We start from the raw sequence: 230686 nt of genomic DNA on the forward strand, positions 1-230686 counted from the left end.
TCTTTACTCACATAGTATACAGTCATCTATAGCTTTTTAAACTCAAACTAAATTCAACTTTTCTTGGTAGTCCATTAGGTAAAAAATACATCTGCTTTTCTTCTAACCTAGTAATTACGAATTGTCCTAAAATATTACCTAAACTATCTACTAAAATATGTGGTTTTTCAGTTTCTTTCACACTCTTTAATTGATTTAGCACGTTGAGATTATGCAGATAAATCATTCCTTCTAAATCTATATTTTCTACACCTTGACCGATATTTTGTAATAGTGGCATATTTTCAATACACTCAATCGTGCTCCAACGATTTTCTCTGCTATACTTTAAACTTGTGGGAGCAAACTTATACGGACCAAGAGATAGCATCAATAAAATGTCTCTACCGTATCAAATAAAACATCACGTGACTTTTCTCTTATCCTTTTTATTACTTCATCTGCAAGACTACGAACATCTTGGTTAGGTTCTGCTTTAATGCTGATAGTGTAATTATTAGTGATGTTCTGAGTTTTATTTTGTTCTTTATTTTCAAACTTACTCCTTGCAAATATCTTATCGCTCTCTGTAAACTTTTTCTCCTCAATAAGGCTTTTGACTCTGAAGCTATTTTTATTTCTCTTTGAAAATTCTTTAATTATACTGTTACCTAGCACAGGATTTCCACTGTTGAGAATATTACTTTTTAGGGGAGTGTGCACTGCTTTTACTTCAGTTTTTCTTTTTTCAAACTCTTTCAGTGGGCTATTTCCCAATACTTTTCCAAATATACTTTCACCTATCCATGAAAAAGCTTCTTCTATGGGTTTTATTATCGATTTCCAAAAGCTAGAGAAAAAGTCTTTTACCTTTTGCCAGTTAGTTATAACAAGTGCTGCGCCAGTGACAAGTCCAGTAATTAAAAGTCCTATAGGGTTACTCATTATAGCGAGTGTTACTGCTCTTAGTCCTGTTACTACTGCAGGAAAAACTGTAGCTGATAAAAATGAAAATACTCCAAGTAGGTTTGCTTTCAGACTAAAAATCGTACTTCCTAGCAATGTAAATCCGTATCCTAGTCCCACTGCTACAACTTTTAAACTTATCAAGGCTGCTACAGTACCCATGATTGCTTTGGTTAAAGTTGGATATTTTTCTGCAAATAACGCTATGCTTCTAGTTTTTTCTTGTAAAAATTCAGCTATAGATTTTAAAGTAGGCAGCATCACTGAACCCAGGTTCATACCAACTTCAGCTATTGCGTTGCGAAGAAGTCGTAATTTACTGGCTGTGGTGTCTACACGGTTTTGAAATTCTTTCTGCAACGAGCTCTTGTACTCTTCTGTGTCAGATAGTAACCTTATAGCATCTTCGTATTTGTTAAAACTTCCAGCTAATAATGCAATATCATCTTGATATTCCTGACCGAAAAGTTTCATAAGGATTGTAGAACGTTCCTGGTTATCCATTTTCTTTAGAGCTTGAAAAAAGTAGAGTAATGCTTCTTCGCCGTTTTCGCTTATTCTTTGTACTATTTCTTCTGCAGTTATGCCCATTTGCTCTAATGCTGCTTTAAAATCCCCTCCTTGTTCTTCAGCAGTCTGAAGTTTACTAAGTAGAGCATTTATAGCAGTTGCAGCTTTTGCTGGTTGTTTACCTAAACTAATGAAGGCATTTACTAAACTACTTGTTTCCTTGATGTCAAGACCAAATTGTTTTGCAGTACCACCAACTATTGCTAGAGCTTCAACCATATCTTTTGCTTTGGCAGCAGTGTTATCTGATAAGTGATTGATTACATTACCAACGTATTCCATTTTACTAACATCAATTCCATAAACGTTAGAGAGTTTAGCTATAGAATCACCTGCTTGCTCTGCAGACATATCAAATGCTGTAGACATTTTTGCCACTGTTTCTGTAAACATAAAAAGATCTTCTTTCTTGATACCAAGTTGACCACCACTTGCAGCTATTTGTGCCAGTTCTGCGGCTGATAATGGTATAGTACGTGACATCTCTTTTAACTTCTTTGCAAATTTAGTTGCTTCATCCGTTCCTTTTTTAAAATCTACCACTTTTGTAACATCAGCCATAGCACTTTCAAAGTCAATTGCAACTTTAACTGGAGCTGCAAGCGTTAGCCCTAGCCCAATAGTCTCTATAATTTGTGACTTAAAATGTGCTTTGCTTGCTAAAAAACTTTGGTGACTACGTATTGCAGATCCAAGCTTACCATACTTGCCTTTCAGCGCTTCAATGGACGAGCCAAGTTTATATTGGTCGCTTACTAATGACTTAATATTTCTTCCACTTTTTCTTACTTCTTCATTAAATGAATGCAAAGCATCTCTCTTTTTCAAATATGCTTCTTTTGCTTTTATTGCAGAGGTTTTGGCCTTGTCAAATTCTGCTTTTAAAGTTTTGCTCGGTTTCTCTATTGCCTTCATTTGTTTAGCTAAAGATTTTACTTGATCTTCAAAGCCTTTCCATGACCTCTTGCTAGTCAAAACATCATGACCTAACTGCTTAAACTTTGATACTGATTTTAAAGATAAGTCAAGCTTTCTTATATTCTCACCAAGATGAGTAAGTTGACTGCTACTTCCTTTTATTACAGTACTGAAACTGCCATCTAGGACTGCTCCAATTTTTATAGATAACGTTGACATTGTACCTTCCTCGCTGCTTCATTCCATAGGATAAATTCATTAATTTCCATTTCAAGTATTTGCTCAACCCCGCCCCCTACAACAGAGCTGAACATTAATACTTCTGACCTCAAGTCCTTTGAATAACTGGTGAAAAAAAATCCTTTAATACCTCTTGCACTTTCACATAATCAGCAATATCTAACTCTTCAATCGCTTCTTTTGCAACTGATGTCAAATTGGCAGTCAAAGTTACTTCCTTACTTAGATCACTACCATTAAGTCTCTCAATAGCTAGATAATCTCTAACTTTTGGACGTCTAACAGTAAGTTCTGAGACAGAAATTCCATCAACTGTTATTGGGTTATTAAGTGTTATAGCTTGCATGTTCCTCCTTAAAAAGTTAATTAAATAAAAGTCTATATCGGCTTTTACATAACTAATTTCTTTGTATGGTGCTATAAATAGGATTAGCTTTGATAAGAATCTTTTCTGTGTTCAATTGAAGTAATAACTACTGTATGTTCTGGTACATCTATATAATAAAGTATACGATAGGTACTCACCCGTAGACTACGTTGTCCACTTAAGTTATGCTTTAATGGCTTTCCAAGTCCAATTGGATCAACTGTTAGACGCTCCATTATTGCCTTCTTAATCATTAACTTTACTTTTGCTGGAAGAGCCGGAATGTCTTTCTTTATAACAGATTCTGAATAGTCTATATTGTAAGGCTTAATCCCAGAAGGCATCTTGATGTTTAACCCTCTTTTCTTTATAGCGTTCGTCAGCAATCTTAGATAATTCCATATCTTCAATTTCTTCTTCCATTAATTCAGTTAATAACTTTAAAACGGACTTGTCTTGAGATTGTGCTACACTAACAAGTAAACCAGTTAGCTGCTCTATGGAATTTGTATGAGCTTTAGAATCCATATTAACTATATACCTACAACTTCTTATATTTTAACATTTTTATGTAATTTTGTCAACCATATTAGATCCCTAGAATCGTTTGTAGCAAGGCCATTTGATCAACGCCATTTATCTTTCTAATCATATTTTCAGCATCGATTTCTATTAATTCATTACCACCTATAGTAAGTTTATAGTAATGAGCAGCTACAGTACACTTCAGCGTTGCTTTTTCAGCAGGTTTCCAGTTACCAAAATCAAATTCTTTGAATATTCCTCTGAGGTTGATAATTACTCCTTCAATATCATTGCTACCACTTCCTTGCATTCCTCCACGAAGCGTTAAAGAAACCGAGTTTCCATTTATCAAGCCAAATAGCCGAAAGAGTTCTGTATCGTATTCAGAAAAAGTGAAATCTGCTTCAAGCTTCTCCATGCCCATATCAATATTTATTGGAATATCCATACCACCAACACGGTACTCCTCTGTTTTTATGGTAAGCTTCGGCAAAGTTATTTCATCTATTTTTCCTGCATAGCCTCTACCATCAACAAATACGTTAAAATTTCTCAGTATTTTCGGTAACACTTTGCTTTCTCCTAACTTATTACACTATTATTTACGAGATGAGATTTGAATGTTATTTGCTCAGCCGGATATGGTAGTGTAAATTCGAAATCAAAATATACTTTCCCGCTTGCAATATTTGTTGGTGTATTGAGCTCTGGAGTTGCATAACATTTTCCGCTAATAATCGCTCCTTGTACTTTTAAATTGGCCAAATAAGAATTCACCCCCTCAATCACATCATCTATATAAGTTTTGGTGATATTGCGATCAACTGCCCATAAATGAGCTCGAAGTAGACTATCATTGATTAAATCTGCAGTCCTTCTCACTGACAGAAAAGCCCATTTTGAGTCATTTGAACATGTTCTATTTCCCCAAAGCCTATAGCCGTTTTGATGAATTATCGTTGTTACTTCATTTTCATTTAAGTGGTTTGCTCTGCAATTTGCATAACCTAAGCTAAAATCAATAGGCCTGCTTGTGCCAACAATACCATTTATCTCTTTATTTGAAGGTGAATGCCAGAAGCCTTGTTCGCTGTCTATTTTAGCTATTAAACCAGCTACAAATGGACTCGATGGCAAGATTTTTTCTTTTCCTTCAATAAATAACTTAATCCATGGGTCAACTACGTAAACTCTTGAGCTGCCTACACTTTTTCTCCATTTTATTGCTTCTTCATCATTAGTATTTGGTCCGTCTGCAACAATAATTGCTCTTAATTTTTCTGCTATGGAAATTAAAGCACTCACTACTGGATTTACTCCATCTATTTCAGGTAACTGATGAGTAAACTGAGGTGCAATTAATATTCTTGGAGCAACATGAACTATACTTTCACTACTGAGGAATGCCTCTATCCCTTGATATTCTCCAGTCTCTTTATCAACTCCACCGATTATACTTTGAATAGTTTCACTTTCTTTGAGCTTTGGATCGCTGTTTTCACTTTCTTTAACTCGAATAACTACTACTGTTGCACCAATCTGGGAAAATATTCCATTTATTGCAGAAGGTAAACTGCCACTCTTTCCGAGCTTTGCTGCTTCCTTTAAGCTTCCTGCAACTAACACTGGTTTATTTAGCGGAAATTTTTGCTCATCTGCTTCAGGTGCAGTACCAATTACACCTATCACTGATGATTTAGCTGTACGTACTGTCTTTGCTCCTGAGGTTACCTCAATAACATTTACGCCATGTAAAAATTCTTCAGCCATTTCTTTGTATTTTTTTCCTGAAATCATCTAGCAAAGTCTGTAGCTCATTTTCACTTTTGGCTTCTTCAATCTTTCTTTTGGCTAAATCTTCAAGCTCTTCACATTTAATTATTGCTTTTACTGCTTTTTTCACTTTTTCCTCAATTATTCTTGCCATTTCAATAACCGTAATACCACGGACTTTTGCTAAAGGTTCTATAATTTCTTTATCCTTTTCATCTATAGATTCTGGTGCTGCTAGAATGCTTTTTGCGGCTTCCGCTTGAATCTCATAAGATTTAGCTTTTTGGTGAGAATGACCTGCATATTGGTGAGTATGATTATCATAATAGAAACGCATACTATCAAATGCACAAAGCTTCGCATTATCCAGTAACTCCTTTTGTATATCTTCTTTAGTACGCTGAGCAATTTTTCCTCCTTCTGTTAAACAATAGCTTTTTTGCCAATCAAAATCTTCTGGTGCTTCATACCAATCATTTTCAGTTGGCTTGCTTTCAAGTGTTGTTGTTTCTACTTGTTTATCATTTTCAAATCTAATGTAGATAGACATTGTTTGTTACCTCCAAATCTCATACGTGTTAGATAATCCTGGACATTGCCAAGCCCTGAGCGTCCTTTCCACATCTACCTCAAGCCCTGTGGTGAGAAAATTGCTACGTATGTTATAAATCCCCCACTGAATAAATTGACCATAGTTGTGTACATAATTTGATGCAAGCATACCTTGACTAACTTGTGTTCTGGAATACAGATAAGATGATGTGTAAAGTAATATTGCAACTGTTTTTCCTGCTGGAATCTCCACATTACCAGATCCGGCTAACTTGCTATCAGAACTCGTGTATTGGTAAACATTTTTCCATACTATTTTTGAAATACTTGATTTATTAGAATTAGTGTTATCAGGAGTTCCCACAAATAATCCTGCTCCCCCATACTCCGTACTCGAATACGATGATCCAACAAATTCCATTGTCTTATTTATGTTCACATTGGTTGTATTTTTTACAAATACTACTCCAAGTGCAGCATACGGGTAATAGTATATCTCATCATAACTACCCGAAAAACTTTTTGTGCATAACTCTCCGTAAATAAATGTTCCTTTACTTCCCTCTATAAAACTTAGTTGTCTTGGCCGATAAAAACTAACGTAATCTGTATTGTACGTATGGCTACCTGCTAGTAGTTGTAACATATAGTCAGTTTTTGTTATATCACTACTCCACTTTCCAAGCTCTGTCGTAAAAGTTCCGTGGCCAAAATAATTATTTTTTCTGCCAAGTACACCAAATAAGAAAGGTAATGACCCTGGTTCAACCATGTTGCGCTTTCTTATTTCATTTATAAGAGACGCTTTTAACTGTTCATCCCGAGTTTTTACCTCATTCAGGATGTTTTCAATTCGAGTTTCTATTTCCCTAATAATTGATGAGCCACTTGGCACATCATTAACAGTACGGAAGTTATTCACTAAACCTTTAAGACCATCTTTATGACTGTTACTAATGCTATTTATTGCTGCAATATTGGCATTCTTTCTCGTATCAAGTAGCGATAAATTTGTTGTTCCTTTTTCATCAATTCTCTTTAATAACTGCTTCTCTGATTCAGAGATCACTGCTAAAGAACTAGCTTTTTTATTATCCAGATCAGTTAAGTGTTTTTTTGCACTATCAAGAAGTTCTTTTAGCTTACCATCTGTCATCTGTACAATTTCAGAAACTGCACTTTTGTCGATTATTGATTCCAATGCTTTAGCAAGATATGCTAATTGATCTGGTGTACTGTTTTCTGCTAAATCCTTAAGCCTCTTTTGTAGTGCATCAATTATTTCTTTTACTTTAGTCATTTGCGCAATATCAGAAATAGCTTTTTTATCTGCTATCAATTCCAGCGATTTTGCAAGATATGCCAGTTGATCAGGTGTGCTACTTACTGCTAAATCCTTTATCCTTTGATGTAACGCTTCTATTGCTTCTTTCATTCCCAAAAATTCAAAAAAGTTTCAAATCTAAATCGTTCAAAATTACTTTTAAGTTGATTATGTTTATTTTCTCTATTACTCATATCCTCATCTACTTTTTCTATAGCTCTGCGAATACGTACTACATCTTCCACTGCAATATTCTCTGGGTGTGGCGCGGATATCCGCGCCTCGTTTCATCATTTGGCATTTTCTTACGTTATAACAACCCGCAAGTTTTTTACCTTTGGCCGATAAATAACCGTTCCACTTAAAACCAATTTTACCCTTGTTTCATTGCTATTAAAGTTTGTTAGTACATGAGTTCTCTCCACCCAATTTTCCCCAATAGGTTTTCCTGATGTTAAATTTACTAATTGCCATCCTTTGACGCTTTGTTCCACATATGCTTTAACATCTGCAGTGCCAGGTATTAGCGCATCATAGGTAATTGTTATCTTAGTGTTAGCTCCTGCTGTAATGCTCCTTGTAACATAATCTCCGGACTCTGAAAGATTACCTAGAACTAGCTGTAACCCAGGATAGAGAACAGGACTTTTTTCTTTTGCACCTTTTAAATTTGCCTTTACTGTTAACTCTCCAGATAGTCTTTCACGCAGCGCGAGCGGCAAATTATCAGACAAAAAGTTTTCTTTCCCTTCTTCATCTGTTAAGATAAATTCTACATTGGTATCAAATGCTACTTTTTCAACATTTGTTAAAACTATTAAATCTGATACGTTGTTTGCAGTGACTTTACCAAGATCAATAACATGAGAATTTTCACTAAATTTTGCAGCTAGTAGTCGAAACGTTAAATCTAAATTTTGATGCGGAGTCCAGGTACTTGCATTACTTGATGATAGTAATACTCCTACTTGATATGGCTGACTCGTTACCCAGCGGCTATTTACTACATCATATTTGCCAAGCTCTGCTATTTTTACTGCTGTATCTGCATCATCGGTTAGCAAAACTATTGCATATTCTCTGCTAGATTCACACCAGACAGGAGACCAAGTTATACGTGTTGCTGTGCCATCTATCTTTATATCTTTTGGCTCAATATAGCTTTCAGCAATGACAGTCTGCGAGGGCATTCCCACTGCTGTTTCTCTAATCTGAACAACAACACGTTTTTTGCCTTTATTTACAAACCATAGCTCCACGCCTCCTATGTGTCTGCTCTCATTTAGCGTAAATGTTTGGGCTAAAGGATCAACTCGTCTTGCTGCGATCACTCTTCTTCTTTCTTCTATGGTAATAGTTTTTTTACCAGTATAAGTTGCCTCTCCATAGCTTCCTTTATCCCCATAAAACTGTACTAATTTAGTACCTGCTGGAATGTTTGCTGGGATTTTTATCTTTCCACTTATTCGTCCTTGATTTTCCACTTTTTTCCTCTATGGTATGGGTTGAATGCTTAGGCCATCAAATTTTACTTCCTTAAGCTTTTCACCAGTTGCAAAACCTTCAATCTCAAAATTTTGAGTTGCTTCTCGCATAAATTCAGTTTCGTATGAGGTACTTGACAGCAGCTCTGTTGTTTCTTTAACATTAAACACTCTGGTTACTGGACTTTTCCAATTCGTAGTAACCTCCGTCCAGTGATCTATATTTTTGTTCATGGTAACTTTTGCCGGGACTGGGTCAAAAGCTTGATATGGATTGATCTTTTCTCCTTTAGTCTGTAAAAGCTGCTCCAGTACCGGTTCAAGTTTATAAGGTAAAAGATAAGGTTCTTTACCTCTTTCAACATCAATAATTTCCACATCTATAGGTAAAATTAATTCTTTGTTTACTATTGCTGCAGACTGCGAAATTCCTTGATCACGCATATCATCATCAAAGAACGAATCAACAAATACTCCTTTCTTGGTGGTAGGTTCTCTTGAATTTGCATCATTGCGTAAACGCTCCTGTGCAACAAGTGCATAAAGATCATTTATTCCTTTTTTCATTGCTTCAAGCTCATTCATCGGTACAGCATGAATAGCATTATTCACTATTTTTACCCCTTCGCCTTTTTTCCACGTCTGATGAATGTAGCAGAGCAAAAGTTGTCCGCTAGGTGCTTTAGGCATTGATGGTCGCCAAGGGTGAGCTATACCTTTTATTCTTCTTACCACCCCTTTGCTATCGATAGTAATTAAATCATAGCGGGGCATTTTCCAGGTGTAATCAATCAGAACCAAGCTGTTATCAACTGCTCCTTTTACTTTGCATCCCTGTTCACTTATATCTTCAGGGCTTACATGAGTACGACAGCGGTAAGTTATTTGATAACTACTTCCAGGAGCTGGCTCTTTACCTGGTAATGACCAATCAACGTTTCCTGCATTTAACTTATAGTCTATACTATTTTCATAAATAACATTGCCTTGTTTAATTTGAATAATCTCAAGTACTGCAGAGTCAGGTATTGGATCAACAGCTCCTGAATATGAACCATGAGTAATGGTAATGGTTTTTTGAACAGTTATATCTACTTTTTTAATTTCACTTATTGGAAAATCATTAACTTTAAGTTCCATTACTCTTTGGCTATTTGGCTGAAAAGTATGTGGTTCTGATTCAACTGATTTTATATCTGGATCGTCATCAAAAGAAACACGCATACTGTGAGGAAGTTCAATCTCATAGCCATCAACATGAGCTTTACCCTCATTAATCACAAATATTTTTTTTCCTCCTTCTCCCTCTTCCTTTTGCAGGAACATTACTTCAAGACCATTTACGACATAGGAACCATTGGCTTCTTTGTCATAACGAGCAAGAGCAGTAGTTACTATATTTGCTTGTGGTGGCGGTGAATGTTCTATTAATACTCCATTTTCAATGTTATAAATTGGATAAAATTCTCCATTTACAGAAAAAGGGGAAGAAACACCTTCAGATTGATAACCCCAAATGGTAGAAACTTTAAGTCTTGCTGCTCCTACTTCCTGATAATTTCTTGTACCAACAGCAGGATCACGAAGATTTTCATCCTCAAGTTCTGTAATCGTAGATTCTAGATAATAAACACCGATACGCACTGTGGTACTCAGTGGAATAACAAACTCTTTTGCTTCTACTTTTCTAACTGCTCCACGAAGATAGATTTTTCCTCCTTCAAGTGTAACTTTACCAGTTTCTCCATCTATGATACAATTGCTTCCTGTTATAACATCACCATCACGAAATATTGCATCACCTATGCCTTTAAGCTTAGAGAGAGCATACTCCTGAGTCTCATTTAATTCTGCTGACTGTAGACCTCTTCCTGCAAGAAATAAGCTTTTCTCATATTCTTTGTCAGGATTAAAGCGGTTATAATAGGTGTTTAAAGTCATTTTGTTTCAAAAAGTTACAACAAATGAAAAAGTTTCCCGAGTTGCAGATGTTCTGATAAGTGGTACGGTATGTTCTAAAACTAATAAGATCCCTGGGTCTTCTATATCTTGAGGTTCAAAATATCTCTGTCCAGGAGGCAATTTTTCTACCACCTTTGTACCAACCATAACTCCAAGCTCTCTTATTACTTGATTTGCAGCATCGTTGAAATCGAAGTTAAATTTAAGATATAAGTTATTAGTTGGTACATTAGAAGGGTTAAACCTCCCTGTTGGAGTCAAAAGCTCTCCATTCTCATCACCTGTACAGAATAGCACTTCATCTGCAGTACGTCTGCCAAGTTCATTCAAGAGCTTTATAGAATTTATAGATTCAGGTGGTGTGCTTTGAGTATATTCTACAGTAACTGCACTATTTGCCGTGATAGAGCTATTTTCCGTACGTTTTATTACACCAGTACTGCTATCAACTGTATAGTCAACACTTGACTGATACACTGTTTGTCCTGTAAAAACCCTTACATCTTTAATAGTGTGGTGATCTAGAGCTATTTCACCTTCAATAAAGACCTTTGCGACCTGATGGCTACTTTCCCAATTTGCATCACCACTGCCCCAGGCAAGATGTATCGGCTGCTCTTTTATGCTTGCGGCTATTGCTGCTCGACCTGATTGTGTAAGAATTGACATTTGAAAATTTGACTCCTGTATATATATTCACCAAAATTACAAAAACTGTTCAGTTTTTTTAAGAAAATTCTTCTTTTTTTCATAATAAATTTTTGTTGACTAATCTTTAATCTATTTTAGACATAACATATTTGCTTTTAGATATATGATAGCTAGTGAGGAATTTTGGGAAAGTAATTTAGAAATGCCAGTATCCTTTTTGCTTAAGGACTTTCAGAATCCAAGTTTACGTGAAAGTTGGCTTAATTCTCTTTCTGGTAGACAATTAAGTGTGATTTTTAACCATTATTTTCAGAATAAGCAAAATAGGCAATTATTTAAAGACCACGAAAAATGCGATGATATTTCAACTCAGCAAAAGCGTAAAATGCTTACTAAAATTTCTGAATCTCTGTTTGATTATTACTTAGTCAATCGTTTTAGTCGTGCAAAATCAGAAACAACTATAGCTGAAGTAGCACGGTCTGTGTTAAGCCAAGATCTTCTGAAATCATTTCTGTTGCAAAATAATAAATATGACAAAAAGTCCTTGTTGTTTACTCTCTTTATAACTAATCATAACTTGCTGAAACAAATTTTCTGCTTTAATCAAGTACAAAAAAAAGGGTTTTTACCTTTCATATTAAAAAATTCTCCAAGACAAAAGCCCACTTCATTTAAGGATTTTTTATCAAAAAGTACAATACAGGAAATATTAAAACAGCATGATCTCTCAGAAAATGATAGTTTTGAAAGTCAGTTTCAAGAACTCTTTTACTACCAAAATAGTATTTACTTATTTATACGACGTGCTAGTAAAGATGAGGATTTATTAATCAGTTCAAATAAGGTAATACACGGTTATAAACCTAGTAGAATTATTATTGACTTTGCTTTAAACGCTAACCAAGTAAACCTATCTATTCAAAGTTTTGATCAAGGATTAAAAATAGCAAATAGAATAGTAAGCTGTTATTTTCAGCAAGAATGTTCATTTACTAACATGCGCCACCAAAATACAACAGCACAAGTAAGGACTTTTTTGAATGACTGTGTAAAACAACATGTACCTGATATTCACCTATTTGAATTAAAGTTTGGTCCATCTAAATCTAAAACCAATCTTACGTTAAACACAGATAATATTGAAGAGTGGTTGCAGAAAATAGAGCCTTCGGTTGGTAGTGTACTGCATGATGTTTCGCTTGTTCAGCATATCAAAGTATTGTTCAAAAGTAAAAAAGTTACTTTATCCTTTCAGACAGACACGCAATACGCAAATTATATAGAAATTGATTACTCAGAATATGTTCTCAATAGAAAAGAACGAGATGATTTTAAGTCTTTAATTAGAGATAGCTATGGAATTACCGTTTTGTCGAAAACACTCTCAAGATATTGATACTATGTTAGTAAACAGGTCCTGGGTAAATCCTGACGAAAACTATATAGAGGTTGCAGAGTATCTCAGTCAGCTTGATTTTGTTAAGCTTGAGAAGTATTATTTCGTTGTTTGCGCTAATGATTTAGATCTTGATTTTCCAAATATACAAAATCCTTATTGCAAAAATGAGGTTATCATTCCTCATGGTTTTGATGAAGATTGTAATGATCTAGCTTGCGAGGATTGTGGTCGTGATATTTTTCCTGATACTTATAAAAAACAGCGTTATCTTGTGCTTTCAATTAAACTCAATACGGAAAAAATTATAAATTGGTTTGAAAAATTATTGATAGGTCTTATATGGGAAAAGGCAGTAGATGGAATATATCATATAAGCTTTAAAAGTAAAATAGTAAGCATTATCATACCAGCTTTATGTACTGATAAGTCATATTTAACTGTAGATAGATTAAGAACTAATGTTGCTGTTCTTATAACTTTTGGAAAAGAAGACTTAAAAATATTGTTAAGCCTATACACTGTTTCCATGGCTGATTTAATTTGTGAACATCAAACTCTAAATCAAATACTAAGCGAAGCAGTTGAAAAAGGAGTACCAGAATTATTACCTAACGTTTCTTTTCAAGCATTCCCTTATGTTCCACTGCAAGAAACAACTCTCCCAGAAAAAAAGATACTGCGATTAAAAGTTGAAGATAATACTATTTATGTTAATGACGTTGAAATTATAGGCAAACAAGCAACTTCAAGCATCCGCATCTTTAGAGTATTACTTAAACAATTTTTGCGTGATTTGGAAGCAGCTAAAGAATATAAATTTCTTAGTATCATTCAAATAGCAGATAGTTTAGGTATTGAAGACCCAGAACAGCAAGTACGCAGACCTCTTAATAGAATGCAAAAAACAATAGCAGAAAAGCTAGCTGGCACCTTGGGACTAAATATAAAACGCGATGATGTGATACAAGCATGTAACTGGTCAGGCTATCGGCTTAATCCATCTACCATTAACTTAAGTGCTAGCTAGCCCTATTGCTAAAAACAGTCTAATGGTAACATAACTTTAACGCGTCTGTTATTTCTTGGTACTTCTTTTTCACGAAATTTTATATAACCTTCAGTAACTAAGGCATTAATATATCTAAGAATAGAATGATGACTCTTAAGACCATTCAAAAAAATAGCAAAATTGGGTTTTAGTAAAAAAGCGTCCCTTCCTCATTAATTAACTGTAAAACAGTATCATATTCTCTCTTCCAGCGTATGGTTCCTTTATGTTTAGTAATTTAACAAGGTTTATGTCACTTATAATTGAACTCAAAAATTCAGCTATATCCCCGTTTTTATCTTTAGAAACCTGTTGTTCAGCATTCATATCACTAATACCAGGCGATAAATAAGACAGACATTCTTTAAATCAATAGTGTTTTTTGGGATTTATTCATCTATAAAAATTATTTCAAATAAACACAGCAGCTTTAGAAAGGTATCCAATCACGCTCAGTATTTTGATGTTGCTCTTGAGTAATAACCGTAGCAATCTTGTTTTTTTCTCCATATCGATCAGCTTCAATACCAACTTTGCAGTAAATTCTAACCCGTTAAAATCAGCTATAGAGTTGACTTTTCTAGCAATAACTGCTTTTTCTGAAGTGTCATGTGCATGAATATTCCGTGCTGACTCCAAAATGCTTCTAAGCATGGAACGACCAGATTCTCCCCAAGTATCTTCTCCTTCAACTCTTGCTTTGCCACTTTTAATGCCAATTACTTGAAAAATCTTACGTTTTGCATATGGACCGTCAGTGACAGTAAATTCAGCGTTTAAATAGATGCTGCCAGTAGTATAGCTTTTAGTGAACCAATTTTCATAACCTCCTGGTTTAATTGCCATTTTTACCTTGACTATTGTACCTTTTGGTATTAAATTACTCTGTAATTTTGCAGTATTAAAATCAGTTAAAAAATCTGTTAGCATATTGTTCCCTATAAATTAAGTAAAAAAAAGAATCAACTCCATTGGTCTACAAGCTGCCAATGACCATGTATCTTATCAACAAGCTTGCTTGCTACACGTTCACCATTGCGCAGTTCAAATACTATCTGACGTACAGTACTCTCCTCATCATGAGTAAACATCACCATACCAGTACTATAAAATCCCCTCAAAGAACCAGCACCGCTTAAGCCTTGAAATGGATCTTCTTCCAGCATCTTTTTGGACAGTTTTTTTGTGTGGTGGGTGAGGATTATACCTGCATCTGGATTAATAATGTTCCTCAGTTTTTCAAGCGTTTTTTGCAAAAAGAATAGCATAGCGCTGTTGTCATTTTCATTACCATATTCACTTGAGTTAAAAATGTTACGAAGAGGATCAATCGCAATAATATCAGGCTTAAAACGTTCTTTGACAGTATTTTTAATTTCATCTATTTCTTCACTATTGAATGATAATTGCACTCTTGGTGTGATAATTAAGTTATTGGCAGCTATGTCCAAAAGTTCGTTATCCAGTCGAAGTTGTTGCAAACGTTCTTTCATATATTCATATTCAATTTCAGTTTGCATGTAGAAAATTTTCAAAGGTCTATTTGGTGTCATACCGAGAAATGATCTACCAGCAGCCATATGGACAAGCCAAGAGATCAAAAAGTCACTTTTGCCGATTTTAGGTGGGCCACCCAGTACCAATAGACCTCTTTTCGTTAAAATTCTTGGTGAGATTATATCCTCTGGTATTGGCGTTTGATCACTTAAATATTCCTTTACGCTATAAAAAGGGACTTTTTGACCGATGTTGAAAAAGCTTTGTTCCATATTACTCCTTTTAAAATTAAATTTAGGCAACAGAAGCCAAGGTTTTGGCTTTAATTTTTGCAAGTAATTTACCTAAATGCGGTTCTTCAACCATATTTAGGCAGCCACTTCGATCTTTAGCTGGATATCCCCAAGAGTTAATAGTCTGACAGACAAATGAACGTTTCTCTGTTCCATCATCTTTCTTAATTCCAACCATACTAATCACTTCATCAACAATGCCGGGAATCTCACTGGCAGTTTTAGCCCCTTCACATTGAGGTAGCCAGGTTGAACGATTGCAGTCATCAAGATATTGACCTAAGGTGCCAACTATGATGATGTCTTTGTCTCTGATATGTTGAAATTGATTGAGCCAAGCCATCATCTCTTGAGCAAGTAATCCATAGGCAGCTCTTTTATCTTCTCTTCCTGATCTATCTGAAAAAGCTTCAGGTTGCATTCTGGCCCATGAAAAACATAAACGTGATGCAACAGTTATGCTATCAATAAAAATAGAGCGGTATTTAGAAACCTCAGAAAGAAGATCTTTGTGCTTGCTACAGACATGCTCATAGTGTTTTTGACTATACGCCTGATCAGACCTTAATGCAGGATTAGGACCACCAATTAGGCAAGCAATGTCTCTGGCCTCATTCCAAGTGCGAATCTCAGTTGAATCTCCTTTCCAGTCTTGTACAGCTAGAAGTCCTGCTTCAAAATCAAGACAGAGTGTTGTTGATTCATCGATGGTTTTGAGCAGACTGGTCTTGCCAATTCCATAAGGTCCGAAGATTACTACCTTCACACCTGTGACCATTTTTGCTCTTTCTTCACTATTTACTATTTTCATATTTTTACCTGTATGCACTTATATATAAATTCACCAAATTTCAAAAAACTGTTCACTTTTTTTTGTATTTTTTTTCATAAAGAGATGCAAATTTAGATCGCATTTTCTTGAGAATGTTGTACAAAGTAGTCCGTGATATATTGTTCATATCTGCAACTTCAGCAATGCTGTGGTGTTTTAATTGTTCACATAAAACTTGCCATTTCTTTGGTAATTTTGAAATAATTTGCTCAACATCAATACGTAGTATCGCTTCATCTTCAAAACAGTAACTTTCCTGTTGCACATTATTTTCAAGTTTAGGAGTAGTACGTGAGTGTTTACGGACTAGATTATTAATACGATTTTTAACAACTTGCTTAGCGAAAGTGGAAAGACTGCCCTTAGTTTTATCATACTGATCTATGCATGAAAGAAACTCACAGAAGAGGTCTTGTTCTATGTCTTCAATATCTTGATCAGTAAGCGACTTATAATGTTTTGCGTAAAATTTTATTAAATTAACAACTTTAGGATCAATACCTGAATAAGAGTTTCGAGATTTCATAAGATGTATCCTTAAATGAAAGACTTAAGGATGAAACTTTCTTAGTAAATATTGTAGGACATGAAAAAAATACCTCAGACAATCGTGAGTTTTTTACCCTCTGAAAACCTGGAATCTTTTTTCAAACCTCAGACACTCAAAACTTTGATCAGACAATACACCTACGAACTGAACAGTTTTTGTAAATCCGGTGAATATATAGAACAAGACTCCGAATTTATAGTTTAAAGGTTAATTATGAGTGTTTCATACAATGTTCCAGAGATTAAAGCACAACTATTGTTGAATTTAAGATCTTGTCTTTCTTACCTTTTCCCCAATGGGACCTTTCATGGTGATGAATTTCGAATAGGTGATGTGCATGGTAACAAAGGACAAAGTTTAAGAGTAGAACTAAGTGGCAGTAGAGCAGGATTATGGAATGATTTTGCAACTGGAGAAGGTGGTGACATTATCGACCTTTGGGCAGCTGTGCATAGAAAGAATGCAAGGACAGAGTTTCCTGAGGTAATAGCTTCAATAAGTGAATGGCTCGGAAATAATAAAAAATACAGAGAGAAACAATATGTTGATGAAGACTTTGAGAAATTCATTACCCAAAGTTGGAATTATTATGATGAAAATGGTCAGGTGATTGTAAAAGTTTATCGTTCTGATCCTCCTGGAAAGAAAAAAGTATACAAGCCTTTTGATATCAAACAATCTAAGTTTGCATCACCAGAAATAAGGCCTCTATATAATATTCCAGAAATCTTAAAGTCTGATAAAATTGTTCTGGTGGAAGGGGAAAAATGTGCAGAAGCGCTGATAGAGAAGGGAATAACTGCAACAACAGCGATGTCTGGAGCAAATGCACCTATTGAGAAAACTGATTGGACTCCGCTAAAAGGTAAACACATTATTATATGGCCAGATAATGATGAAGCAGGTAAGAAATATGCTAAAAATGCTGAAAAAAAGCTTTTAGAAATCGGAGTTGAATCACTTGTTGTTCTTAATATTCCACAAAATAAAACAAAAGGCTGGGATGCTGCAGATTGTGTAGAGGAAGGAATAAATGTTAAAGAATTTTTAGCTTCAACTGCACTTACTACTAATACTCTAAGTACAAAAAGTTTGATTTCATTTTCTGCAAGGCAATACTTTAACGATAAATCACCGATGCCAGAAGATATAGTTGCTCCTCGAATTTTAACTCCAAGTGGACTTTTAGTGTTTGCTGGAGCACCTAAAGTAGGAAAAAGTGACTTTTTAATTTCTTGGCTAATTTACATGGCAGCAGGAGCTCAATTTCTTGATATGGTACCTAAAAGGCCTTTAAGAATCTTTTATCTTCAAACTGAAATTGGCTACCACTATATGCGTGAACGTCTACAGCAACTAAAAATCAATGAAGAACTGCTTGAGATTGCTTTGGATAACTTAGTCATTACACCTCAAACAAAGCTACTCTTAAATGATAATAGTATAGATGAAGTTCTTGGTGAAATAAAAAAATCATTTGGTTCAAATACAGTTGATATTATAGCTATTGATCCACTACTTAACGTTTTTGATGCTGGCGAGAACAGTAGTGAAAATGATAATAATGCTATGCTATTTTTCCTGCAAGAAAGAGTTGAAAAATTGAGAGAGTTAGTTAATCCGAATGCAGGAGTCATTTTAGTACATCACACGAAGAAGATGCAAAAGAAATCATTAGAAGAAGATCCTTTTCAGAGTTTCAGTGGTGCTGGTTCATTAAGAAGCTTTTATACTACGGGAATGATAATGTTTAAGCCAGATGAACGGCAGAGTAGTCGTCAACTGATGTTTGAATTACGTAATGGTCATGCTATTCCATCAAAATGTGTTGATAAAATCGATAACTGCTGGCAAATACTTGATTATGAGTCACAGAGACTGATACATAAAGATTATGGACAAAAATTAGATGCAGAGCGTTCTCGTAGATATGATATTATACTGCAATTAATTTACGACGAGGCGAGAAATAGAGGGAAAGTATATACAATCAATACATTCTGTGAGGTATTTGAAAATAAAGCAGGTCTTGGTAGTAAAAACTCCATTCGTGAACGCATTGATGTTCTTGCTGCAAAAGGTTACATTAAGTTTAACAGGAATGATAAAAATGCTGAAAGAAGTAAATATGGGATACTTTGTGTTGAAGATATGGAAAAGAAAGTTACAAACCAACTAAATAAGGATATTACAGTATATGAGAAGATTTTACCAACCGATTATAAATCGCCAGAATATGGCAGTATTATGCCAGTTGAAGATTCAAACATTTGGCTTTACTATAATTAGATCTCTTCTATATCATCTACAGTAATAAGGTTACTTACGAAGTATATTGATTATTTCAGACTCCAGAACTCTTCAGTCTTGGCAGAATCTGGTGCAGTTTATGAGATCTGGTACTTTCTGGTAGTAAAAAAATGCCAGATTTTCAATGGTTTAATGGTTGACAGATTTCTGAGCTGTAATCTGGTTTAGGTGGCAAAAAGCTTAGGAGTATTGCGGGGTTTTGACCAGTCTCCAGTTTCCAAAATTTCCTATTATTATATAATAATAATATAGTAGTATGACTTTAAAACATACTACTCTGTTCGGTTACTAACCAGTCTACAATAATAAGCTATGGATACGTGTAAAGCTCTCTTTCAAAATTATCTGATAAAAGAAATGAAAGACAATGCTCAGAAAAAACAAATGAACCGTAATTGGGTTTTAAAGCGATTCTACAACCTCAGGGTATAATTCCACCAAGACCTAAGTTACTCACCTAGGGTAGCTTAAAACTTGATTATGAGGCATCTCTAAATTATCTCTTGCTTTAAAGTTTTACTTGTTATAAAAAAAAACCATTGTACCCTATCACGCTTTTTATTCGTTGTAAAACATTTTTTTCAAAAAAGTGAAAAGTTTTTGTAATTTAGGTGAAACAAGAGCTGGTTTTGGAGGTCTTATTGAGATATAACGACTTTTATCTAAAATTCTTAAGTTGAGTCTTTAGGTAATCTCTATAAATAATTTGTAGATGAAGCTAAAGGAAAAAAGTTGCTGCCATAAACATAAGCTACTGAGCTCGTAAACTGCTTAAAATGGAGACAAAGATCTAAATTTATTTATTTACGTCTCCAATTTTATCGCGTATAATGGAGACAAAGATTTGTGTTTTCACTATTTATTGGTAGATAGGGCTTTCTAAAGGGTGGGGACAATTTTTCACCCCCCTTGAAATTAAAATAAAAGCAAGATGTCAAACACAGATAGCTCAACTACAAGCTGGTTTTTATTGTAGTTATTTTCTCACTTTCTTTACTTGCTTTAATTAATTCATCAAAATCAGATTCATGTAATTTGTCCTGTACAACTCTGTACTTTTCGTATTCTCCTTCAGCTAGAGCTTTTGCAACTTCAGCACTAACTTTACCAGCATCTTTAAGCACTTCATAATCATTGAACAATAAAAATGCATCCAATTTTTCAACCCAATTCTGCATTTTCATTAGCCGATGCTTTCTTGCTTGAAGTTCCGCATAATCTAGATACATCGAAACAATATGATTTAGTTCACTCAACTCTTTTTCAGTCAAGTAGTTTTTTGCAGTACTCACATCACTCTTATGAATTTTGTTGCCAGGACCATCTTTCCATGTAGTTAGCCCCATATTTGGTTTTTTGTGGTCAACTCGAGAATATATTAGCTCTGCTGCAGTCAGGCCATAAATCGCCCAATATAATTTATTCTGTACTTTTGCATAAAATTGTTTTGTTATTTCTGAATTTGGATCATAGTCTGCAGAGCATTCAGCATAAATGTCGGTAATCTTCTGGTAAAACCTACGTTCGGATGCTCGTATTTCCCTGATTTTTTCAAGTAATTCATTGAAGTAGTCTTTACCAAACTTTGGGCCGTTTTTTAGCCGTTCGCTATCTAATGCAAATCCTTTGATGATGAAATCTCTCAAAATTTTTGTAGCCCATACTCTGAAAGATGTAGCCTTTTTAGAATTAACTCGATAACCAATAGCTATAATTGCATCCAAATTATAAAATTGTGTAGGGTACTGTTTACCATCTTCAGCAGTATTCCGGAAAATCCGGATAACTGAATCTTTATCTAACTCTTGACTAGCAAATATGTTCTGTAAATGCTCACTAATTGTTCTAATATTAACATCAAACAACTCCGCCATTCTTTTTTGTGTAAGCCAAATGTTTTCATCTCGATACAAAACATCAATTCTCACGTCTCCATCTGGAGTTGTATATAATAAAATTTCGTTTTCATTTATTATCATATCTACTCTACCTTACTTCAAGTAGCATATAGGTTATTTGTAAAAAAGACAAGCAACTGTAAAACTCTAAAAATAGAGAACTATCTACTTTATTCTTTAGCTGATAAGCAGTTTTGAAATTATTTAAACTTTTTTGAAAAATTTCCGGAAAAAGTAGTAAGAAATCCGGTATATATATAATAGAAGGGCATTGTTTCAACGAGGTAGATGCGCTTTAAGTACGAGAGCTTCAAGAAAATGTCAATCCTACCACTAACAAACAGACATTTAGTAGAAAGGAAATTTGGTAAGCTTGAGAATTTATATTTTTTTAGATGAGATAAAAACTTCGTTTTAAAGCTAGATGTGATTCTATGGATAGTATAAAACAGCACTTCACCAAAGAACGCATATAACACCCTTTAAAACTTAATTAAATGGCATTGTCAATAACCTTACTACTATAGAACAAACCTTTATATAAGTCTAATACGATTTTTGTACTTTGCAAATAAAAAAAAATTGAACAGTTTTCGTAATTTTGGTGAATATATATAACAAGAAAACAACTTTCTGCAGTAGCACATAATTCTCGAATTTCCGTTGTTGGCCTACAAAAACCTATGAATTGCTAGTGTATTTTGCAGGAACCAAACGATATTTTGGAATCAGTGCTACTTATAGTCAATGTTTTAGTGGTTTTATGATAAAAGCAATAGATTTTTCAACTTTAAAGAACTCATTTTCATATAAAGAATTTATACCACAAAAGACTTTATTTGTCTGCAAGCTATAGATAAGTCCTTTTAATTTTAGAAAGTAGTATGTCAATCCTAACACTGGACCTCGGCAAGCAAATGGGCTGGGCAATTCTAACAGATGGAGTAATTGAAAGTGGAAGCAAAAGTTTTCATGGTAGTCGTTTCAGTGGAGGCGGTATGTGCTTCTTAAACTTTCGTAATTGGCTTAATTCTTTGAAAGACATTTCTGTAGTGTACTTTGAGGAAGTAAGAAGACATTTAGGAACAGATGCAGCTCATTGCTATGGTGGTTTTCTTGCAGTGCTGTCTGCTTGGTGTGAAGAGAACAATATTCCCTACCAAGGTGTTAATGTTAAAACTATAAAACGCTTTATAACAGGCAAAGGTAATGCAAGTAAGAGTGAAGTTATTGAAGCGATACGTGAAAAAGGGTTTTTTCCTAAAGATGATAATGAGGCGGATGCTTTGGCATTAATGTTCTACGTTATGAATCTTAGTAAAGATTTTAACACATTAAAAATACCGTAAAAGTGGGTCCTTTTGGCCATACTGGCGGGTTTGGTGGGTCAGACCCCAGGCCTTCTTTAGCGTCAGAGATATTTTGAATATTAACTTTTTAATTATTAAGGATTTAAATTATATGAATTTAGCAATCCACTATTATCCTACTCAAAATCTGGTCGAATATGAGCGTAATCCACGTAAAAATGATGACGTAGTAAATAGAATGTGTGCTTCAATCAGGGAATTTGGCTTTCGTATACCAATAGTTGCAAAAAGCGATGGAACTGTGGTTGATGGTCATTTAAGACTTAAAGCAGCAAGAAAACTTGGTATGGAAAGTATTCCAGTGGTCTTAAGTGATAATCTAAATGAACCACAAACTAAAGCTTTTCGATTACTGGCAAATCAATCAGCTAATTGGGCAAAGTGGGATGATGAGCTTTTGAAAGTAGAAATTCAAGAGTTAGAAGATTTACAGTTTGATCTTAAAATGACTGGATTTGAATTAGAAAAAGTTCAACATTTCCTTGATGATTTAGATAGTGAAAAAGAAGATCTTTCTGACTTAGCTATTGATGACAAAAAAGTAACAAAACCAGGTGATCTTTGGATTTTAGGTGATCATAGAATCTATTGTGGTGATAGCTCTGTAGTTGAATCATATAAAGCGCTGTTAGATGATAAAATGGCAGACATTACTGTTTGTGATCCTCCGTATAACGTTGATTATGGTAGCAGTCAAGACAAAAAGATACTAAACGATAATCAAGGTGAAAAGTACGAACTTTTTCTCTACGATATCTGTTCCCATATTTTAGCATATACGAAAGGTGCAATTTACATTTGCATATCATCATCAGAGTTTTCAACGTTGCAAAAAGCATTTGAGGAGGCAGGAGGAAAATGGTCAACATTTATCATTTGGGCAAAGAATCATTTTACACTAGGCAGATCTGATTATCAGAGACAATATGAAGCAATGCTCTATGGATGGAAAAGCGGTAATAAACGTGAGTGGCATGGAGGTAGAAATCAAAGTGATCTATGGTTTTATGATAAGCCAACGCACAATACACTACATCCAACGATGAAGCCAGTAGAGCTAATGGAAAAAGCAATAGTTAATAGCAGCAGACCTGGGGATACTGTACTTGATCCATTTAGTGGCTCTGGAAGTACGCTGATTGCATGTGAGAGAACAGGAAGAATTTGCAGAACAATAGAGCTAGATTCAAAATTTGTAGATGTAACCATAAAACGTTGGCAAATATACACAGGTAGGAAGGCAATTCTTTCTGGTACTGACAAAACTTTTGCACAAATTCAAGAAGAAAAACAGCAATAAAGGGGCAAAAAAAGTGGAAAAGATCACACAAACGGAATGGGCAAAAGAACTAGGAGTATCAAAGCAATATGTCTGTTATTTAGTAAAAAAAGGAATAGTTGAGTTGGAGGATGATTTGATCAATAGAGAGCAAGCAAATGAAGCGGTAGCAGCAATAAGAGATCCAAGTCAGCCACTGAGGAGGAAAAATCCAGAAAACGAAAATACAAGTAACCTTTCCACGATGTTGCTAAAAACTCGAATAAAAAATGAAATGGAACGAGGTAAACTGCTTGAGGCAAAGGCAAAAGCTGAGATTGGTGAACTTGTAGCATTAGAGGAAGTAAAGCGCGAAGCATTTAATGTAGCAAGAGTTGTACGTAATAATTTGCTTAATATTCCGAATAGAGTTTCAGCACTGCTTGCATCACTGAGTGACACTGAAAAGATTCATATGGCGCTAACCGAAGAGATTACAAACTCATTACAAGAATTATCTAATACTAAATTTCAAATATAAAAAAGATTTTGAATATAAAATGGCTGATAACTTAAGTTTGGAGTTAATAAAGTGCCTCATCAATCAACCTGGATTAGATGTTAATGTCAGAGGGTTAAACGGAAAAACTCCACTGCATTGCGCTATAGAGTTTGATGAATTAAGCATGGTGGATCTGCTACTCACAAAAAAGAATATCAATCCTTTTGTAGAAGATAATGATGGCAAAACATCTCTTGATTACGCCAAAGAAGAGAAAAAAGCAGAAATATTACAAGCGCTAATTAATAACAAATACGGGTCAGAACAAGATAGCTTACTTCATTTAGCTGCAATGATAGGTGAAGTTAATGCAGTTAGATATTTGATAGGAAAAGGTATTGACGTTAATGTACGAAATGCTTTGCATCATACTCCATTACATCTAGCAGCAGGCATAGGACATGAAAATGTTGTCAAAGTTTTAGTGGAAGAAGGAAACGCTGAAATAGATGTCTTTGATGCACGAAATCAGACACCAATGCACTATGCAGTTAATAACAAAAAGTTGGAGATAGTAAAGTTACTGCTAAAGCTTGGAGCAGATGTAAATAGCGCGCGCATGGGACAAAACTCAATGAAATTGTCACCTGTTCATATAGCTGTAAGTAATACTAATTACGATGAAAGAGACTTATGTCTTGATATCCTCAAATGCTTAATAAAGGAGCCTAATGCTCAAGTCAATTTGCAAGACTACGAAAGTAAAACACCACTACATTACGCTGAAAGACTTAAAACAATAGAAGTTTTACTAACGCGAGAAGATATAGATCCATTGGTAAAAGACGATAGCGGCAAGACACCATTTGATTACGCTAAACCTGAGATAAAGAAGGCTTTGGTGAGTAATAAATACGGTTCTGAAAAGAATAGTCTACTCCATTTAGCTGCACAAATGGGAGAAATTGAGATTGTAGATGCAATTTTAAAAGAAGAAATCAATATTGATATTGTAAATAATAAAGGTCTATCACCGATTTATCTTGCTGCAGAAAAAGGGCATTTACATGTAGTAAAGTTATTGCTGAAAAAAGGAGCAAATTATACACCTGTTTTGCACTTAGCAATCAAATCAAACAATTTAGAGTTACTTAAAGTTTTGTTTACTGAAAAAAATGGGTCTTTGCTCTGCAGAGATACCGTTGTTAATTTTCCAACCCTTCATAATAAATATATAGCACAGAGAGAAATAGCAGATAAAAGGACGAAAAAACATAATAATATTATCTGCATCTATACTACAGTCAGCGCAATAGCAGTAGCAGTATATATAGGGTTGATAACAACAACAATAAGCAGTGCAATCATTTTTGTAACAATAACAGGGGTATTTGCGCTTGTTATAGCAATAATGATAAGTGAGATGAGTAAAAGATATATAGAAAAGGAATTTCAGAAAAAGATGTTTATGGAATTGGAGGAGTGTGGAGGAATAAACTCTACTGTTAACAATATTGAGATAGAACCAATTATGAGTAGATGCAGACAATGATATACGCTAGAGCTTTTTCTGAAGGTTTAAAACCAGATCCACTACTTAAAGTATCAGAGTGGGCGAATGAGTATCGAGTTTTATCAGCAACTGCAGCATCAGAACCTGGTAAATGGAGAACGGAAAGAACTCCTTATTTAAAAGAAATCATGGATTCACTATCTCCGTCTTCACCTGCAGAAAAAGTAGTATTCATGAAAGGAGCGCAGATTGGAGGAACAGAAGCAGGAAATAATTGGATTGGCTATATTATAGATCAAACACCAGGTCCAATGTTAGTAGTACAGCCAACAGTTGAAATGGGAAAGCGTTGGTCAAAAGGAAGATTTGCGCCACTGATTGAAAGTACACCATGTTTAAAAAGTAAAGTAAAAGACCCAAGATCAAGAGATTCAGGCAATACTGTACAAAGTAAGGAATTTCCAGGTGGAATAGTAGTAATAACCGGAGCAAATAGCAGTGTAGCACTGAGATCTATGCCAGTAAAATATCTCTTTCTTGATGAAATAGATGCCTACCCAGGAGATTCAGGAGGAGAAGGAGATCCAGTTTTACTCAGCATAGCCCGAACTAATACATTTGCACGGAGAAAGATTTTTTTAGTATCAACACCAACGATTCATGGAATAAGCAGAATTGAGAAGGAATTTGAAGCAACAGATAAGAGATACTTTTTTGTACCATGTCCACATTGTAATTACTATCAAGTTCTGAAATGGTCACAAATAAAATGGGAAAACAACGACTCAAGAACAGCACATTATGTCTGCACTGAATGTAGCGGCAAAATAGAAAATCATCAAAAGACAGAGATGCTAGAACGTGGAGAATGGAGAGCTACAGAGGCAAAAGAAGGGGAGAAAAAAGGATTTCATCTTTCAAGTCTTTATAGTCCAGTTGGGTGGTATAGTTGGCAACAAGCAGTAGAGGATTTTCTGCATGCAAAGGAAAGTGAACAATTACTGAAAGTTTGGATCAACACAACGCTTGGAGAAACCTGGGTAGATAAGGGAGAAGTACCAGACTGGAAGCAATTATTTAACAGGAGAGAATTTTTTCCCGTAGGCACAGTGCCTAGGAGAGAAGTGGTACTTACTGCAGGTGTTGATGTCCAAAAAGATCGGTTAGAAGTAGAAGTTGTAGCATGGGGAAAAAGCCGCGAAAGTTGGTCAATAGACTACCGAGTATTTGAAGGTGATACTGGAGGCGGAGAAGTATGGGGAAAACTCTCTGAGCTCTTAAATCATCATTTTATCGGTCAAAATGGGCTTGAATATATGATAAGTATGATGGCAGTTGATGCAGGGTATGCAACGCAAGAAGTATACAACTGGGTAAGAGGTCATCAAGGAGCTGGAAGAGTAATGGCAGTTAAAGGTGTAAATAAAGCCCTAGTACCACTTAGCAGTCCAAGTAGAGTAGATATAACAGTTGGTGGTCAAAAGCTAAAAAGAGGAATAAAGCTCTGGCCAGTGGGAGTATCGATTTTAAAGTCAGAACTTTTTCAATTACTTAATGTTTTAAAGGACGGTGAAGAAGCTCCAGCAGGATACTGTCATTTTCCCGAGTATGCACCTGAGTATTTTAAGCAGCTAACGGCAGAGCAATTAGTCAGCAAGGTAGTAAAAGGATACACCAAACAAGAGTGGCAAAAAGTAAGAGAAAGAAATGAAGTACTAGATTGCCGAATTTATGCGAGAGCAGCATCTATTGCGCTTGGAATTGATCGTTGGCCAGAGAGTAAATGGAATAGTTTGAGTGGAAAAATAGAAAGTAAAAAACCTAAGAAAGTAAGACAGAGTAAGTGGCTGGAAAATGTATAACGAAGAGTATTTAGTTCAAGTCGAAGAAGCGATAAAGAAACTGCAAAATGGAGAGAGAGTAGTATCAATTGCATATGGTGACCATGTTGTAAGATATGCTGAAGTAGATATAAATGATTTACTAAGCTTAAGACAACGAATTAAGGCTGAATTGAAAATTGCAGGTATGAAGCCAAAGAGGAAAATTGTTTTTTCAACGAGTAAGGGGATCATATAATAATAAAAGTTGTTGAAAGGAACTTTATGACAAAAGTTATAGCAAAAGAATATACAGAATTTTTAGAGCAGCTCAAAGAACAGATTGCTACTAGTCGTTATAAAGCAGCACTAGCAGTAAATAGCAAGCTTATTGTGCTTTACCACCATATTGGTACAGAGATCTTAAAACGCCAAAAAGAGCATGGCTGGGGTGCTAAAATCATAGATCAGCTAAGTAAGGATTTGAGAAGCGCATTTCCAGAAATGAAGGGATTTAGTGCTAGGAATCTTACTTATATGCGTCAATTTGCTGCAGAATATCAAGATACTGAATTTACGCAGCAGGTTGCTGCACAATTGCCTTGGTTTCATATTGTAGTTATTTTAGATAAAGTAAAAGATCCAAAAGAAAGACTATTCTATTTTCAAAGGGCTATAGAGCACGGTTGGTCACGTAGTATAATGGTGATGCAAATCGAACGTGAATTGCACAAACGTCAAGGAAAAGCTGTTACTAACTTCAAAGATAAGTTACCTTCTCCCCAGTCAGATTTAGCACATTATACATTAAAAGATCCATATATTTTTGATTTTTTGAGTATAGGAGATGACGCTCATGAAAGAGAAGTAGAAAAAGGTCTTGTAGGCCATGTAGAGAAGTTTTTGCTTGAGCTAGGGGAAGGATTTGCATTTGTAGGTAGGCAATTTCACTTAGATGTTGGAAATAAAGACTTCTATATTGATTTGTTGTTTTACCATTTAAAGTTACGTTGCTTTGTAGTAATTGAGCTAAAAGACAAAGATTTCAAGCCAGAATATGCAGGTAAAATGAATTTTTATCTTTCAGCCGTTGATGATTTACTAAAGCACGAGACAGATCAACCATCTATAGGATTAATTTTATGCAAGTCAAAGGATAACGTGCTAGCTAAGTATACACTGAAAGACATAAATAAACCGATAGGGTTGGCAGAATATAAAATTACTGAAAATCTACCAGAGAATGTAAAGACAGCCTTGCCAACAATAGAAGAGCTAGAGGCTGAGTTATCCAAAGTTTCAGATAAGGAAAAGTAATGCTATTAAAATCGTTCAAACAACTATTTAGTAAGCCAAAAATCAAAAGTTCAGCATGGGATGCAGCAGGCTCAGGAAGAAGATTTTTTCACTTTCAACCAGAGTTAGGAAGTATAAACAATTTGTTGTCTCAAAACCTTGAAACTTTACGTAGTCGATCACGTGACATGGTGAGAAAAAATCCATATGCAGCAAATATCATTGATACAATAGTAAGTAACTCTATTGGAACAGGAATAAAACCACAATCAAAAGCAAGAGATGGAGAATTTCGAAAGAAAGTGCAAGAATTATGGCTAAAATGGACAGATGAAGCAGATAGCTGTGGAATAAGTGATTTTTATGGATTACAAGCTCTGGTATGTAGGAGCATGATAGAAGGTGGAGAATGTTTTGTACGTTTAAGAACGAGAAAGCTGGAAGATAGATTTTCTGTGCCATTACAACTGCAAGTACTTGAGTCTGAACATTTAGACAATAAAACAAATCAAACTTTAGCAAATGGTAATGTAATAAGAAACGGGATTGAGTTTAACAAGCTTGGGCAAAGAGAAGCTTATTACTTATTTAAAGAACACCCTGGTGAAAATACCTTTGGAGAGTCAGTAAGAGTGCCAGCAAACGATGTTTTACATATTTACAGACCATTAAGACCTGGGCAAATTAGGGGAGAGCCATGGCTTTCTAATATACTGCTAAAGCTTTATGAGCTTGATCAATATGATGATGCAGAGCTGGTGAGAAAGAAAACTGCAGCAATGTTTGCTGGATTTATTACAAGACTCGATCCAGAAGCAAATATCATGGGAGAAGGTGAAGCAAGTGAGCAAGGAGTAGCATTATCAGGTTTAGAGCCTGGAACAATGCAGCTTTTAGACCCAGGAGAAGACATAAAATTTTCAGAGCCGTCAGATGTTGGAGGAAGTTATGAAGCGTTTATAAGACAGCAACTGAGGGCAATAGCAATAGGTACAGGAATAACATATGAGCAGCTAACAGGGGATTTAACAGGTGTTAATTATTCATCAATCAGAGCTGGATTAATAGAGTTTCGTCGTCGATGCGCTATGCTGCAACATAACATTATGGTATTTCAATTTTGCAGACCAGTATGGAGTAGATGGCTAGAACTTGCCACTTTATCTGGAGAGCTTCCTACAACAGATAATCAAATATTTAAAGATGTAAAATGGATACCGCAGGGATTTGATTGGGTGGATCCACTAAAAGATCAGCAAGCACAGCAAATGGCAGTAAGGAATGGATTTAAGAGTCGATCGGAAGTAGTATCAGAAATGGGTTACGATGTTGAAGAAATTGACCAAGAAATAGCAGAAGATCAAAAGCGTGCTGATTCTCTCAACCTTTTCTTTGATTCTGATGTCAGGACACAAACAAAATAAATCTCGTTTACTTTATGGAAATTTTACAAACCAACTGGCTATGTAGGCCGATGATGATAGAGCAAAAAAGCTTTGACCTGTTGTCACTATATAACGGAAAACAACCTATCTTTAAAAATATAAAACATGCAGTAAATCAGAATATAGAAAAAACAGCAGTAATAGCAATACATGGAATTTTGACCAAAAAACCAGGAGCTTTTGACGTCTTTCTGGGAATGACATCATATGAGCAAATAGAAGAGCAAATTACACAAGCATTAGCAGATAGTAGCATAGAGACAATTATACTGGAAATAGACAGCCCCGGAGGAGAGGTAAACGGTATATTTGACCTGGCTGATTTTATTTATGAATCAAGAGCAAAAAAGAGAATTGTGGCATTAGCAAATGATGATGCATATTCTGCTGCGTACGCTATAGCCTCTAGCGCTGAGAAGATTTTTCTCACCCGCACTTCTGGTGTTGGCAGTATTGGAGTAATAGCAAGTCGTATAGATCAAAGTGGGTTTGATGAAAAACAGGGAATAAAATATACCACAGTATTTGCAGGAAGTAGAAAAAATGATTTAAATCCACATGAGCCAATGACGTCTGAAAGTCTGGAAAGCTTACAAAAAGAAGTAGACCGACTATATGAAATGTTTGTGCAGCTAATAGCAAGAAACAGAGGTCTTTCAATTGAAAAGATTCGATCAACAGAAGCAGGGCTATATTTTGGGGAGAAAGCAGTAGAAATAGGTCTTGCAGATGGAGTTACAACATTTTTTGAATTTATCAATAATCATAGGAGTGTTAGTATGATAACTAATGAGTTAACTGAGGAAGGCTACGAGAACTGTCGTAGAGAAATTTTAGAGATAATACGATTATGTAATATATCAAAGATGCCAGAAAAGATAGGAGAATTTATAGAGCAAGGCGCAAGTGTTGAGCAAGCTCGGGATGTATTAATGAAACTACTAGCAGAGAGAACAAAGAAGACAGAGATTTTGAGTACAATACCACAAAATTCAGGAGAAGAGTTGATGATACAGGTAGCTAAAGCTAGAGCACAATCAAGTATTTAAAGTATTTTTATAACCGCCGGGTACAACAACTACAAACATGGCAGTAAACTAAAGGGAAAAAAAGGAGAAAAGAAAATATGACATGTATAACTGAACAAAATAATCTAGGTGACTTATTAAAGTATGAGGTATCAAGTCTATATTCAAGAGACCAAATAACTGTAGCGAAAGGTCAAAATATTAAACTTGGTACAGTAGTTGCCAAGAAGACAGATGATGGTTTTATTAGAGTGCTGAACCCCACTGGAACAGACGGCACACAAACAGCAGTAGGAGTAATTACAACCGATATACATAGCAAAAATTCTGATATGAAAGGAGTAATTATTACTCGCAGTGCAATGCTAGCAGATCATGCAGTTGTGTGGCCAGCAAATATCACTGAAGAGCAGAAAAATGCAGCAATAAAGCAACTTGAAGGACGAGGGATCATCATCCGTAAAGCGGCCTAAAGCTATATTAAATAATAAAAAACACAAAGGGGGAAAATAAAAAATGCAAAATCCATTTACAAATACAGCATTTAGCATGACGGCACTAACAAATGCGATGAATATATTGCCGATAAATTATGGACGAGTTGAAAATTTAAATTTATTTCCAAGTAGGTCAGTAAGATTTAGACATATTACCATAGAAGAGCGAAACGGAGTATTAAGTTTACTACCAACACAAGTTCCAGGAGCACCAGCAACAGTAGGAAAAAGAGGAAAAAGAAAAGTAAGAACATTTACGATTCCACATATTCCACACGATGATGTAGTATTACCAGAGGAAGTACAAGGAATAAGAGCATTTGGATCAGAGAGTGAACTTAAAGCGCTGGCAGATGTAATAACTGATCATTTGCAGCTAATGAGAAACAAACATGCAATAACATTAGAGCATTTGCGAATGGGAGCGCTAAAAGGAATAATTTTAGATGCTGATGGGTCAGAATTATTAAATCTGTACAACGAATTTGAAATCACACCAAAAGTAGTAAATTTTGCACTAGGAACTGCAACAACTGATGTAAAGCGTAAGTGTATGGAAGTACTCCGGCATATAGAAGATAATCTAAGTGGTGAATATATGACCGGAATTCATGCCTTGGTAAGCCCTGAGTTTTTTGATGCACTAACTTCACATACTAAAGTGAAAGAAGCATACGAGAGATGGCAAGAAGGAGCAGCGCTTCGAAATGATATGAGGTCAGGATTTACGTTTTGTGGTATAACATTTGAGGAATATAGAGGGCAAGCAACTGACCCTGAAGGAACCGTGAGAAGATTTATTGAGAAAGATACAGGGCACTGTTTTCCAGTAGGAACAGCAAGCACATTTACGACATATTTTGCACCAGCAGATTTTAATGAAACGGTAAACACACTAGGACAACCACTTTATGCAAAACAAGAGCCAAGAAGATTTGATAGAGGAACTGATTTACATACGCAGTCAAATCCTCTGCCAATGTGCCATCGTCCGGCAGTTTTGGTAAAAATTAGTTCTAGTTGATGAATATAGGAAAATTATTGGAAGATTGTTTTGAGCATCTAGGAGTGGAAGCCATATATTGTAATAAAAATAAGGAGGGCATTCGTAGAATAAAAGTGCTAATTAAACGTCCTGAGACTACGTACTCTCTAGGTTCAGATGGAGCATTAACTCAGCAAATTGCTTCTATAGAAATACGTGATCAGGACGTTACTTCCTTTAGCATAGGTGATTATATCAAGATTGAAAAAAGGTTCTACAAGATTTTTGAACCACCATTGAAAGATTCTTCAGGTAAAATATGGAAAATTGAGGCAATAGAAAGTGTTTAATATTAAAACTAGTAACAATATTAATGAAATAATCTCCAATATTGACGGAAAAGAGCAGAAAGTAAAACTGGCAGCTATAAAAGCACTAAATAGAACAGCACTATGGTTAAAAGCAAAAGCAGCTAAGGAAATCAGTGAGGAAAAGAAGGTAAAATTAAGTTTGATAAGAAAGAGATTAAGAATTTTTAAGGCGAAAACTAGCAGATTAGAAGTGTTAATTAGAGCAAATCTCTATGACATTAGAGCATCGGCAATTGGCAAAATACAAAAAACAAGAAGAGGATCGAAAGTAGGAAAGCATGAGTTTATAGGAGGATTTGCAGCAGTTATGCCAAAAGGAAATAGCGGTATTTTTAAACGTGAAGGAAGAGCATCATTGCCAATAAAGGAAGTAAAACTACCGCTGGAACCAGAGGCTTCAAGGATAATAGGAAATCTTGTTAATTATGAGGTTGAGAAAGTATTTACAAAATTTTTTGAACGTGAATTAAGTTATATTACAGAAAGTGTATGAATTTTAAAGATTTGCATAACGCAATCTGCACTACGCTGAAGAGAGAAATACCAGCAATACAGACATGTGAAATTTATCCATCGATAAGAAAAAAATTATTAGCGCCAGCGTTATTTGTAGAGCTTGTGAGTTTAGAATCGGGAAAAGATCCTGGAACAGAGGAATTAGCGCTGAAAGCAAGATTTGAAGCACGAATTGTGATTGATAGCACAATAGAAAATGCAGCTATTATTGTCAGAACATTAGCTGCTGAGGTTGCGAAAGTAGTAAATAAAAATACTTGGAACGTGGAAAATATTTTTCCTGCTGAATTTCTCTCTGCAGAGCCTGATGGATTTAGACCCGAATTAGATGCATATTTGGTGTGGATGGTTGATTGGAGTCATCAGCTTCATTTAGGTAAATCGATATGGACAGAAAATAAGATTAAGCCACATACGATTATAATAGAAGAAAATGTTAGAGAGTAATTTTGCTATTTCAGAGCTGCAAAGAAAGTTAGCAAACATTGTACGAATAGGAGTGGTAAAAGAAGTAGATTATGAGAAAGCAAAAGTAAGAGTGAAGATAGGAGAACTTTTAACAGATTTTCTTCCATGGATAACTTCTAGAGCAGGAGAGGAAAGAAGCTGGCTACCACCAAGCATAAATGAACAGGTAGTAATATTGTCACCATTGGGAGAGTTATCATTAGGAGTAGTACTAGCTGGAATATATCAACAGAAGTATGCTGCACCAGAGAATAAAAAAGAAATAAATAGTGTGAAGTTTCAGGATGGAACAAGATTGTTATATGATAAAGAGAAGCATCATTTAGAGATTGAAGTAGTAGACAAAATAACACTGAAAGCTGGGGAATCGAGCATAGAGATGACGAAGAGCGAAATAAAACTGAAAGCAGATAGAATAAACCTTAATTAAATGAATAAATCGGTTGTACGAGTAGGAGATTATTGTGTAGAAGTATAGCCTTTCTTATAATAGTCCGAATGCGATAAGATATGTGTTTATGGCTATAGCAGGCCAGTAGCATATTACGGTCTGTTCGGATTATTGTAAAAAGAGCTATAACACCGCATTTCTGCATTATCGGAAGTAATAATGTTTTTGTAAACGGTAAGTCAATATGTAGACAAGGAGACAGTTTTAGTGAAGGAAAAGTAATGATTCAAGGATCAAAAATAGTGTTTGCAAATGGCTATAGTATAGGAAGAGTAGGAGATATAGTTTCATGTGGTTTTAAAGTAATAAAAGGCAGTGAAAGCGTTTTTGCAAAATAGAAATGAAGGGTATGGATGCTAAAACAGGAAAAGCGTTAGAAGGAATAGAGCACTTAAAGCAATCTGTCGTAGATATTTTAACTACCCCTATTAATAGCAGAGTAATGAGGAGAGATTATGGGTCAAGATTATTTGAATTGGTGGATAAGCCAATAAATAGAGATTTAACACTTGAGATATATGCAGCAACAGGAGAAGCTTTGGAAAAATGGGACAAGAGGTTTAAGTTAGAAAAAGTAAAAGTTGAAGGAGTAAAAGAAGGAAAAGTGACGCTTGATCTAGAAGGATTGTATCTGCCAATGGGAAGAAAGATTCGCTTCGATGGGGTTGTAGTATAAAGATGCAGCAGCCAAATATTATTGAATCACTGAGCTTTGAGGAAATCTTTTCGAGAATGAAGGAAGAGTTAGTAAAGCGAGATGCAAGTTTTACAGGATTGGTGGAAAGTGATCCAGCAATGAAGGTATTAGAAGTAGCAGCATGGCGAGAACTTTTGCTTAGAGAAAGAATAAATGAAGCAGTAAAGAGTAACTTACTTAAATTTGCGACAGGAGAAGATCTTGATAATTTGGCTGAGTTTTATGGAGTAGAGAGAGAAAAAGAAGAAGAGGATGAAAGATTTAGAAAGAGGGTAAAAGCAAAAATAGCAGGTTGGTCAACAGGAGGAAGCAAAGAATATTATCGTTATAATGCACTTTCGGCAGATAGAAGAGTAAAGGATGCGCTAGTAGAATCACCTATACCAGGGAAAGTACAGATCTCGATTTTATCAACACAATTATCCACAACTGGCATAGTGTCAGAAGAACTACTAGAAATTGTAAAAAAGCAGGTTACTAGAGATGATATAAGGGTTTTAACAGATACAGTAACAGTAATTGGTTGCAATATTACGGAAATAGATATTCACAGCAGAATCAGCACGAATTACATAACATCAGAGGAAGAAATCAAGAAGCAATTTATTAAGAAGTTTGAAGCAAGCAAAAGGTTGGGATGGAACGTAACAAGATCATGGATAATAGCAAATTTGTTTGTAGAGGGTGTAGAAAACGTAGAATTAATCGAGCCAAGAGAGGATGTTGTGGTTCTGGGGAATGAGTGTGCAGTGCTTGGCTACGTCAAGTTAGATAGGATTTAAAACGTATTTTTTTTGTTTTGTGCCAGTGAGGGGATTGCGTGCAATAAGTGGTTTAAGGTTTACTGGATCCAATGTTAGGGAGACGAAAGTATTGATTTTCTTCCAGAAGTTGTAACTTATTTTTTAAAGTATGGATAATATGGTCAAATATTATGGAGAGTGTTTTCGATATTAAGAACATCTTTATTTTTCTGCAATGATCTCTTGCTTACTCATAAGCTACCTAAATAAAGGAAGTTAAAGCAACTTGAAAGAAAAGACAAATGAAAAGTTTATTACCGCCAAACGCAACAAAGCAAGAGCAAGCACTGGTTGATGCAATAGATTATAAGGTTGATCCAAGCTGTATCAGAGGGTTTAAGTTCAACCTGAAAGAAGAAACATTACCATGGATAATAGAAGAATATGGTTTAGAAGAGATATTGCGCTGGGTAAAAAATAAAAGAAGGGCGATAGTAGAAGGAGTAAAATTTCAAAGACTGAGAGGAACACCTGCATCACTTAAAATAGCACTAAAATGGGCAAATATAGAAGATATTACAATTATCGAAGAACCACCAGGTAAACATTTTTTTGAGCTGCAGATAGGGATAAGGAATGTTCCAAATAACTTTTTTGTAGATGCAGTTGTGGAACTTGCGAAACTATCGTTACCCGTAAGATCGCGGCTAATGAGGATTTTTAACGATTATTACAACGTTGATAGGTTTATTTTAGATGAAAGTTTATTTGGAAGTTTGTTATCAGACTACTCTGGTATAAAAGTTGAAAAAAATGGGCCAGTGTTATCGTTTGGAAGAGTAAATTTTTTCAGGTCTAGTGGTCCAGTTATTAGGATTATAGAAAATTATCTACGCGATCATTATGAACGAGCTTTAAGCAATGATATATATCGCCTAGATGTAGCAATCCTTGGAGAAACAGAGCCTCACACAAGGGATTATAAAGGCATCTATGAAAGAGATCATTTGTGGTACAACTTAAAAGCACTATATCCATTACCACAGAGTTTATTACCATCGATTAAATTTGCAAAAGCGCAGATAGTATTATCAGACAGTTGGGATTTAGGAGACATAAATACGTGCTTTTCAGTTAGTAGTGTAGAAGAAAGAGGAAATAAATTTGTATTGGGAAGTGATAAACTTTCAGGGCAACATTGGAATTTAAAACACAAGCCAATTTTAGAAAGATTCAGCATTATCCATCTTTACAAAGTAGAAAATTATGCAGATCAGAAGGTCACAAAATATGTTTTAGCAGAACACAACGTTTACTATAAAAAAATGACTCAGATTCAGAGCAAAAAGACTCAATACACGAATTAGAAAATTACATTTTAGTATTTTATCCAGGAGTACTGAAGTGGCACGAACATCGACATTTGTACAGAAGTTGGAAAAATAGTCAAGTAATATCTATAATAAGTTAAGTACTTATATTTAGATCCTTATATATTATATTAATAATAGGTTAAAGTGTATGAAATAAAAAGAAAAGGACTTGCTTTCTTATGCTAAAAAGGACATGACTTGAATAGCAGCAGGTAAATATAAGAAATTTGTCTGGCGCTAGAAAAGCTAATTTTGTGAGGTATGAAATGAGTTTTAGCAAGAGTAAGTTTTTTAAAGAAGTATCAAGTAACGGGTTTAAAAACATTAATAAAAGAAATGAAGAAGGAGAGACGATATTACATCAAGCAGTAGAAATCTCCAATTACAAAACAATAAGGTTATTAATAAAAAAAGGGGCAGAGGTTAATGCAAGAGATAAAAATGGTTATACACCTCTGCACTGCGCAGTATTCGCAAAAAGTTTAGAAAATGTAAAAGTACTGCTAAGGGAAGGAGCGGAAGTAAATGCTACTCAATATGTCAGTGGATGTACTCCACTCCACTCTGCGTGCAAAATAGGAGGAGCAGGAGTTGAAATAATAAAAGAGCTAGTAAAAGCAGGAGCTGAGGTTAATCAACTGAATAAATATGGTGCAACACCAATGTATTACATTTGGGAAAGTGAAAAGTATTCTCTGTGTGATAGTAAAGAAAGTGAAAAGGCAAGTAAATTTCTGAGAGAAAAGGGTGGAATAACAAAAAGTAGAGAACTGACGTGCTATGGAATAGAGGGGCTAGTGGGAGAAATAGCAGACATGTTGAATGGGAGCTATATGCCGGAGCTAAAAATAATAGAGATAAAAGAAATCAGAAAGAAAGACAAATCGCTAATAAAGAAAGAATGTCAAAATTTAGCAAGCAAGATAATGAGCCAAGTAAATGAAATGATAGATGAGGTGGTGAAAAGGAGGGCTTAGGAATTTAAATTCAAAAAAAAGGTGAGGTAGGTTATGAGTAAAAAAGGAAAAGAGGAGTCACTATTAGAGTACTCATACAAAAATATTTACGCAAGAGACGAAAAGGGAAGAACAGCTCTACATTATGCAGTAGACGCAAAAACAGTGAAGTTATTAATTGAAAAAGGAGCGAATGTGAATGCAGCAGATGTAGAAGGATATACAGCACTGCACCTAGCGGTAACGGAAAAACGCCTAGAAACCGTGAGAGAATTAATAAAATCAGGAGGGAATGTAAATGCTGAGGAATATGGAAGTAAATGCACTCCATTGCACCTTGCATGTATGGTGGAAAAAAAAGAAATAGTGGAGGAGCTAGTAGAAGCAGGAGCAGAAATAGAGCAAGCAGATAAATTTGGAATGACAGCGATGGATTATAGCAAAGAGATCACTGAAATATTGAGGAAAGAAATAGACAGAATTGAAAAGTTATTTATGAGAGGATAGAAAATATGGAGGAAGAAACAGAAAAGAAAGTAATGAATTTAGAGAGAAAACCTTTGGGTGAGCTGAGAAAAACGTGGAAGAAGGTATTTGGGGAAGAGGCACCTAAACATTCAAAGAAATATCTGATACCAAGATTAGCTTATAGAATGCAGGAAAAAGTGTATGGAGAAATGTCAAGAAAAGGGTCAAAAAGACTAGATTATTTAGCAGATCGGCTGGAGAAGGGAAAAAGAATAAGTAGTGACAAACTGCCAGTAGAAGGAACAGAGCTAATATTAGAGAGAGGGGAAGAGACGCATGCAGTAATGGTAACAGATAAGGGTTTAATCTACAGAGAAGAATTTTTCACGTCATTGTCAGCAGTAGCCGGAAAAATAATGGGAATGAGTTACAATGGGCCGCTCCTATTTGGTTTGCGTGATCAAAAGGGAAAGGAAAATGTGTAAAGGGATAAGATGTGGAATATATACGAGAAAGTCAAATGAAGACGGTCTAGAACAAAAGTTTAACAGTTTAGATGCGCAGCGAGTAGCATGTGAAAAATATATAAAGAGCAAAGAAGGCTGGGTAGTATCGGCCAAAAGGTACGACGATGGAGGCTTCTCAGGGAAAAATTTAGAAAGACCAGCGATAAAGGAATTGTTTGAAGATGTAAAAAAAGGAGAAGTAGATTGTGTAGTGGTGTATACTCTGGATAGGCTATCAAGGGAAACAAAAGACAGCATTGAAGTAACATCATTTTTTAGAAGACATCGAGTAAATTTTATAGCAGTAACGCAGATATTTGACAATAATACGCCAATGGGAAAATTTGTACAAACAGTGTTATCAGGAGCAGCACAACTAGAAAGAGAAATGATAGTGGAGAGAGTAAAAAATAAAATAGCAACATCAAAAGAACAAGGTTTATGGATGGGTGGAACTTTACCGCTAGGGTATGATATAAAAGATAAAGAATTAATAATAAATGAGAAAGAAGCGAAAATAGTAGGGCACATATTTGAAAGATATTTGGAGCTGAAGTCAATGGCAGAATTGGCAAGGGAGTTAAATAGAGAAGGTTACAGAACAAAATCAGATATCTTTAAAAAAGCAACAGTGAGAAGGATAGTGACAAACCCAATATATATGGGAAAGATAAGACATTATGAGAAAAAGTATGAAGGAAAGCATGAAGCAATAATAGAGGAAGAAAAATGGCAAAAAGCGCAAGAGTTAATAAAGAATCAGCCATATAGAAAAGCAAAATATGAGGAAGCGCTGCTTAAGGGAATAATTAAGTGTAAGAGCTGTGAAGTAAACATGATACTGACCTATGCAAAAAAGGAGAATAAGAGATATAGATATTACGTATGCAATAATCATTTAAGGGGAAAAGGTTGTGAATCAGAAAAAAGAAATGTAATAGCCGGAGAAGTCGAAAAAGAAGTAATGAGGAAAACAGAGCAGCTATATGAAAATTGGAAAGACAAGACCGAAGAAAAATGGGAAAATTTAAATTTTGGAAAGCAGAAAGAAATAGTGAAAAAGTTAATAAAGGGAGTAATGGTGAAAGAGGATGGAATGGAGGTGCATTCTGAATCAGAGAAAAAATTTATACCAATAAAAAAGAAAGGAAACAAATGCACAGTAGTAGAACCTGAAGGAAAAACAAATAATGCACTACTGAAAGCAGTGGTGAGAGCCCATTCCTGGAAACGTCAACTAGAAGAGGGAAAATATAGAAGTGTGAAAGAGCTGAGTGCCAAAATTAATATAGGTACAAGACGAATACAGCAAATTTTAAGGCTGAATTATTTAGCGCCGAAGATTAAGGAAGACATAGTAAATGGGAGGCAGCCAAGGGGTTTGAAGTTAGCTGACTTGAGGGAAATACCGATGTTATGGAGTAACCAACTGGAGAAATTTTATGGATTAGCAACCTAATTGAACAATTAATAAGTTGTTAATATAACTAATTTATAAAATTAAATATTGTAGAGCAAGGAAAGTAATGCCAAAGTTTAAAAAGATTAAGAACGCAAAAAATATAATCTATGAGCTGGCAGGTGATCAGGATAATTTTACCAATGAAGATAAAAAAAAGCTTTTCAAGTTGTTAAAGAAGATAGAAAACGGTGAAAATATTAGTGGAAAATTTAATAAATCTAATTACAACACGCAGAAACTTCTTACAAAAAAAATAATTTACAAGGATGAGAAAAAGGAAGGGACTCTGACGCTACTGTGCCACTCTGTGTTCTATAAAAATAATCAAGCTTTTGAGGAGCTTTTACAAGAAGCAATAAATCAAGGAACCTTAAAGGATGTTCTTAGTGAGGAATTGATCCAAAAATTGCCAAATGGTCTAACAATAACTTACACGGCACTGGTATCCTGCATATTAGAGGAAGATAGTAAAGCTATTAGAGCAGTTTTAGAAGCTTCTAAAAAGAATGGTTTTTTAAAAGAAATTCTCAACCAGAAAGTGAAAGTAGAGAAAGCAGAAGGTCAAGAGATAAGCTATACTACACTACTTGACTATGCTAATAAACACAATTGCAAAGAAAGTGCAAAGATTCTCAAGGGATTTGAAGAAATTCTGAATATAGAAGTTAAAAATGATATACCTGTAAGTGATAATGCTGAAACTAGATGTGAAGATATCAATAAAGACCATGAAATACATGAATCTAGAATTGTAAACAGTGAAGAAGCTCGAAATATTTTAATAGAAAGTGAAAATCCTCAACTCATGTGTGAAAGCAACAAAGAAGCTAAGAACTCTTTAGATGAGCAAGGGCTAAACGCTTCTGACAGCCCATCTTCCGCTGAACCATGTTTTGATGCTACAAACGAAAAAGACAAACCATTAACGCAGCAAAGGCAAGCAATTCTAGCTAGTGTTGTTAGTACAGCGTTACTGGTAAGCAGCATTGCACTGTATATCATGAAAATGCCTGTAGTAGCAGTGGTTGTGGGAATAGTTGGATTAGCATGTATAGGTCTTGTGCTATATAAGCCAAATACTAAGCTCGAGAAAATTAGAGATATAAAACAGTCTATTATTGCTTCTCCTGCTTTAAACTCAGTATAAAAGAATATGTCCAATAATTTTTTTTAATAAGATAATTTATTTAGAATACTATCTAAATTATTAACACAACATTTATCTTGTACCCCTGCTGTTTCTCATTACCTTGAGCTATTTTAAACCTTCACAGCAGGATCAACACCATTTTTAACTTCAACATTACTAAGTGCTGTATTTGCCTTATGTGAACAGTAACACCCTACTGCGAGAAAAGTTAATGCAGCTACAGCAAGTGTAATACAGATTGCTAAATGAAACATTGTTAAACTTGCACCAACAGCAAATGCTCCAGATAATACAAAAGAAATAGAAGCATAGGTTATTTGCTTTCTATCCTGGGCGCTTGCTGCTGAGAGTTTTTTGTTTCCATTGTCTGGACTTGGACCTTTTAGGCTTTGCCGTATTTCATTTAAATTCTCTTCAAATTGAACTTTTGCTTCATCAAGTTCTCTAGTTTTTGCAGCTAAATCTTGCCTTATACTATCTTGCTCACGTTCTAACTGTGCAACCTTCTGATTTGTGCTACTCAGCTCTCGATTTCTGTTGCCAAGTTGTGCTTTTAGACTTTCAATTTGACCCTTCAACTGCTTACCTTGACTTTCAAGTGCTTCTAGCTGCTGGCTTTTATTTTCACTTTCATCTTTAAGCTTCTCCAGCTCCTTATTTTGATCCCCCAGTGCTACATTTTGTGTGCTCAGCTCTTTATTTTTGCTTTCAGCTTTTTCTAGCTTTTGAAGTACAGTATTTAACTGCCCCTTTAGTTGTTTTTTTTTCTCAGTGAGTTGAACTACTTCATTAGTTTTTCTAGCCAAATCTTGCTTTGCATCACCGAGGTTGTTTTGCAAGTCTACAAGCTGAGCCTTTGCCTCTTTAAGTTCTTTAGTACGGTTATCTACTTGATCATTGAGTTGACTAGCCTTCTGTTGCTCTTGCATTAACTTTTTATTCGCTTGTCTCAACAAAACTTCCATGCCCTCAAGCTTCTTTTGCAATTGCGAAACCTTTTCATTTACAATATTTAGCTCTTCCACCTTTCCTGCAAGTTGAGTTTTTGTTTCCTCAAGTTCTTCAGTAAGTGTAGTCACTTTACTAATTTTTTCATTTAAGCTTTGCTTTGCACTCTCCAGCTCTTGTTCTAATTGAACTTGTACATCCTTTAGCTGCTTATTTTCCTTTGTAAGTTCCGCATGCTCTTGTTTTAATCGAGTTTGTGTATTACTCAGTATATTTCTTTCGTTATTAAGTTGAGCTGTTTTACCAGTCAGATTATTAATATTTTGTTCTAGCTCGATTTTTGTTCTCTCAAGTTTAGCTACTTCACTAGTTCTGCTATCCAAGTTTTGTTTTGCGTCATCCAACTCTTTCGTCTGCTTTTTGAGCTGATCTTCTAATTTCCATACATTTCTGTTCAGTACTCTCTCCTTCTCTGCAAATTGGCAATCAAGTACATTTTTTTCTTTATTCAAATCATCTATCTGACTAGTTAGGTCACTATTCTTTCTTTCTAGTCCAGCATTTGTCTCCTTAAGCTCCTTTATAGTATTATCAAGCTTAGTTACTTTTCCAATTTTGCTTTCCATCTCTTCTTTTTTCTTTGCAAGTTCAGCTTCTGTTTTCTTAAGTCTCTCTTTAAGGTTAGATATCAGAAGACAAGCTATTTTTTTTGTTTGAACACTATCTGGCATTGCTAAGTGCAAATATCCAATATTAAAGTTAGCATCACAATTAAGTAAAAGCTTAATAGCTTCTAGTTTACTATTTTGAATAGCAAGGTCTAGAGGCGTACGATTATCAATACCTTTAGCATCAACATCATAGCATCTTTTTTTGAGAAGAAGATTAAGTGTTTCATTGTTATCATTTAAAACAGCGTAATGTAAAGGTGTACGCTTCTTTTCTATTTCTACTTCCTCCTTAAAGAATTTTATCACTTCTTCTCTTTTCTCTGTTTTGGATGATTTTGCTAAATTCAAAACAGTGCTATTTCTATATGTAATGTTGAAGTTAGCACCGTTCTTCACAAGAAGCTTTACTATTTCCAAATTGCCATTGCAAACCGCAAAGTATAAAGGTGTTATACCATTATTATCTTTGACGTCAACATCAGCACCTTTACTAAGGAGAAACTTTGCACCTTCTAGAAAGAGTGCTACATCATCGTTATCTTTGCTGCTATTAGGAAAAAAAGACCAAATGTACTCCATCCACCCGTTATTGGTATCTTTTTGAGCTGTCTGACGTGCATCACGAGCTATAAAGTGTAAAGCTGTCATATCACTAACGTCTTTAATGTCAACATAAACTTCACCATTCAAAAGAGCTTGTGCTACTTCTTTACTGTAGAGGGCAGCAAGATACAAAAGACTAGCACCACTAACTTTAGCCTCTAGGGATGGAGATAGCACCGTTTTGATGCACTCTTCATTTTTAACAGATAACGCCGAATTAAGTATATTACGTATCTTATCAACAACATTCTCATCTTCTAATGTTTTCAAGTATTCAGTAACGTGGTCAGTAAAGAGTTGGTTAAATTCTTTTCTTAATGCTATGGTTGGAAAGAATGCATGGCTTACAGTTCTTATACCGTTATCTTTTTCTTTTAATCTGCCGGATAAAATATCAATGTATTTTTGTTGACCTACAAGCAGTAATAGAGATTCCAGTTCCTTTTGATCAAACAATTTACTCTGATACTTTTCTGTAAGCTTATCATTAGCTGCAATTGCTAGAAGCACTAATTCTTCTACTAAAAAGCTGCAATTATTACTTTCTGTATCAAGTTTATACTTTGACAACATATTGTCATATATATACTTATGATCGTCCCTTTTTTGCAAATCCAAGTTAAGGTATCGTGAACAAAAGGCTTTAAAATTATCACTATTCAGGCCACTCATGAACACATCATCTTTATCTATGTTATTTATAACTTCGTCTAACTGCTCATAGTCATTATGCTTGACTGCTTCGTTCAAAATATTTATCACTTCATCAAGGGTTTTAATGTTCAAAACATCGAATTTTTCATGCGACCCTTCTGAAACTTTATCGTTTTCCTGCTGTGTTAAATTAAATAGCTCTATAAGCTTACTATTACCTTTATCAGTAGCAATTTTCATTGCATTAAATTCTCCAAGAAAAGGATTAGCTCCTTTATTTAAAAGCAACTTTACAATTTCAATACCTTCACTTTGTAAGATAGAATTATTTGAAAAATGCTTTAGTATTTCAGTATTTTGTTCAGGGGAAGTATATTTCAACAGAATCCTTATCGTTTCTTTTGTATATTTACAGCTATTAGCGATAACTGCTTTTTCTAACTCAGCAGTAACATTAATCTTTGCTCCATGCTGAAAAAGCAAATTTGCTAAATTATGGTCATTATCTTCCAGAGCGTAATAAATAGGTGCTTTATCTTTTGACTGACTAACTTTATTAACATCAGCTCTGTATTCTAATAGTGATTTTATAACCTCATCCCTTAATGAAAATCTTTTAGCCTTTATCATGCCTGAGCAGTTTTTGCATATATGGCTTAAAGCTTTATCTTTAAAAGAGATATTAGCATCAACTTTTTTACTGTCTCGTAATAAAAAGTCTTTATAAAAATTAAGCCAATTGCTATGTTCACAGGCATTCATAGCAAAACAAGTCAATATCACTTTTTGATTGCGAAACATACTAAAGTTCTTCACTCTCTGTATTAGGTCTTTTGCTTTTTCTAAATTTTTAGAAGAAATGGCTCCGAACAATTCATTTCCAAGACGTTCATTGGATATCCTTTCTTCATCATACTCCGCTCTTTGTTTTGAATCTTTCAAGATGCTATATGCTTCTTCAAGTTTTTGAAAATTTTTTTTTGCTGTTTCTTTGTTACTATTTTTATCTGGATGATGTTTTCTTGCCAAATTTCTATATGCATTTTTTATCTCATCCAGGCTGGCATTTACCTTTACTCCCAATATTTCATAATAGTCAATATCAAAGTTAATAACACGTTTAGGTGTGTTAATACTTGTATAATCATTAACTGGCGGCATAAATTTCCTGATAATTTTCTCTTTGTTATGTTATCATTAACCCTAACTTTTGTCAATATATATTGCTGATTTCTAAATTGGATTGGAAACGTAATTTACATCAAAATTCTCCAATGTAAAGAGTATACTAAAGCGCTATTAAACTATATTGCAAAGTCCGTTCTGATTTAACAAAACACTACACTTTTTAGTATCAACGAGAATTTAATTATTTACTTCCTCCAAAAAACATAAAAATGATCGTATATTTGTGAGAATGCGTTGCGTAAAATAGAATCGTGGAAATAGAAGCTTCAAATTGTTGCAACAAGGTTTAGACAAATTGGTTCATATGTAAATATGGCTAAAGTGAGCCAATGTAGATGATTTTAGCGCATAATCAAATTACCATATAAAAAAGTTCGTATGGTACAATTGGTAGACCAACACATCCCAAAACAAACTCTTCTCTCACTAGCTGATTTTGAGTGCTAGAAATAGTTATTTTGCTTGAGATCTTAATAATATATTTTGCTAAATTAATATTGATTTACTTGCGGAAGAATAATGAAGACAAGCTCATGACGAAACAAAATTCAAAATAAATAAAATGTCATGTATTGAGTCTATTAAGGGTCTTTTGCCTAAAACTACTTTGGGTTAGAAAATTTTTCTATACATAATGGTAATTGACAAAGTTTTAAAGGTAGAGCAACATGTCTAAAATATATTAAATCTTGTTAGGAGGTAAGTATGGGTTACGAAAATGTACAAAAGGTATTACTAACTTCCATTAAAGAGGACGATCCTCATAAAGGGCTTAAAGAGTTAGAGATTAAAAGATGGTGTATTGCATATCAGACATTGCTGAATAAATGGGATAGCACAATAATACCACCCCTTTTTAAGAAAGTTTTAGAAGATGAAACTTGTTGGAAGATAGAAGATGCTTCAGGACAAATTAGACTCAATAGGTATACTTTCGGGGAAAAATTGTTAGCCTTGAAAACTTTGGATGGGCAAAGAAGTCTTATTAGACCCTTTGATCGCTACAGAATTGCCTGCTGGTGTTGTTTTGAAGACGAGATAAGAGCTATTTTTGAAGAATTTAAATTAACATTAGGTAGTAAACCAGTAGAGAGTTTAGTTAAGGGATGTGATAAAGGGGCTTTAATGATTTACTGGTCACATGCTATAAATAACCAAGAACATCAGTTAGAATTAAATAATGAGCATCCATACGTTTACGCTTTTAAATGTGCAATGATAGAAAAGCATGTTGAAGCCTTAGAGTTTTTTTGGAATAAGTTACAGTCGATTGATTCTGTATCTCCAAAAAGAAAAGAAGATTTATTAATGGAAGTAGCATATAATAAAGGACGTTTTTCTACTGATGATGTTGGAATGGTTGATTTTTGTCTACGTAACCTTCATGAAGATAAGTATCATGAGTTATTGAAAAGGGATTTTAAGCAAAATAAGTATCATTATACGTTAAGCACGCTAACAGCAGGTTATTTCTTTGAAAGTGCCAAAAAGCTATTTGAACATTTAAAGTCAGAAGATTTATCTCCTGAAGGTTATAGTACATCAATGTTTGGAGCATTGGACTCACTTGTTTCTGTACCAGATGATAGTTTTATTAAATCTGGTAGTGACATGCTCACCTCCATGTGGAATCGTTCTGGCTTTGAAACTCATAAGCAACACTTTTTAGATAAGTTGGGTATAGGATATGCATCTAGGAATAGAATTGCTTGTCTGATCAAAAAGAATGCGGATATTAAGGTATTGCCGGAAATTATAAAATCTCTTAATCAAGAGCAAATGCAATCTATTATGGAAGAAGATAAATCAATACATGAGATATTCACTAGAATTAGAAACAGGCAATTAGATAGCGGAGCAGGTGATAGTCAGTTACCAAGTGCATCATTAGATGTAGAATCTGTAAAACAGGAAGTTACTGATATTAGAAGCAAAGTGTAGAGTTTCTCTTTTTGAAAATTCAGTTACTTAGACTTAAACGAAAGCATACAAAGAATTTTAGTGAGAGTAAAGATTGTAAAAGGTTAAAATAAGGTTAAAATCAGGAGGTAGTTATGGTTGATAACAATCAACAACAAGAGAAATCACAAGATTTTGAACTAATAGAGTTACTTTTTGGGAAAGTAGACCCTTCAACCTCTGCAGATCTACTGGATAAGTCCTTTGAAGCAAGATTTCAATCATTGGTTGATCAAATACAATCTTATTTGCACTCTAGTGAAAAGGCTGGTTTTTTTCCTCATCGATTTCTAGGTTGGTTTTCCAGTGTGTTAGATACTAAGCTTAACGATAAGCTAGGTATAAAAAAGTTACATTTTCATTTTGAAGGAGCAAGAACTTTAAAAGTTGTAGCAGAAACAGAATCCAAAACACATGTTTTTATTTTCACTGAAGATATAGAAGCTCAACATTCTAACTCCCCACAAACACGCACTAGGAATTTTGAATTCACCACAGGTGAGTGGAAGAATGTGATGGGTAGAGATTACACTCCATTAGACGAACGTAAGCTTCAAATTGATGTGATAAAAATTTTGAAAGATAAGTATGAGTTAGTAAAAAGCAGACCAAAGTCAGACAAGGATGTTAAGTCGAAGAAGTTACATTTATATCTGAAGAATAACGTATTGGAGTATAAAGCTAAGGATATATATGGAAATATTCAAACAATGCAAATTGATTCTGGTGAGTTAAAGGGTAATGATGCGTTTAAAAATAAATTTTTTGATGAAATCAAGCAGTTTCTAGGTAAATCAGGTAAGGATCTTAGTGATGATGTTAGAAAAGAGTTATCAAGACTTACGTCAGTAAAGGGATATACCTTAAAGAGTGATGGAGAAGATGAAAAAATAAACATTAAGGTAGAAAGTAAAAAGAAGATTATAGATCAACCTATTTAGCCTACAGTAAAGTTTCAAGAAGTGACAAAAAAGCTGGGTAAATCTATTTACCTAGAGGATTATATAGAAAAGCTTGTCAGTTCAGATACACGTCAAGCTAAGGAAAATCTCGAAGACATTCTAAATTATATTAAAAAAATTCACACCAATTTAGACTTGCAAGCTAATGTTTATGGCATTAAAGCTCGCGAAGCTGATCAACATGGCTTTGTAGCAGGAGTATTTGATAACTTTCGATATCGTGATAATACCAAACTCTATCTGGAGCAATTTGCTGGTGGAGGTTATGCTGATATTGTTTTGCTCGTTCGTGGGCCTAATCGCGCTGTTGATTCAGTTCCAATTCTTATTGAACTCAAGGCTGGCACTAAAGGGCAAGTTACTCCAAGTGATGCACTAAAGCAAGCTGAAGACTATATTAAAGGTTTTAGACCAAATAAGATGAGGATTTTAACCAATACAGATAATGCCATTGCTGTTGGGTTAAATTTAGATAATGTGGAACCGTTTAAAACTGAAGTAAAACCTATTAAACAACCTTCTTCTCCCTTGATGGAGGAATTTATCGAACTAGTTGGTGAGTGGGATAATCAATCAATTTCTGAGGAAGTTTTTAAGCGAAAGGTAACAGATTTATTATCAAGCGAATACAATACTTTTCCAGCAAATAAAGAAACAAAAGATCATTACTATTTCAGTCGAGACATATTAGGTCAATCAATTTTAATCAACAAGATTGGTCAAGATCAAAGTAACATTAAAAAATATATATACTCATATGATGAGTACCCGCTGAACTGGCCTCAGGGAACAGAATACACTTTATCTAAAAGCCCAGTTATGACATTAATACTTGTTCAAGGTAATGAAGGACAAGAAAAAACAGCATTCATTTTTCATATACGAGAGTCCAATACAAAGGAATTCTATGCTGATAAAAAAATTCCAGTACTGAACATACCTGAAATAGGAAAAGTAGGAAATGCCGTAGAAATTAAAATGAGTCTAAAAAAATATGAAACAGGATTATCTTTTGAAGACCTTTTTAAAATAGAACAGATAAGTAAATATAAACCAAGTGGTGCCGATCAACAATTTACAGGTAGTTTTCTTAAGATACCTAATTCTGATGAATTAAAGGTAAAATTTGATCAGGCAATCACTTCTCAGCATGCTACTTCTTCTGATGGTAAAGATTTATTACCAGATTATAAAAGGCTACTTGCTGAGGTAGCAGATGCAATTTATCCTATTAAAGATTTGATTACTAATGAAGCAAGATTACAAGCCATTCTTAATGGTTTATTTAGTAGTTACAGCGATTTAAAGCTACAGGAAACTTCTTCTAAGACTGTAATCATACCTGAATTTCAAGTAGGAGCAGGTGGTCGTGTTGATATGGTAATTCAAGGTATTGGTCCTTCGCCTCAGGGTACTAAAGAATATACTCCTATAGCGCTGGAATTTAAGCTTATAGATAAAAACTTAAATCAAGATCAGCTAAAACAGGAAGTTGATAAATTAACAAAAGAACAAAATGTTAGATATGCTAAAGGGGCAGCACTGAAAACAATAACAGATAGTGACAAAATGCTTTTCATGGGCGTAGTTGTTAATGTGAAAGCTAAAGATAAAAATTCTTTAATATTAACGAGTGATGAGTTTGTTCCTGCTATAGTAGTTCATAGTTCTATTGATATAGCTAAGAAAAAACATTTAGAAGGAATACAAGAGATAACTCAGAGACTTAAAAATATTGGTATACAAGAAGAGAATTTACGTACATTAGAATCTGCAACAGCAGAAAAAGATTATCATTATTGGCTGCAACAACATGATATAGCTGATATTGCAAGAATAGAATACGGTTATGGAGCTGATACATTATTTGAAGTAGTGGGATCATCAGAACACATAGTTAATCAATTGCAACAGTTTCAAGATAGCGTAACAACAAGAGGTGAAAGAAGGCCATTAACTTTAATTGTTAATTTAGATAATAATCACTGGGTTACGTTGGTCGTTGCCTATCAAAATGGGCAGTATAATGGATACTATGTAGACTCGTTGGGTAATAGTGTTCCAGATAATATTCGTCAAGTTTTACAACAGGCTCAAATTAACGTTCATGATGTTCCTGTTACTCAACAAAGAGATGGTTATAATTGTGGCTTATGGGCGTTAGAAAACGCTAGAGGTATTAATGCTGTGTTGCAAGGAAGTAGAAGTAATATTCCTGATGAAATACGTAACCGTTTGCAAGTTCAAGGAAGAGATGAAGCTTATTTTATACGCACGAGAGAAAATGTTTCAGACAAATTAAGTATAGATCCACAACGTATAGCTAATCTAGAGGCTGTACTTGCTGAAACACAAGCACCTAGAAAGAAATTTGACCTAAATAATTGTGTAAAACAAGGTAGTAGAAAAAGAAGAAGTATTAATCCTTGTTTATTTTCATTGGATGATGTAAAAAAGTTTATTAAGGGAAGGGTAGATGAAAATAATATAGATAAGATTATAGTTGATAGTGAAAAGTTCCTAACTTATGTTAAAAGTAGTCAAAATGAAGGGAAAAATGCTCAGCTAATAGAGTTCGTTGGAGATAAAAATATCGAAGGTAATCATAAGTACTTATTTGATAAGGTAGTTGAAGATCAAGGGTACGGACGTTATATTGAAAATGAACGTATTAAGAATTTGCACGGTGACATTTCACAGCAAACTGGTAGTACAACAAAAAGCTCAAAGTTGAAAAGCAGGTTAATGAACGCTGCAGGTGGAATACAATTAATAAGAGGAATTCATGGAGCTATTGTATCTTGTAAAGATGGAACAGCAATAGATTGTGGATTAAATTTAGGTGGGATAGGATGGTCTTTTGCATCTCAACCAATTGAGAATGTAATGGTTAAAATTACTCCAAAAGTTGTAGCATCAGCTGAAAAGGTTGCAGGAAAAATTGTATCAGGCACTCTGGGTAAACAGACAAAATTTGCTATTCGGATTGCAGGTGTAAAGTTTGGAAGTACAATAGCAAAAGGTACGGCAGGAGCTATAGCTGGTGTTTTTGATATTGTTGATATAGGTATGTCAGCAAGTAATCTTGTTGATTGTAAAAAAAGAGAGGATAGTGATAATCCATGTGGAGAAAAGGAGATAAGAGATAATATAGCATCTATATCCTTTTCTAGTGTATCATTTGTTTCTGGTGTTGCTCTTACAGCAGCAAGTATGCCGGTAGTTGGTATTGCAGTTGGGTTTGGGCTCATGGTAGGTTATGGAATTTATAGTGGTGTCAGCAATATCGTGGAGTACGAGAAAAAGTATGATACGACCCATGATGAAAATTGGCGTATTTTTTGGCATACATTTGCTTTTCAACCTGTACCACTAGATGTGCAACATCTTGCAGCAAGAAAGGAAATGGTTAATAGTCTCACTAAAGGAGCGTGGCAAGCTTTAAATAATAGCCCTAATAGTACTGTTGCTTATGGTATTGGTCTTGGAAAAGTAAGCGGTAATACCCTTCGTCCAGATTATGCAAAAATTCTGATGGATAAGGAAGACACTAATACCGAAGATCTTTCACGTGTTATACCTGATCGTATACCGGGTGCTAGCAGGATTTGTTTGCCAAAGATTACTGGGCAAGATTATGAAAAAGGTATTACAAATTCAGTTCAACCGCCTTTATACTACTGTGATAATGCAATGGTTATTAGTCACGATGGTAGAGTAGGTGTAAAGCAAAATGGCAAAACAATTGTCTATGATCTACAGAATGTAGATAATGGTGTCATTATTGGAAGCAACGAATGGAACAATAATTTTCTAATTTATCCAGGTGCAACAAGAATAACTGGTGGTAATAATGTAGTAAATAGGTTTATTGTAAATAACATTGGCTTTTCAGGTAAAATTATTGGTGGAGGTAACTCTGTTAATATAATTGATTTAAGTCAATTGAAAGATCCAGTTATAGGAATGAACGTTAACTATCGTTTTAAGCCTAATGCCTCTGGGTCATTAAAGGCAAGAGTAAATGGTCGTTGGTTAATCAATGATCAAATTGATAATAATGGCATCTTTAATTATTACTATGTTGGAAGAAAGAACAAGGTGGATGAGATTTTGTGCATGGGTTACTCTGAGCACTTTATAGGAACCGATGATCGTGAGGTTATAATAGATAGTGGCGGTGGTCTTGATAAAAATAGGAAAGATGTAGTTGAAAATTGTAAAAAAGTAATTATTTCGCCGTATACTACAGTCAAGGGTGGAAAGAGCAATTATACTTTTTACGTAAAAGCTGCAGACTACAAAGGTAAGGGTTTATATTCAGAAATTGATGTAGATGGAACAGGAACTATAATTTTTCCGGAAATCGATTTATTAGGTGATTGTGATCAAATCACTTATTCCACAGACAGTAATACTTTATCTTTAAAAATAAATTTTGGTCAAAACAATCAATTTACTCTTGATGTAAAAAATTATGTTGAGCAAAGCAGTAATAAACCTCGCTTTGCACTAATAGATAAAAATGGTAGTAATATTGTTCCTAAGATTGAAAGATCAGACTCATCAACTATAAAAATTACTTCATTTGAATTACATTCAGAACATTCCCTAGATAATTTTGACAATGTTGAAAATCATTACAAAAAAATTCTAAATAATCATAAGAGTTATAAAGTCTTTGGTGTTATTAGAGATAAAGTACAAAATCAGGATAATAGTACAGTTCCACATATGTTTTTTGGTTCTTCAGAAGATGATATAATAAATTTTGATCAAGGAGCCATAGTTGCTAGAGGTGGAGATGGAAGTGATGTGTATTTTATTAGCAATGATATAAATAGTAGAGAAGTTAAAATTGATAATAATTCAAATGATAAAAAACTGGATATACTATTTATGCCAATGGTTGAAAAAGATTTTTCAATCCAGCAATGTGACCTCTATTTAAAGCACAATAATAGTAACATTCGAGTAAAAAATTACCTTCAAGATTCTAATTATAGGCATCTTATAATTATGAATAAAAAAGGAGAAACTTTTATCCCTAATATACAGTCAATATCATGTTCTCCCTCTTCTTCGAGAAATGGTAAATTAGTTCCTTTTTTCCACGCTACACAAGCTCAAAACATGTTTGTGTTACCTAAAGATTTTCAAGATGATCATGTAGTGATAGATTCCCGTCTTGAAGATATTGAGCGATATAGAAACAAAGATCATCTTTTACTGATAAGGAATAACGAGGTTCCTTTTATAATAAAAGTAGAAAATTTTTATGATAATCAAAGTAAATGGAGAAACGTTAATTTTTTTCTGTGGAATGATGGTAATTTTTCCTCATATCTTGGTTTACAGCAAGAAGTTAATGGAATAATGGACTATCAAGATAAACTTAAGAGTGATTATGAGAAAACTGTAAAAGAATACACTATAGACTTCACTGAGTCTGTCGATATTACACATAATCAAAATGGTACTTTAAATTCGATAGAGGAAGATGAAAAGCGTATAGGAGTAATGATACTAAAGAATATTACTCCAGATCGGATTAGAGTTTCTAGTAGTAACACAGATTTGGTGTTTTCTGATGAAGTATCCAATCACACAATCAATATAAAGAATTGGAATAATTCTGAGTCTCATAGAATTTCTACGTTGGAGTTTGATCTAGGTTTAGAACCAATAACGCTCGGTAGATTAGATAGGTTTAGCTTATATGAAGTAGGGAAAGTACAAGACCTAATTGAAAAAGCTTCAGAGAATTATAAAAATAAAAGTAAATATGCTCCTAAAGTAGAAAATGACTTTAAATGTTTAGTATCGATTGATAATTTTATAATGGAAAACAAGAACCCAATATACCAATGTTTAAGTTTTTCTTCACTTCAGGACCATGTAAGCTTTACAGAAAATTCCTGTAGTTTAGAACAAATTGAGGAATTAAAAAATAAAACGCCAAGTAGTAATCAGATTTTAACATTGCTTGAAAAGTTAGAAAACAACCTTTTGCTGAATGGCTATGATTCAAACATAATAGATCAGTGCAATAATTGGATGATCTCTTCAGGGTTGGGAGTATTGAAACCTTTGGTAAGTACAGCAGTTTATGAAGGTAAATGGGATGAAGTTAAAACCCTTCTTGATAAAACTGCTAAAAAAAGTAATGTTGATATTGAATATAAAAATCAGTGTTCACAGAACTGGACGCCTTTGCATTATGCTACTTACAACGGTAATGTAGAATTAAGCAAGAGTGTATTCAAAGCATTTTTAGAGAAGAAAGGTAATATTAATGCTTTAGAGAGTACTAGTTGCAACAGTGATAATTGGGCGCTTTTGCACTATGCTGTTCATTATGGTAATCCTGATATGGTTAGCTTTCTTATAGATAAAGGTGCTAGTATTGAAATTAGAAGTAAGGAGGGTAAGACACCCCTGCATTTGGCTGTTGAAGAAGCAAAGCAAAACGTAATTAATCTTCTTCTTGATAGAGGTGCTGATATCGAGGCTAAAAACAACGATGGTAGAACACCTCTATATTTAGCCGCTTACAATAATGACTCAGGTGTAATTGAACTTCTTTGTAACAGGATCAAGACTAAAAGTAATGACGCATTTAAAATGATAAAACAGGTTGAATTTTTAAAGAAGGAAGTTGTTAACCAAGCAAATATTCCATCTAACGCAAAAAGATTGGTAGAGTTTTGTATAAGTAGTTTAAAAGGTTCGATAAAAAGTACAGCAAAAAAGGTGCTAAAGGATGGTATGCTGCATAATCGTAGTGCTTCGACTATTGAACTTTTGGATGAGATTTATAATTTTGATGAAAAGTTGTTTGATAGAGCAATTAAGGAAGCTGTAAGTGACGTATACTGGCAAGTAGATAAAAAAGAAATATTAAGGTTTATATACAGTCATAATAACCCTGGTCAGAGTATCTCAGGTTATATGGCTGTGTTTGATAAAATTCCGAAGAACGATGGTGCAGTATTTGAGTTAGCTCACCGTATTAAAAGTACAGTGAACTCTAATAAATATTCCGGGGTCAGTTCAGAAAAAAGATCTGATCTTGAAAGGCTAAAAAGTAAATTACCAGAGTCAGTGAGAAATGCGGTATTTTCATCAGAGGTATGTATTAAAAATGTTGAGTATGGAAGGTACTTGTACTCACCTAATAATGATTGTATGTACCACTTAAACAATTGTGATAGGGATAGGCGGTATGTGTTCACTTGGCCTTCAAATGGAAATAGTGATCAATTTAAGTGGAAGGTTGAGCTCAATGGCGATAATGTGTATCTAAAGAATGTTGAGTATGGAAGGTACTTGTACTCACCTAATAATGATTGTATGTACCACTTAAACAATTGTGATAGGGATAGGCGGTATGTGTTCACTTGGCCTTCAAATGGAAATAGTGATCAATTTAAGTGGAAGGTTGAGCTCAATGGCGATAATGTGTATCTAAAGAATGTTGAGTATGGAAGGTACTTGTACTCACCTAATAATGATTGTATGTACCACTTAAACAATTGTGACAAGGATAGGCGGTATGTGTTCACTTGGAAATCAGGGGAAAGTGTTATCAATGGTGTTTGGAAGATTGAAGATTGTGGATCTACTCGCAAGAGACGTAGTATACAAGGGTCAAATGGTTATAATCAAAGTGTAGTAGACTATCAGTCAATATTGACTGAAGAAAATAGTCAGCAAATAGCAAGTAGAACATCTGCTATGGTTGAAGATGTTGAAAGGCACACCTTTTTAAATCAGTCAAAAAATAAGTTAGATTTAGATAGTTGTTTAAATAATAGAGGGAGAAGCAACGCTGCGGATTCTATGAGGAGAGATGTTTGTAGTGAACTCAATGCAAGTGGGAGAAAAAATATTGTTCTAAGCGGAAACGATGTATGTACAATTACTTCAGGTCATGAAACACTTGATATTGAAAACTTCCCTATTCAAGAGGTAATCATTAATGAGGATGTCAATGGAAAGAAAAGTTTAAGAAGTATATTAGATTTACATCAGCTGGTACAGCAAGTAGATAGGGATTTGAGTATAAAACCGACACCAACGATTATTAAAGACAAAAATGATTTATTAATTAAGTTATCTATATCAGCTACCGGCTTGCAGCAAGATGTAATAACAGTTAGGCTGAAGGATGCACTTATAAATAAGTGGTATAAAAAACTACAAATTATTTTTGATAATGCACCGGTGGAAATCGATGATAGTTTAGGTTTAAAGTCTTCGTTCTTTATTTCTGATGAGAAAATTATTGTAGTAACACCTCAAGACGTGGAAGAAAAGAATAAACTAATCATATCTAAAAAAGCAGGGCAGTATACCTATCTTCATGATAAATATGATCTGATAGTTACCAATGCCTTTAATGCTGATATAGAAGCAAGTGAGTTGTGTATTATACATTTTAAAGATTTTTATAAAGAACTTAAAATGGAAACATTATCTATAAAATTTGCTGACAAAGAAATATTATTAAGTAACGAAATAGATAAAATACGTAATTCAGATAGTATTGATGAATTAAATAATGTGAGTTCTATTATTAATTCACAAAAGAATTCTATACCTTTAGAGGCTCCAAACAGTGGAGACATAAATGCTCAAGGTAAACTTGGTAGGACATCTTTGCATCTTGCTTCTGGAGCTGGTGAATGGGATAAGGCCAAACTTCTTCTTGACAGAGGTGCTAATACCGAAATTCAAGACGAGTTTGGTTACACACCAATATTTCTTGCTACTCAATCAGGTAAATGGAGCGTGGTAGAACTTCTTCTTGATAGAGGAGCTAATATTGATGCTCAAGACAAGGAAGGTAAAACACTTTTACACTTTGCTGCATCAGGAAATAATTTGGATATGGTTCAATTCCTTCTTGACAGAGGTGCAAGTATCGAAGTTCAAGACGGGCGTGATTGGACACCGATACTTTATGCTGCTCAGTCAGGTAAATGGGGTGTGGTCAAACTTCTTATTAGTAACGGTGCAAAATTTAATAATGAGATAACGTATCAGGGAACGCCTTTACATTTTGCTGCTCAAGGGGGTAATTTGGATATAGCTCAATTTCTTCTTGATGAAGGTGCTGTCATCGAATCTCAAGACAAAGATGATAAAAAGCCTTTAGATCTTGCTGTTGAAGCAGGAAGGTTGAACGTAGCAAAACTTCTTCTTGATAGAGGTGCTAGTGTCAATGCTAAAGATAAGAATGATAGAACACCTTTAGACTTAGCTACTAAAGGAGATATGATAGAGCTTTTGAAGAGAGCGCAGATGGATCAAGGATTGTCAATCAATGCACGAGAGGGCACTTTTGATAAAGTGGAAGATCTTATTGCTCAAGGTGCTAATTTAGAAGCTAAAGATAATAATGATAATACTCCTCTACATAATGCTTGTAATAATGGTCACTTTAACGTAGCAAAATATCTTATCGAAAAGGGAGCTAGTTTAAAGGCTAAAAATAAAGACAATAAAACACCTTTAGAGTTGGCTGATCACAAGGGTTACATAAATATAGTAGAAATGATAAAGCAGATACAATCAGGATTAGATGAAGAATTGTTGTCTGCGGTGAAAAATGGTGATCCTAATAAAGTTGATGATCTTGTTAGCCATGGTGCTAGCTTGGAGGTGAAAGATAGCAATGGTAACACTCTTTTACATTATGCTTCTCAAAATGGTCATTTAAAAGTAGTAGAATATCTTATCGAAAAGGGAGCTAGCTTAAAGGCTAAAAATAAAGATGGTAACACACCTTTAGACTTGGCTGTTAAAGAAAATATAAAAGAATTTTTGAAAAAAGCACAGTCAGGTTTAAATAAAGAATTGTTGGCTGTAGTAAACGGTGATGATCTTAATAGAGTCAAGGCTCTTGTTAGCCAAGGTGCTAGTTTAGAAGCGAAAGATAATAGTGATAATACTCCTTTACATAACGCTTGTAATAATGGTCATGTGAAAGTAGTAGAATATCTTGTCGAAGAGGGAGCTAGCTTAAAGGTTAAAAATAAAGATGGTGAAACACCTTTGCATGTAGCTGCTCAACATGATAGTACACTTGAAGTAATTGAATTTATTTTGAACAGAGATCTTAGTGGTATTAATGATGTAAATAATAACGGTTCAACACCTTTACATTTAGCTATACAAGGAAATAAACCAAGTACAGTCAAACTTCTTCTCAATAAAGGTGCTAATATTAACGCTAAAGACAAGGATGGTAAAACACCTTTGGATTTGGCTGTGCAAGAAGGTTATACAGATATAATACAAATAATAGAACAAGTACAGTCAGATTTAGATAAAGAATTGCTGACTGCAGTACAAAATGGCGATCTCAATAAAGTGAAGAGTCTTATTAGTCGAAATGCTAATGTTAATACTAGAGATAAGTACAGCTGGACACCACTACATTGGGCTGCATACAAAGGTCATTTAGAAGTTGCAGAGTTTTTGGTAAAGAAAGGCGCTGATATTAATGCTGCAGATAAAGGCCCTTATGGTAAAAAGCCTGTGCATGTTGCTATTGAGAACAATAGTAAAGATATCATAGGGTTTCTTCTCAGCAAAGGAGTGAGTATTAATGATACTGACAAGCAAGGTTATACACCACTGCACTATGCTGCATGGAGAGGACGTTTAGAGATTGCTGAGCTTCTCGTTGATAAGGGAGCTAGTATCAATACTGCAGACGCCTCTACTGCTGGTAAAAAACCTATACATGTTGCTGCTGAAAATAATAGTAAAAGTATTATAGAGTTTCTTATCAGCAAGGGGGTAAACGTTGATGAGGCTGATAAAAATGGTTGGGCACCTTTACACTATGCTGCTAAGTTTGATCAATTAGAGGTTGCAAAATTCTTGATAGAAAAAGGAGCTAATATCAATGCTGCAGATACTTCTACTATTGGTGAAAAACCTATACATGTTGCCGCTGAGAATAATAGTAAAAACATTATAGAGTTTCTTATTAGTAAGGGAGTGAGTGTTAATGATACTGACAAAGATGGCAGGACACCGCTGTACTGGGCTTCTTGGAATGGTCGTCTGGATGTAGTAGAGTATCTTATAGGTAAAGGAGCTGATATCAGTGCTAAAGATAAGGATGGTAGAAACCCGCTAGATGTGGCTAAAGGTCACCAATATGATAATGTTGTAGAGTATTTACAACAAGCAGAATTACGGCTAAATAAACAATTGTTGACTGCAGTACAAGATGGTGATTTTGAAAAAGTTAAAGATCTTGTAAGCCGAGGTGCTAGCTTGGACGCTGCTAACATTGATGCTCAAGATAAGGATGGTAAAACACCTTTGCATTTTGCTGCTCAAGAAGGTAATCTGGACATGGTCCAGTTTTTTCTTAATAGAGGTGCTAACATTAAGGCTAAAGACATGTATGGTTGGACCCCTTTACACTTTGCTTCTGCTTACGGTAAGTTTGATGTAGTTAAATTTTTTCTTGATAGCAATATTAACATTAGAGCTAAAGATAGATATGGTGATACACCTTTACATTTGGCTGCCCAAAATAATGATAAATCTGAAATAGTTGAGTCTTTTTTAGATAGTGATGCTAATAACATTAACGATAGAACTAATAATGGTTGGACACCTTTACATGTAGCTGTACAAGGAAATAAGCCAAGTACAGTTAAACTTCTTCTTGGTAGAGGTGCTGACATTGAGGTTAAAGATACTTACGGCCAAACACCTTTAGACTTAGCTACTCAAAAAGGTTACACAGATATAGTCAAGATTTTAGAACAAGAACAATTAGGCAAAGAGTTGTTTACTGCTGTAAGAGAATATGATTTTTCTAGAGTTGAAAAGCTTATCAGTCGAGGAGCTAATATTGATACTAAAAACAAGAATGGTAAGACGCCGCTAGATATTGCTATTAATACAAAGAACACTCTTGAAGAGAATCAAGGATCTCTCAATAATGCATTATTGCTTGGCCAACAAGGTCGTATAGTGAGAATTTTAGAACATGAACAATTAAACAGGAAGTTATTTACTGCTGTAAGAGAAGAAAATCTCCCTAAAGTTAGAGAGCTTATCAGTCGAGGGGCTAATATCGATACTGAAAGGGATGGTAAAACACCACTAGATATTGCTAAAGAAAAACTTAGAGAACATAGTAAAAATGAAGAATGTAGTGATGTTGTGCAGTGCTTAGAAAAACTTAATCAAGAAAGAGAAAAGCCTGTACAACGTAAACGCCGTCATCACCATGGAGATCACAATCATCATCATATGTCAAGAAAACCTCTTGCTATAGATTCAAGTGATCAACCTGAGATAACAGCAAGTAGTGGTACAAGACCATCTTCATGGATAAATGATTTGTTTAGTTGGGTGAAAAGTTCTGTAGGTGGGTTTAGAGCTGCTTTATCTGAGGAAGCATCAAATACTGCAAGTTCAATACCACAAGTTGATGAGCAATTTGCCAAAGCTTCGGTAAGTAATAGTAGTTCAACAAGTACCACACTACCATCTGATGGTACAGATAAAAAACAAGAAAATGGAGGTTTCTTTCGAGACAACATTGATTATGTAAATGCAAATATAAAACAAATGCGTGAAAGGCAAACACCTGTTAAATTTAAACCTAGTAGCGGAAATATAATACTAGAAATGGGAGATCACTATCTATCACATGTTGATTTTAATGGTACAATAATGTTACTTGATTTATTAATTAGAAAAGTTACAGGTCAGAAGTATATTTCTACAGTAGATCAGTCTATATCCCCACTAGAAGCACAGGGCTATGCACTCAATATTACAAAGGAATTTGAGAAAGTAGTAGAGCAAGCTGGATTAAAAAGTGGTGTATCAATGCATCGATTAAATATTGATTATATGGAAATGCAGAAAGAAATTACTAGAAAAGTCATGAGTGGTAAATTCAATGAAATTTCAGGGATTTTAAAATCGTATGTAGAGAAAGCATGTCCTGATGAAGAAGCTGGTAAATTAAGTCCGAAGAAATTTGAAAAGTTTATGGCTACATTTAATAACAAGCTAGATGTATCACTAAATCAATCAATACACCAAATGCTACATAATGAAAATAACGTACTAAAAATGGATAATATAAAAGAACCGCAAAGCTTAGGTTTATCTGGACCTAGAACTAGGTTAGATGATGTATTAATTGCGGGCAATGCCAGAGAATTAGTCGCTGGAAGAAGGTAGTAGACTAAAAAGTTTCTTCCTTAAGTTGTGTAATGTCAGCCTGAGGAAGGCCAGTTGTCTGGGAAATAACATCAATAGAAATGCCAGCATTAAGTAGGTTTTTTGCAACTTCGATTTTTTCTTCTTGTCTACCTTTTTCGTGACCAACTTTAAGACCCTCATCAAATTTTTGAGCAAAAGCAGCAATCTCATCCATTATGCGTTTTTTCATTTGTTCATATGCTAGTAACTCTTCTTCTGACCAATTAAACTTATTCATCTCTTCATAAGCTCGTTTTATTATTACGTCACTACCAACTATCTTATCTAGATCCTCTTCCCTTGTTTCTGCTGCATATCGGAAAAAATAACACCATTTTTCTACTATATTTTCTAGTTGGTCTTCTTTTGTCTTTGTAAATTTAGGTAGTTCTATGAATACGAAGTAAAAATCCTTTAAGTCATGTTCAAAGCTATTTTGATCTAAAATGACATGATTAGATTTGTACTCAGTCTTATCTGGAAAAATAATACAATCAGCAACAGCTATGAAGATAATTTCCTTGAGATTATGATAATTATCACCTTGATCAGCTTGACTTGAGTAGGCTTTAGCAGCATAATATTGAGCACGTTTTTCGAAGCCTTTGGTCTTAGTGAACTGCATTTCTATAATATATCTTGAACCTTGAGAGTCTTTACAAAGAACATCGACAATACTTTGCTTTTTAGCGGCAATCTCAGGGTCCAAAATGGTAGCTAAGAATTCAACATCGTGAATAGCAGCTAAGCCAGTAAAGCCTAAAATATCGTTCAAGAAATGAATGAGGATATCTTTATTCTTCTCGGTGCCAAATATTCTTTTGAACGAGTAAGAGTTTAGTGGACTAAGATATCTTCCACTAAACCCTCCTCTAGGAACCGTACTTGAAAGTTTCCCTTCATACGGCTCGAGCCATCTTAAGTCCTTTTCTTGAGAACCGGCAACATTTTCCTTCAATATTCTGGCATTTCAAATTCCTTACTAGGATTAACGTTAATCATATCTTATCATCCTCATGAAGAGAAGGATTATTTGATCTACGTTTTTCAAAGTAGGCATACCATTCTTTATCATAGGGATTTGCCTCAGCTTGAATTTTCTTATGGCGACGAATTGGTACGCTTGTTGCTTGAAAGAGTTCCTTCCACTCAACTGTACCTTCCTTATTAGTTAATGTTGCAAAGCACCATCTTCTGGCTTCTTTGGTTTTAAAGTATTTCTCTTTAATCCAACGTAAGCCTTTGTTAGGGTGTCTGCGTTTTGACCATTGCCATAAGGCTTTAAAAATCTCAGAATCCACTTTCTCATAAGCTTTTCTTGCGCATATTCCCCTGTGGTAATATACCCAACCTCGAATTTGAGGTGTGAGCAGTTCTATTACTTTTTCTTGGGTTGCTGCGCAGTTCTTACGAATCAAGCACCGGATGCGCTTCAGAAGTCGGTTTGTACTTTCTGCTGAAGGTTTGATGATTATCTTCTTTTTGTACTTACGTACTGTCTGACCTAGAAAATCAAATCCCTGTTCTACGTGTGTGATCTTGGTTTTTCCTGTGGATAGAGTTAACCCTCTGTCGCTGAGGAAATCCTCTACTAGCTGCTTGACTTTAGTCTCTAGGATTTCTTTTGATTTTCCAGTTACTATAAGGTCGTCCGCGTAGCGGATCACGTGCACACCATATTTCTTGCGTTTTCTTGTACCCTTCTTCCCGAAATGTTTACTGATAACATTTTCGAGACCATCAAGGGTCAAGTTGGCAAGTACAGGAGAGATAATTCCCCCTTGTGGAGTTCCTGCTATTGTAGAACGGAACATTTGCTTTTCTACGAATCCAGATTTTAACCACTTGCTGAGAATACTCTTTTCCATTGGGATTGAGTTTTCTAACCAGCAGTGGTCTATTTCATCAAAACACTTCTTAATATCCGCTTCTAGGATCCATTGCGGTCTGCTACGTCCTGCCAAAGTTGTGTGTATTTGACTTACTGCATCAGCCGCTGAGCGATACTTTCTGAATCCATATGAGTGAATGTCTCCCATTGTTTCTGCAATAGGGTCAAGTCCCATAAGATATAATGCTTGCATCGCTCGATCTTTCATAGTGGGAATACTAAGAGGTCGCTTGCTGCCTGTAGGTTTAGGAATATAGATTCGCCTCAAAGGTTGAGAGCGGTATCCTCGTTGCCTCAGGCTTGCAATTCCTTGAGATTTTGCTGAAGGGCTTTGCCACAACTGGTTATCAACACCTGCTGTGCATTTTCCTTTATTTGAAGTTACGCGTTTGACTGCTAATGCTTTAGCACTAAAACTACGTGTTAGGAGGCGTTGTAAAGTTTTCACTTTATTCCATCTCCTAGCTTTTGTTGCCTGAACAATACGAGCTTGTAGCCTTCTAGTATTTTTTCTGCACTGAAACCAGCTAATTTGATTCCAGTGTTCTGCCGTACCGGAAGGTGCACTTACAATTTTACCTGTAACCATCTGCTTTCCTCACTTAAAAGGTTTTACAAACAATCTTGTTCAAGATGACCGTAGTGGACGTCAGTTCTCTTTCGAGCCAGGTAACGTTTAAACCTGTATCTCATCCGTTACAGATGAGCGTTCACTTTTTCCACACTCCCAAACCCACATATCCATCGGTCTTTCTCACGATCAACCTTACTGAATTCCTAGGGATATATGGGATTTCCGTGTTCCACCTATCAAACAACGAGCGGGTTAGGATTGATCTATACACCGGTGGTGTTTATGTTTGCGTATCAGATGCGTTCACTCCGATAACCTACCACATACCTTTTGGTCCAAGCCTGTCAGTGTCTTTGGCTTGTTCGACTTAACGATGCTTACGATCATTCACTTCTGTTATCCATACCGTTCACCCTAGCCCCCGTGCCAACTTGACACTAATAGCATCGTTCCTTCTTCACAGACCGAACTTCTCCTTTTCAGGCGGGTTCATTGTCCTAAACGCTTTGCATAAGACATTACTGTACTTATACAGTTTAGTAGGGTACGAGTGGCAAAACACTCGGTTTAGTCAGAGCTAAACAGTTCAATAGACGACTTTCACGTCGCACAAAGGCATAATCATTGCGAGCATCAAGAAACTTCGAAAGAGCCATAAGAAAGTAAGATAAAAAGCATTAATAATTATACACAATTGTGAAGAAATATTCAACCCTTTTGTTTTTCTAAGCTTTGAATGTGTTGATGAAAAAAAACATCTGTCAAAGATCACCTGAGAATTACATTTTAGGCTTTAGATGTAGTGTTAGTCATCGTTTTATAACTGCCTTAAAACCCTAGCAAATGAACTGATAAGCTATAAAAAGTTTCAAAAACACTTTGGTGTAGGCTCCAAAAAAATGCGAGTACAAAGACTCAAATATGATTACCTAACATCGAGAGGACGGGCTCCCTACACCTTGTATATGATAAAGATCTTGAAACTTCATGTCAACATTTTCAGTAGCAAATTTACGTTGAATCTATATCCTGTAAGTATGGGCGAAAAAAAGAAGGTTACAATATATACAGATGGAGCATGTTCCGGAAATCCTGGGCCTGGTGGATGGGCAGCCGTGGTGATGTATGAAAATAAAAGTGTCTTTATCAAGAAACGTATCTCTGGAGGTGAAGAAGACACAACGAATAACAAAATGGAGTTAAAGGCTGTGATTAACGGGCTAAAGATGTTGAAAGTTTCTTGCGAAGTTGTTTTACACACTGATAGTCAGTATATTAAACAAGGTATAACAGAGTGGATCAATAAATGGAAGGTAAATGGTTGGAAGACAGCCGATAAAAAGCCAGTGAAGAACAGAGAATTATGGCAGGAACTAGATGAAGTTGCTTTGCAGCATGATATTAATTGGAAGTGGGTTAGAGCTCACAACGGTAATATGTACAATGAGGAGGCAGATAGACTTGCTAGAAAGGAATCTAAAAAGCTAAAATATAGAGATTGTGAGGTCAAGAAATCACCAAAAAATAGAGGGAACTCTAAGTTTCATAGATTGGGTGGAGTATTATGGCAATAATTCTTTTAGACACAAAAACTATAAATCGTATAGCAGCGGGAGAGGTAATAGAGAGGCCAGCAAGTGTAGTAAAGGAATTAGTTGAAAATGCAATAGATGCTGGAAGTTCAGAGATAGAGATCAAAATAGAAAGTGGTGGGCGTAATCTTATAACTGTGACAGATAATGGAAATGGAATAGAAAAGGAAGATTTGGAACTTGCGTTTATGCGCTACGCTACTTCAAAATTAAGCGATAGTGAGTTAATAGAGATCAAGCACCTTGGGTTTAGAGGAGAAGCTTTACCTTCAATTGCAGCAGTAAGCAGAATGAAATTATCGTCTAAGGCAAGTGGAGCAAAGGAAGCATGGTCTATAAGGTATGAGGGAGGAGAAAAAATAAGAGAGATTACACCTTGTTCTTTGCTACAGGGTACATATATTGAAGTTCGTGACTTATTTTTTGCCACTCCAAATAGATTAAAATTTCTAAAAACCGAGAGGGCAGAAACACAAAGCATTGTTGACATTGTAAATAACTTAGCAATGATTAACTATAGTATTGGGTTTACTCTCACTTCCGGTAATAAAAAGCTCTTAAAATATGTTAAGCAAACTTCATTATTTAACAGATTATGTGAAACAGAAGAAGAATTTCAGAGCAATTCGCTGGAAGTTAAAGAGGAAGAAGACGGCATCAAACTTACGGGACACATCTGTAAACCAACTATTAGTCGTGGCAATTCAACTCAGATCTATACGTTTGTTAATGGAAGGCCAATAAAAGATAATCTACTTATTGGTGCAATTAGATATGCGTATCAAGATTTTATTCTAAGTGGGAGGTATCCTTTTGCAGTGCTGCACTTAGAGATACCATACGATCAAGTAGATGTAAATGTGCATCCAAATAAATCGGAAGTAAGATTTCAGAATAAAAGGCTAATATATGAAATAGTGAGAAGAGGGATAATAAAAGCATTATCAACGAGGTTTGCAGCAAGTGGTCAAGGTATTGAAGAGGAGCTAATTTTTAATGATAGTAAAAGCCAAGAGCAGGTTGATAGTAAAGAGAAAAAGAATCAAAAAGAGTTTTATGAAAAGAGACCAAGTCTTTTAGAAAATCGTCTAATGAAAGAATTCAATGCACCAGATGAAAGAAGGCAAAGCTTACCAGAAACGTTTAAGTATGGAGAATCTCCACCCCAAAAGGGAGCGATGGTTCTAGAAAGGGAGCAAATTGATTTAATAGAGGATCATCCTCTAGGGTATGCACGCTGTCAGGTCCACAGTACTTACATTATTGCTGAGGCTAAAGGCAAATTAATTATAGTAGATCAGCACGCAGCTCATGAAAGATTGATATACGAGTGCTTAAAGCAAAAATCAAGCATAAAAAGACAGAAACTTCTTCTTCCTGAAACAGTTAAAATCAAAAACCAAGCTGAAATGGGGATGATTGAAACTTATAAAGATGAGCTTTTTGAAATGGGTTTTGGTATTGAAATAGAATCAGAAGATAAAGTAAGGGTGAAAGAAATACCTGCAATCTTAGGAACAATAGATATAAAAGAGATGCTAGTTGATATAGTAGATAAGTTAACGGAAATGGAAGATACGTTGCCAATAGAGGATAAGGTGAATAAAATATCAGCTACAATCGCTTGCCATGGAGCAGGAAGAAAAATGAAATTGGAAGAGATGAATGAGATACTAAGACAAATTGAGAAAACTCCATCAACTATGTTTTTTAAATTTTTTATTTGTATAATTTTGCAACTTTACCCAACCATATAGATAATAAAAACCCGTTTGTCATAGAAACAGAATTCTATATCAAACAGCTGCTGCAACAATTTCCGTTTAAGCTATTGTGAATAAGCACGTCCGCACAAACTTAAAGTGCTTATTCACAATATTCATTTCAATTACTGCTATGTAAATTTTAAATATTCAAATTAATTGCTTCTTTAAGCCTTGCGTTAGCAATTACTATAATTTTACGCATTAGAGCTGTTATAGCTACCATCTTCTTCTTACCACTTTCAACAAGCTTAGAATAAAAGGCACCAAGTGCAGATTTGGACTTTGCAGCAGCCATGGCAGATGTAAAAAGTTTTGCACGAACATTGCTTCTACCACCTGTTATTCTTCGGTATCCAATAGTTTTACCACTTTCTTTTGGATAAGGTGCAACCCCAGCAAGGCTTGCAACTTCTCTCCTGCTTAAGTAACCAAGCTCTGGCATTAAACAGAGAAAATCTTGAGATAACTTTGGACCTATTCCAGGAACTGTTTTTAGGATTTTTTGACGTTGTTGTAACTCACGGCTTTCATCAATAATTTTTTGTATAGTATTATTGAGTTCATCTATTTGAATATTAAAGAATTCGATAGTTTTTTGACAACTTTCTTTTATATGGTCATTTTCAGGTGCTGCCAGTCTACATTTTTCCTGAGCTCTCATTTGCGTAATGTCATCACGACGTTGACAAAGTGCAACCAAGGTTGATTGATTTTCAAAAGTGGGTACAAATAGAGAGATAGTGCTGTGACGTTCAAATCCATATTGAGCAAGAGCTCTTGCATCTGATTTATCAGACTTTGCTAAAGTTCCGTGAGACAAGATAAAGCTTTTTACTTTACGGGTATTAGCTCGATGTGTGGCAATATTTTTGTCAACAAGAAAATGTAATAAACCAAGCTCATACTTTCCTGTATTTTCTAAAGTTACTAAAGAATTAGGTAGGATATCTGAAAACTTTTGAAACAATTGTTGCCAGCCAGAAGTATTATTGTCAAATCCTACAGTATTCTTCTGTTCGTGAACTGCAACAACATTTTTAAATTTCCCGATATCAATGCCAATAAAATTTTGATAAGATGTAATCATTATAACCTCGATAGTTTAATTAATTTAAGATTGTAAACGGGTGCATATACATGTCCCACACAACTATTCAAACGTATCGAGAGATGGGCTAGTGTACCTTGATGGACACGGTTGTAATACCAATATTCTGCCGGTCGCACACGCCCGTGATAACCCTATCCCTATAGTGAGTAGGGTTATCTTTCCCTCTTATTTCCTTTATATCATATTTTTGACTTACAATATTCTTCATCCTCTAGTTCTTCAAAAATTTCTGGATGTTGGTCACCTAGACGAACAATTATTGAAATGAGCTCTTTGTTTGTTTTTTTAAGTAAAAACCTTTCAAGGAGAGTTTGTTCATCAACATATCCCGGGCACATAGATGATCGATACTCCTTTCTGTCAAGATCAATCAAAGCAAAACCCGTTGCAGCCATATGCTTACATGGACCAAAGTAACAGAATGCAGGGCAGGAACATGTTCCACTGAAAAGAGGACCATCGTGCTTTAGTGTTACTCGATATACATTTGATCCAACTACCTTTGATTTAGCTTGAGATTCATTAACAGATATAATCTGTACCTTTCCTTTGTTAAAATAATCTCTTCCGCTAGAGAGGTAGGGTTCTTTGATAAGACCTGTGATATCTTTATAATACAGTCTCATTTTTGCCTCCTTATTTCATATATAAAGCCCTCAATTTTCTAATATATCCTTTCTTCTATAAAAATTTATTAAACCACCACAACTTTTATATGGCCCTGCGGACAACTTTATAGTGCTATAGCTAACTCAAGAAAGGTTTCCCTACGTCATACCGCGATTCATTCCACAACTGTACGAACGTTGTAGTTTGGGCCACCAGTGGGGTGTCATCCCAGTGCCCAGAAACTGGGATCCAGCTTCTATGCAACTTAATTAAAAACGTTTGTTTTAGCGTAAGACAACTACCTTTAGCTCATCAGCTCAGTTATAAGCAAAATTCCTGGATTCCAGTGTCAAGCACTGGAATGACACCATTTGCTGTGCAATTTACCTTCAAAAATGAATGTTCGTACAGCTATGGATTCATTCGCGGTATCTCAGCATAGATTCCGCTAACGAGTAGCGGAATGACGAATTTGTTGTTTTTCAAATTGTAGGTAAACCTAAGCCACTTTAGCTATATATAATAGAATTTCGCTTTCTACTATCTTTCCAATCGCTTTATACATAATTCTCGAATTTTGAAAATTTGCTCCATGTTATACGGTATGGTTGGGTTACTGATCAGCCAGCTCTCAATAAATTGTTTATGCTTTTCTATTTTATAGCTTCCAAGGTGTTCTGGCTCAATTTTTTCTTCCTCTGTCAGTTTTAATAACATGTTATTTCCTGGAAAAGTTATGTCAATAATTCGGCTTTCGTAACGAAGATAGCAATGCATTTCTGGAATGTGTAGTAAGTTATACTCATTTAGAATTGCAGAAGCTTTCGGAGTGTTCACTTTATTCATCATAAAGACAGCTATGTGTAGCGTTATGTCGATTTCACATTCGCAACCTAACTTATAAATCAGAGCATGTTTTGTACTACACGTTCCTCGTCTTTCATTGAATACTGATATACAATCTGTGCGGTCAAAATTGCGTCCATAAGGCAGCTCATGTACATATTCTAATGCTTCACGTAACGTAATAATATCCAAATTTAAAAAGAGATTCGATATAGGGTTATGATTAGATAAATATATTTGATTTAAGTCATTCATATCATCATTATCTAATTTCTCACTTGTATAAAATTTGTTTTCTTACTTCGAGACCTAATCTACCACAACTTTAATATGGCGCTTCTTTCCTGCAGATAATTTTATAAATGGCTGACCTTTAAAGCTCTCGAAATTTATTATATAGTTAACGTCATTTATAATATTATCATTAACTTTGCACCCGTTGCCCTGTATTAAACGCTTTGCTGCGCCTTTTGAAGGTTCAAAACCGGTGTCACGCAGTAGGTTTACTAAGGATATGCCGCTTGCAACTTGTGCTTTTTTTATGATGTAATCAGGAAGTAGTGAGCTATCTTCATTCTCAAAAGCAGAGACTGCAGCAGATAGTGCAAGTTCCGCTTCTTTGTCACCATGACATATTTTTGTCACCTCTGTTGCTAAAACTTTTTTTGCTTCATTTATTTCCTGATCTTTTAAGGATTCTAACTTTTTGATCTCATCAATTGACACATCAGTGAGCAATCTCAAAAAACGTCCAACATCTTGATCATCAACGTTGCGAAAATATTGCCAGTAGTCGTAAGGCTTTAGCATATTATCATCAAGCCACACTGCTCCACTTTCAGTTTTGCCCATTTTTACCCCTTGAGCATTCAATAAAAGAGGGGCAGTAAGGCCAAACAGCTCAGGTAAATTCAACTTTTTTCCAAGCTCAATTCCGTTTACTATATTTCCCCACTGGTCTGACCCTCCAATCTGCAGACGACAGCCATGCTTTTTATTCAACTCAACAAAATCATAAGCCTGCAATAGCATGTAATTAAATTCCAGAAAGCTTAAGGTTTGCTCTCTATCCAGCCTGGTTTTCACACTATCAAAACTTAGCATACGATTTACAGAAAAATAAGCTCCTATATCACGCAAAAAATCTATGTATTTTATGTTATCCAACCAATCTGCGTTATTTACTATCATTGCACCAGTCTTGCTGTCATTAAAAGACACCATTTTCTCTAATATTCTCCTTATGCTGGATGTATTTTGATTGATGTTCTCTACGGGCAAGATGCTTCTTGCTTTATCTTTGAAGGATGGGTCACCAATTTTTGTTGTGCCACCTCCAAGTAAGACTATCGGCTTATAACCAAATTTCTGCAGGTGACGGAGCATCATAATCTGAATTAGGTGACCAGCATGAAGACTTGGTGCTGTGCAATCAAACCCAATGTATGCGACTATATGATTATTTTCGGATAATAGCTGATCTAACCCTTCAATATTTGTACATTGGTATAGGTACCCTCTTTCTTGGATAAAATTTAAAAACTCGGACTTGTGTTTCATTTTATAAACCCCAGTCTATCCTGTCATTAATGCCGAAGGTAACCCTAATAGGGAAAGATGTCATCCAAGTAGCCAACACTGGGATCCAGAAAACTTAATTATAAACAAGCACACTATACAACGTTTTCGATGAAATTGCATGAAAAACTGGATTCCAGTGTCAGCTACTTTCATGACACCACCTGTGCAGGAGTTGCCTTCAAAATTACAACGTTTGTGCAGTTGTGCACCAGCTATCCAGGCAATCAGTTCCATAACTCTTCTATTTTATAATACTCCCTTACTTCTGACCTGAATATGTGAACCATTATGCCTTGAAAATTCAAAATCACCCAATTGCCTTCATCCATACCTTCTACATCTATTTTATCATGTCGCTCGAGACTTTTTATTACGTGTTCAGCTAACGCTTTCACATGGCGACTTGAATCACCAGATGCAATAATCATATATTTTGCAATAATGGTTCTATTCTGCACATCGAGAGTAACTATATCGTGACCTTTATTTTGATCTATTATACTTACAATCATGCTTTTTATTGATTCTGTATCACTGGATACATTAGTCATCATCTTAAATTATTTAATTTACTTATAATTATACACTCAAAATCTCTAAATATGAACTATTTTCAACGCGACTGTTCGTTAAAAAGGTATTACCTGCATCTATTTTATCATCATGTTTTTAGCATGTACAATGATATACTTTTATATATAATTGAAAATAGCTTTCTACTAGTATTCATTATGGACAAGACTCTCATCTACTTAATCGGCTTTCCAGGCAGTGGTAAGTTTACTACTGCAAAGGAACTGTGTAAAATCATTGATGCAGTAATAGTAAGCAATAATCTATTCAATAATATTATATTTGATATTGTTAAATTGCAGGATGCTGAAGTTCCAGATGAACTATGGGAAAAAATTTTTGCAGTTAGGGAAAATGTATTAGCAATACTAGAAAAACACTACATAAAATCAAAACATTATATATTTACAAATGAATTGATAGAGGGTGACCCCTATGATCAGAGAATATACAACTCTGTGGTAAATTTAAGTAAAAAAATGGATATGGAAATTCTTCCTGTAGTGTTACATTGTAATGACGAAGAACTAGCAAGGCGTATTCACTCAAAGGAGAGATGCCGGAAAAATAAAATTATTGATTCGGATTTTGTTATGAAAAGAATTGAAGGGAAAAGGCTATTTATACCGGAAGGTACACTTGAAATTGATAACTCAAACTTAAGTGCAAAGGAAGTTGCAAAGAAAATTGTTGAAGAGATGAAGGAAGAAAAAAATGGAAAATTAATTAAAACTTCTGTAACAAATCATTTAAAAACAGAGCGTACTCGTGGTTGAGCAGAAAGATAAGTATCGTCCTTGTGTTGGCATAATGCTATTTAACAGACAAGGACATGCCTTTATTGGAAAACGCTTTGATAGCGACTCTTACTGGCAGATGCCACAAGGAGGTGTTGATGATGGTGAGGAACTGGAACAAGCAGCGTTACGTGAGTTGCTAGAGGAAGTTGGTACTAATAAAGTAAAGGTTATAACTAAAAGCAAGGATTGGATATACTACAACTTGCCTGAAGAAGTTATACCAAAGTGCTGGAATGGGAAATATTCTGGTCAAAAGCAAAGGTGGTTCTTAATGAAATTTTATGGAGAGGATAAGGATATTGATATTAATTATACTGATCATCCAGAGTTCAAAGAGTGGCGTTGGCAAAGTATAGATGATTTAGTAGCCAATGCTATATCATTTAAAAAAGAAGTTTATAAGACAGTGATAGAAGAGTTTTCTTCTATAATAAAAACCTCTATTATTGAGTAAAATTTACAATAAGCTCATGATAGTAGATTCTCATTGCCACTTGATTTATTTTTCCGATGATGAAATACCAAAAGTAATTTCAAGGGCAGAGCAAAATGGTGTAAAAATTTTGCATAACATATGCGTAAGCATTGATGATATCCCTAAATTATTAAAAATTTCTTCATCCTACGATCAAGTCTACTTCTCTGTTGGTATACATCCACTTGATGCTGCTATAGAAAACGGTGAGTGTATACATGCTGATGAATTAGTTGAATTTACTAAGAATCAAAAGGTAATTAGTATCGGTGAAACCGGGTTAGATTTTTATAAATCTGACAACAAAGACAATCAGAAAAAAAGTTTTGCATCACACATAGAAGCAGCAAGAATAACAGGGTTACCTTTAGTTATTCACACTAGGAGTGCTGATAGTGAGATGATCGATATGTTAAAGTCAGAAATGAAAACCTGTGCTTTTAGTGGAGTGATGCACTGTTTTGCTTCCTCTAAAGAGCTTGCTTATCAATCTATAGATTTAGGGTTATATATTTCATTTTCTGGAATCATTACTTTTAAAAATGCGAGCTTACTCAGAGGAATTGCACAAGTTGTACCACGCGAACGTGTTTTGGTTGAAACTGATGCACCGTATCTATCACCTGAGCCTTACAGAGGAAAAAAGAACGAACCAGCAATGGTAAAATATGTTGTGGATTGTTTGGCAGAGTTATGGAATGAGTCACCCGACAAAGTAGCAGAAATAACCACAAGCAACTTTTTTAGGCTGTTTACGAAACTTGAGCTACAAGGAAATTCTATAAAACCATTGATTTGCTTATGAGCCTAAATAGTTCTTTCACTGCATTCACAGATTTATCGAACATTTCTCGTTCACTATTATCCATCTTAACTTCTAGGACCTTTTCAACTCCATTTTTTCCAATAATTACAGGAACACCAATAAACAAATCTTTTACACCATATTCACCATTAAGGTAAGCAGCACATGGTAATATACGCCTTTTATCTTTTAAATATGACTCTAACATGCATATAGCTGAAGATGCAGGAGCGTAGTATGCAGATCCAGACTTAAGCAGATCAACTATTTCTTTACCGCCATTGCGAGTGCGTTCAACTATTTCATCAACTTTTTTCTGCGTAATGAGACCCATATCGATAACTTGGGTAAGTGGAATGCCAGCGATAGAAGTGCAATTAATGAGTGGTACCATAGTGTCACCATGTCCTCCAAGCACAAAAGCAGATATATCTTCAACTGAAATATTTAATTCACTTGCAAGAAAATAACGGAAACGGGAAGAATCAAGCACTCCTGCCATTCCAACAACCATATTAGCTGGAAGGTTTGAAAATTTATGCACCACTGAAACCATGGCATCCAAAGGGTTGGTAACCACTATTACAAACGCATTTGGAGAATACTTCTTAATATTTTCACCAACCTCCTTCATTACTTTAGCATTGGTTTGCAGGAGGTCATCCCTGCTCATTCCAGGTTTTCTAGCAATGCCTGCTGTTATGATGATTGCATCAGAATTTTCTATATCTTTGTATTGATTAGTTCCAGTTAAACCAGAATTAAATCCATCAATAGGGGATGATTCTGCTATGTCGAGTGCTTTACCTTGCGGTATTCCATCACTAATATCAAGTAAAACAACATTGCCGAGTTCCCTTAGTGCAATCATATGGGCAAGAGTTCCACCGATATTTCCTGCACCGATTAAAGATATTTTTTTTCTTTGTACTGTCATTTTCTACTCCTTTGTATTTACTTTTATGGTTTTACCTTCCCAAGGCGATAGGCTATCAAGCATACGAAAATCTTGCGATAAATCTATAGGATTATATACAACCTTTTTTGCCTCTATATCGTATCTTACTTCCTCATAACCAGTGAGAGGGAAATCTTTTAACATTGGATGACCTTTGAATCCATAGTCTGTTAGAATCCTACGCAAATCAGGGTGATCAGAGAATTCTATTCCATACATATCAAACACTTCACGCTCAAACCACGAAGCTGTGCTAAATACCTTTGCTATGCTTGGAGGCATATCGCCCTCACATAATTGAAGTTTTATGTGTACTCTAATATTATGCACAATGCTGAGTAAATTGTACACTAACTCAAAGCGCTTTTCTCGATCTGGATAGTCAACCCCAAAAATATCAACTAATAGTTCAAACCTACACTTTTCATCATCACGTAGAAAGGATAGGTGCTTTTCAATTTCATCTAAAGTTGAATATATTACAATAATGCCATCATCTTTTTGAATGCACTCACACTTGGTCTTTTTTTGTATATGCCTTGCAGTTTTATCCATGCTTTATATTCTGAGTTCGTTTTATTTTGTTTTGTAGGCATAGCATTCCATATAGCAACGCCTCAGCGGTTGGTGGGCATCCAGGGACATACACGTCAACTGGCACAATTCTATCACAGCCTCGGACTACTGAATAAGAGTAATGGTAATAACCACCACCATTTGCACAACTTCCCATAGAAATAACATACTTCGGGTCTGCCATTTGATCATAAACCTTGCGCAATGCTGCTGCCATTTTATTAGTTAGTGTGCCAGCAACAATCATCACATCTGATTGACGTGGGCTTGCACGAAACATTATGCCATATCTATCAAGATCATAACGGCTGGATGCAGTATGCATCATCTCAACTGCGCAACATGCAAGACCAAATGTCATTGGCCACAATGAACCAGACCTTGCCCAATTCATTACATAATCTATTAAATCACCAAATTTAGTAACAAGAAACCCTTCTTTTTTATAACGACCCCAGTCATCATTAGATAGAATTTGATTTGTCATAAACTACTCCCACTCTAATGCACCTTTACACCATTCATAGATAAAACCTATAGTGAGTATTGCAAGAAATACCATCATAGACCAAAATCCACCATAGCTTATCTTAGATAAAGAAACAGCCCAAGGAAAAAGAAAAGCGATTTCTAAGTCAAATATTATAAATAATATTGAAACTAGGTAAAATTTAATGTCAAAATTTTTTCTTGCACTGGATAGTGGATTGAAGCCACACTCATATGTGGAAAGTTTTTCACCATCTGGCTTACTCACTGCAAGAAACATAGGCAATATACCTAAAGCAAAAGATACTACAATTGATACGCAGATAAAGATTACTATGGTTAGATATTCGCTCATTTAACAAAACATATAACACTATGAGTTTACATGCTTTCCTAACTTTTTACCACCTAAAATATGCACGTGAAAGTGTGGTACAACCTGCTCTCCATTTTCACCGTAGTTAGTGACTAATCTATATCCTGTTTTTTCTAAATTATATTTATGTGCTATTTCTCTGACAATTTTGAAAAAACTTACTATCTCCTCTTCAGAAGCTTTTAGAATAAAATCATCGTATGAAATATATTGATTTTTTGGTATAACTAAAATGTGAACTGGTGCGTCAGGGTACTTATCACGAAAAGCTAGTACATTTTCATTTTCATGTACCTTCTCACAAGGTAACTCACCTCTTAATATTTGAGCAAAGATGTTATTGCTATCATAAACTTCATTGCTCATATTTTAAGAGCGACCTTTCCCTCTTCCTTTATTTCTTTCTACATCAGGCGTAGATAGTGGTTTTATTACTTCACCAGAGGCATCTTCAAAATTCAAAAAAGTACTTCCCAATCCTTCTGCTTGCTTTTTGATATCTCGTTCTGATAACTGCATATTTTTTATAGGAGAAATAGCTTCTTTACTTTTACCAAAAGGAAACTCGTTAGGATTAGTAATGTTAAAAGATTTTACTAATTCATCTGTACTTGTAACAGTTTCTGAAGACTGCCCTGGTGACTTTCCAGTTTGTGCTGGCCTTAGAGTTTTTGATGGTTTGTTCTGGTTATCACATTCTCGATACAATTTTTCTGCAATACCATTCAGCAATTTTAAGTCTGTATGAATTTTAAATTCTCCACCAGTAATTCCTGCAAGCTTCTTAAGGTCTTCGTCAACTTTATTAGCAATTCCTTTAAGAACAAGCTCTTCTATTTCTTTCTTGCTCTTGCCTTTATTATCAGGATTAGTTTTAATAGTGTTAGCTATTTCCTCAACGTTAATTTCAATTACAATTTTGTTTTCTTCTCTAAAAATAGTTACATTTGGCAGGTTTTTCTTTATTTGACCTAATTGTTCATCGTTCAAATAAGGTATATCTCCCGTCAGAGTCCTTGACGCTAAAAAAGCTACCTTTCCTTTCCCTTTCTTTTGCTCTGTTATTTCTACACCAAGATTCTCACTAGCTTGTGTGGTTTTTATGGGTGGATCATATTTTTCAAGCTCGCTGCCAATAACATAGCGCCCGCCATTTTTTATGTCGTGCCACATTTCGCCCCGAGACTTAAACCAGTTTTTTGGCTGTATAGGATATATTATACCCCCAAATAGAGCTCCTACACCTCTACCCAGAAAATTTCCTACTCCCGAAGCTGCATTACCAACTTTAGCTAGTATAGAAGTAGGTTTTTCATTTCCTGTTAACATACATACCTCCAAGGTACTTTCTACAACATACCTAATTATAGACGAAAAAATTTAAACTTCTACATCCATTATAAGATAGAATTATAGGGATTGCAACCATTATTTATACATTGTCTAAAACATGTGGTATTTGCTACTTTATTCAATTTACTTTAAAGAGTACTCTCTAAATTATGTTTAAATGGAATACAAATAATATCATTGATGCAACTAGCGGAAGAGGCGTAAATGGTTGTAATTGGACACATAGCTCAAATATTTCAACGGACACAAGAAGCATAAAAAAAGGTGATTTATTTATTGCACTCAAGGGAAAGAATTTTGATGGCCATAATTTTTTGCATGAAGCGTTTTTAAAAGGGGCTGCCGCTGCAATAGTAAGTGAGGGTAAATATAAAAATTTCCCTCTCATTATTGTACAAGATACCCTGAAAGCTTTGCACGATATGGCATCATACTATATTAGAAATATTCTTGTTGATGCTAAAGTTATTGCAATTACAGGCAGTGTCGGGAAAACCACTACAAAGGATATGCTGCACACTGTTTTATCGCAATATGGAGTGTCCCATGCAAACAAAGGTAACTTAAATAATAATATAGGATTGCCTTTGACAATTCTAAAAGCTCCAAAAAACTGCCAGTACTTAATCCTTGAAATGGGAATGAATAAAGCTGGTGAAATAAAAGAATTATCAAAGATTAGTAATCCAAATATTGCAGTTATTACCAACATCGAACCTGCACATACTGAAAATTTTTCATCACTATTTGACGTTGCACAAGCGAAGTTAGAAATTCTATATGGTATGAAAAGTAATGGTACTTTGGTCTTAAACAGAGATAATAAATATTATGATTATCTCTCATCACATGCCAATAGAAATGTAATAAGCTTCGGTAAAGATAAAAATGCTGAAGTTTGCTTACTAGACATAATAAGAAACGATGACGGGTTAAATTTAAAAATAAGACTAAATAATAATCAAACTATAAACTGTAATTTACGTGTGCAAGGTGAGCATTTTGCTTATTCGCTACTTGTTGTTGCAGCAGTTGTGCAGAGCCTCGGACTTGATTTATCAAAATTACCACTTGCACTTAAGAATTTTAGTGTAACGAAAGGTAGAGGCAATATTCATAAGGTCAAATACAATAAAAAATATATACATTTAATTGATGACTCCTATAACGCCAGCCCTGCTTCGATGAAAACTGCAATAAAAACTTTGAGTACATATTCTAATCAGAGAAAAGTAGCTTTGCTTGGTGATATGTTGGAACTTGGTGATAAAAGCATAGAATTTCATACAGATTTGGTTAAGATTGTCACAGAAAATAATATAGATAAAATTTATACAGTTGGTAAATTTATGTTAGAATTGCATGAGCTTTTGCCAGATAATATAAGAGGCGCGCATTTTAATGATTCTAATCAATTGAAAAGTGATTTAGCTAACATTATTCAGAATAATGACGCAATTCTAGTTAAAGGCTCACGAAGAATGAAAATGGATCTTATTGTACGGGAATTCATAATAGAATATTAAGCAAAATCATTGTATTAATTTACAGTAACAAATTATTAGGAACTTTAATCGTGACAAAACGTGTAATTATTTTTGGTGGAACGGGGTTTATAGGCAAACACATCGTAAGACGCTTGGCAGCAGAAGGATATTTAATAAAGATATTCACTCGTAATCAGGAAAAAGCTGCTTGTTTAAAATTGTGTGGCAATTTGGGACAAATATCAATATTTAAAGGCGATTTTTTTGATGAAAAATCAGTTCTAGAGGGTATGGAAGAATGTGATGTAGCCATAAACTTAGTGGGAATATTATATGAAGCAAAAAAGCACGATTTTTACGCTGTTCACGTTAAAATAGCTGAAAGGATAGCAAAAGCTGCAAAAATGAAAAATGTACCTATGATGATACATTTTTCCGCTATGGGAATAGAAAATAGCAAGTTGTCAAAATATGCCAAAAGTAAATTGGAAGGTGAAAAAGCTGTAACTTCAGCATTTCAAGAAGCAATAATAATTAGGCCAAGCCTTGTATTTGGTAAAGAAGATAACTTCTTTAATAAATTTGCAAGATTAGCAACTGTTCTTCCTTTTTTGCCGCTAATTGGCAATGGAACGACTAAATTTCAGCCAATATGTGTAACAGACTTAGCTGAAGTGGTATATCGTATTATCAGTTTTAATAAGCAAGACAAGAAAATTTATAACATGGGTGGACCAAAGGTTTACTCTTTCAAAAGCTTATTGAAGTTTATTCTGAATGTTACTAACAGAAAGTGTTTGTTGATCAATGTATCTTTTCCAATGGCAAAGTTAATAGCTTTCTTTTTAGAAAATAAAATTATTTCTATGCTGCTAAAACCAATAACCGGAGATACGAACCCTGTGCTTACTCAAGATCAGGTGAAAGTTATGATGAATAGCTCAATCGAAAAGTCAGCTGACCTTGAAACAATGAAGGTTCGACCATTAGCAATTGAAAATGTGGTGCCAGAATACTTGAAGATTTATAGAAAGTATTGATAGAAGAGTGTGCCCGGTAGGATTCGAACCTACGACCCACAGCTTAGAAGGCTGTTGCTCTATCCAGCTGAGCTACGGGCACACAATATATATAAAATGCTTCTTAGTACAAGTGAAGTCAAGTATTTCGTGTGAATATGATGTTTGTGGTAATATCTTACAACACCTTGTCATTGCAGTTGTGTTTCATGCGCTGCCGAAATTGGATGCGAGAAGTCCATTTATTTTAGAAAATATTATATAGAAACTTGCTTGACAAACTCCGCCAGCCCCCTTATTATGACAATAAGGGTATTTATGACTCAAAACTTATTTTTGACCTGCAGGCTCAATGACAAAATTCAGTAAAAAACTTAGGGTATTTTTTGGCGGATTACATAAAATTATAGCGGCTGCATGTCTTTTTTATTTTTTCTACATTCAGCCAAATCGCGCTTATTTTAAGCGTTAGCACATTATTACAGCGCCACTTACAGTAATATAGAGTCAAAACTCGCACCACGGGGCTTCTTTTGCCTTTTTTTTCGTTTGGTAAATTTCTTAACGTTTGTAGCTAAACGACAATCGTCGTCCCGCTGCTTGTTAGCGGCTAAGAGATACCGTGAATGAATCACGGTATGACGGTTCGCGATGGTATGACGTAGGACTGCTGTCATTCCAGTCTGGAATCTAGTTCTTATTGTACATTTACTTGGTGTAGAGTTAAGTTTCCTGGATCCCAGTGTTGGCTACTTGGATGACATCATAGGGGCGCTGGAATGACACCCTGACAATCGTCGTCCCGCTGCTTGTTAGCGGCTAAGAGATACCGTGAATGAATCACGGTATGACGGTTCGTGGTGGTATGACGGTTCGCGGTGGTATAGTAATTCGTCATCCCGCAGCGGGATCTATGTCAAGAGATACCGTGACGGTATGACGGTTAATTCACGGCGGTATGACGGTTCGCGGCGATATGATGATAAGCTCGTCATCCCGCTACTTGTTAGCGGGATCTAGAGATACCGCGGCGGTATGAAGGTTCGCGGTGGTATGACGTAGGACTGCTGTCATTCCAGTGCTTGACACTGGAATCCAGCTTCTATGCAACCTCATCAAAAACATTCATTTAGTATAAGATCAGCTACTTTCCATGCTAGTTTGCTTATAAACAAGCAAACTTTTCTGGATCCCAGTGACCTTTGTTGTATTGCCAAAGAGATGGGTCGTTGAGCGCTCTTTTGCTTGGTTGGAAAAGTGTAGGCGGTTGTGGAAAAATTGCGAACGTAAACTCAATACCAGCTTGCAAATGATTGTCCTTTCCTTCATTTCTCTCCTATTACGAAGATTTTAAACAGGTTCTTAAGAAAGTTTTAAATTTTTGCAGACCATACCTAACAATAAGCAACTTTAGGTTTAAGTTTATGAAATTAGTTGTTATATACATCAGCAAATACGAATTTAACTGGTGTTATGGACTTAAATAAATTTACCGAAAAAGCAAAAAGTCTAATTCAAAGTGCTCAGATGAAAGCGTTGGGAGCTGGGCATCAGATTTTTATGCCTGAGCATTTACTCAAAGTGATGCTTGAGGATGAATTAGGTTTAGTTCAGGATTTGATAAACGCTTGTGGTGGAAATGTGCAAAGTATTTCTGATGCTGTGGATAGCGCAATAAAAAAGTTTCCAGTAGTTGAAGGTCCAGGAAGTGGTGGACTTCAACTTTCAAGAGAAATAGCAAAAGTTTTTGAAGATTCAATTGGTATTGCAAAGAGAAATAAAGATTCATTTGTTGCTGTTGAGCGTTTACTGCAGGGCCTCACTGCACAAAAAGATGATACTGTAGGCAAAATTCTGGCAGAGAATGGTGTGACTCCACAAAAACTGAACTCAGTTATTGCAGAAATGAGAAAAGGCAGCAGTGCAGACTCGCCAAATAGTGATGAAAAATTGAACGCTGCTAAGAGATATACAAAGGATATTACAGAGCTTGCTATGCAAGGCAAGCTTGATCCTGTAATTGGTCGTGATGAAGAGATCAGAAGAACTATGCAGGTATCACTGAGGCGGACAAAAAATAATCCAGTGCTGATAGGTGAACCTGGTGTTGGAAAAACTGCAATAGTCGAGGGGCTTGCAAACAGAATTGTTGCAAACGATGTGCCACTTGGTTTGCGTGATGCAAAGGTTTTAGCTTTGGATCTTGGTGCATTAATCGCTGGAACGAAGTTTAGAGGAGAATTTGAAGAAAGGTTAAAAGCAGTTATTAATGAGCTTTCGAAAGCGGAGGGAAAAGTTATCTTGTTTATAGATGAGCTTCATACTTTAGTTGGAGCAGGAGCAACAAGTGGTGCAATGGATGCTTCAAATTTGCTAAAGCCTGCTCTTGCGCGTGGAGAAATTCGCTGTATAGGAGCCACAACTTTAGATGAATATCGTCAGCATATAGAAAAAGATCCTGCACTTGCAAGGCGTTTTCAGCCTGTGTTTATCTCTCAACCAACTGAAACTGATACCATTTCAATACTCAGGGGTTTGAAGGAAAGATATGAAGTGCATCATGGTATAAGAATTACAGACGGTGCAATAATTGCTGCTGCAACGTTGTCCAATAGATATATAACAGATAGGTTTTTACCTGATAAAGCAATTGATTTGATTGATGAAGCAGCAAGTAGGGTGAGAATTGAAATGGATAGCAAGCCTGAAGTTATTGATGAACTTGAGAGAAAGGTTATACAGCTAAAGATTGAAGCAGAAGCTCTAAAAAAAGAAAGTGATGAAAATTCTAAACAGCGTTTAAAAAAGATAAATGAAGAGATCGAAAATCTAAACAGTAAATTTGCTGACTTGAACAGCAAATGGCAGATGGAAAAGAATAAAATAGCTAGAATACAAGAAACAGCCGAAAAATTAGATAACGCTAGAAAAGAGCTGGAATTGGCTCAGCGGAGTGGAAATTTAGGAAAAGCAGGAGAGCTGATGTATGGTGTGATCCCTCAGCTTGAGAATGAATTAAAAAATCAGGAAAAGGTTACTGATAGTTTCTTAAAGAAAGAAGTGACTGGAGATGATATTGCAAACATTGTTTCAAAGTGGACAGGAATTCCAGTTGATAACATGATGCACAGCGAAAAGGAAAAACTTCTTAACATGGAGAATGAAATAGGAAGAAGAGTAATAGGGCAAAAAGGCGCGATAGAAGCAATAAGTAATGCAGTTAGGCGCTCTCGCTCTGGTGTGCAAGATACTAATCGACCTTTCGGTTCATTTTTATTCTTAGGCCCAACCGGGGTTGGAAAAACAGAACTGGCAAAAGCCCTTGCTGAATTTCTGTTTGACGATCAATCAGCGCTTTTGCGTTTTGATATGTCAGAATATATGGAAAAACATTCTGTTTCAAAGCTAATTGGCGCGCCTCCAGGGTATGTTGGCTATGAGCAAGGTGGCAGATTAACCGAAGCAGTAAGAAGAAGGCCATATCAGGTTATTCTGTTTGATGAAATAGAGAAGGCAAATCCAGATATATTTAATCTATTGCTGCAAATCTTGGATGAGGGTAGACTCACTGATAGTCATGGCAAATTAGTTGATTTTCGCAACACCATACTGATCTTAACTTCTAACCTTGGTGCAGAGATAATGCTTAAGGGAGTTACAGAAAATGAGACTCTACCTCCTGTCATCCAAGTAGCTGACACTGGGATCCAGATGCAGATTCCAGCGTCACGCGCTGGAATGACATCGGAAGGAGGAGTTGCTAACTCTGTAAAAAGCGAAGTGATGCAAATAGTTAAATCAGCATTTCGTCCAGAATTTTTAAACAGGCTGGATGAAATTATTATATTCCACAGTTTAACCAGAGATGACATCTATAAAATTATAGATGTTCAATTTTCTTATTTACAAAAAACACTTGCTAAGCGTAAACTGAGTATAAGTTTGTCGCAGGAAGCTAAAGAACTAATAGCACAAACTGGCTATGACCCTGAATATGGAGCAAGGCCCCTAAAAAGGGTTATACAAGAGTGTATTCAAAATAATTTAGCTAAATTAGTTTTATCAGGGGAAGTAGTAGAAAATGATGAGCTAATAGTGTACGCTCTTGATAATGAAATCTTAGTTAAAAAGGTTTAAGTTCACTGTGTATTTTTGTTAAAAAAATGTGTATAGATCATAATGTTGACACTGAGTCTTTATTTGAGTTAGTTGATCAAGAAAATCAGCAAGATAAAGAAAAAATTAAAAAATTTATTAAGTATTTTTATAGTTTTGTTTATAAAAGCGACCTAAAAGTCAACGATAAGTTTTTGCTATATATTGTAAACGATGCTTACAATTTTGTTTCTCAAAAAGAGAAAGATGAAAGTAAGTTAGTAGTAAGCAATATAGATGATATACCAGGAATAGAAGGCGATTTTACCACGATTAAGATAACAAACGATGATATGCCATTTTTGGTTGATTCTGTTATTGCAACTATTAAATCGCACAATTTAACCATATGCTATTACAGCAACAGCATAATTAACATTAAAAGAAAAGATGGCCTAATAGATGATATTTACTCCTTGGAAGAAAGCAATGGAGTCAAAGAATCAGTTATATATGTAATTATCAAAGGTATAAGTGACAGTTTTGTTGATACATTAAAAGAATCTCTACAGAAAACGCTGAAAGCGGTCAATTGCGTTGTGAAAGATTGGCACTTAATGCTCAAGAAACTTGATGAAGCAAAAAGTCTTCTTTTTGCCATCGAGCAGCCAGCGTCGAACGCTGGAGTGACACCAGGAAAAGATTTCTTAGATTGGCTAAAAAACAATAATTTTGTATTTCTAGGTTATCAAGAATATATTGCTGGTAAAGATGAAAAACTCGTCTGTGATAGCAAAAAGGACCTTGGCCTGATAAGAGTAGGTCAAAGTACGTTGATTCCTTCTGCAAACCTTGATTCCCTATACATATTGAGATCAGATCTAATCTCAATAGTCCATCGGCGTACATACATGAATTGTATAGGAGTAAAAGAATTTGATGACCAGGGTAATGTAGTAAAGGAACGGCGTTTTTTCGGGCTATTTACTTCTGTAGCGGAGGTCCAAGATATTCGAACTATTCCAATAATAAGAGATAAAGTTAAAGTTATAGAAAAAAATGCAGGGTTTGTAACCGGGGGCCACAATAACAAAGCTTTAATTTCTATTTTACAAGCATTCTCTTGTGATGAATTATTCCAATCAGATGAAGACGAATTATTTAAAATTTGCATTTCGATCATGTCTCTTGCGATTAGGCCAAGGGTCAGATTATTTTTAAGAAGAGTAAGGGATTTTATTAGTTGCATAGTGCTGATACCAATGCGTTATGCTAGCGCTAGGCTAATGTTCAAGATACGTGACATATTGAAGGATGAGACAAGTGCAGAAAGTTCAGATATTTATAACAATCACATTATCAATGAATATGATTTGATGAAATTGCATGTAGTGCTAAAGACCAAAAATGCTAGTGTTCCTGATGACGAAGTTTTGCGTATCGAAAACAAATTGAGGAACATTACGGAAAAGTGGGAAGATCGTTTTATAGACAATTTATATAATACTTTTAGTACTGTTGAGGATATATTCATCCGTTATTGCAAGGCATTTCCAATAAGCTATCAAGAGAGTTTCGAACCTTATGACGCATATTACGATATGAAAAAATTGGAGATAGTGAGGAAAAAAGGAGTTAGCGAGGTCGATTTAAGACTTACTTGTGATAATCTTAATTATCAATTAAAGGTTTACACTTCGAGCAATGGAGGTCTTGAATTATCGAAGATATTAAGAATTACTAAGAATTTGGGAGCTAAGATTCTATCTCATAATGGCTATTACATAGAAATTAACGGCGGAATATGGATACACCATTTTGTGTTGTCAAGAGTCGATGAATTAATAGACAACATTACTCTAAAAGAGCAATTTGAAATAACACTTGCGAAAGTGTTTAGAAAGGAAATTAAAAATGATTATTTCAATAGTTTGGTCATTATTGCTGGACTGGAGTGGAAAGAAGTGCTTCTGGTTAGAGCGCTCAGTGCTTACCTAAAGCAGACGTCATTTAACTACAATCCAGAATATATCCAAAAGGTAGTCTCAGAGTATCCAAAAATAGTAAAGTATTTGATACAACTATTTCATGCAAGATTTGATCCTAGCATAGACATTGATAGAGCAGAAACCACGGACATTTTCATAGAAAAAATTGAAGAACTTCTAAAAGAGATCAGCAATGTTTCACATGATTACGTTTTGCGCTCGATATTTAACTTGATAATGGCTATTTTAAGGACCAGTTATTATCAAGACGATAAACCATATTTATCTACAAAATTTGACTCAAATAAAATAAATGGTTTGCCTGATCCTCGTCCATATCGTGAATTGTATATTTATTCAAATCTTTTTGAGGGAATACATCTAAGAGGAGGGAAATTGGCCCGTGGTGGCTTAAGGTGGTCGGATAGGACGGAAGATTTTCGCACTGAAGTTTTGGGGCTCATGAAAGCTCAGATGACAAAAAATGCGGTTATTGTACCTGTTGGCGCAAAGGGTGGGTTTGTAATTAAGCAAGTTTATAAAGACAAAGATATTTTAAGAGAGAAAGGTGTTGAATGCTATAAGAGTTTTATCAGGGGAATGCTTGACATTACTGATAATGTAGTTAATGGCAAAATAATTCCACCAGAGAATGTGATTAGGTATGATGAGGATGATCCATACTTGGTAGTTGCAGCAGATAAAGGCACTGCTTCTTTTTCTGACTATGCAAACCAAATAGCCTCTGAATACAATTTTTGGCTTGGCGATGCATTTGCATCTGGTGGATCAGCAGGTTATGATCACAAAAAAATGGGTATTACAGCCAGAGGTGCATGGATTGCAGCGCAGAGGCATTTTTGGAAAATGAATAAGGATATTTACCAAGATGCAACTGTTATTGGAATTGGAGATATGGCTGGCGATCTATTTGGAAACGGTATGCTGCTTTCAAAAAATATACATTTAATCGGCGCATTTAACCATATGCATATTTTTATTGATCCAAATCCTAGTGCAGAAAAGAGTTTCACAGAGCGTAAACGTCTCTTTGAGTTACCATTTTCAACTTGGATGGATTATAACAAAGATTTGATTTCTAAGGGTGGAGGAGTATTTGAGCGTAGCAGCAAGCAAGTAAACATTTCTCAAGAAATAAAAAAATGCTTTGATATAACAGAAGATATGCTACCTCCAAGTGATTTGATTAGATATCTACTCAAAGCAGAAGTGGACTTCATATGGAATGGAGGAATTGGCACGTTTGTTAAGGCAAAGAGTGAAAATCATAGCATGGTCGGTGACAAAGCAAACGATGAGTTAAGAGTAAATGGTAAAGATATTAGAGCTTCTATGTTTATAGAAGGCGGAAATTTGGGATGCACACAACTTGGAAGAATAGAATATGCTGAAAGAGGTGGATATATAAATGCAGATTTTGTTGATAATTCAGCCGGAGTGATATGTTCGGACCTTGAAGTTAACATCAAGATTGCATTTGTTTCAGCTATGAAAGCAGGGGGTGTTTCTTTAGAAAAAAGGAATGAAATACTGGCAAGTATGGTGGACGAAGTTGCATCCAAAGTGCTTGAGAACCACAACAGAATTGAAACAAAAGCATTACTTCTTGAGTGTTTGCAAGCTAAAGAGAGATTGGAGCAGCACCACAGGTTACTGCTCAGTTTAGAAAAATCTGGGCTGTTAAACCGAAGCGTAGAATTTCTTCCAACTGAAGAAGAGATAGCAAGGATGTTAACTGGTGCAGAAGGTTTCAGTTCTCCTCAGCTTTCTATTCTAATGTCTTATGCTAGAACGGCAATAAAAAATGACATTATACATTCCGATCTGCCTGAAAAAGATCTTATATCTAATGACTACTTGCTAGGTTATTTTCCTAAAAAGATGATAACAAAGTTTAAGGATTTCATATTAAAACACCAACTTCGTAGAGAAATTATCTCTACTTGCATTGCAAATGATGTAGTGAATAGAATGGGCTGTATATTCATCAATAATTTGGCTGAGAACACTGGAATTAAGGTACAAGAAGCGGTTAACATATATATTGTTGTTAACCACCTGTATGATTTAAACAGCCTGTGGCAGAAAATTGATGAATTGGATGGAAAAATTGATGTTAACTCATACTTACAAATAGTGAGGAACGTGCAGAAATTTATTGGCAGAGTATCGTTTTGGTTAGTGAAAAATCTTGGCAAGCTTAGCTTTGTAGAGTTGGATGATGTTACAAAATTTAAAGATGCAATTGAAACTTTAGGCCAGAACTTAACTGATGTTTTAGATGAACACCTATTAAAGGTCTGTAGCCATGGATCAACTTCTTTAGTAGAACTTAATATAAATAAAGATCTAGCAAAAAAAGTTGCTGATCTATACGTTCTTGCTTATGCACTGGACATTATATCTGTTGCTGAACAGACATCTTTGTCCATTCTTGATGCTGGTAAAATATACTTTGAGTTAAAGTCGCTGTTAAGATTCGATCTGATTAGAACAATTGCCATCAAGATGAAAAGCCGCTCTTCTTATTGGGATCGCAGCTTAGTTAATGATTTATTGGACGATTTAAGCAATTACCATCACAAGCTAGCTGTTAAAGTCATAAAAGCTACTGATAACCCCGAAGATAAGGTTCAAACCTGGGCTTGTAATGATAAGGACTACATAGAACGTTATAATAGTTTTTTAGATGAGATAGTTGCTTCTAAACTTGATTTAAGCAAATTAATATTTATAATCAGGAGGATTAAAGTACTTGCTTCATAGGAAAAATGTTTAATATAGGTCTTTCAGAAATTTTGGTCGTTGCTTTAGTGAGCATAATTGTTCTTGATAGAAATAAGGTGCCTGTATTTATTGATCTTATTAGGAATACATATAGGTATCTTATGATTATAAAATCAAAAGCTAGGAGGTTATTGAAAGACGCAGGAATTGAAGACTTATATAAAGAGTGTAATACTGAGAAAGTAAATTACATAGTTGGTAAAAATGGTAAGCTTTATCCTACTTACGATATAGATAATACATCTAAAGATAATGACAGCGAAGATTCTAGTAGTAGATGATGTACTATCTAATGTCAAGCTTTTAGAAGCTCGACTAAAAGCAGAGTACTATACGGTTATCGTAGCTCATGATGGTGAAGAAGCTATAGATTTAGTAGCAAAGCAGCAGCCTGATATTATATTACTTGATATCATGATGCCAAAGATGAATGGCTTTCAAGTTTGTAAGGAGCTAAAGAGTGATCCCTTGACAACCCATATTCCAATAATTATGGTAACTGCACTGCATGATACTCACAATAGAGTACAAGGCATTAATGCTGGTGCAGATGACTTTCTGACTAAACCAATAAACGAAACTGCTTTATCTGCGAGAATTAAGTCTCTCACACGCTTAAAGATGATTATCGACGAATTGCGTTTGAGAGGAGAAACCAACGCTGAGATTGGCGGAGTAGCAGGAAACAGTATTATGGATTATTCTAATCAGATTTTTGATGCTAACATACTTGTTGTAGATGAAGATGTCTTTCAAGCAGAGCAGATATATAATGTACTAAAGCACCGCTTTAGGTCAATTAAAATACTGAGTGATCCAGTGGAGGCATTAAAGGTTGGTATTAAGAATAATTACGACCTGATCATTTCTGATATGCAGTTTTCAAAAACTGACGGCCTGCGTTTGTGTTCTGAGTTTCGTAGTAAAGTAGAAACACGCTATACACCAATTCTGATTCTTTCTGAGGATTATGATAAAAACAATTTAGTAAAAGCACTTGATGTAGGTGCTAATGATTATTTAACAGTACCTTTGGATGAGGGTGAGTTAATAGCAAGGGTTAATTCGCAAGTAAAACGCAAAAGATATCAAGATGCCTTGAGAATGAATTTATTTAATAATGCGGAAATGTCTATAAAGGACCCATTAACTAACTGTTATAATAGAAGATATTTTGATGCACACTTAAGAAACATTGTTAAGGACTCTGTGGAAAAGGATAGAAGGTTGTCTCTTATGATACTTGATATAGACTATTTTAAGATGGTGAATGACAGTTTTGGGCATAGTGCTGGAGATGAACTTTTAAAGCAAGTACAGAAAAGAATTTCTGAAAATATCAGAGTGACAGATTTACTAGCTAGGTTTGGTGGTGAGGAGTTTGTTGTTGTAATGCCAGATACCAATGTATCAGATGCGTACACTATTGCGGAGAGAATACGAAAAATTATTGCTAAAGAACCTTTTATACTTGCGGACAAAAATACAACCCATAACATAACTGTGAGCATTGGAATTGCAGAAATGCAAGGATCTGACCTTGACGATATTAAAAAATTTATAGTACGTGCTGACAAATATTTATATAAGGCAAAAAACAGTGGTAGAAATAGAGTGGTTACTGGCTATAGCTAAAGTGGCTTAAGTTTACCGACAACCGTCATTCCGCTACTCGTTAGCGGAATCTATGCTGAGATACCGCGAATGAATCGCGGTATGACGTGTTGCTTGGTTTAGCTATAGATTTCTGAAATGATTTCAAAAAAATGATAACTAAGGTTAAAGCGACAACATGAGGTTTCTCAGCTCTGGAAATTTCATGTTTAACTGCAAAAATAGATACTTATTTAAAAAATATCCTGTGACTTTCAGTCCTAACTGAAATTCTTGGAATGAGTAGCTGTTTTGTAGGTTATTATTGTATACATCATGCAACATTTGTGGAAAAGGTAGGAGTTTATCTGCATAATAATCTCCTGCTTTTTTTGACACTGCTCTACCAGTTTTTGGAGAAATAAATTGTAAGTTTTCCTTAACACCTGTTACAGCACATTTGGATAAGTCTAACTTGAATCCCAATTGCGTAAGAAGCAGAAGCTCTAAGTTAAGATAATGGCTTTGCCAAGACTGATTGTTGTGTTTAATTACATCGATGAAATATCGAAAATTGTCATACAGCATGGCACAGGGTTCACTTTCTGGAAGCACTTTTTCTAAAATAGAGGAGAAAGAGACAATAGTAATGCTTTTTAACCTATCTTGAAAGAAATGATGGAATGGAGATTCGATTAATTCGCACTTTAAAAAACCCAGATTTTCAGGTAACTTAGCACTCCATTCTGCATGTAATAGATTACTTATCTGAAACTTATAATTGCTATTGTTTGTTAGCTTAGTTAATCCCCTGCGCTTTCCATGATTTTTTGTAAACAGAGAAAGAATTAAGTTTTTATCGCCGTATTTTTTAGCAGCTATAATGATGCCTTCATCTTTCCATCTCATTTAGAGTATATTGACCGTATTGACCGTATGATATTATAGAAATAGTAAAATTAGTACAGCAAAAACTACGTCTTTGAGCTTAAATCAACTAAAATATATTGACTTTACGTGCAATATTAGCTTTAAACCAGTAAAACAAACTGCTTAACATATGCGTTTTTTCTATTCTAATTACATTCTTTTTTTATCTTTATGTTGTTTTCTGCTTTTTTCGTTACCTTCAACAAAAGCCCAAACGAATGATACGTCAGTTGTTCCTATACCACAAAGGAAAAAAGAAACAGTTGAGCACACTGTTGTAGCACAACCGAGGCAAATTATCGAAATGCAAGAAGAAGTCATTATTAACGAGGGTAAAGAATTCATTCCAGTTCCAAAAAGAAAAAAAAGTGTAGGGAAGAAACTAAGAAGGGATGTTAGAGAGGCAAAAAATGAAATAGGAAACGAAAAAAGCGTTGAGAATAAAAAGGATGAATTAGTTGTAACAGAAATTATTAACTCTATAAGAGACAAACTTACAAAATGCTGGAGCATTCCTGAAAGCATAGCTTACAAAGAAAATTTTAATATAAAAATTAACTTATTATTATCCAGTCAAGGCGAGATAATTATGGCCGATGTAGCAGACAGTGATTCCTATCGAAATAATCCACTTTTCAGGTCGATAGCAGATAATGCAATGCGTGCAGTATATAAATGTAGCCCATTGACTGGCTTGCCTACTCAGCACCACCACATTTGGCGTGAAGTAACACTAGACTTTATTCTAAATGGGTAAAATCTTACAATAGACCTCTTATATTACCTTCTGTCATCCCAGTAGTCAGGCTACTTGGATGACAGAAGTAGACACTTCACATTATCATTCCAGCGCTCCTTTCTTGTCATGCCAGTGCGTGACACTGGCATCCAGAAAAAAAATAGATCCCAGTGTCTGGGCACTGGGATGACGTAATACGGTTCTTGGATGACAAAGAAGGGCGGGAAAAACTCTGTAGTCAGCAGATTTTCAATCAGGAACAGCCAAAGATCTCTCTAAGATGTCAGTTTCTTTTGTATCTGCAACTTTACCGTTCTGATCAAATGAAATTTGCAGGGACTTACTGCTATACTTCCTTTTTCCTAAGAAGTTAGCTTGTTTAATTTTATATGAGACATAGTACCAAACATTGTCATCGAACTTTGATACTAATATTGGTGATCCTAAAGTGTGAACCACTTTTTCTTTATCGTCACCTGCTTTTATCTTGCTCCACAATTCAACACTAATGCCAGGAGCTCCGTGGTTGTGAATAGTGTGTGTGCAGCTCACTGTAAATAATAAAATAAAAGATATTAATACTCGCATTTCTGTTGATAAATTACTTGAAGCTATAATACACTAATAAATTACCTGCCGTCAAATTTCAAAAAGTTAAATTGACTGATTCTCAATATCACTTAATATAATATTTACTTTAGAAAATAATAGGTGTCTTATGTCATTGTTAGAAGCAGATCCAATATACAAACCTTTTAATTACCCTTGGGCGTATGATGCGTGGCTGCAGCAACAAAGAATCCATTGGATACCTGAGGAAGTTCCGCTTGCTGATGACGTGAAGGATTGGAAAACTAAACTTTCAAACGTAGAGAAAAATCTACTAACTCAGATTTTTAGATTCTTTACTCAAGCGGACATTGAAGTAAATAACTGCTACATGAGGCATTATTCAAATATATTTAAGCCAACAGAAATATGCATGATGCTTGCAAGTTTTTCCAATATGGAAACCATACACATTGCAGCTTATTCTTATCTTTTAGACACAATTGGCATGCCAGAAAGCGAGTATCAAGCATTTTTAAAGTATGATGCTATGAGAAAGAAATATGAATACATGCTGGAATTTGAGGAAAGCAAAAAACACGATAAAAAACATGTAGCTAAAACTCTAGCAGTGTTTGGTGCATTTACCGAGGGGTTGCAGTTATTCGCATCGTTTGCAATTTTGCTCAATTTCCAACGCTTTGGAAAAATGAAAGGCATGGGGCAGATAATCGCCTGGTCAGCCCGTGATGAAACTTTGCACACCAATTCAATTATTATGTTATTTAATACATTTATTAAAGAGAATAATGAAATTTGGGACAACGAGTTTAAAGAGGAATTATATTCTGCATGCCGCACTATTGTTGAGCTTGAGGACGAATTCATAAAGCTTGCCTTTGATTTAGGAGATGTTGAAGAACTATCCGCAGAAGAAGTGCGCAATTACATACGCTACGTAGCAAACAGACGGTTAATGCAATTAGGTCTTGAGTCCATATATGATGTCAATGATAATCCTATTCCATGGCTCGATGAAATACTAAATGGCGTTGAACATACGAATTTCTTTGAAAATAGAGTAACAGAGTATAGTCGTGCAGCAACTCAAGGCACATGGGAGGAGGCTTTTACTGAAAACGACACGAATAATAGGTGAGTGCTAATTTCACTCTTCTTTGTCATGCAAGTAGCTGACACTGGAATCAGTTTTTTGATCGAGAATGTTGTATAGTGCATAATCAATTTTCCTGGATCGAAGTAGTCAAGGCACTGGGATCTAATAGATAATATTCGTGCAGTACGCGCGGGAGTAACAAAAGCTGCTTGTCTTTCATAATGTTTCGTAGCAATAGGCAGTTTTGCTTTACTTAACAACCAACTTACCATATATATGTCCATAGGACATTGGTATATAAGAACGTGCTACAACTATTAATCTTACTCACGGTCATCACTTCAGTTGCATTCTTTGGTCATTTAGTTCCAATGGAAGCAAAAACCTTCTTGTACTCAACGAGCCTGAGTATAAAAGAGGTTTTGCTATTTATAATGCCTTTTATTATTTTTGCGTTAATCTTTAGCAGTGTTAACAATCTTAAGCAGTCAGCTATAAAGTTTATATTGTTACTTATTATAATGATCTTCTTATCGAATCTGGCTTCAAGCTTAATAGCTTATTCTGTTGGGCATTTTATCATACAAAACACTTATTCAATACAAGATATAACGTATGAAGAAACAATTGTTCCTTTATGGTCGTTTAGGCTTCCGCTACTCCTTTCTAACTTTCATGCTCTTGCTTGTGGATTTGTGTCCAGCATAGTAGTGTCTATACTGCTACCTAAGAAAAGCAAAGAGCTTTCGAACAAAATGTTAGATTTAACTCTCTTTATTTTGAAGACGTTTTTGACGCCGATTATTCCAATATTTGTACTTGGGCTTGCTTTAAAAATGCAGCATGATCAAGTTTTATCTATAATATTTAAGGATTACTCAATAATTTTCATTATTATAGCATCTGCAACCTACCTTTATGTTTTCCTCTTATATGGAGCAGCAAATTCATTCAAGATCACAAGCTGGATAGCTAGTATAAGCAATATGATACCGGCATTTATTACTGCGATGAGCACAATGTCTAGTAATGCAACTATGCCGCTTACTCTTGAAGGAAGCAAAAAAAATGTAAAGCAATCTGATATAGCATCGTCTGTTATACCAATAACTGCTAGCTTCCATTTAGTAGGTGATTGCTTTTTTGTTATAATATTATCAATGGTAATTACTTCTGGTTATTTATTGTCCACAACGGACTATGTAACTTTTCTTCTCTATTTTTTGTTATTTAAGTTTGCTATCGTTGCAGTGCCGGCAGGAGGAATTATGGTAATGCTACCTATTCTTGAGAAATACCTCAAATTTTCTCCAGAAATGCTTTCGTTAATCACAGCCTTGTATATAGTGTTTGATCCAATAATCACTTCAGCAAATGTTATGGGTAATGGTGCCTTTACTATGATGTTTACAAAACTCTATGATAAGCTTAAGTAATGTCTATTTTAGCGATTGATACTGTAGGTACTGGTAGTTCAATAGCAATAGTTGATTATGATGGTAATTGTTTTGTAGAGCGCAATTCCGCCAGCAACAATCATGTAGAATCATTTTTTCAAATTCTGAATACTTTGTTTGATAAGCACAATTATAATTATGATAAAATAGATCATTTAGCGGTAGTAGTTGGACCAGGAAGTTTCACTGGAATTAGAGTTGGTATATCAGCAGCACAAGGTATAAATCTTGCTACAAATAAGCCATTATACGGAGTTAATGCGCTGGAAGTTCAAGCTTACACAATATCTTTGCTTTGTACGAATAGCAAAAAAAATATCAGAGCTATAATCAAAAATACTCAAGGGTTTTATACGCAGTTATTTGATTTCAATTTATTGCCGCTATCTGGTCCAACTGCAGCACGTGACCATGGATCCAAGTGTCACGCTACAAGCAGTGACTGCATTACACATATGGATTGCAATTTAAATGCTAGCCATGCAGGACTATTGGTTCATTATAGACTGAAGAACAAGCAAAAATTAAATGAAGTTGAGGCTCTATATTTAAATGAGCCTCAGTATATGAAATCATTATAGACTATTCTTTCGCGTACATACAATGTGGCTAAGCCTGTGCATCTGGTTTACTATCTCTTGAGCTACTTCTTTTATACTCATATCTGAATTTTCTATCTCTATGGCACTCGGTGGTATAAATAAATTGTTAATCCTAAATTGCTCTATCATGCTATTTACATTAGTCACCTTCCTATTTTTTCTTTGCCTTTTTAATGCAATACGCTTTTGTAATGTCGGTAGATCACACCTAAGTACCACAGGAAGGATTTCTGTGTTCATTTTTTTACTAAGCCTTACTATTGAATCATACATCCTCATGTTCTGGTCATTATTTTCCATCAACCCATCAATAAATATGTAATTTTTTGAGTGAATCGGATAATTTTCTATTACCTGAAGCATAATTTGCATAATGTCATATATTCTATCTTGAACTTCTTTAGGTATTTGATCACGTTCAAAGACACCATTGTATATAGAGCAAACTTGAACACTGTTATAGAACTTACTATTTACAATTAATGCGTCTATCATATTGGACAATTCTATTGCTGTGGAAAGTTTACCACTTCCTGAAAGACCAGAGAGATATATGAAAAATCCTGCTGGCTGTTTTTTTGTGTTAATACTTACCATGTTATTTTCAATCTTGAAACTTACATTTATAATAACATAAAAACAAAGCTTTAAAACATATGACATATTACATAGAAAATTATTTTTATAGTTAAGATATTATGTAATTTAGAAACATAAATTCTGTATATAAACTCTATAATAACGATAACTATTTTTAAGCAAGCTACAACACAAAAGTGTTTGGTATTCAGAAAGCAAGACAGAGTGGCATAGACTTATTAGTTTACTACAAGCCTTTTTTCGTGTATAAATCTTCAGAAGATTCTAACAGAGGATTGTGTTGTTAACAAAGAGCAGAGTAAAAAGGGATCTAGTCTATGCCTATCAGATTTTGTCTTACCTTAAACTGGATGATCATACATATACTCACCTCTCGGTATGTTCTGAAGATCAAAAGTCGTTTTATATTTACCCATTTGGTATACGCTTTGACGAAGTGAATGAAAATTCATTGATGAGAGTATCACTAGATGGAAATGTGATTGAGGGTACAGAATATCAATATAATAAAACTGGCTATATAATTCATGGTTTTGTTTATCAAGCAAGGAAAGACATTCAAGCAATTTTTCACCTGCATACACCTTCTATTGTAGCAGTTTCTTCTCTAAAAGATGGACTACTTCCAATAAGTCAATGGGCACTGCACTTTTACAATAAAATCTCTTACCATAATTATAATTCCCTAGCACTTAGCAATACAGAAGGAAAGAGGTTAATAGCTGATCTGAAAGAAAATTTTGTCATGTTAATGCGCAATCATGGATCTATAACGTGTGGTCGGACTATACAAGAAGCAATGTTTTACACGTATCATTTAGAACGAGCGTGCAAAACTCAATGTTTAACGTTAGCAATGAATAGGGAGTTATCAATTCCAAGTGAAGAAATTTGCTCAAAAGCTGTAAAGGATCTCCTATCTTTTGAAAGCAATCTTGGTGAGAGGGATTGGCACGCATGGGTTAGACTAATTAAAAGTAAGTTGTAAGAGGCCTTCGCACTACTATCTGTCATCCAAGTAGGGAGTCATACGCGTCAAGTTAAGAGGTTATGAGCAAATTTAGAGAGGTTAAAGTGGATACTCTGACCTTACCCAGAAAAAGTAGAGAGAAAGTTAAGACGTTTTTGGAGTAAAATAAAACGTTTTTTCAAAATATGGCAAATAGAAGCAGCAGGATTCGAATTAGAAGCTGTTAAGCTGGTTAAAGAAACAGAAGTAAAAAAATAGCAAAAGATCTAGGCATAGATGGCAGTATGTTAAGTAAATGGGTAAGAAAATATGATGGAAAAATGTCAGAAGCATACGCATTTCCAGACAAAGGCTCCTTATGACAAAGAAAGATTTGATCTAAAAAAAGAACTAGCAAGAGTAACAAGAGAAAGAGACATTAAAAAAAAAGCCCTGACCAAACAAAAAGAGTAAAGTATTCTTTTATATAGAAATTGCTATAAAATACAGGAACTATGTAGGGTTTTAGACATATCTGCTGGTGGTTATTATAAATGGGTTGCTAAGGGAAAAAGCAGTAAGGAATTAGCAAGAGATGGGCTTCTAGCAGATATTCAAAAAAAGCATCCAAATGCAGATCCCTAAAATTCACGCTGAATTAAAAGCTTTAGGCAAAAATTAAAACAGTACAAAGTGTTATGCAGAAAAATGGTATTCGGGCTATATTGAGAAGAAAATTTAAAACTAAGAAGCAACAAACGGACAATAGAGTCGTAGCTCTCAATATATTAGACCAAAACTTTATTGTCGATCAACCAAATAAAATATGGGATTACTTATATAAAAACCAAAGAAGGATGGCTATATTTGGCAGGATCTATATTCACGCATGGTAGTTAATGAGCAGTTCAATAAATAAACAATTGGTTGTTGACTCTTTATTGATGGCCGTTAATAAGCGCAAACCCGATAAAAATCTGCTGTTACATAGCGATCAAGGGTCACAGTATACCTCTCAAAATTACCAATTTCTATTGAATACAAAAAACATCATTTCCAGCATGAGCCATAAGGGATGTTGTTACGATAACTCTGTTGCAGAAAAGTTCACTCAAAAGGGAGCTCTTATTGATACTTCTCGCTCAACAAACCAGAACTGCCATATTTGAATACATAGAAATCTTTTATAACAAACAACGTAGGCATTCTACTATTAATTATTGCATTCCTGAACAATTTGATGCATCATTCTCATGACAAAAACGTCTTAACTTTCTCTCTACTTTTTCTGGGTAAGGTCAGATAAAGTAGAACCACCAAGTGAAAAATATATGCTAATTAGTACAACATCAGAGCTGGAAGATACGTGTGAAGAATTAATAGCAAAAAAGCCGAAATTTATAGCAGTTGACACGGAGTTCATTAGAAATAATTTAACCTACTACCCAAAATTATCGTTAATTCAAATTTCTTACGGAGAGAAGAGTTTTATTGTAGACGCATTAGTGCCAGAAATTGATTTATCATTCATTAAGAAAATAATGCTAAATCAGGGGATAACCAAAGTGTTTCATAGCTGCAGGCAGGATATAGAATCCTTACTCACTGTGTTTAAATGTATTCCCACTCCCATTTTTGATACCCAAGTTGCCGCTATGTTTTGTCATTATTATCATGACTTTATTGGTTACTCAAAAGTAGTAGAGCAATATCAAGGAGTAGTGCTGGATAAAATTAAAGCTAAAAATTCAGATTGGTTAAGGCGTCCGTTGTCCGAGGATCAGTTAGACTATGCAATAAACGACGTGGTACACCTATATGACTTATACCAAATATTGTGCAATAAACTTGAAGAAAATAATAGGATGTGTTGGTTTCAAGAAGAGATGGAATCAATAGTTAATATAAATAAGTATTTACATAGTCCAAAAGATGCATGGAAGAGAATTAAATTTAATTATGAAGCAAATCCAAGATTGGTATTAACTGTTAAAGCAGTTAGTGAATGGCAAGAGACCTTAGCACAGCGCTATAATATGAATCGTAATAAAGTAATTAATAATGCTGTAATAGCTGGTTTTATTGAAAAAAATGTAGAGCATGTTGATGAGATTTTAGATGATCTCAAGAGGAATGCAAAAAATATAAAAGATGCAGATTTACTAGAGTTTGTGAATATTTTTAATGAAAATGAAAAAAATTGGATGCAGCAAAACAACATCTTACCGAATAATTATGACAAATCTGTATTCGATATACTCTCAATTATTTTAGATAGTAAATGTAAAGAAAGTAACATATCAAGGAAATTAGTTTCTTCAAAAGATGAGTTAACCGGGTCAATATCTGGGCAGATAGATAAACTATTCAAGGGGTGGAGATACGATTTTTTTGGCAGGTCAGTTGAATCATTTTTGAACACAAGCTCAAAATTTGAGATTTCAGCAGTGAAATCCGCAAATAATACAACTAAAATTCGGAGTAATTTGGTGGAGAATAACTGTTGCTAAAGTAACTTAGATTTATCGACAATCGTCATTCCGCTGCTTGTTAGCGGGATCTAGAGATACCGCGGCGGTATGGCGGTTCGCGGCAGTATGAAGATAACTTCGTCATCCCGCTGCTTGTTAGCGGGATCTATGCTAATACCAATTCTCAATAATAATGAGACAAATGAAAAAGAGTGCTTTCCGCCTATAACTGGAGGTTTAAGTGAATTTATCGTATATTCTATTTGTCTTCCAAATAACGAAGTTTGGTATAAGAGATACCGTGACGGTATGACGTAGAGCTACGTGTTGAGGTTTAATGAATCCACTATTTTTTTTATTTGAGAAAAAACATACTCTTTGCTTACACTGGTGTCGATAATAAAGTCACTCATCTTCCTTTTCTCCTCAATAGATAACTGAACATTGAAGATTAAATTTAGCTTTTCTTTATCTATGTTGCGTTCGTTAAGTCTTTGAGCTTGCACAACGCTATCTGCATAGATAAAAATAATAATGTCACAGTATGAATGAAATTTTGTTTCTAATAGAAGTGGCACATCTAAAACTAAAAGCTTTCTATCGATCTTTTTTTCCTTGGCAATAAAAAATTCTAATTCACGCAGCACAGCAGAGTGAACCAAAGATTGAAATTGTTTCCAATTTTCATCGTAGGCTAAGAAATATTTAGACAGTACTGTTCTACCTATTTCACCATTTACTACCACTCCAGGAAAATTTTTTTCTGCATAACTTATTATGCTTTTATCCACTTTATAAAGTTGGTGTACAACAGAATCAGCATCAAACACAGCAGCACCAAACTCTTGAAAGCAATTAGCTACAAAGCTCTTTCCTACCCCAATTCCGCCTGTTAGACCTATGATCATATAGCAAAATACATTAGACTTCTTTCGAAACTATATTACAGTAGCTGCTGTGTCTACTCAAAACCCAAATTTGGCTATGCAGAGGCTCTGATGATAAAAGAAAAAATAAACAGCTATTATTTTTTTAGTAATTAAGTAAAATAGAGTGAAAGATTGCGAGGAAGTTTTGAAAAATAAGATAAAAAAGATAGTAATTTCAGGAAAGGAAGTGTGGCCAATCATTGAGGGCGGCAAAGGCATCGCAATCAGTGATGGAAGGTCAAGTGGAGCATTTGCTGCAGCAGATGCTGTGGGTACGTTTTCTGGTGCAAATGCTAAGCTTATTGATGATAATGGTGAGTTAGTGCCGCTGATTTACAAAGGCAAAACAAGAAATGAAAAACACAGTGAATTGATTGAGTATAGTATTAAAGCTGGAATCAGTCAGGCAAAAATAGCGAATGAAATATCAAAAGGTCATGGAAGAATACATATGAATGTGCTTTGGGAGATGGGAGCAGCAGAACGCGTGCTTCATGGCATATTAGAAAAAGCAAAAGGCTTAGTTCATGGTATTACCTGCGGTGCTGGTATGCCTTATAGGCTTGGAGAAATTGCAGCTAAATATCAGGTTTATTATTACCCTATTGTCTCATCGGTGCGTGCTTTTAAAGCATTATGGAAGCGCACTTACCAAAGAATATCTTCCTGTTTGCTTGGTGGAGTAGTGTATGAAGATCCATGGCTTGCTGGAGGGCACAATGGACTCAGTAACAGTGAAGACCCAGAGCTACCACAGGCTCCATTTGAAAGAGTTGCAGAGCTTAGATCTTTCATGAACGAGATCGGTCTTTCAGAAACACCAATTGTTATGGCAGGAGGAGTGTGGCATTTGAAAGATTGGGAACATTGGTTTGACAATCTGCAAATTGGACCAATAGCTTTTCAGTTTGGCACTCGTCCACTTTTGACGAAAGAAAGCCCAATTTCTGCAGAGTGGAAAAAGAAGCTACTCACTTTAGAAGAAGGTGATGTATTTTTAAATAAATTCAGTCCAACAGGGTTTTACTCATCTGCAGTAAAAAATAACTTCATACGTGAGTTGCAGAAACGGAATTCACGTCAAATAAAGTTTTCAGAAAATGCCAGCGAAGAATTTAGTAGTGAATTTGCAATGGGTAGCAGAGGTAGGAAGATCTACCTTACTTCAAAAGACAAAGAGCTGGCAAATACATGGACTAAAGCAGGGTATACAGAAGCAATGAAAACTCCAGATACAACTGTTATTTTTGTGACGCCAGGCAAATTTGCAGAGATAAGACAAGATCAAATCAATTGTATGGGATGCTTAAGTCATTGTTTGTTTAGCAATTGGAAGGATCACGGCGACCATTCAACAGGACGAAAGCCAGATCCACGGAGTTTTTGTATACAAAAAACACTGCAAAACATTATACATGACGGCGATATTGAAAATGAACTCATGTTTTCCGGGCACAATGTGTACAAATTTAAGCAAGATCCGTTTTATGAGAATGGCTACGTACCGACAGTAAAAGAGCTGGTGGAAAGGATATTAACTGGGTATTAAGTTATGGTTGATTTGACAAGAAGACGTTACTTTGTTATAATAAGTATTTATTAATTTAGTCTTAACTTAAGAGGGTATTTATAGTAGCAAGTGATAGTGTTTTAAAAAGGTATGCGTTAGCCTATATAAAAAAATCTGGTAGTAACAGTAATGTTAAAGAGTTTTTACAATTTTGTAATACGCAAAACACCACAAATTGGAGTGAGGAGAATTTTAAAAATGCGTATGAAAAATTTACACATCCAAATTCAAGCAATAGGCACGATACAGGAAGCAGAAATTATCAATATAACGCAGGGAATGACGCGCAACCTACAAGCCCTAAGACTACACATATACATGTACACAATAATAGAGGTTTAGATTTTTGGGATTATTTTCTACTTCGTAGCTTGTTTAGTGGTAATACTGGTCATACTACAGTTATAAATAACCCTGGTTTCAGTAGTGGTAGCAATCAAAGCAGAGAAGATAAGAAAAAAGACTCGGAAGACAGTAGAAAGCTATTAGTTTTAGGTATGGTAGCTGCAGTTGTGTGTGTTGCTTTCCATGCTGGTATGTGTTTTTGGTATAACAGCAGCAGAAAAGCGGCTAGAAAAGAAGAAAAAATAGATTATCTTGATAATAAGCTTAAGATGCTTAGGAATATAGAATTTGCGGTTGGCGCTGTTTCTTTAGCGGCTTTGGTAGCTTGTGCTGTTTATCCAGTGTTACCAGTGTGGGGTTTAGTTATCCTTGGCGTTAATTCTCTCGTATGTTTTGCTGGTGGTTTAGCTTTTCATATGAAGCATGAGAAAGAATCAGATAATATTGAGAAGGCTAAAGAAGCAGTTAGGAATTATGGACCACCTCCTCCTTACTCTCCTCCAAGCGCTCCTCCTTATAGTGAATTTAATGATTCTAATGTGAGAGGGGTGTTTGGGAATTGTAAGGCGTGCTAAACCCATAACTGTACGAACATTTTGATTTGGGCCCATCAGGAGGGTGTCATTCCAGTGCTCCTTTCTCGTCATCCCAGTGCCCAGACACTGGGATCCAGCTAAGTTAGTGAGTGTAAAAGTAGCCAACCTTACGTTAAAACACAACGTTCTTGATGAGATTGCATAAAAACTGGATTCCTTACATCATAGAGGCACTGCCATTATAGAGTAAAATGAGATCCCAGTGTCTGGGCACTGGGATGACAGCTAGCCTGACAACCGTCATCCCGCTGCTTGTTAGCGGGATCTAGAGATACCGCGGCGGTATGACGGTTTGCGGTAGTATGACGTAGTACTGCTGTCGTCCCGCTGCTTGTTAGCTGATGAGATACCGCGAATGAATCGCGGTATGACGGTCTGCGGTGGCATGACGATAACCTCGTCATCCCGCTACTTGTTAGCGGGATCTAGAGATACCGCGGCGGTATGACGAGGGAGAACAGTCAATGGCGTCAACTTAAGAGCATACATTAGCAAACTCTCCTAAAGACATGATGGCGTTTAGGCTTATCTACTTTATCGCGGCTATACAATCTTCCCGGTCGGATCTTAACTTTAGCGCGTATACTTAAAAAGGGCTTGAAAGTTTTTTGGCGCAATAAGTACCTGATAGAGTTTCTGCCTCATTACACCAAATAAAACTGAAAAATTTAAACGATACTCAGCAATTTGATCTGGGTTCCAAGGCCCTTGTGCATCACACATATGAAGCGATAATATATTGCATATGACCAAGTTTGCCCAAAATTCTTGTAATACAGCCTCTCCAGAAAAATTCTCTAACTCTGCTCCTACTTTGAGTCGTTTATAGCACTCCTCTATGTGCCACCTTAATACATAAGCTTTACTCCAAAGTCTCGATCAAAAACTCTGTTTCTCCGTTGGCTAATGTCAGCTCTTACTTTCTGTCCTTTCATTTTATTTTTTAGCTTTTCATTTTCCAATATAAAATCAAAATCTAATTCGCCAGCGTTCCCATAGCTTGCTATAATTTCTTTTTTGCAAGCGAAAAATAAAATCTACTTCCAAATCATCATGCTGCTGAATGAATTTTACTGAAGACGATCATAGATAAATAATAATTTCTCTTGATTTAATGAACGCATTTGAGTGATAACTTCGGGTAATTGCTCTTCCGCCAACGTTTGTTCACCTATATTCCAAGCCGCAAGACGAGCACTACAAATCAGCGAAGTACACAAATCAACAAACAAATTGCCAATGGTGGCATTGTGCCTGTTGTTCCATTTGGTTTAAAGCGGCCAAACTCGGATACAATTTCCTCAGAGCTGAATACCAGAACCATCTGCTGCAATAAGTCTATAGCCTCTCCAAGTTCCATACTCAGGTTCATCCTGATAGGCTGTTTGGATGCTTAAATTCTTGAAAGCCTGTATGGCAAATCTTATACCTTGCTTTAGAAAAAGCTTGCTTTGAGGGTACATGTCAATGGCTCCATAAGTTCACATTCTATTCCCAAACTTTTTTTAACTAACTATAGAAAATACTGTCGAAAAAAGAAGTTTTCTTGTTCGTGTAAAACTCAACACAATGGATTTTCTGAAAAGTTTTCGAGTATATTGCATTTTTAATTTGTAAGATAAGATCTTTTCCTTTTTGCATGCCTCACCTAAAAATGACACATTTTAAACTTTTTTGTTGCAATAAAATAGAAACAAAAGTGCTGTCTCTTGTAGTATTTTACTCCTTAACATCCCTTAAGTTGATGCCATTGCCTGAACGGATACAATTATTCAACCATATTTTTGAAGATAGCTAGTTTCTGTATTTATTTTAAATTGAAGAAAGCTCAAATGAAAGATCGTGTTTTGCTAAAATCACAGAATGCAGTCTGGTTACATTACTCTAGCTATACGCAACAACTTTACTTTCAACAATTTTATTAGCAATAATACGACTTTCACAATCAATATTTATTATATCAGATAGTGAATTAATATCAGTGTAACTATCAAAACTTTCCATTGTTGATTCCACTACCTCTACTATTTTTAAAAAGCCAATTCGTGACTTCAAAAATTCATTAACAGCTATTTCATTTGCAGCATTGAGCACAATACTGTTTGTTTGTGGAGCAGAAGAGTTTAACACTGCCATGCTAAGCTTGAGCGCAGGAAAACGCTTATGGTCTGGTTCTTGAAAGGTCAATTTTCCTTGCTTTGTTAAATCTAATTTACGATTTAAAGCTGATCTTTCCGGCCAAGACAAAGCATATGAAATAGGAATTGCCATGTCAGTTTCTGCAAGCACAGCAAAGTTGAACCCATCCTTATAAGTTACAATTCCATGTACTATTGACTCAGGATGCACTATTGCTTCAATTTTATCCGGGCTGATGTTAAACAAGTTATGTGCTTCTATTATCTCTAGTGCCTTATTCATCATTGTTGCACTATCAACTGAGATTTTCCTTCCCATATTCCAAGTGGGGTGACTAAGCGCCTGATCTACCGTGACATTTCTTAATTGCTCAGAACTATAGTTTAAGAATGGTCCACCAGAAACAGTAAGTATGATCTTTTCTACGCATTTGTCGTCATTTTGCAAAACTTGAAAAATTGCGTTGTGTTCAGAGTCGATAGGGATTATTTGTACGTTTTTTTCTTTAGCTTTTTTGAGTAATAACTTTCCACCGCAAACAATGCTTTCTTTGTTTGCTAGTGCAATGACTTTAGTACCGCTTTCTATGATGTGCATAACTGGTTCAAGGCCTGCAATGCCAATTATTGCAACAACTGAGAGATCAACAGGTATGGTAGCAATATTTGTAGCGCCAATTGCTATTTTTACATCTGTACCAAGTAGGTTTTCTCTTAAATCTTTGTAAAACCTTTCATCGGAGATAGCAACGTATTTTGCATTCAGCAGTTTTGCTTGGTGTGCCAGTAGAGCAAAGTCTGAATGGGCACTTAGTGCTTCCACTTGGTATTCTTCTTTTCTCCTTGAGAGCAAATCTACAGTCTTTTTTCCAACACTTCCTGTTGATCCTAAAACTGAAACCTTTTTCACTAAGACAAACTCACAACAATAGCAACTTTTCTTATTAGGTCTTCTCGCATACTATTCAGCAGTTTTTAAGCGTTTAACCAAGTTCATGTCCGTGGTCATCGCCAACAGATGGTGAAGGACCAGGTGAAAAAGATTGACCATGGTGATCACCTGCATCATGCATGTCTTGCAAACCATCAGCATTATGAGCCATTTCATTATTGGCATGAGGGTAATCATCTGAGTGAGGTCCCTCATCACCATGAGCCATATCCATTCCTTCTGATGGCATATCTTCCCCACCTCCACCTGAAAAATGTTCTGCAATGCTTTCAAGAAATTTTATGCCAAACATATTACCTGATTTTCCAAACAGTGTTACTAAACTACTGCCACTTACCAAACTTTCAAACACGTTACTATAAGCAGCAATTGCTCCTTCATGAAAGTTGAACAACCATTTCATTCCATCCACGACTGTTGAAACAGAGTCACTATGACCAAGACCAAAACCACTTTTCTCACCAGCGGCTTCTTGGTGTTGCTGCTGCGCTTGCCATTCTGCAATATTTGGACCTTGAGCTTCACTCATAAATTTTTACTCTCAACCTTAAGCTATTATTTTATCACAAATATTGCAAAATATCAATAGAGCTTTTGAATATAGCTAATACAAACAATTTCTGTCATCCTATATATAGCTAAACTGACTTACGACAATTTGAAAAACGACAAATTCGTCATTCCGCTACTAGTTAGCGGAATCTATGCAGAGATACCGCGAATGAATCGCGGTATGACGTGTTGCTTGGGTCAGCTATAGGATCCAGTTTGAAAAAAATCTGAATTCCAATGTCCGCTACCTTTTACAGAGTGAAAACTCAAAAATATGATTGTTAGCAATAGTGTACATATCTTTAGCTATATATAACGAATGAATTTCTTTATATATTCGTTATTAGTATTTTGTATTTCCTGAACAGTTCCATGGGAAATGATCTCCCCTTCATGTAATACTGCTATTTTATCAGCTATTTTAAATGCGCTATGAATATCATGTGTAATCGTGATAATTGTAGTGTTAAGATCTTTAGATAATTTTATTATTATCTCGTTTACTATATCTGACATAATTGGGTCCAATCCTGAAGTTGGCTCATCTAATACGATGATTTCTGGATTGTGTGCAATCGCCCTTGCAAGTGCTACTCTTTTTTTCATTCCACCTGATAGCTCTATTGGAAACATATCTGCTATGCTTTCCTCCAGTCCAACATCATTTAACTTCTCGATTGCTAGCTGTTTTGCCTCCTTTTTGCTGATATTAAAGCGCTTTTTATAATTAAAAGATATATTTTCCCACACTGTAACGTAGTCAAATAAAGCGGAATTTTGAAATAAAACCCCAAATTTATTTTTGCTTTTACTATTTATTTTAACAGACCCTGAGTCTGGAGCAAGCAAGCCGATAATTGTTTTTGTTAGTACAGATTTGCCGCTTCCTGAGCCGCCAAGTATGACTAATGATTCCCCTTTTAATATATCGAAACTTAGATCTTTTAGTACTGTCCTATCATCAAAAGATAAGCTTAAGTTCAATATTGATATTATGGGGTTACGCATGTATCAAAGTAATCATGTAGTTTGCTAAAATGATCAGTATGGACGATAAAACAACAGTTGATGTTGTAGCAACACCTACTCCTCGTGCACCTTCTTTGCAATGGTAACCGTAATAGCAACTTGAGACAGAAATTATGGCGCCAAAAGCAATTGCTTTTATTAGCCCAACAATAAAATCGTACATATTAAAGAATTGAGCTGTGTATTTAATGTATATATTTAGATTGTGGTTAAATTCGAAGACTGCAGTGATACATCCTCCAAATATTCCTATTAGATCTGCACATACTGTAAGTATGGGAAATACTATGATTGACGCTAAAATCCTTGGTGCAATTAAATACTTGAAAGGGTTGATGTTCAAAGTTGTAAGGGCATCTATTTGCTCGGTGATGCGCATTGTACCAATTTCTGCTGCAATTGATGATCCAACCTTCCCTACCATTATTAAGCTGATCAAAACTGGTCCTAACTCTTTAATGATAGTGATCGTAACAAGTTTGGGTATTATCTGCTCTTGGTTAATTAATGAGTCACTCAAGCTGCTTTGTAAAACTATCGCCGCTCCTATAAAAACTCCAGTGAGCCCAACAATTGGCAGAGAGAAAAAGCCTATCTCTATAATTTGTTTTGCTACGTTGCTAAAATAATATGGTGGCACAAAGCAGTGGTATAGAGATTGAATAAAAAATATGAATGCACTACCAAGCCTTAACAAAAAATTGATAAAGTACCTACCAATTATTCTAACACTATTTATATCAAAAAAGCTCACTTTGTATTCATTTTAGCTAGAGGTTAGTCTTACTGATTTTATTAAAATTTTTATTAACTTTATCGCAAAGTATAGCTGAGATATGTTTTAAGTTCAACATACTTGATGTTTTAATTTAAAGCTTAACCCAAGAAAGGTTTCCCTACGTCATACCGCCGCGGCGCTAACTAGTAGCGGAATGACGGTTTTTCAAATTGTAGGTAAACCTAAGCCACTTTAGCTATAGGACTCAATTACATAAGCAAACCTTACTTATTTTATTATCCCTGTTTACTTCTTGTAAAAAACATGTTATTAATGAATTGAATTTTGTAGTAGAATGGAGGAAGTTTTGGCAGTTCCAAAAAGAAAAAAGTCGAAGTCAAGGCGTAATATGCATCGTTCTCATCATGCTATTGAGCCTAAGAATGTTGTGGTATGTTCAACAACTGGAGAATTCATGTTGCCTCACAATGTAGCAGTAGATGGCAGTTACAAAGGAAAACGAGTTTTCATTAAGCAACAGGCAGAATGACTATTATGGTATGTTACCTACGGTCAATAATTACATAGTTATTGCACTTGACGCTATGGGGGGCGATTTTGCGCCTCTTTCCGTAATTCAGGGTGCTGGTTTTTTTTTGGATAATCTTGTTGACCCAGGCATTAAAGTTCTTTTTCATATTTATGGAGATAAGGAAAAAGTATCTCCTTTGCTTTTGAAATATAAAAAAGTAAGTAACAATTCTGAGTTTACTCATTGTTCTGACAATGTCCTTGCAAATGATAAGCCATCTTTTGCGCTGAGACATCGTAAAGACTCAAGTATGAAAGCTGCAATTGTTGCAGTGAAAGAAGGTAAAGCTTTCGGAGTGGTATCTTCAGGCAACACCGGGGCGTTGATGGCAATTTCCAGATTTATTTTAGGAACATTACCAAATATTTATCGTCCTGCTATTGTCTCTATCTGTCCAACTAAGACAAAAAGCTTCGCTTTGCTTGACCTTGGTGCAAATGTCGATTGTAATGCCGATTCGTTATTCCAATTTGCATTAATGGGAAGTATATTTGCAAAAGTAGCGCTAAAAATTGACAATCCTGAGGTTGCTTTGCTAAATATCGGTACAGAAGAAGTTAAAGGTAATGACTCAGTGCGCGGCGCTTTTGAGTTGCTTAAAAATGCTCCAGGCATTAATTTCAAAGGGTATATAGAGGCAAGTGAATTTTTAGAGGGTAATATAGATGTGATTGTTGCTGATGGTTTTGTTGGCAATGTAATGCTCAAAACAGCTGAGGCAACCGCTAGTACTTTTATCAATCTAATAAAGCAGGAAGTATTCAACTCGTGGATAGCGAAAATGCTTATTGGTATATTGTTAAAATCTAAACTAAATAAAGCATTAACGCGTTTTAATCCCAAAATTAGAAGTGGAGCTATGTTTTTAGGGCTGAATGGTATCATCATTAAAAGTCATGGAAATTCTGATGCTATTTCTTTTGCCCATGCTATAAAATTTGCAGTAAATGCAATTAGTGAAAATTTAAATCAAAAGATAATTAACGGGGTAAGTCATATTGAATAAAAGTTTCATATTAAGCACTGGATCTTATCTACCAAGAAAAACGTTGAGTAACAACGAAATTGCATCGATAGTTGAGACAAGCGATAAATGGATAAGGCAGAGAACAGGAATAGTTCAAAGGCATATAGCAGATGAAGGAGAATTAACGTCAGATCTAGCTGTAAATGCAGCAAAAAGTGCTATAGAAAAAGCTAAAATTTCAGTAGATGAAATTGACTTGATTATAGTTGCAACAACAACGCCTGATAAAACTTTGCCTAGCTGTGCAACGATTGTACAAAGTAAGTTAAAATGTAAAAACGCATTTTCTTTTGATGTACAAGCAGCATGCTCTGGTTTTATATATGCAGTTACAGTTGCTGATTCGCTCATAAAATCTAACAATAGAATTAAATATGCGCTCGTTATTGGTGCTGAAATAATGTCTAGGATTGTTGACTGGGAAGATAGGTCAACTTGTGTACTCTTTGGTGATGGTGCTGGTGCAGTGATAATAAAATCGGAAATGGGTAGCAGCGTCATCATATCAACAAACTTACACTCTGATGGCAATGTGGACATATTATGTACGAACGGAGGGGTATCCTCTACTGATGATTCTGGAAAAATATGCATGAATGGAAGAGAAGTGTTTAAACATGCAGTGGATAAGTTAACAGCCTCAGTAGAGGAAACACTAAGATGCAATAATTTGAAAATCACTGATATTGACTGGTTAATTCCCCATCAAGCAAACATTCGTATTATTGAAGCAGTAGTAAAGAAATTAGATTTTCCTATAGAGAAAGTGATTAATACCGTTGATAAGCATGCAAACACCTCAGCAGCGTCAATTCCACTGGCCTTAGACTATGCAATACAAGAATCAAAAATAAAATCAGGAAATCTGGTACTGCTGATTGCAATAGGTGCAGGTCTCACATGGGGTTCCGTGTTGCTGCGCTATTAGACTTCTTGCATTACCTCCTGTTACCCAACTCGTAGAACATCACACCCATAGGGCACAGCATAACTGTATGAACATTGTGATTTGAGTCCACCAGATCTAAGTAGCTTGACTACTTGATTGGATGCTGAGTTGGTGAGTATAAAAGTATAGCTAACGCTGTAATACCGCCCACAACTGTACGAACATTGTGATTTGGGCCCATCAGGAGGGTGTCATCCGAGTAGCTTGACTACTTGGATCCAGAAAACTTAACTTTAAATAAGTGGCTGCATAATAAAGACTAGATTCCAGCGTCACGCGCTGGAATGACACCATTTTCGGTCTCTTAAATTGCTTTAGCTACAAACATTAAGAAATTTACCAAGCAGAAAAAAAAGGCAAAAGAAGCCCCGTGGTGCGAGTTTTGACTCTATATTACTGTAAGTGGCGCTGTAATAATGTGCTAACGCTTAAAATAAGCGCGATTTGGCTGAATGTAGAAAAAATAAAAAAGACATGCAGCCGCTATAATTTTATGTAATCCGCCAATAAATACCCTGAGTTTTTTACTGAATTTTGTCATTGAGCCTGCAGGTCAAAAATAAGTTTTGAGTCATAAATACCCTTACTACTACAATAAGGGGGCTGGCGGAGTTTGTCAAGGAAGTTTTTTCGTTTCTGCGGGCTACTTGAATAACGGCTACAATGTTTGTACAATTGTGCGTAACGCGCTGCCGAACACTGGTTTTTATATGGCTATATAAGAAAAATTAAGGCTTAAAAGGAAACTTAAGCAGCTAATAGGGCCTAAGCCTTCTTAATAAAACATAAAAAGCCCCTTTACCACCATGTTTTTTCGTAGCTTGCTGGTAGTATAGAACCATATGCTGGATTTTAGTATCATTTAACCACTTATTTAAGTTATTCTTTATAGTGTCTGTTTTATTTGTTGCACTGCCGTATCCCGTAATTACCAATAAACATCTATTTCCTGCTCGATAATTTTTGATAATAAAATCTATCAATTTACAGTAAGCATCCTCTATACTATAGCCGTGCAAATTGAGCTTATCGCTTATAAAATATTTACCCCTATCAACTTTTGATTTTGTGTTTTGGTCAAGACAAAATGATGAGTTACCATTATTAGTATTAAGAAAATTCCTTTGTAAGTCGGAGGTACCTTTATCAACCATAGACTTTATATTTACTTTATGATTAACTTTCAAAGTAACTTTTCCACATTCTATTGGCTTAACATTTTTTTGCCAATCCAACTCATCGTCCGACATAAACGCATTAATCGAATTGTATAATTTTACAACAATATCCAAACATAGTAAAATGTTGCTTATTCTATAAAAACCCGATTTTCGATAATACGATGAAATCGTCAAAAACTAATGAGAATTTTTGGCTGTATGGAAAGCACACCTGCATGTCAGCACTGAAGAATAAAAATAGGCGGTGTATAGAACTGTTAGTAACAGAAAATTTCTATAGAGAACATGAAAAAGAAATTAGGCAATGTGTAAATAGTAAGGGCATTAAAGTTCGATTAGTAGAAAACAAAATACTTAATGACGTTTTATCTAAAGGTGCTAACCATCAAGGAATTGCTTTAAATGTTGCCCCTATTCTTTGTAACTTAAGCATCGAAGAAGTAGCTGAAAGCTCAAACGACAGCTCTACTATAGTCATTTTAGATCAAGTCACTGACACGCACAATATTGGATCAATTTTAAGAACTTCAGCTTGTTTTAATGTCAACGCATTGGTTTTACCACATAATCATTCACCTGGCGAAAATGCATCTATTGCAAAAGCAGCAAGTGGAGCATTGGATATTGTTCCGCTAATATACGTTACAAATATAGTAAAAACTATGCAGTATTTAAAAAAGGTCGGCTACTGGTGTTACGGGTTTGATTGCAATGCTAAAGAAAATATAGATGAAATAAAGAGCTTTGAGAAAAAAAGAGTAATTATTTTTGGTTCTGAAGAGAAAGGAATGCGGAGGTTAGTTAAAGAAAATTGTGATTATCTTTTAAAAATACCAATGTCAAATGCAATTAACAGTTTAAATGTTTCAAATGCAGCAGCAATAGGCCTATATTCTATTTATATTAAAACAAATGCCAGCGCATAACTGTTTATAATAAAAATACTTGATAAAAATGTGGTTTTATATTATAATGTGTTAAATAATGGACAAAAGGAGTTACATTTATGTCTTACATGAGAAATGAACAGGATATCCGCTCTCAGGGCGTTTATTATAGCGCTGGGCTCAGAAGTTACCTAACTAAAGTATATAATTACATGGCTTTAGCTTTAGGCGTTACAGGGCTTGTTGCGTTTCTAACGGTATTTTCTGGTCTTTTTCAGGTAATTCATTCTAATCCTGTTCTGTCGCTTGTGATAATATTCTCTCCAGCTGCATTGGTGATCTATATGCGGTATAGAATTCAACACCTAAGTGCTCAGTCTGCCGTTACTATATTTTTCTCGTTCTCAGTGTTAATGGGGCTTTCCTTATCTTATATTTTTATAGTTTATACTGCAGAAAATATAGCAAGAGCGTTTTTCATTACATCAATTATGTTTGGCTCTATGGCTTTATATGGTAATACCACAAAAAGAGATCTTACAAGTATGGGCTCTTTCTTGATTATGGGAGTCTTGGGGATAATTATAGCATCCATAGTAAATTTATTCCTTGGAAGTAGTCCTCTCTACTTTGCAATATCGTTCATATCAGTAATAGTCTTTACCTTAATGACTGCGTATGATGCTCAAAGAATCAAGGACGTTTATTATAAATATAACGACGGATCAGAAGTCGCTACTACTAAATTGGCAACACTGGGTGCAACTGATCTTTATTTTAACTTTATTAACATATTTCTCAATCTACTCAGGTTACTTAACTTGTTCAATAATAGGGACTAGATGTTTTCCTTTTTAAGGAAAGGTAGTAAGAATTCTATAGTTTTCTTTTTAATATCTTTAGTCGTGTTGATGCTATGTCTTGCATATGCATCGGTGCCACTATATAGCATTTTCTGTAAAGCTACTGGGTATGGTGGCACAACAAGAAAAGTAACTAATGCAACAATAAGTGCAACTGACCAAAAAATCAGGGTCCACTTCAATGCTGATATAATGTCCGATCTACCTTGGGAATTTAAATCAGAAACTAACTACGTTGACGTAAACATAGGAGAACAAAGTTTAGCGTTTTATTACGCAAAAAATCTATCTGATCATCTTTCATTTGGTATGGCAGTATATAACGTTACGCCTTTCAAAGCAGGTAAGTATTTTAATAAAGTTGCATGCTTTTGTTTTGAAGAACAAATGTTGCTACCAAAACAAAAAGCAGCTATGCCCGTATCTTTCTATATAGATCCTGAGATAATGCTTGATAGTAATACAAAAGATTTAAGTGAAATAACGCTATCATACACGTTTTTTAAGCTTAAGTAACAAACTTTTTCTATTGTCCACCCAAGCAGCGTGAGCTATAGCTAAACTGACTTAGATTTACCGACAATTTGAAAAACTGTCATTCCGCTACCCGTTAGCGGGATCTATACTTTGAGATACCGCGGCGGTATGACGTGTTGAAACAATCCGATAAGGTAAACCTCGTCATCCCGCTACTTGTTAGCGGGATCTATGGGATACCGCGGCGGTATGACGTGTTAGCTATAGAAGGAGTGCGTTGTTATTCAAATAATAGTTATGCAACAGATCTATTGAATTGAGCAGGAGCTCTTGTTTTCTTTTTGCACACTGACTACTTGTGTTTCAGTGCTTGGTGTTGCTGAATCAACCAATACCCATCTTTTATTATTTGCTTCACAAGCATTCCAATACTTAGCCAACTCCTTATTATTTTTTACAGAATCTGACATTTCTATGTTGGGATTTTTTTCTAATATGTAATCAATTAGCATCTTGACACATTTTATCTGACTTTCAGCTCTTTCAGCATTCTCTTTATTTGGTGAAAATTGGTCGAGGGAAAAGTTAGTAAAACCTTCTAAAATGGTACATGCTTGCTCATTAGAGGTAATGATTATTTTTCTCTCCATGAGAGTCTTAAAAAGGTTTGGAGATGGTATAAAAAAAGCTGTATGTAGATAGGTAAATCCATTTTTTTTTGGCTTAATGTCCGCTCCAGCTCTTACTAAAGCTTCTGCCACGTTAAGGTATTTAGAGTTGATAGCTATATCTAAGAGTTTTCTGGCATCTGGATCTTTGCCATCATTTTGCACACGAAATTCATGGTCAATTGCAAAATTTCCAGCTTTCCATAACTCAAATAAATCACTGCAGCTTTGACTATACTCTTTGCCTTCTTCTAACTTGCTTTTTATTAACTCTATTACATTATATGTTTTTATATTATTGCTTATTCTCTTAAATATCTCACAAAGAGCAATATACCTATTAATATATCTATCTCTTCTACCTAACATAATTTATACTCTCTAATTGCTTAAATAGCTTATTTAAAATATAGAGATATTTGATAAAAAAGTCAAGCTTGTTAATTGTGGAAACAATGACTTTGCAAAATATTAATTATTAGATAACATAATCAAAGTTTTTATCTTACATTCATCATGGTTAGGGCTATACAAATTAAAAAAACTGGGGGACCAGAAGTATTAGAATTTGTAGATAAGAATATAGGTGAGCCAAAAGGCGAGGAAGTTTTAGTACGTCATACAACTATCGGCTTAAATCGTTATGATTTAGAGCACAGAAAAGGTACACGCAAAATTAAAAATTTACCATCAGTGCTTGGAGTGGAAGCAGTTGGGGTTATTGAAAAACTTGGTAAAAAAATCAGTGATGGATTCAAAGTTGGAGACAGAGTTGGATATTGCACAGCTCCTCCAGGGGCATATTGTGAAAAGCGCATTATACACCAGAAATATCTGATAAAAATTCCAGATGACATATCTGATGAAGTTGCTGCTGCAGTGCTGTTTAAAGGTATGACAGCTCACTATTTAGTTAATCAATCTTATAAAGTTAGGCCTGGTGCTTTCGTGCTAGTTCATGGGGCTAATGGTGGCTTAGGACAAATAATATGCCAATGGGCAAAGGATAAAAAAGGTGTAGTGATAGGTTCTGTAAGCTCTGATGAAAAAATGAAGATAGCTTTACAAAGTGGCTGCACATACGCAATAAACTACAATGATAAAGACTTCGTTTCTAAAGTTATGGAAATTACGCAAAACAGAGGAGTAGGTGCAGTGTATGACCCTATAGGTTACGCTACAAGCAAGCTTTCTTTTGAATCTTTAGGCAGGTTCGGCATATACGTTTCCTATGGGCAGATATCAGGTAACGCTCCTATTAGTTTTTCTTTACTTAGTTCACGTTCGTTATTTGCAACTGGAACCTCAATATACCATTATAAGCATGATAGATTCACATTAGTGCTTACCACAATGGAAATCTTCGAGATAATAAGAAAAAAACTTTTAACTGTACGGATCAATAAAAAATATAAATTTGGTGAAATAATTCAAGCTCATCGCGATATGGAAAATAGAAAAGCGAGTGGGTTAAATATTATCAAAATCTCTTAAATAAATTAGTAATTTAAACTAACCATTCATTAAATCATATCAACTAGAACTTCACATATTTAATTCTCCTTTTGGGGGAATTAAAAGCATATAGCTAAACTGACTTAGGCTTACCGACGATTTGAAAAACCATCATTCCGCTACTCGTTAGCGGGATCCAGGATTTTGATTGGGTTATAAAAGTATAGCTTAGGTTTTCCTACGTCATACCACTGCGGTATCTCCAGATCCCGCTAACAAGTAGCGGGATGACGAGCTTATCGTCATGCCACCGCGAACCGTCATGCCGCCGCGAACCGTCATACTACCACGAACCGTCATACCGCCGCGGTATCTCTTAGCATAGATCCCGCTAACAAGTAGCGGAATGACGGTTGTCAGGCTAGTACCTTCTCCTGTCATCCCAGTGCCCAGATACTGGGATCCAGTTTCACCTTATGATGGTGTCATGAAAGTAGCTGACACTGGTTTCCATCCAAGACGGTGTCATTCCAGTCTGGAATCCAGAAAAAAGAATGGTGTCATCCCAGTGCCCAGACACTGGGATCCAGAAAACTTAATTTTAACCAAGTGGCTGCATAATAAAGACTGGATCCCAGACTGGAATGACACCCTACTTAACCGTCATACCGCGATTCATTCGCGGTATCTCAGCCGCTAACACGTAGCGGGATGACGGTTGTCGTTTAGCCATAAATATTTAAGAAATTTACCAAACGGAAAAAAAGGCAAAAGAAGCCCCGGTTAATATCTATTTTCAGTATTGGCGTTTTTTAAGCCTTAAACACTGCAATTTAGCTGCTTTTAAATGCAACTCACCTTATCTCAAATGTTTAAGAAATTTACTAAACAGAAAAAAAGGCAAAAGAAACCCCGTGTTAGCTAGTTGTCACTCTCTAATCCTGCAAATTGGCGTACTATACTGTCTTAAACGACTTATAAGCGCGTTTCAGCTTATATAGGTAAAAACCTAGAAATATTGTGAAGACATGAGGTGCACATAGTGCAAAAAATTAAAAATAAGACGCCAACTACGTTGTTTTCTTGCTGTTTAATCTGCACAGATGAAGATAACTGAATACCTTCAGTTTCATGATAAGGGGGCTGGCGGAGTTTGTCAAGTAAGTTTTTTGTTTCTATTCCCAATAAAAGTTCGTTATATGGTTATGCAAGAAGTCTAATGAATCGCGGTATGACGTCTTAGCTATAGATGCTGATTTGTGTGATTTCAAGAGAAGCTTAGTAGATAAGTTGTGTTTTAAACCAGATTCGGTATTTTAAACTGAACATTTTCAATAATACCACCTGGCATAACTGAAATTTTTACACTCAGGTTTACTTTTAGGTAGTCCATTAATTCATCAACCAATATGTCAGGAGCAGAAGCACCTGCAGTGATTCCTATCTTTTCTACGCCATGAAACCAGCTTTTATTCACACAGCTGTAATTATCAATTAAGTAGGCTCTTTTTCCTCTGGCAGTGCACAGATCTAATAAGCGGTTTGAATTTGAGCTATTTTTACTTCCTACAACTAACACCATGTCTACAATTTCAGCTAGCTTTTTAACAGCATTTTGTCTGTTTTGCGTTGCATAGCATATGTCCTTTAAATCTGGACCTGTTATGCTTGGAAACCTGAGCTTCAGGGCAACAATAATTTCACGGGTATCGTCGATGCTTAACGTGGTTTGTGTAACATAAGATAAATTATCTGGATCTTTAACTTTTAAATTGCGTACGTCCTGCACAGTTTGCACTAAAATGATAGGATTATTTACTCTTCCTCTAATTCCCTTAACTTCTGGATGGTTTTCATGCCCAATGAGAATTAATTCTTTAACACTGTTTTCATACCTTTTTGCCTCTTTATGCACTTTGCTGACTAAAGGACATGTTGCATCAATCACTTGAATACCCTTTCTTTTTGCCTTATCTTCTATATTTCTTGATACTCCGTGCGCGCTGAAGATCAGTATTCCTCCATTATCTTCAATTTCCTCGATACTGTTCACAAAAACCACTCCTTGTCTCTTAAAGTCCTCTACTATATATTTATTGTGAACAATTTCGTGTAGCACATAAACTTGGCACTTGTTTTTGTATTTTTCTAAAGTAATAGCTAATATGTCCACAGCTCTTTTTACCCCGGCACAAAAACCTCGCGGCTCAGCTAAGATGATTTCCATTTTTGTCAAATCAAGTAAATATGCAAGCATTACTTAAAAATAAACTCCGCTCACTGTGTTTTATAGTACCATTATTTATATTTTATATAATAATTATTTTTCGCATATTCTCTTTAACATTTGATCAACCTACTACTTCAGAAAATTTTAGAAAAGATAATACAGTATATAAACAACCTGATATTTTAGATAGAAATGGAGTGGTAATAGCAACAAATGTGCCCACAACATCACTATATAAAGATGCAACCAAAGTAAAGAATCCGGAAAGTATAGCAGCACAACTGTGTTCTATTTTGAATGATCTTGAATACGAGAATTCATATAGAGTACTTACTTCAAAAAAGAAATTTGCTTGGGTAAAGCGGCACTTGACTCCAAAAGAACTGTTAGCAATAAAAAATGCCGGCGTGCCAGGAATAAACTTCTATAACGATGTAAAACGTATATATCCTCACAGTAATTTATTTTCACACGTGCTTGGTTACACTGACGTAGATGGCAACGGTATTGCAGGAGTTGAGGCATATATAAGTAAAAACAAACAACATTCTGTTATCCAAGTAGCTGACACTGGGGTCCAGAAAAAAAATACGTGGATTCCAGCATTACGCGCTGGAATAACACCTTACCAGGGTATTCAACTATCCTTAGATACACGAGTGCAAAGCATAGTGCATGAAGAGCTAACTAAAGCTGTAAGCAGATATCAGGCACTCGGCGGAGTAGGAATTGTTTTAAATGTGAAAAATAGTGAAGTCATCTCAATGGTCAGTCTGCCTGATTTTAACCCCAACCTACAGAATAAGGCAGAAGACGTACAAAAGTTTAATCGCGCCAGTCTTGGGGTGTATGAGATGGGGTCGGTATTAAAATTCTTTACAATAGCCGCAGCTCTTGATGCAAACGTTGTAAAAATTGATGATTTATATGACGTGTCAAAGCCAATCACTATTGGGAAATATAAAATTTATGATCTTCATGAATTTAAGATTCCGGAAATCACTGTGCGAGATATATTTGTGAAATCATCCAACATTGGTGCAGCAAAAATTGCAGTTAAATTAGGTATTGAAAAACAAGTAGAATACTTTAAAGCTATGAAGCTATTTTCTCCTTTGAAAATAGAAATACCAGAAAAATCTACACCGATAATCCCGGATAAATGGAGTGAAAACACTTTAATAACAGCATCTTATGGTTATGGCATAGCTGTAACTCCTATACATCTTGCACAAACTGCAGCAGCATTAATCAACAATGGGGTATTTCATAACGCAACCTTGATGTTGAATAAAAGAAGTATAGGAGAGCAAATTATCTCAAGAAGAACTTCCAGGAAAATGAGAAAATTATTACGCGCAGCAGTAACAGATGGCACTGGCAGAAAAGCAAAAATAAAGGCATATTCAATAGGGGGAAAGACTGGATCGGCGGAAAAAGTTGTAGATGGTAAATATAGCAAAGATGCAAACATAGCGTCATTTATAGGAGTGCTAACCATGCTTGACCCAAGGTATATAGTGCTAATTGCTATTGATGAACCTCAAGGGATACACCATACCGGGGGAATAATTGCTGCGCCTATAGTAAAGAACATTATAAATAGAATAGCACCTATACTAAATGTTACACCTGAGATGTAAAATTATGATTGCTTTACTATAACTTCAAATCTATCATTACCAAAATTCTTATTAATATACCAAGAACCATCATCTTTAGTTACAAATTCAAGACCTTTAAGGTCTCTTTCTATTGTCTTTCCATTTTGACCATCAATAGCGATATTAATATCGAATGTAATAACGTCTAGATTTATCATAGCTTCTTTCCCGCTGCACGAATTTAGACTGAACTTGCCTAACATGACATCATTAAAACTCACTTCCCCTGTATAGACATCACACTGACCGTCCAGACAACACGTAGTTTCAATATAGAAAAGGTCTGACATATAAAACACCTTGCGTTTATAAAAAAAGAGCTAAATATATATAGCTAGTGCAGCCCTACGCCACGCCGCTAACAAGTAATAGTCGTAAACCTAGAGCACTTTAGCTATATAACCATAATACAGCTAGGAATGTAAAATTCAACAGTTAATTGTGTAAGGAAGTCTAAATTACTACATCTTAGAGGAATGGCTGTTTAGTTTTTTTGTTAATCTTTTTTACCATGCTGTCAATCATATGCTTTATCCCTTGATATACAGAGTATATACTTTTGTCGCTACGCATATAAGCAGAACAGGAAAATACATTATGTTCTTCGTCTTCTATTGATAACCCTGTATCACACTTTATGTGTTCACCACCAAGCTTCTCTATCAACTGTTCTCTGTCATCTCCTATAGTTACCTTAACCTTACTTTCTTCTTTACCTATCTTGCTACTTAAAATTGAAACAATGATGGCTGGAGATATGCATATCGCTCCTATCGGCTTTTTTGTAACAAAAAATTCTGAAACTAATCTTTCAAATTCAGGCATTACTGTCACCATGTCTTTATTCTCAGCTAAATCAGATAAATTTTTTGCAACCCCGTATCCACCAGGTACAACTAGCATGTCAAAATTTTCAGCTTTGGCTTCTTTTAAGTCATATATTTCACCTCTTGCGATTCTTGCAGCTTCTGCAAGTACATTCCTTTTTTCTTTTGTTGCCTCTTTTGTTTTATGATTCATAACTTGTGTGATATTGATATCAGGTGCAAAGCATTTAACATTCACTTCCTGCTGATCAAGCACAAGCAAACTTAAAACCGCTTCTCTTACCTCTGCACCGTCAAGGTGACCACACCCTGATAAAACCACAGCAGCTTTTAATTTTTTTCCGCCCATAAAGTACCTTAATTTCATGTAATCTAGATATTTTAATACAAATTCTATATTTGGAAAGAGGTTATTATATTAATTATCTCATATTTATTATAATATAATTAATAATTAGTATGTATAATTAGGCATATTTATAGTTGATGAAGTTGAATATGGCACCTACAAACAGTACGTTTTTTGACACTGACTATTCAGAACTAAGAAAAGCTATTTCAGATATAATAGAAAGCATTGCACAATCTCCATCAGAGGGAAAAGAGGAGTTACTTAAAGCCCTATCAGAACAAGTTAGAGGGATGAATCTCGAAGGTTTAAGTTTAGCAATTAATGACCAAGGCTTGCAAAAGGAGGTAAATAAAGAATTATTTATAAAACTCATTGAAGAAGCACTTAAAGGGTTAACTTCTGAAAACGTTGACTCAAAAATAATAGAAGAGGCGTTAAAATCTGTTAATCAGCAAGCAATAAGTAATGTTATAAATAATAATAAAGGTCCGCTGGACAATCTAGTCAATTATTTTAAATCAGCATCTGCAAATAAAAAAATTGGAATAGCTTCTACAGGAATAGTATTGGGAGTAGCATTTTCTCCGCTTATTGTGCTTGCTACATTAATAGCGCTTGTGGCTATTGGAGCACGTTATGTAGGAATAGGTATAGGAAAGGCAGGGGAAAAAATAAAAGAAGGTGCGATTGAAGCAGGGAAAGCAGTAAAAAGTTCATATAAGGATTTAATAGATAAATTACCTAAAGTTCAAGCAAGAGAGAATAACTTTAGTAGATTAAGAACAAACATCCTTGAAACTATTGCAAACATTAGTCTTAAAGATAACGAAGGCGTTGACGCTAAAAAAGGTCTTGATGATGGGAAAAAAATATTAGAAATGCTTCAAAATGAAGGGCAGCGATCTGCTATACAAGAGTTAGTAAAGAATGGAACCATTGAAAATTTTTCAGAAGATGACATGAGCAGACTTATGAACAAAGGTCTTAGTACTCATCTAGCAGATATGGAAAGATCTAAAGACACGGAAGAATCTAAAAAGAAAGGATTTCACATTCTTATGGGTGAATTTCAATCTGCAATTATGGCCATTGGTGACGGTAAAATAGAAGATGTAGAACAAAAGATTAATGATAAAGTTAATCAAATGAAGCCAGATTCTCACTTAGGTATTTCAAGTGCTGCACGAGTGAGTGAAGGAGGAATTACAGGACCAAATATTTGATGTATTTGAGGAGCGTTTTGACGCAAAAATTACTATCAGAAAGTGGGGTTACGCTACTCCTTTCTATCCACTTTTTTGAGCAATTCACCTCCACATCTAACACACATCTCAGTGATTATAATATCCAATTTTTGATCATGTTTTTCTACAGGTAAATCTTTACAATATTGTTTCTCATAGGCTACACCTATAAATATTTTTCCAAGCGGCCGTAATTTTTTTATCATTGTATCATACCAACCACCGCCAAAACCTAATCTATTAAAATGATCATCAAAAGCAACAACAGGAGTAATGATTGTGTCGGGAATTACATCTTCATTTGTTTCGTTCCATCCCTCAAATCTTAGCAACTGATTTTTATCAGGAATTGCTACTTTATAACCTAAATAGAGCAAACAACACATCAAAGGGACAACATTTATTTCCCCATCCATTGGAATGTAAGCCGCAATTGTTTTGCCTTTAACGTAACTTAAGTTCTGATTAAAGAGATTAATAAGGGAACTTGCCGCATAACTGGAATAACTTTCATCAATATCTTTTCTTATAGCTCTATATTGCTCTCTTATTTCCTTTTTGTGCTGTTTAATATCTTTGAACATGATCTATCCATTTCGCAGTGAGTTTTTCTTGTAAACTATTTTGCTTTAAGCGCTCACTTAAAAAATCAAAGTCAATAAATTCCATATCCTGGTCTTGATTACTGCAACTATAGACAAAACTCCTTTCTCCTGTTTCCGTATTTATATGTTGCTGAACACACTGAGCGCAGATTTCTTTCATCATACACTGCATAGGAGAATTAACTGACGATATTGCTATGTGACTTGACTTCAGATATGGCTTTAAAATTGTTTTTCTAGCTTCATTCATAGCTTTCATCATTTTATCAGAACCAATAGTGATAATTTTATCTATAGTGTTTAAATTAATACCTAATCTTCCTTGTTGATAAGAGACTATTGCATCAACTATATTACCATGAAAGGATTTATCTTGATCTCTGCTTGTTTCTATCAATCCTTCTTCACATGCCCAAACTACTGCATTTGATGCACGCTCTATCAGTGCTCGTTTAAATACATCACTTAATTTCTTATAGCCAGCAAAGTACAAAACCTTATTATTATTTTCAAGACACGCCTTCCCTATCGAAAATAATACTGCATTTCCAACTCCACCACCAATTAGCATTATATTCTTCATGTGCTATTTTAACTATATTTGTTCAAATTTTTTGAAATTTTATAGAACAAAGTAATTTTCGTACACAAAGACAGAGACAAGGACACTCTCTGACTTCAACTATACCGATAACTGACAGCTGAATTTTTACGCATATTATCTAATAACAAGTTGCTTTGTATCATAATCTTTTGTTGGTACATCTGCTGTTTAATTGCTTCTATATCCGCTGCATTACTCTTGATATCACACAACATCATTAACTTTGCAGTGCCATTTTCTCTTAATTCTACTATTTCATTCACACTTGTTTTACTAAATAAAATCTGTAAATCAGGATTTAAATCTCGCATTTTTATTTCAAACTCTTTTGCGTTTGGCAACTTAAAATCATCTGCTAATTTGTCAAAATTTAAACAATTGACCTTTTGCTCTTTAAAATTATCCAATAAACTTTCTGAACCCTCAGCCACAATCTGTTTTAATTTTAAAGTGCTTTCCAGCAGTGCATAATTAAGTTGTACCTTGTCTATGACTTTTATAATAGAGTAACCTTCACTGAAACTGAATGGACCTTCTATATCGCCGGTTTCTAGTCTTTCTAAAACGCTCTTAAGTTTATCTTTGAGCTGACTTAAATTAACTGTTGCTTTACGCATCTTTATTGGAGATTCCGGGTTATTACTATTACGTAATTTTTTTACTAAATCTTCAGCTATGCCATAAACATCCTTGTCTTTTTGATCAGGAATTATAAACTCTTGGAACGTGATAAGATAATCCGGCTTTTCTGTTTGCCTTTTTACATCATCTACTTCTTTATCGCTTATATTAATAAATGGCACAATTCTTACTTCAATAATTTTGCTCCATAGTAACTGACATTTTATTTGTTTTCTTAAAATACTAAGATCTATATTATGCTTTTTTATGTATTGATCAACTTCATTAGCCTTAAGTTTAAAACTTTGGGTTAAAAATAATATGATAGCATTATCTAACTCCTCATTGCTCAATTTTATATTCAGCCTCTGCGCTTCATTGATAATGATAATTTCGTCTATTAGCTCCCTAAGAATTTGAGGTTTTGCTTCTTTTTGATTAACACTTTGGGTGCCAAACAATGAATTTATAAAGTTGATGCGTTTTTCGATATCTAAATTTGAAATTGGCTCACCATTTACATCTGCAACAATTTCAATCTCGGTTGCAAGCAACCTAAGTGGCAACACTATCAACAGTAAAATTAGTATTTTATGCATATAAGTAAGGTTAACAACCAATTCTATAATAAATACTGAGTCAACGCTAGCCAACTTTTTAATAGCTATCTAAGCAAAGACGGAAATAAAAACCATTGCAACAAGATCAGGTAAACAGGCTAAAAATATGCTAATATAGCGAATTCAGACCGTGCTAAAACAGTATACGGAAGGAGAGGGATTCGAACCCTCGATACGACTTTTCAATCGTATAGCGGTTTAGCAAACCGCCGCCTTCAGCCGCTCGGCCACCCTTCCAAATTTAGAACCTAAAGATTATATAATACCAAGACCTCTACCGCCTGTCTAATGCTTTTAATTGCAATATTTACCCATTAAAAACAACAACATTTTTCCGAATAACTGTAATTCCAGGCTAAATCAACGTAAACTAATTTCTGCTTTTTTCAATGATTTTCTTTGCTTCTTCTACACCAACCCATTCTCCAACTGCTACCGTTTTTCCCTTTTCTAGATCTTTATAATGAGAAAAGAAATGAGCAATTTTATCTAATAGGTTTTTAGATAAGTCAGAATAGTCCTTTATATTGTCATAATAGCTATCAACACTGGAAACAGGCACAGCTAATATCTTTTCATCTTCTCCTTTTTCATCTTTAGTGAGTAATGCGCCTATTGGACGCACCGATATTAAAACACTAGATGCTAAGGGAAATTGAGTTAGCACCAAAACATCCACAGGATCACCATCACCTGCGCAGGTATTTGGTATAAACCCATAATTGCAAGGATAAGTCATTGAGGTAGACAAAAATCTGTCAACTTGTAACAATCCAAGCTCTTTATTAAACTCATACTTTACAGGCTCAGCATTTGCACTTATTTCAATTACCACATTCACCGCATTTGGTCCCGCTGTTATTTTACTTAAATCCATAAATCACCTCTTAACTTAAGAATAAGCATTATACAATATGTGCTTTTAAGTTGCTACATTTATGTAGTTCTAAGCTTGTTTTGCATGGGGCTGTTCTAAATTTTCATTCGTCATTCCATTGACTGTTGAAAGTGGTGGTTTCTGTGATAATTGAAATAAAGCATATACTATTACAATAGTAAGCACCGCACCAACTATCAAGTTAGTAAGGTTGTCTTGTGGCAAAACATTTTTTATTGAGTTGAACAATTTTTGCTCCATAAGGAAATAATCAGCAACATATAACCCAACAGATAATACAAACATACCCAAAATAAGTTTACAGACTGTGTTTTTATGGTCTTTTTCTTTTTTCTTGCTGACAATGAAATTTGGCCTACATTTATTCTCTTCTTGTGGCACTGAGTAGTATATATTTTTAGGGCTCGTTACTAATTGTTCAAATTCATCACTATTTTGGTTTTTTAACAGTTGCTCTAGGGTGTTTTTTGTATTTATACGATATAATTCGAATTTACAATGCTCTTTCAAGCCTTCCTCTTGCCGATCCACATGCTCATGGTCGATTGTATATTTATCTCTACTTGATAATCCGATCATGTGTAGTTTGCCAGCTAAGAACATTATATAGCTCTCTATTAACTGATTCTCACATATCTCTAATACTTCTCTTTTTACTATTTTGTCAGGTGACAAAGGTTCTTTATAACTACCGCTCAAAGAATATAATAGAGAAAACAATAAAGCCACATCTTTATCTACCTTTATATCTTGATGAATAGAATAGTAACAGTCGATAACAAATTTATTAAAAAAAAATTTTTTATCAGATTTTTCATTTAATAATTTTTTAACGTCAGTAAGCACTTTATTTTCAAAATCTTCTTCTGTTTTAAATATTGGTTTTCTCTTTGGACTTGCTAAGATGTTAAGTAAATCTAATTTACTTCCATCTACTTCTACTACTTCATTTATATCTCTATTTAACTCAAACCCTTTAATAACTTCATATATTTTATCTATGACATCTTTAGTATTCAGGTTATTGTTTTCACTAAGTATCTTATAAGCTTGAGCATAAATTAAAAACAGCCCTTGTAGACTAAACTTTAAGTTAAAATATTCATCTAATGGCTCCCCCTCTTTTTTAATGAATGCAGACAAGCCAAAATGATTTCTGCGGTCCATACTACGATCTAAGTCAGCATGTTGAAAGCCACCTAAAAAAATAAACAAAGTCTCTAATAAATTACCCTTACCAACAATTTTTATTATTTCTTCAACTTCCTTAACCATTGCTAAAACCTATAATGTTCTACTTTATAGTATAAGCGATATAGGGTAAAATAGCAATAAATGTTATTGTACGTTTACATTCTGCATAAAAAAATTAAGCCACCCAGTTAAGAGCATATCCATCCTCCACCGATAACTTGTTCACCTTTATATGCCACACAGGCTTGACCTGGACTGATGCCAAAGTAATCGTCGTTTAAAATGACACAGGCTTTATTTTTTTCGTCAGTTGAATGTATTGTTGCTAAACTTCCCGCATGTGATGATCTCAGCTTCACAGTTACTTCCATACCTTCCTTTGGTTGTTCTAACCAATTTAACTCCTTGATCAATATTTTTTTTTGCATTAATGCGTTGATCGGACCTACTATAACCTCATTATTTTCTGTATTAATTTTTATCACATAAAGAGGTTCATTGTGTGCGATACCCAAGCCCTTTCTTTGCCCCACTGTAAAATTTACTATGCCACTGTGCTCGCCTAGCACTTTTCCATTAACATCCACTATTTTACCTTTCTGTACAGATTGTGGAACTAATTTAGCTATTGTTTTACTATAGCTTTCGGAAACAAAGCATATATCTTGACTGTCCGGCTTTTCAGAAATTTGTAAGCTGAAATACTTTGCTAATTTTCTTATATCACTTTTATAGAACCCACCTAGTGGAAATCGCAAAAGCTTCAACTGCTCCTTTGTTGTAGCAAATAGAAAATAGCTTTGATCTTTACTTTTATCAATGCTTCTGCACAACTTTACCTCACCATTTTTTTCTAATCTTCTCACGTAATGTCCTGTTACAAGCACATCCGCACCAAGATTTTTTGTAACTTGCAATAGATCACGAAATTTTACCGTTTGGTTACATCTTACGCATGGTATGGGAGTTTCCCCACGCATATAGGTACTTGCAAAATCCTCTATTACTTCCTTTTTGAATATTTCCTCGTAGTTTAAAATATAGTGAGGAAAGCCAACACTTTCAGCCACGCGCTTAGCGTCGTAAATATCCTGTCCAGCACAACATGCACCTTTTCTTGCGTTAGCATTACCGTCGGTGCCATAGAGTTGAAGAGTCACACCTATCACCTGGTACCCAAAGTTATATAGCAGTGCTGCAGCAACGGAGCTATCAACTCCCCCGGACATTGCAACAATAGCCTTGGTCTGGTGCGGAGCTCTATCTTTTAGCAGAGGTTCAATTTTAAATTCTTTTAGCATAATCGCCTTAATTTATAAACGCAAATCTTGTGTCATTCCAACATACAACTGTGCAAACGTTTTGATTTGGGGGCAATTTACATAGTAGATGATGTCATGAAAGTAGCTGACACTGGAATCTAGTGTCTATTTATGCAAATTCATTAAAACAGCATATTTATTTGTAATCAAGTTTCCTGGATCCCAGTGTCAGCTACTCGGATGACACCCTTTCCTGCTGGAAGTTGCCTTCAAATTACTTGGTGCGTGACACTGGGATCTCATTTATATTACATAATTCCATCAAAACAATTCGATAAACTACCTTCAAAAACAATTTAATCTTGCTTGAATAAAACATGGCCAAAATAATCCATGTTTTCAAGCACTTTTCCACTACCCAAGGCAACACAACAAAGTGGGTCATCTGCAACACGAACTGGTAATTTTGTTGTTTCACTGATAACTTTGCCCAAGTTACGCAATAATCCACCACCACCAGATAAAATTATTCCTCTATCGACTATATCAGAAGAAAGTTCAGGTGGAGTGCTCTCCAGTGCAGTCCTAATAGCAGAAATTATCTGATGTACAGGCTCTATTAAACTTTCTGCAACTTGATATTCTGATAAAAGCATTTCTTTTGGCATGCCACTCACTAAATCCCTGCCTTTAATTATCATTCCCTCTTTGTTATTTTCACCTGGCAGACTGGCTGAACCTACGTTTTTCTTAATTTTTTCAGCAGTTGTTTCACCGATTAATAACTTATGATTTTCACGAATATACGATTTTATTGCTTCATCCATAATATCGCCACCTACTCTGGCAGAACGTGAATAAACAATTCCGCCTAAAGAAATAATTGCAACTTCAGTTGTACCGCCTCCTATATCAACGATCATAGAACCCTCAGGTTCAGTAACTGGGAGCCCAGCTCCGATTGCTGCAGCCATTGGTTCTTCAATCAAAAATACTTCATTTGCACCAGCACTTTCTGCTGCATCTTGTATAGCACGCCTTTCAACTGGCGTGGATCCAGATGGAACGCATATGATAATATTAGGTTTATTAACAGTGAATTTTGTGTTTGCACTGCGTATGAAATATTTTAGCATTTCTTCCGCACTTTTAAAATCAGCAATAACTCCATCCTTTAAGGGCCTTATCGCCTCTATTTCTCCAGGCGTTTTTCCAAGCATCATTTTAGCTTTTTTACCAAAAGCATAAGGAACGTAGCTTCCTTTTTCTTTTACTCTTGCTACAACTGAAGGCTCATCAAGCACTATTCCCTGATTTTTCTGATAAACTAAAGTGTTTGCAGTACCAAGGTCTATGGCAATATCGCTAGCAAACAAACCTTTGAAAGTAAAAAGGCTATAAAACTTTCCGGTCAATTTTCGAACAAAATTCATACATAACTCAAGAAAACCATTTATTGAGACAAATTATACTTTTCAGATAGGTAGTAAGTAACACACTCAACGTCTAAACCCTTGCCTGTTAATTTTTTTAGCAGTTCCAGGCCACACTTTGCACTGTATATATTTTGAGATAACCAACTGATAAGTAAACTAAAATCTCCTTTTATTATAGCACTTAATGATTCGTAATGATTCTTTTTAACGAAAGAGAAAATCTGCACAGCAGCAATTAAAGCAATAATTTTTATAGGAAAGTAGCCCATAACACCGCTTGCCCAATATTCATCTTGAAAATAAGTGTCCAGCTCATTTTTAGCTTTTACTGGAATTTTATAGTGCTTCATACCTTCCAGCCACGCATCGTGCAGATCCTTAACTTCCAGTGTACCATTTATTATATCCTGTTCTAACCTAGTTCTCAACATAATATGAGCTAAAAGACTAAATTCATCTGCGTTCTTTAAAGAAGAGGAAAGGTTTATTTCATTGAAAACCAAGTGCAAATTTTCAACACTGCTATTAGTTTTGCCTTTTATAGCAAATTTCTCTTTTATGTGTGGTTGAATGAACTCAATAAATTCTCTGGATGTTCCAATCATCCTTTCCATGAATAACCCTTGAGTTTCATACATAACATGTCTCGTAATTGGGCTACTTATAGAATTTTGCGCTAAACATTTTTGATAAATCGCATAACCACTATGCCGTAAAAGTGAAAATAAACCATAACAAAAATCAGATTCATCATAATCTATAGGGTAGTAATAAGAAGTACGAATCTCATTTAGTGCAATACCCATTTGCTGTAAACATAACGAGCCAAGTTCAATCTGCTTCTGAGTAGCAACTCTTTGTATATTAGTAACCTTATCCTTTTTCTGCTTTTCAATTATTTCATCCACATTTTCGCTAAAAAATTTGCCTACCTTGGGGAATACTTCCCTTATATTCTTTTCTGTGATATCAGAGTCATAGTCAGCAAGCAGTAAGTCGTATTTTGAGCATTTTAATTGCTGCGATTTTATAGAAGCTACTTCGCGAATGAGTGTGATTAAATCAGTAAAACGTTCTTTTAGTTTTTCTAAGTTACTGGTTTCAGAATGAGATAGTTTCCATAAATTTTGGCATTCAACCTTAGCTTTGGATAAAGACTTTACTAAATCAATAGGAACAGCACTGTTGCTTTTATTTATTCTCTCTATTAACTTTAGCTGCTGAGTATTTGCACTTTTTTTGTTACCAAGAGCATCTGCTAATGATTCCTCTATTGCATCATGAGAGATAATTTCATGTCTGATTTCTTCTAGAAGACTCATTTGTTCAACTTTGTCCTCTATATTCAATTGGCTTTGGTTTAGTACTTTTAGCGTATTTTCGATATTCTTTACCCTATATAATACTTCCTCTAAAAACTTATAAGATTTCATAATTTGTTCATTGTTTTAGAAAACATCTCTTTAATATCGTAATAGATTAATAATAAAGTTAAAAGTATATTTGCTTAAAGTACAATAAAAAATTGTACTTTTTATTCCTTTATTGGATTTTTCTACTCAGAGTCCAGCATATTATAAGAAAATTAATTGTAAGGGTGTAGAAAAAGTATTTAGTATTTTATTTCTCTTGACTATATTACAATATGGAGAGATTATTAGCTACTGAAATTAAAGTTACGCACTATTTTAAAATTTATGGAGGTTTAGTAATGTGGAGTAGACTGGTTATAATGTGCTGTTTTTGTTTGCTACTTACTGGTGTAAGTTCTTGCCCAAAAAAAGGAGCAAATACAACAAATAAAATGAATTCTGTTGTTAAGCAGATAGGTGATAAAAGAGTTTTCTTTGGTTATGATGAATCTAGTATTACTGAAGTAAGCGCAGATGCATTACTTAACGTAATGGAGGTGTTACAAGATAACCCTGACGCGAAGGTTACTTTAACTGGTCATACTGACAACCGTGGTTCTCATGAATATAATCTTGCGCTAGGCGCTAGAAGGGCAGATGCAGCTAAAAAATTTATGGTTAGTTGTGCACCCTACATAGAAAACAGAATAAAAACTGCTTCTAAGGGTGAAACTGAGCCTTTGGTTAATGTAAAAGATGATTCTAGAAATTCTAAATATGAAAAAGAGCATGCTAAAAATCGTAGAGTGGAATTTTCATTTTCTGGAATAAAGAAATAGTTTCTTGCATTAAAACCTGGATCCCAGTGTCAAGCACTGGGATGACAAAAGAGAGCAATTCCGCTGCTTGTTAGTGGGATCTATATATACCACAAATAAGTCGCTGTATGACGTAGAGACTATCTTGCCATCAAGAAACATAATGAAATTAGAGTTATTATTTCAAAATATAGCTAATAGCTTTGCTTTCTATAACCAAATCGCAGTTGCAGTATCAGGTGGTGTAGATAGTATAGTCTTACTGCACTTAATGACTAACTGGGCAAAAAAAAACAAGCTTTCACTTCCTATAGCATTAACAGTAAATCATGGGTTACGTTCAGAGTCTCAAAAAGAAGCTGATTTTGTTACAAGTTATGCAAAAGAACTTGGAGCAAAGGAATCGTTCATATTAAATTGGGAGAAGCAAAATATTAAAGGTAATATTCAATTACAGGCACGAAAAGCACGATATAAGTTACTAGCAGAGTGTTGTAAAAACAATAATGTTAAATGTTTGCTCGTTGCTCATCACAAAGATGATCAAGCAGAAACGTTCTTATTAAGATTGGAGCGAGGTAGTGGCGTAGATGGATTATCATCAATGGATTACAAATCTTTCTTAAATGGTATTTATATATTTAGGCCATTGTTAAATTTTAGTCGTAGTGAAATAGAAAAGTACGCTAAGCTTCACCGGTTAAAATGGATCGAAGATAGAAGCAACTATAACTTAAAATACAGGCGAACTTTATACCGTAGCTTACTTAAAGCAAGTGACAATCAAGAGATTTTAACAGAGCGAATATGCCTCACAGCCCTTCATATGAAAAGAGCTGCAAAAGCGTTGATGCACTACACACGCCTTGCATTTAATGACTGTGTTAATGTTCATGATCTTGGTTATATTGAAATTAAACTAAGTGAATTTTATCAATTGCCAGAGGAAATAGCCTTGAGGCTTCTTCTTTACTCTATAATGGCAATTGCCAGTAAACATTATAAACCAAGGTACAATAGCCTTATTGCGATATTTAATAAAATATTGCAAAAGGATAGTAATGTTAACTGTACACTTTCTGGGTGCAAAATAAGAAAATATGGAGAAAATATCTTAATAATTAGAGAATCGTCAAAGATACAAGAAATTACCGTAAACCTACCTTTAAATGAACCTACTCAATGGGATAACAGATTTAGCTGCACAATACTCGGAAATCAAGAGTGTTCAGTTATCATCGCTCCATTAAAAAAAACACAAAAAGTTCCTGAATTTCTGAAGGATTACAACTGCTGCCCTGAAGTTTTCTATTCTTTGCCTACAGTACAAAAAGATGGAAAGGTGCTTGCTTATCCTAGTACATGTCAAAGTAATCAGAAAATCGATAATAATGGAGTTAAGTGTATTATTACTAACATATTGTACGAAAATCTGATAAGCTCAATTCTTTCAGGTGAAAATTAAATGACTCGGTGGAAATTCCTTAAAATTGCTCTCTTATGTCTGGCAATTGCTGCTACCATTTTTGCAATTTATATGCTGTTTTTTCAAGGTGAAGGTCTAACTACTATATCTTTTTCAGAATTTTCAGACAGATTAGAAAGTAACGATATAAAAAGTGTTGTTATAGATATAAATGAAAATAGTATTGTAGGTAAGCTTAAGGATGGATCAAGTTTTAAGTTAGTCAGTATTATATCTAATGATCTCATAAAAATTTTACGCGACAAAAGGGTTCACATCCTCTTTTCAACAGAAGCCATAAATGAAGATGTCATTTTAGGTAGCATTTCCATTATAATATTTCTAGGTGTGCTAGTATTTGGCTGGGTGATATACAAAAAAAATTTTAGCATTAGCTTAGACGATAAATTAATTACAGAAGAAGAGAAATTAAAATTTAGTGATGTTGCAATCTCCGATGAGGTGAAGAAATCATTAGAAATGATTTGCAATTTCATAAAAAATAGAAAAATTTTTGAACAATTCAATTGTGATATACCAACAGGCTACATTTTATAAGGTCCCCCCGGAAATGGTAAAACCCTCCTTGTTCGTGCAATTGCAGGCGAAGTTAATATTCCGTGTTATAGTGTTTTAGCGTCTGAGTTTTCTAAATCATTAATGGGTGCTGGTCCAGCTTACATTCGTGATCTTTTCGAAAAATTAAGAAAAAATTCTCCTTGCATACTCTTTATAGATGAAATAGATGCCGTTAGTAGACGAAATAATTCAGAAACTTCTGCTAGTAATAATGAAGAGAGGCGGATGATCACTCAGTTATTGAGTGAACTGGATGGGATAAAATCTAGAAAAGATGTAATAGTAATTGTTGCAACAAATCATTTGCCTCATATAGATGAAGCACTCTTGAGACCTGGGCGCCTAGGTGAGCGCATTTATATTCCTCTACCTGAAGAAAAGGAGCGTGAGAAAATATTGAATATCAACTTAAAGAATATACAAATAGCACCAGACGTAAATCTGGAAAAAATTGCAAGCCGCACTTCTGATTATTCAGGAGCTTATTTATCTAATTTGGCAAAAAAAGTAAAATATAATGCTATAAACAGAAGCCATGAAGGCACTACTCCTACTATTACTATGGATGATTTTGATCATGAATTGAAAAAAATAAGTAGTGCAAGAGTAAAACATGTAGCTCGCCAGTGTAGTATAGAAGTGTAATATAGAATAGTGTGCGGTAATGTACATAAAGTCATCTTATTAACAAATTACTTTGTCCCACAAGGTTTTCCTACATATTAGACCTTGCAACTATTTTCCCATAAAAGAAAGCACATGGAGCAGTAGCTACCCACTTTTCAAGTTTACAACTGCTGCCCTGAAGTCTTTTATTCTTTGCCTACAGTACAAAAAGATGGAAAGGTGCTTGCTTATCCTGATGTAAATTATAACGAAAAAAATACCAATGACGATAAGGTTCAATGCATTATTAATAGCACGATAAAACAAAATTTGGTAAGCTTGATTAGTACTTAGTTAGAAATAGAAATGAAAAAATTTTTAGAAGGCTTATTGATCTGGTTAGTAATTATTGTTCTTATTTCAGTTGTTTATATTCAGTTCAGCGGAAATGTAGGTAGAAGTAAAACAACCATACCTTTTTCGGAATTTTTAACTAGACTAGAAGACAATGATGTAGAAAATATTGTCATAAAAAACCAGAGCATTGAGGGCAAGTTTAGGGATGGTTCAAGTTTCAACTCAAGCGGTGTTATATATAGCGACCTAATAAAAAATTTACATGATAGAAAAGTGAGATTCTCCTTTTCAACTGGAGATTCTGCCATGAGCGTAATTGGTGGATTACTTATCTCATGGGTCCCAACATTTATCTTTATTGGCTTTTTGCTATTCTTTCTTAAACAAACACAAGCGGGGGGCAACAGAACTATAAGCTTTGGCAAGTCAAGGGCTAGACTCATGACTAGTGGGAAAAAAGTAACATTTGATGATGTTGCCGGAATTGATGAAGCAAAAGAAGAGCTAGTAGAAATCGTTGATTTCCTTAAACAAAGGCAAAAATTTCAAATATTAGGTGGAAAAATACCAAAAGGGTGCCTTTTAATTGGCTCTCCTGGAACTGGTAAAACTTTACTTGCTCGTGCAATTGCAGGAGAAGCTAATGTGCCATTCTTTAGCATTTCTGGATCTGATTTTGTTGAGATGTTTGTTGGTGTTGGTGCGAGCCGTGTTCGTGATATGTTTGATCAAGGCAAGAAAAATGCTCCTTGTATAATTTTTATAGATGAGATAGATGCGGTGGGTAGACATCGTGGCATTGGTCTTGGTGGTGGTAATGACGAAAGAGAACAAACATTAAATCAGTTATTAGTTGAGATGGATGGCTTTGAGTCTAATGAGGGCGTAATAATAATTGCTGCGACTAACCGTCCGGATGTCTTAGATCCAGCACTGCTTAGGCCTGGTCGTTTTGACCGGCAGATTACTATTTCTTTACCCGATATAAATGGGCGCGAGAAAATATTAAATACGCATATAAAGAAAATATCAATGGCCCCTGATGTAAATGTGAAAACAGTTGCAAGAGGAACACCTGGTTTTTCAGGGGCTGATTTAGCAAATTTAGTGAACGAATCTGCGCTTATTGCTGCAAGAAGAAACAAGAAGATTGTTACCATGGATGATTTCGAATATGCACGTGATAAAGTGATGATGGGTGTGGAAAGGCGATCTCTCATTATGACAGAAGAGGAAAAGAGACTGACTGCATACCATGAAGCTGGCCATGCGATGATTGCTGTTAATATGCCTGCTTCTGATCCTATACACAAAGCAACAATTATTCCACGCGGTAGGGCACTCGGTTTAGTTATGAGACTACCAGAAACAGATAGAGTGTCCCTCACAAGAGAAAAGATTCTAGCAGATATAACTGTTGCAATGGGTGGACGTGTGGCAGAAGAGCTAATTTTTGGCTATGATAAAGTCACAAGCGGCGCATCTTCAGATATAAAACTAGCATCAGATTTATCACGTTCTATGGTAACAAAATGGGGAATGAGCGACAAAATAGGTCCGATCTATCACAATCGCGAACAAACTATGCATGGTTCTGAGATAATTTCTGAAGATACATTAAAACTTATAGATGAAGAAGTGAAGAAAGTTGTGTCTTCTTGCTATGAAAAAGCGAAAGACATTTTGACCAAGCATAAGAAAGGCTTAGATCTCATTGCCGAAAATCTACTGGAGTTTGAAACTTTAACAGGAGATGAAATAAAGGACATATTAAGCGGAAAAAAAATTGTTAGAGAGGAAAATGAGAAGAATGAGAAAATAAAAAAATCCTCTCTCTATTAGATCTGACCCTAGCTTAAAATGCTAATCAGCTAACGCTGCAATAAAACATTCAGAATTGTAACTGTCAATATAAATTGTATTAGAATATTCATAATGTTGCATTTTCATCACGATAATGCTATCATTCAGTTAGTATTACTGTTTAATGAGGTATGAGTAATGGTTGACGTAGCTTCTATTGGTGTAAATGCAGTCATTGATCATAAGTATAAAAAAAGAGCGCAATTAACTTTATTAGGGCTATTTCTTGTTGTATCAGCAGCAACTGCTGTCTGGTTTATCTTTCCTGTATCACAAAATGTACTAGTGCCATTTTTGCTCCCAGCCTTATTCTTGTTCTTTACTCTATCTATGGGTTATTACATGTTCATATTTAGTTGTGAAAAAAAATCTTTGGTAAAGAATGTTCTTGGTATGGTTGAACCAGCTGAATCAGTAAAGAGAGTGCATTGCCAAGAAAATATTAAATCCTTATTAGCAGAAGTGAGAAGTACTACGAGAGATAGGTTTTGCAACGCGCTTGTTAATCTTTGTTTTGAAGATCGTATTAAAGCACACACACTTGCATTATCTGTGAAAGAAATTGACGATATTGTGTCTTCAATAAAAAATAAAGACCTCTTAGACCATTTTGATCAATTTTTTACTATTACTGAAGTAAGTAATAAAAAAAATAGAAGTGAATTAATGAACCTCACAAGGGCATATAAGATAATAAGTGAAGAAGATCCAGACAAAATACAGGATTTTTTAGCTACTCAAACAAAAAGTTATTCATGTGAAATAATGTTAACTAAAATTAATAATTTTCTATCACAAGTTAAAGGTTCGGTTTAAATTAGTAGAGGTTAAATAAATATAGTTAAGTCTTTGCAATAGTGATTTTATCAATAATCTTAGTGTGTACTTGATTATCATTTTTTGTTTCAATTTCAGTGATGACATGGCACCTAACGGGCTCTTTTATGGCGATTTCTTTAAACCCTTTTCCAACTTTATTATAAAAATTAACATCCATTTCTTCATATTTATTCTTGTCTTTCGCTCTACTTAACCCAACTTTAACATCAATATCTAGAATAAATGTAATATCTGGATATCTAACTCCAGCCAACCTGTGCAAATCTTCTATTAGTTTTAAATCAACTCCAAACCCATATCCTTGGTATGCAATGGTTGAATCAATAAACCGATCACAAATCACTATTTTCCCTTCTGCAAGAGCTGGTAATATTAATTTTTTCATATGTTCGTGCCTCATCGAGATAAGTAGCAAGAGTTCAGAAATAGGATCAATATTATTTGTTAACAACACTCCTCTTATCTTTTCTGCAAAATCAGTGCCACCTGGTTCTCGAGTCGACACTACATTATTTTCGCCGTGAATTTGCTTAAAATGATTTGCAAGTAGCTTAGATTGTGTTGTTTTACCAGAGCCGTCTATTCCTTCGAAAGTTATGAACATAAGTTTTATAATTATAATACTAAAAAAGAATATGCAAACAGTATACATAGAAACCGTTTGACATTTAAATAATAAGACCGTAAATTACATATGGTATAATAATAGTCTATGGTTGCTCTGAATACTCCTAAAGTCGATTTTAGTTTTACTGCAAAAGATTTTAATCTTTTGGGAGTAGACAATAAATACTATACATTAAGTGACTGTTGTGGAAAAAACGGTCTTATTGTAATGTTTATATGCAATCACTGTCCTTACGTTCAGTCAATTATTAGCAATCTGGTAAGCGATGTTGATCAATTGAAAAAAGATTATCAGGTAAACACCGTTGCAATAATGTCAAATGATGTAAATGAATATCCAGAAGATTCCTTTGAAAATATGATTAATTTTGCCAAGGAAAATAAGTTTACATTTCCATATTTAATTGATAGTACACAGAAAATAGCTAAAGAATACGGGGCTGTTTGCACTCCTGACTTTTTTGGCTTTAATTCCAATTTAAACCTTTGCTATCGTGGACGTTTTAATGACACAAAAAAAGAAAAGGTTCAAAGCTATGAAGTAGGAAGTAGTGACTTATTTCAAGCTATGAAATTTATTGCAGAAACTGGTAATTCTCCAATTGACCAAAAATCAAGTATTGGCTGCTCAATTAAATGGTCTAATTCTACAGGTTAAATATCATGCACAGTGGCTCTCAGCATTTGTTTGATATTATAATTTTACTTTCTGCTGCTGTGTTTATAGTCATAGCGTTCTGGAAAATGAATATTAGTCCAGTGCTCGGTTACTTCGTTGCAGGTGCAGTTATTGGTTCTCATGGATTTAATCTGATACACTCAGCTGAAGCAATGGATAATCTTGCAGAATTTGGTGTAGTTTTCCTATTATTCATTATAGGCCTTGAATTGACATTTGAACGCCTGATCGCTATGCGTATTCATGTATTTGGGTTCGGTTCTCTTCAAGTTATAGTTACCATGGTAGCAATATGGTGCATCGCTCTTGCTTTCGGAGTGAATACGAATATAGCAACAGTTATTGGTGGTGGGCTTGCGCTATCCTCAACAGCAATAGTGTTGCAGGTTCTGCAAGAAAAAGGTTCTCAAGCAAGTCAGGTTGGTAGGTTGTCAATAGCAGTACTATTAATGCAAGATTTTGCAGTGGTACCATTAATAGTATTGGTACCTTTACTTGCTGGCAATTCTGAGCACAGCCTGATAAGCTCATTGGCAGGTTCATTGGTGCAAGCAGCTATTGCATTAGTGCTGATATTTATAACTGGTAGATTATTGCTTAGACCTTTATTTTCGGTTATTGCTAAAATGGAAAGTAATGAGGTCTTTATATCAACAACGCTTTTAATAGTATTAGGAGCAGCATTTATTACTGAGCAATTCCATTTATCGTTGGCATTAGGTGCATTTGTCGCTGGATTGTTAGTTGCAGAAACAGAATACAGACACTCAGTAGAACACGCAGTATTGCCATTTAAAGATTTGTTTCTTGGCTTATTTTTCATGACTGTTGGTATGTCTATCAATACCGAACTTTTACTCAATAAGTTACCACTAATTACTTTATTATCGATTATCCTTATCGTTTTAAAAACATCTATCATATATATATTGTGTAGATTTTTTGGGTTTAAGAGTGCACCTGCTATACAAGCTGGGTTACTACTTTCACAAGGCGGTGAATTTGCGTTTATTTTATTTCGCTTAGCAAATGAACTAAATGTGCTACCAAGTGAAATCGCTCAAGTACTTATGATGGTAACTACAGTAACCATGGCTTTCACTCCTCTTTTATCGGGGCTTGGAGATTGGATAGCAAACTCATTTAGCACTGAGAAAATAATATTAGATGATGAAGCTGTTGAAACAGATACACAAGATCTTTATAACCATGTAATAGTTGCTGGATTTGGTAGAGTGGGATATATGGTAACAAAAATGCTTACTGCAGAGCATTTAAGTTACGTTGTTGTAGATATTCAATCAAAAATAGTCAAAGAAGGAAAAAGTGATAGTTTTCCTATATATCTTGGAGATGTTACAAGATGTGAAATTTTAAAATCAGTCGGAATAGAAAGAGCTCAAGCTCTCGTTATTTCAATAAAGAATGAAGTTACTATAAAAAAAGTTGTTTCCTTAGTTGCTGCAAATTTTCCGCATGTAAATATTGTAATACGCTTACCAGATCTGAGTAATGTGGAGGTTTATAGAGATCTAGGAGCTAGTAAAATTATTCCTGAAACATCTGAGATAGGATTGCAGCTAGGTGGAGCTGCACTGAGCCTCAGTGGTATTAGCGAAAGTGGAGTTACGTCTTTAAAAAGTAGATTCAGAAAAGGCAATTACAGTATGTTAAAAGACCTTGGTAGTGATAAAGATGAATAACTACTTTTCTAATTTTATGTACAGAAAGCTTCAAGCTTTATTGAGGTTTTGCCTATAGTAAATTACGCACATAATCAACCAAGTTAAGGAAAGTGCAAACCAAGTGATTGCATATTCCAAATGCTTCATTGGCTGTATAGCTACTTTGCTGCCAAAATTGTTCGGCCACAATACACACTTCTCTAGCTTAATACCTAACTCATTGGAAATTTCCTCTGTACTCAGGGTAAACCATGTATTCGAAGCAGTATCGTTTTTGATGAACCAATTTTTGCTTTTATTGCTATCGCAATATAAAGTTCCATCTGCAACTACTTTTTCAATTTTTACTTTTTTCTCCTTTTTTTCTCTGACTATTCCTTTATTCACCAACATGTAACGTCCAGTGGTGAGCAACATAGGAGACAGCACGTGATAGCCGTGTTGCCCTGCAAAAACATATAGTTCTATGTCACTTAGAATCCCATCGATCTTGACATGCCTATAGTTAAATTTTTCAAGGTCGTTATTGGGCAATAGATGAACAACTGGAAGACTCATACTTTTAATAATATTATTCTTCCAGTTCAATCTGAATATTTGCCATAACCCTAATAAAAAAAGAAGTGAGCAAGGTATAATTAAAATAAATACTGTTTTTTTTAACACTCTATATTTGTGTTCTTAAATAGTTTTCAACACCCATTAGTTCAATAAGGTCTATCTGTTTCTCAATCCAATGGAAATGCTCTTCTTCATTCTTTAACATCTCTTCTAATAACATTACACTAACAAAATCTTTTTCTTTCTCAGCGATAGAAATTGTTTCTTTGATATCCTTAATACCTTTTCCCTCTAATTTTAAATTAGCCTCTAAGATTTTCTGTATTGTGTCTTTTGTAAACTTTCCATCATGCTTTGATATTTCGTTTGTATCCTGAAAATTTGGAACTCCTTTGAATAACAAAATTCTTTCTGCCAACTTGTTTGCATGTTCAAGTTCTTCGTTAAGCTCATTTTTTACCTTTTCTGCAAGTCTATTAATTCCATTGTTTTTGAGAACCGCAAAATGCAAAAGATACTGACGTACAGAAGTCAGCTCATTGGTCAATAATTTGTTCAAATGTTTTACTATCTCTTCATTCATAATCTTCCCTTAGTTCAATTTATCAGCATAATTTATATGATAACGATGATTATAGCAACTCATTTAATAGTTCCTTTGATAACAACCGTATTAAATAGCATGTCGTGGTATGTCTGTTTCTTTTTAGAAAAACAAGCAACTAGATACCAGCAGAGAGTGAGCAGCATTATAATTACTTTCAATGCACTCAAGACATTCACTAATACCTCCTGATCTTGCAAAAATTCAGTAAGGACAACTACTACACTGTTTAACAAAGGAAGAAAAAACTGGGAAGTGCTTCTGTCAAACGCTAAATTCAAGTCTATTTTAGAATTATCTAAATTGATAGTACATATATTCATTAACTGTTGACCTGGAGTTGCTTGGGCCTTTGAAGATATAAAATATGTGAAGTAACTACAATTTACACACATGTATGATAGATGTAAGATCAACGGAGAATCCTCTAATAGCAGTATAATTAATAAAGTTGGAATTAATAAAATTGCTACATCTATTAAATATGCGCAAAAGCGCCTTTATATACTGGCAATCTCTGTAACAGCGGTCATTACCTATCTTCTAAATACTTTATTATAAAATCTGTAAGTTTATCAAAATGTTGAAAACATGACAAATCTTCATAACCGCTTATTGATTGACCGTATATAATAGGTAAACAATTGGCATTTTGTGCACACAGAACATCTGTGATGCTATCACCAACGAAAAACACATTTTCTCTATTTATAGGCAACGTACTCTCTTCTAGTGCAAATAGCAGTGGGGTTGCAGATGGTTTATCTTCCGCGGTATCGCATGACCCAACCACTCTTTCAAAGTAAGAATCCAGTTTAAAATAGGTAACTTCTTCACGTAAATTAGTATTTTTCTTATTACTTACTATTGCTAGATAAATATTGTGGCTTTTTAGTGTCTGCAACATTTTCTCTACTCCTTGATTCAGAGCAATGTTTTGCAATAGTGCATCGTCTAAATATTGTTGATATATCTGGTTCGCTTTTTTCCACTGATCGCCAAATAAATTGACCATATAGCTCTTTCTCGACTCATGGGAATTTCTATCAGCAGCTTTATTACTATACCCCATTGAGTTTATGGTATGCTTAATAGCATTAAAAATGTTATCTTGAGTGTCAACTAAGGTATTATCCCAATCGAATACTACTGCTAATTGACTATCCTTCATCTCTTATATGGTTATACATTTCAACTTAATAAGTAAATAGCATTTTAATAAAAAAAATATAAATAGGACGCTCTTACTCTTTACCACAAGTTATGTTAACTGTTTTTTATATAATTAGCTAATATACTGGTTATATGATATGTTTTAATAGGTAACAGGTATGGCCCAGACATCTAAAGAAAGTGTTGAAAAAAAGTTTAAAGGTGTCTTTGAACGTTCTCCAGGTGCTTTTCCAGAAGGTACTCCGTTAGAAGAGAAGGTTAATTATATTGCAAAAGGAACAAAGGCTCTAAAGGCTATGAAAAGTAAAGAGCTCGAAAACAAAATGAAAAGCGTTGCAGAATTGAATCAGAAATTTGAAAGTCAAAAAAGGCGTACAGATGAAAAAGTACATCAAGATTTTGAAAGAATTGCTGAGCTTGACCAACAATATAAAGGGAAGGGCATCCTTAGAGAAACTACAGCAGAAGGTAAAAGCGTTGAACAGAGTGGACAAAAAAAGACTTTTGAGGCTTCTGTACGAACAGATACACAGCCATCAGAGCACATCGTTAGTCCCTCAGTGAGCAAGAGTTCTGTAAAAGAGAAGCCCAACACTGAGCCAGGCAAAAAAGATACCACACCTCAACCACAAGAAAATCAAAAAGAAGAAGGGTTTTTGAGTCTTCTGAAGCGCTTTGTTAAGAAAATATTAGAAAAACTTTTAGGTGAGGATGAAAAGAGTGTGGAAAATGCTCGTGGCATAAAAGAAGATGCTCAAAGAGATACGTCAAATAACGAAGAGCAACAAAAGAGTAAGCACTTTGATAAAATTTTAAATCAGGACCAAAGTATAAGCAAGGGCTTAGAGCAAGCAACACAACTTGAAAACCCAACGATAACACCTGTTAATACTCCTGAAGTAAATATAGGTCGTGAAAGGTGATCCGCTTTCAAGCTTCATTATACCGCCACGAACCATCATACCGCCGCGGTATCTCTAGATCCCGCTAACAAGCAGCGGGATGACGATTGTCAGGGTGTCATCCCAGCGCCTCTATGATGTCATCCCAGTGCCTCCTTCTTGTATCTTGTCAAAAGCATCTAATGTTTTAAGCTTAAGCATTAGGTGGAGAAGGGAGGAACTCTGTGCTTCTTCTTAGATATAAAATCTGTAGAGGAGATAAGAATTCCCTTCTCAAAAGTATAGGCTGGACGGTATCGTAGAAAGACCTGAATGGTTCTAATTCTGTATTCACAAGACTAGCCTTACTTTTCATTTTTAATGGTAACGTATGGGGTTATATATGATCAACAACTTTTTGGGCATAGATATATCAAAAGATCGCTTTGATGTTTTTCTCTCATTTATAAGCAAAAAAGGAAAGCGTGAAATTAGAAAAAGAAGCTTTAAGAACGATGATCATGGGTTTCAAAGTCTACTGAATTTTCTACACAAACATAATGTAGAAAAAGTAAAAACCTGCATGGAATCTACTGGTTGTTATAGCGAAGCACTGGCTGAATTTCTACACAATGCTGGACATTTTGTAAGTGTTGTAAATCCTTATTGCATAAAATCTTATGCAAGGAGTAAGCTGATACGACAAAAGAATGATCAGACCGATGCAGAAGTTATTGCTGATTATTGCCAAAGACAGGAACCTTCTAGTTGGACACCACCTTCTCCTGAAATGAAAAAATTAAAACATCTTTATCGTTGCTCAGTTGCGTTAAAAGATGAGTTAACATTAGTAAATAACCACTTAGAAAAAAAAGAGAGACTGCCTAAAGAAGTTGCAAATGCTTGGGAAGACCTTGCAATGAATATAGCTCAAAAAATAGAAACAATAAAAAACTCCGTACGTGAACTATTAAATCAACACAAAGAATTGTTGGAAAATTTTCAACTTCTATTGACTATTCCAGGCATAGGAGAAGAATCAGCAATAGCTATTTTAGCTGAAGTTTCTGATATAGAGGTTTTTAGAGATGCCAGGCAATTGGCAGCATATACAGGAGTTATACCACGAAATATGACGTCAGGTTCCTCTGTATATGCCAAACCCAGATTAAGTAAATCCGGTTCACAAACATTACGTAAGGCACTTTTCTTTCCTGCCATAGTAGCTAAGAATCACAATCCTATCATTATGAGCTTTTGCCAAAGATTAAAGGAAAAGGGTAAGCATAATATGGCCATCGTTGGTGCTGCAATGCGTAAGCTACTCCATATCATTTTCGGTATTCTGACATCCAAAAGTGCTTTTGATCCTAACCATATCAAAAACTACAGGGCTAGGAGGTTGACTGAAGGTTTAGTACTTTAAAATCAAAAATGCTTCCTATCTATCTTATGTAAAGTGGTATCTTACACAAATTTATTGAATGTTGTTGGTTAGTGGATATGTTGATAAGTAAACTTCATCTGTTTTGTGCGTATAAAACTAATTTACTTATCAACATATCCACTAACTATAATCTGTGTACTGTTACACAATTGGAAGTATTTTTTGATTTTATGATGCAACTTGGGAAATTTTTATAATTTTTTTGTTGACTAACAAGACGGTATCTCCTGTCATCCCAGCACCTTCTTCCTGTTATCTGAGTAGCTGACACTGTACGAACATTGTCTATCAGGAAGGTGTCATGCAAGTAGCTGACACTGGTTCTTTTATGACGGTGTCATTCTAGTCTGGAATCCAGGAAACTTAATTGCAAGTAATGCATTGGGTTTGGTGAGTATAAAAGTGTTGTGTTATGGCTAACGCTGGCTAGGTTTTCCTGCATCATACCGCCGCGGTATCTCTAGATCCCGCTAACAAGCAGCGGGATGACGGTTGTCAGGGTGTCATTCCAGCGCCCCTATAATGTCATCCCAGTACTCCTATAATGTCATCCCAGTGCTCCTATAATGTCATCCCAGTGCTCCTATAATGTCATCCCAGTGCGTGACACTGGGATCTCATTTCACTCTATAATAGCAGTGCTCCTTTCTTGTCATCCCAGTACTGATTAGCTATAAAATTTAAGAAGATATTTAAGAAATTTACCAAGCGGAAAAAAAGGCAAAAGAAGCCCCGTGGTGCGAGTTTTGACTCTATATTACTGTAAGTGGCGCTGTAATAATGTGCTAACGCTTAAAATAAGCGCGATTTGGCTGAATGTAGAAAAAATTTAAAAGACATGCAGCCGCTATAATTTTATGTAATCCGCCAAAAAATACCCTAAGTTTTTTACTGAATTTTGTCATTGAGCCTGCAGGTCAAAAACAAGTTTTGAGTCAGAAAGACCCTTAATACTACAATAAGGGGGCTGGCGGAGTTTGTCAAGCAAGTTTTTTTTCTACTGAATGACAGTTGTGGCTTGGGAGGTAGTGCAAGAAGTCTATTTCCACAAAAATGCTTCAATTTATCTTAACATTTTGTCAACTACCTTTATAGGAATGACAATTTAAAAGGGCATTTTTACATATTCCATATGGCTGCCAATTGCATCCCTCACATGCGTAATCAAATTTCTTTAAAGACATTTTCTCTCTAATCTTTTTTACCGCCTCATTCCAAGTTAAAGTCTCGCCAATTTTTATTCCTAAAATTCCCATATGCCTTCTATCTAGCTCTAAAACTTTAGCTTGTGTGGTGCATTTACCTTGTTTAATCTGGTTTGGGCAAGCACTACAAATACTATCAAGATTGCCAACTACTTTGATTTGAGTGTTAGGATCACTCATTACTTTGCTTGCTATCTTTTTATAATTTTCTATAAAATCCCGAGAATATCGATACCCTTGAAATGCAAGGGTGCACATGAAATGATGAGGACGAAACCTTATCACTTTTTCAAATACTGCAAAGCCGCTACGAGTAGAAAAATTTTTACCAAACCAGGAAGGATAAATGGTAAAACACCCACCATTATTGCTTGTCCCAGACCCAAGTAAACAGCAAGCCAACTAACACCACAAATAAAGATTACAACTGTACCAGCCAGACAACTTAAAGAATTACACACAAATGATTTATATTTAGAGTTCAGTAATTCATTTACTTTGCTCATTACCATAACAGCAGCTAAACAGCCAATTAAATATCCACCTGTTGGTCCGAGAAAAATGTGATAACCACTAGAAAAATTTGCAAAAACAAGAAATCCTGCTGCACCAAGTGATAGATATGTAAGCACAGAATAGAATGCTGTTCTGCGGTTAAATTTAAGCCCAATAAGCATTACTCCTAAAGTTTGCAATGTGATAGGCACAGGCTGCAATGGTAAGCTTATTTGAGCCATCAAGAATAAAAGTAAAACGCAAGACAATATTTCAGCCAGTGTTGATCTGCTGCTAGATTGTGTTATAAACATACCTTCCCAATAAAAATAACTTATTAAATGTAATATATGTGTATAAGAGGTTTTGCAATTTAAATTTTGCTCATATTGTGCTACAATGAATTATTTATGCACTATTAAATTAAAAATGATGAGTAAACAAGATCTATTATCGTTGATGAAAGCAAGACACAGCGGACGTTCATACGATACTACAAGAGCAATATCTCAGGAAGACATGGATATTTTAATAGAAGCTGTAAGGCTGACTCCCTCATGTTTTGGTGATGAACCTTGGAGATATGTGATATGCAACAAACAGAACAATCAAAGCGCATGGGAAAAGCTGCTAAATTGTCTTGATGAATCTAATCAAAAATGGGCAAAAGATGCACAAGTGTTAATCATATCTTTAAGTGCTAAAAACTTCCGTAAACGAGGTAAAGGAGAAAATCTTTGGGCTAGTCATGATACTGGTGCAGCAAATTATGCACTTATGCTACAGGCTGCATCTGTGAACTTAATGGCTCATCAAATGGGTGGATTTGATAGAGATAAAATAGTAGAAAGATTCAACATATCCGATGATTTTAATGTAATGTCAGTGATAGCGGTTGGTTACGAAGAAGAGGGCGCTGAAACAAGTAAGAAAAAAAGAAGACCAATAGAAGAAATATTTTTTTATGATGAGTGGCCAAGGTCCTAAAAATTTTATCAAGATGCACGGTACTGGCAATAATTTTGTTATCATAGACTCACGTTCAACAAACAATTTAGACTGGAACTATAGACAAATTGCTGATCAAAGCAGTTGTGATCAAGTGATAATTATAACAATGTCTAATGCTGCAGACTGCTTTATACATATCTATAATGCTGATGGTAGTCGAGCTGAAATGTGCGGAAACGCAGCACGCTGTGTTGGATATTTGATAATGTCAGAAAAAGGTACTGAGTATATCACTGTTGAGCTGGTAAACAAACGCATTTTAGAGTGTTTTAAAGTTGGTGATAAATCCATAAAGGTTAACATGGGTAAACCTTTGCTAAAATGGCATGAAATTCCCTTGTCTACTGAGTGTGACACTCTTCACTTACCTATAGAGCTTGAAATGCTAAAAGATCCTGTTGCAGTAAATATTGGTAACCCTCATATAGTTTTTTTTGTTGATAACATAAGTGAAATACCATTACGAAATTTAGGACCAAAGCTAGAAAATCACGTACTATTTCCTCAGAAAATTAATATTAGTATTGCACAAGTTGAAAAGTCTGGAGAAATAGCTTTAAGAGTTTGGGAAAGAGGTACAGGCATTACTGCATCATGCGGTAGTGCAGCCTCTGCAGCACTTGTTGCATCCACACTACGTGGATATCTGACTGCCCAACAGACTTCAGTAGATTTACCAGGAGGTAAGTTATTAATCGAATGGGCAAATAACGTATTCATGACCGGTGATATAGGATTTTTGTGATAATTGTTTTCACAATGCAAAACTACTTGACAAACTCCGCCAGCCCCCTTATCATGATAGTGAAGGTATTCAGTTATCTTCATCTGTGCAGATTAAACAGCAAGAAAACAACGTAGTTGGCGTCTTATTTTTAATTTTTTGCACTATGTGCACCTTATGTCTTCACAACATTTCTAGGTTTTTACCTATATAAGCTGAAACGCGCTTATAAGTCGTTTAAGACAGTATAGTACGCCAATTTGCAGGATTAGAGAGTGACAACTAGCTAACACGGGGTTTCTTTTGCCTTTTTTTCTGCTTAGTAAATTTCTTAAACATTTAAACTAAGGTGAGTTGCATTTAAAAGCAGCTAAATTGCGGTGTTTAAGACTTAAAAAACGCCAATACTGAAAATAGACAATGACTAGGGCTTCTTTTGCCTTTTTTTTCGTTTGGTAAATTTCTTAACGTTTGTAGCTAAAAGAGCCCAAGAGAGGTGTCATCCCGCTGCTTGTTAGCGGGATCTATGTTAAGAGATACCGCGAATGAATCGCGGTATGACGTAGGACTGCTGTCATCCCAGTGCCCTGACACTGGGATCCAGCTAAGTTAGTGAGTGTAAACAGTAGCCAACCTTACGTTAAAACACAACGTTCTTGATGAGATTGCATAAAAACTGGATTCCTTACATCATAGAGGCACTGCCATTATAGAGTGAACCAGTGTCTGGGCACTGGGATGACAAAAAAAGGGGCTACTTGGATGACAAAAAAGAGGCACTGGGATGACATCATAGGGGCGCTGGGATGACACCCTGACAATCGTCATCCCGCTGCTTGTTAGCGGGATCTGCTGAGATACCGTGGCGGCATGACGCAGAGCTCATGTTAGCTATACTTTTATACTCACCAACTCAGTATCCAATCTGGATCCCAGTGGGCTTTGTTGCATAGCAGCAGAAAAACTAGTGATTACTGACTAAATTCATTATAAAATGACGATTTAAGGATAAATATGCCACAAAAAATGAGAGTCAGTAACCATAGAGAATATAACAAATTTCTAGAAAAAAGAGGAAATATTTTTCATTATATCAACGAAGCTATAGAAAATTGGTATGAAATTGGGCCAAAAATGTAGGGTGGCAACAATATTTACAGCAACAAAGTGGTAATTTTGATACATATAATAACCCATCTATTCAGAATAGGTTTGAGTGGGATTTTTAGAGGGATACATTGAACAAATAGGAAAAAATTTGCAGCTATTCACAAGCATCAAAAGAAACTTGATATTAAGATCAATGATTGCAGAGTTGATAAAAATAAGATGGAAGATATCGAAATTGCTATAGACAGTACAGGAATTAGTATATACAACAACACACAGCAAAGAAAATAGCAAAGATAGAGAGTACCGCAGCTATAAACAAGTAAGAAAATTGCACATAATGTTGAGCAAACAAGTCATAGCTACAAAATACAGTAATGGCGTTTACTCTGATCACTATGGAGCATTGGGGAAATTTGATGTTAAATATGCTATAAAAGCACTATATGCAGATAGGGCATATGGTAGAAAAAAGCTCTATAAGCTGTGTAATCAATATGGCATAAAAACGAAAATTCCTCCGAAAAACAACGCAGCAGAGCATCCAAAATTGGATTATATGCTTGATAGAAATGCCGCTATTCAGTTAATGAAATTACATGGTGAGAATGGTATAAAAAGATGGAAAGAAGAAGTAAATTACGGAAAAAGATCGTATATTGAAGGATTTTTCTCAAGGTTGAAGCGAATATTTGGGTTTAGTTTTAAGAATAAATCTGAGACAAATAGAGAGAAGAAACTGCTTATTAAATGCTACTTAATGAACAAATTTACTGCAATTGGTATGCCTAAATTTGAAATAGTCGCATAAAATTATTTACTCTGGAAAAAACTTACGTTGCTATGCAACAAAGCCCACTGGGATCTAGAAAAAAGAAATGTGGATTCCAGTGTCAAGGCACTGGAATAACACCACTTACTACGTATTTAAACTATAATGTTCATCATTACACGCTGGCAGGATGTCATATATAGTGTTACCCAGGTAGCTGTGTTGGGGCTTATCGTCTTTAAGATCCCAATTAGATAGAAGGTTTGTACTTTTTTCAAATCAAAGCTTGAATTTTTGCTCGAAAATCAATATATTATATATATGAAGTTTTAATTTAAGTTGTTATGTTGACCCCAATGGCAAGCTTATGTGTTGATAGCAGAACCAATCTCATGCAATATATTGCTAGAGTGCAAAAATTCCCTATGCTGTCTCAAGAGGAAGAGGTACGATTAGCAAAAAATTGGAACCAATATAAGGATATTTCTTCTGCTCATAAATTGATTACCAGCCATTTGAATTTGGTAGTGAAAATTGCAATGAAATTCAAAAATTATGGACTATTGTTGATGGACCTGGTCATGGAAGGGAATATGGGTTTAATGCATGCAGTAAAAAAGTTTAATCCTGATTTAGGGTTTCGTTTTTCAACTTATGCAGTGTGGTGGATTGAAGCTTCAATAAAAGACTTTATATTGAAATCTTGGTCGTTCGTGAAAATAGGCACAACGCAAGCACAAAGAAGATTATTTTTTAGTTTACGTAAAATAAAAAAAAGAATTTTACAGTATACAAACAGAGAGACTTTAAGCAATGAAGAAATAAAAGCAATATCTAATGAGCTTTCTGTATCCGAAGGAGATGTTCTGCAGATGAATTACCGTTTGGCTTGTAAGGATCAGTCGCTAAACGATTGCATAAAAATAGGTGATGACTCTAAAAGGGAGTTGCAAGATATGATCCCATGTAACTTGGTCAGTCAAGAAGTAACCTATCAGAATCATGAAGAAAAAGAATTAAAAGAAACAATTTTAAACAATGCACTAGCAAGCCTTAACGAAAGGGCAAGAGACATTTTTATCAGTAGATATTTGTCTGAAAACACTCAAACTCTAGATGAACTTAGTAAAAAATATTGTGTTTCAAGAGAAAGAATAAGACAGTTGGCTGAGCAGGCGATGGCTAAGGTAAAACAATATATACAATCAGAAAGTTTGAAATTTGGTTTGCATGCTTAGTTTTTTTATATTTCTAATATTTTTTTCAATAGGCGCTTTTGCATCGGTTAGTGATGTGCAATTGAAGGAAAAATACAAAGACTGGCTTGTATATACTGCATCAGAAGATGGAGAGAAAGTGTGTTACATTGTATCTTACCCTAAGACAAAAAGCGAGCATTATACAACCAATCGCAAGCCGTATGTAATGGTCAGTTATGTTGATAAAAAAGCAGATGAGGTAAGCGTTACCTCTGGTTTTCAGTATGATAAGGAGCCTGTAGCTCTCAATATCGACAAAAAAATTAAATATACACTGCCTATAATACAGGGAAGTTTTGCGTGGGCAGAGCATACAAAAATAGATCAAGATCTCATTCTAAAAATGAAGCAGGGATTATCAATGGTAGTTAATGGAAAAACAAAAACAGTGACCATTGATGATACTTATTCCCTACTTGGTTTTCAAAAAGCGTATCAAAAAATGCATGATTTATGTCATACAAAGTAAATCATTGTAACAAAATACCCAGCTATAGTATAAACTGGACTACTCTTTCAATGGAAATATAAATAGCACTTTACTTTATATAGGATGTGGATATCATTTAAAATATATTTTTGAGAGTTAGCAATGTCAGAGGTTGCAGGTGTAGATACAGAAATCAAAAAGCAAAATTCTGTGTGCGAGCAGATGCGTTTTAGCGTGAGCCGTACAAGTCTTTTAAATACATTATCCAGAGTAAGTGGAGTGGTTGAAAGGCGTAATGCAATAGATGTTTTGGCATGTATAAATATCAAAGCACAACACGGCAGCATAAAATTAATGGCAACTGATCTTGACATTTCAATGTTTGCCTCACTTGCTTCAACCGTATTAACAGAAGGAGAAGTAAAAATTTCAGCGCATACTTTACATGACATAGTGAAGAAGTTACCCGCTGATTTGGATGTCAATTTTGAAGTAAACAACCAAAGAAAATTATTGATGTCTTGCGGAAATGCAAACTTTTCTTTACCGAATGTAGTTTCAAGCAGCTTTCCTGCTCTTGAAGAAGACAATTATAAACATGATTTTATTCTACTAAATACGGACCTGATAGACTTATTAACTAAAACAAAATTTGCTGTATCACTAGATGATACAAGGTATAATTTAAATGGAATATATCTACATACAGACGAGCAGTTTCTGTACTGCGTTGCAACTGATGGTCACCGTTTATCATGTATAAAGAGACCAAAGCCTGGGAACATCAATGGCGAATTTGGTGTGATCATTCCACGTAAAACTGTTATGGAGCTGTTAAAAATATTGGACGACTGTAATGAAATTAATGTAAAACTCTCAGACAGAAAAATCAAGTTTACATGCGGTGAATATATTCTAATATCAAAATTAATAGATGGGACTTTTCCAAATTATAAAGCAGTTATTCCAGCATCTCAAGATAAGCATATGATTATTGAAAGTAAAAAACTTTCAGATGTTATAGATCGAGTTTCCGTTGTTGTATCTGATAAAGTAAAATCCATTAAATTCTCACTACAAGAAAAGCTGCTGACTCTGCATTCAAACTCTCAAGAGTGCAATGATGCAACTGAATCCATAGAAGTGGACTACAATGAAGCCCCTATAGAAATAGGGTTTAACTCGCGTTATTTACTTGATGTTCTATCCTGCATAAAAAATAAATGTAAGTTTAGCTTAGCCGATGGTAATAGTGCTACAATTATCACTGATGAAGACGATTCAAGTGTATTATATGTAGTGATGCCAATGAGAACTTAAACTTGTCATCCCGCTTCTTGTTAGCAGGATCTGGAGATACCGTGGCGGTATGACACTTATTTCACTAAGAACGTTACTTTTTATTAAATTAGTAATCTATCTTTACCAAATATAAGCCAAAAGGTGGTGCAGTAACTCCAGCTGCATTTCTTTTGCATTGGTTTAATATATTTAGCATTTCTTGTGGATTAGTTCTATTTTTTCCAAATTCAACTAAAGTACCCACAATGATCCTCACTTGGTTATGTAAAAAGGAAATAGCAGATATTTTGATGTGTATATGATTCCCATTTTGTATTATATCGATATCATCAATTGTTCTCATCGGATTTGCGGCTTGACAATCTTTTGAACGAAAACTTGAAAAGTCATGTTTTCCAAGTAGATGTTTAGCAGCTTCACGCATAATATTTACATCAAGTGGGTTAAACACTTGCCATACATAACCTGTCTCCAGAGCGGCAGGAGCATAGCGATTAACTATTCTGTATTCGTAATATCTTTTTTTTGCTGAAAACCGTGCGTGAAACGCATCATCTACAACTTCTGCATTCAGTACAACTATGGGAATTGATTTTAAATGATAATTTATTGCGTTTCTTATTCTATAAAGCTCAAATTCCTTTTCCATATCAAAATGAGCAATTTATCCTAAAGCATGAACCCCTGCATCAGTCCTGCCACCGCAGTACAAAGTAACTTTCTCACCACTAAAATTAAATATAGCATTTTCTATGGCTTCCTGGATTGAATTAGCAGAATGTTGCTGCTTCTGCCAGCCAGAGAAACTACTACCATTGTATTCTATCGTTATTTTGTATCGCACTGCAGAGTCTATCTAACTTTCTATCTTAATATAATTTAGGTAGCTAATTTTTCTACGATAACGTTCTTCGTTATTAAAAAACCCTTGGCAGGTTGTTCACGTTCGATTATCATGGAAGTTATACAAGTTAATAAATGATCCATGGCAAACAACTCAGAAGAAAGAAATAATGATAAGCAAAAAGCATTAGATAACGCAATAAGCCAGATTGAAAAAGCATTTGGTAAAGGTGCAATAATGAAGTTGAAGCAAAACCCTGTAGAGAAAATAGACACAATATCCACAGGATCAATTGCGCTTGATTCGGCTCTAGGTCTTGGAGGTCTGCCAAAAGGACGTATAATTGAAATATTTGGTCCCGAGAGTTCTGGTAAAACCACTCTTGCCTTGCACGTGATTGCTGAAGCACAAAAAAAAGGAGGATCATGCGCATTTATCGATGCAGAACATGCATTGGATGTCTTATATGCTCGTAAACTTGGGGTAAGCACTGATGATTTAGTAATTTCGCAACCAGACACTGGGGAACAAGCATTACACATTGTTGAGTACTTAGTGTGTTCTGGTGCGGTTGATGTGATAGTTATTGACTCTGTTGCAGCGTTAACTCCAAGAGCTGAAATTGAAGGTGATATGGGTGATCAACATATGGGGCTGCAAGCAAGGCTTCTAAGTCACGGGCTACGAAAGCTAACCTCTGCCGTTTCAAAAGCGAACTGTATATTGATATTTATTAATCAAATTCGTATGAAAATAGGAGTAGTGTATGGAAATCCTGAAACTACCACGGGTGGAAATGCATTAAAATTCTATACTTCTGTAAGGCTTGACATAAGAAAAGTTGGTGTAATAAAAGACAAAGAAAATATTACAGGCAATGAAACAAGAGTTAAAGTTGTAAAAAATAAAGTTGCTCCTCCATTTAGAGAAGCGAAATTTGATATAATGTACAATGAAGGTATATCAAAACTCGGAGAAATAATAGATATGGGAGCAAAGCTTGGTGTGCTTGAAAAAGCAGGTGCTTACTATTCATATAACAATACACGTCTTGGACAAGGAAGAGAGAATGTAAAAACTTACCTAAAAACAAACAAAGAAGTCGCAAATGAAATAGAAATGAAAATCAGAGATTTACTCAGAAATCATGATAATTCTATTATAATAGACGAGGATAGTGAGCAACTTTTAGAAGAATCAGTGTTCTGATCTAAACTTAGTTTGTGTTGGATGGGTTGTTACAGTATGACGGTGTGTGCTAATCTGTAATGTTACCTTGTATCAAGAGGACTTTGCTGAAGCAGTTAAAAAAAGCTTTTCATGAGAAATTATAAATGATAAATTGTTAACAATAGGTTATTGTGAATAAGATTATGTGTTTTAGTTTACCTAATATAAACAGGGAAGGTTATTTATTTATAGTCGTTGCCTTTATAGTAACGTGTATAGCATTCTCTATATCTTGGGGGTTTGGTGTTACGTGCTTGTTTCCGACATTATTGTGTACTTATTTCTTTCGCGATCCAACAAGAGCTGTGCCAAACAATAAGGATCTTATATTAAGTCCTGCTGATGGTGTGATTTCAAAAATTGAAGAAGTTAATTATCCTTTATCGGCAGAAAATGGAGAAGAGAAGAAGTTCACGCTTGTTAGCATATTTTTAAGTGTTTTGAACGTCCATGTGAACCGTATACCAATATCTGGTACGATAAAGGAAATGAATTATAAAAAAGGCAAGTTTGTATCCGCAATGAGCAATAGGTCTAGTAATGAAAATGAAAAGCAGGTTATTGTGATTGAATACGAAAAGGGAAAAGAAATTATTGTGGAGCAAATAGCTGGATTAATTGCACGTCGTATCGTTTGTAATTTAGGAGTATCCCAGAATGTGAAAGCAGGTGAAAGGTTTGGAATTATAAGATTTGGTAGTAGAGTGAATATTTATGTTCCTGCTGATATAGAAGTCAGAGTTTCAGAAGGGCAAACTGTTATTGGTGGTGAAACAATTATAGCAAACTTAAATAAGGAAAACGTTCAAGAGAAGCTTACTTTTGACGTTATATGAATAACGATGGAAGTAACAGTAGATTCTTACCTATTACTAAATTATTCCCAAACTTTATAACTTTATTGGGTTTATGTTCTGGTCTCACTTCACTTAAATTTACATTTAATGAACAATGGGAATTCTCAGTAATTTTTATCATCATTGCAGCAATAATAGATGGAATGGATGGCAGAATAGCTAGAATTCTAAAATCAACTAGCGATTTTGGAGCCCAGCTTGATTCTTTTGCAGATTTTCTAAATTTTGGTGCAGCGCCTGCATTTCTTTTGTATTTTTGGAAGCTAAACGAAATCAAAGTCATAGGTTGGATTTTAGTAATGATATACGTAATCTGCATATCAATAAGACTTGCAAGATTTAATGTTTCGCTACACTCAGAACAATCACACTGGGAAAAATTTTTCTTTTCTGGTGTTCCAGCTCCAGTGTGTGCTTTACTTTCTTTGTTACCAATAATTATTACCTTTCAATCTCATGAGAGTGAATACTTACTTCTCATAGAGCGATTTTTTAACACAAGAAACGTAGCTTGTTACTTTCTGGCCATTTCATTTTTTTCGATAAGTCACATTCCAACTTTCTCTGCAAAATATATTTATGTTCCCAAAAGCCTATCCTATATATTTGTGTCATTTTTTGGAGTACTTATTATATTTTTCATCAGTAAGCCCTGGATGACGCTACCAATTTTAGGTGTAGTGTATGTACTTACTATTCCAGTAAGCACTGGGCTTTATATATATTACTCGTATAAAGCTCGTTAGCTATAAGTTGTAATAAAAAGTAGTGAGCAGCATGATTGTAAAAATAAGTGAACTGTTAAATTCATTTCTGTACATAAAGATATTTAACATTCCATTTATAATTATTTGGGTAATTGCAACTGGGTTTTTTGTACCATCCAATTCAAATTCACTAACTTTAGATTGTTCAAGCATGGAATACAGACGCTATTCAATCTAAAGTGTAATAACAATAACAATGGCATAATCACTCATATTCAAGCGTTTGCAACAGTAATTTCAGGAACAGTTGGTCTTGGAACAATATCAGGAGTTGCAATAGCTATCACAATAGGGGGCCCAAGTGCAGTTTTTTGGATGGTAATTACCGGAATACTTGGTATGTCGATAAAGTTTGCCGAGGTGGTGCTTGCATTCACCTATCGCTCTGAAAATGCAACTGGCGGGGCTTTTTATTACATGAAGTACGGGCTTGCAAAAACTGGTAGATTTCTTGCCTTTACTTATGCGATTATGCTACTTATTGCAATGATTTTGGGCGGTATACCATTTCAAGCGAATCAGATAGCAGCATTGTCAAATAACCTCTTCGAATACAACGCATCTATTATTATATCCCTGCTTGTCTTTATTGTAATATTGGGAGGAATAAAGCGCATTGCTTTCGTTTCAACGAGCTTAGCACCAATTATGATAGTGCTATATATGGGTATGTGTATATATTTAATTTATGTAAACAGAAGTAATTTGCTGAATGCTCTATCCATAATATTCCAAGACATCTTCAATAAATCAGCTATAGGAGGCGGAGTATTGAGCGGATTAATAGCAGGAGTGAGAAGATCAGTGTTTGCTAACGAAGCAGGTACCGGAACAGCAGCTATAGCACATTCAGCTGTAAAAGAAGAAGATCCAATTAAAGTTGGATGCGTTGCAATGATTGCACCACTTATAGACACAATACTAATCTCATTTTTGACTGGTATCGTGATAATTATTACTGGTATGCATAGCACTGATAACGTGGGTGATATTACACTAATTAGTTCGGTATTTTCAACAGTTTTGCCCTTGTTCAGCAAGTTAGTTTTTCCGCTAATGATGTTTTCCTTTGCATTTTCTACAATAATAGCTTATTGTTACTACTGTGAAGTTGCTCTGCTGTATTTATTTGGTAATAAAAAAATACTGATACCGTTCCAAATTCTTATAGTGGTTTCAGTGTATATTAGTTGTATGTCAAAAAATATAGAATTTATATCTTACCTAGGCGACAGTTTGTTCATGTGCCTTATGATTCCAAATGCTGTTGCAATATATCTACTAAGAAGGGAAGTTTTGAATACAATAGATTCTTATTACAATTCTAAAGGGTATTAACATGATTTATAGATTACTTTGTATGGTGTTATTTTGCCTATTGTTTAATGATGTGTACGCTGCTTCAGGTTTTTATGAAAGTTATGATGCTGTGTTGAATGGAATAAATAACTTCATGAATGAAGTGCTGTTTTTCAAAATCCTTTACGTGCCATTTATAATCTTTCTACTAGCTTTTGGTTATGTGTTTCTAACATTACGTTTTGGATTTCTCAACATAAGAATGTTTAAGCATGCGTTTGCTATTTTATGTGGAAAATATGACACGAATCACCATGATGGTCATATTACGCATTTTCAGGCATTTGTGACTGCACTTTCAAGCACAGTAGGCCTTGGAACTGTTGCTGGAGTCGCAATTGCAGTTTCAATGGGAGGGCCAGGAGTGGTGCCTTGGATGATGATTACAGGTTTTTTTGGTATGTCAGCAAAATTTGCCGAAGTGACTTTAGCATTTAGACATAGAACAGAAGATCAGGAGCAATTGTTTAGTGGTCCCTTTCATTATATAAGGAATGGTCTGGAGGAATTTGGATTTAAAAAACTTGGTATTGTTTTAGCTGCAATATATGCAGTATTCTTTGTATTATCAGGTCTTGGTGGAAGTGTAGCGTTTCAAACCAACCAAATGGTTTCAATATTATCTGGCTATTCAAGTTGGGTAGATGGTCACTCTTGGTTTCTTTCTTCCATAATCTCTGCGCTGCTTGCTCTAGTGATTATTGGCGGAATTAAAAGGATAGCTAGAGTATCTTCTGCACTAGTGCCTATTATGTCACTCATATATATATGTAGCTGCCTTATTATTATTGGATTTAATATCCACAATCTTGGTCACACATTTAAGATATTATTTTCCAGCATGATAGATTTTAATGCTGTTGGCGGAGGGATGGTAGGAGCATTTGTTGCTGGAATTCAAAGAGCAATTTTTGCCAGCGAAGCTGGTGTCGGCTCTGCTGCAATTACTCATGCAACAACTAAAGATGAAGAACCAGTAAGAACTGGGCTTGTTGCTATGATAGAACCGTGTTTTGATACAATGCTCACTTGCTGTTTAACTGGAATAACGATAGTAATAACAGGTGCATACCAGACTAGTGTTGGTGAAGGGATATTAATCACTCAAAAGGCATTTGAAACTGTTTCTTCATGGTTTCCTATACTTTTAACCATAGCTGCACCTTTGTTTGCATTTTCTTCAGTAATTTCGTTTGTATATTGTTGTGAAATGGGGTGGCTATATTTATTCGGTGCAAAAAGTATAGTGATATATCGCATAGCAGTAATAATTGTAGCGTTTTTTTCTGCTCTTTCTAAAGATATAATGGCTATTGCCAATATCGGTGGAACTTTGTTCTCTTGTTTAGCTCTCATCAACATGACAGCGCTTATACTGTTTAGTAATCAGATTAACGATGAAGTTCAGTGCTACCTAAAGAGGCTGAGGAATAATAAAATTAATTAGGTTCTTGGTATAATGGAAAAGCATGTAGTCCTTATACTATCCTGCATATTAGGTTCAATACCGTTTAGCTTAATCATTACAAAAATAAAAGGGATAAACTTAAGAGAAGTAGGTTCAGGAAACATTGGCGCTACAAACGTTGCAAGAACAGGAAATAAATGTCTTGCTGCTCTGGCATTACTTCTGGATTCCTTAAAAGGATTCATCGCCGTTTATATAGCACAACAATTTTGTGATAATAACGATTTTTATATATATGTATCTGCAATTTTAGCAGTTTTAGGGCACATGTTTCCTATTTGGCTAAAATTTAAAGGAGGTAAAGGAGTTGCAACAACTCTGGGAGTGTTGATAGCGTTTAACATACCTGTGGCATTAGTGTTTATATTTGTTTGGCTAGCAGTGTTTTTTACCTTTCGATATTCTTCCCTTGCTTCCTTGACGGCTACTATAGTGGCTGTAGCATGGTCCTTTTTTTTTCAGAGGAATTTGTTTTTAACATTACTAGTTATAGGAACACTAGTTTTCCTAAAACACCATAGAAATATTGCGAATCTTTTACAAGGTAAAGAGTATAAATTTTATAGATAATGTGCTGCCAAATTATTGACACTTAAACTACGAGACAAATTGCTTGACGGTATGATTTTGTCCTTTTCGTTTAAGTCTATGATTTTTGCTTTTGTTATATTCTCTACTTCTTGAGGTGTTAAAAGTCCGTCTTCAATAAATCCTTGCTTCGCTTCCTTTATTTTTTCATAAAGTTGAGTAACATGATCTTTATTTCCTTCATATACACTTTCAATTTCTAACTCTAGCTTATGTGAAGCTTCTTTTTTTAACATTTCATCCATTGCTGCTTTTGTTACTTCTAACCTTTCTTGCAAAATTTTCTTTATTTTTTCCTTATCATTTTCGTTATTTTTACTGAGTTCTACATATACTCTATAGCATCTTTTACTTTGTGGCAGCATCTTTAACTTATCTAACATTCTAACCACTTGACCTTCAATAGTCCTCTCAGCTTTTAATTTAAATTCCTTTACTTCTTTCACTATTATCGTGTCAGCTACTCTCTTAGCTTCATCCAAAGATGAACCCTTGAGAGAAAAATCTGTCCTAAGTAAATCTCGATTTAATAGTCCCAAGAATACTTTTTCTTTAATACTTTCAAGTAAACTTTCTTGGTCATCTAAATCATGCTCCTGCAGTTTATTTCTCATGTGCTGAACCAGCTCACAACATTGTAATTTATTTAACTTTATAGGGCTAATATTTTTCATTAACGTCAGCACAATTTGTTCACTATATTGAGAAGTAAAACTCAGTAATTTTCTCATTAAGGGAATACTTACTTCTGAAATGAAATCATCAACTATTTTTTGACTTTCATTGTCACCAGGATTGTTCTGAACCTTATACCAAGCATTAAAGATTTCTTTATTGTTTTTCTTGTTTTTTAACTTGTCTAATATAAACTCACGTGCTTTATTTTGTGCTTCTGAGAGCAACATTTCCCTTGGGGGAGTAAATCTAATTTCTGGATCAGGATGAATACCCTCTAGCGTACTTAACATCCTGTAGACAATACCGGTAAAACAGGTGTTAGGGATTCGCTCTTTTCTAGAGAAAGTTTGGCTATCAAGCAAATTTGTAATTAACGCGTCTTTTTTATTTTTTACAGCTTCTCTGTCTCCATCATTGCAGGCTTTCAGAACTAAAAGTAAAATCTGTCCACCTGTAAAGCCAGAGCTATGCTTTTGATCATCTTTGCAAAAGTCATTTAAAAATGTAATTACTCTTCCTTTATTTTCATCACTAAACTCATATGAACTATCTATATGTCCAATGAATTGAATATATTCATCATTTTTGATTACGTCTTCAGGTACTTGTTCACTATACTTATGTCTTAATTTGTGAACGTTATTATTGATATCATCATTTAATTTATGAGGAAGCAAATGTTCGAGCTTAACATCAAAACTATTAACCATACCACGTAAATTCTCTTTTATACCTTCCAAAAAGAAATTTATAGAAGCTTTAAGCAGCGTAAATGGGTTAAAATCTTTTGGCCTTAGTTCACTCTGCAATAAAATTAATAGCATTGTAAGTGGTATAGTTCCCAGTAACGAAATTAGTAAGAAAGTGGAGGTGAAAGTGAGATATGTTATGAAAGCAGAAAACAAGAGGAAGGCTGCTACCTTGATTGCATTGTTCTTAAAAAATATTTCCCAATATTCCCTTTTGCTCATTTTTTGCTGTTTTGCCGCTTTTATTTCTTTGTAGATATAAAGAGTTTTAATTTCAGACCTGAAGAATATAGTACCAAGAGAAAAAAGAACATTAACAGGGCTAGTGATAATGCTTAAAGAAACAAAAGTTGCAAAGTAACTAACAAACTTTAGCCTGCTAGATTCCTTTGAAGGAAATTGTAATTGAGAAATACCTATCATAGCTTATCTTCAACATCATTACACTCTAGTAATAGCATAGTAATTTAAAACGTCAATGTTTAAGTATCTTATTATCCGCACACTCATCGTATTCGATCTCGACTGTAGAGTGTGCTATCTCGAACCTATTTAGTAGTATTTTTTTTATCTCATACAAAATATCAGTGTGTTGTGCATCTTGCTTTACTTTGGCATGCATGGTAATTATAAAATAATTATCAGACAGTGACCATGCATGTATGTGGTGCACATCTATCACTTCAGATAATTCTGATGTGATCTTACTTTTTATTTCCTCAGTAGATATCCCTTCAGGTGTGCCTTCAAGAAGTATGTGGCAAGAATTCTTTAGAATTTTGTAGCCACTATTCAAAATGATTACACTGACAAATACCGATAAAATCGGATCCACCATTTGCCATCCAGTAAACATGATAATTATGGATGCAAGTATAGCAGCTACAGAACCTAAAATATCTCCTATAACGTGTAGTACAGCACTTTTTATGTTTATATTGCTCTCGCATTTACTATGTAATATAAAAAAGACTATAATATTAGAGATCAGGCCAAGTGTAGCAATTACTAACATTACTTTCCACTCAACATTTACCGGAAAAATAAATCTTTTTATTGACTCAATTATAATGATTACTGCAATGAAGAATAAAGTTAAACCATTAACAAATGCTGCAATTATCTGCAACCGATGATACCCGTATGATCTTTGCAAATCAGATTTCTTAGCTGAAAATTTGTGTGCCAACCAGCTTAAAACTAAGGCAAAGAGGTCAGTGAGCATATGCCCTGCATCTGATAGTAGAGCAAGCGAATGTGAAATTATTCCACCTACTATTTCCATAAACATTGTTATCGCAACTATTATTATGGAATAGATTAAGCGCTTGGACTGTGCTGCTGAGTGTTTGCCGTTATGCACTGCTGTCATATAAAATCTTTTCATGAACAAAAACGTGGGTAACACTGGGTTCGAACCAGCGACCGCTTGCACGTCAAGCAAGTGCTCTACCAACTGAGCTAATTACCCATCGTGGTTTTAGTATAGTGCTTTGGTGGAATGAAAGTCAATTTGCTTTTAAATTCTTACCCTATCCTAATGTAACGTTAGAATTTAGATTTTTTTTGTGGTCAAGCTATAGAGCCTATAGCTAGTGCAGGTCAGGTTTTCCTACGTCATACCGCGATTCATTCGCGGCATCTCAGCATAGATTCCGCTAACACGTAGCGGAATGACGAGTTCATAGCTTACCAAATTATCGGTAAATCTAAATTGCTTTAGTTATAGCTATATCTTATATTGTTCATATTAAATTAATTACTTATATTTCTTCACTAAGATATAGATTATACCAATATGAAAATTCACACTTTTTTAGTAGAGATCACCTTATATTTGAAGAGTTAATAAATTAGAGGTTAGAATTATGACAATCAATCAACAAATAAATAAAAATATAACTAAAGAAGAATACTTTAACAATAACGGCAAAGGGTTTAATTCGCCACATGTTGTAGAAGTTAAAGATTTAAATATTAAAGTAGAAGTTTATTCTCATAATTTAAGAGCAAGTAAAATTGCAACAATTGAAAGTGAGATAAAAGAAACAGCTACTAGTTTTAAAGATACATTCAAGTTAGAACACAGCAACTCAGAACAAACATTTAAAATTTATATGTTTGATGACAAGGATGATTACACTCACCTTGGCGGAAGCGAGCGTTTTGGTTCTTACCTTGGAGATGAAGGTGGTAAATGTTACTACAAAGGAGAAGCTGATGTTTTTGCTGAAATGTATGTCTATCAGCAAGGTGGCGTTCATAACCTTCAGCATGAATTTGCACATGGTTTAACTTACTTGGCTACAGGAGGTAAGCACCTACCTACAGTATTAATGGAAGGAATTGCAGATTACTTTGAGCATCATTCAGATCATAAATTCAATTCTCAAGGATCAAGTATCGACAAAACTGAAGCTGAAAATTTGGATTTAGATAAAATTTTAAGTTTAGAATATTCAAAGGACAGCGAAGCAAATAGCCTGGTTTATAAAACAGGTCATGCGTTGATAATGTACTTACAGGAAAAAGATCCTAGTTTATTAAGAGACTACCTAGATGCTTTACGTCAAGGTAACTCAGATGAGTCAAAAAGTTTCTTGAAAGACATAAAAGGACATGATGCTGACTTCAAAAGTTGGCTTGCTGAGAATGATACAGAAACTGCTATGGAAGAAATTAATGCCCTACAAGTTACAAAAGGAGATTTTATAGCAACTGGTCAAGAAATAGTGGGTGGAGAAATTAAAAACATATCCTACTATAAAGCAAATATAGAAAAAATAGATGGAGAAAACGTTGGAAGTTTTTCTCCTGTAGAACATGTGTCGTTTTATGATTATGCTCGTGCTGTTAATAGGGCAACAAATGATAACCTCGATATATCAAAGGAATATCATTTCTTAAAGGCAGTAAAAACTGCTGATGGGCAGGTTAAGCTGACTTACTCTGACCAACAAGGTAATGAGTACCAAAACAGTCAAGAGTATAAAAATCAGGCTTTAAGGATATTATCAAAATATGATACAGAAATTAAGAATCAGGTAGATGAGTTTGATAATTTGAATAAAGAACGTGGTGAAATGTATCAAAAATATCATAAAGGAGAGATTACTATTGAAGAGTTACGTAATGAGGAAAATACAAAATACAGACCAGCATTTTTAGAGTTTGATCAACTAAAAAACAAAGCTGTTGATAAGATTGAAAATAATTCCCAAGCAGCAAAAATATTAGATGGGCTGGTCAATATCGATCCAAACTTAATCAGAGGTACTCATATTGATCTACAAGAAGGTAAGATTTTTTCTATGCAAGCTCATGGTCAAGGAAATATGGGTGCACTGTCTATATATGACGGAAATGCAAAGCTTGGAGAGTTATTGAGCGAATCAGGATTTTTTAAGCAAGTTGAAGGCCAAACTAAAGAAACTTTTGTTTTTGAGGATATATTGCACAACTTAAATGTTCAATATGATGGTGGTGCTTATATGGCGGTTACAAAAGAAAATGGTCATTATAAAGCTTCTCTGATAGATGGCAGAACAGTTGAACGCGATGAATACTTTGATGAAGCACATTTACATGAAAATGAATTGTTGCATCCTAGCACTGGACACATCCAAAAAGATTTAGATTCTCTGCTCCTTAGAGGTACCAAAATTTTGAATCATCAGGATTCAGAGCATGCCCAATATTCTGATGAGCAAAAGGCAAATGGAGTAATCGTAGAAAAAGGAAAACTACTAGATAATAAGGGAACCGACAGGACAGAAGACGATGTATACGAAGCGGTTGTAAAGCAAGGAGACGAGCGCTTACATGAATTCAAAAATATGGGCTTTTATATTACCGAAGAGGTGAAAAATGAAAGAGGTGAAATTACAAATGGAAGTAACTTGTTCATTCATGATCACGGAAAAAATGTGCGCTATGAGTTACCTGAAAAAGTTACTCATCTAAAGTTAGTGCAAAAGGATGGACAATATAAGTTAGCACCATCTGATTCTGAAGGGAGAGAGTATAATGGCATACCAGATGAATATAGATATATAGATCCAATATTTGCACATGAATATGAGAAGAGAGATTATTCCCATAAACATGTAAATGTGGGCCTTATAAACTTAGAGAAATATGGCTCTGGCAAACTTTTTGCTATAAAGTACGACCCAAATGATTACCAAATACAAAGAAACTCTAGCGGTGAAATAGTTAGAATAAAAGATCAAGCATATTTCACTAAAGTAAAACTATTTGATGGTGATACTGATGAAGAAATTGGAATGTTATCTAATAATTTCCATAACTTCAAAGGGAAAATATTCTTTTCTGCTGACTACAACTACAGTTATAACGATTTCCTCGCATCTGTTTCTCCTCAAGTTGAAATTGAGGACATGGGGAATGGAAGTAAAAAAATAACTTTCGATCAAGGTGATGGTGATATCGGTGACACTAATAGAGGCTACACGGACTATCAGAGAATATTCACAAAAGAGAAACAAACCGAAAGTCCAAAAGGGCAAGTAAGTGAAACTAAGACAGAAGTTGATACATCACACATAAGTCACAATACTACTAATGTTGTTGCACAAGCTGCTGAAGAGAGAACTGTATCAAACGACAATAGTGAAATGCAGTCTGATCAGCCACAAATTCCAACAAGGGCAAAAAGGTCATCTTCAGTGGAAGAGAAAGAGCAGGTATTGAAAGATACAATCTTGAAAATAGAAAAGAGCTACGAGCAGGACTCAGAAGGGAAGCACAAGGCAAATGTAACCATAGATTATCATGACCTAAAAGCTTTGTACAATAGGGCAGAAGGGGAAGATAAAAACTCTGTGTTAAAGTTCTTGCACAAATTGGCTGAATCGGGATATAAGGTTGGTGCTTTGCCCGAAGACAAATATTACTTTAAAGATGGCAAATTTGTAATTCGCGATAGTGATGCGGGAAAATGTATATTATTACCTGCGGATAAGGTATCTATTAAGATAGTGAAGGATGGCAATCATTATGATCTAGCTATATCTAATAATGATAATGGTAAAGTGATAAGTAGCATTAGTAAGATAGGTGACTTAAACTATGGGTTGCTGTCAGGTACAAATGAGGTCAGCCTAGAAACACAAGATAGCACTATATTTTTAGGTCAACATAATGAATATAACTCTTATCTGGAAAATGGCTTTGTGAAAATGTTCGATTGCGCAAGCGACCACATTTATCACGACCACAACTCGGCCTACATCTAATACAGGGAAGCAAGTATAGCTGACCCAAGCAACACGTCATATAACCAACAACATTCAATAAATTTGTGTAAGATACCACTTTACATAAGATAGATAGGAAGCATTTTTGATTTTAAAGTACTAAACCTTCAGTCAACCTCCTAGCCCTGTAGTTTTTGATATGGTTAGGATCAAAAGCACTTTTGGATGTCAGAATACCGAAAATGATATGGAGTAGCTTACGCATTGCAGCACCAACGATGGCCATATTATGCTTACCCTTTTCCTTTAATCTTTGGCAAAAGCTCATAATGATAGGATTGTGATTCTTAGCTACTATGGCAGGAAAGAAAAGTGCCTTACGTAATGTTTGTGAACCGGATTTACTTAATCTGGGTTTGGCATATACAGAGGAACCTGACGTCATATTTCGTGGTATAACTCCTGTATATGCTGCCAATTGCCTGGCATCTCTAAAAACCTCTATATCAGAAACTTCAGCTAAAATAGCTATTGCTGATTCTTCTCCTATGCCTGGAATAGTCAATAGAAGTTGAAAATTTTCCAACAATTCTTTGTGTTGATTTAATAGTTCACGTACGGAGTTTTTTATTGTTTCTATTTTTTGAGCTATATTCATTGCAAGGTCTTCCCAAGCATTTGCAACTTCTTTAGGCAGTCTCTCTTTTTTTTCTAAGTGGTTATTTACTAATGTTAACTCATCTTTTAACGCAACTGAGCAACGATAAAGATGTTTTAATTTTTTCATTTCAGGAGAAGGTGGTGTCCAACTAGAAGGTTCCTGTCTTTGGCAATAATCAGCAATAACTTCTGCATCGGTCTGATCATTCTTTTGTCGTATCAGCTTACTCCTTGCATAAGATTTTATGCAATAAGGATTTACAACACTTACAAAATGTCCAGCATTGTGTAGAAATTCAGCCAGTGCTTCGCTATAACAACCAGTAGATTCCATGCAGGTTTTTACTTTTTCTACATTATGTTTGTGTAGAAAATTCAGTAGACTTTGAAACCCATGATCATCGTTCTTAAAGCTTCTTTTTCTAATTTCACGCTTTCCTTTTTTGCTTATAAATGAGAGAAAAACATCAAAGCGATCTTTTGATATATCTATGCCCAAAAAGTTGTTGATCATATATAACCCCATACGTTACCATTAAAAATGAAAAGTAAGGCTAGTCTTGTGAATACAGAATTAGAACCATTCAGGTCTTTCTACGATACCGTCCAGCCTATACTTTTGAGAAGGGAATTCTTATCTCCTCTACAGATTTTATATCTAAGAAGAAGCACAGAGTTCCTCCCTTCTCCACCTAATGCTTAAGCTTAAAACATTAGATGCTTTTGACAAGATACAAGAAGGGGCTACTCGGATGATACTATTATAGAGTGAACCAGTGTCAGCTACTCGGATGACAAAAAAAGGAGCTACTCGGATGACATCATAGGGGCGCTGGAATGACACCATCACAGAGTGAACCAGCGTCATACACACATCCCTTTGGTGACAATGTTTGTTGATGCAAGATTATACCTTGAAAAAATTAAGTTTTAGTGCTATTAAATAGTTGTAAATTTTGTCCCTGTGGTAGCTTTATGAATGTTGAAAGTAAGAAAATATATGATACTAAAATAAAATTACCAATATTTCTTGATTATCAATCTACTACTAAAGTGGATCCCCGTGTTTTGGAGGTAATGATACCTTATTTTGGTGAGTTCAGTAATGCACACTCTCGCAGCCATTCATTTGGTTGGACTGCTGAAGAAGCAGTGGAAAAAGCAAGGAAACACATCGCTGATCTGGTGAACGCAGATAGCAAAGAAATTATCTTTACCTCAGGTGCAACTGAGTCAAATAATACAGCAATCAAGGGCATTGCTCACTTTTACAAAAATAAAGGAAATCATATAATAACTGTCTGCACGGAGCATAAGTGTGTTCTGGATTCTTGTCGGCATCTGGAAAATGAAGGCTTTAAAGTTACATATTTGCCTGTTAAGCAAAACGGAATTATAGATTTATCAAAGCTTGAGGAAGCAATTACTGATAAAACAATCCTGGTTTCAGTGATGATGGTAAATAATGAAATCGGAGTAATTCAGCCTGTAAAGGAGATTGGTAAAATATGCAGGAAGCATAATATATTTTTCCATACAGATGCAGCTCAAAGCTTTGGAAAAGTTCCAATTGATGTTAATGAGATGTGCATTGATCTTATGAGTCTCTCTAGCCACAAAATTTATGGACCTATGGGAATAGGCGCATTATATGTCCGTAGAAAGAATCCTCGTGTTAGGCTAATACCATTGATTAGTGGTGGTGGACAAGAAAGAGGTATGCGTTCTGGAACAGTTCCAACACCTCTTGCAGTTGGTTTTGGTGAAGCGGCACGTATCGCTAAAGAAGAAATGGAAACAGAAGCAAGCAAATTGGAAGGACTGAGAGATATTTTGTACAGTAAGATAAAAGAAGCATTTCCTGATATCGTTTTAAATGGTGATTATGAAAATAGAATTCCTGGCAACCTAAACTTGAGCTTTCCCTATGTTGAGGGTGAGTCTCTCATCATGGCAATCAAGGATTTAGCAGTAAGTTCTGGTTCTGCGTGCACGTCTGCGTCTCTTGAGCCTTCCTATGTCATACGGTCGCTAAATAATGGCCACGACCTTGAGCATTCATCAATTAGATTTGGCCTAGGCCGATTTACAACTAAAGAAGAAGTTTTGTACGCAGCAGATCTTGTTGCTAAAAATATTGGCCGACTGAGAGAAATGAGCCCACTTTGGGAGATGGTACAAGAAGGAGTAGATTTGAACACCGTGAAATGGGACTTTCATTAAGTATATCCATTCAGCCAGTCCAACTGCAAATGCACTTTGAAATTACTCTGTAACCATTCACACTTAATTCTGCAATTCTTTGATCTCACTCATAGCTGTACGAAAATTCGTTTTTGAAGGTAAATTGCACAGCAAATGGTGTCATCCCAGTGCCCAGACACTGGGATCCAGAAATTTTGCTTATAACTGAGCTGATGAGCTAAAGGTAGTTGTCTTACGCTAAAACAAACGTTTTTAATTAAGTTGCATAGAAGCTGGATCCCAGTGTCTGGGCACTGGGATGACACCCATAAGTGTTGAAAGTGCAATCACACAAGGTGATTAATGGTATGTAAATCTCCTCTTGATATCAACCTTCGTTGTTGGGAAAGCAGATAAACCACGTCGAAAATTCGCTTAAACCTTCTAACCACAGGCAAAAAGGCGCTTTTTTAATTTATTTTATTACCATTGAAATTTATGCCGTTAACCACCTTATATAATGCCACTTATAGCACTTTCAACACTTATGGATGACACCCCACTGGTGGCCCAAACTACAACGTTCGTACAGTTGTTAGCGCCGCGGCAGTATGACGGTTAAGTACGTGTTAGCGGGATCTAGAGATACCGCGAATGAATCGCGGTATGACGGTTAAGTATCCCGCTACGTGTTAGCGGCTAAGAGATACCGCGGCGGCATGACGGTTCGCGGCGGTATAATAACTCGTCATCCCGCTACGTGTTAGCGGGATCTAGAGATACCGCGAATGAATCGCGGTATGACGGTTAAGTACGTGTTAGCGGCTAAGAGATACCGTGGCGGCATGACGTAGAGCTCGCATTAGCTATAAGATTAGCTAACATTCTGCACATCCATAAAAAACAAACCTTCTTTTTCGTCTTGAACGCTAATAATAGCGTGAGTGTTAAGAGGTAAAGGGTCATTTGTATGTCCATGGCCTACCCCTTTCATTGTAAATACAGGAAAGTTAACACTTTTTGCAAGCCTTTCTTTTACAACTTCAACAAGATTATCATTATAACAGTTAACGAAATCCCCAAAGATTACTGCATGCACTCCATCAAAAATGTGAGCTTGTTTTAGGTGATCTAAACTGCGCTCTATTGCGTATGGGTAAACTCTTATGTCCTCTAAAAATAGAATTTTACCTTTCGCATTTATTTGCCAAGCGGTTCCTATACTATTTTCAACTAAAGTCATATTACCACCGATGACTTTAGACTCTAATCTGTCATCTTTTAGTCTAATGCCATTGTTTATCATCTTTAGGTTATCAAATCTGATAGAATCCCGCTTGTTAAGAATTAACTCTTTCAATTTTTCAACAGAGCTTTCAGAAACGGAGCTATTTACTATCATTTCCAACATGGTGCCGTGAAGAGTTTGCCAATCATATTTAGCTTGTAGATAGATGTGCAAGGCAGTTATATCGCTATAGCCTATGAGGATTTTTTTGTTTTGAGCAATCCTTTCTTTTTTATCATTGGGTAACTTTTCTAGATAGGGAATTAACCGAGAAGCCCCTTCTCCTCCTCTGATACACCAAATTATTTTACTATCATTAGTTAGTGCACTAACCAAATCATTTGCTCTGAATTCATCAGAGTTGGAATAAAATGGATTGTCATTACTATATATTTTTTCCGAAATATGGGGATTAAAATCCGAAGCTTCTACATATTCTTTTATAGTAGTCAGATCTGATTCTTTTCCCTTGGAAGAAGGAGCAATAATATCAACTCGGTCGATTGCATGAATACCTGTGTTAGCACATAAAGTGAAAATAAAATATAAAAGGTAAATGATCATTAAAATATCTTATAAAACTCTTTTTTTAGTATATCATCCAATTCAGAGAGTGGAACTTTCACTCCTAGTTCTTCCATTGATGTGACGCCATAACCTTGCAGTCCACAAGGAATAATACCCTTATAGTGAGAGAGATCTGGAAAGACGTTAAGCGCTATGCCATGATAAGTTACCCATTTTCTTAAGCGAATACCAAAAGCTGCAATTTTTTTTTCTACTCCATTGTTATTCACCCAAACACCTATTCTATCCTCTTTAAATTCTCCAAGTATATTAAATTGCTTTAAAACATTTATTATCCACTTACTTAGGTCTCTAATATATAGCTTTATGTCGCATTTATTTCTTTTTTTAAGGTTTAACATTAAATATATGATGCGCTGTCCTGGACCATGATATGTGTGTTTACCACCCCTTCCTGTTTTATATATAGGAAATAGTTTTTCAACAATATCATCATCTGTTGCACTGATTCCTGCAGTATAAAGTGGAGGATGCTGGAGTAGCCATACCAATTCGTCTGCTGAATTATTGTAAATTTGTTGAATTTTTTCTTCCATAGATTTTACGGCACAGTTATAATCAATAAGCTGATTAGATATTAGCCATTCTGTCATATTCTATTTCTTTTTTTTTAGTATAGCAGTTCGTTTTTTCCTGTTATTCCAGTGTGTAACACTGAGCGCAGCCTTTCTTATTCCTAATATACTTAATACTAACTTCTGTGCTATTTCTCCTTAACAAACATAGTACATGACAAATGTTTAATTGTTTGTCAACACAGGTCCTCTTTACGTATAGGCAACTTTTTTTATTGAAAAATTCAGAAAAATGTTGTATAATTATTAGTAGATTTTAGGTAAAATATATGGCAAACTCAAAATTTAGCATAACTTTCAACAACGAAATTTCAGAGTGTCTTGCTGGACTAGCTAAAATAAGAAATAAGTCCATTAAAGAACTAACAGAGAAGCTAATACAAGAAGCAATTGAAAATGAGGAAGATAAAATACTAATTGAGCGTGCTGCTAAACGTAATGTTTCAGGTGTAAAGAAAATTAGAAGTGAGGATGTAGACTGGAATACAATATTATCTTCATAGAAAGCGTTCTTGAGAAAGACCTTCCAGCTCTTCCAAAAACAATAAGATTAAGGATCATAAATGCGATAAATAAGCGCCTTACAATTGATCCCATTAACCTTGGTGAGCCATTATATTACAGATTTAAAGGACAAAGAAGATTAAGGGTAGGTGATTATCGCGTTATCTATTCCGTAAATATTATAAAATATGAAGTGGTTATCACAGAGATAGGACACAGAAAAGATATTTATAAGTAAGTACATCATATAAACATTAAATATATTTTTACTCCTTCCTGATTCATTTTCTACCTTAGGTGGCTTCACTCAGCTCAAAAAAAAAGCTCATTCTTTTTGCTACCCCTTATTGTGCCTGCCATTTAACTACTGTGTAGAGATTGCTCTCAAACATAATGTTCGTACGTTAGTATATCCTTCCTGTGACACCAATTGATATAATTCTACCACAAATTCAATTTTTTAGGAGGCACATATGAATTTCAACATCTTTCAAAGAAAAAAAAGCGCAGTATTTACTAAATATTCTGCTTTGCAACTAATGATGGAGCCAAGTTGGAGTAAGCGTGATTATGTAAGTTTTGCTGAGGAAGGTTACATAAAAAATGTTATTGCCTTTCGAGCAATTAATATGATTGCAAGTGCTGCATCTTCGGTACCTTTTACTCTCTGCCAGCTTACTGAACAGGGAAAATCGCAACTAAAAGCCCATCCATTACTGAAATTACTTTATTCTCCTAATCCAATGACATCAAAATCGGAATTTATTGAGGGGATTGTAACTTATCGGTTAGTTAACGGCAATTCTTATATATTGATGGTTGAGTCGCAGAACAATAGAAAACCACCAACAGAGCTTTATCTTCTGCGCCCTGATAGGGTTGAAATTGTTCCAGGGAGAAATAACGTTCCTTATATCTATCGTTATACCATAAATAACAACGGTTATGACTTTAAAGTTGATAAACTAACCGGACGTTCAGCAGTGTTGCACCTAAAGACCTTTAACCCTTTGAATGATTGGTATGGATTATCACCAATTGAGGCAGCTGCATACAGTATAGATCAGCATAATCAGGCGGGTGCTTGGAATCAAGCGATGTTGCAAAATGGGGCAAGACCAAGTGGTGCAATAGTTGTGAAATCAGCGAAGGACGGGAGTGGTGGAAGTTTAAGTCAAGAGCAGTACCAACGCTTAAAAGAGCAAATAAATGATCATTATTCAGGTTCTGTCAATGCTGGAAGACCGATATTGCTTGAAGGAGGCTTGGAGTGGAAAGAAATGAGCTTATCACCAAGGGATATGGATTTTATTGAGTCCAAACACAGTTCAGCCCGCGATATTGCCCTGGCTTTTGGTGTCCCGCCGCAGTTGCTTGGCATACCAGGTGATAACACTTATAGCAATTTAGTCGAAGCACGCTTATCCCTCTGGGAACAGACGGTTTTACCAACGCTAGAAAATATTATCTGTCACCTGAATTCTTGGCTAACACCAAAATTTGGCGAGGATCTGTGCTTGTCGTACGACAAAGATGCAATAGAAATTCTCATGGAAAAGAGGCAAAAGTTGTGGAAATACGTAGAAAACGCAAGCTTTATGACACTCAATGAAAAAAGGGAAGCATTTGGCTTGCCACCACTGCCAGGTGGTGATGAGTTAGGTTAAGTTTGATCCGTTCAGTTGTGCGGCTAAAAGACAACTTAAAAGAGTTTAAGTTTTTGCTTTGTACTTTGTAAAATATTAAAAAAATCAGCCAAATTACACCATATTTAGTCTATTTTATCCTATAGTTTTGGGTTTACCGAGGGTTCGTCATTCTGCTACATGTTAGCGCCGCGGCGGTGTGACGTAGGGTTGCACTAGCTATAGCAACTTTGTCTGCGCAACCATTTTCTACCGCACCATTGAACAGATATGCTTGAAGATATCCGTTCAGATGAGTTTATTGTCTCCTAAACCGTACACGCCTAACAAGCTACCGCTAGAGCTTGTGAAAAATTCTCTATTTTTATTCCCTTTAATTTACTGGATAAGTTGTCTACAAACAAATCTGATTTAGTGCAGATCTGCTCTATTTTTTCAGGAGATAAAGAGGAATCTAATTGATTCGCTATACCAGACACTCCATTTAAAACTACTCCAGCACCATATGGTACTATGACACAGTATATATAGCACCTGACGTAAAATCTAGTAAGTTCTGAGAAGAAGTGGTAATTTTATACCCTACTGTGTTTTTATCTTCTCCTTTGCATTTTTTAAGCACTTTTGATGCACCATGAGGAATATAAGATATACCAGCTATACCATATGAAGCCCCATTTAAGGCGTACGATACAACTACCGTTGTTGCTGATAGCGCTTTAGCTCCATATTTTGCAGTATAAAGCAATGGCTTAAGGGCATAAGAAATAGTTTTACCTTGTGATTCAGATTCAAGCAACGAATTTAGTTCTTCTTGTGTTGCTGCACATTCAAAAAATTCTTTCTCATCAATTTCTGCAAGATCAATCTCTTCAAAACCCTCATCAATATCTACAGGAGTCACTGTTTCTTTTATAGGGCTAACTTCTACATCACTTCCAATAACACTTGAATTATTAGAATTTTTGCCAAAAAGATTCGAAAACATACTAAACATTTTTTTTTACCTACAACTTAACGCTCATATCAATATATTAACCTAATATTAACCAGGTGTCAAGCACATATGACTCTTATAAACAGATGTTAGTAAATTAACTATTCCTCTTGCCAACCAGAGCGATGAAGATTTGGTCTACATCAAAACTCATCTTAGGACGCCAAATAGGGCCATCCAAATGCATATCGATATAGATTGGATTACTATAGTTTGGTGGTATGAAAAAGAACCTGAATATAGAAGCTAAAGCGAAGTTAGATAAGGTTAAATTAGAAGAGATCGACCCTGATGCTTGATCAATCCCGAATTGTAAACTAGTTGAACATATACCACTCTTAATACTTGCTTTTCCGCTAATATTTTCAAAAAATGTACTGCCATTATATATATCAACATAAGCAAATGTGGAAATTTCAGACTTATTCTTACTGCTTAACAAATTAGCGATAAATGAATTGAAATCTACATTAGTAACTTCTATTCCCTGCGCTTGTAAGTTTACATCTCCTGATAAGCTATTAGCCCAATCATGAAAACTTTTTCCTTGAGTTTTGATTGCACCACTTAAGCTTATCTGACCATTTACATTGTCAATTCCTATAACCTTACCAATCTTTTTAGTGTCCAAATTTACAATAGAAAATCTTGTATTCATTGAGTCTGATCTTAAATAACCCTGAAAAAACACTTGCCCGTGTTCTAATACGTAACTTGCCTGCCTGATAGTGATAACGTTGTTTCTCATTACCGCATCCAAATTAAAATCTTTCAAAACATTCTGCTCGGTTTTAAATTCTGCAGTATTGATTTGCACATTTGCATCAAAGCCTTCTTTGTCATCCAAAAAATCAAGCTGCTTTGTTGACCATTGAATTTGATCTATCTCATTTCTTGAATTTCTTTTTACCTCTACTAAATTTGGTAATTTAAAGATATTTCCATTAAATTTATTGCCCGTAAGGTTCACATCTAATAAAGGTTTGGCGTATTTTTGATCTACTAATATTTTTGCATTACCGGTAATATCGAAATCTTCTCCAGATAGTTTTATTTTATCTGCAACTAGCTTACCTTTTTCCATTTTCAGCAAAAAATCCAAATTTTTAATTTTCGTATCATTCAATGTAAGGTTATTAACACTGGCCTTTATATTTGCATCATACTGAAAATTTTTCAGCCGTTGCATTTTAGATAAACTGCTAAATAATGAATGATCATATTTATCTGCATCAAGATTATGCATGCTAAATTTACCATCAATCACACTGCGTTTTTTTGTGTGGCTTACTCTAATTGACCCTTGCAAGGATTCCTTATTATTTAGCAGTCTAATGTCTGAGATAGATAATATTCTTGGTGCAAGGTGCAGTTTAGAACTTAGTGTAAATTGATTTTTCTGGTTTTCTTTCATCTTTATAGAAGGAAAAAAACATGAAATGAATGACTCAAAATCATTTCCTTCTACTAACAAATCACCGTTGAATTCAGATAGGGCATTATTGTTTGAGATCTCTCCTGATAAATAAGATATATTATTGATTCCAGGAAATTTGAGAAGCGTATTAACTTTTACTTTGCCATCAGTGGATTTTAGTACAGCACGGAAATTGTCCAATATTTTGTTTTGATATTGAATGTTAGAAGCTTCCATATTAAAATTTAAGCTCAAGTTCTTTGGCACAACTGCTCTAAAAAATTCCAGAAGGTCTTTTATATTCGTTGTTTTTTGTGAATTGTCTTGTATGGAATCTAAGTCAACTTTACTGAAGCTAATATTGAAATTAGTGTGATCGCTTTTTCTATCATTTTGTATTGTACCGCTGGCTTGCATGCTTTTGGAATCAATTTTCAAGTCAGTTACCGTAAACTCATTTTCATCGAGGTTGATATTAGATGATATCTCAATATTTTCACTAGGAATAACACAAGAGAGAAAGCTAAGATTAATGATTTTTGCTAAATCACTCACAGAACCGGAACTATTATTAATCGTTAGTGTTAAATTACCCTGGAGTTCTTCTTGATTTCTATTACCTGTAAATAGCAAATTTACAAAATTTGATTCAACACTAATGTATGCATTCTTTTTTGTGATATTAACCTTTCCTGAAAAATCGTAATTATTATCACCTACCTTTACTTTACCAGAGAATTGCCTATTTTTTTTTACAGCAACTTCCTTTATATTAACAATGCTGCTATAATTAGCGAAATCATTCTTAAAACTTACTTGGCTGTCTTTTATTACTATATCGACTGTGTTACCACTGGCTTTTGTATTTATAATATTAATTAAATTTTCTTTATTGCTTTTCATGCCAAACAATGTGATTGACTTTGGTTGCAACGAGAATAAAAGCAACGATAGGAACGATGGCCTTATTTCAATTTTTCTTACACTAATTAAATCTGATAGCTTTTGCTCTTTATTTTCGTTGTATTGTATATATACATTATGAATAGTGAGCTTTGGAGTAATGAGTGAAACTTCAACTTTCCCTCCAATATGCACTTTAGCATCATACGTTCTCTCCAACTCTTTTATGATATATTCCCTGTAGTCACTCCAATCCTTAAAAACTGCGGCAACATGAAGAAGGACTAATACTAAAGAAATTGATAATATGGCGTATAAAGAAAGTTTCATAGTAGACCTCTCATTCCGGCATCTCTTCGTCTTGTCATCCCAGTGCGTGACAATGGGATCCATCTTATTTTCATCATGAGCATTATTTCAGCGTATGCTCCTAGAATCTGTTGTCTATTGCATAATTTGCAAATATTTTTATATCTGGATCCCAGTGTCAAGCACTGGGATGACACCGTTTGCTGTTCCTTTAGCAAAAGATCTAGTTTATACATATTTCAAATTATTCAAATTTCCTCTAAACATTAAATAGAGAATACCAAAATAAACAATAACACTCAAAGCTATTAAAGTCGTTAAATAAACAATACGAGCCAATATTTTATCAAAAAATAATCCTGCCAACAAAGAATTAAAAATATAAAGGGCTATTGACATGACTACCGTTGCTACAAAAATTTTCATGATATTTAACAATAACGCTTGGCTAACCTTATACATTTTATTTATTGTTAAATAACTAATTAATAGAATGGAGTTTATCCAAGTGGAAACGGAAGTAGCGATAGCAATCCCCGTGTGCTGATACTCGTTCATTAACAAAAGGTTTAGCACTACATTAATTCCAAGGCACATTAGTGAGAACATAGTTGGTATTTTTAGATTGCCTTTAGCAAAAAACGTGGGTAGCAATACTTTATTTATAATAAATGCAGGTAAAGAAAGAGAAAATGCTATTAACGTGGGAGCAGTTTGCTGCACTGCATAATGATCAAACCGGCCGTAAGAAAAAAGCGTAAGTAAAATTATGTCGGGAATAATAATAAAGGCAGCAGTTGTTGGCATAATTAACATTAATCCTATGTTGAGAGCCTTGTTCTGTATTTTGACTATATTTTCAGTATTATTTACCTGTTTTGAAATTAAAGGAAGAAGCACTGTACCGATTGCAGTACCGATTATTCCCTGCGGTAGTTGATTTAGTCTATCGGCATAATATATATAGGACACCGCATTTGGTATAAAACTCGCCATGATTGTGTCAATCCATACACTTATTTGAGTTACACAATTGTTGATAATTGCAGGTATCACACGCTTAAAAAACAACCTTACTTCATTGCTTAATTCAAGGCTAAAAGAAAAAGCTGCCTTTAACTTGTATGCACTAAATAGTATCAAAAGTAGCTGGAAAATTCCTCCTATAAGGACAGCTATAGAAAGGTTGTGCGCTGGAGTTTTTACGTAAGGCACAAACAAACTGATGATTAAACAGAGATTCAAAACGATTGGTGCAATAGCTGTTGAAGCAAAATGCTGCTTTACTTGCAGCATTCCACCAATAAGTGATGCAATTGAAACAAAGATTATGTAGGGCATCATAATTCTTGATAAAGTAACAGTAAGGGTAAACTTACTTTGGTCAAATCCAGGAGCAAAAATTTGAATCATATAAGGGGAGAAAGTTTGCATGATAAGGCAAAAAATTACTAAGATAATAAACGTAATGGATATTACACTACTTGCAAAATTAAATGCCTTTTTATCATCGTGTGATTCTGTTGAATATAACGGTATAAAGGACGTGGTAAATGCTCCCTCTGCAAAAAATGCGCGAAATAGATTGGCAAAACGAAACGAAGAAAAAAATATGTCTGCAAGAGAGTTTGCACCAATAACCGTAGCAATTAATACATCTCTTATTAACCCTGAGATCCTTGAAATAGCCGTAAAAAAACTAAATGTGAAAATACTTTTAAACATACCACTACTTCATTAGTATCAATACAATTAACTATAATAGTAAAAGTATCAATGAAAATATTTATTGGCTAAACTTAAAACCCTCTACAAAAGGAGAGTTAAATAATCAATTGACTATTTGCGCTCGTATGTTAGATATTTTATATCTTGGCGGGCGTAGCTCAGTTGGTAGAGCGTCAGTTTGTGGTACTGAATGTCGCCAGTTCGATCCTGGTCGCTCGCCCCACTAAAATTTTCTGCTTGACGGAGATGTGAACAAATGGTAATATTATTATTTATTGATTAATTAGGGAGGTTGTATGGATAAAGGAGGTTTAATACTTTTAGTTGTAGCATCAGTAATAGGAGCACTTACAGGTTTGGGATTGAGTTTCACAGCTTTGTCACCTTTGGTTATAGGTGGAATTGTTGCTGCCGTTTCTGTAATATTATTGGCTGCATGTAGTATATGCAAAGGAGGATGCTCCAAGAAAGATCTTTTCAGTATGGCCGTTTCATGCGTTGCAAGCGCTGCAATTGGAGTTGGCCTTGCTGCAGCCGCAACTGCTATTTTTCCTGGTGCAATGCTTGGAATGGGCTCTGCAGCTTTAGCAGATGCAACAATAGGAGTCATAGCGCCGATTGCAGGGTTGTTTGTAGTTGAGAAAGTGGACGATTATATTATATCACCTATAATTGAGCACTTTTCTTCAAAAGGGAATGGGTGCGAATCACCTTAAACCAATTAAGTAAGGTTTCTGCTTTCTGTTATTCTAGTGTGCAGCATATAGCTGTACGAACATTTGTTTGCAAAGGCAGTGTGTTAAGTGTTATAGCCGGTTTTGCCTCAAACACAAAGGCAGTGCCTGGACTCTTGCTTCAATGTTAAACAAAATACTATAGAATTCAAAATGCAAAAAGAAATGTTCAACATTGTATCAGAATGGTGCTATATTGGGCCTTAACTTGACGCGTATGCTTTTTTGAACATTCCCTAACCTCAATTTATATTGAAATACCTTTATTGGTATCTTTTTCTTGTTGTGACTCAGCAATACGTTTAGTCCAATCCAGTGGCCTTTTATTTCTGTTACCTAATGCAATTCTATTGCGATCATAACTATCAGTGTGTTCCGTTAAAGTATCTTTTCTTTCTTCTTCTATTACTCCAATTTTCAGTTGTGCTTCATCTTTCTCTAGTAATTTATATAGATTACTATTTTTATCTACAATTGAATTAGTGTCATTGTTTTCTTGTTCTGCCACTGTTTTTATGTCTGTTGAACTGTCTTTTAACAATCCTGCTGCTAATAAATGTTCTTTGGTTTGTTCACTAATTCCTTTTTGATCCACCGGTTTTAGTGGGAACTTCTGAGTTTCTTTATCCAACTTACTGGTAAATTCCGTAAGTAGAGTGTCATCTCTTTGTTCAACATTCATTAGGCTCGCTTTTAACTGTCCAGGATTTACTTGAGATTGTCCATGATTGGCATGAGTTGGAGATGAATAGCCCGAATCGTTTGTTTTTACATCTGTTGAACTGTCTTTTAGCAATCCTGCTGCTAATAAATGTTCTTTGGTTTGTTCACTAATTCCTTTTTGATCCACCGGTTTTAGTGGGAACTTCTGAGTTTCTTTATCCAACTTACTGGTAAATTCCGTAAGTAGAGTGTCATCTCTTTGTTCAACATTCATTAGGCTCGCTTTTAACTGTCCAGGATTTACTTGAGATTGTCCATGATTGGCATGAGTTGGAGATGAATAGCCCGAATCGTTTGTTTTTACATCTGTTGAACTGTCTTTTAGCAATCCTGCTGCTAATAAATGTTCTTTGGTTTGTTCACTAATTCCTTTTTGATCCACCGGTTTTAGTGGGAACTTCTGAGTTTCTTTATCCAACTTACTGGTAAATTCCGTAAGTAGAGTGTCATCTCTTTGTTCAACATTCATTAGGCTCGCTTTTAACTGTCCAGGATTTACTTGAGATTGTCCATGATTGGCATGAGTTGGAGATGAATAGCCCGAATCGTTTGTTTTTACATCTGTTGAACTGTCTTTTAGCAACCCATCTTCTTTATCTTGTGAAAGTTTATCAGTAGGATCAACTTGCCTTAATCCTCTATTATCTTGCTGTGATCTATCTCTGATTTCTTTAAGAAGATTTTCAGGTGGAGTTTGGTCACTTTGTTCAATGTTCTCTAAGCTCCTCTTTGGCTGCTCAGGATCTACTTGAGGTTGAGCATGAATTTGAGGTGAATAGCCCGAGTCACTTTTGCTATTGGGTTTTGGAACAGAAAGTGGCTGTTTACTTTCTTCCCACTCAGCATCACTAGCACCACGGTTATCACTGTCATGTTCATGTATATTTGAATAAGGCAAGTAAGGAACTTTGTCCTTTAATGTTTCTAATATAGAAGACGTTGATTCATTTTTCCTGCCTCCTTCCATTGATGCTCCGCTACCATCAACAACACCAGTGCGCCGTAAGCTGTTTCTCTTGAAATTTCTGATGTCTTGTAATAGATCGCCTTTGCTATTTCCTTCTTGTTGCTGGGTTTTAGGTTGTTGCTGATTATTAGGTGTTTGCTCACTTCTATCTGGTTTTTGGCTTCCAGGTACAGCATGTCCAAATGTAGGATTGTCATACCGTTCATCTTTTTGCCTATTATCTTGATTGTGGCTTACAGACTTGGTGAAAGTAGAACTGTCCGAAGGATCAGAAGTTGCACCTTTTTGCTGATTATTAGGTGTTTGCTCATTTCCGCGCAAGCCATCTGGTTTTTGGCTTCCACTCCCTTGCTCATTGAAAACATCTTTTTCAGGTGTAGTTCTAAGTGGTGGCAGCGAAGGGGTCTGAGACCCAATTTCTCGATTCATATGAGTAGCTTGGTGTTTTTGAACAGGTTTTTTGACCTCTTGCTCAATATCTCTACTGTTACTTTTTATTGCGATTTCAGATGATTTGTTAAGGACTTGATTGTCTTTTCCGTCATGTTGCACCTCATTCACTTTTCCTTTTTCCCTGAATTTTATTTCATGCAAGAATAAACCACCTATTTTTACATCTTGATTCGCTTCTAACCGTTCTAGAGAAAAATCATCACCTTTAACAAGGTCTACAACGTTAGCATCAATCTTAATTTTGATCTTGCATTCTTCCCCTTTCGCGTACCATTTCAGAGTCATCTCATATGAACCATCGGTTACGACATAATGTCTTATTTTTTTCCCTCCTTCCTCGGCAACAAAACCATGCATTCCGCTCTTTCCATCACTATGCAACGTTGAAAATCCTGAGATTCCATTCTTCTGACAAAAATCACTGTTTAAAAATTCGCTGATTTTGAACTCTTTCTTGTTATCCTCCAGTGTAATACTGGCATGATTACCGTATATTGAAACTTTTTTATCTTCAACATCATCATTAATGTTATTAGCACTAGTAATATATTTATTCAACTCTTCTTTAGCTTTATCTTCAAGCTCTTGTCTAGCTGTCTTGTTGCATTCCTGAAGAATAACTCCACATGCTTTATTTTTGTTTTCATCTTCGTCCCAATTCCAGTCGGCGTGTTCTGTTAAAAACTTTACTATGTTAAAATCAACTCTAACATTATAAATTAGGTCGTCTTCCTTTTTTATTTCATCAAATAAAGGAAAAAATTCTTGAACGCGCTCATTATAAATGTGTTTTTGTTGTATATTGTTAGTGTTCATATACCCCTCACTAATAACCCTCTGCCTTTAGTTCTAGCTAATACTAGCTAATGTAATTATCACGAGCATTGGTTGAATTTTTATTAAGGAAGGTTGTGTTGTTACTCAGATGGCAACTTTTAGTTGGCGCCTAATTTTAAATATCTGTTGCTCACAGTAAACACTTCTGGATCTTTAGAAGTTAGCTTGAGTATAGCGAGTATGTTGATAAATAACAAAGCAGCAATCGAGATATCAGCGACATCCCATAGCAACCGGACTTTACCCATCGCACCAAGCGGAATGATCATGGTAAAAATTACAATCCAGATTTTAGTGTATTTATTATCCATAGACACATAGCGTATTGTCTGTTTTGAGCAAAAAAACCAAGTAAAAATAGTAGTAAAGGCAAAACAAAACATTATGGCCATAATTAAATAGTCAATATAGGGCCAATTCATAGCTTTTCTAAAAGCAAATATGCACATGTTAGTACTCTCTAAATCAGTGACCCAAGAATCTGTGACAAGCAGTACCATTGTTGTAATAAACACTATAAATGCAACTATAAAAGGCGATATTATTGTAATTAGACTCTGCTCAATAATAAATTTATTATTATTTTTCTTAGGAACAATTGAAGAATGTACGATTCCTTCGAGGCCAAGCCCTATATCTGTTGCAAAAATACCTCGCAAAGTTCCGACTTGAATAATAGTCAACATTTCTAAAATCAAACCTAGAGATAAACCAGAGTTAAAGCTACTAGTTGTAAAAAAACTGCTTGTTATTAATTTTAGAGAAGGAAGGATATTTTCACTAAACTTAAATAATATGATACCGCAAAGTGTGAGGTAACTTACCGTCATTATCGGTATCATAGCCGATATAAAAATTTTAATTTTTTTTAAGCTGAGAACTGCAACAACAAAAAATATTATGGCCATTACAATGCCACCAATGACTACAGGCACATCTATCATGTTAAGTGGTATTGATAGAGAATTTACCTGAACAAGGTTACCAACTGTTATTGAAACCATCATCATAACAACCAGAAACACAATTGTAGCTTTTCTAGAATTAAATGCATCAGCCATGTAGACTACAGGGCCACCTATAAACCGTCCGTTCTTTTCCTTTCTGGTTTTTATACTTAGATAACAAGTGACATATTTTATCACAGAAGTGATAACAATAATTATTGCCATCCATAAAATAGAGCCCGGTCCTCCGGTTTTTAGAGCAACAGCAGTTCCTGAAATGTTTCCTACTCCTAAATTTCCCCCTAAGATTGTAAACAGGGCGGCTATAGAAGAAAATTTATTTTCCCCTCTTTTAACTCCAATGAGTGAAAGGGCGTACGGCAATCTAAATATCTGTAGCCATTTTAGTTTAACCGATAGGTAAACACCAGCAACTAGCATGAGTAATATTGTTGGCAGTAATAAAACAAACTTTACTGTATCCATCTGTAAAAGTGAGATTTTTATTTAAGTATACAACAAAAATTGAGAATACCTAACCTATTTTCTATTAGAGTTCGTATGACTTCGTTCCTGTCATCCTAGCGCTCCTTTCTTGTCATCCCAGTGCGTGACACTGCGATCTAAATTTTTTATGCGAAACCATTATGTTTATATACTTGTAGGCCCAAGTTCCTCACATAGTGAACAAAAAAGTAAATGAGATTCCAGTGTCACGCACTGGAATGACACCTACCCCATGAGAACTCTATTTTTCATACCACTCATTTATAAGTTTATTGATATCAGAATCTATGAAATCCTTTAGTGGTTGCCTGGTTTTTATCTCAACATTTTTAGGGATGCATCTATCTTTACATATCGCATAATTTATATGGAAGTTAAGGTCAATATACCCTTGATTTGAAAACACATTCATCTTAAAGGGAAATAATACCATATCCTTATATACGTTACTGATAAATATCTCTCTTCCTACTTTATCTCTATGTTCCTTTGGAGTAGGCCAGTAAATATCTATGTTTAATGTGTTACCCTTACAATCAAAAGAAGTGGGAAGACCGAAATCTCCAGGATCTTTATAATTATGTGCCAGCCTGGTTCTACTGTAACCTTTATTGCACCTTTAAGAGTGAGGTTTGCTTCATTTATCTCGCCAATAAGTAAATCAAATTTTGCAATTTCCTCGTCAGCATATAGTTGAGCGCAAGAAAAAAATAAAAACAATATTAAATATATATATATTTTCATTAAGTTAAATTTCTCCTTTTATAGAGAAAGTGATTTAGATTTTAATTATTATATTTAATAGCATTATATAGATTATTTATTAATATAGCATTATGCTATAGCTAAACTGACTTACAACAATCTAAAAAACGACAAATTCGTCATTCCGCTACTTGTTAGCGGAATCTATGCCGAGATACCGCGAATGAATCACGGTATGACGTAGGATTGCTGTCGTCCTGCTATGTGTTAGCGGATGAGATACCGCGAATGAATCGCGGTATGACGGTTCGCGGCAGCATGACAATAAGCTCGTCATCCCGCTACGTGTTAGCGGGATCTATGCCAAGAGATACCGTGAATGAATCGCGGTATGACGTGTTGCTTGGGTCAGCTATAGTATAAATATACTAGGGATTATAGTTTTCTTATGCTGCCTTTTTGTTATTAGACAACCACAATATAAAAGAGTGAAACGGATGCAAACAGTAGTGCCTTTCTGCACCAAACGTATTACCTTTAACGAATAGTAAAATGTGAGATTTTTTGGAACTACCGTGGAGCAATTGCTCCACGGCTTCACTCTACTCAGAATCCACCCATGCCACCCATTTCTCCTGCGCCCATAGGAGATGAAGCATTTTCTTTGCTTGGTACATCAACTATCATAGATTCAGTAGTAATCAGCACACTCGCAACAGATATCGCTGTTTCAAAAGCAATACGCACCACTTTTGCTGGATCAATCACACCAGCTGTAAATGCATTAGCGTAATTCATAGCCTCAACGTTGTATATAAGCTCTTTATCATTCTGCTTAATCAAATAGTCAATGATAACAGCAGATTCAAGACCAGCATTTTTAACTAACCTTCTAATTGGAGCACTGAGAACTTTCTTGATAATGTTTATGCCTATTTGCTCTTCGTCACTTGCACCTTTTAATTTGTCGAGAACAGATGAAGCATAAAGAAGTGCAACTCCACCACCTGGAACTATGCCTTCTTCAATTGCAGCTCTTGTTGCATGCAGCGCATCTTCAACTCTATCTCTACGTTCTTTAACTTCCACTTCAGTTGCTCCACCAACTTTTAGCACAGCAACACCACCTGATAATTTCGCTAAACGTTCTCTTAGCTTTTCTTTATCATAATCAGAAGTTGAAGTTTCAATTTGAGATTTGATCTGCTCGATTCTAGCTTTCACACTGTCAGAATCGCTATTTTCGCTGACAACTGTGGTATTATCTTTAGTAATTTTAACATTTTTAGCAGTACCAAGATCATCAAGTGTCAGATCTTCCATCTTGATTCCAAGTTCATCTTTTATGACGTACTTAGCACCAGTCAAAGTTGCTATATCTTCGAGCATTTCCTTTCTTCTGTCACCAAAACCTGGAGCTTTTACTGCAGCAACTTTTAAACCACCACGCAATTTATTGATAACTAAAGTGCTTAATGCTTCACCTTCGATATCCTCTGCAATAATAACCAAAGGTTTACCAGATTTAACAACAGCTTCAAGAATAGGAAGTAAAGGTTGAATAATATTTAATTTTTTCTCTGTAATTAATAGATAAGGATTATCAAGCTCCACGATCATTTTTTCATTATTTGTAATAAAATACGGAGAGAGATAACCGCGATCAAATTGCATGCCAGTAGTCAGCTCAACTTCTAACTCTTTTGAACCTTTACTTTCTTCAACAGTGATTACACCCTCTTTTCCAACTTTTTTCACGGAATCAGCGATACTGTTACCTATATCCTTATCACCATTTGCAGAGATTATCGCAACTTGCGCTACTTCATCCATTTTCTCTAGAGAAATTGTACGAGACATTGATGCAATTTCCTTTAACATTACATCTTTTGCCTTCTGTATTCCGTTTTTAATACCAACACGATCGTTTCCAGCAGCAATTGATTTTGAAGCTTCCATGATCATGCTGCTAGTTAATATTGAGCACGTTGTTGTACCATCACCAACTTTGTCGTTACATTGAGAACAACTTTGGGCAAAGATGCTTGCTATTGCAGCATTTAGTGGTTTTTCAGGCTTGATACCCTTCATCACCTTATAACCATCTTTTGTAATTTCTGGTGCTCCATAGGGCTTATTAATCCCTACTGTTTTTCCTCTAGGTCCCGCAGTTATTGCTACCGTTGAATCCACTATTGCTGCGACTTCACGAAAGGCTTCTTGTAACTGCTCACCTGATACTACTACATTAGTCATTTTTATCACCTCTTGTTAATAAAAAATTTAGAAAACTATAATAAAACCATTTACAATGCGCCATGTTGCGCTTTGTTTCAATTTAGTAAAATAAAGACTGCTATTTAATGACAGCAAGTATATCGGACTCTTTCATCACGATAAGCTTTTCATCATTATGTTCTATTTCTGTACCAGCCCATTGACGATAGAACACTTTATCACCAGCCTTTACAGTTAAAGCTATGCGTTCGCCATTTGAGTTGCGTGAACCTTCACCAGTTGCTACAATTTCACCTTTAGTAGGTTTCTTTTCAGCACTTGATGGAAGCATAATTCCACCCTGCTTTTCCTCGCTAATAGGCTTGATCAGCACGCTATCATCCAATACATTTAAACTTATACTTGACATTTGCTTTTCCTCTCAACAAATTAACCTATAACTTTATATATATACTCGTAAGTTAGATTTCAAGGGCTGGAGCTTGTAAAATATGCACACCATATAAAATATGCACGCCAAAAGCAGTTTCTAAAAGAGCCTAATGTTATATAATAAAATTTAGGTTTATTTATAGAGATTTCATGAGTTATATACCATTCTTAAGTCGTGGTGTGATAGTGCTATATGGGCCTGACACTAGAGATTTTCTGCAGGGCATTATAACCAATGATATTAATAAGCTAGATAGCCAAAAAGCTATTTACTCTTTATTGCTTAGCCCTCAGGGAAAATACCTATATGATTTTTTTCTTATTGAATATGGTAGATATATTTTCTTAGAGTGCGAAAATGTGCACTTACAGCAAATAATCGAGAAACTAGATTTACTTAAAACTTATTTGAGAGTGAAAATTAAAGACATTAGTGCACTATATAAGGTTGGAGTTTTGTTTGATACTAAGTTGGCGGAGTGTAGTAGTAAGTCACGAGTTATTTTTCAAGATCCAAGGCACAAGCTGCTAGGAATGAGGATCATACATAAAGATGAAATAAAAGAACCGGTTGGAGATTTTATTCAGTATGAAAAAGTTAGAATTAAAAACCTTGTCCCAGATGGAGCAAAAGATATGGTACAAAATTCATCGTTCCCATTGCAATATTTAATCGATAAGGCAAACGGTATAAGCTTTAATAAGGGGTGTTACGTAGGTCAGGAAGTCGTAAATCGAATGAGCAGACAAGAAATATTCAGAAGAAAACTTTATCTTGTTGAGGGGGATAACGCACTTCCAGATATTGGCACTAAAGTGACAAATGAAAATAATGAGGAAATAGGGGAACTGCGCTCTAGTGTAGACAACATTGGACTTGCATTGCTTAATACTCAAAAAAGTCATGCAAATTTATATGTCGATGGGGTTAAGTGCGTTAAGACGTTGTATAATTAAAGTCTTAAGGTAGCGCATATAGAAACGAAAAACTTATTTTATGGCCTAGCGTCACGCACTAGAATGACATCATTTACGATGTAACATTTATTACTTTTGCAGATACAATTTACATGCTATAATTGAATCTTCATAGTTGGTAAATTGGAGTGCAAAGAAGTAAAATTAAAGTAGAAATAAAGAGATTATCACACGGAGAAGACTTGTCTCTTCCATGTTATGCAACTACGCAGAGTGCTGGTATGGATCTTTATGCTGCATTGAATGACTCTGCTGTTTTAAATCCACTTGAGAGATTACTTGTTCCAACTGGAATTGTGATTGCAATACCAAACGGTTTTGAGGGGCAAATCCGCCCACGTTCTGGTCTTGCTGCAAAACATGGAATTACTGTCTTAAATTCTCCGGGCACTATAGACTCTGATTATCGAGGTGAGGTGAAGATTTGCCTAATTAATCTAAGTAATCAGTCGTATGAGATAAAAAGAGGAGATAGAATTGCACAAATCCTTATTTCTCCTGTATCTCAGGTAATTTGGGATGACAGAGAAGAATTCTGCACAGAAGAAACCGGTCGCAATGCAGGGGGCTTTGGCTCAAGTGGCAGGTAACTTACGAAAAAGCTTGACTATGTTGTCATCCCAGTCTGGGATCCAGCTAAGTTGGTAAGCATAAAAGCAGCCGTTTTATGTTAAAATACAACGTTTTGATGATTATGAAAAGGCTGGATTCCAGACTGGAATGACACCACCTGCCACGCAAATTGCAATGTTCATACAGCTATGTGTCAGCTACTCGGATGACACCCTGTGTTTGCTGGCTATAATTGCTAAGGATTTTTATTTAATTTAACTGCATCTTTTGCCTTATCCAATAACCCATTAATAAAACCAATTTCGCTTGGTTTATCAAGTAAATCAGATGCAATGTTAGTATATTCATTAATGACAACTGGAACTGGCGTATCACAATTAGCTAACTCACATATTGCAACACGCAAAATAGATAAGCTTATAAGATTTAACCGTGAAAGGGACCAGCTTGGGTGTAAGTAAGACTCTATTATTTTATCATATTCTTCACTGCTTTTTATAACCTTATATAACAAGTTTTCTAAGAACTGATGTTCAAATTCTTCACATTCAAATATATCTTTCAACTTACTTATGTAGTTCTTAAGTTCACAATTTTCCAATTTAAAAGTGCTTTTGTTGTAACCTACAAAAATATTTGAATAAGCAACTTGTACAGCAAGAAATCTTGCCGTACTTCTTTTTATGCGCCACTTTTTATCTACTGGTTTTTCCTCCATTATTTTAATTTATTGTGTAAATCTATCATATGCAAAACAGTTGAGGCTGCATGGCCACCAACGTTCTTTTTGTTTTTGTCAGCTCTAACTAGTGCTTTATCTTTGCTGTCAGCGGTAATTACGCCCATACCAAAGGGTATTGCATAATGCATAACAACCTCATTTAAACCTTCGATTACCCCTTTACAAACGTATTGATAATGATCAGTTTCACCGCGAATCACGCACCCAAGAGCTAAATAACCGTCATAATTAGCATTCTTGCTTTTTACTGCAAAGAGAATTGTAGCTGGTATCTCAAATGCACCAGGAACTTCAATTATGTCATAGCTTGCATGACTTTCTTTTAATCTATCGACTGCACCTTCAAGCAAAAGGTTTGCTATTTCAGCATAATAAATTGAATTAACTATTAGTATTTTCGACATTTACTACCACTTTTTTCGTTAAAAACAACTTTATTAATGATTGTTGAATTAAAGTTATAATATTACTAAATATCCAATATATTACCAGGCCGGCAGGAAAAGAAGAAAAAATAAAGACAGAAATGTAAGGTAAAAACTTCATAACATTTACTTGAATATCATCTTTATTGGTTTGATCTTTCTCACTTAGCTTCTGCTGAATTATCATGGTGGCACCGAAAATTATAGGTAAAATGCCTATAGAAATAGGAAAGTTATAATTAAACAACCCAAATAATGTAAAGATGTTCGTTGGGTCAGGAGCTGAAAGATCCTTAATCCATAAAAAAAAAGGAGCATGTCTCATCTCTATAGTAACAAATAATACTTTATATAGAGCAAAAAATACCGGTATTTGTATTAGCATGGGAAAAATGCTCGACATTGGGTTTACATTGTTTCTCTTGAACAACGCAATTGTCTCTTTGTGCTGCTTTAAGCTGTCATTTTTATACAACTCTTTTATACGAGTTAATTCAGGCTGCAGGCTTTTCACCTTGAACATCGAAATATATGATCTATTAGATAAGGGAAGCATCAAAAGTTTGATTACTAAAGTCAGCAATAATATTGCTAAGCCAAAATTTTTTAAAACGAAGTTAAAATATTCAAGCAGTAAAAACACTGGCTTGGTTATAAAATAAAGAACACCAAAATCTACAGCTTTATCAAACAAAGGTATATTGAGAGTATCCTTATAAGAATCCAGTAAATTCAACTTTTTTGCTCCAGCAAAAAAATAATTCACATTAGAAACACTTGCGCCAGGAAGTATGCTCTTATAAGGCTTGACAAAATCTACTTGAAATTTATCAATATCATTAGCGTTAGTATGCTTAATGCTTACATTTATTTTATCGGATTTCTCAGGTATGATGGCTGTAAGCCAGTATTTATCAGCAAAACCAAACCAATTTTTTTCACTCGTGCTTGCTTTTATTAAATGTTTTTTGGAAATATCCTTATATGTCCACTCCTCTAGTTTATTATCAAATGCACCCAGTACTCCTTCATGGGATATCCAATAAGATTCGTTGATATTGTCACGTTTACGGTTAATTCTACCATAAGGAACCAAAACTACATTATCTTTTGTATTGTTTTCAATAATTTGCTCAACTTTAAACATGTAGTTATCGTCAAGGCTAATTTTCATTCTAAATAAAATGCCATTTTCATTATCCCAAAATAAATTGACCTCTTTTTGATTGAGTTTATCTGCTTGCCAGACTGTTTTAGAATCTGGAACTTTAATCTTTTCATTCGGATCGAGCCACCCAAATTCTGCGAAATATACATCTTTTGATTCTGCAGGTGACAGTAACACCACTTGTGGAGAAGAAGAACTCGGTTCTAAGTGGTAGTTAGTTAAGATTAAGTCATCAAACCTTGCACCTTTCAAAGAAATTGATCCTTTAATCATGTTATTGGTTAAACTAACCCTCTGTTCTCGAGTGGAATTAATAATTTCAGAACGATTTTGGTGTATTATAGGAGCAAGGTCGTTAAAAGATTCGATATGTTCAATATTTTCAATCAATGGCTGGTTTTGGTTTGCACTAAAAAAATTATCATAAATAATGCGCCAAGATACCATGATCAACATGGAAAGGATAGCTGCTAAAATTAAACTTTTTGCTTCTGACATGAAATTAAATCAAACATATCTTCTTAAAGTGTATATTAAATATTGTACTAAAACAATAAAATTTACTTATTTTTAATAATAACTTTTAACGCTAATCTTTAAAATTTATTTTAATAGCTTCAAATTTTAACAATATGAACGCGGTGAAAAATCTAGTTATTTGGTTACTAATAATAGCTGCCACTTCAATGCTTATTGATTCACAAAGGGACAAACTAAGCGACAGATTTCTCAGTACTTTTTTACCATATAAAGGGAGAATTCAGAATAGTGGTCAGAATAGTGGAAGTATCGAATTTACGAAATCATACGATGGACACTTTTATATTCAGGCTCAGGTCAATGATCGCAATATAACGTTTTTGCTTGATACCGGAGCAACCGATATTGTTCTATCACAAAAAGACGCATTACATGTTGGTATTAACTTACAAAACGTTCAGGATTTTAAAATATATGAAACTGCTAAAGGTCAAATAAAAGCTGGTGTTGTTCACATCCCTCAGGTTAAAATAGGGAATTTTTTAGTTAATGATGTACAGGCGAGCGTTAACACTCATTCTATGTCTCATTCACTACTTGGAATGAGCTTTTTAAGGTATTTTCATTTCACTATAAGAGATAATAAGTTGATATTATACCGCGACTAAACACTTCTACAATCTACTTATCAAAGCTCTGTAGGTTAATATAGGAGCAGAAATAAATATTGCAGAACAAGTGCCAATCAAAATACCAAAAAAAATGATCAAGCTGAAGTCTCTCACTGCATCTGTGCAGATTAATGTCAAAGGAAGAGCAGCAAGAAGGGTTGTACCCGAGGTTAATATAGTGCGAAATAATGTAGCGTTGATACTTGCATCTACTATCTCACTCATCCGCCCACTTTTACCACTCTTGCAATACTCTCGAATCCGATCGTATATAATTACTGAGTTATTGATTGAATAACCAATGACAGTGAGGAGAGCTGCAACTGATGAAATATTAAACTCAATGCCAGTTAGGCTAATAAAACCAACAGTTAAAATCACGTCATGAATCAGTGCTGTTATTCCACTGAATCCACATTGCCAATTAAATCTAAACCAAACGTAAAAAAATATTCCAACAATCGCGATCAACATGGATAACATTCCTTCAAATATTTGTGTTGAGCTTATTTGTGGGCCAACATAGTCTATTTTACGATAGCTTATTGAGCTACCTAGCTTTTCTTCTAGTATGCTTTTTATCTTTTTGATTTTATCTTCATCTCCTTCATCTTTAAAACGCATGACTAAATTATCACCCGCTTTTGAACTCTGCACTGTAAAACCATTTTCTTTTAATGCATCGAGAATAGAGTGATTCTCATCTGAAGATTTTATCTCTATCAAAATTCCGCCTGCAAAGTCTATGCCTAAGTTCACTCCACGCAGCACAACAGTGAGCATTGAAAAGATGATAAGAATAATGCTAACGAGTGCAGTCAAATCCCTATATTTACTAAACTTGATATCGAGATTATCTGGAATGAGTCTAAGTGCCATGCTATTTACTTAAAATAATCACTTGAATTTTATATACTTTTCAAAAAATTCACTAGTTTATTCTGTGATTGGACTTCTCTGTCATCCGAGTAGCTGACACACAACTATACGAACATTAGACTTCTTGCATAACCCAAACTAAGCAGAAAAAAGATACAAGGTGTCATCAAAGTAGCTTGACACTGGTTCCTTTATGACGGCAGTGTCCCTATGATGTCATGCAAGTAACCTCTATGATGTCATTCAAGTAGCTGACACTGGTTTCCATCCAAAAGGGTGTCGTCCCAGTGCCCAGACTACTTGGATCCAGGAAACTTAACTCTACACTAAGTAAATGTACAATAAGAACTAGATTCCAGACTGGAATGACAGCGGTCCTACGTCATACCGCCGCGGATAGATCCCGCTAACAAGTAGCGGGATGACGAATTACTATACCGCCGCGAACCGTCATACCGCCACGAACCGTCATACCGCGATTCATTCGCGGTATCTCTTAGCCGCTAACACATAGCGGAATGACGAAGTTATCGTCATGCCACCGCGAACCGTCATACCGCCGCGAATCGTCATACCGCCGTGGTATCTCATCCGCTAACAAGAGATCCCGCTAACACGTAGCGGGATGACGAGATGCCACCGCGAACCGTCATACCGCCGCAGACCGTCATACCGCCGCGGTATCTCTAGATCCCGCTAACAAGCAGCGGGATGACGGTTGTCAAGGTAGTACCTTCCCCCGTCATCCCAGTGCCCTTATAATGTCATCCCAGTGCGTGACACTGGGATCTCATTTTACTTTATGACGGTGTCATCCTAATACCTTCCCCTTTCATCCCAGTACTGGGATGACACCCTACTTAACCGTCATATTGCCGCGGTATCTCTTAGCCGCTAACACATAGCGGAATGACGAAGTTATCGTCATGCCACCGCGAACCGTCATACCGCCGCGAATCGTCATACCGCCGCGGTATCTCATCCGCTAACAAGAGATCCCGCTAACACGTAGCGGGATGACGGTTGTCGTTTAGCTATAAATATTAAGGAATTTACCAAACAAAAAAAAGGCAAAAGAAGCCCTAGTCATTGTCTATTTTCAGTATTTGGCGTTTTTTAAGTCTTAAACACTGCAATTTAGCTGCTTTTAAGTGCAACTAACTTAAGCTATAAATGTTTAAGAAATTCACTAAGCAGAAAAAAAGGCAAAAGAAACCCCGCGTTAGCTAGTTGTCACTCTCTAATCCTGCAAATTGGCGTACTATACTGTCTTAAACGACTTATAAGCGCGTTTCAGCTTGTGTAGGTAAAAACCTAGAAATATTGTGAAGACATAAGGTGCACATAGTGCAAAAAATTAAAAATAAGACGCCAACTACGTTGTTTTCTTGCTGTTTAATCTGCACAGATGAAGATAACTGAATACCTTCAATACCATGATAAGGGCGCTGGCGGAGTTTGTCAAGGAAGTTTTTTCGTTATAGTATAAAGGAGTCCTATTAAAATCTTCTCAATAAAGGAAAAGCAGCAAGGAGCGAACCAAAAGCGATGAGGAAGGATCCAAGCCAGATTATAGACATTCCAGGTTTATAGTGCACTTTAGCTGCGATTTTGCTCTTACTCTTATCAATCTCTCCAATTACAACATAAATATCAGAAAGCAAATTGTGGTAGATACTGCTTTCAACATTTTTCTGACCTTCCACAAGGTAAAATCTATATTCAGGGGTTATCTCACCCAATATCTTATTATTCAGCAAATTCCTAATGTCCATTTTACCTCTCACTGCATGGAAATTTTTTTCTTTTATTAGCTCAATATTTCGTAAAGTAACTTTAAATTTATTGACTGTTATGCTATCCCCTATTTTTAAGTAATTTTCTTTTTTCTCCTGCCAACCAACTGAATAAGCTATACCAAGCACTAAAATTGCCACTCCAGCATGAGCTGCCATCATTGCATAGTAGGATTTAGAAACTTTTCTTGCTAATAAAATTGATTCACCAAATGCTACCTTAAATAAACAAATTCTTTTACTATATGCTTCTAAAACAAAGATTAATAATGCTATGGAGATAGTAATTGATAGCACAATTATTAGCTCCATGTGAAAGATAAACGGCAAAATAGCTGCAGCACTACAGAATGAAAATCTGTATTCACGAAATATTGTCAATAGACTATTTCCCTGCCAACGGCAGTATTGCCCGATCATGGTGAGCACTAGAATAGCCAGTGCAATAGGATTAAATAAAGAATTGTAATATGGTGCTCCAACTGAAATTAATTCACCGGTTAAATACTCAAGCACTGTAGGGTATAAAGTGCCAACGAACACGATGAAAAAGGCAGTAATAAATAATAAATTGTTCATCAGCATCATCGTAAGGCGTGAAAAGAATCTTCTACCCTCTGTCACTTGAGTAGCAGATTTCTTTCTGGATTCCAATGTCGAGCACTGGAAAGATGTGCGATTTTTTCTCGTAAACATTACAAATATTACTAAGCTACTGACTGTAATTACACCAAGTAGAGCTAATATATACAGTCCATACCTTGAGTCATCTGCAAACGTGTGCACTGAGGTGAGTATTCCTGAGCGGACTAGAAATGTTCCAGTTACACTCAATATAAAAGTTGTAAGCGTAAGTAAAATAGCGAAATTCCTTAAAGTATTGAAATTTCGTACAATGAGCAACAAATGTGTCAGCGCCACTGCAATTAGCCACGGCATCAAAGAAACGTTTTCCACTGGATCCCAAAACCAAAATCCACCCCACCCAAGTTCGCGATATGCCCACCAGCTACCCAAGCTGATGCCCAAAGTGAGCAGCGACCAAGAAATAAGTACCCAAGGCCTGACAATTTTAGCCCAAACATTTCCTTCAGTATTTGCAATTAATCCAGCTATAGAGAGCGAAAAAGGAACGCTAAATCCAAGGTACCCCAAATATAATATCGGTGGATGAATAGCAAGGCCTATATCTTGCAATATCGGATTAAAACCCAATCCATCTTTTTCAACGCTTGGCATTTTAGTGAAGGGGCTGGATTCAAGTAAAGTGAACAGTAAAAAACAAAAGCAAATCAAGCCTTGGGTGATCAAGGATACTTTCTTCAATTTACTGTCGTTATCAGTAAAAATACCCATCAGAAATAGGTAAAAGGTAAGCACTAATGTCCAAAGCAACATAGACCCTTCTTTATTTCCCCAAACTCCACAAATCTTATAGATCAAAGGTTTTGTTGTGTGTGAGTGGTAATATACGTTTTCGAGTGAGAAATCATTTGTAATGTGGCAGTAGATCAAAATAGCCATTGATGTTGATACACAAAAAAATATGGCAGTGGTAATAAAACGACAAGAACTAAGCGGTAAAAACAAATATGTCAAAGACAATAAGCAGGCTATGAGTAGCAATATATTCCCAAGTTCAGGCATAAAAAATTATAGTTTTTATATAAACAATATTACTGATGACAAGTTAGAAGTTAAAGTGTTAATTGACGCTTGCTATTGATGCTAGCATAATGCCCCCGTAGTTAGCTGTGCTAGTATTAATTAAAAATTAAATATTAAATCTTTATACTTTTATAGATAGCGTTAATATTGAGGTAACATTGTGGGTACAACTAAGATTAGTAAATTTCCATTCAATATAAAAGGTAAAGTGGCAAAACAACATGCCGAACCAATAGTTGAAAAAAATCTCTATACTATTTTAGGATTCAAAAGTAGAGAAGATTTTGAAAATAAGACAAGTAAGCTTGTTAATAAAAAAGTTTGGCAATCATTTGTTGACTGCTTTGCAAAAGAAATAGATTATGCAGCAACTGAAAAAGTTGTAAAAAACATCGTTTGTAACATTGCAAAGAGTGATCAAGGTAATGCTTTTACCAAAACTGAACATCTGATATTAAATGAAAAGCAAGATAATAAAAAGAGAGAAAAAGCGATTAGAAAAACTGTTGGTATTTTGAGAAAAATCAATCCAGAAAAAGCCTTCAATGAACTTTCAGTAATAAAAAAACAAGCTGAAGATTTTTTACAAACCGATTTTTATAAAGCTCAGAGTAAACCACTTCAAGGATTTGCTCCATCTGGTGGACAGCTCTTTGCGGAAGTTCTGAAATATATAGAAACACTAGAAAAATTAGCTGAAGTTAAAAAGGAAGAGCTAGTTAAAGATTTCTTGTTAAATCATGTTAGTTCATTGAATAAAAAGTATCCTAAATCACAAGGCAAAAGGGAAGATGCTATAACAATACTATCAAGTGATGAGTTGAAGAATTTTTACAATAAAGGTGTAGAAGAAGGAATATTACAACCAATGGTATCTTACAAAGAATGCAGAAACCTGTATGACAAAATGAACCAAATGAAAAATGAATCCAAAAGTATAATTAAAAGAGAAGGACGGGAAGAAAATTTGAAGAAAATAGATAAGTCGATAGTCAGTGCAATTAATGACATAAAAAAACATAGAGAAGCAATCCTTAACTGTAAAGACTTTCAAAGTTCTTACATAAAAGAGAAAAAAGAACATCCATTTAGAGGCAACGCATGTCAAAAAATAATTGATATATATCAATAGAGAATTGCTGGATATCAGGAGAAAATTCGTCAAAATTTAAACCAAATAAAAGCGATATTAAAAAGTGCGCCGCAAGAAATGGATGATGTGGAAGAATTAGAGGAAATAATCGATGGTATGCATGAAGCGAAGCAGTGTGATGAAAATTTTGACTCAGCTTTGATTTGTTTATCGAACATACAGAATGAGCTAGATATTCAACTGGAAAATCCTTCAACAGAGCTAAGAGTTTTTCATATTAACGTTAAAACTGAAGTAACTCGGTTATAAGAGCCAAATTTTTGGGACAATTTTAATTCAAGACAGCTCTCGCAACTTTAGTCTGCGTTTTTATTTGGTTGTGTTTTGTTAAAAAAACTTTAGATTTATTTTATAATCGATACTCAAATATAATGACTCAAACTTGGAATTTGTTGCAAACAGGGCAAAAAGAAGGCTATAAAATTGCGTATACTAATGCTCGTATTATCGACCCGGAAACTAAACTTGATATAAAAGGTTCATTATTGACTGAAGGGGATAAAATTGTTGACTTTGGTGAATCATTATTTTCAACAAGTGGGGTCGATGAAACAATAGACTGTAAAGGGCTTGTTCTAATGCCAGGCCTTATTGACATTCACGTACATTTTCGTGAACCAGGCCAAGAACATAAAGAAACTATATATACAGGCAGCAAATCTGCAGCTGCGGGAGGCGTTACAACTGTAGTTTGTCAGCCGAACACTGTTCCAGCAATTGATAGCGTTGTTTTGGCTAAATATTTGAAATATAGAGCACTTGAAACTTCACATGTAAACGTTGAATTTTACGCTAAAATCACCACTTCGGAAGAAAAGTTGACTGAAATGGCACTTTTAAAGGAAGCAGGTGCGGTTGGGTTCACTGATGATGGCATGCCAGTTATGAACCCAATGATTATGAGACAGGCGCTGCTTTATTCAAGTATGCTGGGTGTTCCTATTGCTCAACATGCAGAAGATTTAAATTTATCAGCAGGTGGTGCAATCAACGAAGGTAAAATTTCTGAAGAATTGGGAGTAAAGGGAATCTTGAGTGCGTCAGAATCGGTTATGGTAAATCGTGATATACTGCTCATGAAAGATATGGAAAATGTGCACTACCATATTCTACATGTCTCTTCAAAAGATTCACTTGATGCTATTAAACGTGCGAAAGATTTGGGATTAAATGTTACATGTGAAGTAACCCCTCATCACTTCACTTTGACTGAAAATATAGTAAAACAACATGGAGCAATTGCAAAAATGAACCCGCCGCTTCGCACTGAAGAAGATCGTTTAGCTATGGTTGAAGGTTTAAAGACAGGTGTGATTGATTGCATTGCAACCGATCACGCTCCGCATGATCGTAATTCTAAAGATCTTCCACTTGAAAATGCTGCATTTGGTATTGTTGGCCTTGAAACAATGCTGCCCCTTTCACTTGAACTTTACCACAGTGGGCAAATGGGTCTACTTGATGTGCTTGCAAAATTGACATATAAGCCTGCAGATATAATACACGTATCACGTGGTCGTATACAAAAAAACCTTGCTGCAGACTTAATTTTAGTTGACCTCAATCATGAATGGGAAATTAAAACTGACAACTTTGCTAGTAAATCAAAGAATTCCCCTTTCGATGGGCGCAAAGTAAAAGGGCACGTGGTACGTACTGTTGTGTCTGGCAAAACTATATACTCACAGAAAAGTTAGTTATCATACCTTATCTGTTCCAATTTGTTATCACCAGAATGGGCTAAGTGCACCTGAATTTAAATTAAGAAATATTAGCCAATTCCACTAGACTTCTTGCATAACCATATAATAAACTTTTATTGGGAATAGAAACGAAAAACTTCCTTGACAAACTCCGCCAGCTCCCTTATCATGAAACTGAAGCTAATTATTTATCTTCGCAATCTCTGCAGTGGATTAATAACAAAAAAACTTAATGTATTTGGCGTAAATCATGCTTAATTTTTTGCACTATGTGCACCTCATGTTTTTATAAAACTTTTAGGTTTCTACCTATATAAGCCGAAACGCGCTTATAAAGCGTTTAAGACAGCAAAAGACGTCAAATAGACAAGGGAGAATTTGAATACTAGCTACCTTAGGGTTTCTTTGCCTTTTTTTCCACTTAGTAAATTTCTTAATGTTTGTAATTTAGGTTAGTCGCATTTAAAAGCGGCTGAATCGCGGTTATTAAGCGTTTAGAAAAAAAACGCCAATATTTTGAAGTACATATAAATAACTAGTTAACCATGGGGCTTCTTTTGCCTTTTTTTTCATTCGGTAAATTTCTTAATATTTATGGCTAAACGACAATCGTCATCCCGCTGCTTGTTAGCGGGATCTATGTTAAAAGATACCGCGAATGAATCGCGGTATGACGGTTAAGTAGGGTGTCATCCCAGTGCCCAGACATTGGGATCCAGGAAAGTTTGCTTGCTCACAAGCAAACTAGCATAGAAAAACGTTTTCGATGAGATTGCAGAAAGGCTGGATTCCAGTATCTGGGCACTGCCGTCATAAAGGAACCAGTGTCAACTACTCGGATGATACCTTTTTCTACTTAGTTTGGGTTATGCAAGAAGTCTACTGTCTCCGAATAAACGCATCCTCTTATCTTTTCCTAATTTGTAAAGTTATTTTGTCTATCAATCTGATTCCAAAACAGCAAAATTGTTGTATAATGTTACTTTGAAGTTTTATTTTCAATGCACAAGTTTGCAATACTCTTTTCTATACTGTTTGCAATAGTTGCTTACTATTTAAACAGTGAGATTATATTTGAAATAGCAAAGCTGTTTAGTGACATATTTGTTAGTTTGTTGAAATTAATAAGTTTACCTTTAGTTTTTCTATCAATAGTTTCCACAATTTCAGGACTTAAAGACTCAATCGAAATTAAAACCTTAGTTAAGAAAACACTATTTTATACGCTGCTTACAACTATTATAGCTGCGTTTGTTGCATTATTGTTTTACCTGCTAATAGACCCAGTGAAAAAAAATTTCATATGTAACACGATAGGAAGTTTGGATAATAACAATTACAGTTACTTTTCATACTTAAAATCACTCATTCCTTCGAATTTTGTGCAAGTTTTTCTTGAAAATAACGTTATTGGTAGCATATTGATCGCTTTTTTGATGGGTGGAGCTATTGTTTCACTTTCAAAAGAAAAGCAGGACATATTACATCAAATATTCTCTGCACTTTTCGATACGTTACTTAAAATTGCTCAGGGGTTACTAAAGCTTGTTCCACTTGCTGTGTGGTCTTTTATTACATGTTTTTTGCACGAATTAAAAGGTGGTAGCGAGTTCTACAGTCTTTTATGGTATTTTGTTTGCATAATGTCTGCAAATTTTGTGCAGGCATTTCTGATTTTACCGCTACTTATGTGGTATAAAGGCATATCACCAATTCAAACGCTGAAAGGGGTTATGCCGGCACTCACACTTGCGTTTTTTTCTAAATCATCCAGTGCAACATTGCCAACAACTATAGACTGTGTGCAAAATAAGCTAAAGGTGCCAAAGAAATTGTCGTCCTTTATTTTACCAATATGCACAACAATTAATATGAATGCATGTGCTGCATTTATACTAATCACTGTAATGTTTGTTGCAGAGATGAATGGATGCGCATTTTCCTTAAGCGAAATGTTTATATGGATTTTTTTAGCAACTAGTGCAGCAATTGGTAACGCTGGAGTGCCGATGGGGTGCTATTTTATGGCAACCAGTTATCTCATGTCGATGAATGTTCCTCTGCATATTATGGGACTGATTTTGCCTATTTATACAATCATCGATATGTTTGAAACTGCAATAAACGTGTGGTCTGATATTTGTATCACTCAGATAATTAATAAAGAATGTAATAGTGAAACTTAAAAAATGATATTAGACGAAAACAACCTAATAATAAAAGAATTTAAAGAAGCAGAAGCAATTTTGCATGGGCATTTTGTTTTATCTTCTGGATTGCATAGCAATACATATATACAATGCGCTAAAATTTTTGAAAATCCAAGCAGAGCCATGAAAGTTTGCGCATTACTGGCAGATAAAATAAAAAAAGAATTAAATAGCTCCATAGATTTAATATTATCTCCTGCAATTGGCGGAATAGTTGTAGGTTATGAGATTGGCAGGCAGCTTGGAATAAAGACAATGTTTTGCGAGCGCGTTAATGGCAAGTTTGAATTACGCCGTGGATTTAAGATCAAAAAGGGTGAGAAAATATTACTTATCGAGGATGTGATAACCACAGGCAAATCTTCACTTGAAGCAGTGAAATGTGCAGAAGGGGAGGGAGGTAAAGTCATTGCTGAAGCTTCTCTAATAAAGAGGAATAGTGAAACGAAACTGCCTTTTCCTGTCATATCTTTGATTGAACTGAACATCCAAAACTACAGCGAGGAAGAACTTCCAAGTGAATTAAAACAACTACCCATAACAAAACCTGGGAGTAGAGAATATTCAACAAAGTAATCCTATAATATCTTGGAAACACAGCACTTATACACAGCTTTAGTTATTTACTCCAAGTGTATTTTATGTATACTTATTACTAAATTAATTTTGAAATGATAGAAAATGAACGAATTTAAATCGATCCGTAATATAGCAATAATCGCACACGTTGACCACGGTAAAACTACTTTGCTTGATAACATGTTAAAACAAAGTGGCACGTTCCGTGAGAATCAAGAAGTTCAAGAGCGAGTTATGGATAGTGGCGACCAAGAACGTGAGCGCGGAATTACAATACTTGCAAAATGCACATCAATAATGTGGGGTGATGAAAAAATCAATATTATTGATACGCCAGGGCACGCAGACTTTGGTGGAGAAGTAGAAAGGGTATTGTGCATGGCAGATGGTGTGTTGCTGCTGGTTGACGCTGCGGAAGGTCCCATGCCACAAACTAAATTTGTGTTGTCAAAAGCACTAAAAGCAAATTTGAAGCCAATTGTGATAATCAATAAGGTCGACCGACCAGACAGCAGAATTGATGAAGTATTAAATGAAATATATGAGTTATTTTTTAACCTTGATGCAACCAACGAGCAGCTAGATTTTCCAGTGTTGTATGCTTCAGGTAGAAATGGTTGGTGTGCTAAGGAGCTTTCTGATGAAAGAAAAGATTTAAGCCCATTATTTTCAACGGTTATAGATTATATAAAACCTTCTGTTTATGATCAAAATGCCCCTTTTGCTATGTTGGTCACTCTACTTGAGTCTGATAAGTTTCTTGGCAGAATATTGACAGGAAAGGTTTATCAGGGCGTTGCAAAAGTCAATTCAGATCTTAAGGTACTTGATCTGGACGGTAAAGTAATTGAACGAGGGAGATTAACTAAGTTGCTCTCATTTTCTGGCTTGAAACGTATTCCAGTAGAACAAGCTGTGGCGGGAGACATAATTGCAATTGCAGGACTTGAGAAAGCTTCAGTTTCTGACACTATAGCAGTACCAGAGGTTACAACTGCAGTAAGCTCAACTCCAGTTGATCCGCCGACGATGGCGATTACTCTGAGTGTTAATGATTCACCTTTTGCCGGACAAGAGGGAACAAAGCTTACCTCAACCGTTATAAAGGATCGTTTATATGCAGAAGCAGAAACAAATGTTGCAATTACCGTAACTTTGGCATCAAGTGGTGAAGCGTTTGAAGTAGGTGGACGTGGTGAGCTACAGCTTGGAGTGTTAATTGAAAATATGAGGAGAGAAGGTTTTGAGCTTTCAGTATCACGCCCTCGCGTGCTATTTAAGGAAGAAGATGGCAAAAAACTTGAACCTATAGAGGAAGTAGTAATTGATGTAGATGATGAATATAGTGGAATCATCATGGAAAAACTCAGCTTCCGAAAAGGTGAAGTGACTGACATGAGACCTTCTGGTAATGGTAGGACAAGATTAACGTTTTTAGTGCCATCAAGAGGATTAATTGGTTATCAAGGAGAGTTTTTCACTGATTCTCGGGGCACAGGCATAATTAACCGTTTATTTCATAGTTATGCTCCACATAAAGGTCCAATTTCTGGAAGGCGCAATGGAGTTTTAATTTCTACAGATAAGGGTGAGGCTGTGGCGTATGCAATTTTCAATTTGCAAGACAGGGGAATTATGTTTATCAAGCCACAGGATAAGGTATATTGTGGCATGATTGTCGGCCAGCATAGCCGTGACAATGATTTGGAGATAAACGTGCTAAAAGGTAAGCAATTAACAAACGTAAGAGCTTCAGGTAGTGATGAAGCCATAAAACTCACTCCTCCAAAGATAATGACACTGGAGGATATGATAGCGTATATAGATGATGATGAATTGGTGGAAGTAACTCCAAAATCTATACGTTTACGCAAGAAATTCCTTGATCCAAATGAACGTAAGCGTGCAGGAAGGGCAAAGAATAAGGAGTAGAGGTTTCTTTTTGCAGGTAATTTTCGTAGCAGCGTACTATCTCGCTTGTCAAGCGTTTAAAACATAAAAAACGCCAATATTTTAAAGCGGATAATAACCACGGGGCTTCTTTTGCCTTTTTTTTATTTGGTAAATTTCTTAATGTTTGTAGCTAAAGTAACTTAGGTTCACCGACAACCGTCATCCCACTACGTGTTAGCGGGATCTATGTTAAGAGATACCGCGAATGAATCGCGGTATGACGGTTCGTGGCGGTATGACGGTTCGTGGCGGTATGACGGTTCGTGGCGGTATATTCGTCATCCCGCTACGTGTTAGCGGGATCTATGTTAAGAGATACCGCGAATGAATCGCGGTATGACGTGGGACTGCTGTCATTCCAGTGCTCCTTTTTTTGTCATCCCAGTGCGTGACACTGGGATCTAGAAAAAAAGAACCAGTGTCAGCTACTTTCATGACATCATCATAAAGTAAACCAGTGTCAAGCTACTTGGATGACAGGAGATACCGTCTTGTTAGTCAACAAAAAAATTATAAAAATTTCCCAAGTTGCATCATAAAATCAAAAAATACTTCCAATTGTGTAACAGTACACAGATTATAGTTAGTGGATATGTTGATAAGTAAATTAGTTTTATACGCACAAAACAGATGAAGTTTACTTATCAACATATCCACCCGCGATTCATTCGCGGTATCTCTTAGCCGCTAACAAGTAGCGGGATACTTAACCGTCATACCGCGATTCATTCGCGGTATCTCAGCCGCTAACAAGTAGCGGGATACTTAACCGTCATACCGCGATTCATTCGCTGTATCTCTTAGCCGCTAACAAGTAGCGGGATGACATCAGTCCTACGTCATACCACCGCGAACCGTCATACCGCAGCGGTATCTCTAGATCCCGCTAACACGTAGCGGGATGACGGTTGTCAGGCTAGCTGTCATGCGAGTAGCCCCTTCGGTGTCATCCAAGTAGCCCCTTCGGTGTCATCACAGCGCCTCTCTATAATGTCATCCCAGTAGCCCCTATAATGTCATCCCAGTGCGTGACACTGGGATGGCTTTGTTGCATCGCTCAAGTGAAAAGAACTGGCAGTTACTGACAAAATTCATTATAAATAGCCATTTAACTGTTGAAGAAAAAATATGCCACAAAAAATGAGAGTCAGTAACTGCCATGAATATAACAAATTTCTCCAAGAAAGAGGAAGCATTTTTTGTTATATCAATGACGCCATAGAAAATTGGTACGAGAATTGTCCAAAAATGCAGGGCGGCAACTATATTTATAGTGATAAAGTTGTGATTTTGGTGCATATAATCGTCAGTTTCTTTAGAATTGGTTTAAGACAAACAGTCGGGTTTATAAAAGGGTATTTGCAACAAATAGGAAGAGATTTGGCAGTTATCAGCTATTCACAAGCATCAAAAGAAACTTAATATTAAGATAAATGATTGCAGAATTGATAAAAATAATATGGAAGATATCGAAATTGCTATAGACAGTACAGGAATTAGTATATACAACAACACACAGCAAGGAAAATAGCACTGACAGAAAATATCGTGGCTATGAGCAAACGAGAAAATTGCACGTAATGTTGAATATAAACAACAAAAAAGCCATAGCTGTAAAATACAGTAACGGTGTCTACTCTGATCACTATGGAGCTTGTGATTTGCTAAAAGAAGTTGATTTTCAGCATGCCATAAAAGTACTATATGCAGATAGGGCATGTGATAGGCACAAGTTTTATAAGTTGTGTAACGAATATGATATAAAGACAAAAATTCCACCAATAAACAATGCGGCAGAACATCCAGAAATAGATTATATGTCTGACAGGAATGCTGCTATTAGGTTAATAAAATTATACGGTTAAGATGGCATGAAAGAATGGAAAAAAGAAGTAAATTATGGGAAAAGATCTTATATTGAAGGGTTTTTCTCAAGATTAAAGCAAATATTCGGATTTAGTTTTAGGAATAAATCTGAGATAAATCGAGAAAAAGAACTGCTAATCAAATGCTATTTGCTTAATAAATTCACTGATATTGGTATGGCTAAATTTGAGATAGTTACATGAATTTACCATAAATCACCATCTCATAAAGTGTGATGCAACAAAGCCCACTGGGATCTCATTTTACTTTATGATGATGTTATGAAAGTAGCTGACACTGGGATCCAGAAGACTTAATTTCAACCAAATAATAAAGGCTAGATCCCAGTGTCACGCACTGGGATGACAGAAGAAGGTGCTGAGATGACAAAAAAAGGAGCACTGGTTCACCTTATGACGGTGTCATCCTAATACCTTCTCCTGTCATCCAAGTAGCTAACACTGGGATCTCATTTTACTTTATGACGGTGTCATCCTAATACCTTCCCCTGTCATCCAAGTAGCTAACACTGGGATCTCATTTTACTTTATGACGGTGTCATCCTAATACCTTCCCCTGTCATCCAAGTAGCTAACACTGGGATCTCATTTTACTTTATGATGATGTCATGCAAGTAGCCTCCTTCTTGTATCTTGTCAAAAGCATCTAATGTTTTAAGCTTAAGCATTAGGTGGAGAAGGGAGGAACTCTGTGCTTCTTCTTAGATATAAAATCTGTAGAGGAGATAAGAATTCCCTTCTCAAAAGTATAGGCTGGACGGTATCGTAGAAAGACCTGAATGGTTCTAATTCTGTATTCACAAGACTAGCCTTACTTTTCATTTTTAATGGTAACGTATGGGGTTATATATGATCAACAACTTTTTGGGCATAGATATATCAAAAGATCGCTTTGATGTTTTTCTCTCATTTATAAGCAAAAAAGGAAAGCGTGAAATTAGAAAAAGAAGCTTTAAGAACGATGATCATGGGTTTCAAAGTCTACTGAATTTTCTACACAAACATAATGTAGAAAAAGTAAAAACCTGCATGGAATCTACTGGTTGTTATAGCGAAGCACTGGCTGAATTTCTACACAATGCTGGACATTTTGTAAGTGTTGTAAATCCTTATTGCATAAAATCTTATGCAAGGAGTAAGCTGATACGACAAAAGAATGATCAGACCGATGCAGAAGTTATTGCTGATTATTGCCAAAGACAGGAACCTTCTAGTTGGACACCACCTTCTCCTGAAATGAAAAAATTAAAACATCTTTATCGTTGCTCAGTTGCGTTAAAAGATGAGTTAACATTAGTAAATAACCACTTAGAAAAAAAAGAGAGACTGCCTAAAGAAGTTGCAAATGCTTGGGAAGACCTTGCAATGAATATAGCTCAAAAAATAGAAACAATAAAAAACTCCGTACGTGAACTATTAAATCAACACAAAGAATTGTTGGAAAATTTTCAACTTCTATTGACTATTCCAGGCATAGGAGAAGAATCAGCAATAGCTATTTTAGCTGAAGTTTCTGATATAGAGGTTTTTAGAGATGCCAGGCAATTGGCAGCATATACAGGAGTTATACCACGAAATATGACGTCAGGTTCCTCTGTATATGCCAAACCCAGATTAAGTAAATCCGGTTCACAAACATTACGTAAGGCACTTTTCTTTCCTGCCATAGTAGCTAAGAATCACAATCCTATCATTATGAGCTTTTGCCAAAGATTAAAGGAAAAGGGTAAGCATAATATGGCCATCGTTGGTGCTGCAATGCGTAAGCTACTCCATATCATTTTCGGTATTCTGACATCCAAAAGTGCTTTTGATCCTAACCATATCAAAAACTACAGGGCTAGGAGGTTGACTGAAGGTTTAGTACTTTAAAATCAAAAATGCTTCCTATCTATCTTATGTAAAGTGGTATCTTACACAAATTTATTGAATGTTGTTGGTTAGTGGATATGTTGATAAGTAAACTTCATCTGTTTTGTGCGTATAAAACTAATTTACTTATCAACATATCCACTAACTATAATCTGTGTACTGTTACACAATTGGAAGTATTTTTTGATTTTATGATGCAACTTGGGAAATTTTTATAATTTTTTTGTTGACTAACAAGACGGTATCTCCTGTCATCCCAGTGCTCTTTTTTTGTCATCCGAGTAGTCCCTTTTTTGTCATCCCAGTGCCCCGACACTGGGATCCAGGAATTTTATTAAGTTGGTAAGCATAAAAATAGATGTTTTACGTTAAAATACAACATTTTCGATGAGATTATATGGAAAACTGGATCCCAGTGTCAAGCACTGGGATGACAAAAAAAGGAGCACTGGCATGACACCTCTCTTGGGCTCTTTTAGCTACAAACATTAAGAAATTTACCAAACGAAAAAAAAGGCAAAAGAAGCCCTAGTCATTGTCTATTTTCAGTATTGGCGTTTTTTAAGTCTTAAACACCGCAATTTAGCTGCTTTTAAATGCAACTCACCTTAGTTTAAATGTTTAAGAAATTTACTAAGCAGAAAAAAAGGCAAAAGAAACCCCGTGTTAGCTAGTTGTCACTCTCTAATCCTGCAAATTGGCGTACTATACTGTCTTAAACGACTTATAAGCGCGTTTCAGCTTATATAGCTAAAAACCTAGAAATATTGTGAAGACATAAGGTGCACATAGTGCAAAAAATTAAAAATAAGACGCCAACTACGTTGTTTTCTTGCTGTTTAATCTGCACAGATGAAGATAACTGAATACCTTCAGTTTCATGATAAGGGGGCTGGCGGAGGGTGTCAAGCAAGTTTTTGTTTCTATTCTCTTCTATTTGCCATATTTTGAAAAAACGTTTTATTTTACTCCAAAAACGTCTTAACTTTCTCTCTACTTTTTTTGAATAAGGTCACTATTGGCATGACAAACATTCATCGTAGTCAATATCTGTTTTGTGTTGCAATATTTCACTTTTTTTGAATATGTCATGCGAAACCTTGTCAGCTCTCTGCATTGATTGTGATCTGCAGTAATATAAGCTCTTCAATCCTTTTTTCCAGGGAAGCATGTGTATTTTATGCAAGTAACGTTTGTGTATGTTGGCAGGCAAGAACAGATTGACTGATTGAGACTGACAAACATACGGAGTTCTATCACTTGCATGTTCTATAATCCATCTTTGATCAAGCTCGTACGCTGTTTTAAATGTCAATTTTTCATGCTCACTAAGAAAATCTAAATGCTGAACGGAACCCTCGTTTGTCGAAATTGAAGACCATATTTTATCATTGTCTTGATTTTTTTCTGCTAATAGTTTTTGCAAGAATTTATTTCGCACTACAAATGAGCCTGTCAGTGTCTTTTGTATGAATACGTTTGCTGCATATGGCTCTATTCCAGGAGAGGTATTGCCTGCAATAATGGAGATTGAGGCAGTTGGAGCAATAGCGAGCTTGTGTGTAAACCTTTCCATTAGATCGACTTCTTTGGCATCAAGACATGCCCCCTTTTCCTCTGCTAATTTTTTAGAAACTATATCTGCTTGCTCACGTAAATACTTAAATATTTTTTTATTCCATTGTTGTGCTATTACTGATTCAAAAGGAACCATTTTGCTTTGTAAAAATGAATGAAAACCCATCACACCAAGACCAATACTGCGTTCTCTGGCTGCAGAATATTTTGCTCGCTGCATTTCATTCGGTGCTTTATTTATGAAATCTTCCAATACATTATCAAGAAAGCGCATTATATCTTCTATGAAGAGTTTATTGTCTTTCCATTCTTCGTAGTACTCAAGGTTTACGGATGATAGACAACACACAGCAGTGCGTGACTTATTCAGGTGATCATAACCTGTAGTTAAAGTTATTTCACTGCATAGATTTGACATCTTGATGTCTAAGTTGAGCTTTTTGTAAGATTCTGGCTTATTGTTATTTGTTGCATCAAGGAAAATAATGTAAGGTTCTCCAGTTTCAACTCTTGCTGTTAATATTTTGATCCATATATCCCGCGCTTTTACAGTTGAAATAACCTTATTATTGTGAGGGCTTATTAAATTCCATTCTTGATCATTCTCAACAGCCTGCATAAATTTATCTGTTACTATTACAGCATGATGTATATTTAACGCTTTGCGATTTGGGTCACCGCCTGTTGGCTTGCGCAAATCCAGAAACTCTTCTATCTCCGGATGAGATACAGGAAGATAGACTGCTGAACTTCCTCGCCTTAAGGATCCCTGACTAATTGCGAGCGTTAGAGCATTTTGCACCACAATAAATGGTACAATTCCTGATGTTTTACCACTACCTTTTACACTTTCACCAATTGAACGTAAATTTCCCCAATAACTACCTATGCCTCCTCCACGTGCAGCAAGCCAAACATTTTCATTCCATAAGTCAACTATTCCCTGCAAGCTGTCTTCGGTTTCATTAAGAAAGCAAGAGATAGGCAACCCTCTCTTGGTGCCACCATTGCTGAGTATTGGTGTTGAAGGCATGAACCACAAGTTGCTCATGTAGTCATAAAGACGCTGCGCATGTTCTTTGTTATCAGAATAGTAATTAGCAATACGTGCAAAGAGGTCTTGGTAACTTTCATTTTCTATTAAATACCTGTCTGATAGAACTGCTTTTCCAAAATCGGTTAATTTGCTATCCTTTGCGTAATTAATAGTAATGTTATTCATAAAATTCCTTTTATTCTTTTATTATATATAGATACTTAAAAGCCACTTTGAGCGATTTTTAAGTTAGGTTTTTCGGATTTTCTTGTTGATGCTGTAATGCAAACAAGATACCGTCAACCTGACTGCCATATATTTTACAGTAACTCATATAACTTATCTGCATATTTATTTTTTTTGCAACATGTTGAACATAACTTTCTGAGTGACGAAAATAGTCTCCTTTGTTTACAAAGTCAATACCTTCACCTTCCTTTCTTCTTATTAAACATATAATAACCCCTTTTTTGCTCGTAGATCTTTTTGCTAATTCCAATTCTTCTTGAAAGTCATGTAGATAATGTAGCACTTCAGCAAAGATAATTACATCATACAGCTGGTTTTTCTTTTGTTTAAGAAACTCTTTCATTTCCATATGTATTAATTCATTGTAAACAGGCTTACCTTTTATAAAGCATCCTCTTGCGATATTTAGCATTCTACTTGAAATGTCAATTCCTGTTATGTGGCTTCCAGTACTATTTATTTTCAAGAAATGACCAAATATTCCAGTCCCACAACCAAGGTCAAGTATATTGAGCTCAGAAGTGGAGTTGTTGAAGATTTTTGTAATTATCATGTGTACAAGTTCATGCCCTCTATACTGTTTAGCAATCAACCAATGCTCAACAAAATATTCACCTGTGTAATCAAAATATTGTCTTATGAGGTTTTTTGGCAATTCTGTAATAGGCGCTGAGTTTGTCATTTTTTTTATATAGTAAGATGCCTCCTCGTGATCACTATCTAATTTTAGTGTCTGTGTTAAATAATTATAAGCTTTATTAGTATTCCCTACCGCAAAATGACACCTTCCGATGTTATACCAGACTATGGGTAAATGGGGGTAAAATATGCTAATTAACCAAAATCGTAACTTTGCATCTGATATGCTACCTTTATAAAAGTGATATAAACCGATTTCAATGTTGGTATTTAACAGGTTCTTAGATTTTTTAAGAAGCACTGTCATTTCTTTATGAAGAGTATTATATTTATTCACAATGAGGTGTTTTACTTTCTTAATATTTAATACACCAATGAGCTTAGACATACAATTTAAAGCAACGTTTTTTATAAAAGAGAGATTACTTTTCATACATGAGAAATACTCCGAATGTTCATTATCATTTTTAGGCAATTGATTTTAACACATTTTATCTTACAAAATATCTTTTTTATTAATTTTTACTGTATATATAAGTTTACCGCATATTTCTCAGATTGTACTGTTTAGGATTGCTAGTATATTGTTGTTGATAATATAAGTAAATGTTTTGTGCAAAAAGGCGTTGACATATTATTTATTAGGTTATAATATATAAAAGATTAATTTAGTTTTTAGATGTTTGACAAGTTTTATGGTAGAGATTAATTTAATCTCAATTCAATTTTAATAATATTTAACTCTGCATATTCTGCATATAGTCGGATAAATAAATTATTAAGAGCACTTGATGGATGCCTTGGCGTTAAGAGGCGATGAAGGACGTGGCAGGCTGCGATAAGCTGTGGGGAATTGTCAACAAATTTTGATCCGCAGATTTCCGAATGGGGAAACCCAACTAGCTTAGCTAGTTATTACATACTAAGTATGTAAGGCAAACTTGGTGAACTGAAATATCTAAGTAGCCAAAGGAAAAGAAATCAACCGAGATTCTGTTAGTAGTGACGAGCGAAAGCGGAAAAGGCTAGTGATTTAAGAATAAGAATTAGAATACTCTGGAAATAGTAACCATAGAAGGTGATAGTCCTGTATAAGTAGAAAGTTTTTAAATCCTTGAGTAGAGCGGGGCACGTGAAATCCTGTTTGAATATGGGGGGACCATCCTCCAAGCCTAAATACTCCTTAACGACCGATAGCGAACAAGTACCGTGAGGGAAAGGTGAAAAGAACCCCGGGAGGGGAGTGAAATAGAATCTGAAATCAAGTGCTTACAAACAGTTGGAGCTCTATATCAATTTATTGATATTTAGAGTGACAGCGTACCTTTTGCATAATGGGTCAGCGAGTTAATCTATGAAGCAAGCTTAAGCCGTTAGGTGTAGGCGTAGCGAAAGCAAGTCTGAATAGGGCGTTTTAGTTTTATGGATCAGACCCGAAACCAAGTGATCTAGTCATGACCAGATTGAAGGTGTGGTAAAACACACTGGAGGATCGAACCAGTTAATGTTGCAACATTATTGGATGAGTTGTGATTAGGGGTGAAAGGCCAATCAAACTTGGAAATAGCTGGTTCTCCGCGAAATCTATTTAGGTAGAGCGTTGTATGTATGTTGTTGGGGGTAGAGCACTGGATAGACTAGGGGGATTCAACGTCTTACCAAATCTAACTAAACTCCGAATACCAACAATTAATTATACAGCAGGCACACTACGGGTGCTAAGTCCGTGGTGGAAAGGGAAACAACCCAGATCACTATCTAAGGTCCCAAAATTACAGCTAAGTGGGGAAGGAAGTAGAAAAACCATTACAGCTAGGAGGTTGGCTTGGAAGCAGCCATCCTTTAAAGAAAGCGTAACAGCTCACTTGTCTAAATAAGTTTTTCTGCGCCGAAAATGTACCGGGGCTAAAGCTGTATACCGAAGATGTGAGTGCTTGTTGATTTCGATCAATAGGCGCGGTAGCGGAGCGTTCCGTAAGTCTGTGAAGGTGGTTTGTGAAAACTGCTGGAGATATCGGAAGTGAGAATGCTGACATAAGTAGCGTAAAAGAGTGTGAAAAACACTCTCACCAAAAATCTAAGGGTTCCTACGTTAAGTTAATCTGCGTAGGGTTAGTCGGTTCCTAAGGCGAGTCCGTAAAGGAGTAGTCGATGGCAATTAGGTTAATATTCCTAAACCTCTTAAGTGTGACGGGTTTCGTATTTGTATAGATCTTATTGGATTGATCTATGCTTAAAAGAAGCTCCAGGAAATAGCACTTATATTTATGAGGCCGTACCGCAAACCGACACTGGTGGATGAGTAGAGTATACTAAGGTGTTGAAAGAATGATGTTGAAGGAACTCGGCAAATTATACCTGTAACTTCGGAAGAAGGGTAACCTGCTTTTAGGCAACTATGAGCAGGTGGCACAAAATAGGGAGTAGCGACTGTTTACTAAAAACACAGGACTCTGCAAACACGTAAGTGGAAGTATAGGGTCTGACGCCTGCCCGGTGCTGGAAGGTTAATAGGAGGGGTGCAAGCTCTAAATTGAAGCCCCAGTAAACGGCGGCCGTAACACTGACGGTCCTAAGGTAGCGAAATTCCTTGTCGGGTAAGTTCCGACCCGCACGAATGGCGTAACGATTTCTCCACTGTCTCCAACATCACTTCAGCGAAATTGAATTCCCCGTGCAGATGCGGGGTACCCGCGGTTAGACGAAGAGACCCCGTGCACCTTTACTATAGCTTTACATTGCTATTAAAAGTGTGATGTGCAGGATAGGTGGGAGACTTTGAAGTTATGGCGCTAGCTATAATGGAGTCAACCTTGAGATACCACCCTTTACACTTTTGATATCTAACTATGTTTCATTATCTGGAACTAGGACATTGTATGGTGGGTAGTTTGACTGGGGCGGTCGCCTCCTAAAAAGTAACGGAGGCGTGCGAAGGTAAGCTAGAGCTGGTCGGAAATCAGCTTGATAGTATAATGGCATAAGCTTGCCTGACTGCGAGGCTGACAAGCCAAGCAGAGACGAAAGTCGGTCATAGTGATCCGGTGATTCTGTATGGAAGGGTCATCGCTCAACGGATAAAAGGTACGCCGGGGATAACAGGCTGATGGTGTTCGAGCGTTCATAGCGACGACACCGTTTGGCACCTCGATGTCGACTCATCACATCCTGGGGCTGAAGAAGGTCCCAAGGGTTCGGCTGTTCGCCGATTAAAGTGATACGTGAGTTGGGTTTAGAACGTCGTGAGACAGTTCGGTTTCTATCTGCCGTGGGTGAAGGAAATTTGAGAAGGTCTGACTCTAGTACGAGAGGACCGAGATGGATATACCTCTGGTGTACCAGCTGTTATGCCAATAGCATCGCTGGGTGGCTATGTATAGATGGGATAATTGCTGAAAGCATATAAGCAAGAAACCCTCTTCAAAAAGATTTCCCAATTAAGGCCGTGGAAGACTACCACGTTGATAGGCTAGGTGTGGAAGCATGGTAACATGTGAAGCTAACTAGTACTAATAGCCTGATTGATTTATTTGCTTTCTATATGTGTGTATGCAGTGTTAAATATTAAGTTAAAATTGTTAAGTTAGAAATTTTTATTGACTTGGTGGCTATAGCAAAAATGAACCACCCGATCTCATCTCGAACTCGGAAGTGAAACTTTTTAGCGCTGATGATACTTGAAAAGGGAGAGTAGGTCGCCGCCAAGTTTATAAAAATTTCTTTTTATTGCCTTTTAATAATTCTTTTATTACGAGAAGTCGCTTCTATATTCAAATCTAATAATTGTGGTCTAGGCTTATTCTTATTCTGCTCTAAGTATTGACTTTGCTCAAATGCTAATTCCCATTGTGTACGATAACTAGATTTTTTATATTCATAAAAATCTTCTTTAACATTATTTGTATTTATATTGAGATTTTTATCTTGTTCTTTTCTACTCTCTACCATTAAACATCCACACCCGTTAATTTATTTTAAAAATTTTACTTATGTTATCATAAAAAATATAGTTGTAAATACCTTAATTGAGATTTTTTTTTATTTTATCTTTTTTAAGCAAATAGTTAGATCTTTTTGTAAGTTTTTATAATTTGCTTGCATAATGTTTCTATGAGTTAGTATTATGTAGTAGTGCCCTATATTGCTTATATTTAAAATGCTAATTTTAGCAAGCATTCGTAACTGCCTTTTTATTTTATTTCTTTTTGCTGCTTTTCCGGCTTTTTTACTGATAGCCAGACCTACTCTAATAGTATGAGTGTACTTTTCAGGTTCTCTTTCTTTTATGGCGTACAGTGATATACAAAGCCCACGATAAAAAAGACTGCTGAGTGCTAACTTATTTTTGAAAGCAAAGGAAAAATCTTTTTTTTTATACTTACTATGCGCATAATTTGTTACACCCTAATGAACGGCGCCTATTAAGGATTTTTCTTCCAGCTCTTGTTGCCATACGTGAACGAAATCCATGTCTGCGCTTTCTTATCAAATTTTTTGGTTGAAATGTTCTCTTCATTGTTTTTATATTAATATAATTATTTATTTTAAATTGTTTTACTTTATTGTCAAATGATGGTGAACTTGTATGACATTTTCGTAGAATAAAATTTGATGCATGGGAAAATGAATTCGGTGATAGTCATACCTGTCCTACTAATCCTTTTATTTTGTTTTAGTAGGTTTCAAGAAGTAAATAAGGTTAAATCTTATCTATATCTTAGTTGTGTATGGATGCTAACTTGGTTGTTAGTACTCTATAATAATTGTTTTGTAACTTTTATTTCTATAGCGTTACTTTTTTTCATGCTTGCTTTTATCTTTAAAAATAAAAGAAATAAGATAATAAAACTTTCGTTATTTGTGGCTTTGGCCATATCATTTTTTATCACTTTATTTATAATGCTATCTATTTTTATTCAATCCATTAATTTTTTTAATAAAGTAGCTATTTCAGAATTCTTGTTTTGCTTGAAATGGGGCCACAATGTAGTCACTGTCAATGAAGAGAAGATAGGATATTTTGGTATAGCGCCGCTTTTAGTAGGTACATTACTTATAACTATTATAGCAATGTTAGTTGTCATTCCGCTTGGTTTATTTTCTGCAATATATATTAGTGAATATGCGAGTGAGAAAGTGCGTTATATTGTTAATACAACTTTGCAAGTTTTATCTGCTATTCCTACGGTTGTATATGGATATTTTGCGGTTGTGTTCTTGTCTTTCTTTATAAAGCAGGTAGCAAATTTTTTTGGTTTAAGTATACACTCAGAAAGTGCCTTAGTTGCCGGTTTATCGATTGGGATAATGATTCTTCCTTTTATTATTTCTTTACTCGAAGATGCCATAAGATCTGTTCCAAAAAGCTTGCGTTATGGCTTCATGGCACTTGGCGCAACTCCAGCGGAAACTATATGGCATATAACAATACCTTATGCAATGCCTACAATTTTAAGTGCAATTTTATTGTCAATTTCAAGAGTGATAGGTGAAACAATGATTGTGCTAATGGCTGTGGGAATCAACGCAAATTTGACTTTTAACCCTCTTAATTCAGTTACTACCATTACCGTGCAGATCGCTACATTACTTACCGGAGATCAGGATTTCAATAGTGTACAAACTCTTGCTGCTTATGCGCTTAGTTTAGTATTGTTTATTATTACTTGGCTATTAAATGCATTTGCATTGTTTGTAATGAAGCGTAACTAGTAAGCGTTTTAATGTTGCAAAATTTCTATTAATAATATAAGATTTATTTTCTTTAGAAGTTCTTTTATGGAATTATAGTGTTGGGTGATAAAAATAAAGAGATGAATATAGGTAGAGCGATTAAGGTAACTCAAGCAGTTGTTGATATAAAATTTGAAGGTGAATTGCCTAAAATATTTAATGCTTTAAAAAGCAAACTAAAATATAAGGATAAGGAGCTGGTTTTAGAAGTTTCGCAGCATATAGGTGACAATATAGTTCGTTGTATTGCTATGGATAGCACAGATGGCATGTCAAGGGGGGATGAATTTGTTGATACAGGCGCACCAATATCAGTTCCGGTTGGGCGTTCAACTTTAGGAAGGATTTTTAATGTTGTTGGAGAGCTTATAGATGAGTGTGGTCCACTGAAGGGAAAATATAACTTAGAGCCTATACATAGAGCACCTCCAAGTTTTACTGAACAGAGAATACAGGAAGAAGTTTTAGTTACGGGAATAAAAGTTATAGATCTTCTTGCACCTTATCTTAAAGGAGGAAAAATTGGCTTATTTGGTGGAGCCGGTGTTGGTAAAACAGTCCTGATAATGGAATTAATTAATAATATAGCAAAAGCTCATAAAGGATTTTCTGTGTTTGCCGGGGTAGGGGAGAGAACGCGTGAAGGTAACGATCTTTATCACGAGATGATCACTTCAAATGTAATAAATATAAATGAGCATGAAAAATCTCAAGCTGTTTTGGTTTATGGTCAGATGAATGAGCCTCCTGGAGCAAGGGCTAGAGTTGCTTTAACAGCACTTACTATGGCAGAGTATTTTCGTGACCGTGAAAACCAAGATGTTCTATTTTTCGTGGATAATATCTTCCGTTTTACACAAGCTGGTTCTGAAATTTCTGCTTTACTTGGAAGAATACCGTCAGCTGTTGGTTATCAGCCAACCCTTGCAACTGATATGGGTGCAATGCAAGAAAGAATAGCTTCAACAACTTCTGGCTCTATTACTTCTGTGCAAGCTATATATGTTCCTGCGGACGATTTAACCGATCCAGCCCCAGCAACTACATTCTCTCATCTTGATGCCACCACAGTGTTGTCAAGGCAAATAGCTGAAATGGGAATATACCCTGCTGTTGATCCACTTGATTCAACTTCTCAGTCTTTATCTGCTGAAATCATTGGTGAAGAACATTATAAGGTAGCTTCTGAGGTGAAACGTATATTGCAAACTTATAAATCACTGCAAGATATTATCGCAATACTTGGTATGGATGAGCTATCTGATGAAGATAAAACTATTGTTGATAGGGCTCGTAAGATTCAGAAATTTCTTTCTCAACCTTTTCACGTTGCAGAAATATTTACTGGTATGCCTGGTAAATTTGTTTCACTTTCTGATACTGTTTCCAGTTTTAAAGAGATTGTTGAAGGTAAATATGATCACTTACCAGAGGCTGCTTTTTATATGGTGGGGAATATAGATGAAGCAATAAAAAAGGCTGAATTAATACAAGCTGAAGCTAAATAAAAGTTAAAGATTATGAATACTTTTAAAGTGCAATTTTTCTCTCCTGATGATCAAATTTCATTCAGTGGAGTGGTTTCTCTTTCAGTAACTGGGCTCGAAGGGGAGCTTATGATTTTAGCTCACCATGCTCCTTACTTAATTTATTTATTGCCTGGTATGATTACTGTTAAAATGAGTAACCAAACAGAAAAGAAGGTTGTAATTGATAGTGGCGTATTAGAAGTTGCAAATAATAATTGTAGCATTATAACAAGTCAAATTCAGGTTTTTGATCATGCAATTCATGATGAGAAATCGTTTAAAAATAAGAGAATTAGTATATATTTAAGTTATCTTGATGAGAAATTTCTTTCTTAGTTATTTTAGGCAAAAAGTCGTTTATCACTTTCTTGTCATCCAAGTAGCCCAACTTTTGTCATCCAAGTGCTTTTTTTTCTGTCATTCAGTATTCTCTTCCCTGTCATCCCAGTATTCATCTTTGTCATCCCAGTGCGTGACACTGGGATCTAGGTGTAAAAATATTTGTAAATTATGCAATGGGTAATAGATTCTAGGAGCATATAATGTTCATAATAAAAAAAAGATGGATCCCAGTGTCAGCTACTTGGATGACAAAGGAGGGCGTTTGGATGACAAGATTTTGCAAGGGTATTTTTTTTATGGGAGATTAATATGGAAATTTTTCTTGATAGCGTTGATTTAAATGAAATTAAAGAACTAAAGGAGTTCATTGACGGCATAACAACTAATCCTTCTTTAATAGCAAAGTCCGGGCGTAAAGATAAATACGAGGATTTAGTGCGTGAAATATGCTCTATTATCAAGGGGCCTGTTAGTGTTGAAGTTGTTGCAAATAACCATGCAGATATGGTTAAAGAAGGCCTTAAGTTAGCGAAAATCGCTGATAATGTTGTGGTAAAATTGCCCCTTACATATGAAGGATTAATTTCTTGTAAAAAGTTGTGGACAGAGCATAAAATACCTGTTAACATCACATTATGTTTTTCTCCTGGACAAGCACTGCTTGCCGCTAAGGCCGGTGCTTGTTTTATTTCTCCCTTTGTTGGTCGCCTTGATGATATAAGCTATGATGGCTTATCGCTAATAGAAGATATATGTACTATATATTCTAATTACGGTTTTGATACTAAAGTTCTTGTTGCATCAGTGAGAAGCCCAGCACATGTAATAGAAGCTGCAAGGCTTGGTGCTGATTCAATTACTGTGCCAGCAAAAGTACTTAGACAATTAATTAATCACCCACTTACTGACCAAGGGCTAGCAATATTTGAAAAAGACTGGGGTGCAAAATAATAAACGGTCACTACTCTGAATCGGTTGACAAATTGGACGCTTGATAAGCGTAATTTGGAGCTTCTTGTGTAATGACTACATCATGAGCATGACTCTCTCTTAATCCTGATGCAGTAATAGTAACAAATTTACAATTTTTTTTCATCTCTTCTATATTCCTATTACCAGTATACCCCATTGCAGCTTGCAATCCGCCAATCAACTGATGGATTACTCCTGAAGCTGGACCTTTGAATGGAACTCTTCCTTCCACTCCTTGTGGAACTAATTTTAGTTTTGAATCTTTATCTTGAAAATAACGGCTAGCTGAACCTCGTTTCATTGCACTAATAGATCCCATTCCTCGATAGCCTTTATATGCTCTGCCCTTATACATGATAATCTCACCTGGGCTTTCGTCAGTGCCAGCAAAAATCGAACCAATCATCACAGAGTCAGCACCAGCTGCAATAGCTTTTGCAACATCTCCTGAGTATTTTACCCCACCATCAGCAATTAGTCTGACGTTTCTTGCTCTACACGTCTCTGCAACATTCTTGATTGCAGAGAATTGTGGCACACCAACACCTGTAACTATTCTGGTTGTACAGATTGATCCTGGTCCTATTCCGACCTTCACTGCATCAACACCCGCATCAATCAACGCTTCAGCAGCCTCCTTTGTTGCAATGTTTCCGCCAATTAATTGCGTATTAGGATACATCTTTTTTATTTCCCTAATGGTATTGATAACGTTTTCGGAATGACCGTGAGCAGTATCCACAACAACTACATCAACTTCTTCTCCGATCAAAGCTTCACATCTTTCTATACCATCTTTTTTACCAGTGCCAATTGCAGCGGCAACTCTGAGCCGCCCTTTACTGTCTTTACATGAATTTGGGTATCTATTGTATTTTTCAATGTCTTTAACCGTAATTAAACCTATACAACAAGAATTTTCATCTACGACCAAAAGCTTTTCTATTCTATTTTCATGCAACAATTTCATTGCTGAGGCACTATTCACTCCCTGCTCCCGCACTGTCACTAACTTATCTTTTGTCATCACTTCGGAAACTTTTACATTCATGTTCTGGTCTTCAATAAACCTCACATCTCGGTTAGTTAAAATTCCAACTAACTTGAGTTGATCGACTACAGGAATGCCAGAATAATTGTGCTCTCTCATTAATGAAATTGCTTCCGCAACTGTTTTATCCGGTGAAATCGTAATTGGGTTATACACGATCCAACTTTCATATTTTTTCACCCTTCTTACTTCTAAAACTTGTTCATCTATTGATAAATTCTTATGTATGCAACCTATCCCTCCATGTTGGGCAATAGCTATTGCAAAGCCCGATTCAGTAACAGTATCCATTGCAGAGGATATGAGAGGGATATTTAGTTCTATATTATTTGTTAAATAAGTTTTTGTATCTGCATCGCAAGGCAATATATTAGAATAGGCTGGCAAAAGAAGTATATCGTCAAACGAATAACAAGCTTCCATTTTTTTCATAGGCTTTATTTAAAGCTTATACGCCAATTAATTAAATTGCAATAGGGCTTTTGCAAAATAAGCATTCTACATTATTTGCCAGCAAACAAAACTGCTCAATAGTTAAGTTTTCTGGACGTTCGTTTCCACTCAATTTAGCGTTTTCAAGGACAGTTTCAGCGTGGTTCGTTATATTTTGCAAGCTATTTCTCAGCATCTTTCTTCTTTGAGCAAAAACGGCACGTGTTAATCTTGTTAAGGTTTCCAAATTTACTGCAAACTTTGGGGTAGGCAAAGGATTTACTGTAATTACTGAAGAATGTATTTTTGGTCTTGGAAAAAACTCTTTAGGTTCAATATCAAATTCCTTTTTTATATCACATAGTAACTGGCTTAGCACTGATAAGGAACCATAATCTTTAGAATTGGGTCTTGCCGTAATGCGATCTGCTACCTCTTTTTGAAACATTAATGTCAAGTTCGTAAAAAATTTTATATTATTTAACCACTTTAAAAATAACACTACCGAGATATTGTAAGGCAAGTTAGCAATAACTTTGACTGGGCGCTCTATCAGCTCTTCTTCTATAACATGCAGTGCATCCGCTTCTATAATTCTATACTTTCCTTGATGCTCATTTAGCAGTTGGTCATGGTGTTTTACTAAATCTCTATCTTTTTCTATAGAAAGTAGAGACTTTGGATTATGCACCAATATTTCTCTTGTTAATGCACCATATCCAGGACCAATTTCAATGACATTAAAATTCTCTAGACTACCGGCTAAAGCGACGATTTTTTTTGTTATCTCACTCGATAAAATAAAATTTTGCCCTAGACTCTTTTTTGGCTTCAGTAAAAATTTTCTCATATTATTTTCATTATACAGTATTTTAAAAATCAGTTGACTAAAATCCATTGATAATTGTATATTATTAATGTGTTTAACGCCGGCTTAGCTCAATTGGTAGAGCAACTGACTTGTAATCAGTAGGTTGTCAGTTCAAGTCCGACAGCCGGCACTCTCGCCCATATAAGTAAAGTTGATGTCCTTTTTAATAGTAGCAAATTGGAAGATGAATGGAACACGGTCTTCATTTGTTGACTTTATAGGCAAACTTAGTAACAAGAACAATGAGATTACTTCTAGACTAGTGATTTGTCCACCATTTACCGCATTTTCAGACAGTATAGAGTTGAGCGATAATATTAATATAGGAGCACAGAATTGCCATTATAAAAAATCTGGTTCTTACACAGGTGAAATTAGCGCAGAAATGTTAAAGGAATTAGGGTGTACTTACGTAATACTTGGGCATTCTGAAAGGGCTAACGAAACAGATAGTGAAATAAAACTTAAGTCGGAAATAGCAATAGAATCAGGCTTACACCCAATTATCTGTGTAGGTGAAAATTCAGAAGATTATAAGAATGAAAAAACAAAAGAAGTAATAGAATATCAATGCAAAAACCGTTTGCCAACACACGGTGAATATACCGTAGCATATGAGCCAATATGGGCAATAGGCACAGGTCATGTGCCAAATAATGATGCAATTGCTGAGGTGATAGAGGTAATAAAATTGTGTACTGGTAAAAAACACATTACATATGGTGGTTCAGTCAATTCAGAAAATATAGAAAATTTGTTAAATATTTCAAATTTATCAGGAGTTTTAATTGGCAGTGCAAGCTTAGATTTCGATCACTTTGATAAAATCATACAACAAGTTGAAAAAAAGTTTTCTCTTATCAATTCTAAAATCAGCAACTAAGAATCCTATAGCAAATGGCATCATTCCAGTGTCAAGCATATATCTGTACGAACATCTAGTAAAACGACATACTGACCTATAGCTAAAGTGACTTAGGTTTACCGATAATTTGAAAAACAAAAATTCGTCATTCCGCTACTTGTTAGCGGAATCTATGCCAAGATACCGCGGCGGTATGACGTAGGAAAACCTTTCTTGGGTTAGCTATAGCTAAAGTAATCTAGAAAATTAACGATATTTTATTCCCCGGTGAACGCTCTATTTTGTTTTCCAACTCTAGTTCTAAAAGAGCCATTAGAGCTATGTTGGCAGAAAGTCCGCTTGCTAATATAAGTTCATCTATATCAACAGGTACAGAGTTAATATGATCAACTATAACAGATTTTGCCTGTTGTAATTTTTCTTGTTTTTGGTTAACAGAATGGTGCTCAACATCAAATAGGTTTTTTTGCTGCGGAGGTAAACTAAACCTAACACTTTCTATTATGTCATCAGCGGACTCGATAAGCTTAGCACCGTTTTTAATTAAATAATTACTACCACTACAGCGTGAATCTAAAGGGAAACCAGAAACTGCAAATACCTCTCTCCCTTGATTTAAAGCAAAATCTGCTGTTATTAGAGAGCCAGAACGTTTCGATGTTTCAATCACTACAACACCCAGCGATAGACCAGATATAATTCGATTCCTTTGAGGAAAATACTGAGGCTTTGGTTTAGTAGCAAATGGAAGCTCAGTAATTACTAAACCACCGTTCCCAGTGATTTTTTTGTATAGATCAAAATTCTCTTTTGGATACACCACATCAATTCCGCTTGCTGTAACAGCAATAGTGGGATGATTTTTGTATATTACACTGTTTGCTGCGGTATCGATTCCTTTTGCAAGTCCAGAAACGATAACAAAACCAGCTTCGCTTAAATCAAGTGCTAGTTTACTGGCAAAATTTCTTCCATTCATCGAAGAGTTGCGCCCACCGATTATTGCAATTATCTCACGGCTTAATAATGATATATCACCAAGTGCAGTTATTATAGGAGGACAACTAGAGATATTTCTTAAAAGATCAGGGTAATCTGGGTCACATGCGGGTATAATTTTAGCTCCAATTCTTTCTGCATTATTGATTTCTTCTCGTGCATCTTGAATGCCATACACCTTATTATTAGCCACCCTATTGAGATATTTTAGCACCTCATCTAGCGATCCATGTGTTCTTAGTATACTAAAAAACTTTATTGGTCCTATAGTTCTAGCCAAGCTTAACCATACTTCTAATTCTTTGTTGTTCAATTTATTTATCTTCATAAAAGGCTTGAATTTCTTATCAATTTAGTGTACCCAAGATAATGCAAATATACATTGTTTTATGACGCATTTTGTTACAGATAAATGCATAAAATGTAAATATACGGACTGTGTGGAAGTATGTCCCGTTGACTGCTTCTATGAAGGTAAAAACATGCTCGTGATTAACCCAGATGAATGTATTGATTGTGGAGTGTGTATACCTGAGTGTCCAGTAGATGCAATTGTAACTGATGATTCCATAAAAGGTATTTTAGAACTAGATGAAGAGTTACTGAACAGTGAACAAAAAATCTTCAAATCATTTTACAACATAAACATAGAATACTCACAAAAGTGGCCAAATATCACAGCTAAAAAGCAACCTCTCCATACTGCAGAAGAGTATAAGGAAAAAAAGGATAAAACAACTTATTTTGATGAAAATTTAGAGTAATACTGTTGAAGAGGAAGAAACTTCTTTTATATCTTATCCTGTTTGTCTTTGGTTATTGAAAATGGTCGCATTATTTAGGTTTTTAGTAATATTTAATAGTAGATTAATAATAATCTACTTGGAAACAACGAAAGATTATGTTAAATATAGAATTAACGAATTATTATATAACTTTTAGTAGGATGACAGTATTATAAAATTTAGAGGCATCAAAATGGAAAATCACGCTAAAGAGAGTATAAAGCATAAAGTAGTATTACCAAACTCAAAAACAATCAATATTGAAGGAACAAACTTCAAGTATGAAATACATTACGATCAATTAGATGATAAAGATCTTCTTATGATTGAAAAATACGCTAATCATATTTTTCATGCCTACCAAGAGAGATATGGTTTAGATATGAACACAGATCATACTGTTAAAGGTTTTATATATAACAACTTAACAGATTTTCGTAGTGCAACAAATCTGGGGGATGGAATAACAGTTCATGCAACCTCGAATAATCACCGCTACCCTCATAACAGTGGATCTGTAGCTCATCATGACTTGACAACAGCGATTTACTTTACTCTAAGTTTGTATAATAAGGAAAAGTACGGTATTCCTCCCAACGAAAACCGCTTTATAAGAAATGTAGCAGAAGAATTAAAAGCCATTGGATTAGACGATAATCAAGGAGAGTTAAATACAGAGCAGAAACCTGAAACAACAATTTATCAGGAGAAACAGGAAAAAGAATTAAAGGAATCTGATCAACAAGATGTTATAACAACTACTGATCACCCGCTAGATGATTATAATTATGACTATCACTTAATAGACTGGTGAGTAACGCTGCCAAAAATTAATCAGGAAAAACAGGAAGAAGAGTTAGAGGAATCTAATCAACAACACGATGTTATAACAATTATTGATCACCTGCCAGATGATTATAGTCATGAGAACCTGTTCATAATCTTTTGAGGATAGGTATACAGATTCCAAAATGAACGGTTCTCACAACCTTTAGTTTTTATTGCTGAAAATAATCATATTATCAAGTTTTTAACATTATTTAATACTAAGTTAATATTAATTCATTGATAAATTTTTAGCTATAGAAGCAGGTTTTTATTGAAGATAAAAGTATCTTCTATATGCTATATAGCAAAACATAGAATGCTCATGATTCCAACTATAGCAATTTTAAGTGGTGGATTTTCTTGCGAGAGAGAAGTGTCGCTTATGAGCGGAAAAGCCGTAAAGAAGGCACTTGATAGCCTTTCATATAATGCAATAGAAATAGATGTTGACAGCAACATTGCTGAAAAGCTTAAAAAAATTAATCCGGGCCTTACTTTTATCGCTCTGCATGGACCTTATGGTGAAGATGGTTGCATTCAAGGTTTATTGGAAATCTTAGGTATAAAATATACACACTCAGGAGTTATGGCTTCTGCTGTTGCTATGAATAAAGTGATGTCAAAGCATATATTTCGATCCCTTAGTATCGACACTCCAAAAGGTTATGTAATTAGCCAAGAAGATCTACTAAAAAATAATATTAAAATCGATTATCCGTACGTCTTAAAACCAATTAACGAAGGTTCTAGCATCGGAGTGCATATTGTTTCCTCATATGAAGACCATTTAAAATTTAAAAATGACGCTATCATACTTGATGTCATTCAAGTAGCTGACACTGGAATCCAGAAAAAAGAACCAGTGTCAGCTACCTCTATGACAAGAGACTTGATGATCATAGAAGAATATGTCCCAGGAATAGAGTTACATACTGCTGTATTGCTAGATGAAGCAATTGGCACTATGGAAATACGACCAAAAAATAAATTCTATGATTATGAAGCAAAGTATACAGATGGATTTGCAGAACATATATTTCCTGCTGAAATTCCTGACAATATATATAAAATGACCTTGGAACACGCACTGAAAATTCATCAATTTTTAGGCTGTAAAACTATTTCCCGCTCAGATTTCCGTTATAATCCCAAAAATAACACTTTAAAAATGCTTGAGATTAATACACATCCTGGCTTTACTGAGTTATCGTTAGTGCCAGAAATTGCAAAATTGGCAAAAGGAATCAATTTTAATGAATTAGTTAAAATTATTATTGAAGATAGTTTGCAGCACAAAAATATTAGGGATTTAAGTCATGTTGAGCAGTATTACTAGAAGCCAAAGGAGTTTTTTGCGCAAGTGCGCTTTCGTTATTATAACTGCGCTTTTTTTTACATTAGTACTTTATAGTTCACTTGATAAAATAATAAATCGATTTAATTACTACTTTACTTGGTGTAATGAGTGCCTATCCAGTTTATTACTCAGCAATGGATTTTCAATCGATGAAGTAGTCGTGAGCGGCAACAAATTTACAAACAAAAAGGATATTCTAAGTTTGACAGATAGAACGCA

General features: G+C 35.2%; 200 protein-coding genes, 5 tRNA genes, 2 rRNA genes and 14 pseudogenes (2 of these 221 cut by a window edge). 122 read left to right on the forward strand and 99 right to left on the reverse strand.

Annotation, left to right across the window (positions count from 1 at the left end; genetic code table 11):
• The 14 genes and pseudogenes from OOK84_RS00550 to OOK84_RS00615 form a co-directional block, all read right to left on the reverse strand.
• Nucleotides 1-26: the beginning of a tail protein X gene (locus OOK84_RS00550; protein WP_264731849.1), read on the reverse strand. It extends 184 nt beyond the left edge of the window; the window shows 26 of its 210 coding nt (coding positions 1-26); its start codon is at nt 24-26; the stop codon falls past the left edge of the window.
• Nucleotides 23-370: a phage tail protein gene (locus OOK84_RS00555; protein ID WP_264731851.1), complete on the reverse strand. Its 348-nt coding sequence runs from the start codon at nt 368-370 to the stop codon at nt 23-25. The genes OOK84_RS00550 and OOK84_RS00555 overlap by 4 nt, the downstream gene beginning before the upstream one ends.
• A complete protein-coding gene (locus OOK84_RS00560; RefSeq protein WP_264731854.1) occupies nt 370-2652 on the reverse strand; it encodes a phage tail tape measure protein in 2283 nt (760 codons plus the stop codon). Before OOK84_RS00560 ends, OOK84_RS00555 begins: the two co-directional genes overlap by 1 nt.
• Before the next feature lie 109 nt (nt 2653-2761).
• Nucleotides 2762-3019 carry a phage tail assembly protein gene (locus tag OOK84_RS00565; RefSeq protein WP_264731856.1) on the reverse strand — a complete coding sequence of 86 codons (258 nt, stop codon included), beginning with the start codon at nt 3017-3019 and terminating at the stop codon, nt 2762-2764.
• A gap of 83 nt (nt 3020-3102) precedes the next feature.
• Nucleotides 3103-3384 (reverse strand): type II toxin-antitoxin system RelE family toxin, encoded by a 282-nt coding sequence (locus OOK84_RS00570; protein WP_010082215.1) that lies wholly within the window; start codon nt 3382-3384, stop codon nt 3103-3105.
• Nucleotides 3368-3568 (reverse strand): hypothetical protein, encoded by a 201-nt coding sequence (locus OOK84_RS00575; protein WP_007303020.1) that lies wholly within the window; start codon nt 3566-3568, stop codon nt 3368-3370. The genes OOK84_RS00570 and OOK84_RS00575 overlap by 17 nt, the downstream gene beginning before the upstream one ends.
• 61 nt (nt 3569-3629) lie before the next feature.
• Entirely contained in the window at nt 3630-4136 is a 507-nt protein-coding gene (locus tag OOK84_RS00580; RefSeq protein ID WP_264731858.1) for a phage major tail tube protein, read from the reverse strand.
• An 11-nt stretch (nt 4137-4147) separates the two neighbouring features.
• The gene (locus OOK84_RS00585) at nt 4148-5335 is read right to left on the reverse strand and encodes a phage tail sheath subtilisin-like domain-containing protein (RefSeq protein ID WP_174515985.1); all 1188 of its coding nucleotides are present in this window, start codon (nt 5333-5335) and stop codon (nt 4148-4150) included.
• Complete coding sequence (locus OOK84_RS00590) at nt 5328-5888, reverse strand: hypothetical protein (protein ID WP_155968663.1); 561 nt, start codon at nt 5886-5888, stop codon at nt 5328-5330. Before OOK84_RS00590 ends, OOK84_RS00585 begins: the two co-directional genes overlap by 8 nt.
• Nucleotides 5889-5894: 6 nt before the next feature.
• Nucleotides 5895-7325 carry a hypothetical protein gene (locus tag OOK84_RS00595; protein WP_264731859.1) on the reverse strand — a complete coding sequence of 477 codons (1431 nt, stop codon included), beginning with the start codon at nt 7323-7325 and terminating at the stop codon, nt 5895-5897.
• Nucleotides 7322-7515, reverse strand: a pseudogene (locus OOK84_RS00600) (hypothetical protein). The gene OOK84_RS00595 and the pseudogene OOK84_RS00600 overlap by 4 nt, the downstream one beginning before the upstream one ends.
• 4 nt (nt 7516-7519) lie before the next feature.
• The gene (locus OOK84_RS00605) at nt 7520-8698 is read right to left on the reverse strand and encodes a hypothetical protein (protein WP_070356855.1); all 1179 of its coding nucleotides are present in this window, start codon (nt 8696-8698) and stop codon (nt 7520-7522) included.
• Nucleotides 8699-8707: 9 nt separating this feature from the next.
• Nucleotides 8708-10639, reverse strand: a complete 1932-nt coding sequence (locus OOK84_RS00610; protein ID WP_264731861.1) for a DUF4815 domain-containing protein — start codon at nt 10637-10639, stop codon at nt 8708-8710.
• A 6-nt stretch (nt 10640-10645) separates the two neighbouring features.
• Nucleotides 10646-11329: a hypothetical protein gene (locus OOK84_RS00615; RefSeq protein WP_264731863.1), complete on the reverse strand. Its 684-nt coding sequence runs from the start codon at nt 11327-11329 to the stop codon at nt 10646-10648.
• A 145-nt stretch (nt 11330-11474) separates the two neighbouring features.
• On the opposite strand from OOK84_RS00615, the gene OOK84_RS00620 reads away from it, so the two are divergent.
• Both OOK84_RS00620 and OOK84_RS00625 read left to right on the forward strand, forming a co-directional pair.
• Nucleotides 11475-12710, forward strand: a complete 1236-nt coding sequence (locus OOK84_RS00620; RefSeq protein ID WP_264731865.1) for a hypothetical protein — start codon at nt 11475-11477, stop codon at nt 12708-12710.
• On the forward strand, nt 12670-13740 hold the full coding sequence (locus tag OOK84_RS00625) for a hypothetical protein (RefSeq protein WP_264731867.1): 1071 nt from the start codon (nt 12670-12672) through the stop codon (nt 13738-13740). Before OOK84_RS00620 ends, OOK84_RS00625 begins: the two co-directional genes overlap by 41 nt.
• Nucleotides 13741-14191: 451 nt before the next feature.
• Here OOK84_RS00625 and OOK84_RS00630 read toward each other — a convergent pair.
• From OOK84_RS00630 to OOK84_RS00645, 4 genes and pseudogenes are all read right to left on the reverse strand, one after another.
• Nucleotides 14192-14691 (reverse strand): annotated as a pseudogene (locus OOK84_RS00630) (hypothetical protein).
• A 32-nt stretch (nt 14692-14723) separates the two neighbouring features.
• The gene (locus tag OOK84_RS00635) at nt 14724-15530 is read right to left on the reverse strand and encodes an AAA family ATPase (RefSeq protein WP_264731869.1); all 807 of its coding nucleotides are present in this window, start codon (nt 15528-15530) and stop codon (nt 14724-14726) included.
• 22 nt (nt 15531-15552) lie between these two features.
• Nucleotides 15553-16362, reverse strand: a complete 810-nt coding sequence (locus OOK84_RS00640; RefSeq protein WP_264732619.1) for an ATP-binding protein — start codon at nt 16360-16362, stop codon at nt 15553-15555.
• A gap of 52 nt (nt 16363-16414) precedes the next feature.
• The gene (locus tag OOK84_RS00645; RefSeq protein ID WP_264731871.1) at nt 16415-16909 is read right to left on the reverse strand and encodes an RNA polymerase sigma factor; all 495 of its coding nucleotides are present in this window, start codon (nt 16907-16909) and stop codon (nt 16415-16417) included.
• A gap of 237 nt (nt 16910-17146) precedes the next feature.
• Here OOK84_RS00645 and OOK84_RS00650 point away from each other — a divergent pair, with 237 nt between their 5' ends.
• Complete coding sequence (locus OOK84_RS00650; RefSeq protein WP_264731873.1) at nt 17147-19222, forward strand: AAA family ATPase; 2076 nt, start codon at nt 17147-17149, stop codon at nt 19220-19222.
• A 974-nt stretch (nt 19223-20196) separates the two neighbouring features.
• On the opposite strand, the gene OOK84_RS00655 is transcribed toward OOK84_RS00650, so the two are convergent.
• Nucleotides 20197-21222: a virulence RhuM family protein gene (locus OOK84_RS00655; RefSeq protein WP_264731875.1), complete on the reverse strand. Its 1026-nt coding sequence runs from the start codon at nt 21220-21222 to the stop codon at nt 20197-20199.
• Nucleotides 21223-22025: 803 nt separating this feature from the next.
• Here OOK84_RS00655 and OOK84_RS00660 point away from each other — a divergent pair.
• From OOK84_RS00660 to OOK84_RS00775, 24 genes and pseudogenes are all read left to right on the forward strand, one after another.
• Nucleotides 22026-22490, forward strand: a complete 465-nt coding sequence (locus OOK84_RS00660) for a crossover junction endodeoxyribonuclease RuvC (protein ID WP_236514694.1) — start codon at nt 22026-22028, stop codon at nt 22488-22490.
• 112 nt (nt 22491-22602) lie between these two features.
• A complete protein-coding gene (locus tag OOK84_RS00665; RefSeq protein ID WP_236514692.1) occupies nt 22603-23811 on the forward strand; it encodes a DNA modification methylase in 1209 nt (402 codons plus the stop codon).
• A gap of 13 nt (nt 23812-23824) precedes the next feature.
• Nucleotides 23825-24310 carry a hypothetical protein gene (locus OOK84_RS00670; protein WP_236514690.1) on the forward strand — a complete coding sequence of 162 codons (486 nt, stop codon included), beginning with the start codon at nt 23825-23827 and terminating at the stop codon, nt 24308-24310.
• A gap of 19 nt (nt 24311-24329) precedes the next feature.
• Nucleotides 24330-25823: an ankyrin repeat domain-containing protein gene (locus OOK84_RS00675; protein WP_236514684.1), complete on the forward strand. Its 1494-nt coding sequence runs from the start codon at nt 24330-24332 to the stop codon at nt 25821-25823.
• Nucleotides 25820-27646, forward strand: coding sequence for a phage terminase large subunit family protein (locus OOK84_RS00680; protein ID WP_236514682.1), 1827 nt, complete (start codon nt 25820-25822; stop codon nt 27644-27646). Before OOK84_RS00675 ends, OOK84_RS00680 begins: the two co-directional genes overlap by 4 nt.
• Nucleotides 27639-27863, forward strand: coding sequence for a gpW family protein (locus OOK84_RS00685; protein WP_236514680.1), 225 nt, complete (start codon nt 27639-27641; stop codon nt 27861-27863). Before OOK84_RS00680 ends, OOK84_RS00685 begins: the two co-directional genes overlap by 8 nt.
• Nucleotides 27864-27889: 26 nt before the next feature.
• Nucleotides 27890-28921 (forward strand): PDDEXK nuclease domain-containing protein, encoded by a 1032-nt coding sequence (locus tag OOK84_RS00690; RefSeq protein ID WP_236514678.1) that lies wholly within the window; start codon nt 27890-27892, stop codon nt 28919-28921.
• Nucleotides 28921-30324, forward strand: a complete 1404-nt coding sequence (locus OOK84_RS00695) for a phage portal protein (RefSeq protein ID WP_236514676.1) — start codon at nt 28921-28923, stop codon at nt 30322-30324. Before OOK84_RS00690 ends, OOK84_RS00695 begins: the two co-directional genes overlap by 1 nt.
• A gap of 14 nt (nt 30325-30338) precedes the next feature.
• A complete protein-coding gene (locus tag OOK84_RS00700) occupies nt 30339-31394 on the forward strand; it encodes a S49 family peptidase (RefSeq protein ID WP_236514674.1) in 1056 nt (351 codons plus the stop codon).
• A 77-nt stretch (nt 31395-31471) separates the two neighbouring features.
• Nucleotides 31472-31846 (forward strand): head decoration protein, encoded by a 375-nt coding sequence (locus tag OOK84_RS00705; protein ID WP_236514672.1) that lies wholly within the window; start codon nt 31472-31474, stop codon nt 31844-31846.
• 43 nt (nt 31847-31889) lie between these two features.
• Complete coding sequence (locus OOK84_RS00710) at nt 31890-32894, forward strand: major capsid protein (protein ID WP_264731882.1); 1005 nt, start codon at nt 31890-31892, stop codon at nt 32892-32894.
• Nucleotides 32894-33205 carry a head-tail joining protein gene (locus OOK84_RS00715; protein WP_236514668.1) on the forward strand — a complete coding sequence of 104 codons (312 nt, stop codon included), beginning with the start codon at nt 32894-32896 and terminating at the stop codon, nt 33203-33205. Before OOK84_RS00710 ends, OOK84_RS00715 begins: the two co-directional genes overlap by 1 nt.
• Nucleotides 33206-33224: 19 nt before the next feature.
• Nucleotides 33225-33719, forward strand: coding sequence for a phage tail protein (locus tag OOK84_RS00720; protein WP_375316780.1), 495 nt, complete (start codon nt 33225-33227; stop codon nt 33717-33719).
• Entirely contained in the window at nt 33716-34189 is a 474-nt protein-coding gene (locus OOK84_RS00725) for a hypothetical protein (RefSeq protein WP_236514664.1), read from the forward strand. Before OOK84_RS00720 ends, OOK84_RS00725 begins: the two co-directional genes overlap by 4 nt.
• Nucleotides 34176-34640: a phage baseplate assembly protein V gene (locus OOK84_RS00730; protein ID WP_208571542.1), complete on the forward strand. Its 465-nt coding sequence runs from the start codon at nt 34176-34178 to the stop codon at nt 34638-34640. Before OOK84_RS00725 ends, OOK84_RS00730 begins: the two co-directional genes overlap by 14 nt.
• 110 nt (nt 34641-34750) lie before the next feature.
• Nucleotides 34751-34999 (forward strand): PAAR domain-containing protein, encoded by a 249-nt coding sequence (locus OOK84_RS00735; RefSeq protein ID WP_264732621.1) that lies wholly within the window; start codon nt 34751-34753, stop codon nt 34997-34999.
• A 2-nt stretch (nt 35000-35001) separates the two neighbouring features.
• Entirely contained in the window at nt 35002-35337 is a 336-nt protein-coding gene (locus tag OOK84_RS00740; protein WP_236514659.1) for a GPW/gp25 family protein, read from the forward strand.
• Between the two features lie 2 nt (nt 35338-35339).
• The gene (locus tag OOK84_RS00745; RefSeq protein ID WP_236514657.1) at nt 35340-36140 is read left to right on the forward strand and encodes a baseplate assembly protein; all 801 of its coding nucleotides are present in this window, start codon (nt 35340-35342) and stop codon (nt 36138-36140) included.
• Between the two features lie 263 nt (nt 36141-36403).
• Nucleotides 36404-37572: pseudogene (locus tag OOK84_RS00750) on the forward strand (phage tail protein).
• 168 nt (nt 37573-37740) lie between these two features.
• On the forward strand, nt 37741-38451 hold the full coding sequence (locus OOK84_RS00755; protein ID WP_236514653.1) for an ankyrin repeat domain-containing protein: 711 nt from the start codon (nt 37741-37743) through the stop codon (nt 38449-38451).
• A 33-nt stretch (nt 38452-38484) separates the two neighbouring features.
• Entirely contained in the window at nt 38485-38937 is a 453-nt protein-coding gene (locus OOK84_RS00760) for an ankyrin repeat domain-containing protein (RefSeq protein WP_236514651.1), read from the forward strand.
• A gap of 5 nt (nt 38938-38942) precedes the next feature.
• Nucleotides 38943-39383: a DUF2924 domain-containing protein gene (locus tag OOK84_RS00765; RefSeq protein ID WP_236514648.1), complete on the forward strand. Its 441-nt coding sequence runs from the start codon at nt 38943-38945 to the stop codon at nt 39381-39383.
• Entirely contained in the window at nt 39376-40863 is a 1488-nt protein-coding gene (locus tag OOK84_RS00770; protein WP_236514647.1) for a recombinase family protein, read from the forward strand. Before OOK84_RS00765 ends, OOK84_RS00770 begins: the two co-directional genes overlap by 8 nt.
• A gap of 67 nt (nt 40864-40930) precedes the next feature.
• The gene (locus tag OOK84_RS00775) at nt 40931-42013 is read left to right on the forward strand and encodes a WD_0033/WD_0034 family tandem repeat-containing protein (RefSeq protein WP_236514646.1); all 1083 of its coding nucleotides are present in this window, start codon (nt 40931-40933) and stop codon (nt 42011-42013) included.
• A 113-nt stretch (nt 42014-42126) separates the two neighbouring features.
• Here OOK84_RS00775 and OOK84_RS00780 read toward each other — a convergent pair whose 3' ends face one another.
• Nucleotides 42127-46053 carry an ankyrin repeat domain-containing protein gene (locus OOK84_RS00780; RefSeq protein ID WP_264731891.1) on the reverse strand — a complete coding sequence of 1309 codons (3927 nt, stop codon included), beginning with the start codon at nt 46051-46053 and terminating at the stop codon, nt 42127-42129.
• 732 nt (nt 46054-46785) lie between these two features.
• Here OOK84_RS00780 and OOK84_RS00785 point away from each other — a divergent pair.
• From OOK84_RS00785 to OOK84_RS00795, 3 genes are all read left to right on the forward strand, one after another.
• Nucleotides 46786-48021, forward strand: coding sequence for a hypothetical protein (locus tag OOK84_RS00785; RefSeq protein ID WP_264337515.1), 1236 nt, complete (start codon nt 46786-46788; stop codon nt 48019-48021).
• A gap of 113 nt (nt 48022-48134) precedes the next feature.
• On the forward strand, nt 48135-48980 hold the full coding sequence (locus OOK84_RS00790) for a hypothetical protein (RefSeq protein ID WP_264731894.1): 846 nt from the start codon (nt 48135-48137) through the stop codon (nt 48978-48980).
• Between the two features lie 21 nt (nt 48981-49001).
• On the forward strand, nt 49002-62234 hold the full coding sequence (locus OOK84_RS00795) for an ankyrin repeat domain-containing protein (protein WP_264731896.1): 13233 nt from the start codon (nt 49002-49004) through the stop codon (nt 62232-62234).
• A 4-nt stretch (nt 62235-62238) separates the two neighbouring features.
• On the opposite strand, the gene OOK84_RS00800 is transcribed toward OOK84_RS00795, so the two are convergent.
• Nucleotides 62239-63072: an Rpn family recombination-promoting nuclease/putative transposase gene (locus OOK84_RS00800; RefSeq protein ID WP_264732623.1), complete on the reverse strand. Its 834-nt coding sequence runs from the start codon at nt 63070-63072 to the stop codon at nt 62239-62241.
• A 181-nt stretch (nt 63073-63253) separates the two neighbouring features.
• Nucleotides 63254-64735 (reverse strand): group II intron reverse transcriptase/maturase, encoded by a 1482-nt coding sequence (ltrA, locus tag OOK84_RS00805; RefSeq protein ID WP_264731897.1) that lies wholly within the window; start codon nt 64733-64735, stop codon nt 63254-63256.
• 1022 nt (nt 64736-65757) lie between these two features.
• Here ltrA and rnhA point away from each other — a divergent pair.
• Together rnhA and mutL are read left to right on the forward strand one after the other, a co-directional pair.
• Nucleotides 65758-66195 (forward strand): annotated as a pseudogene (rnhA, locus tag OOK84_RS00810) (ribonuclease HI); the annotation flags it as partial.
• A gap of 89 nt (nt 66196-66284) precedes the next feature.
• A pseudogene (mutL, locus tag OOK84_RS00815) lies at nt 66285-68009 on the forward strand (DNA mismatch repair endonuclease MutL); the annotation flags it as partial.
• A 208-nt stretch (nt 68010-68217) separates the two neighbouring features.
• On the opposite strand, the gene OOK84_RS00820 reads toward mutL, so the two are convergent.
• Together OOK84_RS00820 and OOK84_RS00825 are read right to left on the reverse strand one after the other, a co-directional pair.
• Nucleotides 68218-69165, reverse strand: coding sequence for an IS110-like element ISWpi12 family transposase (locus OOK84_RS00820; RefSeq protein WP_264731046.1), 948 nt, complete (start codon nt 69163-69165; stop codon nt 68218-68220).
• Nucleotides 69166-69368: 203 nt separating this feature from the next.
• Nucleotides 69369-69815 carry an SWIM zinc finger family protein gene (locus OOK84_RS00825; RefSeq protein ID WP_264731899.1) on the reverse strand — a complete coding sequence of 149 codons (447 nt, stop codon included), beginning with the start codon at nt 69813-69815 and terminating at the stop codon, nt 69369-69371.
• Between the two features lie 203 nt (nt 69816-70018).
• On the opposite strand from OOK84_RS00825, the gene OOK84_RS00830 reads away from it, so the two are divergent.
• Nucleotides 70019-70240: a hypothetical protein gene (locus tag OOK84_RS00830; RefSeq protein ID WP_264731901.1), complete on the forward strand. Its 222-nt coding sequence runs from the start codon at nt 70019-70021 to the stop codon at nt 70238-70240.
• A 98-nt stretch (nt 70241-70338) separates the two neighbouring features.
• Here OOK84_RS00830 and OOK84_RS00835 read toward each other — a convergent pair whose 3' ends face one another.
• From OOK84_RS00835 to rsfS, 4 genes are read right to left on the reverse strand one after another with little or no spacing between them, the layout of a single operon-like run.
• Nucleotides 70339-70899: a hypothetical protein gene (locus OOK84_RS00835; RefSeq protein WP_264731903.1), complete on the reverse strand. Its 561-nt coding sequence runs from the start codon at nt 70897-70899 to the stop codon at nt 70339-70341.
• Between the two features lie 54 nt (nt 70900-70953).
• Nucleotides 70954-72204 (reverse strand): tyrosine--tRNA ligase, encoded by a 1251-nt coding sequence (tyrS, locus tag OOK84_RS00840; RefSeq protein WP_264731905.1) that lies wholly within the window; start codon nt 72202-72204, stop codon nt 70954-70956.
• Between the two features lie 60 nt (nt 72205-72264).
• Nucleotides 72265-72459, reverse strand: coding sequence for a hypothetical protein (locus OOK84_RS00845; RefSeq protein WP_264731907.1), 195 nt, complete (start codon nt 72457-72459; stop codon nt 72265-72267).
• On the reverse strand, nt 72450-72776 hold the full coding sequence (rsfS, locus tag OOK84_RS00850) for a ribosome silencing factor (RefSeq protein WP_253309997.1): 327 nt from the start codon (nt 72774-72776) through the stop codon (nt 72450-72452). Before rsfS ends, OOK84_RS00845 begins: the two co-directional genes overlap by 10 nt.
• A 180-nt stretch (nt 72777-72956) precedes the next feature.
• Here rsfS and OOK84_RS00855 point away from each other — a divergent pair, with 180 nt between their 5' ends.
• The 3 genes from OOK84_RS00855 to OOK84_RS00865 are packed head-to-tail and all read left to right on the forward strand — an operon-like array spanning nt 72957 to nt 74878.
• Nucleotides 72957-73574, forward strand: a complete 618-nt coding sequence (locus tag OOK84_RS00855; protein ID WP_264731909.1) for an ATP-binding protein — start codon at nt 72957-72959, stop codon at nt 73572-73574.
• A gap of 34 nt (nt 73575-73608) precedes the next feature.
• Nucleotides 73609-74052: an RNA pyrophosphohydrolase gene (locus OOK84_RS00860; RefSeq protein ID WP_406719231.1), complete on the forward strand. Its 444-nt coding sequence runs from the start codon at nt 73609-73611 to the stop codon at nt 74050-74052.
• A 16-nt stretch (nt 74053-74068) separates the two neighbouring features.
• Nucleotides 74069-74878 (forward strand): TatD family hydrolase, encoded by an 810-nt coding sequence (locus tag OOK84_RS00865; RefSeq protein ID WP_264731911.1) that lies wholly within the window; start codon nt 74069-74071, stop codon nt 74876-74878.
• On the opposite strand, the gene mdh is transcribed toward OOK84_RS00865, so the two are convergent.
• Genes mdh through OOK84_RS00895 form a run of 6 tightly spaced genes read right to left on the reverse strand, consistent with a single transcriptional unit; the run spans nt 74853 to nt 78606 of the window.
• Nucleotides 74853-75815 carry a malate dehydrogenase gene (mdh, locus tag OOK84_RS00870; RefSeq protein ID WP_253307177.1) on the reverse strand — a complete coding sequence of 321 codons (963 nt, stop codon included), beginning with the start codon at nt 75813-75815 and terminating at the stop codon, nt 74853-74855. The genes OOK84_RS00865 and mdh overlap by 26 nt on opposite strands.
• Nucleotides 75816-75818: 3 nt before the next feature.
• A complete protein-coding gene (locus tag OOK84_RS00875) occupies nt 75819-76391 on the reverse strand; it encodes an NADH-quinone oxidoreductase subunit C (protein ID WP_253307178.1) in 573 nt (190 codons plus the stop codon).
• Nucleotides 76384-76899, reverse strand: coding sequence for a NuoB/complex I 20 kDa subunit family protein (locus tag OOK84_RS00880; RefSeq protein WP_164224545.1), 516 nt, complete (start codon nt 76897-76899; stop codon nt 76384-76386). Before OOK84_RS00880 ends, OOK84_RS00875 begins: the two co-directional genes overlap by 8 nt.
• Nucleotides 76900-76902: 3 nt before the next feature.
• Nucleotides 76903-77256, reverse strand: coding sequence for an NADH-quinone oxidoreductase subunit A (locus OOK84_RS00885; protein ID WP_006279576.1), 354 nt, complete (start codon nt 77254-77256; stop codon nt 76903-76905).
• A gap of 18 nt (nt 77257-77274) precedes the next feature.
• Nucleotides 77275-77643, reverse strand: coding sequence for an HIT domain-containing protein (locus OOK84_RS00890; RefSeq protein WP_164224547.1), 369 nt, complete (start codon nt 77641-77643; stop codon nt 77275-77277).
• A gap of 3 nt (nt 77644-77646) precedes the next feature.
• Nucleotides 77647-78606, reverse strand: coding sequence for a hypothetical protein (locus OOK84_RS00895; RefSeq protein WP_264731914.1), 960 nt, complete (start codon nt 78604-78606; stop codon nt 77647-77649).
• Nucleotides 78607-78779: 173 nt separating this feature from the next.
• On the opposite strand from OOK84_RS00895, the gene OOK84_RS00900 reads away from it, so the two are divergent.
• A complete protein-coding gene (locus OOK84_RS00900) occupies nt 78780-80156 on the forward strand; it encodes a UDP-N-acetylmuramoyl-tripeptide--D-alanyl-D-alanine ligase (protein ID WP_264731916.1) in 1377 nt (458 codons plus the stop codon).
• Between the two features lie 50 nt (nt 80157-80206).
• Nucleotides 80207-81157, forward strand: coding sequence for a complex I NDUFA9 subunit family protein (locus OOK84_RS00905; protein ID WP_253307182.1), 951 nt, complete (start codon nt 80207-80209; stop codon nt 81155-81157).
• Between the two features lie 8 nt (nt 81158-81165).
• On the opposite strand, the gene OOK84_RS00910 is transcribed toward OOK84_RS00905, so the two are convergent.
• A tRNA-Arg gene (locus OOK84_RS00910) sits at nt 81166-81239 on the reverse strand.
• 1095 nt (nt 81240-82334) lie between these two features.
• On the opposite strand from OOK84_RS00910, the pseudogene OOK84_RS00915 reads away from it, so the two are divergent.
• The 5 genes and pseudogenes from OOK84_RS00915 to OOK84_RS00935 all read left to right on the forward strand — a co-directional run.
• A pseudogene (locus OOK84_RS00915) lies at nt 82335-82490 on the forward strand (transposase); the annotation flags it as partial.
• A 119-nt stretch (nt 82491-82609) separates the two neighbouring features.
• Nucleotides 82610-85273, forward strand: coding sequence for an ATP-dependent chaperone ClpB (gene clpB, locus OOK84_RS00920; protein ID WP_264731919.1), 2664 nt, complete (start codon nt 82610-82612; stop codon nt 85271-85273).
• A gap of 26 nt (nt 85274-85299) precedes the next feature.
• Nucleotides 85300-90006: an NAD-glutamate dehydrogenase gene (locus tag OOK84_RS00925; RefSeq protein WP_264731921.1), complete on the forward strand. Its 4707-nt coding sequence runs from the start codon at nt 85300-85302 to the stop codon at nt 90004-90006.
• Nucleotides 90007-90011: 5 nt separating this feature from the next.
• Nucleotides 90012-90308, forward strand: coding sequence for a Sec-independent protein translocase subunit TatB (gene tatB / locus OOK84_RS00930; RefSeq protein WP_253307184.1), 297 nt, complete (start codon nt 90012-90014; stop codon nt 90306-90308).
• Nucleotides 90280-91662 (forward strand): PleD family two-component system response regulator, encoded by a 1383-nt coding sequence (locus OOK84_RS00935; protein ID WP_264688012.1) that lies wholly within the window; start codon nt 90280-90282, stop codon nt 91660-91662. The genes tatB and OOK84_RS00935 overlap by 29 nt, the downstream gene beginning before the upstream one ends.
• Nucleotides 91663-91806: 144 nt before the next feature.
• Here the strand turns inward: OOK84_RS00935 and recO are convergent, their stop codons facing one another.
• Complete coding sequence (gene recO, locus OOK84_RS00940) at nt 91807-92529, reverse strand: DNA repair protein RecO (protein WP_253307186.1); 723 nt, start codon at nt 92527-92529, stop codon at nt 91807-91809.
• A gap of 151 nt (nt 92530-92680) precedes the next feature.
• Between recO and OOK84_RS00945 the strand changes: the two genes are divergently transcribed.
• The gene (locus OOK84_RS00945; RefSeq protein ID WP_253307187.1) at nt 92681-93307 is read left to right on the forward strand and encodes a hypothetical protein; all 627 of its coding nucleotides are present in this window, start codon (nt 92681-92683) and stop codon (nt 93305-93307) included.
• A 54-nt stretch (nt 93308-93361) separates the two neighbouring features.
• The gene (locus OOK84_RS00950) at nt 93362-93484 is read left to right on the forward strand and encodes a hypothetical protein (RefSeq protein WP_264688014.1); all 123 of its coding nucleotides are present in this window, start codon (nt 93362-93364) and stop codon (nt 93482-93484) included.
• A 54-nt stretch (nt 93485-93538) separates the two neighbouring features.
• Here OOK84_RS00950 and OOK84_RS00955 read toward each other — a convergent pair whose 3' ends face one another.
• Nucleotides 93539-93877, reverse strand: a complete 339-nt coding sequence (locus tag OOK84_RS00955; protein ID WP_264731924.1) for an outer membrane protein assembly factor BamE — start codon at nt 93875-93877, stop codon at nt 93539-93541.
• Between the two features lie 130 nt (nt 93878-94007).
• On the opposite strand from OOK84_RS00955, the gene OOK84_RS00960 reads away from it, so the two are divergent.
• Nucleotides 94008-94997 carry a ribonucleotide-diphosphate reductase subunit beta gene (locus OOK84_RS00960; RefSeq protein WP_264731925.1) on the forward strand — a complete coding sequence of 330 codons (990 nt, stop codon included), beginning with the start codon at nt 94008-94010 and terminating at the stop codon, nt 94995-94997.
• Here OOK84_RS00960 and OOK84_RS00965 read toward each other — a convergent pair.
• Nucleotides 94946-95239, reverse strand: a complete 294-nt coding sequence (locus OOK84_RS00965) for a hypothetical protein (protein WP_264731927.1) — start codon at nt 95237-95239, stop codon at nt 94946-94948. The two genes, OOK84_RS00960 and OOK84_RS00965, sit on opposite strands and share 52 nt — an antisense overlap.
• Before the next feature lie 21 nt (nt 95240-95260).
• On the opposite strand from OOK84_RS00965, the gene OOK84_RS00970 reads away from it, so the two are divergent.
• Together OOK84_RS00970 and tsaB are read left to right on the forward strand one after the other, a co-directional pair.
• Nucleotides 95261-96391 carry a dicarboxylate/amino acid:cation symporter gene (locus OOK84_RS00970; RefSeq protein ID WP_264731929.1) on the forward strand — a complete coding sequence of 377 codons (1131 nt, stop codon included), beginning with the start codon at nt 95261-95263 and terminating at the stop codon, nt 96389-96391.
• Nucleotides 96391-96993: a tRNA (adenosine(37)-N6)-threonylcarbamoyltransferase complex dimerization subunit type 1 TsaB gene (gene tsaB, locus OOK84_RS00975; protein ID WP_264731931.1), complete on the forward strand. Its 603-nt coding sequence runs from the start codon at nt 96391-96393 to the stop codon at nt 96991-96993. The genes OOK84_RS00970 and tsaB overlap by 1 nt, the downstream gene beginning before the upstream one ends.
• Here the strand turns inward: tsaB and OOK84_RS00980 are convergent.
• On the reverse strand, nt 96988-97611 hold the full coding sequence (locus OOK84_RS00980) for an AAA family ATPase (RefSeq protein WP_264732624.1): 624 nt from the start codon (nt 97609-97611) through the stop codon (nt 96988-96990). The two genes, tsaB and OOK84_RS00980, sit on opposite strands and share 6 nt — an antisense overlap.
• A 280-nt stretch (nt 97612-97891) precedes the next feature.
• Here OOK84_RS00980 and OOK84_RS00985 point away from each other — a divergent pair, with 280 nt between their 5' ends.
• The 3 genes and pseudogenes from OOK84_RS00985 (at nt 97892) to OOK84_RS01005 (ending at nt 101073) form a co-directional block, all read left to right on the forward strand.
• Nucleotides 97892-98602 carry a class II aldolase/adducin family protein gene (locus OOK84_RS00985; RefSeq protein ID WP_253307196.1) on the forward strand — a complete coding sequence of 237 codons (711 nt, stop codon included), beginning with the start codon at nt 97892-97894 and terminating at the stop codon, nt 98600-98602.
• A 165-nt stretch (nt 98603-98767) separates the two neighbouring features.
• Nucleotides 98768-99820: pseudogene (locus OOK84_RS06800) on the forward strand (IS3 family transposase).
• A gap of 74 nt (nt 99821-99894) precedes the next feature.
• On the forward strand, nt 99895-101073 hold the full coding sequence (locus tag OOK84_RS01005; RefSeq protein ID WP_264731940.1) for a ribonuclease D: 1179 nt from the start codon (nt 99895-99897) through the stop codon (nt 101071-101073).
• 281 nt (nt 101074-101354) lie between these two features.
• Here OOK84_RS01005 and coaE read toward each other — a convergent pair whose 3' ends face one another.
• On the reverse strand, nt 101355-101942 hold the full coding sequence (gene coaE / locus OOK84_RS01010) for a dephospho-CoA kinase (RefSeq protein WP_264731942.1): 588 nt from the start codon (nt 101940-101942) through the stop codon (nt 101355-101357).
• A 166-nt stretch (nt 101943-102108) separates the two neighbouring features.
• Here coaE and OOK84_RS01015 point away from each other — a divergent pair, with 166 nt between their 5' ends.
• The 4 genes from OOK84_RS01015 (at nt 102109) to OOK84_RS01030 (ending at nt 104619) form a co-directional block, all read left to right on the forward strand.
• The gene (locus OOK84_RS01015; protein ID WP_264688020.1) at nt 102109-103512 is read left to right on the forward strand and encodes an NAD(P)H-dependent flavin oxidoreductase; all 1404 of its coding nucleotides are present in this window, start codon (nt 102109-102111) and stop codon (nt 103510-103512) included.
• A gap of 150 nt (nt 103513-103662) precedes the next feature.
• Complete coding sequence (locus tag OOK84_RS01020) at nt 103663-103875, forward strand: hypothetical protein (RefSeq protein WP_264731944.1); 213 nt, start codon at nt 103663-103665, stop codon at nt 103873-103875.
• 29 nt (nt 103876-103904) lie between these two features.
• Nucleotides 103905-104453: a hypothetical protein gene (locus OOK84_RS01025; protein WP_264731946.1), complete on the forward strand. Its 549-nt coding sequence runs from the start codon at nt 103905-103907 to the stop codon at nt 104451-104453.
• Nucleotides 104454-104496: 43 nt separating this feature from the next.
• Nucleotides 104497-104619: a hypothetical protein gene (locus OOK84_RS01030; RefSeq protein WP_264688022.1), complete on the forward strand. Its 123-nt coding sequence runs from the start codon at nt 104497-104499 to the stop codon at nt 104617-104619.
• Between the two features lie 343 nt (nt 104620-104962).
• Here OOK84_RS01030 and OOK84_RS01035 read toward each other — a convergent pair.
• The 5 genes and pseudogenes from OOK84_RS01035 to OOK84_RS01055 all read right to left on the reverse strand — a co-directional run bounded on the left by OOK84_RS01035 (nt 104963) and on the right by OOK84_RS01055 (nt 109899).
• Nucleotides 104963-106115: pseudogene (locus OOK84_RS01035) on the reverse strand (transposase).
• A 243-nt stretch (nt 106116-106358) separates the two neighbouring features.
• Nucleotides 106359-107522 (reverse strand): 1-deoxy-D-xylulose-5-phosphate reductoisomerase, encoded by a 1164-nt coding sequence (dxr, locus tag OOK84_RS01040; protein WP_264731948.1) that lies wholly within the window; start codon nt 107520-107522, stop codon nt 106359-106361.
• 73 nt (nt 107523-107595) lie between these two features.
• Nucleotides 107596-108093 (reverse strand): hypothetical protein, encoded by a 498-nt coding sequence (locus tag OOK84_RS01045; RefSeq protein ID WP_264731950.1) that lies wholly within the window; start codon nt 108091-108093, stop codon nt 107596-107598.
• Nucleotides 108094-108422: 329 nt separating this feature from the next.
• Nucleotides 108423-109124: an ABC transporter ATP-binding protein gene (locus OOK84_RS01050; RefSeq protein WP_264731952.1), complete on the reverse strand. Its 702-nt coding sequence runs from the start codon at nt 109122-109124 to the stop codon at nt 108423-108425.
• Nucleotides 109117-109899, reverse strand: coding sequence for an MlaE family ABC transporter permease (locus tag OOK84_RS01055; protein ID WP_264731954.1), 783 nt, complete (start codon nt 109897-109899; stop codon nt 109117-109119). The genes OOK84_RS01050 and OOK84_RS01055 overlap by 8 nt, the downstream gene beginning before the upstream one ends.
• A 331-nt stretch (nt 109900-110230) precedes the next feature.
• Here OOK84_RS01055 and rpmF point away from each other — a divergent pair, with 331 nt between their 5' ends.
• From rpmF to OOK84_RS01070, 3 genes are read left to right on the forward strand one after another with little or no spacing between them, the layout of a single operon-like run.
• Nucleotides 110231-110413 carry a 50S ribosomal protein L32 gene (rpmF, locus tag OOK84_RS01060; RefSeq protein WP_010962967.1) on the forward strand — a complete coding sequence of 61 codons (183 nt, stop codon included), beginning with the start codon at nt 110231-110233 and terminating at the stop codon, nt 110411-110413.
• 10 nt (nt 110414-110423) lie between these two features.
• Nucleotides 110424-111461 (forward strand): phosphate acyltransferase PlsX, encoded by a 1038-nt coding sequence (gene plsX / locus OOK84_RS01065; RefSeq protein WP_264732626.1) that lies wholly within the window; start codon nt 110424-110426, stop codon nt 111459-111461.
• Complete coding sequence (locus OOK84_RS01070) at nt 111454-112410, forward strand: beta-ketoacyl-ACP synthase III (protein WP_264688027.1); 957 nt, start codon at nt 111454-111456, stop codon at nt 112408-112410. Before plsX ends, OOK84_RS01070 begins: the two co-directional genes overlap by 8 nt.
• A 776-nt stretch (nt 112411-113186) precedes the next feature.
• Here the strand turns inward: OOK84_RS01070 and OOK84_RS01075 are convergent.
• On the reverse strand, nt 113187-113681 hold the full coding sequence (locus OOK84_RS01075; protein WP_264731956.1) for a Smr/MutS family protein: 495 nt from the start codon (nt 113679-113681) through the stop codon (nt 113187-113189).
• Between the two features lie 92 nt (nt 113682-113773).
• Here OOK84_RS01075 and rlmB point away from each other — a divergent pair, with 92 nt between their 5' ends.
• The 3 genes from rlmB to OOK84_RS01090 all read left to right on the forward strand — a co-directional run bounded on the left by rlmB (nt 113774) and on the right by OOK84_RS01090 (nt 115878).
• A complete protein-coding gene (rlmB, locus tag OOK84_RS01080; RefSeq protein WP_264731958.1) occupies nt 113774-114538 on the forward strand; it encodes a 23S rRNA (guanosine(2251)-2'-O)-methyltransferase RlmB in 765 nt (254 codons plus the stop codon).
• Nucleotides 114539-114618: 80 nt separating this feature from the next.
• On the forward strand, nt 114619-115341 hold the full coding sequence (locus OOK84_RS01085; RefSeq protein WP_264731960.1) for a Bax inhibitor-1/YccA family protein: 723 nt from the start codon (nt 114619-114621) through the stop codon (nt 115339-115341).
• Nucleotides 115342-115878 (forward strand): cytochrome c oxidase assembly protein, encoded by a 537-nt coding sequence (locus tag OOK84_RS01090; RefSeq protein WP_253307274.1) that lies wholly within the window; start codon nt 115342-115344, stop codon nt 115876-115878.
• Between the two features lie 269 nt (nt 115879-116147).
• Here the strand turns inward: OOK84_RS01090 and OOK84_RS01095 are convergent, their stop codons facing one another.
• A complete protein-coding gene (locus tag OOK84_RS01095) occupies nt 116148-116876 on the reverse strand; it encodes an ankyrin repeat domain-containing protein (protein ID WP_264731963.1) in 729 nt (242 codons plus the stop codon).
• 147 nt (nt 116877-117023) lie between these two features.
• Here OOK84_RS01095 and OOK84_RS01100 point away from each other — a divergent pair, with 147 nt between their 5' ends.
• Nucleotides 117024-118001 carry a quinone oxidoreductase family protein gene (locus OOK84_RS01100; protein WP_264731965.1) on the forward strand — a complete coding sequence of 326 codons (978 nt, stop codon included), beginning with the start codon at nt 117024-117026 and terminating at the stop codon, nt 117999-118001.
• 367 nt (nt 118002-118368) lie between these two features.
• Nucleotides 118369-118662 carry a WPE palindromic element domain-containing protein gene (locus tag OOK84_RS01105; RefSeq protein WP_264731967.1) on the forward strand — a complete coding sequence of 98 codons (294 nt, stop codon included), beginning with the start codon at nt 118369-118371 and terminating at the stop codon, nt 118660-118662.
• A gap of 597 nt (nt 118663-119259) precedes the next feature.
• Here OOK84_RS01105 and ispH read toward each other — a convergent pair.
• Nucleotides 119260-120189 (reverse strand): 4-hydroxy-3-methylbut-2-enyl diphosphate reductase, encoded by a 930-nt coding sequence (ispH, locus tag OOK84_RS01110; RefSeq protein WP_264731969.1) that lies wholly within the window; start codon nt 120187-120189, stop codon nt 119260-119262.
• 20 nt (nt 120190-120209) lie between these two features.
• Between ispH and OOK84_RS01115 the strand changes: the two genes are divergently transcribed.
• Complete coding sequence (locus OOK84_RS01115; protein WP_264731971.1) at nt 120210-121835, forward strand: peptidoglycan D,D-transpeptidase FtsI family protein; 1626 nt, start codon at nt 120210-120212, stop codon at nt 121833-121835.
• 2 nt (nt 121836-121837) lie between these two features.
• On the opposite strand, the gene OOK84_RS01120 is transcribed toward OOK84_RS01115, so the two are convergent.
• Both OOK84_RS01120 and elbB read right to left on the reverse strand, forming a co-directional pair.
• Complete coding sequence (locus tag OOK84_RS01120; protein WP_264731972.1) at nt 121838-122146, reverse strand: hypothetical protein; 309 nt, start codon at nt 122144-122146, stop codon at nt 121838-121840.
• A 178-nt stretch (nt 122147-122324) separates the two neighbouring features.
• Nucleotides 122325-123032 (reverse strand): isoprenoid biosynthesis glyoxalase ElbB, encoded by a 708-nt coding sequence (gene elbB / locus OOK84_RS01125; RefSeq protein ID WP_264731974.1) that lies wholly within the window; start codon nt 123030-123032, stop codon nt 122325-122327.
• Between the two features lie 149 nt (nt 123033-123181).
• On the opposite strand from elbB, the gene OOK84_RS01130 reads away from it, so the two are divergent.
• Entirely contained in the window at nt 123182-124258 is a 1077-nt protein-coding gene (locus tag OOK84_RS01130) for a hypothetical protein (RefSeq protein ID WP_264731975.1), read from the forward strand.
• Nucleotides 124259-124311: 53 nt separating this feature from the next.
• Here the strand turns inward: OOK84_RS01130 and OOK84_RS01135 are convergent, their stop codons facing one another.
• The 9 genes from OOK84_RS01135 to OOK84_RS01175 form a co-directional block, all read right to left on the reverse strand.
• Nucleotides 124312-124863 (reverse strand): 5-formyltetrahydrofolate cyclo-ligase, encoded by a 552-nt coding sequence (locus OOK84_RS01135; protein WP_264731977.1) that lies wholly within the window; start codon nt 124861-124863, stop codon nt 124312-124314.
• Nucleotides 124847-125467, reverse strand: a complete 621-nt coding sequence (locus OOK84_RS01140; protein WP_264731979.1) for a ferredoxin reductase domain-containing protein — start codon at nt 125465-125467, stop codon at nt 124847-124849. Before OOK84_RS01140 ends, OOK84_RS01135 begins: the two co-directional genes overlap by 17 nt.
• Before the next feature lie 95 nt (nt 125468-125562).
• A complete protein-coding gene (locus tag OOK84_RS01145) occupies nt 125563-126708 on the reverse strand; it encodes a SurA N-terminal domain-containing protein (protein WP_264731980.1) in 1146 nt (381 codons plus the stop codon).
• A gap of 167 nt (nt 126709-126875) precedes the next feature.
• Nucleotides 126876-126966, reverse strand: a tRNA-Ser gene (locus OOK84_RS01150).
• A gap of 133 nt (nt 126967-127099) precedes the next feature.
• On the reverse strand, nt 127100-127606 hold the full coding sequence (gene ppa, locus OOK84_RS01155; RefSeq protein ID WP_264731982.1) for an inorganic diphosphatase: 507 nt from the start codon (nt 127604-127606) through the stop codon (nt 127100-127102).
• A 69-nt stretch (nt 127607-127675) separates the two neighbouring features.
• Nucleotides 127676-128902, reverse strand: coding sequence for a WD1261 family protein (locus OOK84_RS01160; RefSeq protein WP_264731984.1), 1227 nt, complete (start codon nt 128900-128902; stop codon nt 127676-127678).
• A gap of 107 nt (nt 128903-129009) precedes the next feature.
• Nucleotides 129010-130122: a tRNA 2-thiouridine(34) synthase MnmA gene (gene mnmA, locus OOK84_RS01165; RefSeq protein WP_264731986.1), complete on the reverse strand. Its 1113-nt coding sequence runs from the start codon at nt 130120-130122 to the stop codon at nt 129010-129012.
• Nucleotides 130123-130439: 317 nt separating this feature from the next.
• On the reverse strand, nt 130440-131516 hold the full coding sequence (locus OOK84_RS01170) for a rod shape-determining protein (RefSeq protein WP_253309829.1): 1077 nt from the start codon (nt 131514-131516) through the stop codon (nt 130440-130442).
• A 20-nt stretch (nt 131517-131536) separates the two neighbouring features.
• Entirely contained in the window at nt 131537-132952 is a 1416-nt protein-coding gene (locus tag OOK84_RS01175; RefSeq protein ID WP_264731989.1) for a gluzincin family metallopeptidase, read from the reverse strand.
• Nucleotides 132953-133230: 278 nt separating this feature from the next.
• On the opposite strand from OOK84_RS01175, the gene OOK84_RS01180 reads away from it, so the two are divergent.
• The 7 genes and pseudogenes from OOK84_RS01180 to OOK84_RS01210 all read left to right on the forward strand — a co-directional run bounded on the left by OOK84_RS01180 (nt 133231) and on the right by OOK84_RS01210 (nt 139375).
• Nucleotides 133231-133710, forward strand: a complete 480-nt coding sequence (locus OOK84_RS01180; protein WP_265016724.1) for an OmpA family protein — start codon at nt 133231-133233, stop codon at nt 133708-133710.
• 142 nt (nt 133711-133852) lie between these two features.
• Nucleotides 133853-135154, forward strand: coding sequence for a tRNA lysidine(34) synthetase TilS (gene tilS / locus OOK84_RS01185; RefSeq protein ID WP_264731992.1), 1302 nt, complete (start codon nt 133853-133855; stop codon nt 135152-135154).
• A complete protein-coding gene (locus tag OOK84_RS01190; protein ID WP_264731995.1) occupies nt 135155-135712 on the forward strand; it encodes an ATP-dependent metallopeptidase FtsH/Yme1/Tma family protein in 558 nt (185 codons plus the stop codon).
• Nucleotides 135713-135769: 57 nt separating this feature from the next.
• Nucleotides 135770-136378, forward strand: coding sequence for an AAA family ATPase (locus OOK84_RS01195; protein WP_264732628.1), 609 nt, complete (start codon nt 135770-135772; stop codon nt 136376-136378).
• Nucleotides 136379-136522: 144 nt separating this feature from the next.
• Nucleotides 136523-136693, forward strand: a pseudogene (locus OOK84_RS01200) (tRNA lysidine(34) synthetase TilS); the annotation flags it as partial.
• Nucleotides 136694-136705: 12 nt separating this feature from the next.
• Nucleotides 136706-138538, forward strand: coding sequence for an ATP-dependent zinc metalloprotease FtsH (gene ftsH / locus OOK84_RS01205; RefSeq protein ID WP_264731997.1), 1833 nt, complete (start codon nt 136706-136708; stop codon nt 138536-138538).
• A gap of 159 nt (nt 138539-138697) precedes the next feature.
• The gene (locus OOK84_RS01210; RefSeq protein WP_264731998.1) at nt 138698-139375 is read left to right on the forward strand and encodes a hypothetical protein; all 678 of its coding nucleotides are present in this window, start codon (nt 138698-138700) and stop codon (nt 139373-139375) included.
• A gap of 25 nt (nt 139376-139400) precedes the next feature.
• Here OOK84_RS01210 and tmk read toward each other — a convergent pair whose 3' ends face one another.
• Nucleotides 139401-140003, reverse strand: a complete 603-nt coding sequence (gene tmk / locus OOK84_RS01215) for a dTMP kinase (protein WP_253302246.1) — start codon at nt 140001-140003, stop codon at nt 139401-139403.
• 108 nt (nt 140004-140111) lie between these two features.
• On the opposite strand from tmk, the gene OOK84_RS01220 reads away from it, so the two are divergent.
• Both OOK84_RS01220 and OOK84_RS01225 read left to right on the forward strand, forming a co-directional pair.
• On the forward strand, nt 140112-140684 hold the full coding sequence (locus tag OOK84_RS01220) for a thioredoxin family protein (RefSeq protein ID WP_182367219.1): 573 nt from the start codon (nt 140112-140114) through the stop codon (nt 140682-140684).
• Between the two features lie 5 nt (nt 140685-140689).
• A complete protein-coding gene (locus OOK84_RS01225; RefSeq protein ID WP_264688048.1) occupies nt 140690-142408 on the forward strand; it encodes a monovalent cation:proton antiporter-2 (CPA2) family protein in 1719 nt (572 codons plus the stop codon).
• A 30-nt stretch (nt 142409-142438) separates the two neighbouring features.
• Here OOK84_RS01225 and OOK84_RS01230 read toward each other — a convergent pair whose 3' ends face one another.
• From OOK84_RS01230 to OOK84_RS01245, 4 genes are read right to left on the reverse strand one after another with little or no spacing between them, the layout of a single operon-like run.
• Nucleotides 142439-143056, reverse strand: a complete 618-nt coding sequence (locus OOK84_RS01230; protein ID WP_264732001.1) for an SURF1 family protein — start codon at nt 143054-143056, stop codon at nt 142439-142441.
• Between the two features lies 1 nt (nt 143057).
• Nucleotides 143058-143534 carry a bacterioferritin gene (gene bfr, locus OOK84_RS01235; protein ID WP_264732003.1) on the reverse strand — a complete coding sequence of 159 codons (477 nt, stop codon included), beginning with the start codon at nt 143532-143534 and terminating at the stop codon, nt 143058-143060.
• Nucleotides 143535-143593: 59 nt separating this feature from the next.
• Complete coding sequence (locus OOK84_RS01240) at nt 143594-144034, reverse strand: RDD family protein (RefSeq protein WP_319803096.1); 441 nt, start codon at nt 144032-144034, stop codon at nt 143594-143596.
• Nucleotides 144035-144087: 53 nt separating this feature from the next.
• The gene (locus tag OOK84_RS01245; protein ID WP_264732005.1) at nt 144088-144726 is read right to left on the reverse strand and encodes an HAD family hydrolase; all 639 of its coding nucleotides are present in this window, start codon (nt 144724-144726) and stop codon (nt 144088-144090) included.
• Between the two features lie 160 nt (nt 144727-144886).
• Between OOK84_RS01245 and OOK84_RS01250 the strand changes: the two genes are divergently transcribed.
• Together OOK84_RS01250 and OOK84_RS01255 are read left to right on the forward strand one after the other, a co-directional pair.
• Nucleotides 144887-145651, forward strand: coding sequence for a hypothetical protein (locus OOK84_RS01250; RefSeq protein WP_264732007.1), 765 nt, complete (start codon nt 144887-144889; stop codon nt 145649-145651).
• Nucleotides 145652-146012: 361 nt separating this feature from the next.
• Entirely contained in the window at nt 146013-147035 is a 1023-nt protein-coding gene (locus OOK84_RS01255; RefSeq protein ID WP_264731025.1) for an IS110 family RNA-guided transposase, read from the forward strand.
• A gap of 1100 nt (nt 147036-148135) precedes the next feature.
• Here the strand turns inward: OOK84_RS01255 and OOK84_RS01260 are convergent.
• Both OOK84_RS01260 and OOK84_RS01265 read right to left on the reverse strand, forming a co-directional pair.
• Nucleotides 148136-148546 (reverse strand): DUF1284 domain-containing protein, encoded by a 411-nt coding sequence (locus OOK84_RS01260; RefSeq protein ID WP_319803086.1) that lies wholly within the window; start codon nt 148544-148546, stop codon nt 148136-148138.
• On the reverse strand, nt 148543-149070 hold the full coding sequence (locus OOK84_RS01265; RefSeq protein ID WP_264732011.1) for a biotin transporter BioY: 528 nt from the start codon (nt 149068-149070) through the stop codon (nt 148543-148545). Before OOK84_RS01265 ends, OOK84_RS01260 begins: the two co-directional genes overlap by 4 nt.
• An 85-nt stretch (nt 149071-149155) precedes the next feature.
• Here OOK84_RS01265 and OOK84_RS01270 point away from each other — a divergent pair, with 85 nt between their 5' ends.
• From OOK84_RS01270 to dnaN, 6 genes and pseudogenes are all read left to right on the forward strand, one after another.
• Nucleotides 149156-149743: a nitroreductase family protein gene (locus OOK84_RS01270; protein ID WP_264732013.1), complete on the forward strand. Its 588-nt coding sequence runs from the start codon at nt 149156-149158 to the stop codon at nt 149741-149743.
• Nucleotides 149724-150512, forward strand: coding sequence for a diaminopimelate epimerase (gene dapF, locus OOK84_RS01275; RefSeq protein ID WP_264732632.1), 789 nt, complete (start codon nt 149724-149726; stop codon nt 150510-150512). Before OOK84_RS01270 ends, dapF begins: the two co-directional genes overlap by 20 nt.
• A 993-nt stretch (nt 150513-151505) precedes the next feature.
• Nucleotides 151506-152412, forward strand: a pseudogene (locus OOK84_RS06805) (transposase).
• Nucleotides 152413-152717: 305 nt separating this feature from the next.
• Nucleotides 152718-153611 carry an RNA polymerase factor sigma-32 gene (locus OOK84_RS01290; protein WP_253309418.1) on the forward strand — a complete coding sequence of 298 codons (894 nt, stop codon included), beginning with the start codon at nt 152718-152720 and terminating at the stop codon, nt 153609-153611.
• Nucleotides 153604-154101 (forward strand): invasion associated locus B family protein, encoded by a 498-nt coding sequence (locus OOK84_RS01295; RefSeq protein WP_264732019.1) that lies wholly within the window; start codon nt 153604-153606, stop codon nt 154099-154101. The genes OOK84_RS01290 and OOK84_RS01295 overlap by 8 nt, the downstream gene beginning before the upstream one ends.
• Before the next feature lie 123 nt (nt 154102-154224).
• Complete coding sequence (gene dnaN / locus OOK84_RS01300) at nt 154225-155382, forward strand: DNA polymerase III subunit beta (RefSeq protein WP_264732021.1); 1158 nt, start codon at nt 154225-154227, stop codon at nt 155380-155382.
• Between the two features lie 88 nt (nt 155383-155470).
• Here the strand turns inward: dnaN and truA are convergent.
• Nucleotides 155471-156208: pseudogene (truA, locus tag OOK84_RS01305) on the reverse strand (tRNA pseudouridine(38-40) synthase TruA).
• A gap of 141 nt (nt 156209-156349) precedes the next feature.
• On the opposite strand from truA, the gene recA reads away from it, so the two are divergent.
• The 6 genes and pseudogenes from recA to plsY all read left to right on the forward strand — a co-directional run bounded on the left by recA (nt 156350) and on the right by plsY (nt 162459).
• Nucleotides 156350-157417 carry a recombinase RecA gene (gene recA / locus OOK84_RS01310; protein WP_264732023.1) on the forward strand — a complete coding sequence of 356 codons (1068 nt, stop codon included), beginning with the start codon at nt 156350-156352 and terminating at the stop codon, nt 157415-157417.
• A gap of 164 nt (nt 157418-157581) precedes the next feature.
• On the forward strand, nt 157582-158274 hold the full coding sequence (locus OOK84_RS01315) for a phosphatidylserine decarboxylase (RefSeq protein ID WP_253309960.1): 693 nt from the start codon (nt 157582-157584) through the stop codon (nt 158272-158274).
• Complete coding sequence (locus tag OOK84_RS01320; protein ID WP_182183504.1) at nt 158271-159041, forward strand: CDP-alcohol phosphatidyltransferase family protein; 771 nt, start codon at nt 158271-158273, stop codon at nt 159039-159041. The genes OOK84_RS01315 and OOK84_RS01320 overlap by 4 nt, the downstream gene beginning before the upstream one ends.
• Nucleotides 159042-159072: 31 nt before the next feature.
• A pseudogene (locus tag OOK84_RS01325) lies at nt 159073-160400 on the forward strand (alanine/glycine:cation symporter family protein).
• Between the two features lies 1 nt (nt 160401).
• Complete coding sequence (locus tag OOK84_RS01330; RefSeq protein ID WP_264732025.1) at nt 160402-161868, forward strand: alanine/glycine:cation symporter family protein; 1467 nt, start codon at nt 160402-160404, stop codon at nt 161866-161868.
• Nucleotides 161869-161880: 12 nt separating this feature from the next.
• On the forward strand, nt 161881-162459 hold the full coding sequence (plsY, locus tag OOK84_RS01335; RefSeq protein ID WP_264732027.1) for a glycerol-3-phosphate 1-O-acyltransferase PlsY: 579 nt from the start codon (nt 161881-161883) through the stop codon (nt 162457-162459).
• Here plsY and OOK84_RS01340 read toward each other — a convergent pair.
• From OOK84_RS01340 to OOK84_RS01350, 3 genes are all read right to left on the reverse strand, one after another.
• Complete coding sequence (locus OOK84_RS01340; protein ID WP_264732029.1) at nt 162450-164327, reverse strand: hypothetical protein; 1878 nt, start codon at nt 164325-164327, stop codon at nt 162450-162452. The two genes, plsY and OOK84_RS01340, sit on opposite strands and share 10 nt — an antisense overlap.
• A gap of 52 nt (nt 164328-164379) precedes the next feature.
• Nucleotides 164380-165291, reverse strand: a complete 912-nt coding sequence (locus OOK84_RS01345) for a cation diffusion facilitator family transporter (RefSeq protein ID WP_264732031.1) — start codon at nt 165289-165291, stop codon at nt 164380-164382.
• An 11-nt stretch (nt 165292-165302) separates the two neighbouring features.
• A tRNA-Val gene (locus OOK84_RS01350) sits at nt 165303-165375 on the reverse strand.
• A gap of 397 nt (nt 165376-165772) precedes the next feature.
• Here OOK84_RS01350 and OOK84_RS01355 point away from each other — a divergent pair.
• A complete protein-coding gene (locus OOK84_RS01355) occupies nt 165773-169162 on the forward strand; it encodes a peptidase M2 (RefSeq protein ID WP_264732033.1) in 3390 nt (1129 codons plus the stop codon).
• A gap of 112 nt (nt 169163-169274) precedes the next feature.
• Here the strand turns inward: OOK84_RS01355 and OOK84_RS01360 are convergent, their stop codons facing one another.
• Entirely contained in the window at nt 169275-170297 is a 1023-nt protein-coding gene (locus OOK84_RS01360) for an IS110 family RNA-guided transposase (RefSeq protein WP_264731025.1), read from the reverse strand.
• Between the two features lie 461 nt (nt 170298-170758).
• Between OOK84_RS01360 and OOK84_RS01365 the strand changes: the two genes are divergently transcribed.
• A complete protein-coding gene (locus OOK84_RS01365; RefSeq protein ID WP_264732035.1) occupies nt 170759-172006 on the forward strand; it encodes an IscS subfamily cysteine desulfurase in 1248 nt (415 codons plus the stop codon).
• 89 nt (nt 172007-172095) lie between these two features.
• On the opposite strand, the gene OOK84_RS01370 is transcribed toward OOK84_RS01365, so the two are convergent.
• The 3 genes from OOK84_RS01370 to lipB form a co-directional block, all read right to left on the reverse strand.
• On the reverse strand, nt 172096-172293 hold the full coding sequence (locus tag OOK84_RS01370; protein WP_264732037.1) for a hypothetical protein: 198 nt from the start codon (nt 172291-172293) through the stop codon (nt 172096-172098).
• 548 nt (nt 172294-172841) lie between these two features.
• Nucleotides 172842-173819: an LD-carboxypeptidase gene (locus tag OOK84_RS01375; RefSeq protein WP_264732039.1), complete on the reverse strand. Its 978-nt coding sequence runs from the start codon at nt 173817-173819 to the stop codon at nt 172842-172844.
• Complete coding sequence (gene lipB, locus OOK84_RS01380) at nt 173819-174436, reverse strand: lipoyl(octanoyl) transferase LipB (protein ID WP_253309637.1); 618 nt, start codon at nt 174434-174436, stop codon at nt 173819-173821. The genes OOK84_RS01375 and lipB overlap by 1 nt, the downstream gene beginning before the upstream one ends.
• A 251-nt stretch (nt 174437-174687) precedes the next feature.
• On the opposite strand from lipB, the gene OOK84_RS01385 reads away from it, so the two are divergent.
• From OOK84_RS01385 to OOK84_RS01395, 3 genes are all read left to right on the forward strand, one after another.
• On the forward strand, nt 174688-174921 hold the full coding sequence (locus OOK84_RS01385; RefSeq protein ID WP_010081986.1) for a DUF6290 family protein: 234 nt from the start codon (nt 174688-174690) through the stop codon (nt 174919-174921).
• 65 nt (nt 174922-174986) lie between these two features.
• The gene (locus OOK84_RS01390; RefSeq protein WP_253309978.1) at nt 174987-175160 is read left to right on the forward strand and encodes a type II toxin-antitoxin system RelE family toxin; all 174 of its coding nucleotides are present in this window, start codon (nt 174987-174989) and stop codon (nt 175158-175160) included.
• A 235-nt stretch (nt 175161-175395) separates the two neighbouring features.
• Nucleotides 175396-176589, forward strand: coding sequence for a phage portal protein (locus OOK84_RS01395; RefSeq protein WP_264732042.1), 1194 nt, complete (start codon nt 175396-175398; stop codon nt 176587-176589).
• A 302-nt stretch (nt 176590-176891) separates the two neighbouring features.
• Here the strand turns inward: OOK84_RS01395 and OOK84_RS01400 are convergent, their stop codons facing one another.
• From OOK84_RS01400 to murJ, 5 genes are all read right to left on the reverse strand, one after another.
• Nucleotides 176892-177047, reverse strand: coding sequence for a hypothetical protein (locus OOK84_RS01400; protein WP_264732044.1), 156 nt, complete (start codon nt 177045-177047; stop codon nt 176892-176894).
• Nucleotides 177048-177079: 32 nt separating this feature from the next.
• The gene (locus tag OOK84_RS01405) at nt 177080-177565 is read right to left on the reverse strand and encodes a hypothetical protein (RefSeq protein ID WP_264732046.1); all 486 of its coding nucleotides are present in this window, start codon (nt 177563-177565) and stop codon (nt 177080-177082) included.
• A gap of 97 nt (nt 177566-177662) precedes the next feature.
• Nucleotides 177663-180215: an AsmA-like C-terminal region-containing protein gene (locus tag OOK84_RS01410; RefSeq protein ID WP_264732048.1), complete on the reverse strand. Its 2553-nt coding sequence runs from the start codon at nt 180213-180215 to the stop codon at nt 177663-177665.
• Nucleotides 180212-180430, reverse strand: coding sequence for a hypothetical protein (locus OOK84_RS01415; RefSeq protein ID WP_264732050.1), 219 nt, complete (start codon nt 180428-180430; stop codon nt 180212-180214). Before OOK84_RS01415 ends, OOK84_RS01410 begins: the two co-directional genes overlap by 4 nt.
• Entirely contained in the window at nt 180423-181919 is a 1497-nt protein-coding gene (gene murJ, locus OOK84_RS01420) for a murein biosynthesis integral membrane protein MurJ (protein ID WP_264732051.1), read from the reverse strand. The genes OOK84_RS01415 and murJ overlap by 8 nt, the downstream gene beginning before the upstream one ends.
• Nucleotides 181920-182069: 150 nt before the next feature.
• On the opposite strand from murJ, the gene OOK84_RS01425 reads away from it, so the two are divergent.
• Both OOK84_RS01425 and OOK84_RS01430 read left to right on the forward strand, forming a co-directional pair.
• A tRNA-His gene (locus tag OOK84_RS01425) sits at nt 182070-182145 on the forward strand.
• Between the two features lie 73 nt (nt 182146-182218).
• Nucleotides 182219-182638 (forward strand): hypothetical protein, encoded by a 420-nt coding sequence (locus OOK84_RS01430; RefSeq protein WP_264732053.1) that lies wholly within the window; start codon nt 182219-182221, stop codon nt 182636-182638.
• 265 nt (nt 182639-182903) lie between these two features.
• Here OOK84_RS01430 and OOK84_RS01435 read toward each other — a convergent pair whose 3' ends face one another.
• The 4 genes from OOK84_RS01435 to OOK84_RS01450 all read right to left on the reverse strand — a co-directional run bounded on the left by OOK84_RS01435 (nt 182904) and on the right by OOK84_RS01450 (nt 187834).
• Complete coding sequence (locus OOK84_RS01435; RefSeq protein ID WP_264732055.1) at nt 182904-185615, reverse strand: hypothetical protein; 2712 nt, start codon at nt 185613-185615, stop codon at nt 182904-182906.
• Nucleotides 185616-185734: 119 nt separating this feature from the next.
• Nucleotides 185735-187069, reverse strand: a complete 1335-nt coding sequence (locus OOK84_RS01440; protein ID WP_264732057.1) for an alanine:cation symporter family protein — start codon at nt 187067-187069, stop codon at nt 185735-185737.
• A 262-nt stretch (nt 187070-187331) separates the two neighbouring features.
• Nucleotides 187332-187679, reverse strand: a complete 348-nt coding sequence (locus OOK84_RS01445; RefSeq protein ID WP_319803097.1) for a protein-disulfide reductase DsbD domain-containing protein — start codon at nt 187677-187679, stop codon at nt 187332-187334.
• On the reverse strand, nt 187607-187834 hold the full coding sequence (locus OOK84_RS01450; RefSeq protein ID WP_264732059.1) for a hypothetical protein: 228 nt from the start codon (nt 187832-187834) through the stop codon (nt 187607-187609). The genes OOK84_RS01445 and OOK84_RS01450 overlap by 73 nt, the downstream gene beginning before the upstream one ends.
• A 249-nt stretch (nt 187835-188083) precedes the next feature.
• Between OOK84_RS01450 and OOK84_RS01455 the strand changes: the two genes are divergently transcribed.
• Nucleotides 188084-188218: a hypothetical protein gene (locus OOK84_RS01455; protein WP_264732061.1), complete on the forward strand. Its 135-nt coding sequence runs from the start codon at nt 188084-188086 to the stop codon at nt 188216-188218.
• 183 nt (nt 188219-188401) lie between these two features.
• Here OOK84_RS01455 and groL read toward each other — a convergent pair whose 3' ends face one another.
• Nucleotides 188402-190051, reverse strand: a complete 1650-nt coding sequence (gene groL / locus OOK84_RS01460) for a chaperonin GroEL (RefSeq protein ID WP_264732063.1) — start codon at nt 190049-190051, stop codon at nt 188402-188404.
• Nucleotides 190052-190151: 100 nt separating this feature from the next.
• Complete coding sequence (locus OOK84_RS01465; RefSeq protein ID WP_373457551.1) at nt 190152-190442, reverse strand: co-chaperone GroES; 291 nt, start codon at nt 190440-190442, stop codon at nt 190152-190154.
• 173 nt (nt 190443-190615) lie between these two features.
• On the opposite strand from OOK84_RS01465, the gene ygfZ reads away from it, so the two are divergent.
• Nucleotides 190616-191422 carry a CAF17-like 4Fe-4S cluster assembly/insertion protein YgfZ gene (gene ygfZ / locus OOK84_RS01470; RefSeq protein WP_264732065.1) on the forward strand — a complete coding sequence of 269 codons (807 nt, stop codon included), beginning with the start codon at nt 190616-190618 and terminating at the stop codon, nt 191420-191422.
• Between the two features lie 149 nt (nt 191423-191571).
• On the forward strand, nt 191572-192033 hold the full coding sequence (gene dut, locus OOK84_RS01475) for a dUTP diphosphatase (protein ID WP_264688252.1): 462 nt from the start codon (nt 191572-191574) through the stop codon (nt 192031-192033).
• Nucleotides 192034-192251: 218 nt separating this feature from the next.
• Here the strand turns inward: dut and nusB are convergent, their stop codons facing one another.
• Genes nusB through yidC form a run of 3 tightly spaced genes read right to left on the reverse strand, consistent with a single transcriptional unit; the run spans nt 192252 to nt 194849 of the window.
• A complete protein-coding gene (gene nusB / locus OOK84_RS01480) occupies nt 192252-192734 on the reverse strand; it encodes a transcription antitermination factor NusB (protein WP_264732067.1) in 483 nt (160 codons plus the stop codon).
• Nucleotides 192734-193162 carry a 6,7-dimethyl-8-ribityllumazine synthase gene (locus OOK84_RS01485; RefSeq protein WP_253309653.1) on the reverse strand — a complete coding sequence of 143 codons (429 nt, stop codon included), beginning with the start codon at nt 193160-193162 and terminating at the stop codon, nt 192734-192736. The genes nusB and OOK84_RS01485 overlap by 1 nt, the downstream gene beginning before the upstream one ends.
• On the reverse strand, nt 193140-194849 hold the full coding sequence (yidC, locus tag OOK84_RS01490) for a membrane protein insertase YidC (protein ID WP_264732069.1): 1710 nt from the start codon (nt 194847-194849) through the stop codon (nt 193140-193142). Before yidC ends, OOK84_RS01485 begins: the two co-directional genes overlap by 23 nt.
• A gap of 134 nt (nt 194850-194983) precedes the next feature.
• Between yidC and OOK84_RS01495 the strand changes: the two genes are divergently transcribed.
• Nucleotides 194984-195499, forward strand: a complete 516-nt coding sequence (locus OOK84_RS01495; protein WP_182182693.1) for a TIGR02281 family clan AA aspartic protease — start codon at nt 194984-194986, stop codon at nt 195497-195499.
• Between the two features lie 6 nt (nt 195500-195505).
• Here OOK84_RS01495 and secF read toward each other — a convergent pair whose 3' ends face one another.
• Together secF and OOK84_RS01505 are read right to left on the reverse strand one after the other, a co-directional pair.
• The gene (gene secF, locus OOK84_RS01500; protein WP_264732072.1) at nt 195506-196381 is read right to left on the reverse strand and encodes a protein translocase subunit SecF; all 876 of its coding nucleotides are present in this window, start codon (nt 196379-196381) and stop codon (nt 195506-195508) included.
• 1499 nt (nt 196382-197880) lie between these two features.
• Entirely contained in the window at nt 197881-199803 is a 1923-nt protein-coding gene (locus OOK84_RS01505) for a heme lyase CcmF/NrfE family subunit (protein ID WP_458694276.1), read from the reverse strand.
• Between OOK84_RS01505 and OOK84_RS01510 the strand changes: the two genes are divergently transcribed.
• The 9 genes and pseudogenes from OOK84_RS01510 (at nt 199724) to OOK84_RS06810 (ending at nt 209512) form a co-directional block, all read left to right on the forward strand.
• Nucleotides 199724-199903 carry a hypothetical protein gene (locus OOK84_RS01510; protein ID WP_264732076.1) on the forward strand — a complete coding sequence of 60 codons (180 nt, stop codon included), beginning with the start codon at nt 199724-199726 and terminating at the stop codon, nt 199901-199903. The two genes, OOK84_RS01505 and OOK84_RS01510, sit on opposite strands and share 80 nt — an antisense overlap.
• 102 nt (nt 199904-200005) lie before the next feature.
• The gene (locus OOK84_RS01515) at nt 200006-200977 is read left to right on the forward strand and encodes a hypothetical protein (RefSeq protein ID WP_264732078.1); all 972 of its coding nucleotides are present in this window, start codon (nt 200006-200008) and stop codon (nt 200975-200977) included.
• 78 nt (nt 200978-201055) lie between these two features.
• Nucleotides 201056-201247, forward strand: a complete 192-nt coding sequence (locus tag OOK84_RS01520) for a hypothetical protein (protein ID WP_264732080.1) — start codon at nt 201056-201058, stop codon at nt 201245-201247.
• 122 nt (nt 201248-201369) lie between these two features.
• A complete protein-coding gene (locus OOK84_RS01525; protein WP_264732082.1) occupies nt 201370-202695 on the forward strand; it encodes a dihydroorotase in 1326 nt (441 codons plus the stop codon).
• Nucleotides 202696-203702: 1007 nt separating this feature from the next.
• Nucleotides 203703-204887, forward strand: coding sequence for a dicarboxylate/amino acid:cation symporter (locus tag OOK84_RS01530; protein ID WP_264732084.1), 1185 nt, complete (start codon nt 203703-203705; stop codon nt 204885-204887).
• Nucleotides 204888-204890: 3 nt separating this feature from the next.
• Nucleotides 204891-205487 (forward strand): orotate phosphoribosyltransferase, encoded by a 597-nt coding sequence (gene pyrE, locus OOK84_RS01535; RefSeq protein ID WP_264732086.1) that lies wholly within the window; start codon nt 204891-204893, stop codon nt 205485-205487.
• 105 nt (nt 205488-205592) lie between these two features.
• Complete coding sequence (typA, locus tag OOK84_RS01540; protein WP_264732088.1) at nt 205593-207422, forward strand: translational GTPase TypA; 1830 nt, start codon at nt 205593-205595, stop codon at nt 207420-207422.
• A 192-nt stretch (nt 207423-207614) separates the two neighbouring features.
• Nucleotides 207615-207740, forward strand: coding sequence for a hypothetical protein (locus OOK84_RS01545; protein ID WP_264732090.1), 126 nt, complete (start codon nt 207615-207617; stop codon nt 207738-207740).
• An 831-nt stretch (nt 207741-208571) separates the two neighbouring features.
• A pseudogene (locus OOK84_RS06810) lies at nt 208572-209512 on the forward strand (IS5 family transposase).
• 76 nt (nt 209513-209588) lie between these two features.
• Here the strand turns inward: OOK84_RS06810 and OOK84_RS01565 are convergent.
• The gene (locus OOK84_RS01565; RefSeq protein WP_264732096.1) at nt 209589-209711 is read right to left on the reverse strand and encodes a hypothetical protein; all 123 of its coding nucleotides are present in this window, start codon (nt 209709-209711) and stop codon (nt 209589-209591) included.
• Nucleotides 209712-210178: 467 nt separating this feature from the next.
• Between OOK84_RS01565 and OOK84_RS01570 the strand changes: the two genes are divergently transcribed.
• Both OOK84_RS01570 and OOK84_RS01575 read left to right on the forward strand, forming a co-directional pair.
• Nucleotides 210179-211201, forward strand: a complete 1023-nt coding sequence (locus tag OOK84_RS01570) for an IS110 family RNA-guided transposase (RefSeq protein ID WP_264731025.1) — start codon at nt 210179-210181, stop codon at nt 211199-211201.
• A 223-nt stretch (nt 211202-211424) separates the two neighbouring features.
• Nucleotides 211425-211547, forward strand: coding sequence for a hypothetical protein (locus tag OOK84_RS01575; protein WP_264732098.1), 123 nt, complete (start codon nt 211425-211427; stop codon nt 211545-211547).
• Nucleotides 211548-212216: 669 nt separating this feature from the next.
• Here the strand turns inward: OOK84_RS01575 and OOK84_RS01580 are convergent.
• Entirely contained in the window at nt 212217-214001 is a 1785-nt protein-coding gene (locus OOK84_RS01580; RefSeq protein ID WP_264732100.1) for a ribonucleoside-diphosphate reductase subunit alpha, read from the reverse strand.
• A gap of 58 nt (nt 214002-214059) precedes the next feature.
• Entirely contained in the window at nt 214060-215136 is a 1077-nt protein-coding gene (locus tag OOK84_RS01585) for a methyltransferase domain-containing protein (protein WP_264732102.1), read from the reverse strand.
• Between the two features lie 335 nt (nt 215137-215471).
• On the opposite strand from OOK84_RS01585, the gene OOK84_RS01590 reads away from it, so the two are divergent.
• Both OOK84_RS01590 and rrf read left to right on the forward strand, forming a co-directional pair.
• Nucleotides 215472-218237, forward strand: a 23S ribosomal RNA gene (locus OOK84_RS01590).
• A 66-nt stretch (nt 218238-218303) separates the two neighbouring features.
• Nucleotides 218304-218410, forward strand: a 5S ribosomal RNA gene (rrf, locus tag OOK84_RS01595).
• A 16-nt stretch (nt 218411-218426) separates the two neighbouring features.
• Here the strand turns inward: rrf and OOK84_RS01600 are convergent.
• The 3 genes and pseudogenes from OOK84_RS01600 to rpmH form a co-directional block, all read right to left on the reverse strand.
• Nucleotides 218427-218651, reverse strand: coding sequence for a hypothetical protein (locus OOK84_RS01600; protein ID WP_264732104.1), 225 nt, complete (start codon nt 218649-218651; stop codon nt 218427-218429).
• 90 nt (nt 218652-218741) lie between these two features.
• Nucleotides 218742-219017 (reverse strand): annotated as a pseudogene (rnpA, locus tag OOK84_RS01605) (ribonuclease P protein component); the annotation flags it as partial.
• A 67-nt stretch (nt 219018-219084) separates the two neighbouring features.
• On the reverse strand, nt 219085-219219 hold the full coding sequence (gene rpmH / locus OOK84_RS01610; protein WP_006279898.1) for a 50S ribosomal protein L34: 135 nt from the start codon (nt 219217-219219) through the stop codon (nt 219085-219087).
• A 107-nt stretch (nt 219220-219326) separates the two neighbouring features.
• Between rpmH and pstC the strand changes: the two genes are divergently transcribed.
• The 4 genes from pstC to fsa all read left to right on the forward strand — a co-directional run bounded on the left by pstC (nt 219327) and on the right by fsa (nt 223258).
• On the forward strand, nt 219327-220415 hold the full coding sequence (gene pstC / locus OOK84_RS01615; RefSeq protein ID WP_264732106.1) for a phosphate ABC transporter permease subunit PstC: 1089 nt from the start codon (nt 219327-219329) through the stop codon (nt 220413-220415).
• 101 nt (nt 220416-220516) lie between these two features.
• Nucleotides 220517-221944 carry a F0F1 ATP synthase subunit beta gene (gene atpD, locus OOK84_RS01620; protein WP_264732537.1) on the forward strand — a complete coding sequence of 476 codons (1428 nt, stop codon included), beginning with the start codon at nt 220517-220519 and terminating at the stop codon, nt 221942-221944.
• A 12-nt stretch (nt 221945-221956) separates the two neighbouring features.
• The gene (locus OOK84_RS01625) at nt 221957-222301 is read left to right on the forward strand and encodes a F0F1 ATP synthase subunit epsilon (RefSeq protein ID WP_264732108.1); all 345 of its coding nucleotides are present in this window, start codon (nt 221957-221959) and stop codon (nt 222299-222301) included.
• Nucleotides 222302-222616: 315 nt separating this feature from the next.
• Nucleotides 222617-223258, forward strand: coding sequence for a fructose-6-phosphate aldolase (fsa, locus tag OOK84_RS01630; protein ID WP_253309151.1), 642 nt, complete (start codon nt 222617-222619; stop codon nt 223256-223258).
• Between the two features lie 10 nt (nt 223259-223268).
• Here fsa and guaB read toward each other — a convergent pair whose 3' ends face one another.
• Both guaB and rsmA read right to left on the reverse strand, forming a co-directional pair.
• Nucleotides 223269-224762 carry an IMP dehydrogenase gene (guaB, locus tag OOK84_RS01635; protein WP_253309150.1) on the reverse strand — a complete coding sequence of 498 codons (1494 nt, stop codon included), beginning with the start codon at nt 224760-224762 and terminating at the stop codon, nt 223269-223271.
• A 31-nt stretch (nt 224763-224793) separates the two neighbouring features.
• Complete coding sequence (gene rsmA / locus OOK84_RS01640; protein WP_264732538.1) at nt 224794-225612, reverse strand: 16S rRNA (adenine(1518)-N(6)/adenine(1519)-N(6))-dimethyltransferase RsmA; 819 nt, start codon at nt 225610-225612, stop codon at nt 224794-224796.
• Between the two features lie 78 nt (nt 225613-225690).
• On the opposite strand from rsmA, the gene OOK84_RS01645 reads away from it, so the two are divergent.
• Together OOK84_RS01645 and OOK84_RS01650 are read left to right on the forward strand one after the other, a co-directional pair.
• A tRNA-Thr gene (locus OOK84_RS01645) sits at nt 225691-225763 on the forward strand.
• Between the two features lie 24 nt (nt 225764-225787).
• Nucleotides 225788-226516, forward strand: coding sequence for a triosephosphate isomerase (locus tag OOK84_RS01650; protein WP_264732110.1), 729 nt, complete (start codon nt 225788-225790; stop codon nt 226514-226516).
• A 220-nt stretch (nt 226517-226736) separates the two neighbouring features.
• On the opposite strand, the gene dprA is transcribed toward OOK84_RS01650, so the two are convergent.
• Nucleotides 226737-227825: a DNA-processing protein DprA gene (gene dprA, locus OOK84_RS01655; protein ID WP_264732111.1), complete on the reverse strand. Its 1089-nt coding sequence runs from the start codon at nt 227823-227825 to the stop codon at nt 226737-226739.
• A gap of 61 nt (nt 227826-227886) precedes the next feature.
• On the opposite strand from dprA, the gene OOK84_RS01660 reads away from it, so the two are divergent.
• The 4 genes from OOK84_RS01660 to OOK84_RS01675 all read left to right on the forward strand — a co-directional run.
• Complete coding sequence (locus OOK84_RS01660) at nt 227887-228261, forward strand: ferredoxin family protein (protein WP_264732113.1); 375 nt, start codon at nt 227887-227889, stop codon at nt 228259-228261.
• 214 nt (nt 228262-228475) lie between these two features.
• A complete protein-coding gene (locus OOK84_RS01665; protein WP_264732115.1) occupies nt 228476-229096 on the forward strand; it encodes a hypothetical protein in 621 nt (206 codons plus the stop codon).
• Between the two features lie 330 nt (nt 229097-229426).
• Nucleotides 229427-230446, forward strand: a complete 1020-nt coding sequence (locus OOK84_RS01670) for a D-alanine--D-alanine ligase (RefSeq protein ID WP_264732117.1) — start codon at nt 229427-229429, stop codon at nt 230444-230446.
• Nucleotides 230427-230686: the 5' end (the start) of a cell division protein FtsQ/DivIB gene (locus tag OOK84_RS01675; protein WP_264732118.1), read on the forward strand. 499 nt of this gene lie beyond the right edge of the window; 260 of the gene's 759 nt are visible here — the first part of the coding sequence; its start codon is at nt 230427-230429; its stop codon lies beyond the right edge, outside the window. Before OOK84_RS01670 ends, OOK84_RS01675 begins: the two co-directional genes overlap by 20 nt.

It is taken from the genome of Wolbachia endosymbiont (group A) of Sphaerophoria taeniata, from assembly GCF_947250735.1.
In the GTDB taxonomy this organism is placed as follows: Bacteria; Pseudomonadota; Alphaproteobacteria; order Rickettsiales; family Anaplasmataceae; genus Wolbachia.

Coding starts and splice junctions, on each gene's coding strand:
- OOK84_RS00555 (WP_264731851.1), bottom strand. CDS start 370: ATGCTATCTCTTGGTCCGTATAAGTTTGCTCCCACAAGTTTAAAGTAT.
- OOK84_RS00560 (WP_264731854.1), bottom strand. CDS start 2,652: ATGTCAACGTTATCTATAAAAATTGGAGCAGTCCTAGATGGCAGTTTC.
- OOK84_RS00565 (WP_264731856.1), bottom strand. CDS start 3,019: ATGCAAGCTATAACACTTAATAACCCAATAACAGTTGATGGAATTTCT.
- OOK84_RS00570 (WP_010082215.1), bottom strand. CDS start 3,384: ATGCCTTCTGGGATTAAGCCTTACAATATAGACTATTCAGAATCTGTT.
- OOK84_RS00575 (WP_007303020.1), bottom strand. CDS start 3,568: ATGGATTCTAAAGCTCATACAAATTCCATAGAGCAGCTAACTGGTTTA.
- OOK84_RS00585 (WP_174515985.1), bottom strand. CDS start 5,335: ATGGCTGAAGAATTTTTACATGGCGTAAATGTTATTGAGGTAACCTCA.
- OOK84_RS00590 (WP_155968663.1), bottom strand. CDS start 5,888: ATGTCTATCTACATTAGATTTGAAAATGATAAACAAGTAGAAACAACA.
- OOK84_RS00595 (WP_264731859.1), bottom strand. CDS start 7,325: ATGAAAGAAGCAATAGAAGCGTTACATCAAAGGATAAAGGATTTAGCA.
- OOK84_RS00610 (WP_264731861.1), bottom strand. CDS start 10,639: ATGACTTTAAACACCTATTATAACCGCTTTAATCCTGACAAAGAATAT.
- OOK84_RS00615 (WP_264731863.1), bottom strand. CDS start 11,329: ATGTCAATTCTTACACAATCAGGTCGAGCAGCAATAGCCGCAAGCATA.
- OOK84_RS00620 (WP_264731865.1), top strand. CDS start 11,475: ATGATAGCTAGTGAGGAATTTTGGGAAAGTAATTTAGAAATGCCAGTA.
- OOK84_RS00625 (WP_264731867.1), top strand. CDS start 12,670: ATGGAATTACCGTTTTGTCGAAAACACTCTCAAGATATTGATACTATG.
- OOK84_RS00635 (WP_264731869.1), bottom strand. CDS start 15,530: ATGGAACAAAGCTTTTTCAACATCGGTCAAAAAGTCCCTTTTTATAGC.
- OOK84_RS00640 (WP_264732619.1), bottom strand. CDS start 16,362: ATGAAAATAGTAAATAGTGAAGAAAGAGCAAAAATGGTCACAGGTGTG.
- OOK84_RS00645 (WP_264731871.1), bottom strand. CDS start 16,909: ATGAAATCTCGAAACTCTTATTCAGGTATTGATCCTAAAGTTGTTAAT.
- OOK84_RS00650 (WP_264731873.1), top strand. CDS start 17,147: ATGAGTGTTTCATACAATGTTCCAGAGATTAAAGCACAACTATTGTTG.
- OOK84_RS00655 (WP_264731875.1), bottom strand. CDS start 21,222: ATGATAATAAATGAAAACGAAATTTTATTATATACAACTCCAGATGGA.
- OOK84_RS00660 (WP_236514694.1), top strand. CDS start 22,026: ATGTCAATCCTAACACTGGACCTCGGCAAGCAAATGGGCTGGGCAATT.
- OOK84_RS00665 (WP_236514692.1), top strand. CDS start 22,603: ATGAATTTAGCAATCCACTATTATCCTACTCAAAATCTGGTCGAATAT.
- OOK84_RS00675 (WP_236514684.1), top strand. CDS start 24,330: ATGGCTGATAACTTAAGTTTGGAGTTAATAAAGTGCCTCATCAATCAA.
- OOK84_RS00680 (WP_236514682.1), top strand. CDS start 25,820: ATGATATACGCTAGAGCTTTTTCTGAAGGTTTAAAACCAGATCCACTA.
- OOK84_RS00685 (WP_236514680.1), top strand. CDS start 27,639: ATGTATAACGAAGAGTATTTAGTTCAAGTCGAAGAAGCGATAAAGAAA.
- OOK84_RS00690 (WP_236514678.1), top strand. CDS start 27,890: ATGACAAAAGTTATAGCAAAAGAATATACAGAATTTTTAGAGCAGCTC.
- OOK84_RS00695 (WP_236514676.1), top strand. CDS start 28,921: ATGCTATTAAAATCGTTCAAACAACTATTTAGTAAGCCAAAAATCAAA.
- OOK84_RS00700 (WP_236514674.1), top strand. CDS start 30,339: ATGGAAATTTTACAAACCAACTGGCTATGTAGGCCGATGATGATAGAG.
- OOK84_RS00705 (WP_236514672.1), top strand. CDS start 31,472: ATGACATGTATAACTGAACAAAATAATCTAGGTGACTTATTAAAGTAT.
- OOK84_RS00710 (WP_264731882.1), top strand. CDS start 31,890: ATGCAAAATCCATTTACAAATACAGCATTTAGCATGACGGCACTAACA.
- OOK84_RS00715 (WP_236514668.1), top strand. CDS start 32,894: ATGAATATAGGAAAATTATTGGAAGATTGTTTTGAGCATCTAGGAGTG.
- OOK84_RS00725 (WP_236514664.1), top strand. CDS start 33,716: ATGAATTTTAAAGATTTGCATAACGCAATCTGCACTACGCTGAAGAGA.
- OOK84_RS00730 (WP_208571542.1), top strand. CDS start 34,176: ATGTTAGAGAGTAATTTTGCTATTTCAGAGCTGCAAAGAAAGTTAGCA.
- OOK84_RS00740 (WP_236514659.1), top strand. CDS start 35,002: ATGAAGGGTATGGATGCTAAAACAGGAAAAGCGTTAGAAGGAATAGAG.
- OOK84_RS00745 (WP_236514657.1), top strand. CDS start 35,340: ATGCAGCAGCCAAATATTATTGAATCACTGAGCTTTGAGGAAATCTTT.
- OOK84_RS00755 (WP_236514653.1), top strand. CDS start 37,741: ATGAGTTTTAGCAAGAGTAAGTTTTTTAAAGAAGTATCAAGTAACGGG.
- OOK84_RS00760 (WP_236514651.1), top strand. CDS start 38,485: ATGAGTAAAAAAGGAAAAGAGGAGTCACTATTAGAGTACTCATACAAA.
- OOK84_RS00765 (WP_236514648.1), top strand. CDS start 38,943: ATGGAGGAAGAAACAGAAAAGAAAGTAATGAATTTAGAGAGAAAACCT.
- OOK84_RS00770 (WP_236514647.1), top strand. CDS start 39,376: ATGTGTAAAGGGATAAGATGTGGAATATATACGAGAAAGTCAAATGAA.
- OOK84_RS00775 (WP_236514646.1), top strand. CDS start 40,931: ATGCCAAAGTTTAAAAAGATTAAGAACGCAAAAAATATAATCTATGAG.
- OOK84_RS00780 (WP_264731891.1), bottom strand. CDS start 46,053: ATGCCGCCAGTTAATGATTATACAAGTATTAACACACCTAAACGTGTT.
- OOK84_RS00785 (WP_264337515.1), top strand. CDS start 46,786: ATGGGTTACGAAAATGTACAAAAGGTATTACTAACTTCCATTAAAGAG.
- OOK84_RS00790 (WP_264731894.1), top strand. CDS start 48,135: ATGGTTGATAACAATCAACAACAAGAGAAATCACAAGATTTTGAACTA.
- ltrA (WP_264731897.1), bottom strand. CDS start 64,735: ATGGTTACAGGTAAAATTGTAAGTGCACCTTCCGGTACGGCAGAACAC.
- OOK84_RS00820 (WP_264731046.1), bottom strand. CDS start 69,165: ATGATTACATCTTATCAAAATTTTATTGGCATTGATATCGGGAAATTT.
- OOK84_RS00825 (WP_264731899.1), bottom strand. CDS start 69,815: ATGAGACTGTATTATAAAGATATCACAGGTCTTATCAAAGAACCCTAC.
- OOK84_RS00835 (WP_264731903.1), bottom strand. CDS start 70,899: ATGAATGACTTAAATCAAATATATTTATCTAATCATAACCCTATATCG.
- tyrS (WP_264731905.1), bottom strand. CDS start 72,204: ATGAAACACAAGTCCGAGTTTTTAAATTTTATCCAAGAAAGAGGGTAC.
- OOK84_RS00845 (WP_264731907.1), bottom strand. CDS start 72,459: ATGGAACTGATTGCCTGGATAGCTGGTGCACAACTGCACAAACGTTGT.
- rsfS (WP_253309997.1), bottom strand. CDS start 72,776: ATGACTAATGTATCCAGTGATACAGAATCAATAAAAAGCATGATTGTA.
- OOK84_RS00855 (WP_264731909.1), top strand. CDS start 72,957: ATGGACAAGACTCTCATCTACTTAATCGGCTTTCCAGGCAGTGGTAAG.
- OOK84_RS00860 (WP_406719231.1), top strand. CDS start 73,609: ATGCTATTTAACAGACAAGGACATGCCTTTATTGGAAAACGCTTTGAT.
- OOK84_RS00865 (WP_264731911.1), top strand. CDS start 74,069: ATGATAGTAGATTCTCATTGCCACTTGATTTATTTTTCCGATGATGAA.
- mdh (WP_253307177.1), bottom strand. CDS start 75,815: ATGACAGTACAAAGAAAAAAAATATCTTTAATCGGTGCAGGAAATATC.
- OOK84_RS00875 (WP_253307178.1), bottom strand. CDS start 76,391: ATGGATAAAACTGCAAGGCATATACAAAAAAAGACCAAGTGTGAGTGC.
- OOK84_RS00880 (WP_164224545.1), bottom strand. CDS start 76,899: ATGACAAATCAAATTCTATCTAATGATGACTGGGGTCGTTATAAAAAA.
- OOK84_RS00885 (WP_006279576.1), bottom strand. CDS start 77,256: ATGAGCGAATATCTAACCATAGTAATCTTTATCTGCGTATCAATTGTA.
- OOK84_RS00890 (WP_164224547.1), bottom strand. CDS start 77,643: ATGAGCAATGAAGTTTATGATAGCAATAACATCTTTGCTCAAATATTA.
- OOK84_RS00895 (WP_264731914.1), bottom strand. CDS start 78,606: ATGTTAACAGGAAATGAAAAACCTACTTCTATACTAGCTAAAGTTGGT.
- OOK84_RS00900 (WP_264731916.1), top strand. CDS start 78,780: ATGTTTAAATGGAATACAAATAATATCATTGATGCAACTAGCGGAAGA.
- clpB (WP_264731919.1), top strand. CDS start 82,610: ATGGACTTAAATAAATTTACCGAAAAAGCAAAAAGTCTAATTCAAAGT.
- OOK84_RS00925 (WP_264731921.1), top strand. CDS start 85,300: ATGTGTATAGATCATAATGTTGACACTGAGTCTTTATTTGAGTTAGTT.
- tatB (WP_253307184.1), top strand. CDS start 90,012: ATGTTTAATATAGGTCTTTCAGAAATTTTGGTCGTTGCTTTAGTGAGC.
- OOK84_RS00935 (WP_264688012.1), top strand. CDS start 90,280: ATGACAGCGAAGATTCTAGTAGTAGATGATGTACTATCTAATGTCAAG.
- recO (WP_253307186.1), bottom strand. CDS start 92,529: ATGAGATGGAAAGATGAAGGCATCATTATAGCTGCTAAAAAATACGGC.
- OOK84_RS00945 (WP_253307187.1), top strand. CDS start 92,681: ATGCGTTTTTTCTATTCTAATTACATTCTTTTTTTATCTTTATGTTGT.
- OOK84_RS00955 (WP_264731924.1), bottom strand. CDS start 93,877: ATGCGAGTATTAATATCTTTTATTTTATTATTTACAGTGAGCTGCACA.
- OOK84_RS00960 (WP_264731925.1), top strand. CDS start 94,008: ATGTCATTGTTAGAAGCAGATCCAATATACAAACCTTTTAATTACCCT.
- OOK84_RS00965 (WP_264731927.1), bottom strand. CDS start 95,239: ATGGACATATATATGGTAAGTTGGTTGTTAAGTAAAGCAAAACTGCCT.
- tsaB (WP_264731931.1), top strand. CDS start 96,391: ATGTCTATTTTAGCGATTGATACTGTAGGTACTGGTAGTTCAATAGCA.
- OOK84_RS00980 (WP_264732624.1), bottom strand. CDS start 97,611: ATGGTAAGTATTAACACAAAAAAACAGCCAGCAGGATTTTTCATATAT.
- OOK84_RS01005 (WP_264731940.1), top strand. CDS start 99,895: ATGCTAATTAGTACAACATCAGAGCTGGAAGATACGTGTGAAGAATTA.
- coaE (WP_264731942.1), bottom strand. CDS start 101,942: ATGATCATAGGTCTAACAGGCGGAATTGGGGTAGGAAAGAGCTTTGTA.
- OOK84_RS01020 (WP_264731944.1), top strand. CDS start 103,663: ATGTTAAAGAGTTTTTACAATTTTGTAATACGCAAAACACCACAAATT.
- OOK84_RS01045 (WP_264731950.1), bottom strand. CDS start 108,093: ATGAGTGAAGCTCAAGGTCCAAATATTGCAGAATGGCAAGCGCAGCAG.
- OOK84_RS01050 (WP_264731952.1), bottom strand. CDS start 109,124: ATGCGTAACCCCATAATATCAATATTGAACTTAAGCTTATCTTTTGAT.
- plsX (WP_264732626.1), top strand. CDS start 110,424: ATGTTACCTACGGTCAATAATTACATAGTTATTGCACTTGACGCTATG.
- OOK84_RS01075 (WP_264731956.1), bottom strand. CDS start 113,681: ATGTCGGACGATGAGTTGGATTGGCAAAAAAATGTTAAGCCAATAGAA.
- rlmB (WP_264731958.1), top strand. CDS start 113,774: ATGAAATCGTCAAAAACTAATGAGAATTTTTGGCTGTATGGAAAGCAC.
- OOK84_RS01085 (WP_264731960.1), top strand. CDS start 114,619: ATGTCTTACATGAGAAATGAACAGGATATCCGCTCTCAGGGCGTTTAT.
- OOK84_RS01090 (WP_253307274.1), top strand. CDS start 115,342: ATGTTTTCCTTTTTAAGGAAAGGTAGTAAGAATTCTATAGTTTTCTTT.
- OOK84_RS01095 (WP_264731963.1), bottom strand. CDS start 116,876: ATGTTAGGTAGAAGAGATAGATATATTAATAGGTATATTGCTCTTTGT.
- OOK84_RS01100 (WP_264731965.1), top strand. CDS start 117,024: ATGGTTAGGGCTATACAAATTAAAAAAACTGGGGGACCAGAAGTATTA.
- OOK84_RS01105 (WP_264731967.1), top strand. CDS start 118,369: ATGACGGTTGTCAGGCTAGTACCTTCTCCTGTCATCCCAGTGCCCAGA.
- ispH (WP_264731969.1), bottom strand. CDS start 120,189: ATGGAAATCATCTTAGCTGAGCCGCGAGGTTTTTGTGCCGGGGTAAAA.
- OOK84_RS01115 (WP_264731971.1), top strand. CDS start 120,210: ATGCAAGCATTACTTAAAAATAAACTCCGCTCACTGTGTTTTATAGTA.
- OOK84_RS01120 (WP_264731972.1), bottom strand. CDS start 122,146: ATGTCAGACCTTTTCTATATTGAAACTACGTGTTGTCTGGACGGTCAG.
- elbB (WP_264731974.1), bottom strand. CDS start 123,032: ATGGGCGGAAAAAAATTAAAAGCTGCTGTGGTTTTATCAGGGTGTGGT.
- OOK84_RS01130 (WP_264731975.1), top strand. CDS start 123,182: ATGGCACCTACAAACAGTACGTTTTTTGACACTGACTATTCAGAACTA.
- OOK84_RS01135 (WP_264731977.1), bottom strand. CDS start 124,863: ATGTTCAAAGATATTAAACAGCACAAAAAGGAAATAAGAGAGCAATAT.
- OOK84_RS01140 (WP_264731979.1), bottom strand. CDS start 125,467: ATGAAGAATATAATGCTAATTGGTGGTGGAGTTGGAAATGCAGTATTA.
- OOK84_RS01145 (WP_264731980.1), bottom strand. CDS start 126,708: ATGCATAAAATACTAATTTTACTGTTGATAGTGTTGCCACTTAGGTTG.
- ppa (WP_264731982.1), bottom strand. CDS start 127,606: ATGGATTTAAGTAAAATAACAGCGGGACCAAATGCGGTGAATGTGGTA.
- OOK84_RS01160 (WP_264731984.1), bottom strand. CDS start 128,902: ATGGTTAAGGAAGTTGAAGAAATAATAAAAATTGTTGGTAAGGGTAAT.
- mnmA (WP_264731986.1), bottom strand. CDS start 130,122: ATGCTAAAAGAATTTAAAATTGAACCTCTGCTAAAAGATAGAGCTCCG.
- OOK84_RS01170 (WP_253309829.1), bottom strand. CDS start 131,516: ATGAATTTTGTTCGAAAATTGACCGGAAAGTTTTATAGCCTTTTTACT.
- OOK84_RS01175 (WP_264731989.1), bottom strand. CDS start 132,952: ATGAAATCTTATAAGTTTTTAGAGGAAGTATTATATAGGGTAAAGAAT.
- OOK84_RS01180 (WP_265016724.1), top strand. CDS start 133,231: ATGTGGAGTAGACTGGTTATAATGTGCTGTTTTTGTTTGCTACTTACT.
- tilS (WP_264731992.1), top strand. CDS start 133,853: ATGAAATTAGAGTTATTATTTCAAAATATAGCTAATAGCTTTGCTTTC.
- OOK84_RS01190 (WP_264731995.1), top strand. CDS start 135,155: ATGACTCGGTGGAAATTCCTTAAAATTGCTCTCTTATGTCTGGCAATT.
- ftsH (WP_264731997.1), top strand. CDS start 136,706: ATGAAAAAATTTTTAGAAGGCTTATTGATCTGGTTAGTAATTATTGTT.
- OOK84_RS01210 (WP_264731998.1), top strand. CDS start 138,698: ATGGTTGACGTAGCTTCTATTGGTGTAAATGCAGTCATTGATCATAAG.
- tmk (WP_253302246.1), bottom strand. CDS start 140,003: ATGTTCATAACTTTCGAAGGAATAGACGGCTCTGGTAAAACAACACAA.
- OOK84_RS01220 (WP_182367219.1), top strand. CDS start 140,112: ATGGTTGCTCTGAATACTCCTAAAGTCGATTTTAGTTTTACTGCAAAA.
- OOK84_RS01225 (WP_264688048.1), top strand. CDS start 140,690: ATGCACAGTGGCTCTCAGCATTTGTTTGATATTATAATTTTACTTTCT.
- bfr (WP_264732003.1), bottom strand. CDS start 143,534: ATGAATGAAGAGATAGTAAAACATTTGAACAAATTATTGACCAATGAG.
- OOK84_RS01245 (WP_264732005.1), bottom strand. CDS start 144,726: ATGAAGGATAGTCAATTAGCAGTAGTATTCGATTGGGATAATACCTTA.
- OOK84_RS01250 (WP_264732007.1), top strand. CDS start 144,887: ATGGCCCAGACATCTAAAGAAAGTGTTGAAAAAAAGTTTAAAGGTGTC.
- OOK84_RS01255 (WP_264731025.1), top strand. CDS start 146,013: ATGATCAACAACTTTTTGGGCATAGATATATCAAAAGATCGCTTTGAT.
- OOK84_RS01265 (WP_264732011.1), bottom strand. CDS start 149,070: ATGTTTATAACACAATCTAGCAGCAGATCAACACTGGCTGAAATATTG.
- OOK84_RS01270 (WP_264732013.1), top strand. CDS start 149,156: ATGAATTATTTATGCACTATTAAATTAAAAATGATGAGTAAACAAGAT.
- dapF (WP_264732632.1), top strand. CDS start 149,724: ATGAGTGGCCAAGGTCCTAAAAATTTTATCAAGATGCACGGTACTGGC.
- OOK84_RS01290 (WP_253309418.1), top strand. CDS start 152,718: ATGTTGACCCCAATGGCAAGCTTATGTGTTGATAGCAGAACCAATCTC.
- OOK84_RS01295 (WP_264732019.1), top strand. CDS start 153,604: ATGCTTAGTTTTTTTATATTTCTAATATTTTTTTCAATAGGCGCTTTT.
- dnaN (WP_264732021.1), top strand. CDS start 154,225: ATGTCAGAGGTTGCAGGTGTAGATACAGAAATCAAAAAGCAAAATTCT.
- recA (WP_264732023.1), top strand. CDS start 156,350: ATGGCAAACAACTCAGAAGAAAGAAATAATGATAAGCAAAAAGCATTA.
- OOK84_RS01315 (WP_253309960.1), top strand. CDS start 157,582: ATGTGTTTTAGTTTACCTAATATAAACAGGGAAGGTTATTTATTTATA.
- OOK84_RS01320 (WP_182183504.1), top strand. CDS start 158,271: ATGAATAACGATGGAAGTAACAGTAGATTCTTACCTATTACTAAATTA.
- OOK84_RS01330 (WP_264732025.1), top strand. CDS start 160,402: ATGATTTATAGATTACTTTGTATGGTGTTATTTTGCCTATTGTTTAAT.
- plsY (WP_264732027.1), top strand. CDS start 161,881: ATGGAAAAGCATGTAGTCCTTATACTATCCTGCATATTAGGTTCAATA.
- OOK84_RS01340 (WP_264732029.1), bottom strand. CDS start 164,327: ATGATAGGTATTTCTCAATTACAATTTCCTTCAAAGGAATCTAGCAGG.
- OOK84_RS01345 (WP_264732031.1), bottom strand. CDS start 165,291: ATGAAAAGATTTTATATGACAGCAGTGCATAACGGCAAACACTCAGCA.
- OOK84_RS01355 (WP_264732033.1), top strand. CDS start 165,773: ATGACAATCAATCAACAAATAAATAAAAATATAACTAAAGAAGAATAC.
- OOK84_RS01360 (WP_264731025.1), bottom strand. CDS start 170,297: ATGATCAACAACTTTTTGGGCATAGATATATCAAAAGATCGCTTTGAT.
- OOK84_RS01365 (WP_264732035.1), top strand. CDS start 170,759: ATGAATGTTGAAAGTAAGAAAATATATGATACTAAAATAAAATTACCA.
- OOK84_RS01375 (WP_264732039.1), bottom strand. CDS start 173,819: ATGATCATTTACCTTTTATATTTTATTTTCACTTTATGTGCTAACACA.
- lipB (WP_253309637.1), bottom strand. CDS start 174,436: ATGACAGAATGGCTAATATCTAATCAGCTTATTGATTATAACTGTGCC.
- OOK84_RS01385 (WP_010081986.1), top strand. CDS start 174,688: ATGGCAAACTCAAAATTTAGCATAACTTTCAACAACGAAATTTCAGAG.
- OOK84_RS01395 (WP_264732042.1), top strand. CDS start 175,396: ATGAATTTCAACATCTTTCAAAGAAAAAAAAGCGCAGTATTTACTAAA.
- OOK84_RS01405 (WP_264732046.1), bottom strand. CDS start 177,565: ATGTTTAGTATGTTTTCGAATCTTTTTGGCAAAAATTCTAATAATTCA.
- OOK84_RS01410 (WP_264732048.1), bottom strand. CDS start 180,215: ATGAAACTTTCTTTATACGCCATATTATCAATTTCTTTAGTATTAGTC.
- OOK84_RS01415 (WP_264732050.1), bottom strand. CDS start 180,430: ATGTATAAACTAGATCTTTTGCTAAAGGAACAGCAAACGGTGTCATCC.
- murJ (WP_264732051.1), bottom strand. CDS start 181,919: ATGTTTAAAAGTATTTTCACATTTAGTTTTTTTACGGCTATTTCAAGG.
- OOK84_RS01430 (WP_264732053.1), top strand. CDS start 182,219: ATGGATAAAGGAGGTTTAATACTTTTAGTTGTAGCATCAGTAATAGGA.
- OOK84_RS01435 (WP_264732055.1), bottom strand. CDS start 185,615: ATGAACACTAACAATATACAACAAAAACACATTTATAATGAGCGCGTT.
- OOK84_RS01440 (WP_264732057.1), bottom strand. CDS start 187,069: ATGGATACAGTAAAGTTTGTTTTATTACTGCCAACAATATTACTCATG.
- OOK84_RS01450 (WP_264732059.1), bottom strand. CDS start 187,834: ATGAAAATATATATATATTTAATATTGTTTTTATTTTTTTCTTGCGCT.
- OOK84_RS01455 (WP_264732061.1), top strand. CDS start 188,084: ATGAATCGCGGTATGACGGTTCGCGGCAGCATGACAATAAGCTCGTCA.
- groL (WP_264732063.1), bottom strand. CDS start 190,051: ATGACTAATGTAGTAGTATCAGGTGAGCAGTTACAAGAAGCCTTTCGT.
- OOK84_RS01465 (WP_373457551.1), bottom strand. CDS start 190,442: ATGTCAAGTATAAGTTTAAATGTATTGGATGATAGCGTGCTGATCAAG.
- ygfZ (WP_264732065.1), top strand. CDS start 190,616: ATGAGTTATATACCATTCTTAAGTCGTGGTGTGATAGTGCTATATGGG.
- nusB (WP_264732067.1), bottom strand. CDS start 192,734: ATGGAGGAAAAACCAGTAGATAAAAAGTGGCGCATAAAAAGAAGTACG.
- OOK84_RS01485 (WP_253309653.1), bottom strand. CDS start 193,162: ATGTCGAAAATACTAATAGTTAATTCAATTTATTATGCTGAAATAGCA.
- yidC (WP_264732069.1), bottom strand. CDS start 194,849: ATGTCAGAAGCAAAAAGTTTAATTTTAGCAGCTATCCTTTCCATGTTG.
- OOK84_RS01495 (WP_182182693.1), top strand. CDS start 194,984: ATGAACGCGGTGAAAAATCTAGTTATTTGGTTACTAATAATAGCTGCC.
- secF (WP_264732072.1), bottom strand. CDS start 196,381: ATGGCACTTAGACTCATTCCAGATAATCTCGATATCAAGTTTAGTAAA.
- OOK84_RS01510 (WP_264732076.1), top strand. CDS start 199,724: ATGGCAGTGGTAATAAAACGACAAGAACTAAGCGGTAAAAACAAATAT.
- OOK84_RS01520 (WP_264732080.1), top strand. CDS start 201,056: ATGGATGATGTGGAAGAATTAGAGGAAATAATCGATGGTATGCATGAA.
- OOK84_RS01525 (WP_264732082.1), top strand. CDS start 201,370: ATGACTCAAACTTGGAATTTGTTGCAAACAGGGCAAAAAGAAGGCTAT.
- OOK84_RS01530 (WP_264732084.1), top strand. CDS start 203,703: ATGCACAAGTTTGCAATACTCTTTTCTATACTGTTTGCAATAGTTGCT.
- pyrE (WP_264732086.1), top strand. CDS start 204,891: ATGATATTAGACGAAAACAACCTAATAATAAAAGAATTTAAAGAAGCA.
- typA (WP_264732088.1), top strand. CDS start 205,593: ATGAACGAATTTAAATCGATCCGTAATATAGCAATAATCGCACACGTT.
- OOK84_RS01570 (WP_264731025.1), top strand. CDS start 210,179: ATGATCAACAACTTTTTGGGCATAGATATATCAAAAGATCGCTTTGAT.
- OOK84_RS01580 (WP_264732100.1), bottom strand. CDS start 214,001: ATGAATAACATTACTATTAATTACGCAAAGGATAGCAAATTAACCGAT.
- OOK84_RS01585 (WP_264732102.1), bottom strand. CDS start 215,136: ATGAAAAGTAATCTCTCTTTTATAAAAAACGTTGCTTTAAATTGTATG.
- OOK84_RS01600 (WP_264732104.1), bottom strand. CDS start 218,651: ATGGTAGAGAGTAGAAAAGAACAAGATAAAAATCTCAATATAAATACA.
- rpmH (WP_006279898.1), bottom strand. CDS start 219,219: ATGAAGAGAACATTTCAACCAAAAAATTTGATAAGAAAGCGCAGACAT.
- pstC (WP_264732106.1), top strand. CDS start 219,327: ATGAATTCGGTGATAGTCATACCTGTCCTACTAATCCTTTTATTTTGT.
- atpD (WP_264732537.1), top strand. CDS start 220,517: ATGAATATAGGTAGAGCGATTAAGGTAACTCAAGCAGTTGTTGATATA.
- OOK84_RS01625 (WP_264732108.1), top strand. CDS start 221,957: ATGAATACTTTTAAAGTGCAATTTTTCTCTCCTGATGATCAAATTTCA.
- fsa (WP_253309151.1), top strand. CDS start 222,617: ATGGAAATTTTTCTTGATAGCGTTGATTTAAATGAAATTAAAGAACTA.
- guaB (WP_253309150.1), bottom strand. CDS start 224,762: ATGAAAAAAATGGAAGCTTGTTATTCGTTTGACGATATACTTCTTTTG.
- rsmA (WP_264732538.1), bottom strand. CDS start 225,612: ATGAGAAAATTTTTACTGAAGCCAAAAAAGAGTCTAGGGCAAAATTTT.
- OOK84_RS01650 (WP_264732110.1), top strand. CDS start 225,788: ATGTCCTTTTTAATAGTAGCAAATTGGAAGATGAATGGAACACGGTCT.
- dprA (WP_264732111.1), bottom strand. CDS start 227,825: ATGAAGATAAATAAATTGAACAACAAAGAATTAGAAGTATGGTTAAGC.
- OOK84_RS01660 (WP_264732113.1), top strand. CDS start 227,887: ATGACGCATTTTGTTACAGATAAATGCATAAAATGTAAATATACGGAC.
- OOK84_RS01665 (WP_264732115.1), top strand. CDS start 228,476: ATGGAAAATCACGCTAAAGAGAGTATAAAGCATAAAGTAGTATTACCA.
- OOK84_RS01670 (WP_264732117.1), top strand. CDS start 229,427: ATGCTCATGATTCCAACTATAGCAATTTTAAGTGGTGGATTTTCTTGC.